The sequence below is a fragment of the Achromobacter sp. 18P8.1.1 genome, from assembly GCF_057799415.1.
In genome coordinates this window covers 55,334-279,292 of the sequence record NZ_JBYOKH010000002.1, presented here as the reverse complement: position 1 = coordinate 279,292, position 223,959 = coordinate 55,334, and the positions used below count along the sequence as shown (strand labels likewise).

The following is a 223,959-nucleotide window of genomic DNA, read 5'->3' as shown; positions in this document are numbered from 1 at the left end:
CTGGCCCAAGGTTCGCACGCCGACGCCCGCGGCTACACGGTCGAAGGGGGCCAGTTGCGCGTGGCGCTGGCAGACGGCGCCACCGGCCTGAAGTCCGCGTCGCAATTCGCCGGCTACCAGGGCGAGGCCGCCGCGCCCACCGCCATCCTGCTCAAGAACAACGGGCTGCACTTCGAAATCCAGATCGACCGCGCCAATGCCATCGGCAGCACGGACGCCTCCGGCGTCAAGGATGTGCTGGTCGAGGCAGCGCTGACCACCATCATGGATTGCGAAGACTCGGTCGCCGCCGTGGATGCGGACGACAAGGTCCACATCTACCGCAACTGGCTCGGCCTGATGAAGGGCGACCTGACCGAAGCCGTCACCAAGGGCGGCAAGACCTTTACGCGCAAGCTGAATGCCGACCGCGTCTACACGCGCCCGGACGGCTCCTCGCTGACCCTGCACGGCCGTTCGCTGATGTTCGTGCGCAACGTCGGCCACCTGATGACCAACCCGGCCATCCTGGACCGCGACGGCCTGGAAATCCCCGAAGGCATCCTGGACGCCGTGGTTACGAGCCTGGCCGCGCTGCAAGACCGCAAGAACAAGCTGAACTCGCGCACCGGTTCCGTCTACATCGTGAAGCCCAAGATGCACGGCCCTGTTGAAGCCGCATTCGCCAGCGAACTCTTCGACCGCGTCGAAGACCTGATCAAGGTGCCGCGCAACACCTTGAAGATGGGCATCATGGACGAGGAGCGCCGCACCAGCATCAACCTGAAAGCGTGCATTGGCGCGGCCGCCTCGCGCGTGGCCTTCATCAACACGGGCTTTTTGGACCGCACCGGCGACGAAATGCACTCCAGCATGGAAGCCGGCCCGATGCTGCGCAAGGGCGACATGAAGTCCACCGCCTGGATCACCGCGTACGAACGCAACAACGTGCTGGTCGGCCTGGACAGCGGCCTGCGCGGCCGCGCCCAGATCGGCAAGGGCATGTGGGCCATGCCTGACCTGATGGCCGCCATGCTGGAACAGAAGATCGCGCACCCCAAGGCCGGCGCCAATACCGCCTGGGTGCCCTCGCCCACCGCCGCCACGCTGCACGCACTGCACTACCACCAGGTCGATGTGCAAGCGGTCCAGAAAGAACTGGAACGCACCAAGCTGGCCGACGTCCGCGACGAGTTGCTGGGCGGCCTGCTGACTGTGCCGGTCGGCGACCGCTCCAAGTGGTCCGCGGCCGACATCCAGCAGGAACTGGACAACAACGTCCAGGGCATCCTGGGCTATGTGGTGCGCTGGATCGACCAGGGCGTGGGCTGCTCGAAGGTGCCTGACATCCACAACGTGGGCCTAATGGAAGACCGCGCCACGCTGCGCATCTCCAGCCAGCACATCGCCAACTGGATTCGCCACGGCGTGACCAACCAAGACCAGGTCATGGAAACGTTCAAGCGCATGGCCAAGGTCGTCGACGGCCAAAACGCCGGCGATGCGGCCTACCAGCCCATGGCCGGCCACTTCGACACCTCGCTGGCGTTCAAGGCGGCATGCGCCCTGGTGTTCGAAGGGCTGACCCAGCCCAACGGCTACACCGAACCGCTGCTGCACAAGTACCGCCTGCAGTTCAAGGCCGCGGCCGCCTGATGGCACCGCACACCCTGCGCCACCAAAACGGACCGCCTCGGCGGTCCTTTTTTTGGGCTGCCGATCCTGCCCCGATTAATAAATCCCGTTATTTCGCACGACCGTGCTAAATTCACATTCATGACAGCCAAAACCGAGAAAAGCGAACTGACTTTCGCGGCCATTGTGGACGCGGCCGTGGACATGGCCGCCGCGCAAGGCATGGAAAGCCTGTCGCTGGGCCAGGTGGCCAAGCAGCTGGGCATCAGCAAAAGCGGCGTGTTCTCGCGCGTCGGCTCGCTTGAGGCCTTGCAGCAAGCGGTGCTGGACGAATACGACCGCCGCTTCGTGGCCGCCGTCTTCACGCCGGCCATGGCGCGTCCCCGTGGGCTGCCCCGGCTGAACGCGCTGGTCTCGCTATGGGTGGACCGCGCCAGCAACGTCGAACTGCTGACCGGGTGCATCTATGTGGCCGGCGCCTTCGAATACGACGACGTCGAATCGCCGCTGCGCGCCGTGCTGGAAGACAATCTGCGGCGCTGGCGCGCGGCCATGGTCCGCACCGTCAACCAGGCGCTGGAAGCGGGCCACGTGCGGCCGGACACCGACCCCGAACAACTGGTGTTCGAGGTCTATAGCCTGATGATCGGTTTGATGCACGACGCCCGCTTCCTGCGGGACCCCAAGGCGCCCGCACGCGTGCGGGCGGCGTATGAGCGGCTGATCTCGACCTACCGCAGCTTCACCTACGTTGAATAACTGAACCGCGCCGGCGCATGCCGGCGTTTCTTGACCCTAATTTCGCACGATCGTGCGAATTTATATCTGGAGCTTGCCATGTGGATTCTGATCGCAGCCATCGCCGCCGGCGCACTGGCCCACCTGTGGCGGCAATGGCGCGCGCTGCTGCGCCAATTGCCCGACTGCGCCGAACACCTTGTGCTGTTCTAGTGAACTAGCAGCATCCCGGTCTATATTCCGGGATAGTCCAATCGAATCCAGCCATGCCGCGTTCCGTCCATTTATTGATCGTCGATCCGCAGAACGATTTCTGCGACCTGCCCGAGGCGTATCTGCCTGCGGACCCGTTGACCGGAAACCTCAGCCTGCCGGCGCTGCCGGTAGCGGGCGCTCACGCCGACATGCAACGGCTGGCGCGCTTCATCGACGCCACCTCGCATGCGCTGACTTCCATCACGGTGACGCTGGATTCGCACCACCGGCTGGACGTCGCGCACCCCACATTCTGGCGCACGGGCGACGGCCAGCCCGTCGCGCCCTTCACGCCGATCACCGCCGCAGAAGTGCGCGCTGGCGCCTTCCACCCGCGCCACATCGACGACCTGCCCCGCACCCTGACCTATCTGGACGAACTGGAGGCGCGCGGCCGCTACACACTGATGGTGTGGCCCGTGCACTGCGAGATCGGCACCTGGGGGCACAACGTGCATGCGGACGTGCGCGCGGCCTACAGCCGCTGGGAAGACGCGGACCAGTTCATCGTGCGCAAGGTGCCCAAAGGCACGAATCCCTGGACGGAACACTACAGCGCGCTGATGGCCGAAGTGCCGGATCCCGATGATCCCCGCAGCCAGCTCAACCGCAGCCTGCTGGGGTCGCTGGACCGCTCGGACCTGATCATCATCGGCGGAGAAGCCGGCAGCCACTGCGTGCGCGCCACCGTAGAACATCTGGCCGAACACCTGCCCGGCGGTAATCTGTCACGCATTGTGCTGCTGACCGATTGCATGAGCCCCGTTGCCGGCTTCGCCGATGCGCAAGCGACCTTCCTGCAACGCATGCGCGATATGGGCATGCAGGAGCGCACCAGCGTGGACATGGCCCGGGCGCTGCAAGCCTGACCGCGCCAAAAACAAGGCCGCCTGCGGGAGCCAGGCGGCCGTATGGTTCATCGCTGCAATCGGAGCGCGTCTGCGCTAGGCGTCCACGGCGGGTTGCGCCGCCTGGCTGCCCTTCACATGATCGCATTCCACATACAAGGCGCTGATCGCCTCGCACAACGCGGGCGGCTGCTGGAACAGGCGCGCCACCAGCAAGCAACCTTGCACCGTGGCGAATACGGCCCGGCCCGCCGCTTCGGCCGTGCCGGAAAACTTCAACGTGCCCTGCGCCGCGCCTTCGGCCAGCACGCGGGCCAGCCACGCTTCGTGCGCACGGAAAAAGCCCTGCAGGGCGCCACGCACGCGGTCGGACAAGCTCATGATGTCGGCGGCCAGCATGCCGCCCAGACAGAGCTCACCGGCGCCGCAGGCGCGCGATTCCATCATCGACAGGTATTGCTCCAGCTGCGCCTGCGCGGGCTGCGCAGTGTCGATGGCGCGCACCGTGCCCAGCGCGCGTGCGCTGTAGGCCTCGACCGCTTCATAGAGCAGGTCGTCTTTGCCGGGAAAGTAATAGTGGATGCTGGACGTCTTCACGCCCACATGCTCCGCCAGGTCGCGGTAGCTGAAACCATTGCAGCCGCGCGTGCGGATCAGCTTCTCGGCGTGCGCCAGCAGCAGGTCTCGAGTGGTGTTGGGGGTCGGAGTGTCCATGGCTGAATATTACCTACTAATAGGTCGGTTCGTCATCGGGGGCCGCCCTAAGTGCGGTCCAAAACGCCCGTGCGGACCCCGGCCGGGAAACATCCCGCCCCCCGGGGTCCGCATGTGCCGGCATCCTGCTTAGCCTTGCACGGGCGGGTAGTCCAGTTCGCCGCTTTCGGTCAGGCCTTGGGCGCGGGCAGCGGCCAGTTCCTGGGTCACTTGGGCACGGGTCTTGTCGTGGCCGACGGCGGCAAACGCGGTGGCGGCGTAGCCTTCTTCGCCGAAGACGAGTTCACCATTGGCGCGGGCGGCGGCCAGCTCTTGCTGCACTTGGGCGCGGGTGACCGTGCTTTGGGTGTTCAGGGCGGGCGGATAGTCCAGTTCGCCGGCTTGGGCGGCGCCGATGAAGGAAGCGGACAGAATCAGGGCGGATACGAGGGTCTTCATGGTTGATCTCCAGTAAGGATCAGTGCTGCATCAGGGTCTTTGGGTAAAGCTATCTATCGCTAGATAGATACGACTTCAAAAAAACTCAGCCTTGAACGGGCGGGTAGTCCAGTTCGCCGCTTTCGGTCAGGCCTTGGGCGCGGGCAGCGGCCAGTTCCTGCGTCACTTGGGCACGGGTCTTGTCGTTGCCAACGGCAGCGAACGCGGTGGCGGCGTAGCCTTCTTCGCCAGAGACGAGTTCACCATTGGCGCGGGCGGCGGCCAGCTCTTGCTGCACTTGGGCGCGGGTGACCGTGCTTTCGGTGTTCAGGGCGGGCGGGTAGTCCAGTTCGCCGGCTTGGGCGGCGCCGATAAAGGAGGCGGACAGGATCAGGGCGGATACGAGGGTCTTCATGGTTGATCTCCAGATAACGATTCGATGCGGGTTTCGGTTTAAACTATCTACTTATAGGTAGACAACTTGGGAAATAAAAAAGCGGTCCTACTGTATTTCTGGTTCGGCGGCAGCGGCTTGGTTGGGTTTGCTGCGTCGATGGATGAATCTTACCTACTACTAGATAGATAGCGCAAGCGGGTATTGTGAAACCAAATATTTCATGATGCCTGCGGGCAACAGCCGTTCACCGGCTGACGGCGACCAGTACCATCATCGGTCGGTCCTGCTCCTCGGCCAGCGCAGGCTGCGCCGCCAGTTGCTCGGCCGTCGGCGCCCATTCCTCCACGTGCGTGATCGTGAACCCCGTCTGGATCAACAGGTTCAGCGTGGTGCCCAGCATCCTGTGCTGCTTCACCACGCCCTTGGCCAGCCAATCCGTGATGCGCGGCCCTTGCCTCGCGTACTGGTTCAGCGGCCAGATCCGATCGCCCGCCGCATCCTCCACGAAGCTCGGCCGAGCCGGCGCGGTATAGATCGGATGCTCGGCAGAAAACACGAAACGTCCACCCGGCGCGAGCGCTCGGTGGACCGTCGCGAACAAGTCGGCCAGATGTTCGATGTAGTGCAGGGTCAACGAGCTATAGGCCAGGTCATAGCTGGCCGCTGGCAATTGCAGCTGTTCCAGATCGGCACGCTGATAGCGGATCCGGCTGGACTGCGTGGTGGCGCGCGCCCGCTCCAGCATATTGTGGGAAACATCCAGCCCCAGCACCTCGGCCGCCCCTTGCTGGTCGGCCCACCGGCAAAACCAGCCAAAGCCGCAACCCAGGTCTACGACCCGGCGGTCCCGCAAGTCAGGCATCAATGCGCGCAACGCGGGCCATTCAGGCGCGCCGTCCAGGCCGTGCACCGAACGCGCCATCTGGCTGTAGCCCTCGAAGAATTCGGGCGTGTCGTAGATGTTCTGGGTCATGGCGTGTTCCTGGCAGGTTGCGGCGCCGGAAACGCCGCGCAGGGCTGACCTTACCAGGAGCGGGGCGACACGCCATAGCGCGCCTTGAAGACCTTGCTGAAATGGCTCAGGCTGGAAATCCCCACTTCGCCCGCGACCTGCGTCACGCTCATGCCGGCCTGGAGCAAGTCGCACGCGCGGGCAAGCCGCACGTCGCTCAGATACGCGTGCACGGACTGGCCCGTGCTTTCGCGCATCAGCTGCTGCAGCCGCTTTTCCGACAAGCCCACCATCCGCGCCAACAGGCCCGGCGGCCAATGCTCGGCGTGGCGTGCCCGCAGCAGGTCGCAGGCCTCGTGCAGCCGCTGGCGTTCCTGCGCCGCCGGGCCATTCAACGCCTCCGGTTGCGACAGCAGCTGCACGAAAGCCGACAGCATTTCCAGCGATTTGGCGCGATACCACAGGCGGCGCGCCTCGGCGGCAGGCGGCGGGTTCCGCGCCAGGCTGCCGGCCAGCGCCAACAGGCCGGTCGGGGCGTCCAGCGCCGCCACCAAAGAACCGTGCGCCGGCACGCTGACGTCACGGCGAAACCGCCCCCGCAACATGGCGACCAGCCCCGTGTCGCCCGCGCGAGCCAGCGCCTCGGGCGTGTAGCGGACATCCACCATCCGCACGCGCTGGTTCGCGGGCAGGTGCGTCGCCCAGCGCAAAGGCCGTTCGTGATTGAACAGGAGCGCCGCCCCGGCAGCCACCCGCATGGGTTCGCCGCCTTCCAAGGCCAGCGTCGCGTGCCCTTCCTGCCATACCTGCATGCCGAACACGGGCGCCCCCGGCGCGGGAATCGTCAACGCGCGCCGCGGGCTGCCGTCCAGGACGACCAGGCTCACGCCCTCGTCCACCCGCAGCACGCATTCGATGACGTCTTCCCAGTCCTGCGTTGCCGGCACGGTCGGCAGCGTGCCGCGCCACCATTCGTGCGGCTGGGGCGGCGCGCTGGACGGGTCGGGCAGAGGCGGAATGAACAAGGGCGCGGCGGCGCGAACGGACATGGGCGAAGCGCAAAAAACGGGGCGGCAGCAAAACCGTCAATCCCCGCCGAAGAATCGTCAGACAGGTGCCGAGAGTTCTGGAATCATGCCGACGCGCAGGAATGATTCTTGTTAATTATAAATCGACCCAGGGGTAATACCGTGTCCTTTTCCGTCAAGCCGCTGCCGTTGGCGCTGCTGGCCGCCCTTGCCGCGTCGGCCCCCGCCGCCGCGCAAACCGTCCAACCCGCCGGCACTGGCGTGACCACGCTGGCCCCCGTCGTGGTGCGGGGCGCGGGCGATTCGTCGCCGGTGTCCGGCGCCGACTACGTGACGACGCGCAGCCGCTCCGGCACCAAGTCGGATGCGGCGCTCATCGATACGCCGCAAACCATCAACGTCATCACCCGCAATGAAATGGACGAACGCGGCGTCACCTCCGTCGCCCAGGCCGTCCGCTACACCCCGGGCGTGTTCGCCCAGTATGGCGACAGCGATGTGCGTTATGACTGGCTGACCGTGCGCGGCTTCACGCCCTCGCGCTACCTGGACGGCCTGTTGCTGCCCTTCGGCTCGCGCGGCTATTCGCAGCCGCGGATCGACACCTACGGACTGGAACGCGTGGAAATCCTGAAAGGCCCGTCGTCCGGGCTGTACGGGCAAAGCGCGCCGGGCGGCCTGGTCAACATGACCAGCAAGCGCCCCACCGCTGAACCGTTCAATGAAGTGGTCTTGCAGGCCGGCAGCTTCAACCGGTATCAGGGTTCATTCGACTTCTCGGGCCCGGCCGACGAAGAAGGCAAATTCCTCTATCGCCTGACCGGCACGCTGCGGGACAGCGACACCCAGTACCAGCACGTCGACGACGAACGCCAATTCATCGCCCCCAGCTTCACGTGGCGCCCGTCTTCGGACACCAGCCTGAACCTGAGCGCGCAATATCAGAAGATCACCAGCCACGGCGGCGGCGGCGCCCCCGTGCTGCCCGTGATCGGCACGCTGGAAAAAAGCGCCACCGCCGGCTATATCCCTCGCGACCGCTTCGTGGGCGAGCCGGGCTACGACATCTTCACCAACGAACAGGCCATGGTCGGCTACACGTTGGACCACCGTGTGAACGACATCTGGAGCGTGCGCCAGAGCGCCCGCTACACCAATGTCGACACCAACACGCGCCGCGTGCAGATCGGCGCGATGGTGTCGGACACGCAGGCCGTCCGCTACGCCTGGGCCTTCCCCGAAACGTCGCACACCTTCCAGATCGACAACCAGTTGAACGCCAAGTTCAGCGCCGGCCCGACCCGTCACGACGTCACCTTCGGCCTGGATTACCTGCGTGAAAAATCACGCTACAACGAGAGCAGCCTGGGGCTGATGCTGCCGCCGGCGTCCCCGCTGTTCAACGTGTTCGATCCCGACTACGGCACCCCGGTCACGCGCCCTGCCACGGCCACCAAGATCAACATGACGCGCAGCCAACTGGGCCTGTACGCGCAGGATCAGATCGAACTGGACCGCCTGCGCTTCACGTTCGCCGGCCGCTATGACTGGACCGAAGGCACCACCGACAACGGCGTGGCGGGCAGCGGCGGCCAGTGGGCCTGGACGTCGCGCAACGCCGACGCCGACCGCTTCACCGGCCGGGCCGGCGTGACCTACCGTTTCGACAACGGCCTGGCGCCCTACCTGAGCTATTCCACGTCGTTCCAGCCGATGACGGGCGTCACGCGCGACGGCTCGCCGCTCAAGCCCACGACCGGCGAACAATACGAAGCCGGTGTGAAGTTCCAGCCAGACGGATACGCCAGCTTCGTCACGCTGTCGGCCTTCCAGATCACGCAAAAGAACGTCAGCACGCCGGATCCAGTCAACACGAGCTTCGTGGTGCAGACGGGTGAAGTCCAGGTGCAGGGGATCGAGCTCGAAGGCAAAGCCAGTTTCGACAATGGGCTGGACCTGACGATGTCCTATGCGCTTAGCGACAGCGAGATCACCAAGACCAACACGGCCGCGCAACGCGGCAACCAGCTCATCTTCGTGCCCCGCCACCAAGCTGCGCTGTGGGCCGACTACACGCTGCGCGACGGCCCGCTGCAAGGCGTGGGCCTGGGCGCGGGCGTCACGTACCGCGGCGGCTTCTACGGCGACCTGAACAACCGGTACGCCATTCCCGCCGTCACGCTGGTTGACGCGGCGATCCGCTATGACCTGGGCCGCGCCAGCCCCACGCTGGCCGGCGCGCAAGTGGCGTTGAACGTCTCGAACCTGTTCGACAAGCGCTACGTCGCCAATTGCCTCGGTACGGCCGTCAGCTGCTACTGGGGCGCGGAACGCACGGTGATGGCGACATTGCGTTATCGCTGGTGAAGCCTCGGCTAGCCACCACCTGGCTGGACGGCGTGCGAAGCGGCCTCGGCCGTCAGCCAGTGCTTCAGGGACTCCACCGCAGCACTGGCGTTTGCACGGAAGTACAGGCTGAACCAGCCTCCCGTTGCCGTGAACCCGAGGGGCGCCACGAGCTTTCCTGCGCGGAGATCGGCCTGCACCAGCATCTCGGGCGCAATGCCGACGCCCAAGCCCACGGCCGCGGCGTCGAGCATGTGGCCCAGTTGATCGAACTCGCGCTTGGGCCGGGCCTCGGCCCGCGCCAGCGCCACACCGCCAGCCGAGGCCCACTGCTCCCAGGCCGCGGGCCGGGAAGAGGTGTGCAGCAGCGGCATGTCCAGGAGGTCGGCCGGCGTGCTGATGCGCTGTGCCAGCGCGCGGGTGCAGACGGGCCCGATCGCCTCGGGGAACAACGGCACGGCGCCGATGGCCGCAGACGCGTGTTCCTCGGCAACGATCAACACGTCAATAACCCGCCGCTCCAACAGCCCGATGTCGGTCGCGGTCTGAAGCCTGACCTGGACCCCAGGGTGCGTGCGCTCGAAATGTTCCAGCCTTGGGATGATCCAGTTGGACAGCAGACTGGCCGGGGCGCCCACCACCACATCGGCCGACGTGGTCCTGCCCCGTAGCTCGACGCAGCGTTGTTCGAGCATGTCGAAGGCCGGTTGGCAGGCGCGCAGCAAATCCTGCCCGGCAACGGTCAACCGCACGCCCCCCGAGTGCCGCTCGAAGAGCTTGCTGCCCACCCAGGTTTCCAGCTGCCGGATCTGCTGGCTGACCGCGCTATGCGACACGCGCAATTCATCGGCGGCAAGGGAAAGGTTCAAGTGCCGGGCGGCGCTGTCAAAGACACGCAGCGAATTCATCGGGGGAAGCGTACGCATGCTCACGATATTAGAAAATCTAATAATCACAGGCAAGAAATCTATGATTTATCAGAGGAATATCCGTCGCTACCATAGCCCTAACGTATTCAATGGGCTAAGGTCATGTCGCTTGTTTCCCACCCTGATTCCCCCGACGCGCTCGGGCAATTCGGCCCCTACGGCGGCCGCTACATGCCCGAGACCCTGATCCCGGCACTCGATGATCTGGAGCGGACCTATCGCGAGGCGCGGGAGGATCCCGCGTTCTGGAACGAATTCAGGTCGATGCTGGCCGATTACGTGGGCCGCCCCAGCCCGCTGTTCCATGCCCGCGCAATCAGCGAAGCACTGGGGGCCCGCATCTTCCTGAAACGGGAAGATCTCAACCACACCGGCGCGCACAAGATCAACAACTGCCTGGGCCAGATCCTGCTGGCCAGACGGATGGGAAAGACGCGCGTCATTGCAGAAACCGGCGCCGGCCAGCACGGGGTCGCCACCGCCACGGTCTGCGCGCTGTACGGCCTGCAGTGCGTGATCTACATGGGCGCGGTCGACGTCGCGCGCCAAGCCACCAACGTCACCCGCATGAAGATGCTGGGCGCCGAAGTGCGTGCGGTTCCCGACGGTAGCGCAACGCTCAAGGATGCGATGAATGCGGCCATCCGCGATTGGATCGCGCGCTCCGACGACACCTACTACCTGCTGGGTACCGGCGCCGGACCGCACCCTTACCCGTGGATGGTCCGGGAGTTCCAGAAGGTGATCGGCGAAGAGACCCGAGCGCAAATCCTGGAGAAGACGGGCCGGCTGCCCGACGTGATGGTCGCCTGCATCGGCGGCGGCTCCAACGCCATCGGCTTCTTCCACCCCTTTCTGGGTGAGCCCCAAGTCCAGCTGCACGGCGTGGAAGCCGGGGGCCATGGAGTCGACACCGCGCAGCACGCCGCCAGCATTGGCGCAGGCCGGCTGGGCGTGCTGCACGGGTGTTGCAGCTACTTCCTTCAGGATCAAGACGGCCAGATCACGAACGCGCATTCGATTTCGGCCGGGCTGGACTACCCCGGCGTGGGGCCGGAACACGCCCTGCTTCATGACACGGGGCGCGTGCGCTATGCCTCCGTTACCGACGCCGAGGCGGTCGACGCCTATCGCTGGCTGACGGAAAAGCAAGGCATCATCCCCGCCTTGGAAAGCGCGCATGCCCTGGCCTACACCCGAAAGCTCGCCGCGCGCCTGGAGGCGGACAAGACCATCGTGGTCTGCCTGAGCGGCCGCGGGGACAAGGACCTGAACACGGTCCTCCAATTTGCCGGAGCCACGAAATGAGCCGACTGGAAAACACCCTCGCCACGCTGCGCACGGCGGGCCGCGCGGGGCTGGCCGCGTATTTCACGGCCGGCGACCCCACCTATGACGACTGCCTGAGCCTTCTGAAACGCCTGCCCGCGGCCGGCGCCGACGTGATTGAACTGGGCATGCCGTTCAGCGACCCGGTGGCCGACGGCCCGGTGCTGCAATTGGCCAATGATCGGGCGCTACGCGCCGGCCAGACGATGCGGCGGACCTTGGACCTTGTGCAAACGTTCCGTGAACAGGATCCGCAGACCCCGATCGTGCTGATGGGATACCTGAACCCGCTATTGCGATACGACGTCGCGGCCTTCATGGCCGACGCGGCCCGGGCGGGCGTGGACGGACTGATCATCGTGGACTTGTCGCCGGATCACGCCGGCGAGATCGGCCGGCAGGCGCGCATGCATGGCATCGACATCATCCGGATGACGGCACCGACGACGCCCGCGGCCAGGCTGGACGCCGTGCTGCACGGAGCCAGCGGCTTTATCTATCACGTCATGCTGGCGGGCACGACAGGCGGCGCGCTCCCTTCCAATGACGCCATCGCCGACGCCTTGCAACGGGTCAGGGCCCGGACGCAACTCCCCATCGCCGCCGGGTTCGGCGTGCGCTCCGCCGAGCAGGCACGCGCCGTCGGCCGCCATGCCGATCTGGTCGCCGTCGGCACGCGGCTGGTGGAGGTGTTGGCAACAGACGGAATCGACGCGGCAGTCGACGAGGTGCGGCTGCTGTCCGGGGCGTTGCGGGCAGCGGCGTGAAGCGCAGGCCGTAGAAACCACAGGACGTAAAAAAGCCCCGGTTCGTGAAGAGCCGGGGCTTTTGACTGCAAGAGCGCGTCAGGTCGGAATCAGAACGGAATATCGTCGTCCATGTCCGCCAGGTTGGCGCCGCTGCTGGCCGGAGCCGCTGCGGGGGCCGGGCGCTGTTGGGGCGCCGGGCGTTGCGCCGGTGCGCGTTGCTGCTGCGGACGCGACGGGGCGTCGTCGTAGCCGCCGCCACCGCCGTAGCTGGCGCCACCGCCACCGCCGTCTTCGCGGCCGCCCAGCATTTGCATCTGGTCGGCGACGACTTCGGTGCTGTAACGGTCAGCGCCGGTGTCCTTGTCTTGCCACTTGCGCGTCTTCAGGCGACCTTCGATGTAGACCGAGCGGCCCTTCTTCAGGTATTCGCCGGCGATTTCAGCCAGGCGGTTGTACATGACGACGCGGTGCCATTCGGTTTCTTCGCGCTTTTCGCCGCTGGCCTTGTCTTTCCAGGACGAAGTGGTGGCAATCGACATGTTGCAGATTGCCGCGCCGTCCGGGCTGTAGCGGACTTCCGGGTCGCGCCCCAGATTGCCCACGAGAATGACTTTGTTAACCGATGCCATGCCGATGTCCCTCTGTTGTTGACAGCCTGCGCCTGTGCGTTGCCGCGAGCGCGCCGGCAACAACATAAAAAGCGATGTTGAAGACCGGCTTCATGAAACACGCCGGTCACCGTAACGATGACCGGCGACGCCGGATGAAGCCCTAGTTTGGTACGTATTATCGACGAAAAGGGCTTGCCGCGCCAAACGCGATTCGTGACAAATCCGTCCAGCCCGGAAAACGAATTCAGGGCAGTTGGCCGCCGTACGCGACACAATCAGCCACTTTTCCGCGCAGTCGGGGACGCATCCCCTGCGCGGGGGTCAGGCCAGGGGCCGAAGCGCCCAGGTCACGGCCAGCCAGATCGCCGACAGGATGGCCGCGCCGATGAAGACCGCGCCGGCGCCCGAATGCGACGCCAGCCACCCGCCCAAGGCGCCGCCCGCGAACAGACCGGCCGCCTGGGCCGTGTTGTAGAAGCCCAGCGCCAGGCCCTTGTAGGCCTGCGGGGCCACGCGCGACACCAGCGACGGCTGCAAGGCTTCCAGCACGTTGAAGGCCACGAAGAAGCCCGTCAGCGCGATGGCCAGTGTGTAGAACCCGTGGCTGGCCGCAGGCAGCAAGGCGCACACCACCACCAGCCCTGCCACGGCGGCGCGCAAGGCGCCCCGATGGGCGCGGCGCTTCTCGGCGATGAACACGACCGGCACCATCAGCACGAACGACACCAGGATGACCGGCAAATAGACTTTCCAGAGCTCGCGGGCATCCAGGCCGCCCACCTTGGCCAGCAAGGCGGGCACCACGACAAACAGCGACACCTGGATCAGGTGCAGCACGAACACGCCGAAATTCAGGCGCAACAGGTCGCGGTGGGTCAGGACTTCGCGCGGACGGGCGGCCTGCATGGTGCGAGCCTGCGTGCGCGGCACCACCGGCACCACAAAGCGCGCCACGCCCAGGCAGATGACGCCCAGACAGGCGATAGTCCAGAACAGGCCGGACAGCCCCCACCAGCCCACCAGCACGGGCGACAGGACGAGCGACACCGCGAACGACAGGCCGATCGACCCGCCTACCATGGCCATGGCGCGCGTGCGGACTTCGTCGCGGGTGGCGTCGGCCAGCCAGGCGGTGACAGCGGCGGAAATGGCGCCCGCCCCCTGGATGGCGCGCCCGATGGTGATCCAATACACGTCCGTCGCCTGGGCACAGACGACGCTGCCCGCCACGAACAGCAGGAGGCCGAACAGCACGACGGGGCGACGGCCCCAGCGGTCGGAGGCCAGCCCGAAGGGGATCTGCATGAAGGCCTGGGTCAGCCCATACATGCCCAGCGCCAGGCCGACGCGGGCCGGATCATTGCCGCCCGGCAGGCCGGCGGCCGCCACGGCGAAAACCGGCAGCAACAGGAACAGCCCCAGCATCCGCGCGGCGAACAGGCCGGCCAGCGCAATGCTGGCGCGGCGCTCGGAAGGGGTCAATTTCAGTCTGGTATCTGCCGGCATGCGGAAATTTCAACAATGACAAGGGCGGGCGCGCGTGGATGTCACACGCTCACGGTCTGATCTAGCGGTGCCGCGCCGGCTCCGGTTCAGTCCAACTTGGCGGACTACCCTGAACGCGGGGGGATTCGGCGCGCTATAGTACCAAGTTGGCCTTTGAAACCGCTTAAAAGAGCCCGATGGACGCGATACGCATTCGGGGTGCACGCACCCACAACCTCAAGAACGTCTCGCTGGACCTGCCGCGCCACAAACTGGTGGTCGTTACCGGCTTGTCCGGTTCGGGCAAGTCTTCGCTGGCGTTCGATACGCTGTACGCGGAGGGCCAACGACGTTACGTGGAAAGCCTTTCCGCGTATGCCCGCCAATTCCTCCAGCTGATGGACAAGCCGGACGTGGACTTGATCGAAGGCCTTTCGCCGGCCATTTCGATCGAGCAGAAGGCCGCCGGGCACAACCCGCGCTCCACCGTCGGCACCATCACCGAGATCCACGACTACCTGCGCCTGCTGTACGCACGCGTGGGCACGCCCTACTGCCCGGACCACGGTCTGCCGCTGCAAGCCCAAAGCGTCAGCCAGATGGTCGACGCGGTGCTGGGCTGGACGCCCGAGACGCGCCTGGCCGTGCTGGCGCCCATCGCGCGCGGCAAGAAAGGCAGCTTCGAGGACGAATGCGCCAGCCTCCAAGCGCAGGGCTACGTGCGCCTGCGCGTCGACGGGCAACTGGTGGAAATCGACGGCATGGCGCCGTTGAAGAAGACCGAGAAGCACGATATCGACGTCGTCATCGACCGGCTGCGCATCAAGCCCGAAAGCAAGCAACGCCTGGCGGAAAGCTTCGAAACCGCCCTGCTGCTGGCCGACGGCCGCGCGCTGGCGCTGGACATGGACAGCGAACGCGAGCAGGTCTTCTCCAGCCGCTACGCCTGCCCGGTATGCAGCCACAGCCTGCCCGAACTGGAACCGCGGCTGTTCAGCTTCAACAATCCGATGGGCGCCTGCCCCAGCTGCGACGGTATCGGCCAGGTGGGCTTCTTCGACCCCAAGCGCGTCGTCGCCTTCCCCGAACTCAGCCTGGCCGCCGGTGCGATCCGCGGCTGGGACCGCCGCAACGCGTTCACGCATTCGCTCCTGACGAGCCTGGCGGCGCACTACGAATTCGACATCGAAGCCCCCTTCGAAGACCTGCCCGAAGCGCTACGCGACAAGGTGCTGTACGGCTCGGGCGAAGAAGAGATCTCGTTCCTGTACCTGAACGAGAAGGGCCGCAGCACCGTCAAGCGCCATACGTTCGAAGGCGTCATTCCGAATCTGGAGCGCCGCTGGCGCGAAACGGATTCGGCCACGGTGCGCGAAGAGCTGGGCAAATACCGCAACATCAAGACCTGCCCGGACTGCGCGGGCTCGCGCCTGCGCCCCGAAGCGCGCAATGTGCTGATCGGGCACGACCCGCGCGGCGGCGAACGCCACGGCCAGGCCATCTACGAAGTCGAGGCCATGCCGCTGTCCAGTTGCCTGGCCTGGTTCCGCGACCTGAACCTGACGGGCGCCAAGCAAGAGATCGCGCAACGCATCGTGCGTGAAATCGAAGCGCGGCTCAGCTTTCTGAACAACGTCGGCCTGAACTACCTGTCGCTGGACCGCAGCGCCGACACGATCTCGGGCGGCGAAGCCCAGCGCATCCGACTGGCCAGCCAGATCGGCTCGGGCCTGACCGGCGTGATGTATGTGCTGGACGAACCCTCCATCGGCCTGCATCAACGCGACAACGACCGCCTGATCGGCACCTTGCAACACCTCCGCGACCTAGGCAACAGCGTCATCGTCGTCGAGCACGACGAAGACATGATCCGCATGGCCGACTGGGTGGTCGACATGGGCCCGGGCGCGGGCGAACACGGCGGCGAAGTCGTCTCGCAAGGCGATCCCGAAACCGTGCAGCGCGACCCGAATTCGTTGACGGGCCAGTACCTGAGCGGCGCGCGCGAAATCGCGATCCCTCCCCGCCGTCCGGTCAACGACGAACTTCCCTGGCTGACCCTGACCGGCGCCAGCGGCAACAACCTGAAGGATGTGGAACTGCGCCTTCCGGCGGGCCGGCTGGTGTGCGTGACGGGCGTGTCGGGATCCGGCAAGTCCACCCTCATCAACGACACGCTGGCAGTCGCGGTGTCGCGCCAACTGCACCATGCGCAAAGCGAACCCGCCCCCTACGTGTCCATGCAGGGGCTGGAGAACTTTGACAAGATCATCAGCGTCGACCAAAGCCCCATCGGCCGCACGCCGCGCAGCAACCCCGCCACCTATACCGGCCTGTTCACGCCCATCCGCGAACTCTTCGCCGGCGTGCCGGAAGCGCGCACGCGCGGCTACGACCCCGGCCGGTTCAGCTTCAACGTCAAGGGCGGCCGCTGCGAGGCCTGCCAGGGCGATGGCGTGGTCAAGGTCGAAATGCACTTCCTGCCCGACATGTACGTGCCGTGCGACGTCTGCCATGGCAAACGCTACAACCGCGAAACGCTGGAAATCCGCTACCGCGGCCGCAACATCAGCGAAGTGCTGGACCTGACGGTTGAGCAGGCGCTGGAGTATTTCGAGTCCGTGCCGGCCATTTCCCGCAAGTTGCACACGTTGATCGATGTCGGTCTGTCCTATATTCGTCTGGGCCAAAGCGCGACCACGCTCTCGGGCGGCGAAGCGCAACGCGTGAAGCTGTCTCAGGAACTGTCGCGCCGCAGCACCGGCCGCACGCTGTACATCCTGGACGAGCCCACCACCGGCTTGCATTTCCGGGATATCGAGCTACTGTTGCAGGTGCTGAACCAGCTGGTCGACAGCGGCAACACCGTCCTCATCATCGAACACAACCTGGACGTCATCAAGACGGCCGATTGGCTGATCGACATGGGTCCGGAAGGCGGCGACGGCGGCGGTTATGTGGTGGCGCAGGGCACGCCGGAAGATGTCGCGGCCACACAGGCCAGCCATACCGGGCAGTACCTGGGCAAGCTGCTGCGCCGCAATGCCGGACGATGAACCAGCACGTTGTAGCGGACAACCTGGCAACCCCTGCGTAAGGAAAAGCGGCATGTACACCCTGATCATCGCCAACAAGAACTACTCATCGTGGTCCTTGCGTCCGTGGATCGCCCTGCGCGCCGCGGGCGTGGCCTTTACCGAGCAAAAGCTCGGGTTTTTCACGGAAGCGTTCACACGCCAGGTGGGCGCGGTGTCGCCCGCGGGACTCGTGCCCGTGCTGCTTGACGGGGATTTCGCGGTCTGGGATTCCCTGGCCATCTGCGAGTATGTGGCTGAACAACGCCCCGAGGCCAACCTCTGGCCGCAAGACGCGAAGGCGCGGGCCCGCGCGCGTTCGCTGGCTGCGCAGATGCACAGCGGCTTTTCCGCCATGCGCCAGGCCATGCCGATGAACATCGAAGCGCATCTGCCCGGCATCGACCTGCCCGAAGCGGCCCGGCAGGACATCTCGCGCCTGCACGCTATCTGGCGCGACACGCGCGCCGAATTCGGCCAGGGCGGGCCGTTCCTGTTCGGGGCCTTTTCGATTGCTGATGCCTTCTTCGCACCCGTGGTGTCGCGCTTTACCACCTACGGCGTTGCGGCCGCCGGCCCGGTGCGCGACTACATGGACGCGGTGCTGGCGCTGCCCGCCATGCAGGAATGGATGCGCGACGCCCGCGCCGAAGCCACCTTCGTTCCCGAAGACGAGCCCTACCGCAAGCATCGCTGAAAAGCGCTGGCCAATCCTTTCAATCGTGCAGCCGCTGCGCCATGAATTCGCGCAGCAGCGCCATCGCGGGCGCTTCGGTCCGTCCCGTCAGGGTCACCAGCGCGAATAGCGCGTGACTGCGCAGCGGCGGATCGCTCGGCAACTCCATCAGTTCGCCGGCCGCGATGCCGGCCCGGGCCGCGCCCACAATGCCCAGGAACACCGCGTCCGACACGCGCACCGCATCAAGCAGGCTGCCGATCTCATCGCAACGCAGGCGCACCGACGTGCGGGGGTCGGGCTCGATGCCGAAATGCTCGATCAGAATCCGTTCGGTGTCGGCCGCCAGAAAGGTGGAGGCCAAGGGATAAGCCGCAATGTCCGCGAACCCCGGCGGCTGCGTTTGGCTGGCCAAGGGGTGGCCACGGCGGCAGATGAAGCCTGCGCGCATCTGCGACACGGGTTCGATACGCAAATCGGCCGATGGCGCGATGCCGCGGGTATCGACCACCAACGCGTCCAGGCGCCGTTCGCGCAGCAGTGCCAGATGCGCCTCCAGCGGCCCGCGCATCAGCTCCAGGTGCAATTGCGGGTAACACTGCGCCACATGCGTCAGCAATGGCGTCATCAGCATCGCGCCGGGCCCCGAGCCCAGGCCGATGTTGATCGCCCCCCGGTCCCCGTGGGTCAGCAGTTCGGCGCTGCGGCGCAATTCGGCCGATTCGAACAGGATGCGCCGGGCGCGGTCGGCCACGGTCAGGCCTAAGGGCGTCAACTCAGTGCGCTTGCCCATGCGGTCCAGCAACAGCGCGCCCAGATCTTCTTCCAGCAGCCGGACGCTGCGGCTCAGCGCCGATTGCGTCAGGTGCAGGCGCTCGGCCGCGCGGCTGAACGAACCCGCTTCGGCTACCGCCAACAGATGCTCTAGCTGCTTCAGATTCATGCCCAGGTATGAGTTTTTTTTCTAGCTTGCAGAATAACAATTCGTTAGACAACTAGCGAGGGCTGTCCCTAGCATGCGGATCACAACCACATCACAAGGGGAATCTCGTGAGCATGCTTTCCAATCGCCTGCACCTTGCGGCCTGTGCGCTGGCGCTGGGCGCGGCGATGCTGTGGGCGCCGGGTGCCCGGGCCGCCGACTATCCCAGCCGGCCCGTCATGATGATGGTGCCCTACCCGGCCGGCGGCACTTCCGACGCCATTGCCCGCCTGGTGGCGCCTCCGGTGTCCAAGACGCTGGGCCAGCCGGTGCTGGTCGAAAACCTGGGCGGCGTCAGCGGCGCGCTGGGCGCGCAGAAGGTGCTGGGCGCCAAGTCCGACGGCTACTACCTGTTCCAGGGCTCGCCCAACGAACTGATCCTGTCGCCTATTGCCAACCCCGCGGTCAAACTCAAAAGCGAGGACTTCCGGCTGGTGCAGATGATCGGCATGGCGCCGCTGGTGATCGTGGCGCGCAGCGACCTGCCTGCCAACAGCGCCGACGAACTGGTCACGTTGGCGCGTTCGCGCTCGGCGTCGCAGCCGCTCACCTTCGGCAGCGTGGGCGTCGGCTCTCTCTACCATGTGCTGGGCGAACATTTGGCCCACACCATCGGCGCCAGCATGGTCCACGTGCCGTACAAGGGCGGCGCGCCGCTGATGCAGGACATCGGCGGCGGCCAGGTCGATCTGGCCATCCTGCCGCTATCGCAGCAGCAGATGGCCATGGCCGAGCAGGGCCGCATCAAGCTGGTGGCCACGCTCGATGCGCAGCGCAGTCAGCTGCCGTCCCTGTCCGCGGTGCCTTCGGTCAACGAGGGCCAACTGTTGAAGGGCTTCAACTTCACCACCTGGACCGGCTATTTCGTCAAACGCGACACCCCGGAAGACGTGGTGCTGCGGCTGCACGCCGCGCTCAACGACGCCATGCAGGACCCCGCCGTCAAACGCGGGCTGGAATTCCAGAACATCCTGGTCTCCGAGCCAATGGGTGCGGACGCGGCAGAAGCGATGTACCGCGCCGAAACCAGCCGCTTCCGCGAGATCGCCACCCGGGTGGGCGGAGCCGCAAAGCCATGACTACCGCCTCCCCCCACAAGGAACACGCCGACATGCATCCGATCCTGCAGACCTTGACCGCCCAGGCCGACGAATTCGTCTCGATCCGGCGGGACATCCACCGCCATCCCGAACTGGGCTTCCAGGAATTCCGCACCAGCGATCTGGTGGCGCAAAGCCTGACGCAATGGGGCTATGAAGTGGAACGCGGTCTGGGCGGTACTGGCGTGGTCGGGCAGTTGCGCCGCGGCGACGGCGGCAAGCGCCTGGGGCTGCGCGCCGACATGGACGCCTTGCCTATCCAGGAGGCCACGGGCCTGGACCACGCCAGCCGCAACGAAGGCGTCATGCATGCCTGCGGCCACGATGGCCACACGGCCATGCTGTTGGCGGCGGCGCACCACCTGGCCCGGCACGGCGAATTCGACGGCACGCTCAACCTGATCTTCCAGCCCGCCGAAGAAGGCCTGGGCGGCGCCAAGCGCATGATGGAAGACGGACTGTTCACGAAGTATCCCTGCGACGCCATCTTCGCCATGCACAACATGCCGGGCCACCCGCAAGGCCATCTGCTGCTGCGCGATGGCCCCACCATGGCTTCCTCGGACAACGTGACCATCGTGCTGGAAGGCGTGGGCGGACACGGCGCCGTGCCGCACCGCGCCGCCGACCCCGTCGTGGCGGGTGCCGCCATCGTGATGGGGCTGCAGAGCATCGTCGCCCGCAATATCGATCCGCTGCACATGGCGGTGATCACTGTCGGCGCGTTCAATGCCGGCCGCGCCAACAATGTCATTCCCCAGACCGCGACGCTCAAGCTCAGCGTCCGCGCGCTCGACCGCGGCGTGCGCGACACGCTGCAGGCGCGCATCACCGAGCTTGTCCATAACCAGGCGGCCAGCTACCAGGTCCAGGCGACGATCGACTACGGCCGCGGCTATCCCGTGCTGGTGAACACGCAGGCGGAAACGGATTTCGCGCGGCAGGTGGCCGTGGAACTGGTCGGGGCCGACAAGGTCGACCCGCAGACCCGGCCACTGACCGGCAGCGAAGACTTCGCCTTCATGCTGGAAGACGTGCCCGGCTCCTACCTGCTTGTGGGTAACGGCGACGGGTCGGCGGATGGTTTCAACAGCGGGCATGGCGCCTGCATGGTCCACAACCCGGGCTATGACTTCAACGACCACAGCCTGCCGGTGGGTGCGGCGTACTGGGTGCTGCTGACCCAGCGCTACCTGACGCGCTGAGGCAGCTGCAACGGCCCTACCCCATCTCGAACAGGCGCTTGTGTTCGCGGATGGCGTAGCGGTCGGTCATGCCGGCGATGTAGTCGGCGATTGCGCGAGCCTGGTCATTGAAGGCCGGGCGGCGGTAGTCCGGCGGCAACAGGCGCGGGTCTTCCAGGAAGGCCGCGAACAGTTCGCGCACGATGCGGCGCGCCTTGGTGGTCATGCGCAACACCTGATAGTGCCGGTACAGGTTGTCGAACAGGAATTTCTTCAGCGCATCGGCCTCGCGGCGGATCTCGTCCGAAAAGCCCGCCAGCGGCGGCGAGCGACGCACATCGTCGGCGCTGGCCGGTGCCGCATCGCGGATGCGCGCAAGCGAGGTCTGCGTCAGGTCCACGATCAGCGTGTTGATCATCCGGCGGATGGTTTCCGCCACGGCGCGGCGCGAGGCCAGCCCCGGATAGCGTTCCAGCACGTGGGCGTGGTGGCGCTCGAAGATCGAGACCTCTTGCAGCTGTTCCACGGTGATCAGGCCCGAGCGCAAGCCGTCGTCGATGTCGTGGTTGTTGTAGGCCACCTCGTCGGCCAGGTTGGCCAACTGCGCTTCCAGCGACGGCTGCGTGCGGTTCAGGAAGCGTTCGCCCACGTCGCCCAGCTGGCGCGCGTGCGCGGCCGAGCAATGCTTCAGAATGCCTTCGCGCGTTTCGAAGCACAGGTTCAAGCCGTTGAAGTCCGCATAGCGTTCCTCAAGCTCGTCGACCACGCGCAGGCTTTGCAGATTGTGCTCAAAGCCCCCGGCCTCGGGCGCCAACTCGCGCATGCAGGCGTTCAGTTCGTCCTGGCCGGCGTGGCCGAACGGCGTGTGGCCCAGGTCATGCGCCAGCGAGATGGCTTCGGTCAGGTCTTCGGACAGCCCCAGGCTGCGGGCCAGTGTGCGCCCGATCTGCGCGACTTCCAGGCTGTGGGTCAGGCGGGTGCGGAACAGGTCGCCTTCGTGGTTCACGAAGACCTGCGTCTTGTACTCCAGGCGCCGAAAGGCGCCCGAATGCACGATGCGGTCGCGGTCCCGCTGAAACTCGGTCCGATTTTCCGGCGGCAGCTCGGCATAGGTCCGGCCGCGCGATTGAGACGGGTCGGATGCGTAGGAAGCCAGTTCTTTCATCTGCAACACCGTCTCCGGTCGCGGTTATTGAGTGGTGCGGGCCAGGACGGCGCGCACCGCGTCGTCCGGGGCGGCCTGCATGAAGGCTTCGCCGATGCGGGGCATGAGTACGTAGCGGATCGAACCGCCCTCCGTTTTCTTGTCCACCTGCATCAGGTCGAGCCAGCGGTCCGCGCCCAGATCGGGCGCTACCACCGGGCAACCGATGGCCGCCACCAGCGCGCGCACACGCTCGACGTCCGCGCGGTTAAAGCCCGCCACGTCCGCCGACAATTCAGCCGCCTGCACCATGCCGCAACCCACGGCCTCGCCGTGCAGCCAGGCGCCATAGCCCAGGCCGGATTCGATTGCGTGGCCAAAGGTGTGGCCCAGATTCAGGATGGCGCGCAGGCCGGACTCGCGTTCGTCCTTGCCCACCACCTGCGCCTTCAGTTCGCACGAACGGCGGATGGCGTAGGCAATCGCCTCCGGGTCCAGATCGCGCAGCTGCTGCACGTTGTCTTCGCACCAGGTCCAGAAGGCCGGATCCAGGATCAGGCCGTACTTGATCACTTCGGCCAGGCCCGCGGACACTTCGCGCGCCGGCAAGGTATTGAGCACGTCCGTGTCGATTTCCACCGCCACGGGCTGGTAGAACGCGCCGATCATGTTCTTGCCCAGCGGATGGTTGACGGCCGTCTTGCCGCCCACCGACGAATCCACCTGGGCCAGCAGGGTCGTGGGCACCTGCAGGAAGCGCACGCCGCGCATGTACACGGCAGCCGCGAACCCGGTCATGTCGCCGATCACGCCGCCGCCCAGCGCCACCAGCACGCAGCGGCGGTCCAGGCGATGGGTCAGCAAGGCGTCGAAGATCAGGTTCAGCGATTGCCAGTCCTTGTAGGCCTCGCCGTCGGGCAGTTCGATGCGCAGCACGCGCTTGCCGGTGCGGGCCAACGCCGCCTCGGCGCGCTCGCCGTACAGCGCCGCCACCGTGGGGTTGGTGACGACCGCAACCGCGGTGGCGTCGGCGGGGATGCATTGGTCCAGGGCATCGATGCGGCCGGGGCCGATATGGATCGGATAACTTCCGCCCGGGGTGTCGACGTCAACAACGTTCATATGCGCTTCTCGAAGGCTTGTAATTGCGGCAGCAGCGCTTTGACCAGGGTGTGGATGGGCGTGGAGCCCGTTTCCACCACCAGATCGGCGACTTCCTTGTAGAGGGGCTCCCGCAGGGTCATCAGGTCCCGCAGGGTGCCGCGGGGGTCGGCGGTGGCCAGCAAGGGGCGGTTCCGGTCGCGGCAGGTCCGGCGGAACAATTCGTCCACGCTGGCCCTCAAATAGACGACGATCCCGCGTTCGTGCAGCCGTTGGCGGTTTTCGGCCGCGAGGATCGCGCCCCCGCCGGTGGCAAGAATAATGTTGCGCCGTTGGGTACACTCTTCCAAGGCGGCGGACTCTCGGCGACGAAAACCGGTTTCGCCCTCGATTTCGAAGATTACCGGCACCCGCACGCCGCAACGCGCCTCGAGCTCATGATCCAGATCCATAAACTCGCGTCCCAACGCACGCGCCAGGCTCCGGCCGATGGTCGTCTTGCCCGCTCCCATCATCCCGACCAGGAAGACGGGCAGGTCGTGCGGCAACGACACAGTCTTGCCTGTGCACTCCAAGGCGCAAGGCAGGTTTTCAGTCCCCTCGTCCGAGGGCGCTGGGTCCGGATCAGCCTCCGGACATGAGTTGGCGGAAAAGTTCATGACGGCATTATCACATCTGCCGCCAGTTGCCCGCGCACCACATTGAACTATCTTGTTACAGAAACCGATCCCCTGCGCTAAGCCGGGCCCGGAGAGTCCCGTAAAATCGCCGCGATGAGCAAGCCCCAGAATTCCTCCAAGAAAGACAAGCCCGCCAAGAGCGGCTCCCCGATACTGCGATTCTTCGTGAAAGCCGGCATCTTCTGTGCCGGCCTGTTCCTGTGCGGCGTACTGCTGGCCGGGATGGCGTTGGCGCTGGCCTGGCCGAACCTGCCGGACCTGAACGCCATGACGGACTATCGCCCGCGGGTGCCGCTGCGCGTCTATACGGCGGACCGCGTCCTGATCGGCGAATTCGGCGAAGAACGCCGCAACGTGCTGCGTTTCAATGAAATCCCGGACGTCATGAAGTCCGCGGTGCTGGCGGCCGAAGACGACCGTTTCTACCAGCACGGGGGGATCGACTGGATGGGCGTGGCGCGGGCCGGCCTGACCAACCTGATCAACATGTCGAAGACGCAGGGCGCCAGCACGATCACGATGCAGGTCGCGCGCAACTTCTACCTGTCGTCGGAAAAGACCTATTCGCGCAAGTTCTACGAACTGCTGCTGACCTTCAAGATCGAATCCGAGCTCACCAAGGACCAGATCCTTGAGCTCTACATGAACCAGATCTACCTGGGCCACCGCGCCTACGGTTTCGCCGCCGCCTCGCGCACCTACTTCGGCAAGCCGCTGTCGGAAGTGACCCCGGCGGAAGCCGCCATGCTGGCCGGCATCCCCAAGGCCCCGTCGCGCTTCAACCCGATTTCGAACCGCCCCCGCGCCGAACTGCGCCAGCGCTACGTGCTGGGCCGCATGCAATCGCTGGGCTACCTGACCGAGCCCGAATACAAGCAGGCGATGGCGCAGCAGATCGTCATGAAGTCGGCGGAAGGCACGCCGGCCGGCGGCTACTCCATCCACGGCGAGTACGTGGCCGAACTGGCCCGCCAGCTCCTGTACAACGTGTACCAGGACAACGTCTATTCGCGCGGCATCAACATCTACACCACCGTGCAGTCCAAGGACCAGGAAGCGGCTTACCGCGCCGTGCGCGAAGGCGTGCTGGAATACACGCGCCGCGCGCCCTACCCCGGCCCCGAAGAGCAGCTGGACCTGCCCGCGGGCACCGAGAACAACCCGGCCGCCCTGGATGAATTCCTGGACGGCGTGTTCGACAAATTCAGCGACAGCGGCGATCTGCTGACCGCGCTGGTGCTGTCGGCCAGCCCCACCGAAGTGAAGCTGGCGCGCAGCTCGCGCGAAATCATCACCGTCACCGACAAGAAGGTGCTGGGCGTGGTGGCGCGTGCGCTCAACGACAAGGCCAAGCCCGAGCAGCGCATCAAGCGCGGCTCCGTCGTCTACATCCGCAAGTTCGGCGACAACTGGGAAATCATCAACCTGCCTTCGGTGCAGGCAGCCTTCGTGGCGCTCACGCCGCAGGACGGCGCCATCCGCGCCATGGTGGGCGGCTTCGACTTCTACCGCGGCAACTTCAACCGCGTGACGCAAGCCTGGCGCCAGCCGGGCTCGAACATCAAGCCCTTCATCTACGCCGCCTCGCTGGAACGCGGCCTGACGCCGGCCACGCAGATTTCCGACCAGCCGTTCGAACTGACCGCGGCGCAAACCGGGTCCAAGGCCTGGAACCCCAAGAACTACGGCAACCAGTACGAGCCCATGCTGACCTTGCGCCAGGGCCTGTACAAGTCGAAGAACATGGTGTCGATCCGCATCCTGCAGGCCATCGGCCCGCAGTACGCGCAGGACTACCTGACCCGCTTCGGCTTCGACAAGGCCCGCCAGCCGGCCGTGCTACCGCTGGCGCTGGGCGCAGGCTCGGTCACGCCCCTGCAGCTGGCCGGTGCGTTCTCGGTCTTCGCCAATGGCGGCTACCGCGTCACGCCCTACCTGATCGACCGCGTCACCGACAGCAACGGCAAGGTCATCATGCAATCCAAGCCGGTCGTGGCCGGCGACGCGGCAGCGCGCGCCATCGATCCGCGCACCGCCTGGATCATGGACGACATCCTGCGCGGCGTGGCCACCTACGGCACCGCGGCGCGCGCCCGGGCCCTGCTCAAGCGCAACGACATCGCCGGCAAGACGGGCACCACCAACGAATCCGTCGACGCCTGGTTCTCGGGCTACACGCCGAACCTGGTGGCGACCTCGTGGCTGGGCTTTGATCAGCCCAAGTCGCTGGGCTCGCGCGAAACCGGCGGCGGCGTCGCCATGCCGATCTGGGTCGACTACATGCAGGACGTGCTCAAGGGCGTGCCGGAAGAAAAACCGCGTGCCCGCCCCGACGGCATCATCGTCGAGAACGGCGAGTTCTACTTCTCGGAATTCCCGCCCGGACAAGCGGTCGCCCGCCTGGGCCTCGCCGAAGCCGACACGCTGGGTGAATTCCTGCACGGCCTGGGCAGCGGCAACGAAGAGACGAAGATCAAGGTTGCTCCGGGCGTGGGTTCGCAGAACGCCGCCCCCTGGTCGCAGAAGATCCCGTTCTAAAAGATAAATACCCCACGCCGCACCCGCTACGCGGGTTTGCGGCCTTCACAAGGGACATTTTCATCGCGGGGACGGCCCGGCGATGAAAAAAAAGCCGGCCTATCAAGGCCGGCTTTTTGTTTGGGCGGTCGGGTTTACAGCTTCAACGTCACGGGGACGCCCGCCGCGGCGGAGCAGATCTGAGACAAAGCGTCGGGCAATTGCGGGCCGCCTCGGGTATCGTTCCAGTGTTGGCCGTCGTAGCGGTAGTGGAAGCCGCCGCTGCGCGCGGCCACCCACAGCTCCTGCATGGCGGCCTGGCTGTTCACCACGACGTGGCTATTGTCCTCGAACACCATCGTCAGCACATTACCGCTGCGGCTGGTTTCGACGTCGACGTCGAGCGAAGCCGCCCAGTCATCGGCCTGGCTTTCGATGCTATCCAGCACCTGGTCGATCAACGCAAGAAATTCGGTTTCGGTCATAATCGAGCCTGCAAGAATTACGGAGTTCCCAGTGTTCCAATTGGCATTCAGCCGCATGGCTCTTCGCATTGTAGCCACGCTCTTGGCCTCCGGCATGGTTGCGGCCTGCGGGTACAAGGGGCCTTTGTATATGCCGACGCCTGACGGCAAGCCGCCGGCGCGCACCCCGTCGCAGCCCACGCAGCAGATTCCACCGGCGCCGACCATCCCATGACGCCCGCCTACCCCGTGCAGCCAGACCTGGCCGGCCATCCCTACTTCCAGTACCGCAATAACGTACTGTACGCCGAGGATGTGCCCCTGGACCATCTGGCGCATGGGCTAGGCACACCGCTGTACGTCTATTCCCGCGCCGCGCTGAAAGCCGCCTGGGAAACCTACCGCAGCGCCGTCGCGCAACGCCCGGTGCTGGTCTGCTACGGCATGAAGGCCAACTCCAACCTGGCGGTACTGAAGGAATTCGTACGCCTGGGCGCGGGCTTCGACATCGTGTCCGGCGGCGAACTCAAGCGCGCGCTGGCAGCGGGCGCCGACCCATCGAAAATCGTGTTTTCGGGCGTGGGCAAGCAAGCCTGGGAAATGCGCGACGCGCTCGCGGCCCAGGTGAAATGCTTCAACGTCGAATCCGTAGCCGAACTGCACCGGCTGTCGGAAGTGGCCGAAAACATGGGCGAGCTCGCCCCCGTGTCGCTGCGCGTCAATCCCGACGTCGACGCGCAGACCCACCCCTACATCTCCACCGGCCTGAAAGAAAACAAGTTCGGCATCGCCATCGATGCCGCGCTGGACGCCTACCGCACCGCGCAATCGCTCCCGGGCCTGGACATCGTCGGCGTGGATTGCCATATCGGCTCGCAGCTGACCGACATCAGTCCCTATTTCGATGCGCTGGAAAAGCTGCTGGACCTGATCGACACGCTCGACCAGGAAGGCATCCAGATTGCGCATCTGGACCTGGGCGGCGGCCTGGGCATCCGCTATACGGACGAAACGCCCCCCTCGCCCAAAGCCTTGCTGGACCGCGTCTTCGAACGCCTGAACGCACGCGGCCACGGGCATCTGCATCTGGTGCTGGAACCCGGTCGCTCGCTGGTCGGCAACGCCGGCGTGCTGCTGACCACGGTCCAGTACCTGAAGCATGCCGAAGCGCGCAACTTCGCGATCGTCGACGCCGCCATGAACGACCTGCTGCGCCCGGCGCTGTACGACGCGTTCCACGGCGTGCGGGCCCTGCGCCCGCGCGCAGGCGACCAGACCTCTTACGACATCGTCGGCCCGGTATGCGAAAGCGCCGACTGGCTGGCCCGTCAACGCCCCCTGGCGATCCAGCAAGGCGACGTGCTGGCCGTCGAATCCGCCGGCGCCTACAGCATGGCGATGGCCAGCAACTACAACACGCGCGCCCGCGCGGCCGAAGTCATGGTCGACGGCGACAACTACTACGTCGTGCGCCAGCGAGAAACCCTGGACGACCTGCTGCGCGGCGAATCCACGCTGCCGTAGGATGGGTGAAGCGCAGGGGGTCGAAGGCAAGGACCCATTCGTTCAACGCGCGTAACCCATCAAGCAACGGTGATTTCTTGGCAACTTCAGCCACAACGCAATCGTTGCTCGATGGGTTGCGCGCGCTCGGCAGCAATATCCTTGCCTTCGACCTCTCGCGCTTCACCCATCCTACGATGCATCACGATTTATCCAGCGCAAAAAAAGGCCCCGAGGGGCCTTTTTCTCTACATCCGCGCCCTCACAGTTCCCCGTAGGAATGCAGGCCGGACAGGAACATGTTCACGCCCAGGAAGGCAAAGCCCGTGATCAGCAGGCCCATCAGCGCCCAGTAGGCCGCCATGGTGCCGCGCAGGCCCTTGATCAGGCGCATGTGCAGCCAGGCAGCGTAATTCAGCCAGACGATCAGCGCCCAGGTCTCCTTGGGGTCCCATTGCCAGTACGCGCCCCAGGCATCGGCCGCCCACAGCGCGCCCAAGATGGTGGCCACCGTGAAGAACGCGAAGCCGATCGCGATGGCGCGATACATGATGTCGTCCAGCACTTCCAGCGACGGCAGCGCGGCGGCGATGCGGCGGCGGCCCAGCAGGATGGCGCCCACGATCACGGCGCCGATGCCGAAGTACAGCATCCAGGTCGCCGACAGGCCGTCGGTGCGGAACACCATCGGCTCGGCGCACAGCAGCACGCCCAGGATGAACAGCGGCGTGAGCTTTGCCCACGACGTCGTCTGCCCATGCTGCTTGATCAGATAGGCAAAGCCCACCATCGCCGCCAGCGAGAAGGTGCCGTAGCCGATGAAGTTGGCCGGCACGTGCAGCTTCATCCACCAGCTCTTCAAGGCTGGCACCAGCGGCTGGATCTGCCCCGCGTCGCGCGTGAACGAATACCACAGCAGGAACACCACGGCGGACGTCACCACCAGCAGCACGAAGCCGCCGAGTGCTCGCGTGGCGTATTTGCGTTCGTAGTACAGGTAGAACAGCGCGGTGATCAGCGAGAACAGCACGAACACTTCGTACAGGTTGCTGACCGGGATGTGGCCCAGGTCCGGCCCCATCAGATGGCCTTCGCGCCAGCGCACCAGCAGCCCCGTGACGCCGGCGAACACCGCGCCCCAGGTCAGCGCCGTGCCCAGCCATGCGGCCGTCGGGCTGAACACGCCGATCCAGTAGCAGACCATCGCCAATGCGAACAGCGCGCACATCCACAGGATGGCGGACTGGGACGAGAACAGGTACTTCAGGAAGAACACCTGCTCGGCGCGGGCCAGGTCATTGCCGTAGAGCATCAGGGCCAGCCCGGCCGCGATCGCACAGGCGATCATCAGGTGGCGCAGCGGACGCCACAGCCAACCCAGCCACGCCAGCGCGGGCACGGTGCCGCACAGGATGATCTTCTCGTAATAGTCCATCGCGTTGCCGTGGCGGGTCAGCGCGAAGGCGGCGCCCACCGACAGCAGCAGGAAAAAGACGATGTCGGTCCAATCGGGCTTGCCGCGCCGGGCGCGGCTGTCGCCGGTTTCCGACAGGCTGTCCTGCCAGAGCGTGTCCGGCGACGCGTTCAGCGCCTTCGGCGACGAGGGATGCGTAGTGGTCGTAGTCGACATAAATAAACCTTAAGACCTCTTCTGGCGCAGCAGCGCCTGCTTGAAGCGTTCGAACTCTTGATTGAAGTCGAGTGTACGCTTCTGGGACGTCATGGCCGCCATGACGCTGCTTCCGCCCTCATGCGGCTTGACCCAGATCCAGACGCGGCGGTCTCGAATATAGAACATCGAGAACACCCCCAGGACCAGCAACAGGCTGCCCAGGTAGACGGTGTTCTTGCCCGGCGTGCGGCTGACCTGGAACACGCTGGCCTGCACGTGATTGAAATCCGCCAGCGACAGGAACACCGGCGCCGGATACACCGTCAGGTCCGACAGCGCGGCCACCGCCAGGCGCGACCATACCGCCGCGCGCTCGCCCTCGGGGCCTTCGACCGCCACGGCGGGCAGGCCCGCGCGCTCGCGTTCAATGGCGCGCAATTCGTTCATGCTGGCGCCGATCAACCGGATCACGACGTCGGCCGCGCGCTCCAGGTCGGCGGCGGGCGTATTGGCCTGCAGGAAGGCGGCCACGGCTTGCAGGCCCCCAGTTGCGAAGGTCTCCAGCGCGCGCTCGGCGGCCGTCTGCAAGGGCTGGCGATCGGCGCCCGACGGGCTGTTGCGCTCGGCGAAGCGGCGGGCCGCCTCCTGGCGCGCCGCCGGGTCGGCCAGCGTCGCGCGCAAGCGCATGAATTCGGCAATCGAACTGTCGTCGTCGGCAGGGATGCGCAGGTAGCGGAACGGCTCCGACGCGTTGTTGCGCACGCCAGCCAGGAACACGCTGGCGCCGTCGAGTTCCATGGGTAGCATGTAGTTCTGGAATTCGTGGGCCTGGCCCGCATCGTCGATCAGCTTGTATTCGACGCTGGGTCCCACGTTGCGCAGGTTCTCGTTCTTCTTGCCCGCCGCGCTGCCCGACACCGACGCCACGTGCTCGGCGAAGCTGCGGTCCGGGCCCTTGGGCTCGCCGCGCGTCAGGTCTTCCACGTTGATGGGGCGCATCGCCGTGATTTCGACGCCCATGCTGCGCGGCCCGTTTGCTGTGTGAGCGGTTACTTCGGCGGTCTTGCCCACCGTGCCGTCAACGGCGAACGTCGCATCGCCAGAACCTACTAGCGGGTAGCCTTTCAGCACCACCGTGCTGCCGCCGTCGTCGAAGCTGGACTGGTAGACGGTCATGCCCTTGAAGCGCAGCGGTTCGTTGACCTCGATGGTGGAATCAAACGTCTTGCCGGTGTCGGGGTCGGTGACTTCAACTTCGCTCAGAAAGCGGCTGGGCATGCCCGTGGAGTAGTAATCGACGACGAACTTCTTGAGCTTCAACGTGAAGGGCATCGGCTGCACCAGGGCGCCGTCGCCCACCATCACGACCGCCGTGCTGGCCTGGCCGCCTTCGGGCACCAGCACGCTGGCGCGAAAGCTCGGGTTGTCGACCGACAGGCGGCCGCTTTCCGGCACTTCCGAGATCAGCATGTTCTCGACGATGGGCTTCTTGCCGCCCAGCATCACTTGCAGGCGCACAGGCAGTTCGCTGTCCAGCAGGCCCCCGATGCAGATGATGACCATCGCCGCATGCGCGAACACATAGCCCAGCCGATTGGCACTGCCTTTCTTGGCCGCCAGCATTACGCCGTCGTTGTCCGTGCGTTGCCGCACCGCGTAGCCCATGCGTTCCAAGAGGGACTTCAGGCCGGCCGCGGTCTGCGGCACGTCGGTGGGGGCTTCGGTTTCCACGCGATGCGGAAAACCCCGCAGGCTGCTGGCCCGCACGTGTTCGCGAAACGAACGTGCATCCCGCAGCATCTTGGGCGCGTTGCGGATCAGGCAGACCGAGGTCGATACGACCAGGAATCCCATGATCACCAGGAACCACCAGCTGTTGTAGACGTGCCAGATCGAGAACTTGTCGAACACCTCGAACCAGAACGGCCCGAACTGGTCGATGTAGTTGTTCGACGAGCGGTTCTGCTGCAACACGGTCCCGACCAGGCTCGCCACGCAGATGAACATCAGCAGGCTGACGGCGAAACGCATCGAACCGAGCAGTTCGAAGAAATCGCGAGGCAGGCTGCGCAGGGAGGGACGGGTATGGGTTCGTGTTGAATTCATGAAAAAAGGGGGGCCGCGCTATCGGCTACCCCCCTCATAGACAGCGCACGACGGAAACAGGTTCCGTCATGCCCAAGTTGCATGAACGCGGACCAGCCGCGCGTGTTGCAGGCAAGAAGCCTACCGCAGGCCTGCCGCGTAGTCCGACACCGCCTTGATGTCGGCGTCCGACATGCGGTCCGCAATGGCGAACATGATGTCGTTCTTGCGGTCACCGCTGCGGAACAGCTTGAGCTGCTCTTCGATGTACATGGGGAACTGCCCCGACAAGCGGGGGTATTGGCCGGGCAAGCCCGCACCATTGGCAGAGTGGCACGCCGCGCACGCAGGGACATTGCGTTCCGGCAAACCGCCGCGCCAGATCTTTTGACCCAGATCAACCAGCTTCTCCTGGCCGGCCGTGGCAGGCTCTTTCAGCGGTTGCTGCGCCAGATACAGCGCGATGTTCTGCATGTCGGCCGGCGTCAGGTTCTGCGCCATGGCCGTCATCGGGGTCGGATTGCCGCCGGCGCCATTGCGCACAGGCAGCTTGGCGCCCTGCTTGACCTGGAAATCAGCCAATTGCTTGGCCAGGTATTCGTGGGGTTGCGCGGCCAGGTTGGGGTTCACCGGGATGGTGCTGTTGCCCGCCGCGCCATGACAGGACGCACAGGCAATGATGCCTCTTGAGGCGTCGCCTTGGTCAAACAGCTGACCGCCCTTGGCGGCATCTGGCTTGGCCGGGCCCGCAGCGCCGTCAGCGGCGAAACTGGGGGTCGATAAGGCGGAGGCGCCGAGCAACAGCCCGCTCGCAACCAACATCCGGGACAGCACACGCTTCATGAAGACCTCGACGATCACATCGATCAAGGCGCAAAAAGGCGCCCACGCCTGCCCCGCTCACCTTGGAAAACCGTCTCGAACCTGATTTGCCCATTCTGCCTTCCAGGCTGCCATCGGCAACCCAAAGAGTAAGCAAAAAAGACGGCTCCGCGCACGGGGACCACTGTTGCAAACGCCGGATTATACAATAGGGCTCGAAACCAACCGTATCCAAAGCCCATCCGTGTCCCTCCTACATCGCGCCTCCTTCCTTACCTCCGCAGCTCGCCTCGACCAGTTGCCGGCCGCCGGCGCTCCCGAGGTCTGCTTTGTCGGCCGCTCGAACGCCGGCAAATCCACGGCCATCAACGTGCTGTGCAACCAGCGCCGTCTTGCCTTCTCGAGCAAGACGCCGGGCCGCACGCGCTTGATCAACATGTTCGGCTTGCCCGACCCGCTGGATCCGGAAGGCCACATCGGTTTTCTCGTCGACTTGCCCGGCTATGGCTATGCCTCGGTCGCCCGCAACGAGAAAGAAAAATGGGCCGACATCCTCGGTGGCTACCTGCGTGACCGCGAGTCGCTGGCCGGCATCGTGCTGCTGATCGACATCCGCCGCGGCGTCACCGAACTGGACCGCCGCCTGGCCAACTTCATCGCCCCCACCGGACGCCCCGTGCTGGCGCTGCTGACCAAGGCCGACAAGCTGCCTTACGGCCAGCGCATGCGCACCGTCTTCTCCGTGCGCAAGGACCTGGCGGACATCGGCGCGCTGCACACCATTCCTTTCTCGGCGCCCGAGCGCATCGGTCTGGAAGAAGCCGGCGCCCACATTGAAAATTGGATTTCTCCCAAGGTCGTACCATGAACCCGCAGATCATCACCCCCGAGTTTCCGGTTTCCCGCCCGCGCCGCCTGCGTCGCGACGACTTCACCCGCCGCCTGGTGCGCGAGAACGCGCTGACGGTCAATGACCTGATCTATCCCGTCTTCGTGGCCGAAGGCACGGGCTTGCAGCAAGCCGTGCCGTCGCTGCCCGGCGTCGTCCGCTATTCGCTGGACACCCTGCTGCCCGTGGCCGAAGAATGCGTGAAGCTGGGCATCCCGGTGCTGGCGCTGTTCCCCGTCATCGACGCGTCGCTGAAGACCCCCGACGGCATCGAAGCGACCAATCCGCGCGGCTTGATTCCGCGCGTGGTCGGCGAACTGAAGAAGCGCTTTCCGGAACTCGGCATCCTGTGCGACGTGGCGCTGGATCCCTACACCAGCCACGGCCAGGACGGCGTCATCGACGAAGATGGCTACGTCATCAACGAACTGACCGTCGAGATCCTGGTCAAGCAGGCACTCACGCAGGCGGCCGCCGGCGTCGACATGGTCGCCCCCAGCGACATGATGGACGGCCGCATCGGCGCCGTACGCCGCGCGCTGGAAGCCAACGGCCATATCCACACGCAGATCATGGCGTACTCCGCCAAATACGCCAGCGCGTTCTATGGCCCCTTCCGCGACGCCGTGGGGTCGGCCACCAACCTGGGCAAGTCCAACAAGATGGCTTACCAGATGGATCCGGGCAACCTCGATGAAGCGCTGCGCGAGGTGGCTGCCGACTTGCAGGAAGGCGCCGACATGGTCATGGTCAAGCCGGGTATGCCGTACCTGGACGTGCTGCGCCGCGTGAAGGACACGTTCCGCGTGCCCACCTTCGCCTATCAGGTCAGCGGCGAATACGCGATGATCAAGGCCGCCGCCGCCAATGGCTGGCTGGACCACGACAAGGTCATGATGGAAGCGCTGCTGGCGTTCAAGCGCGCCGGCGCCGACGGCATCCTGACGTACTTCGCGATCGAAGCGGCCAAGCTGCTCAAAGCCCAGCGCTGATCGCGCAACGCCTTGCGGGCTGGACGTATCCGGCCAGCCCGCAAGGCGTCTTCTTTACCTTATGCCCCTTTGCCTTATGCCCGCCCGTTGCGCGGCACGGCAGGCGCCACGCGGCGCAATCCCAGCCACGTTCCGCCCAGCACGCAAGCCAGTCCCACGACGTGCGTCAGGGTGACGTGTTCGTCCAGGAACAGCGAGGCGAACAGCAGCCCGAATATCGGCAGCCAGTTCACGAACAGCGCGGCGCGGCTGATGCCCAGGCGCGCGATGCCGGCATTCCAGATGATGTTGCTGACGCCTGATGCCACCACCGCGGAAAACATCAGCACCAGCCACGGCCACCACGTCATCTGCCAGGTGTCGGTCTGATACGACGCCGGCGTCATCGCCGCATGCACCACCAGCATCAGCCCGCCTGCCAGGTACATGTACCAAAGCATGCCCAGCGGATCCATCGTGCGCGACATGCGCTGGATGACCAGGCCGCCGAACACAAACACCAGCACGGCCACGAACACGACCGCGTCGCCCCAGCCCGTCAGGCCGATCTGCGCGCCGCTGCCTGCGACCACCATGCCCACGCCCAACAGGCCCAGCATGGCGCCCGAGATGCGTACCAGCGTCAGTTTTTCGCGATAGAAGATGGCGGCCAGCAGCGCCGACAGCAAGGGGCTGGTAGCCATGATCAGCGTGCCGTTGGCCGCCGAAGAAAACCGCAGCCCCGAGACCAGCGCCACCTGGTGCGCGTACACCACCAGGAAGCCTGCCAGCGCTACCCAGCCCAGCTCGACGCGGCCCAGCTTGGGGATGCGGCCGCGGCGGGCCTTGATGATGAGGGTGACGGTGATGAACGCAACGACGATCCGCACGGCGGCCAGCGCCTGGATGTCCATGTGCTGCGTCAGGTACTTGATGGAGACGATGTTCAGGCCCCATGTGGCCATGACGAACATCAATTGAACATAGATAAGACCTTGCCGGTCCTGGCTTGCATCAACTGTTGGGGACGTCACGGGCGCCGGCCTGAAGGGAGTGGTGTGCGCCGCCCACGCGGCGCAGCAGCCATGGTATACGCCCAGGCGTCAGCGCACCAGCACCTTGTCCAGCGATTCCGTGAAGCGCTTGGCGTCCTGGAAACCCACCACGCGGGCTTCCGGCAATTCCTTGCCACCCGGCTCGAAGAACATGATCCCCGGCGGGCCGAACAGGCGGAAGCGCTTGAGCAGCGCGCGGTCATCGGCATTGTTCGCCGTCACGTCCGCCTGCACCAGCAGCATGCCCGACATGCGTTGCGCCACGCCGGGATCGGTGAAGGTGAAGCGTTCCATCTCGCGGCACGACACGCACCAGTCGGCGTAGAAATCCAGCATCACCGGCTGGCGGCTTTGCGCCAGCAGCGCATCTAGCTCGGCATTGTTGCGCACGCGGGTGAAATGGACTTCCCCGCTTGCGGCCGCGGCATCCGAAGGCGCACCGGCGCGCGAGGCCAGATGCGACAACGGTTGCAGCACATCGCGTCCGCCGCTGGCCGCGCCGACCAGCCATGCAGCCGCCGCCAGCGCCAGCAGCAAGCCCAGCCCCTTGCCGAACATGCGCGCCGCACCCGCGCCCGCCGGCAAGGCATCGAACGCCCGCAGCATCACGGCCGACACCACCGCCAGAAACGCCCAACCCGTCATCTGCACCCAGGTCGGCACCACGGGGATGAGCATCCACCAGGCAGTCGCCAGCAACAACATGCCGAACAGGCGCTTGACACCGTCCATCCAGGGGCCCGCCTTGGGCAGCAGCGCGCCGGACGACGCACCCACGATCAACAGCGGCACGCCCATGCCCCAGGCCATGGCGAACAACGCCGACCCACCCAGGACCACGTCGCCCGTTTGCGAGATATACAGCAGCGCGCCCGCCAACGGCGCGGCCACGCAAGGCCCGACGATCAGCGCAGACAAGGCGCCCATCACCAGCGCACCGGTATAACGCCCGCCCGGAATGCGCGACGAACGCTCCGCCAGCTTCGCCTGGATGCCCGACGGCATCTGGAACGTGAACGCGTCAAACATCGCCAGCGCCAGCACGGCCAGCAGGATGGCGAACAGCGTCAGGATCCAGGGCGTCTGCAGCCAGGCGGCCAAGCCCGCGCCGCTCAGTCCTGCGGCCACGCCGAGCGCGGTGTAGACCACCGACATGCCCAGCACATAGGTCGCCGCCAGCGCCAGTCCGCGGCCGCGCGTCGGCCGGGGCTGCGCCACGCCGCCCAACACGATTGAAGACAAGATGGGAATCATCGGCAGCACGCAGGGCGTGAAGGCCAGCAACAGGCCCAGCACCAGGAACACGCCCGCGGTCTTGGCCCAGCCCAGACCGCCCAGCGCGTCAGCCAGGCCGGTGTCGCCAGCGTTGAACAGCGCGCTCAGCCCGCCCGACGGTGCTGCCTGCGACGCCGGCGCCAGCGCGGATGCGCCACCCGCCAGCGCGTAACCACCCGCCACCGGCGTCAGTTTCACGCTGCTGTCCATCGGCGGATAGCACAGGCCGGCGTCCGCACAGCCCTGGCCGGTCAGGGTCAGGGTGAAGGGCTGGCCCCCGGCGCCGACCGGCACGCGGATCACCACGTCCTTGTGGAAGACCTCCATGTCCTTCTCGAAGGTCGGGTCGTACTTGACCTCGCCCTTGGGGTAGACGGCTTCGCCCAGCGTCGTTGCCCCCATGGGGCTGATCGTGATGCCGAAACGCTCGCGGTACATGTAGTAGCCGGGCGCGACCTTGTAGCGCAGCTCCAGCGTATCGGGTGCAGCCATCTGCGCGCTGAACACGAAAGCCTTTTCGGGCTCCAGGAACTCGGCCTCGGCATGCGCCGCCGCCTGCCATCCCATCAGCAGCAGCGCCATCGCCAGGAACATCAGGCATTGCCTGAACAGGGCATGGGCCGCGCGGGCAGCGCGGGTGGCGTGAATCGGGCGCCGCGGCGCACCGACAATACCGGCAAGTTGCAACATCAGTCTCTCTTGTTCTGCGTGACGGCCGTCTGCTCGCGCACCCAATCCAGATAAGGCGCCGCGCCGCCGATGACCGGCAGCACGATGATTTCGGGCACATCATAGGGATGCATCTGCGCCAGGGCCTGAACCACTGCCTGGTGGCGCGCGTAGGTGGTCTTGATGTGGATGGGGACTTCTTCCGCCCCTTCGACCTCTCCGTTCCACTGGTAGATGGACAGGCCCGGCGCGCCAAGGTTCACGCAGGCCGCCAGCCCGTCTTCCACCAGCACGTGCGCGATGCGCTTCGCAAGCAGCACGTCCGGCGCATTGCTGATGACCAGCACGACGTCGTCATCGCGCAACATGGAGCCTCCTCGGGATACCCGTGTGAGATGTAACTCGGGGTATTTTATCGGTATTGCGGCGGCCGCCCGGATCCTCGGCGCCGGCCATGCCACCCAGCCATCCGTTTTCACCGAGGCACGCATGTCCGACAACTGTCTGTTCTGCCGCATCGCGCGGCACGAGATCCCCGCGCACATCATCCACGAAGACGAGCGCCTGCTGGCCTTCCTGGACATCCAGCCGGTGCGCCCGGGCCACACCCTCATCATTCCGAAGCAGCATTACCCCTATTACGAGGACATGCCTGCCGATCTCGCCGGCCACATCCTGAACCTGGGGCAGAAGCTCGGGCGTCACATGAAGCGCCTGTACGGGGTCGAACGGGTGGGCTTCGCCTTCACCGGCATCCACGTGGCGCACGCCCACGCCCACATCATCCCGATGCATCACACGCAAGACGTGACGTCCACGCAGTACATCGAACAGCAGGACCTGACGTTCCGGATGCCGCCCCAACCGCCTCAGGAGGCGCTGGCGGCCACCGCAGCGCAGTTGCGGGGGGAATTGCACGCCTCGTGACCCAAACGCCGTGGCGGGCGCGCAAATAAAACAAGGGCGGGTCCGAAGACCCGCCCTTGTCGCTTATCGAGCTACCGAGAATTACTCGGCGCTGTCCGCAGCGGCTTCATCAACTTCCGGACGGTCAACCAGTTCCATGAAAGCCATGGGAGCGTTGTCGCCTTGACGGAAGCCCATCTTCAGCACGCGGGTGTAGCCACCGTTACGGGCCGCGTAGCGCGGGCCGATTTCGGCAAACAGCTTCACCACCGCATCGCGATCGCGCAGACGGGCAAATGCCAGACGCTTGTTCGCCAGCGTGGGCTCTTTGCCCAGCGTGATCAGGGGTTCGATGACGCGGCGCAATTCTTTCGCCTTCGGCAGCGTGGTCTTGATGGCTTCGTGGGTGATCAACGAAACGGCCATGTTGCGGAACATGGCAAGACGGTGACTGCTGGTGCGGTTGAGCTTACGCAAGCCATTACCGTGACGCATGATAAGTTTCCTTTGAATCTAAAGATGGCGTTCGCCATCGGGTTGCCGGCTCTTCTATCAACCTGCAATCAGGCCGCGGTCCGGTAGAAAACGGTGCATTTTACGACGATTTCGCAAACGGCCCGGCGGCAAAGCCGGGCGCTGCGGGAAACGCCCCGTTTCCGGGGCGTCACCCTCTTAAGACTTACGGACGCTCCAGGCCCAGGGGCGGCCAGTTCTCGAGCTTCATGCCCAGAGTCAGACCACGTGCAGCCAGGACTTCCTTGATCTCGTTGAGCGACTTGCGACCCAGGTTCGGGGTCTTGAGCAGCTCGTTTTCGGTACGCTGGATCAGGTCGCCGATGTAGTAGATGTTTTCGGCCTTCAGGCAGTTGGCCGAACGCACGGTCAGTTCCAGGTCGTCGACCGGGCGCAGCAGCACCGGGTCGATCTGCGGCGTGCCGCGGACCGGGGCTTCGTACGAATCGCCAGCGCCTTCCAGAGCAGCGAAGACCGAGATCTGGTCCATCAGGATGCGAGCCGACTGGCGCACCGCTTCCTCGGGCGAGATGACGCCGTTGGTTTCGATGTCCAGAACCAGCTTGTCCAGGTCGGTGCGCTGTTCCACGCGGGCGCTTTCAACCGCATAGCTCACGCGGCGGACCGGGCTGAACGAAGCGTCCAGAACGATGCGGCCGATGGTGTGGGTGCGGTCTTCCGACAGCGCGCGCACGTTGCCCGGCACGTAGCCGCGGCCCTTTTCAACCTTGATCTGCATTTCCAGCTTGCCTGCGTCCGTCAGGTTGCAAATGGCATGGCCGGGGTTGATGATCTCGACGTCATGCGGCAGCTCGATGTCGCTGGCCAGCACGGTGCCCGCGCCGGTCTTGCGCAGAACCAGGGTCACTTCGTCGCGATTGTGCAGCTTGAAGACCACGCCCTTCAGGTTCAGCAGGATGTCGACGACATCTTCGCGAACGCCCGGGATGGTCGAGTATTCGTGCACTACGCCCGTCATCTGGACTTCGGTCGGCGCGTAGCCGGTCATCGAAGACAGCAGGATGCGGCGCAGGGCGTTGCCCAGCGTATGACCGTAGCCACGCTCGAACGGCTCCATCACGATCTTGGCATGGTGCGTGCCGACCGGTTCGACTTCAATGGAGCGCGGCTTCAGGAAACCTTGAGTGGACATTTACTGTGTTCCTTTTCAATACCCTCGGCTCGTTACACCGATAAGGCTGATGGACAGGGTGAAACATGAAACTCGGGCGGCGCGAAAACGCCGGCCGATACTTACCGCAAAGCCCGCCCCACCAAAAGGCGGAAAGCGGGCTGCTGCGGGACGTGCAAACGGGTCGCGAGACCAGCTTCGTGCCGGCACACCTGCGAAGGAGGCGCCGGCAGAGACCTGATTAACGCGAGTACAGTTCGACGACCATCGATTCGTTGATGTCGCGAGCGACGTCAGCGCGATCGGGGACCGACTTGAACGTACCGGTCAGCTTGGTCGAATCGACTTCCACCCATTGGGGGATGCCGATGCTGGTGGCCAGGTCGAGCGATTCCTTGATACGGCCTTGCTTCTTGGCCTTTTCACGGATCGAAACGACGTCGCCAGCCTTGACCAGCATCGAAGCGATGTCAGCCGTGTGGCCGTTCAGTTCGATGGCGCGGTGGCTCACCAGCTGGCGAGCTTCGGCGCGCGTCGAGCCGAAGCCCATGCGGTAGACGACGTTGTCCAGGCGCGATTCCAGCAGCTGGATCAGGGTTTCGCCGGTGTTGCCACGGCGACGCTCTGCTTCAGCGAAGTACTTGCGGAATTGCTTTTCCAGCACGCCGTACATGCGCTTGAGCTTTTGCTTTTCGCGCAGCTGCAGGCCGTAGTCGGAAGTGCGGGCACCCGAAGTGCGGCCGTGTTGGCCAGGCTTGGAATCCAGCTTGCACTTGGAATCCAGCGAGCGACGGGCGCTCTTCAGGAACAGGTCAGTACCCTCGCGGCGCGAGAGCTTGCATTTGGGTCCAATATAACGTGCCATGTGGATTCCCTTTAGATACGACGACGCTTCGGCGGACGGCAGCCGTTGTGCGGAACGGGCGTGATGTCGGCGATGGACGAAATCTTGATGCCCAGCGCGTTCAGCGCACGGACAGACGATTCGCGACCGGGGCCGGGGCCCTTGATACGCACTTCCAGAGTCTTGATGCCGTACTCCAGCGCGACGCGGCCAGCCGTTTCAGCAGCGACCTGCGCGGCGAACGGGGTCGACTTACGCGAACCCTTGAAACCAGCACCGCCCGACGTGGCCCACGACAGTGCGTTGCCCTGACGATCGGTGATGGTGATGATGGTGTTGTTGAACGAAGCGTGAACGTGCGCGATGCCGTCCGAGACGTTCTTCTTAACCTTTTTGCGCACGCGCGATGCGCCGCTGGTGGAAGCTTTCGCCATAATCCTGTTCCTCGATTATTTCTTCAGGGACGCAGCTGCACGACGCGGGCCCTTACGGGTCCGTGCGTTGGTGCGAGTGCGCTGGCCGCGCACGGGCAAACCGCGCTTGTGACGCATACCGCGGTAGGTTCCCAGGTCGATCAAACGCTTGATCGAGAGCTGTACTTCACGACGCAGGTCGCCTTCAACCGTGAACAAACCAACATGTTCGCGGACGCGTTCCAATTCAGCGTCGTTCAGATCCTTGACCTTTTTGTCAAAGGGTACGTTTGCCGCTTCGCAGATTTTGCGAGCGCGCGTACGACCAATGCCAAAAATGGCGGTCAGTCCGATCTCGGCGTGCTGTTGCGGCGGGATGTTAATGCCAGCAATACGGGCCATGACTATTCCTTGAATAAATCTGTTGCGTAGTCGCTAACCCGAGTTAGCCTTGACGCTGCTTGTGACGCGGGTCGGTGCAGATAACACGCACCACGCCGTGACGTTTGATAACTTTGCAGTTGCGGCAGATCCGCTTAACCGATGCCATTACTTTCATGGTTGACTCCTAATTTTCCGTAATCCGGTTCCGCTCATTTGGAGCGGAAAACTATCCTGGCTCGCGTCAGATCATAGGGCGTGAGCTCCACTGTGACCTTGTCACCCGGCAGGATCCGGATGTAATGCATACGCATCTTGCCGGAAATATGGCCCAACACCACGTGGCCGTTTTCGAGCTTGACGCGAAATGTCGCGTTCGGGAGGTTCTCAAGAACCTCGCCTTGCATCTGAATGACGTCGTCCTTGGACATTCTTTTGCTTACCGCATCGGCAAACCCGCGCCCTTGAAGTTGGCCTTCTTGAGCAACGAGTCGTACTGGTGAGACATCATGTAGGCCTGAACCTGTGCCATGAAATCCATCGTCACCACCACAATAATCAACAGAGACGTACCACCGAAGTAGAAAGGAACGTTCCAGCGCATCACCAAGAATTCAGGCAACAGGCACACCAAAGTGATGTACAAGGCACCTGCGAGCGTCAGACGCATCAGGATCTTGTCGATGTAGCGCGCTGTTTGTTCACCCGGACGAATGCCCGGAACAAACGCACCACTCTTCTTCAGGTTGTCCGCCGTTTCGCGGCTGTTGAACACCAGAGCCGTGTAGAAAAAGCAGAAGAAAATAATCGCGACGGAGTACAGCGTGATGTAGAGCGGTTGACGAGGCGACAGGGCCGCAGCCAGGTCGCTAAGCCAGCGCATGTTCTCACTGCTGGAGAACCAGCTCGTGATCGTGGCCGGGAACAGAATGATCGACGATGCGAAGATCGGCGGAATCACCCCTGCCATGTTCAGCTTCAGCGGCAAATGCGAGCTTTGACCACCGTAGACCTTATTGCCGACCTGACGCTTGGCGTAGTTCACCGTGATCTTGCGCTGTCCGCGTTCCACGAACACCACAAAAGCGGTAACCAGCACCACCAGAGCCACGATGAACAGTGCGGAAAGCACAGACATCGCGTTGGTGCGGACCAGGTCCAACAGTGCAGCCAGCGCCGCGGGCAGACCCGCAACGATACCTGCGAAGATCAGGATGGAAATCCCGTTGCCCAGACCGCGTTCCGTAATCTGCTCACCCAGCCACATGACGAACATGGTGCCAGTGACCAGAGTCACAACGGTCGTGAAGCGAAACAGCATACCCGGATCGATCACCAGTCCCTGTTGGGACTCCAACGCTACCGAAATGCCCACTGCTTGCACCAGCGCCAGCACGACTGTGCCGTAGCGGGTGTACTGGGTAATCTTCCGACGACCGGCTTCGCCCTCTTTCTTGAGCGCTTCCAGCGACGGCACCACCACCGACATCAACTGCATGATGATGGATGCCGAAATGTACGGCATGATCCCCAGGGCAAAAATCGAGAAACGCGAGAGCGCCCCACCCGAGAACATGTTGAACAGGCCCAGGATCCCGCCCTGGTTCTGACGGAACAAGTCCGCCAGCGCATCCGGATTAATACCCGGTACGGGGATGTGTGTACCCAAACGGTAAACCACCAGGGCGAGCACCAGGAACACAAGACGGCGCTTCAAATCACCGTACCGTGCTCCGGTTTTGCCCAATGCCTGCGCGTTAGCCACTCGTCACCTCGTGATCAAGCAAGCGAGCCGCCCGCGGCTTCGATGGCGGTGCGAGCACCAGCCGTCGCGGTAATGCCCTTGAGCACGACCTTGCGCGAGAGTTCACCCGACTTGATGACCTTGGCGTAACGAACCGCCTGGCCAATCACGCCAGCCGCCTTCAGCACTTGCACGTCGACTTCGTCGATGGGCAGGGCTTGCAGGTCCGACAGACGAACTTCGGCATACAGGTGTTGACCGAGCGGGGTGAAACCACGCTTGGGCAGACGACGCTGCAGCGGCATTTGACCGCCTTCGAAGCCAACCTTATGGAAACCGCCCGAGCGCGACTTCTGACCCTTGTGACCACGGCCGGCGGTTTTACCCAGACCCGAACCGATGCCACGGCCGACGCGGCGCTTGGCGTGCTTGCTGCCCTCAGCGGGCTTCAGCGAATTAAGTTGCATATCCGACATGGTGATTCCTTAGGCTTCCGAGACGGAAACGAGATAATCCACCTTACGGATCATCCCACGCACCTCGGGCGTATCGACCAGCACGCGGCTGCTGTTGATGCGACCCAAGCCCAAACCGCGAACCGTATCACGGTGCGATTGCTTGGTACCGATCACCGAGCGCACGAGGGTCACTTTGATCTGCTTCTGAGCCATGATTTACCCCAGGATTTCTTCGACCGACTTGCCGCGCTTGGCAGCAACATCGGCCGGGGTCAGGGAAGCGCGCAGACCGTTCAACGTGGCGCGAACCATGTTGTAGGGGTTGCTCGAGCCCAGGCTCTTGGCAACCACGTTACGCACACCCATCACTTCAAAAATAGCGCGCATCGGGCCGCCGGCGATAACGCCAGTACCTTCAGCAGCCGGCGAGATCAGCACGGTAGCGGCGCCATGCTTGCCAACCACGGTGTGGTGCAGCGTGCCGTTCTTCAGGGCAACCTTGAACATGCCGCGACGGGCCTGTTCCATTGCCTTCTGAACGGACACCGGCACTTCACGCGCCTTGCCCTTACCCATGCCGACGCGACCATCGCCATCGCCAACCACGGTCAGCGCGGCAAAGCTCATGGTGCGACCACCCTTGACCACTTTGCTCACGCGGTTGACCGCGATCATCTTTTCGCGGAGGCCGTCATCGTTCTCTTTTTCCGCGGCGTTCTTGCCTTGTACTTTAGCCATTTGACAGATCCTCGCTTAGAACTTCAGGCCGGCTTCACGCGCGGCATCGGCCAGCGCTTTCACGCGGCCATGGTAACGAAAGCCCGAGCGATCGAAAGCGACCAGTTCGATACCGGCAGCCTTGGCCTTTTCGGCCACGCGCTTGCCGACCAGCGTAGCAGCGGCAGTGTTGCCACCCTGACCGGTTTGGCCGGCCAGTTGCGCACGCACTTCGGCTTCCACCGTCGAGGCGCTGACCAGAACGCGATCGCCTTCCGGCGAAATGATGTTGGCGTAGATGTGCTGGTTCGAGCGGAAGACCGAGAGGCGGTGAACGCGCAGCTCGTTGATCTTCCGGCGGGTCGGAACCGCACGACGCAAACGGGAAACTTTTTTGTCCATGATTCGTCCTTGCGTGCGCCGTTATTTCTTCTTGGTTTCTTTGATGACGACGCGTTCGTCCGAGTAACGCACACCCTTGCCCTTGTAGGGTTCGGGTTCGCGGTACGCGCGGATTTCAGCGGCCATCTGACCGACGACTTGCTTGTTGGCGCCCTTGATGACGATTTCCGTCTGGGTGGGGCATTCGGCCTTGATACCGGCCGGCAACTGATGCAAAACGTCGTGCGAGAAACCGAGCTGCAGCTTAACGGCATCGCCTTGGATCGAGGCGCGGTAACCCACGCCAACCAGGGTCAGCTTGCGCTCGAAGCCCTTGCTCACGCCGGTAACCATATTGGCCACCAGAGCGCGCACGGTACCCGACATGGCATTGGCGTGACGCGTTTCGTTAGCGGCGGCAAACGTGAGCTTGCCTTCGTCCAACGCAACGGTGACGTCGCCAGTCAGGGCTTGGGTCAGGGTGCCCAGCGGGCCCTTGACAGTGATCTGATCCTGCTTGATGTCAGCTTCGACACCCTTGGGCAGTTCGACCGGATACTTAGCGATACGTGACATTAGAATTTCTCCTTAGGCCACGTAGCACAGCACTTCGCCGCCGACGCCGTTGGCGCGAGCCTTACGGTCGGTCATGACGCCGCGCGAGGTCGAAACGATAGCCACGCCCAGGCCGTTCATGACCTGAGGAATGCTGGTACGGCCCTTGTAGATACGCAGACCGGGGCGCGACACGCGTTCAATGCGCTCGATAACCGGACGGCCAGCGTAGTACTTCAGGGTGATCTCGAGCTCAGGCTTGGCCTGGGTGCCCTTGATTTCAAAGCTGTCGATGTAGCCTTCGTCTTTCAGCACAGCGGCAATTGCCGCCTTCAGCTTCGAGGAGGGCATGCTCACCGTAACTTTGTCCACTTGCTGCGCATTGCGAATGCGGGTCAGCATATCGGCGATGGGATCGCTCATGCTCATAATGTATCTCCTACCAGCTGGCCTTGGTGATGCCGGGGATTTCGCCCTTCATCGCCATTTCACGCAGTTTGTGACGCGTCAGGCCGAACTTGCGGAACACACCGCGCGGACGACCGGTGACCACGCAACGGTTACGTTGGCGCGTCGGATTGGCATTGCGCGGCAGCTGTTGCAGCTTGAGCCGAGCTTGGTAACGTTCTTCGTCGGTCTTCGACTGGTCGTCGATGATCGACTTCAACTCAGCGCGCTTGGCAGCGAACTTGTCAGCCAGCTTGGCGCGCTTGATGTCGCGATTGATGAGGGAAAGTTTTGCCACGTCATCAGCCCCTTAGTTACGGAACGGGAAGCTGAAGGCCGTCAACAGCGCCTTGGCTTCTTCGTCGGTCTTCGCGGAGGTGGTAATGCTGATGTTCAGCCCACGCAGCGCGTCGATCTTGTCGTACTCGATTTCGGGGAAAATGATCTGCTCTTTCACCCCGATGTTGTAGTTGCCGCGGCCGTCAAATGCACGACCCGAGATACCACGGAAGTCACGCACGCGAGGCAGCGCGACCGCAACGAGGCGATCCAGGAATTCGTACATGCGTTGACCACGCAGCGTGACCATGCAACCAATCGGGTAGTTTTCGCGGATCTTGAAACCGGCGATAGCCTTCTTGGTCTTCGTCACGACAGGCTTTTGGCCAGCAATCTTGGTCAGGTCCGACACCGCGTGTTCGATAACCTTCTTATCGGACACGGCTTCCGAGACACCCATGTTCAGGGTGATCTTGGTGATGCGCGGCACTTCCATGACGCTCTTGTAGCCAAACTTGGCCTGCAGGTCGCCAGCGACCTTGCTCTTGTAGAAATCTTGCAAACGAGACATGTCTATCGCCCCTTACGCCTTGGCGCCGACAACGGCACCATTGGAACGGAACACGCGGACCTTGCGACCTTCGACTTCTTGAACGCCCACGCGGTCGCCACGACCGGTTGCGGGGTTGAAGAGCGCCACATTCGAGATGTGGATCGGCATGGTCTTTTCGACAATCCCGCCCGGGTTGTTAGCCATCGGGTTGGCTTTCACGTGCTTCTTGACGATGTTGACGCCTTCGACCAGAACGTGGTCGGCATCAACACGAGCCAGCACGGTACCGCGACGCTTCTTGTCGCGGCCGGTCAGGACGATGACTTCGTCGCCTTTACGAATGTTGTTCATCGTAGGGCTCCTTACAGCACTTCCGGGGCCAACGACACGATCTTCATGAACTTCTCGGTACGCAGTTCACGCGTAACGGGTCCGAAGATGCGGGTGCCGATGGGCTCCAGCTTGGCGTTGAGCAACACGGCGGCATTGCCACCGAAACGAATCAGCGAACCGTCTTTACGGCGCACGCCCTTGGCGGTACGAACCACCACGGCATTGTAAATTTCGCCTTTCTTGACGCGTCCGCGCGGAGCCGCATCTTTGACGCTCACCTTGATGATGTCGCCGATACCGGCATAACGGCGCTTGGAGCCACCGAGCACCTTAATGCACATGACATGACGCGCACCAGTGTTATCGGCCACGTCCAGCGTGGTCTGCATTTGGATCATGATTTTTCCTGTTCCAACTTAACTGGAAATACGGTTTTCCCAATAAGGGAACACTGCAATTCCTGCCAGTTTTGGTCCCGTCAGGTCTGCCGCCCTGCTTTATGTGTTGTAGCTCTAGAGCTTTCGCTCCATCTCTACAACTGGTTGGCAACGCAACGACCCTGGGTTGAAATCCTGCGGGTATTCCCCCAACACGCCGACTAGTCTTCGAAACAACTTTCGGTTAACTGGATCGACAATCTGGGAAAGCTGATCATTCTAGCGTGGTTAAATTTTGAGCGCAAGCACTTTGTTGGATTGACGCACAAAACACCACGCCCCCTCAACGAGGGGACGGTTTTCGAGCTATCCGCCCCTTATTTGTGACGGTAAAAGCCCTTCTCCCAGGCGTCATGGTTGGCCTTGCCCCGCCGGATTTCGTCCGTGAAGGGGGCCGCCCTGAGCACCAGGCGATTCAACCATTTTACCGGAACCCGGCAGGGACGTTCAAAATCCACGAACAACACGGCGCGCAGGCCGTCCGTATCGTTGTGCACCTGGTGGGGATAGAGGTCGTCGAACACCACGGCCCGGCCTTCCCGCCAGCTGTAGCGCTCGCCTCCGACCTCGATCCAGCACCGGTCCGCCGGCTCGGGCACGACGAGCCCCAGGTGCAGGCGCAGGACGCCGTTGTACGGGCCGGTGTGCAGCGGGATCCGCTTGCCGGCCTCGAGGATCGAGAAGAAGGCGCTGCGGATACCCGGGATCCCTTCCAGCGCTCGGGCCGTGGCCGGACAGCTGGCCAGGTTGCGCTCGGAGCGCAGGCCGTAGCCCATGAAGAGGAACGTCTTCCATTGGTCATCCGACGTGATCATGCCCACATCGGGTGAGATCTCATGGAAGGCCGGCAGCTGCTGGCGTTGCGCCAGCAGCGCCGTCAGCTCGGCGCGGATGGCGGGCGTCTGGGCTTCCAGGGCGGCGATCCATGGGAACTGGCTGTTCTGGAAAATGGGCCGGTCCCCCACCAGCGACGCTTTCGCGATGCGGTGTCGCAGCCAATCGATGAAACGGAACAACACGCGGGAGTAGATACTGGACTTGCCGGCGGGGCGCGCGTCGACGGATTGCACGATGGGTTCGGTGATAGCTGCCAAGGATGCCCCATTGTGTCCATGCCGGCGCCGCCTTGCAAGGCGTGGGGCATTGCCCTGGCCGCCCCCGATTGGCTCCAGGTTTGCGCGCGCGAGTGGCCCTCCCTGACGCCCGCGAGCTGGTTTAGACTGGCGCGGGCGACTGCGGTCGCACTCCACTCCTATTTCGCAAGGAACGACAGGCATGTATGAACAGTTGGCGCTGTATATCGACGGCGAATTCATCTCCGGCGAGGGTAGGCGCACCCAGGACGTCATCAACCCCGCCACGCTGGAAGTGCTTGGCCAGCTGCCTCACGCCACCGAAGCGGATCTGGACCGCGCGCTAGCCGCCGCCCAACGCGCGTTCGAGTCCTGGAAGAAGTCTTCCCCCATGGACCGTTCCGCCATCCTGCGCAAGGTCGCCACGCTGTCGCGCGAGCGCGCCAAGGAGATCGGCCGCAACATGACGCTGGACCAAGGCAAGCCGCTGGCCGAAGCCGTGGGTGAAGTCACCTCCTGCGCCGAGCACGCCGACTGGCATGCCGAGGAATGCCGCCGCATCTATGGCCGCGTCGTGCCGCCCCGCAACCCGGACGTGCGCCAGTTCGTCGTGCGCGAACCTATCGGCGTCTGCGCCGCGTTCACGCCCTGGAACTTCCCGTACAACCAGGCCATCCGCAAGATTGCCGCCGCGCTCGGCGCCGGTTGCACGGTGGTGCTGAAAGGACCGGAAGATTCGCCTAGCGCCGTCATGGCCATTGCCCGCATGTTCCACGACGCCGGCCTGCCCAAGGGCTGCCTGAACATCGTCTGGGGCGAACCCGCCAAGATTTCCGACTACCTGATCCGTTCGCCGATCGTGCGCAAAGTGTCGTTCACCGGTTCCGTGCCGGTGGGCAAGCAGCTGGCCGCGCTGGCCGGCGCGCACATGAAGCGCGTCACGATGGAACTGGGCGGCCATTCGCCCGTGCTGGTGTTCGATGACGCCGACGTCGAGCGCGCCGCTGAAATGCTGGCCAAGTTCAAGGTCCGCAACGCCGGCCAGGTCTGCGTGTCGCCCACCCGCTTCTACGTGCAGGAAGGCGCCTACGAGCAATTCCTGGCCCGCTTCTCCGACGTACTGAAGAACATCAAGGTCGGCGACGGCCTGGAAGCCGGCACCGACATGGGCCCGCTGGCGCATGAACGCCGCGTGCCCGCCATGAGCGCCTTCATCGACGACGCCAAGAAGCACGGCGGCAAAGTCGTGGTCGGCGGCGGCCCGCTGGACCGCAAGGGCTTCTTCTTCGCCCCCACGGTCGTGACGGATCTGCCCGACGATTCCATGCTGATGACCGAAGAGCCCTTCGGCCCCGTCGCGCCGGTCGTGCGCTTCAAGGACACCGATGAAGTCCTGCGCCGCGCCAACAGCCTGCCCTTCGGCCTGTCGTCCTACGTGTTCACGAACTCGCTGAAGACGGCGACCAAGGTCTCGAACGGCCTGGAAGCCGGCATGGTCAATATCAACCACTTCGGCAGCGCGCTGGCCGAGACGCCCTTCGGCGGCATCAAGGACAGCGGCATCGGCAGCGAAGGCGGCCTGGAAACGTTCGACGGCTACCTGGTCACGAAATTCATCACGCACATCTGACCCCGTACCCACAGTACGAAAAAGCCCCGCGATTTCCGTCGCGGGGCTTTTTTTTGTCTGGGCGGTGCGGGGTTTCACGCCGGCGCGGCTTCCACCTGCAAGCCCGCCGCCTTCCACTCCGGGAAGCCGGCGTCCAGCCGGCGCGCCGCCACACCATGCGCGCGCAACGCCGCCACGGCGTCGGTGGACAACACGCAATACGGTCCCCGGCAATAGGCGACCACATCCGCGCCCGCGGGCAGGTCGGCCAGGCGGCGTTCCAGGTCTTCGGTCGGGATATTGATGGCGCCCGGCAAATGGCCTTGGGCGAACTCTTCAGAAGGCCGCACGTCCAGCAGCACGACGCCGCCGCTGTCCAGCATGCCCAGCAGTTCTTCAATGGAGATGCCGTCCAGGCGGTCACGCTGATGGATGCTGTCTGCGATGACTTCCCGGATCTCTGCGTGCTGATGCTCGGCATAGCCTCGCAATGCGGCCAAAAGCGGCGCGATCGGCCCCGCCCCCAATCGGTACAGCACCCGCTTGCCGTCGCGCCGGGTCTGCACGAAGCCGGCCCGGCGCAGGTGCTGCAGGTGCTGCGAGGTATTGGCGACAGACAGCCCGGTCAGTTCGGCCAACCGTTCCACCGCGCGTTCGCCCTGCGCGATGTGTTCAAGCAAGGCCAGACGGTGCGCCTGCCCCAGGGTCTTGGCGATCTCGGCAAGCGCGTCGAAGCGCTGGGAAGGTTGAGGGCTGTCTGGGGGGTTCATTGACATCACGATAGCATCGCTCTAACATTCAATCAATAAATTGAATGTATTAAATAAGGATGCCACCTCGTGACCCCAGCCCTGATTGAATTCCTGCAACGCGCCGTGCTGATCGGCGCGGGCGCCACGCTGGTGATGGACGTGTGGGCGCTTTTCCTCCAGCGCTGCTTCGGCATCCCTTCCCTGAACTTCGCGATGGTGGGCCGGTGGATTGGGCATCTGCCCCGCGGCCATTTCCGGCACGAGAGCATCGGCCGCGCCGAACCCGTCCGCGGCGAAGCGTTGCTGGGTTGGGCCGCACATTACGGCATCGGGATCGTCTTTGCCGCGATGCTGCTGGGCGTCGTGGGTGTAACCTGGACGCAGCAACCCACGCTGGCGCCCGCCCTGCTGTTCGGCGTCCTGAGCGTGGCCGCGCCCTTCTTCATCCTGCAGCCCGGCCTGGGTGCCGGCATCGCGGCCAGCAAGACCCCCCATCCGAACACAGCGCGCCTGCGCAGCGTGATGGCGCATGCCGTGTTCGGCGCCGGCCTGTACATCACGGCGTGGATATTGACGCACGTCCACGGAGGCTGATGCCCCGCCCGGATCCCGTCGCGCTCTAGGAACTTGCCCGCAGGTCCCGCGGCGTCATGCCGAAACGCTGCTTGAACAGGCGGCTGAAATGCGAAGGATGCGCAAAGCCCACCTGGTATGCCAGCTCGGCGATGCTGCGATGGCGATGCTGAGGGCTCAGCAGCAGGTCGCGGCATTTGTCCAACCGCTGATCGAAGATGAAGGACTCGGCCGAGAGGCCGCCTGCGCGCAGGATGCGGTGCAGGTACGCCACCGACACGCCGCATCCCTGCGCCACCCGCTGCGGCGACAACGCCGGGTCGGCCAGATGCTGCCGGATGTAGGCCAGCACGCGCTGCCGGTGTGCCACGGTGACGCTGCTATCTGATTCCGACGCATGCCCCTGCCCCGACTGCACGAGGAACAGCACGATCAGGTCGATCAGGCGTTCACCCAATTCCGTCACTTCGGTGTCGGACCAGCCGTCCATGCCCTTGAACAGGTGATCCATATAGCTGGCCAGCATCGCGCCGCGCGGCGAACCATCGTCGACGCGCAGCTTGTAGAAGGCGCCGATGCGGGAATCCCTTTGCGACAGCGCACTGCGCGGGAACGACACGCTCAGGCTGCGATAGCCCGCTGCCCCCAGCGCCGTCGCCTGATAAGGCAGGCTCTGGTTCATCAAGTAGACGCAGCCCGGCTCCACTTGGAACTCGCGGCCCTGCTGCCGCACGGCCAGCGGGCCGGCCAGCGGCAGGCCGAAGGTGTAGAACTCCTGGTCCAGCCGCGAGACGTTGCCCGCCGTGCGCTCCAGCTTCTGTCCCTGGTAGTGCAGGTCATTGAACTGCAGGCTGGCGCGGCGCGCGTAGCGCACATGCCCGGCGAAATGGGTCGGCATGCCGCCGTGGACCTCGAACGGACCGAACGCGTCCGACAGGGCCGCGCGCCATTGCTCGCGCCGGTCGGCGCCAGCGCTGGCCGAAATGGCGAATTCCGTATCGGACATGGCGCGGTCTCCTGTACGCGGCGGGAAGCGCAAATTGATCTTGCGTCTACAACTTCTTGACTCACCCTGCTCTGGGGTGGGCGGCGCATTGTGAATGCGTTTGGCAGAAGTCTATAGTCAGCCCGATAAGCACACAACCTGGACAACCCGGGAGGAGACTCATGGCACACGCGCCCGCAACGGCCGCCCGCCACACGCCCGCTTCGCGCTATCTGCGCTGCGAGGGCCGCGAGCTGCACGTGACCGAATGGGGCGACGCGGACGCGCCTCCCATCATCATGTGGCACGGCCTTGCCCGCACGGGACGCGACTTCGACGAACTGGCGAATGCGCTGGCGGACGACTACCGCATCCTCTGCCCCGACACGATCGGCCGCGGCCTGTCGCAATGGAGCCCGGACCCCGTCGCCGAATACCAACTGGATTTCTACGCCCGCCTCGCCCGCGCTCTCGCGGACAGCCTGTCGCTTGCGCGCGTGCGCTGGGTCGGCACGTCGATGGGTGGCGCCACCGGCATGCACGCGGCCGCCACGACGCTGCGCGGCCGGATCTCGCATCTGGTCGTCAATGACATTGGCCCCGAACTGCCCCAGCCCGCCATCGACCGCATCCTGGCCTACGCGGGCAACCCGCCCGCGTTCGACACCGTCACCGAACTGGAAGCCTGGTTGCGCGTCGCCTACAAGCCCTATGGATGGCAAAGCGACGAGCAATGGCGCCGCATGGCCGAAACATCGGTACGCCGATTGCCCGACGGCCGCGTCACGGCGCACTACGACCCTGCCATCGTCGGGCAATTCAGCCATCACCCCGGCGACTACAACCGCTGGAGCGGCTACGACTCCCTGCGCATGCCGGTGCTGTTGCTGCGCGGCGACGAGTCCGATCTGCTGCTGCCCGATGTCGCCCATGCGATGACGCAGCGTGGACCACGCGCGACACGCATCGACTTCCCCGATTGCGGCCATGCACCCGCGCTGAACGTGGCGCCGCAGATCGACGCCATCCGCCGGTTCCTTGCCACGCCGGACCCCATGCATGACCACACCGCGGCCGGCCACGCCCGCTGATAACAGGAGAGACATCCATGAATCGCATTCTGCTTGCCGCGCTGGCAGCCCTTTGCATGAATTCGGCGGTCGCGGCGAAAGACTTCGTCGTCGCCCACGTGTACGACAAGACGGGCCCGCTGGAGGCCTACGCCAAACAGACGCAGAACGGCCTGATGCTGGGCCTGGAATACGCGACCCAAGGCACGATGACGGTGGCGGGCCGCAAGATCCGCGTGATTGAAAAGGACAACCAGGGCAAGCCCGACGTCGCCCGCGCGCAGCTGGCGTCCGCCTACGCGGACGACAACGCCGACATCGCCGTCGGCCCCACCTCGTCCGGCGTGGCGCTGGCCATGCTGCCGATCGCCGAAGAATACGAAAAGATCTTGCTGGTGGAACCGGCCGTGGCGGACTCCATCACGGGCGAAAAGTGGAACAAGTACATCTTCCGCACGGGCCGCAATTCGTCGCAGGATGCGATCGCCAACGCGGTGGCGTTCGACCAGGCAGGCACGTCCATCGCCATGCTGGCGCAAGACTACGCCTTTGGCCGCGACGGCGTGAAAGCCTTTAAGGGTGCGCTGAAAAACGCCAAGATCGTGCACGAGGAATATCTGCCTGCCAACGCCACGGATTTCACGGCAGGCGCCCAGCGCCTGTTCGATGCGCTGAAAGACAAACCCGGACGCAAGATCATCTTCATCCTGTGGGCGGGCGCGGGCAACCCGTTCAAGATCGCTGATCTGGATCCCAAGCGCTTCGGCATCGAGATCGCCACGGGCGGCAATACGCTGGCCGCGATGACGCCGTTGAAGTCGCTGGCGGGCATGGAAGGCGCCACGTATTACTACTACGGCATCCCTAAGAACCCGATCAATGATTGGCTCGTTGCCGAACACCAGAAGCGCTACGGGCAGCCGCCGGACTTCTTCACCGCGGGCGGCATGTCGTCCGGGATCGCCATCGTGGCGGCGCTGAACAAGACCGCCGGCGATTCGGATACGGACAAGCTGATCAAGGCCATGGAAGGCATGAGTTTCGACACGCCCAAGGGCAAGATGACGTTCCGGCCCGAAGACCACCAGGCGATGCAATCCATGTATCACTTCCGCATCAAGAACGATCCCTCGGTGCCGTGGGCGGTGCAGGACCTGGTCAAGGAAATCACGCCCGACCAGATGACCGTGCCGATCCAGAACAAACGCTGAAGGCACGCCGCTGCAATGTTGGAAACCCAATCGCTCACGATCCGTTTCGGCGGGCACGTGGCCGTCAATGACGTCAGCTGCAGTTATGCGCCTGGCACGTTGACGGCCATCGTCGGCCCCAACGGCGCGGGCAAGACCACCTACTTCAATCTGATCTCCGGCCAGTTGCGCGCAAGCGCCGGGTCGGTGCGCTTGAATGGCCGGGACCTGACCCCGCTATCGGCGCCGGCGCGCATGCATGCCGGCCTGGGCCGCGCGTTCCAACTGACGCAACTGTTCCCGCGCCTGTCCGTGCATGAGAACGTGCGGCTGGCGCTGCAATCGCGCCAGCAAGGCATGAGCTGGCGCCAGATCCGCTTCTGGCGCACCTGGGAGGACGATCGCGCCCTATTGGCCCGCGCCGATGCGCTGCTGGAACGTACCCGCTTGTCCGCACGACGCGACCACGCCGCCGCGGACCTGCCGCATGGCGACCAGCGCAAGCTGGAAATCGCGATGCTCATCGCGCTGGAACCGCAGGTGTTCATGTTCGATGAACCGACCGCCGGCATGAGCGTGGACGACGTGCCGGTAGTGCTGGAACTGATCCGCGAGATCAAGAACGATCCGACCAAGACGATTCTGCTGGTGGAGCACAAGATGGATGTGGTGCGCGAATTGGCCGACCGCATCGTCGTGCTGCACAACGGCCAACTGATGGCCGACGGCGACCCCGCCACCGTCATCGCCTCGCCCATCGTGCAGCAGGCCTATCTGGGCATGAGCCCGACGGAGACGCCAGCATGAGCGCCCCGATGCTGCTGGAACTGCAAGGGGTGCATACCCATATCGGTGCGTATCACATCCTGCACGGCGTCGACCTGGCGGTGCCGTCTGCGGGCGTCACCATGCTGCTGGGCCGCAACGGCGCCGGCAAGACCACCACGCTGCGCACGATCATGGGATTGTGGCGGGCCTCGCAAGGCCAGGTAACGTTTGACGGCACCCCCATCGGGGGACCCGGCACACGCAAATCGCCGCCCGACATGGCGCGCATGGGCATGGCCTATGTGCCCGAGAACATGGGCATCTTTGCGGACTTGTCGGTGAAGGAAAACATCTTGCTCGCCGCGCGGCAGGCGCGCAGCGCAGACCAGCTCGACACGGCACGGCTGGAATGGATCTTCGGTTTCTTCCCTGCACTCAAAAAATTCTGGCTGCATCCGGCCGGCAAGCTGTCGGGCGGACAGAAGCAGATGCTGGCGGTGGCGCGCGCCATCATCGAGCCGCGCCGGCTGCTGCTGATCGACGAGCCCAGCAAGGGTCTTGCGCCCGCCATCATCCAGAACATGATCGACGCCTTCCTCGAACTCAAGGAAGCGTCCACCACCATCCTGCTGGTCGAGCAGAACTTCAACTTCGCGCACCAGGTCGGCGACCACGTCGCGATCATGGACAACGGCCGCGTCGTCCATGCGGGCAGCATGCGCGAGCTTGCACAAGACGAAGCATTACAGACACGCCTGCTTGGGCTGTCGTTGGGAAGCCATCAATGAGCACCCTGGATATCGATACCCCGCTTCCCCGCACACGCGCGGACTTGCGCCCCGTACTGCTGGTCGCCGCACTGGCCGCCATCGCGTTGCCGCTGGTGGGTTCCTTTTCGACATGGGTCACGCTGACGCTCGCGGGCCTGGCGATGGGCATGATCATCTTCATCGTGGCCTCGGGCATGACGCTGGTGTTCGGACTGATGGACGTCCTGAACTTCGGGCATGGCCTCTTCATCGCCATCGGCGCCTATATGGCCGCGACGGTGCTCGGCGGCATGGCCGACTGGACCCAGACGGGCAGCCTGTGGATGAACCTGGCCGCCGTGCTGCCGGCCATGATCGTGGGCATGCTGGTAGCGGGCGCCGTGGGCCTGGCGTTCGAACGCGTGATCGTGCGGCCGGTGTACGGCCAGCATCTGAAGCAGATCCTGATCACCATGGGCGGCATGATCATCGGAGAAGAGATCATCAAGATGATTTGGGGTCCGCAGACCCTGTCCCTGCCGCTGCCCGAGGCGTTGCGCGGCGCATTCCTGCTGGGCGATGCCGCCATCGAAAAATTCCGCATCGTGGCGCTGGCCGTCGGCATCCTGGTGCTGGGCGGCATGCTGTGGCTGCTGAACCGCACCAAGCTGGGCCTGTTGATCCGCGCCGGTGTGGAAGACCGCGAGATGGTGGAAAGCCTGGGTTACCGCATCCGGCACCTGTTCGTCGGTGTGTTCGTCGCCGGGTCGATGCTCGCCGGGCTGGGCGGCGTGCTGTGGGGCATGTATCAGCAGTCGGTGGTGCCGCAGTTGGGTGCACAGGTGAACGTGCTGATCTTCATCGTCATCATGATCGGCGGGCTGGGCTCGACGGTCGGTTGCCTGATCGGGGCGCTGCTAGTCGGGCTGATGGCAAACTACACCGGCTTCCTCTTGCCCAAAGCCGCCCTGTTCTCGAATATCGCGCTGATGGTCGCCATCCTGTTGTGGCGCCCACAAGGCGTGTATCCGGTCACGAACCGCTAGGAGCGCCGACATGTCTTTCCGCTTGCTCTCCGGCGACCCACCGCGCAGCACCTTCCTGGCGCTCGTGCTGATTGCCGTCGTCGCCCTGCTTGCCGCAGCGCCGTTTCTCTTTCCCGGTCCCAAATCGTTGGCCGTGGCCGCCAAGATACTGGTGTTCGTGATTCTTGTCGCCAGCTACGACCTGCTGCTGGGCTACACCGGCATCGTGAGCTTCGCGCACACCATGTTCTTCGGCATCGGCGCCTACGGCGTGGCGATCGCCAGCATCCGGATGGAGCCAGGCTGGACCGCGGTGTTCGCGGGCGTCGGTGGCGCGTTGGTCGTGTCGCTGGCGTTCGCCCTGTTGATCGGGCTGGCAAGCCTGCGCGTACGCGCGATCTTCTACGCCATGATCACGCTCGCGGTCGCGGCTGCGTTCCAGACGCTGGTGTCGCAGCTCTCTGACCTGACGGGCGGCGAAGACGGCCTGAACTTCAAAGTGCCCCAGATGCTGCGCCCGGCGTTCCGGCCGCTGTCGGAACCCCTGTTCGGCGTGACGATCGACGGCCGCATCATCACTTACTACCTGATCGCCGCGGTCTGCGCCGTGTTGTTCCTGATGTTGCTGCGTATCGTGAATTCGCCGTTCGGCCGCGTGCTGCAAGCCATTCGCGAAAACCCCTTCCGCGCCGAAGCCATCGGGTATCGCACGGTGCTGTACCGTAGCCTGTCGAACCTGCTAGCGGCCGCCTTCGCCACGCTGGCCGGTGCCATGTACGCGCTTTGGCTGCGCTACAACGGGCCGGACACCTCGCTGTCGTTCGAGATCATGCTGAACATCCTGCTGATGCTGGTGATCGGCGGCATGGGCACCATGTATGGCGCCGTGGTGGGCGCGAGCCTGTTCGTGTTCGCGCAAAGCTATCTGCAGGACGGCCTGCACGTGATCCACGATGCCGTCTCCGGCGTGGCGCCGCTGGCCCTGCTGTTCGAGCCGGACCGCTGGCTGCTATGGCTGGGCATCCTGTTCGTGGTGTCGGTGTACTACTTCCCGACGGGCATCGCGGGACGGTTGCGCGAACTGGCGCGGCGACATTGATTCCGTCGGCCTGGCCGCGCGCGGCACCAGGGCGCAATAGGCCGTCCTACTCCCGCCCTACTTCCCGCTCTGCCGCAGCGTGTCGGCTTCGCGCCGCAGGCCGTCCACCCGCCGCTGCATCTCATCGATCTTGCCGCGGTCCAGTTGCGAGCCGGCCGGCGTCGGCGCCAGTGGCTTCATCGTCGAGCCCGTGTTCAACGGCATCATGGCCGGCGGCGCCGTCGCGGCATCCACGGGTTTCTGGTTAAGCAACCGTTCAAGCAACATCAGTTGATTGCGCTGCGCCTGCAGCGCTTGCTCTTGCGAGGCCAGCGCCTGCTCATCCTCGTTGTCCGTGCCGAAGATGGCGGCGTGGTCCGGTGATCCGGCAGGAAGCTTGACGCGCGGCTCGGGCCCCGCATTCAAGACGTTCTTGCCCGCACGCGGGTCATCCACCGGCGAGGCCGCCGTGACGTCCGCGCCCGGATCGCGCTGCGCCACGGCAGCGCCAGCCGCGCATAGCGCGATGCCAAGCACGCCGGCCTTGACGGTGCTGCGCATGATGTCATTTACCCGCATCGGCATAGATCTCGAAGACGAAAAAAAACGGCAAGGGGTTTAGCCCTTGCCGTTTTATATCAGAACAGCGAACCGTTCCGACGTACTACTTAGATGATACGTGCGGCTTCAACCAGACGCACCACACGCCACGACTTCGAGCGCGAGATGGGACGGCCTTCAGCGATTTCAACCGTATCGCCTTCGTTGAATTGGTTCGATTCGTCGTGTGCCTTGTACTTCGCGGAGCGCACGATGATCTTGCCGAAGATGGGGTGCTTGACGCGGCGCTCAACGAGCACAACGACAGTCTTGTCCATCTTGTTGCTGACGACCTTGCCAACCAGCGTACGCTGGCGCTTGGCCACTTGGGTGTTTTGAGTTTCGCTCATGTTTATTTCCCTGCCTTCTCGGTCAGCAAGGTACGAACGCGCGCAATGTCGCGACGCACGTTGCGCAGCTGGCTGGTGTTGGCCAGTTGCTGCGTGGCCTTCTGCATACGCAGACCGAATTGTGCCTTCAGCAGGCTTTCGAGCTCTTTGCCGAGCTCGGCGGCGTCTTTCGAACGGAGTTCGCTAGCTTTCATGTTAGTACTCCTTAAGCACCGATATGACGCGCGACGAACGTGGTCGAAATCGGCAGCTTGGCAGCGGCCAGGCGGAAAGCTTCACGCGCGATCTCTTCGCTCACACCTTCCATTTCGTAGAGCACTTTGCCGGGCTGAATTTCAGCGACCCAGTACTCAGGATTGCCCTTACCGTTACCCATACGGACTTCGGCGGGCTTCTGCGAGATGGGCTTATCCGGGAAAATGCGAATCCAGATACGGCCGCCACGCTTGATGTGACGATTGATAGCACGACGAGCGGCTTCGATCTGGCGAGCGGTCAGACGGCCACGGCCGGTGGCCTTCAGACCGAATTCGCCGAACGACACGTGGGTACCACGGGTCGCCAGACCGGTGTTGCGGCCCTTCTGCTCTTTGCGATACTTTCTGCGAGAGGGTTGCAGCATGGTTATTCTCCTTCAGGCGCCGGAGCAGCGTCCGCCTTGCGGGGACCACCACGACCACGGCCACCCGGACGACCGGTGCGAGCACCGTCCGGACGATCACCACGCGGAGCGCGGCGCGGACGACGTTCTTCTTCGCGCGGGGCAGCGGTTTCCGGCGGCAATTCGCCGTTGGCCAGCATGTCGCCCTTATAGACCCAGACCTTGATGCCGATCACGCCATAGGTCGTGTGGGCTTCGGAGGTGCCGTAGTCGATATTGGCCTTGAGGGTGTGCAGCGGCACACGGCCTTCGCGATACCACTCGGTGCGGGCAATTTCGATACCGTTCAGACGGCCGGCGCTCATGATCTTGATGCCTTGGGCACCCAGACGCATTGCGTTCTGCATCGCGCGCTTCATTGCGCGACGGAACATGATGCGCTTCTCGAGCTGTTGCGAGATCGAGTCGGCGATCAGTTGAGCATCGGTTTCCGGCTTGCGGATTTCTTCGATGTTGACGTGCACGGGCACGCCCATCAGACGCTGCAGATCAGCCTTCAGGCTTTCGATGTCTTCGCCGCGCTTGCCGATCACCACGCCCGGACGAGCCGAGTAGACGGTGATGCGGGCATTCTTGGCCGGACGCTCGATGATCACGCGACCAACGGAGGCGCTCTTGAGCTTCTTCTTCAGGTACTCGCGAACGCGAATGTCTTCGGCAAGCATCGTGCCGAAGGCCTTGTCGTCGGCGAACCAACGCGAGGACCAATTACGGGTGACCGCGAGACGGAACCCAGTGGGGTGAATTTTCTGACCCATCGTGACTCCTTAAGCTCCGACCTTGACCGTGATGTGGCAGGTCTGCTTCTCGATACGGTTGCCGCGGCCCTTGGCGCGAGCGGAGAAGCGCTTCATCGACTGAGCCTTGTCCACAAAAATCGTGGTGACTTTCAGTTCGTCGATATCGGCGCCGTCGTTGTGCTCGGCGTTGGCGATGGCGGACTCGACAGCCTTCTTCAGGATGACGGCAGCCTTCTTCGGCGAGAAGGTGAGGATCTCCAGCGCACGGCCGACCTTCTGACCACGGATCAAGTCCGCAACCAGACGGGTCTTCTGTGCCGAGATGTGCACCCCACGGATAATGGCAGTAGTTTCCATCGCTTACCTCTTCGCCTTCTTGTCCGCAGCGTGGCCCTTGAACGTACGGGTCAGCGCGAACTCGCCCAGCTTGTGACCGACCATGTTCTCGTTGATGTACACGGGGACATGCTGCTTGCCGTTGTGCACAGCGATCGTCAGACCGATGAACTCGGGCAGGATCGTGGAACGACGCGACCAGGTCTTGATCGGCTTCTTGTCTTTGCCCGCGACGGCCGTGTCCACCTTTTTGATCAGGTGAGCATCGACAAACGGGCCTTTCTTGATCGAACGTGACATAGTGTTCGCCTCTTACTTGCGCTTGCGCCGTTGGACGATCATATTGTTCGTCCGCTTGTTGCGACGGGTCTTGAAACCCTTCGCCGGAGTACCCCACGGGCTGACCGGTTCGCGTGCTTCACCGGTACGGCCTTCACCGCCACCGTGCGGGTGATCCACCGGGTTCATGGCAACGCCACGGACCGTCGGGCGGATACCACGCCAACGCATTGCACCGGCCTTGCCGATTTGGCGCAGGCTGTGTTCTTCGTTACCGACTTCACCAATGGTGGCGCGGCATTCGATGTGCACACGGCGAACTTCACCCGAGCGCAGACGAACCTGAGCGTAGATGCCTTCGCGAGCCAGCAGGACGGCGGAAGCGCCAGCCGAGCGGACCATCTGAGCACCCTTGCCAGGCAGCATTTCGACGCAGTGAATCGTCGTACCCACCGGGATGTTGCGGATCGGCAGGGTGTTGCCGGCGCGGATCGGGGCTTCGATACCCGACAGCACAGTGGCACCCACTTCCAGACCACGCGGAGCGATGATGTAACGACGTTCGCCGTCGGCGTAGCACAGCAGAGCGATGTGCGCCGTACGGTTGGGGTCATATTCCAGACGCTCAACCTTCGCCGGGATACCGTCCTTGTCACGACGGAAGTCGACCAAGCGGTAGTGTTGCTTGTGACCGCCGCCACGATGGCGGATCGTGATGTGACCGTTGTTGTTACGGCCAGAACCACGGGTCTTCTTTTCCAGCAGCGGCGCGTAGGGCTCACCCTTGTGCAGGTTGGGACTGACAACCTTCACCATGCCACGGCGGCCGGCCGAAGTCGGCTTAACTTTTACGAGGGCCATTTACTTCACCTCCGCAAAGTCGATTTCCTGGCCGTCCTTGAGCGACACGTAAGCCTTGCGCTCATTACGGCGACGGCCAACGAATCGGCCAAAGCGCTTGACTTTGCCCTTACGGTTGAGGACCTGCACGGACTCGACCTGCACCTTGAAGAGCAGTTCGACGGCAGCCTTGATTTCCGGCTTGGTAGCGTCAGCCACGACACGGAAAGCGACTTGCTGATTCTTCTCAGCGACGAACGTGGCCTTTTCGGTCACGATCGGAGCCAGAATGACTTGCATCAAGCGTTCAGCGTTCATCCCAGCATCTCCTCGAGTTGAGCGATGGCCGGCTTGGTGATCAGCACTTTCTTGTAGTGGACCAGCGACAACGGATCGGCATAACGGGGCTCGACAACAGCAACGTGCGGCAGGTTGCGGGTGGCGAGGTAAACATTCTCATCAACGCTGTCGGTGATGATCAGGACGGAGTCCAGGCCCAGGCTCTTCAGCTTTGCAGCAGCAGCCTTGGTCTTGGGCGATTCCAGATCAAACGATTCGACAACAGCGATGCGGTCTTCACGAGCCAGTTGCGACAGGATCGAACGGATCCCGGCGCGGTACATCTTCTTGTTGACCTTCTGGCTGAAGTTCTCTTCGGGCGAGTTCGGGAAAATCCGACCACCGCCACGCCACAGCGGCGACGAAGTCATACCAGCGCGTGCGCGGCCGGTACCCTTCTGGCGCCAGGGCTTCTTGGTCGAGTGCTTAACTTCGGCACGATCCTTCTGAGCGCGGTTGCCGGCACGGGCATTGGCTTGGAAAGCCACCACGATCTGATGAATCAGCGCTTCGTTGAAGTCACGGCCGAAGATCGTATCGGGCGCGCTGAACGTAGCAGCGGCCTGACCTTGGTCGTTCAGGAGCTTGAGATCCATTTACTTACGCTCCCTTCTTGGCCGGGGCCTTGATGGCCGGGCGCACGACGATGTCGGCGCCAGCGTGGCCGGGGACAGCGCCCTTGACCAGCAACAGGCCACGCTCAACGTCAACGCGAACGACGTCGAGGTTTTGAACGGTGCGGGTGACATCACCCAGGTGACCAGCCATGCGCTTACCCGGGAAAATACGGCCCGGATCTTGTGCTTGACCAATCGAGCCGGGAACGCGGTGCGAACGGGAGTTACCGTGCGAAGCGCGTTGCGAGCCGAAGTGGTGACGCTTGATGGTACCGGCGAAGCCTTTACCAATGGTCGTGCCCGTCACGTCGACCTGTTGGCCGGCTTCGAACACGGATTCCACAGCGATCACGGTACCGGCTGCAAATTCAGCAGCGCGAGCGGGATCCAGGCGGAATTCTTTGAGGATGCTACCGGCTTCAACGCCGGCTTTGGCGTAGTGGCCCGTTTGCGGCTGAACCACACGCGAGGCACGACGAGTGCCATAAGTCACTTGGATCGCGGCGTAGCCGTCGGTTTCCTGCGACTTAACTTGGGTCACGCGGTTGTTCGACACGTCCAGCACGGTCACCGGGATGGATTCACCTTCCTCGGTAAAAATGCGGGTCATGCCGACCTTGCGACCCACCAGCCCCAGCCGATGAGCGGCGGGCGTGGGTGTCGAATTCGACATCGTTTTCTCCATTCCCGACTGCGATTGGTCGGGGCTAATCGGGCAAAAGGTAACGGCCTTTGCCCTACGACTATGTTCAACCTGGGTCGAGGATTAGTTGGGTATTAGCCCATCCCGTTCCCATAGTCAGTCTTGCCACAAAATGGCAAGCTTGGCATATTAGCATGATTTTTTCAGTCAGCACAAGCACTTAGCCCACTTAGGGCGTGTGCCCAGCGGCAGTTTTGCCACAGTGTGGCAAGGCGCCGCCAGCGACCTTGAAAACAGGTCTCTGCTGGGACAGTGAGCGCCCGCTAACTTGCGGACAGGGCCGCGAAAGTCCGGACGCCATGCCTGGGGTGGATCACCGCCAGGCGCCGCTGAAAAAACAAAATGGCCGCACTCCCAGGGGAATACGGCCATTTTTCGAGCCTACCGGCGAAGGTAGCAGGCTCGGTACGCCTTACTGCAGCGCGATTTCGACGTCGACGCCGGCCGGCAGGTCCAGACGCATCAGAGCGTCAACGGTCTTGTCGGTGGGATCAACGATGTCCATCAAGCGCTGATGGGTACGGATTTCGAACTGGTCACGCGACGTCTTGTTGACGTGCGGCGAACGCAGAACGTCGTAGCGACGGATACGCGTGGGCAGCGGCACCGGGCCGCGGACAACGGCGCCGGTACGCTTGGCGGTGTCGACGATTTCAGCGGCCGATTGATCGATCAGCTTGTAATCGAAGGCTTTCAAGCGGATACGGATCTTTTGGTTTTTCATGGCGTTTCCTAAAGAACGAGAGGCGAAGGCGACGAAGCGCCCTCGCTGATTGTTTGCTGCTTAAGTGATCCGAATTACTTCAGGATCTTGGCGACGACGCCGGCGCCGACGGTACGACCGCCTTCACGGATGGCGAAACGCAGACCTTCTTCCATGGCGATGGGAGCCAACAGCTTGACCGTCATGGCCACGTTGTCGCCCGGCAGAACCATTTCCTTGTCGGCCGGCAGCTCGATCGTGCCCGTCACGTCCGTCGTGCGGAAGTAGAACTGGGGACGATAGCCTTGGAAGAACGGAGTGTGACGGCCGCCTTCTTCCTTGGACAGGATGTACACCTCGGACGTGAAGTCCGTGTGCGGGGTGATCGAGCCCGGCTTGGCCAGAACTTGGCCGCGCTGGACGTCTTCACGCTTGGTGCCGCGCAGCAGGATGCCCACGTTGTCGCCAGCTTGACCTTGGTCGAGCAGCTTGCGGAACATTTCAACGCCCGTGCAAGTCGTCTTGACCGTCGGAACCAGACCGACGATTTCGATTTCTTCGCCGACCTTGACGATACCGCGTTCGATACGGCCGGTCACCACGGTGCCGCGACCCGAGATCGAGAACACGTCTTCAACCGGCATCAGGAACGCGCCGTCAACGGCACGCTCAGGCGTCGGGATGTACGAGTCCAGCGCAGCAGCCAGGTTCATGATGGCCTGTTCGCCCAGTTCGCCCTTGTCGCCTTCCAGCGCCAGCTTGGCCGAACCCTTGACGATCGGGGTGTCATCACCCGGGAAGTCGTACTTCGACAGAAGTTCGCGAACTTCCATTTCCACCAGCTCCAGCAGCTCGGCGTCGTCAACCATGTCAGCCTTGTTCAGGAAGACGATGATGTACGGCACGCCAACTTGGCGGCTCAGCAGGATGTGTTCACGCGTTTGCGGCATCGGGCCGTCAGCGGCCGAAACCACCAGGATTGCGCCGTCCATTTGCGCGGCGCCCGTGATCATGTTCTTCACATAGTCAGCGTGGCCCGGGCAGTCAACGTGCGCGTAGTGACGCGCTTCCGTTTCGTACTCGACGTGGGCGGTGTTGATCGTGATGCCGCGAGCCTTTTCTTCAGGAGTCGCATCGATCTGGTCGTAGCCCTTGGCTTCGCCACCGAACTTGTTCGACAGAACGGTCGTGATAGCTGCCGTCAACGTCGTTTTGCCGTGGTCAACGTGACCAATCGTACCCACGTTCACGTGCGGCTTGGTACGTTCAAACTTGCCTTTTGCCATGATCTCTATCCTTTAACTTTCAAGGAAACTTGAATCTGCCAGGCCGCCCGGATGGGCGGACCTGGCTAGGGTTATTTACTTGGCCCGAGCGGCGATGACTTCGTCAGCGACGTTCTTGGGAGCCTCGGAGTAATGCTTGAATTCCATCGTGTACGTGGCACGACCTTGCGTCAGCGAACGCAGGTTCGTGGCGTAACCGAACATCTCGGCCAGGGGCACTTCAGCCTTGATGGTCTTGCCGCCACCGACCATGTCGTCCATGCCTTGGACCATGCCGCGACGCGAGGACAGATCGCCCATCACGGTACCAGCGTAGTCTTCCGGCGTTTCGACTTCAACGGCCATCATCGGTTCCAGCAGCACGGGGCTGGCCTTGCGCAGACCTTCCTTGAATGCCATGGAGCCGGCCATCTTGAACGCGTTTTCGTTCGAGTCCACATCGTGGTACGAACCGAAGAACAGCGTGACCTTGACGTCGACGATCGGGTAGCCAGCCAACACGCCCGAAGGCAGCGTTTCCTGGATGCCCTTGTCCACTGCGGGGATGTATTCGCGAGGAACCACACCGCCCTTGATGGCGTCCACGAATTCGAAACCGCCGCCCGGGGGCAGGGGTTCAACCTTCAGCACCACGTGGCCGTACTGGCCGCGGCCGCCCGACTGCTTGACGAACTTGCCTTCAACTTCGTCGCAGGTCTTGCGGATGGTTTCACGGTAGGCCACTTGCGGCTTGCCGACGTTGGCTTCAACGCCGAACTCACGCTTCATGCGGTCGACCAGAATTTCCAGGTGAAGCTCGCCCATGCCGGAAATGATGGTTTGGCCGGATTCTTCGTCGCTGCGCACGCGGAACGACGGATCTTCCTGAGCCAGACGCGACAGCGCCAGACCCATCTTTTCCTGGTCAGCCTTCGACTTCGGTTCCACGGCCTGCGAAATCACGGGCTCGGGGAAAATCATGCGTTCGAGCAGGATGTGGGAGTCGATGTCGCACAGCGTTTCGCCGGTGGTCACGTCTTTCAGACCCACCACGGCGGCGATGTCGCCTGCCAACACTTCCTTGATTTCTTCGCGGTTGTTCGCGTGCATCTGCAGAATGCGGCCGATACGTTCCTTCTTGCCCTTGATGGGGTTGTAGACCGTATCGCCCGACTTCAGGACGCCCGAGTAAACGCGCACGAAGGTCAATTGACCCACGAACGGATCGCTCATCAGCTTGAATGCCAGAGCCGAGAACTTCTCGCCATCGTCAGCCGAACGCTTGACGGGATTGCCATCGTCGTCCATGCCGTCGACCGGGGGAATATCCACGGGCGAAGGCAGGTAGTCGATGACGGCATCCAGCATGCGCTGCACGCCCTTGTTCTTGAAGGCAGTGCCGCACAGCATCGGCTGGATTTCGCCAGCGATGGTGCGTTGGCGGATGGCCAGGTTGATTTCTTCTTCGTCCAAGGAACCCGTTTCCAGGTACTTGTTCATCAGCTCTTCCGACGATTCGGCGGCAGCTTCAACCAGCTTTTCGCGCCATTCGTTGGCTTGACCTTCCAGCTCGGCCGGAATGTCGTGGTAGTCGAACTTGATGCCTTGGCTGGCTTCGTCCCAAATGATCGCCTTCATCTTGACCAGGTCGACCACGCCTTGGAACGTGTCTTCGGCACCGATCGGGATCACGATCGGCACGGGATTGGCACGCAGGCGGTTCTTCAGCTGGTCATAGACCTTGAAGAAGTTGGCGCCGGTGCGGTCCATCTTGTTGACGAAGGCCAGACGCGGCACGCCGTACTTGTTAGCTTGGCGCCACACGGTTTCGGACTGGGGCTGAACGCCACCCACAGCGCAGTAGACCATGCAAGCACCGTCCAGGACGCGCATGGAACGTTCCACCTCAATGGTGAAGTCCACGTGCCCCGGGGTGTCGATGATGTTGATGCGGTGTTCGGGATAGTTCTTCGCCATGCCACGCCAAAACGCCGTCGTAGCTGCCGACGTAATGGTGATGCCACGCTCTTGCTCTTGTTCCATCCAGTCCATGGTGGCTGCGCCATCATGCACTTCGCCAATCTTGTGATTGACGCCGGTGTAGAACAGGATACGTTCGGTCGTGGTGGTCTTCCCTGCATCGATGTGCGCAGAGATACCAATGTTGCGATAGCGCTCGATCGGGGTTTTGCGGGCCATGGTGGATTAGTCCTTAAATTACCAGCGGAAATGGCTGAAGGCCTTGTTGGCCTCTGCCATCTTGTGCGTGTCTTCGCGCTTCTTCATCGCGGCGCCACGACCTTCGGAGGCGTCGATCAGTTCGCCAGCAAGACGCAGATCCATCGACTTCTCGCCACGCTTCTTAGCGGCTTCACGGAGCCAACGCATAGCCAGGGCCAGGCGGCGCACGGGGCGCACTTCAACCGGCACTTGGTAGTTGGCACCGCCAACGCGGCGGCTCTTCACTTCGACGATCGGCTTGATGTTGTTGATCGCCAGGCTGAAAACCTCGATCGGCTCTTTGCCGGTCTTGGTTTGCACTTGCTCGAGGGCACCGTAAACGATGCGTTCGGCGACGGCCTTCTTGCCGTCCAGCATGACGACGTTCATGAACTTGGCGAGTTCGACGCTGCCGAACTTAGGATCGGGCAGAATCTCGCGCTTGGGTACTTCGCGACGACGGGGCATTGTTGCTTCCTTGTGTCTGTTCAGTTGAACCGTGTTTCATTACACGGCCATGGCCGCCCATTGGGACGACCCCTTACGTGCCGCGCTCCATCCCAGAAACCGGAGGGCGCGGTCGCACTTCCCTAGTGACGGACTTCCGCCACGCGGGGGTACTGCTGACTCGTTATTAAGCCTTCTTCGGGCGCTTGGCGCCGTACTTCGAGCGGGCTTGCTTACGATCCTTGACGCCTTGCAGGTCGAGGGAACCGCGCACGATGTGATAACGCACACCGGGCAAGTCCTTCACACGACCGCCACGCACCAGAACCACCGAGTGCTCTTGCAGGTTGTGGCCTTCACCGCCGATGTACGAAATGACTTCGTAACCGTTGGTCAGACGCACTTTGGCAACCTTACGCAGAGCGGAGTTCGGCTTCTTGGGGGTGGTGGTGTACACGCGAGTGCACACGCCGCGGCGTTGCGGGCAGTTTTCGAGCGCGGGGCTCTTGCTTTTGATGATGCTGACTTCGCGCGGCTTGCGCACGAGTTGGCTAATGGTAGGCATGACCTTTGAAATCCCTTTTACGTACCACTGGTAAGTACTTACGTACTCGTCTCCTCAAGAGTGTCTTTCGGAGAAGGCAGTTCGCGCAAAACCGCCTCAAACGTTCATATACGTAAAAGAGCGGGCTTGCCAACAAACTATGACAAACGCACAAAACTGAGTGCCTCGGGGGCAGTCGGACTGATGGACCCAAAATAAAAGGCTCGTGACGCACCTTGATTTCGGATCCTGGACTGTTTACCCTTTAGCGAACAGATTTTGCGCGCGAAATAAAGCAGTAAGCCCTTTAGCATAACTGAGATCAAGGGATACTGTCAAAGAAATTTGTAAATGCCGCAGCGCGGCGCGCGGCCAGCGAAATGGCGGCGCAAAGACAACGGTTTCGGCGCGGGTCGTGAAAAATGGGGCCACGTACCCGGCAAATCGTGACACTGCCAACGAGCCTGGGAACGCCCGTTTCGGCCTGAAAGCGGCGTTGTTGCCCGGGTAAACCACGAGTCTATGCAGGCAGGCTTCAGGCGTGCATGCGAGCAGTGTACCCGGGCGGCCGCGCTACTGGTCGGCGAATAGGTAACCGCTACCGTAGACCGTGCGGATCGGCAGCATGACGCCGGCCAATTCCGCCTTGCGACGCAGGCGGCTGACGATCACATCGATGCTGCGCGAGCCGCTGGAGCGCACCCCGCCCCCTTCCACCCGCAGTTCGTCGCCCAGCTCGGAGCGCCCAACCGCCCTGCCCGCCACTTCCAGCAGCGAACGCACGATCAGGCGCTCGTTGGCCGACAGGGAAATGGCGGCACCCGACGGCGCGACCAGCGTCCAGCCCTGATCCCGCAGTTCCCACTGGCCATTGGCCACGTCATCGGAAACCGGGTTTTCCTGGGCAACGGGCAGGCGCCGCGCCAGCGCCAGCAGGATGCACGCGAGTTCGCGCGGGTCCTGGGGATCGGTCAGGCAGGCGTCGGCGCCGCTTTGCAGGCAGCGCAGGCGGCTGTCCACGGACATGCCGCGGCCGGAAACCACAATTCCCATTGGGGACGAACCGTGCAGCCGCGCGACCAGCGCGTAACCGATTTCGCCCAACGTCCCGACATCCAGAACGACGGCATCGTAGATACCGCTATTGAGCAATCCGAACAGCTCCAGCGACGTCGAGCAGCCACGCGCGGAGATCCCGGCCTGCAGCAAGGCGGACACGGCGGCGTTGCGGGCCACCTCATCCGGCGACATCATAAGTATGCGCAATTGATTCATAGCTAATTTCCACCTCTAACCCGAAATCACTCGACGTTGCCGAAATGTGACAGCCAACGTGGGGCGATTGAGACAGTGTGGCGGCTTGTTGCGCAACAACTCCAGTCAAGATTCGTTAACTTTGCAATGTTTGACAGTTCTTTCCATAACGTAGCCAGCCCCCGCTTCTCCCGAGTTATCATTCGATTACATAATTTCGCTCACCCCTCTTGCAGTAGGGCGCCATAGGGCGCGCTTGCGTAGCAAGCCTTCGCGAGAACACGTTTGATGAAAATCGCGTCGCTGGAAGACGACCTCGATCAAGCCCGGCGCATCCACCAGGTGTTGACCGCCGCGGGATACACCTGCACCAGTTATCACCAGAGCCGTGACCTGCTGGCCGCACTGCGTACCGAGAACTTCGATCTGGTGCTGCTGGACTGGCATTTGCCAGATATCGACGGCGACGATGTGGTGCGCTGGTTGCGCGCCAACATCGGCCCGCGCGTGCCCGTCATTTTCCTGACGAACCGGTCCAGCGAAGACGATCTGGTGGAAGGCCTGCGTGCGGGCGCCGACGATTACATCGTCAAGCCGTTGCGCCCGCTGGAGTTGCTGGCACGCGTGGCGGCGTTGCTGCGCCGCAGCCAGATCGCCGAGCCCGCCAACGATTCGTTCGACGTCGCCAACTATCGCATCGAACCTGCGGCCCGCGTCATTTCGCTCAATGGCGCGGCGGTGACGCTGGCGCCCAAGGAATTCGAACTGGCGCTGCTGTTCTTTCGCAACCAGGGTCGCCTCATGTCGCGCGACGTCTTGGCCGAATGCGTCTGGAACCGGGAAATCCCCGCGACCTCGCGCACGCTGGACACGCACTTGTCGAACATCCGGCAAAAGCTTCAGTTGCGCCCTGAAAACGGTGTGCGCCTCACCTCGTCCTACGCCCTTGGCTACCGGCTGGAACTGATCGGCGCGTCGGAAGATAGCCCGGCGAGCCCGTCGTAGACGCCTTCGCGCGCATTCCTGGAGAACAGAACGTCATGAGCCGCTGCCGCGCGCTTTCTTTGCTTGCCTTGGTTTCTTGTGCACTGACCGCCCCCGCCCACAGCCAGCCTGCCGGGGCCCTGGGCGAGGACTTCATCTATCGCGTCCGCCAAGGCGACACCTTGATCAACCTGGCGACGCAATACACGCGCGACCAGGCCAATTGGGCGCCGCTGCAAACGCTGAACAAGGTCGTCGCACCGGAACTGCTGCCCATCGGGCTGGAGTTGCGCATCCCGTTGGCGATGATTCCCGAACACGCCGCCGAGGCGCACGTGCTGCACGTCAGCGGCCAAGCCAACATGAACGGCCAGCCTTTGCGGCCGGGCCAGAATCTGGCCGAAGGCAGCACCGTGGTGACCGCGCAGAACGGCTTCGTCACGCTGGAACTGGCCGACGGATCCAAGCTCACCCTGCCCGCCGGCGGTTCGGTCGAACTGGCGCGCCTGCGCCAATTCGAAGGCACTGCGCTGACGGACTCCGTCATCCATGTGCAGCGCGGCAGCGTGGAATCCACGGTTGCGCCCACCGGCCAAGGCGTAGGCCGCTTTGAAGTGCGCACTCCCGTCGCCGTCACCGGCGTACGCGGCACGCGTTTCCGCGTGCAGAGCGGCGCGGGCGGCGTGCATAGCGAAGTGCTGGAAGGCAGCGTGCGCCTGCAACCCCACGCGCCCGGCACCACGCCGGCCAAGCCGGTTGCCGTGGCGCGCGGTTATGGCGCCGCTGTCCGCAGCGACGGCAGTGTGTCGGGCGTGCGCGAACTGCTGGCCGCCCCGCAACTCTCCGCCCCCGAACGTTCAGGCGGTGGGGGCTGGACCAGCACTTTCGCCCCCGTGGCGGGTGCCCAGAGTTATCTGGTGCGCGTATCGCGCGACGCCGAGGGCACACTGCCGGTATCGTCGGTCGCATTCCCGACCAACGACATCCGCTTTACGGCCCCCGGGCCCGGCACGTACTACGTGTCGGTGCGCGCCATCGATGACCTGGGCTTGAGCGGGCAGGATGCGGTGGCCACGTTCGAAGGCGCCAACCAGCTGATGACCAGCTACGGTCTGGGGGTCGCCAGCGGCTCGGGCGAGCCCGTCATACTTACTGAGTACTAGGGCCTGACCCCACGCAAAGGAGCCCCATGGCCGATGCTGCCGACACCGTTGACCGGACCTCGCGCTCAGCGCTGTGGTTGACGGTAGTGCTGGCGGTGCTGGCGGCCGTGCTGGGCTCGCTCAATGGGCTGGGCCGGGTCGATCAGATCCTCTACGACCGCGTTGCGACATTGACCAGCCGCCCCGCGGACCCTGACATCCTGATCGTCGCCATCGATGACACCAGCATCGATACGCTGGGGCGCTGGCCATGGCGGCGCGCGATCCACGCGGCGCTGCTTGACCGCCTGCAAGGCGCGCGCGCTGTCGGGCTGGACCTGATCTTCGCGGAAAGCGATACCGTCAACCCCAACGACGACCGGATCCTTGCGGACAGCATCCGGCGCAACGGTCATACGGTCCTGCCCATCGTGCTGGACCGCCTCTCGAATCCGTCGGCGATCGCCGCCCCCATCCCTATCCTGGCGCAAGCGGCCGCCTCAAGCGGCTTCATCAACGCGCGCGTCGACTCCGATGGAGTCGTGCGCGAGGCCACGCCGGCCACCGACTTTGCGGGCGAACGCCGGTTCCATCTTGCGCTGTCCATGCTCACGGTCGGAGGCCAGCCCGATAAAGCGCAACAGCTGCTGCAACAGGCCGGGCCCGACGGCAGCATCCTGATCCCCTATGCCGGCGCCAGGGGCCACATACGCACCGTCTCCTACCTGTCGGTGCTGCGCGGCGACGTGCCGGCCGAAGCGTTGCGAGGCAAGTACGTGCTGGTGGGCGCCTGGGCCACCGGCCTGGGCGACGCGTACCCCACGCCAGTCTCGCACGACCTCAGCGGCATGTCGGGCGTGGAGATCATCGCCAACCTGCTGCAGGCAGCGCGCGACGACATCTCGTACCAGCGGCCGGCCGCCACCTGGAACGCGCTGTTCTCCGCCCTGCCTGTCCTGCTGGCCTGCCTGGCGTTATGGCGGCTGTCGCCCAAGCGCGCCCTGCTGGTCAGCGTCGCCTTGATCGCCGCCATCCTGCTGGCCTCATGGGTGTTATTGGCCCATGCCTACCTCTGGTTTGCGCCGACCGCCGCCCTGGTGGGCGTAGCGCTGTGTTATCCGCTGTGGAGCTGGCGCAGCCAGGAAGCGGCCTTACGCTACATGGATAACGAGCTGCGACGGCTGCAGCGCGAATACCCGCCGGTGCTGAACGAGGCCCGCGCTCAGCTCGCCGGGCCCAACGTATCGCTGGAAAGCCGCGTGGGCGAACTGCGGCGCGCACTGGCACGGGTGCGGAACCTACGGCGGTTCCTGGCCGACGGCCTGGACGGGATGCCGGACGCGACGCTGGTCTTCGATCAGGAAGGCCACATGCAATTCCGCAATCAGGCCGCCGTCATGTACTTCCAGCGCCTGGGCATGCGCCCGCCGCGCGTGGGACACCCCGCCACGCATTTGCTTGAGAAGACCATTTCGGACGACGCGACGCGGCAACGCGTGGCCGAGGCGCTAAGCGGCAAACCGCCTGCGGACGCCACCTCGCCCTGGAGCGCCGACCTGGAAGTACGCGACTACGCCGGGCGCGACCTTATCCTGAAATGCGCCCCCATCCACACCGCCGAGGGGAACTTCGCCGGTACCGTCGCCACGCTGACCGATATCTCGCGCATCCGCCAGGCCGAGCGCCAGCGTGAAGAAACCCTGCGATTCATCTCGCACGACATGCGCGCACCGCAAAGCTCCATCCTGGCGCTGGTGGAAATGAAGCAGGAAGCCGCTACGCAGGACGACCAGGGAGATACCCTGGCGCGTATCGCCACACTGGCCAACCGGACACTGCATCTTGTCGATGATTTCGTGCACCTGACGCGCGCGGAATCGATGACGATCTGCGCCGTGGAACTGGACTTGGGCAGCCTGCTGCAGGATGGCGTGGACGAGTTCTGGGCCTCCGCCCACAAGCGCGACATCGCACTCGGCGTGCGATTGCCGTTGCCCGTGGCCTACACGCGGGGCGACCAGACCCTGTTGATGCGCGCCCTGTGCAATCTGATCGATAACGCTATCAAGTACAGCCCCCCCCAGACGCGCATCGAATGCGGCATCGAAGAAGAACCAGGCTTTTGGCGAGTGGATATTCGCGACCAGGGCCAGGGCATCGCCGAAGCGGACCTGGCGCGCCTGTTCGAACCTTTCTCGCGGGTGGGCGTGGAAACGCGTGGCGACGTCGGCGGCGCCGGGCTGGGCCTGGCGTTCGTGCGCACGGTGGCCGAACGCCATGGCGGGTCCGTCGAAGTCGCGAGCGAACTGGGCGCAGGCTCGGTATTCACCCTGCGCCTGCCCGCGGCGCCCGACGCGGCGTAACCCCCGCGTTTACTGGAAGGTGTGCGAGATCACCCCGGGTTTGCCGGCCTTGATCTCCAGCGTGCCCCGGTACGGCGGCAAGTCCGCATTGCGCAGCACCACCTGGTACTTCCCCGGGATGAGCCGCAACTCCTTGACGGGCGGGCTTATGCCGCGCGCGATGCCGTTGATCCACACCTCGCCCCAAGGGCGGATGTCCAGGCGCACCGTCACGGGGACGGCCAGCGGCCGGGGTTTGGGCGCCTCGTCGATGGGCGGGACCGCGGCCGCCGGCGTCTGGGCGGCAGGGTCAGGCGTTTCCACCGAAGCCGGCGGGGCCAGGTCGCCAGCGCTTGGATCCTTCGCTGCGGGCGTCTGTTCCGCAGACGGCTGGGCCGGTGCGGGAGGCTGCCACTGCGCGGTCGGCAGCGGCTGCGCCAATGCGACGGGCGGTATCGTCGCCTGCGGCGCGGGATGCACGGCAGGCGGATTGGGTTGGACCAGTTCCGAATGCGTGATCAGGGCGTTGGGAGTCCCCATGCCCCAGTGGAACCAGGAATACGTGCCGATGCCGATCAGCGCCGCGACGCACAACAGGGCCAGCAAAGGACGGCTGCGGCGGGCAGGTCTCGCCGCATTGGCCGTGGGCGGCGCCGCGTAGGAAGCGCCTGCGGCCGCCTCGGCTTCGGCCGGCGCGGGTTCGATGTAAGCCGCCACGCCCAGCAAGGCGGCCAATTCGGCCAGCGTCTGCGGGCGGTCCGCCGGCGCCATGGCCAAGCCGGCGTCGATGACGGACAGGAAGTCCGGGCTGTACTTGGTCAGCCCCAGCGACACCAGGGGTTCGTAGGTGTCCGCAGCGCGGCGCTCCGGCGCCGGCGGCGGACGATGGCCAGTCACCAGGGCATGCATCACGGCGCACAGGGCGTAGACGTCGCTCCAGGGGCCGCGCGGCCATTCCATGGAATCGGAATAAAGCTCGAACGGCGCAAAACCCGGCGTGGGGCTGCGGCTGGCGCGGCGCGAACGCGCAACGACCAGTTCGGGCAACAGATGCGCACGAGCGCCCTCGTCCATGCCCACGGTGTCCATCGAGATGTCGCCACAGATCTCACCCTGCGCGTGCAGGGCGATCAGCGACGGCAGCAGATCCGACAGGAGCCGCTTGATTCGCGTTTCCGGCACGCCGCCCGCCATACTGGCGGCAATCGCGCTCAAGGGGCGCAAGGCAAGCGGCGCGGCGCCGGAAAAGGGGCCACGCGGCGTCAGGAGGCCGGTGGACGAAGGCATTATCGGAATTGCGCTCATGCGCGTAGTGTGCAAAGGTTGAATAGCCTGAATATTATCCAATCCGCAACATCAGGACATTGCCGAAAATGTCCGAGCGCATCAGGCTGTGGCACGATAGCGTACCGCCCAATCTTCCTACCCCCCTTTGAAGCTATGAAAATTCGCTTTCTGAGCAGTTTGCTCGGCGCGTCGTTGATGCTGGCGGGCTGCGCCGGCATCCCGTCCTTGCAGCCCGAGGCCCCAGCCACGCCCGAGGCGTTGGCGCAATTGCAACAAGTCCGCGACGCCTACGGCGCCGGACGCTATGGCGAGGTCATTCGCAGCGTCGCCACCTCGGACGCCCTGGCCACCTCCCCCCGCGCCGTGCGCGTCGAAGCCTACAAACTGCAGGCATTCAGCTATTGCGTCACCCGTTATGCCCAGTTGTGCGAAGACAGCTTCGCCCGCATCCTGGCGTTGGATCCCGCTTTTGAACTTGCCCCCAATGAATCCGGCCATCCGTCCTGGGGCCCGGCCTTCCAGCGCGCCCGGGCGCAAGCCGGCAAGTAGCCCGCCCACCGATCCCGCCCCTGAAGGCGGCACCAAAAGAAAAAGGCCGCTGATTCGCATCAGCGGCCTTTCTGTTTTCAGCCCCCGCGCCGGGACGGCGCGCGGGGGACTGCCGGGGGTTCCGCTTATTCGGCGGAGTCCTCGGTGCCGATATCGGCGGCCGGGCTTTCCGCGTCCGCACCCACCGTGACCGGCGAGTCTTCGAACGGGTTGGCCTGCTGGCGAGCGGCTTCGCGTTCCGCCGCCTCCAGCTCTTCCTTGTCGCGGCGTGCATGGTGGTAAGCCAAGCCGGTACCCGCCGGGATGAGGCGGCCGACGATGACGTTTTCCTTCAAGCCACGCAGGTCGTCGCGCTTGCCCATGATGGCGGCTTCGGTCAGGACACGAGTGGTTTCCTGGAACGAAGCGGCCGAGATGAACGAGTCGGTCGACAGCGAGGCCTTCGTGATACCCAGCAGCACGTTGTCGTAGGTCGCCGGGATACGTTCTTCGGCAGCCATACGATCGTTGGCGTTCAGCAGTTCAGAGCGCTCGACTTGCTCGCCCGGGATGAACTCGGTATCGCCCGCGTCGACGATGTTCACACGACGCAGCATCTGACGAACAATCACTTCGATGTGCTTGTCGTTGATCTTCACGCCTTGCAGACGGTACACGTCCTGCACTTCGTCGACGATGTAGGTCGCCAGCTTCTCGATGCCCTGCAGGCGCAGGATGTCGTGGGGATCGGCCGGGCCGTCCACGATCATTTCGCCCTTGTTCACCACTTGGCCGTCGTGCACCAGAACCTGCTTTTCCTTCGGAATCAGGAACTCGTGGCTCACGCCTTCCAGGTCGGTGATGACCAGACGCTGCTTGCCCTTGGTGTCCTTACCGAACGAAACCGTACCGGTCACGTCGGCGAGCATGCCGGCGTCCTTCGGCGAACGGGCTTCGAACAGTTCGGCCACACGCGGCAGACCGCCGGTAATGTCGCGGGTCTTTTGCGATTCTTGCGGAATACGCGCCAGAACTTCACCCACGGCAACCTGCTGGCCGTCACGCACGGTAATCAGCGCGCCCACCGGGAACGAGATGTTCACCGAGTGATCGGTGCCGGCAATCTTGACGTCTTCGCCGTTTTCGTTGACCAGCTTGATCTGCGGACGCATGACGATCTTGCCGCCACGGGTCTTCGGCGTGATGACGACGAGCGTCGACAGGCCGGTGACTTCGTCCACCTGCTTGGCAACGGTCACGCCTTCTTCGATGTTCTCGAAGCGGACGGCACCGCCGTATTCCGACACGATCGGACGGGTCAGCGGATCCCACGTCGCCAGACGCGCGCCAGCCTTCACGGCTTCGCCATCGCCCACCAGCACGGTCGCGCCGTACGGGATCTTGTGGCGTTCGCGTTCGCGGCCGTTGTCGTCAAAGATCGCCAGTTCGCCAGAGCGCGAGATCGCCACACGTTCGCCCTTGGCGTTCGTGACATAGCGCATCGTGCTGGCAAAACCGACCAGACCGCTGGACTTGGTTTCGACCGCGCTGGCCAGAGCCGAACGCGATGCCGCGCCACCGATGTGGAACGTACGCATCGTGAGCTGCGTGCCCGGTTCACCGATGGACTGGGCAGCGATAACGCCGACTGCCTCGCCCTGGTTGACCGGCGAACCGCGACCCAGATCGCGGCCGTAGCAGTGTGCGCACAGACCGTGACGCGTTTCGCACGTCAGCGGGGTGCGGACCTTGACTTCGTCCACGCCGATGCGGTCGATGGTGTCGACCAGGTCTTCGTCCAGCAGGGTGCCGGCGACGATGGCCGTTTCCTGCGTGTCCGGGTTGATGATGTCCACGGCGGCAACACGACCCAGGATGCGGTCGCGCAGCGGTTCGATGACTTCACCACCTTCCACCAGGGCCTTCATGTTGTAGCCCAGCGACGTACCGCAATCGTCCTCGGTGATCACCAAGTCTTGCGTCACGTCGACCAGACGACGGGTCAGGTAGCCCGAGTTCGCGGTCTTCAGTGCCGTATCAGCCAGACCCTTACGCGCACCGTGAGTCGAGATGAAGTACTGAAGCACGTTCAGACCTTCACGGAAGTTCGCGGTAATGGGCGTTTCGATAATCGAGCCGTCCGGCTTGGCCATCAGGCCGCGCATACCGGCCAGCTGGCGGATCTGGGCGGCCGAACCGCGGGCGCCCGAGTCAGCCATCATGTAGATCGAGTTGAACGATTCCTGGCGCACTTCTTCGCCGTGACGGTTCACAACCGGCTCGGTGGCCAGTTGTTCCATCATCGCCTTGCCGACCTTGTCGCCCGCCTTGCCCCAGATGTCCACCACGTTGTTGTAGCGTTCTTGGGACGTGACCAGACCCGACGAGTACTGCTTGTCGATTTCCTTCACTTCGCGGCTGGCTTCAGCCAGGATGCCTTCCTTGGCGGTCGGGATCAGCATGTCGCCCATGGCGATCGAGATACCGCCGCGCGTGGCCAGCTTGAAGCCGGACTGCATCAGCTTGTCGGCGAAGATCACCGTGTCGCGCAGGCCGCAACGGCGGAACGACTGGTTGATCAGGCGCGAGATTTCCTTCTTCTTCAGTGCCTTGTTCAGCACCGTGAAGGGCAGGCCCTTCGGCAGAATTTCGGACAGCAGCGCGCGGCCGACCGTCGTCTCGTGACGGCGGATAACCGGTTGCCATTCGCCAGCCTCGTCGCGCTCGTGCTCTTTCAGACGCACGGTCACGCGGGATTGCAGCTCGACTTCGCCGTTGTCGTAAGCGCGTTGCACTTCAGCGACGTCGGTGAAGAAGATGCCTTCGCCGCGGCCGTTGATGCGCTCACGCGTCGTGTAGTACAGACCCAGCACGATATCCTGGGACGGCACGATCGACGGTTCGCCGTTGGCCGGGAACAGCACGTTGTTCGACGCCAGCATCAGCGTACGCGCTTCCAGCTGGGCTTCCAGCGACAGCGGCACGTGGACAGCCATCTGGTCACCGTCGAAGTCGGCGTTGAACGCCGCGCAAACCAGCGGGTGCAGCTGGATGGCCTTGCCTTCGATCAGGACCGGTTCGAACGCCTGGATGCCCAAACGGTGCAGCGTGGGCGCACGGTTCAGCATGACCGGGTGTTCGCGGATGACTTCTTCCAGGATGTCCCAAACCACCGGTTCCTGGCTTTCCACCAGCTTCTTGGCAGCCTTGATGGTCGTGGCCAGGCCCATCATCTCCAGACGATTGAAGATGAACGGCTTGAACAGTTCCAGGGCCATCAGCTTGGGCAGACCGCACTGGTGCAGCTTCAACTGCGGACCCACCACGATGACCGAACGGCCCGAGTAGTCGACGCGCTTGCCCAGCAGGTTCTGACGGAAACGACCGCTCTTGCCCTTGATCATGTCGGCCAGGGACTTCAGCTGGCGCTTGTTGGCGCCCGTCATGGCCTTGCCGCGACGACCGTTGTCCAGCAGCGAGTCAACAGCTTCCTGCAGCATCCGCTTTTCGTTGCGCAGGATGATTTCCGGCGCCTTGAGCTCCAGAAGGCGCTTCAAGCGGTTGTTGCGGTTGATGACGCGGCGGTACAGGTCGTTCAGGTCGGAGGTCGCGAAGCGGCCGCCGTCCAGCGGCACCAGCGGACGCAGGTCCGGCGGCAGCACGGGCAGCACTTCCATGACCATCCACTCGGCCTTGATGCCCGACTTCTGGAAGCCTTCCAGCACCTTCAGGCGCTTGGAGATCTTCTTGATCTTGGCTTCCGAGCTGGTGGCCTTCAGTTCGCCGCGCAGCGTTTCCACTTCGCGGTCGATGTCGATGGTGCGCAGCAGTTCGCGCACGGCTTCCGCGCCCATCAGGGCACGGAAGTCGTCGCCGTACTCTTCGGTCTTGGCGAGGAAATCGTCATCCGACATGATCTGGCCGCGCTTGAGCGGCGTCATGCCAGGTTCGATCACGCACCAGGCTTCGAAGTACAGAACGCGTTCGATGTCGCGCAGGGTCATGTCGAGCACCATGCCCAGACGCGACGGCAGGCTCTTCAGGAACCAGATGTGCGCGACGGGGCTGGCCAGCTCGATGTGGCCCATGCGTTCACGGCGAACCTTGGCAACGGTGACTTCAACGCCGCACTTCTCGCAGATCACGCCACGGTGCTTCAAGCGCTTGTACTTGCCGCACAAGCACTCGTAGTCCTTGATCGGGCCAAAGATCTTCGAGCAGAACAGACCGTCACGCTCAGGCTTGAACGTGCGGTAGTTGATGGTCTCGGGCTTGCGAACTTCGCCGTAAGACCACGAACGGATCTTCTCGGGCGAGGCGATGCCGATCTTGATGGCATCGAATTGCTCGTCTTGCGAGACTTGCTTAAATAGGTCGAGTAGCGCTTTCATTAGTTACGCTCCAAATCCATGTCCAGGGCCAACGAGCGGATTTCCTTAACCAGCACGTTGAACGATTCCGGCATGCCGGCGTCGATGACGTGGTCGCCCTTGACGATGTTTTCGTAAACCTTGGTACGGCCAGTGATGTCGTCCGACTTCACCGTCAGCATTTCTTGCAGGGTGTAGGCGGCGCCGTATGCTTCCAGCGCCCACACTTCCATTTCCCCGAAACGCTGACCACCGAACTGCGCCTTACCACCCAGCGGCTGCTGCGTGACGAGCGAGTACGGACCGGTGGAACGCGCGTGCATCTTGTCGTCGACCAAGTGGTGCAGCTTCAGGTAGTGCATGTAGCCAACGGTCACGGGGCGCTCGAATTTCTCGCCCGTGCGGCCGTCGAACAGCCATGCCTGCGTACGCGAAGGCGTCAACGCCATGCGCTCGGCGACGTCGTCCGGATAGGCCAGCTCCAGCATCGTGGTGATTTCCTCTTCGGTCGCGCCGTCGAAGACGGGCGTCGCGAACGGCACGCCGTTCTTGAGGTTCTGGGCCATTTCCATGACTTCTTCGTCGGTCAGCTCGTCGATGCGGGCGCCGGAACCGGTCGTGTTGTAGACCTTGTCCAGGTAGGCACGGACGTTCTTGACCTGCGCAGTGCGCTCGTCGCGCAGCAGATCGGCAATGCGGTGGCCCACGCCCTTGGCAGCCCAGCCCAAGTGCACTTCCAGCACCTGACCCACGTTCATCCGCGAGGGCACGCCCAGCGGGTTCAGAACGATGTCGGCCGGCGTGCCGTCAGCCATGTGCGGCATGTCTTCCACCGGGGTGATGCGCGAGACCACACCCTTGTTGCCGTGACGGCCTGCCATCTTGTCGCCAGGCTGCAGACGACGCTTCACGGCCAGGTAGACCTTGATCATCTTCAGCACGCCCGGGGGCAGCTCGTCGCCTTGCGTCAGCTTCTTGCGCTTCTCTTCGAAGGCCAGATCGAACTGGTGACGCTTCTGCTCCAGCGATTCCTTGGCTTGCTCCAGCACGACAGCGTGCGGCTCATCGGCCAGACGGATGTCGAACCACTGCCAGCGGTCCAGATCAGCCAGGTAAGCCTTGGTGATCGTGGCGCCCTTGGCCAGCTTGCGCGGGCCGCCGTTGACGGTCTTGTTGACCAGCATCTTTTCGATACGGTCGAACTGGTCGTTTTCAACGATGCGCAGCTGGTCGTTCAGGTCTTGGCGATAGCGGCGCAGTTCATCGTCGATGATGGACTGGGCGCGCTTGTCGCGCACGATGCCTTCACGCGTGAACACTTGCACGTCGATCACGGTGCCGGTCATGCCCGAAGGCACGCGCAGCGAGGTGTCCTTAACGTCGGACGCCTTTTCACCGAAGATGGCGCGCAGCAGCTTTTCTTCCGGCGTCAGCTGGGTTTCGCCCTTCGGCGTGACCTTGCCGACCAGCACGTCGTCGGCGCTGACTTCGGCGCCAATGTACGTGATGCCCGAATCGTCCAGACGGTTCAGTTGCGTCTCAGCCAAATTGCTGATGTCGCGCGTGATTTCTTCCGGACCCAGCTTCGTGTCGCGGGCGACAACCGTCAGTTCCTCGATGTGCACCGAGGTGTAGCGGTCATCGGCAACAACCTTTTCGGAGATCAAAATCGAGTCTTCGAAGTTGTAGCCGTTCCACGGCATGAACGCGATCAGCATGTTCTGACCCAGGGCGAGTTCGCCCAGGTCGGTCGATGCGCCGTCGGCCAGCACGTCACCCTTGGCGACCTTGTCGCCACGCTTGACGATAGGACGCTGGTTGATGTTCGTGTTCTGGTTCGAACGCGTGTACTTGATCAGGTTGTAGATGTCGACACCGACTTCGCCGGCGACGTTTTCTTCGTCGTTCACGCGAATCACGACACGCTCGGCGTCAACGTGGTCGACCAGGCCGCCACGCAGTGCTTGCACGGTCGTGCCCGAGTCAACGGCCACGGTGCGCTCGATACCCGTACCCACGACCGGCTTTTCCGGGCGCAGGCAAGGCACGGCCTGACGTTGCATGTTGGCGCCCATCAGTGCGCGGTTCGCGTCGTCGTGCTCCAGGAACGGAATCAACGAGGCAGCAACCGACACGATCTGCGACGGGGCAACGTCCATGTAGTGCACGTTGGCCGGCGAGGTCAGCATCGTTTCGCCTGCTTCACGGCAAGCGACCAGGTCGTCCACGAAGGCGCCTTGCTCGTCCAGCGCGGCGTTAGCCTGCGCGATGACGTAGTGGCTTTCTTCGATCGCCGACAGGTAATCGATCTGCTCGCTGACGCGGCCGTCGATAATCTTGCGGTAAGGCGTTTCCAGGAAGCCGTACTCGTTCAAGCGAGCGTACAGCGCCATGGAGTTGATCAGGCCGATGTTCGGGCCTTCCGGCGTTTCGATCGGGCAGACGCGGCCGTAGTGGGTCGGGTGCACGTCGCGGACTTCGAAGCCGGCGCGCTCGCGGGTCAGACCGCCCGGGCCCAGTGCGGAAACACGACGCTTGTGCGTGATTTCCGACAGCGGGTTGGTTTGGTCCATGAACTGCGACAGCTGGCTCGAACCGAAGAACTCCTTGATGGCAGCCGAGATCGGCTTGGAGTTGATCAGGTCGTGCGGCATCAGGTTTTCCGTCTCGGCCTGGCCCAGACGTTCCTTGACGGCGCGCTCGACGCGCACCAGGCCGGCGCGGAACTGGTTTTCGGCCAGTTCGCCCACGCAACGCACGCGACGGTTGCCCAAGTGATCGATGTCATCGATCTGGCCACGGCCGTTACGCAGCTCAACCAGCACCTTGATGGTCTCAAGGATGTCTTCGTTGGTCAGCGTCATCGGGCCGGTGATGTCTTCACCACGGCCCAGACGGCTGTTGACCTTCATGCGGCCGACGCGCGACAGGTCGTACGTCTCTTCGCTGTAGAACAGACGCTGGAACAGCGCTTCCACCGCTTCTTCGGTGGGCGGCTCGCCAGGACGCATCATGCGGTAGATGGCAACACGCGCGGCCATCTGGTCGGCGGTTTCATCGGTGCGCAGCGTTTGCGAGATGTACGGACCACGGTCCAGGTCGTTCGTGTAGAGCGCCTGGATGTCGTAGACGTTCGAGGCGCGCAGGGCGCCCAGCACGCTTTCCGTGATCTCGTCGTTGGCGTTGGCGATGACTTCGCCGGTATCTTCGTCAACGATGTTCTTGGCCAGCACGCGGCCGTACAGGAAGTCTTCCGGCACGGAGATGCGCTGGATGCCGCCGGCAGCCAGGTCGCGCAAATGCTTGGCATTGATGCGCTTGTCTTTTTCGACGATGACCTTGCCATCGCGGTCCGAGATGTCGAAACGGGCCATTTCGCCCTTCCAACGCTCGGGCACGAATTCCATCATCGCGCCTTCGCTCTTCAGTTCGAAGTTATCGAAGTCGAAGAAGTTGGCCAGGATGGATTCCGGCGTCATGCCGATGGCCTTGCACAGAATCGTGACAGGCATCTTGCGACGACGGTCGACGCGGAAGAACAGGACGTCCTTCGGGTCGAATTCGAAGTCCAGCCACGAGCCGCGGTAAGGAATCACGCGGGCCGAGAACAGGAGCTTGCCGGAGCTGTGCGTTTTGCCGCGGTCGTGTTCGAAGAACACGCCAGGCGAACGGTGCAGCTGCGACACGATGACACGCTCGGTGCCATTGATGACGAAGGAACCCGTGCCCGTCATGAGCGGAATTTCGCCCATGTAGACTTCCTGTTCCTTCACTTCCTTCACGGTCGGCTTGCTGACTTCGCGGTCAAGCAGCACCAGGCGGACCTTGGCTCGCAGGGGCGAGGCATAGGTCAGGCCACGTTGCTGACATTCCTTGACATCGAACACCGGTTCGCCGAGCACGTAGCTCACGAACTCCAAGCGCGCCATACCGTTGTGACTAACGATCGGGAAAATCGACGAGAACGCCGCCTGCAAACCGTCGGCTACGCGATCGGACGGGGCGGTATCCGCCTGCAGGAAAGTTAGGTAGGATTGAAGCTGTGTCGCCAAAAGGAAAGGAACGTTTTGAACGTCTTCACGCTTGGCGAAGCTTTTGCGGATGCGCTTTTTTTCGGTGTACGAGTAAGGCATGAGCACTCCGACTCGAGGTTGCATGGGCCGTCAACCACGGCCCTAGGTGATACGACTCCAGGAAACCCCTCTGAAAAGGCATGACCCCAGTAGGGGTTTCCTGGAAACGCAAAAGCCCGGGGACTGCAAACTGTGCTGTCCCCGGGCAGTTGACGCAGGTCTTACTTGACTTCGACCTTGGCGCCAGCTTCTTCCAGCTTCTTCTTGGCGGCTTCGGCGTCAGCCTTGGCCACAGCTTCCTTGACGGGCTTCGGAGCGCCGTCGACCAGGTCCTTGGCTTCCTTCAGACCCAGACCGGTCAGCTCGCGCACGGCCTTGATGACGCTAACCTTGTTCGCGCCGGCTTCCAGCAGGACGACGGTGAACTCGGTTTGCTCTTCAGCAGCGGCGGCAGCGCCACCAGCGGCCGGAGCAGCGACAGCGACAGCAGCGGCAGCAGCCGACACGCCGAACTTCTCTTCCATTTCCTTGATCAGCTCGGACAGCTCGAGCACGGTCATGCCAGCGATGGCGTCAAGGATTTCAGCTTTGTTAAGTGCCATTTTTCAGAACTCCAAATATTTTGGTAATGCCAGGGTTTGGGTGTCGCTTCGTCGTTCAGCGAATTCCGGACAGCAGGGCGATTAGGCCGCTGCCTTTTGGTCGCGCACAGCCGCGAGGCCACGGGCGAACTTGGTCGGAACTTCGTTGAGCGTACGCACGAATTGCGCGATGGGGGCTTGCATGGTGCCAAGCAGTTTCGACAGCAACTCTTCGCGGGACGGCATGGTGGCCAAGGCCTTCACACCATCTTGGGTCAGCAGGCTGTTGGGCAATGCGCCCGCCTTGATGACCAGCTTGTCGTTGCTTTTCGCGAAACCTGCGATGACCTTGGCCGCCGAAACCGGATCAGTGCTGATACCATAGATCAGCGGACCGGTCAGTTGCTCAGCCAACGGCTCGAAAGCCGTGCCGGCAACAGCACGACGGGCCAGCGAGTTCTTCAGAACACGCAGATACACGCCCGATTCACGCGCAGTTTTGCGCAGTACGGTGACAGAGGCGACGTCCAGACCACGGTACTCAGCGATAACAATCGATTGGGCCTTGGCGACTTCAGCCGAGACTTCCTCGATTACCACCGCTTTCTCTTGACGATTGAGACTCACGGTTTGAACACTCCATCAAAAGACGCCTGGGGCCTTAGCCTTGCGCGTCAACCGAATGCGGCGCCTGGTCGAGTTCTTCGTGTAAAGAAATCTTCCTGGGGACGCCGTCTACGCTGGATCCGAACTAGGTGAGCTTCGGGATTAAGCGGGGCAGCGGGGATGCTGCTTTCCATACGGAAGGGAGAACCCTTCCACTACCCTGCTCCAGCGGTCTTTGACAGCAACATCCGGAGGAATCCGGATGCAGCCCAAAGTACGTTTACTGCTGTTGGCTTAGTTGGAAGCCGACAGCGAGGCAATTTCAACGCGAGCACCGCCGCCCATCGTGGACGAAACGGCCAGCTTGCGCAGGTAAATGCCCTTGGCAGCTGCGGGACGAGCCTTTTGCAGGGCGTCGACCAGAGCGGCCAGGTTGGTTTGCAGCTGTTCCACGCCGAACGACGCGCGGCCGATCGTTGCGTGGATGATGCCAGCCTTGTCGGTACGGTACTGAACCTGACCGGCCTTGGCGTTCTTGACAGCGGTCGCGACGTCCGGCGTCACGGTGCCGACCTTCGGGTTCGGCATCAGGCCACGGGGACCCAGGATTTGGCCCAGGGCACCCACGACACGCATCGTGTCGGGCGAAGCGATGACGACGTCAAAGTCCATTTGACCGGCCTTGATCTGGTCAGCCAGGTCATCCAGACCGACGATGTCGGCGCCGGCGGCCTTGGCAGCCTCAGCCTTTTCGCCTTGGGCGAACACGGCGACGCGGACCGACTTGCCGGTACCAGCGGGCAGAACAACCGAACCGCGAACCAGTTGGTCCGACTTCTTCGGGTCGATGCCGAGCTGCACAGCCACGTCAATGGATTCATTGAACTTGGCGACAGCGGTTTCCTTGACCAGGGTCAGGGCTTCAGCGACCGGGTACAGCTTGGTGCGGTCGATCTTTTGTGCAATAGCGGCGGCGCGCTTGGACAGTTTTGCCATGATTAGATCCCCTCAACCGTGATGCCCATGCTGCGGGCGCTGCCAGCGATCGTGCGCACAGCGGCGTCCAGATCAGCGGCGGTCAGATCGGGGCCCTTGGCCTTGGCGATTTCTTCAGCTTGAGCGCGGGTCAGCGTGCCGACCTTGTCGGTATGCGGCTTGGCCGAACCCTTTTGCACGCCAGCAGCCTTCTTGATGAGGACCGTCGCGGGCGGGGTCTTCATGATGAAGGTGAAGCTCTTGTCCGCGAAAGCGGTGATCACCACCGGAATCGGCAGACCAGGCTCCATGCCTTGGGTCTTGGCGTTGAACGCCTTGCAGAATTCCATGATGTTCAGGCCGCGTTGACCCAGTGCCGGGCCAATCGGGGGGGAGGGGTTAGCCTTACCAGCCGGTACTTGCAGCTTGATAAAGCCGACGATCTTCTTCGCCATGCTTTGCTCCTTGCGGGTTATATCGCCCGGACCTTATTGGCCTGGGCTCCCCGGGGGGTTGAAATCAGGTCTTTTCGACCTGGCTGAAATCGAGTTCGACAGGTGTGGCGCGACCAAAAATGGTGACAGACACACGCACCTTGCTCTTTTCGTAATTGACTTCTTCGACGTTGCCGTTGAAGTCTGCAAACGGACCTTCCTTGACCCGAACCATCTCGCCCACTTCGAACAGGATCTTGGGGCGGGGTTTCTCGACACCCTCTTCCATCTGGGAGAGGATCTTCTCGACTTCCTTTTCGGAAATCGGGGTCGGACGGTTGCCCGAGCCACCCAAAAAGCCGGTGACGCGGTTCGTATTCTTGACCAAATGCCACGTTTCGTCGGTCAGGTCCATTTCGACCAGGACGTAACCGGGGAAAATACGGCGTTCAGTGATCGACTTCTGACCACCCTTGACCTCGACGACTTCTTCGGAGGGCACAAGGATACGGCCGAAAGACGTTTGCAAGGCGGCACGCTCGATACGCTCGACCAGGGCCTTGTGAACACTCTTTTCCATGCCGGAATACACATGGACGACATACCAACGCTTACTCATTCGCCGTCCTTATTTCCAGCCCAACAACAGGCCGTAAAGAATCCATTCGATGCCCTTGTCGAGCACCCACATGAAAATGCCCATGACCGCCACGAACGCGAAAACGATACCCGTCATCTGGGTCGTTTCCTTGCGGGTGGGCCATGCGACACGCTTGACTTCGTTGTAGGACTCGCTGGCAAAGCTCAGGGTGCGGCGGCCGGGTTCGCTGAACCAGGCGATCGCAGCTGCGATCACAAGGCCGCCGACGAACACGCCGATACGTGCAGGCATCGGCTGTGCGCTGAGCACGGAAAACCCGACGATGCCAGCAATAACGACGAGAACCGCCAGCCCGAGCTTGACCCGGTCGGCGGTACTGGTTACGGTTTCTACGCTGGTATTAGACATATTGCGACGCGAGCCGCCGTGAATGCGTAACTCGCGATGATCTCCCGCGGGTTTATCCTGGCGGTGGCAGGGGCAGTAGGAATCGAACCTACAACCTTCGGTTTTGGAGACCGACGCTCTGCCAATTGAGCTATGCCCCTAAAACACTACTGGCTTGCACTACATTCACTGACTTTCGCGACCCGCTCAAAGCAGCTCTTTCAAGCTATTCGGCGCAAATGGTCGCGGAGCCAAACATCATAACACTTTTACGGCAAAAATGGGTAGAGGGACTTTTCGTCCTCTCTACCCATCTGGGTATTGCTTACTTCAGGATCTTGGCGACGACGCCGGCGCCGACGGTACGACCGCCTTCACGGATGGCGAAACGCAGACCTTCTTCCATGGCGATGGGAGCCAACAGCTTGACCGTCATGGCCACGTTGTCGCCCGGCAGAACCATTTCCTTGTCGGCCGGCAGCTCGATCGTGCCCGTCACGTCCGTCGTGCGGAAGTAGAACTGGGGACGATAGCCTTGGAAGAACGGAGTGTGACGGCCGCCTTCTTCCTTGGACAGGATGTACACCTCGGACGTGAAGTCCGTGTGCGGGGTGATCGAGCCCGGCTTGGCCAGAACTTGGCCGCGCTGGACGTCTTCACGCTTGGTGCCGCGCAGCAGGATGCCCACGTTGTCGCCAGCTTGACCTTGGTCGAGCAGCTTGCGGAACATTTCAACGCCCGTGCAAGTCGTCTTGACCGTCGGAACCAGACCGACGATTTCGATTTCTTCGCCGACCTTGACGATACCGCGTTCGATACGGCCGGTCACCACGGTGCCGCGACCCGAGATCGAGAACACGTCTTCAACCGGCATCAGGAACGCGCCGTCAACGGCACGCTCAGGCGTCGGGATGTACGAGTCCAGCGCAGCAGCCAGGTTCATGATGGCCTGTTCGCCCAGTTCGCCCTTGTCGCCTTCCAGCGCCAGCTTGGCCGAACCCTTGACGATCGGGGTGTCATCACCCGGGAAGTCGTACTTCGACAGAAGTTCGCGAACTTCCATTTCCACCAGCTCCAGCAGCTCGGCGTCGTCAACCATGTCAGCCTTGTTCAGGAAGACGATGATGTACGGCACGCCAACTTGGCGGCTCAGCAGGATGTGTTCACGCGTTTGCGGCATCGGGCCGTCAGCGGCCGAAACCACCAGGATTGCGCCGTCCATTTGCGCGGCGCCCGTGATCATGTTCTTCACATAGTCAGCGTGGCCCGGGCAGTCAACGTGCGCGTAGTGACGCGCTTCCGTTTCGTACTCGACGTGGGCGGTGTTGATCGTGATGCCGCGAGCCTTTTCTTCAGGAGTCGCATCGATCTGGTCGTAGCCCTTGGCTTCGCCACCGAACTTGTTCGACAGAACGGTCGTGATAGCTGCCGTCAACGTCGTTTTGCCGTGGTCAACGTGACCAATCGTACCCACGTTCACGTGCGGCTTGGTACGTTCAAACTTGCCTTTTGCCATGGCTGACTCCTGACCTGGATTGCGCTTCAGACTGAAGAAAAGAACTTGGAAATTTGTGGTGCCCATGGCGCGGATCGAACGCGCGACCTCTCCCTTACCAAGGGAGTGCTCTACCACTGAGCCACATGGGCATTTAAAAATCTTGGAGCGGGTGAAGGGAATCGAACCCTCGTCGTAAGCTTGGAAGGCTTCTGCTCTACCATTGAGCTACACCCGCGGCATACCCATCACCTTCTCTTTCCCAAACCTTTCAAAATCAAGGCCTGGGGAACCTTACAACCTTCTTTGCGAAGGTCGCCCAGTTCCCTAGGCCTAATTTTAAAATCCAGGCAGACATCGCCTGGATTCAGAGTTGGGTCTCTGGTGGAGGAGATTGGATTCGAACCAATGTAGGCGCAAGGCCAACAGATTTACAGTCTGCCCCCTTTAACCACTCGGGCACCCCTCCAGCGGAGAACTTGAGATTATGAACACTTTCGAATCCGGTGTCAAACCCTTCGGATGAAAATATTCAAAACTTTCGTTCAACCACACGCGTTTCCGCGCAGAGGGGGCGAAGCTTACAGGTTTCCGCGAATTGATGCACGCAAAAGTTGTGAATAGTCATCGGCCGTGAAAATAATGGGGTTGGTTCCCCCTGAGGGATCCTCGCTGGCCATGCGCCCTACCCGCTCGGCCTGGCGCTCGTCGATGCCGATTTCGGCCAGGGTATGGGGAATGCCCACGACCTCGCGCAGATGCAGCACCCAGTCCAGGACCGCCCCGGGGCCCGTGGCGGGCAAATCCAGGTAACGGGCCAGCGCCTCGAGCCGGGGTGCCACCGCGTGCTGGTTGGCTTTCAGCACATACGGCATCAGGATCGCGTTCAGCATGCCGTGATGCGCGTCGTACAGCGCACCCAGCGGATGCGCCAGCGCGTGCATAGCGCCTAAGCCGCGCTGGAAGGCCGTGGCGCCCATGCTTGAAGCCACGAGCATCTGCTGACGGGCTTGCAGATCGGTACCGTCAGCCACAGCTTGCGGCAGGTATTCCTTTACCAGGCGCATGCCTTCGATGGCGATGCCGGCGGCCATCGGATGAAAGAACGGCGAACAGTAGGCTTCCAGGTTGTGCGACAGCGCGTCCATGCCGGTAGCCGCAGTGATCTTCGGCGGCAGCCCCACCGTCAGCTCCGGGTCCAGGATGACGATGGCCGGCAACATGCGCGCATGGAAGATGATGCGCTTGACCTGTGCGGCCTCGTCCGTGATGACCGACGCGCGGCCCACTTCGGATCCGGTGCCCGCCGTGGTGGGTACCGCGACCACAGGCGCCATCCCCGCGACGTTCACGCGCTGATAGTTGTCGCCGATATCCTCGAAGTCCCACAGCGGCCGCTTCTGGCCGACCATCAGCGCAATCGCCTTGGCTGCGTCCAGCGCCGAGCCGCCACCGAAAGCGATGACGCCGTCATGCCTGCCCTGCTTGTACGCCGCCACGCCGTCTTCGACATTGCGGCCCGTCGGGTTGCCCTTGACCTCGTGGAAGAGGCCGCACTCCAGGCCTGCCTGGCGGCAGGCGCGCACGGCGTCGCTCACCATTGGCAATGCGGCAAGGCCGGGATCCGTGACAAGCAAGGGCCGCCGCATGCCGAGTTCGGCGCACCAATCGGCAAGCTCCTTGACGCGGCCGGGACCCGCCTTGATGGCGGTGGGAAAGTTCCAGTTGACGCTTGGCACAGTCATGATTCGATTCCTGAAGGCGTCGGGTCAGACGCTGCGAAGATGAAAAGATTTGGTTTGCGTGAGCTGTTCGTAGCCGACGACCGACAAGGACACGCCGCGCCCCGTGTTCTTGACACCCGTCCAGGCCAGCGCGGGGTCCAGGTAGTCGCAACGGTTCATGAAGAAGGTGCCCGTGCGCACTTGCCGGCCCAGCGCCAACGCGGCGTCTTCGTCCTGCGTGAAGACCGCGGCCGTCAGTCCGTAGGGGCTGTCGTTCATCAACGCGACGGCCTCATCGTCAGTGTCGACCGGCATGATGCCGACCACCGGACCGAAGCATTCGTCGTTCATGACGCGCATGCGATGGTTTACTCGCGTCAGCAATGCGGGCGCGACGTAAGGCAAGCCTTCACTCGCATTACTGAAATGTGAGGGATCAATCAGGTTTTGGGCGCCGGCCGCTACGGATTCGGCGATGACTTCGCGGATATCCGCCGCCGCGCGCGCACGAACGACGGGACCTAACGTCGTATCGGCGTGCAGCGGATTGCCCAGTACGTAACCGTTCGTCAGGGCAACGGCGCGTTCGACGAACTCGTCGTACAGCGGCCGTGCGACGTAGATGCGTTGGATGCCGCAGCAGGATTGGCCCGAATTGAAGAAGGCGCCATCGACCAGGGTGTCGACCGCGTGGTCCAACCTGGCGTCGGCGCGCACATAGGCCGGATCGTTGCCGCCCAGCTCCAGGCCTACGCCGATAAAGCGCCCCGCCGCGCTTTCCTCGACGATGCGCCCGCCGCGCACCGATCCGGTAAACGACACGTAGCCGATCTCGGGTGCGCGGATCAGCCGCTGGACAGTATCGTGGTTGGCATGCAGGTACTGGAACACGCCCTTGGGCGCACCGGCGTCGCGGAATGCGCGTTCGATCAGCTCGGCGCACAAGGGGGTCTGGTCGGAGTGCTTCAGGATGACGGTGTTGCCTGCCATCAAGGCCGGGACGATGCTGTTCACGGCCGTCAGCAGCGGGTAGTTCCACGGCGCGACGGTCAGGGCAACGCCGATGGGCTCACGGCTGATGAAGCGGGTGAAGCCCGCCTGGTCGGGCACGCGGATGGGCGCCAGCGCCGCGTCGGCGATCGAGATCATATGGCGCGCACGCGCTTCAAAGCCAGCGACTTCGCCCGGCGTGTAGCGCAAGGGGCGTCCCATCTGGATCGTGATGGCCCGCGCGATCTCGTCCTTGGCCGCGACGAAACGGTCGACCGCCGCCGACACGATGCGCCCCCGTTCGCCCACGCCCAGCGCCTGCCAGGCGGCTTGCGCGGATTGAGCCTGGGCCAGTGCCTGGGCGATCTGCGCTTCGCTGGCATAGGCGCGGCGCACGACCTCGCGCCCGTCGATGGGACTGATGGTGATGAGTTCCTGGGTCATGGTGGCCCTATGCAAGCAGGTGGACGGAATCAGATGATTTCGAAATAACGCGCCAGCTCCCAGTCGGTCACGTGGCGCCGGAACTGGCGTTCTTCCCACTCGCGGGTCGCGGCGTAGTGCTCAACGAACGGGTCGCCGAACAGGTGGCGGGCCGCCTCGGATTCGCGCAGACGCTGAGCGGCCTCCCATAAGGTCGTGGGCAGGTGCAGGTGTGCTGGAAATTTCTGGGTGTAGGCGTTGCCTTGCACCATGGGTTCGGGTTTGAGCCCTTGCTCGATGCCGTACAGGCCCGAGGCCAGCGCGGCCGACAGCGCCAGGTAGGGATTGGCGTCTGCGGAGCCGATGCGCACTTCGACGCGCTGCGATTTGTCGCTGCCCGGGATGAGGCGCAGCGCGGTGGTGCGGTTTTCCATGCCCCAGGTGGCGTCCAGCGGCGCCCAATAGCCGGGCACCAGACGCGAATAGCTGTTGATCGTCTGCGCGTACAGCGCCATGAACTCGGGCAGGTAGCGCTGCACGCCCGCCATGAAGGACGTCTGCGCCGCGCTCATGCCGTGCGGTTGGGATTCGTCGTAGAACGCCGAACGGCCGCTTTTCTTCTCGCGCAGCGACAGGTGGATATGGCCGCTTTGGCCAGGATGGTCGTGCGACCATTTGGCCATGAAGGTGGCCATCAGCCCGTTTTGCTGCGCCAACGCCTTGGTGAAGGTCTTGAAGAGGAAAGCCTTGTCGCCGGCGGCGGCCGCCTGGTCCACCGCGATGGCCGCTTCCAGCACGCCCGGCCCCGTTTCGGTATGCAGGCCTTCAATGGGCATGTCCATGCGTTCGCACATGTCCAGCAGCTTGCGGTAGAAGTCGCCCTCGACCGTGCTGCGCAGCATGGAATAGCCGAAATTGCCCGGCGTCCAGTTTTCCATGTTGCGGTAGTTTTTCGCGCGCACCGAATGCGGCGTTTCGCGGAACATGAAGAACTCGTACTCCAGTGCCGCGTAGACGTCGTAGCCCATGCCTGCGGCCCGGTCCAGCGTGCGGTGCAGCAGCCGGCGCGGACAGATGGCGCCCGCGTCGCCCTCGAATTCCGCCAGGAACAGCAGCATGTCTTCGCCGCCGGGCCCCTGCTCCAGCGGCAGCCGGCGCCCGGTCTGCGGCACGATGCGCAACTTGGCGTCGGGGTAGGCGGTGTGCCAGCCGGTGTACTTGGTGTTGTCGTAGAGCTGGTCATCGAGGTCCCAGCCGAACACCACGTCGCAGAACGCCAAGCCGGAACGCAGCGCGCCCAGGAACTTGTCGCGCCGCAGGTACTTGCCCAGCATGACGCCGTCGACGTCGGACAAGCCCACCTTGATATGCGAGAGCGGGCTGGCTTGCACCAGCCGCTCTGCGTCTTCCACCGTTGCTACCCCTAGTGCATGCATGCTCGTTCACCTTTGTGGCTGAAGCGTTGCGTTGACCTGCGGGTGGGCGGCGCGGCGTTCAGGTCATGGCCGCCCCCAGCACCCGCATCGCCTGGCGATGCAGCTGCGGCGTGGCGGCCGCGACGACGCGGCCCTGGGATTCGAGGCTGAGCGGCTGCCCCGACCAATCGGTTATGACGCCGCCCGCGCCTTCGATCACGGGCATCAGCGCCAGGTAGTCATAGGGTTGCAGGCCGGCCTCGACCACCAGGTCGACGTGGCCGCTGGCCAGCAGTCCGTAGCTGTAGCAATCGCCTCCGTAGCGGCGCATGCGCGCTGCGTCCGTCAAGGCATCGAAGGCGGCCAGCTCGGCGCCTTCGAAGATGTCCGGCGACGTGGCGTACAGGATGGCGTTGCGAAGCTCGGTACAGGCGCTGGCCTGGCAGATCTCGCCATTCAGCCGTGCCGGGGAATCGGCCGCGCCGATCCAGCGTTCCTGCAGCATGGGGATATCGATCAGGCCCAGTACGGGCCGGCCCCGGTGAAGCAGCGCCAGCAAGGTGCCCCACAAGGGGTTGCCCGAAATGAACGCGCGCGTGCCGTCGATGGGGTCCAGCGACCAGACTAATTCGGCTTCAGTGTGCAAGGCGCCGAACTCTTCGCCGAAGATGCCGTGCTGGGGGTAGTGCTGCGCGATGGCCTCGCGCAGCGCGGCCTCGACTTCGCGGTCGGCCTGCGTGACGGGGCTTTCGTCCGCCTTGGTATCAATGGACAGCGGGTGCCGGAACCACTTGCGAGACAAGGGCCGGACGCGGTCCGCGAGGGTTTGCGCGAACGAGGAATATTCGGCCAATTGCTGCGCCGGCAGCGCGGCGGAGGTTTGCATCACAGTGCTCCCAGGGGTTTTTCCAGTCTAGACACGTTGCCCCAAATTTGCAAATATACCTAAAACTGCAACCTGCCCCTTATCCAGGAAGGTCGCCGTCCGCATCAGTAGCTCACACCGTTGCCGTGTATTCCCACCGGAGTCCCATCATGCAATGTATGAAGAAGCTTAGCGTTGTGGTTGCAGTAATTTCCCTAAGTTATGCACAGGCTGCCCAGGCCGGGCCCATCACGGTCTACACCGCGCTGGAGGAAGACGAGATCGCGGCGTACCTGAAGGCGGCCAACGCGGCCATGCCGGACGTGAAGGTCAACGTGCTGCGCTTGTCCACCGGCGACCTGGGCGCCCGGCTGATTGCCGAGGCCGCGAACCCGCAGCAGGATGTGATCTGGGGCTTTGCCGTCAGCAACATGCTGGACCCGCGCCTGCAGAACCTGCTGGAGCCCTACGCGGCCAAGGGCAGCGACGCCCTGCCCGCCCAGTACAAGGGCGCGGACAACAAGTGGTTCGCCGCCACCGGCTACGTCGCCGCCTTCTGTGTGAACACCGACCGGCTGAAATCCAAGAACCTGCCCATGCCCACGTCGTGGGAAGACCTGGCCAACCCCGCCTACAAGGGCGAGATCGTCATTCCGAGCCCCGCCGCCTCGGGCACGGGTTACCTGCAGATCGTCGCGCTGCTGCAGGGCCTGGGCAAAGAAAAAGGGTGGGCGCTGCTGAAGGACCTGGACAAGAACGTGGCGCAGTACACGCCATCGGGGTCCCGCCCCTGCAAGATGGCGCGCGCCGGCGAATACGCGATTGGCGTCTCGTTCGCCTTCCCCGCCATGCAGTCGATCGAGGAAGGCTACCCCGTCAAGATGGTGATCCCCAAGCAATGGGTGGGGTACGAGTTGGAGGCCTCGGGCCTGATGAAGACGGCCAAGAACCCCGCGGACGCCAAGCGCTTCCTGGATTGGACGCTGTCGGCGCAGGCGGGGGGCCTCTACAGCAAATACAAGGAACTGGTCACCCTGCCCGGTGCCGCCCCCAACAAGGCGGCCGAGGCTGCGGGTCTGCCCAAGGACCTGACCGCCGTACTGTATCCGGTGGACTTCCAGAAGTCCGCGGCCGAGCGCGACGCCACGATCAAGACCTGGCAAGACACCATCAAGCGTTGAGGCTGGCGCGGCGGGCCAGGCCCGTCGTCCCAGCGTCCGGGAGACGCCATGTATCTGGAACTGCGCGGGATACGGAAAACCTTCGACGCGTCGGTGGCGCTGGAGGACATCGACCTGTCGGTCGGCGAACACGAATTCGTCTGCCTGCTTGGCCCCAGCGGTTGCGGCAAGACGACCTTGCTGCGCATCGTGGCGGGCCTGTTGCCTTTCGACCGCGGCACCATCACCCTGGGCGGGCGCGACCTGAGCGGATTGCCCGCCCGCAAGCGCGGATTCGGCATCGTGTTCCAGTCGTACTCGCTGTTTCCCAACATGACGGTGGCCGAGAACGTGGGCTATGGCCTGCGCATCCGCGGCGAGTCGCGGGACCGCATTGCTGCGCGCGTGGCCGAACTGCTGACACTGATCAAACTGCCCGACTATGCGTCGCGCTATCCGCATCAGCTGTCCGGCGGACAGCAGCAGCGCGTGGCGCTGGCGCGCGCGCTGGCCGTGGACCCGGCGCTGATCCTGCTGGACGAACCGTTGTCGGCGTTGGATGCGCGCGTGCGCACCGATATGCGCGCCGAAATCCATGAGGTGCAGCGCCGGCTGAAGATCCCCACGATCATGGTCACGCACGACCAGGAGGAAGCGCTGACGCTGGCCGACAAGATCGTTTGCATGAACGATGGGCGGATCGAACAGGTGGGATCGCCGTCCGACCTGTACCTGCGGCCCCGCACGCGCTTCGTGGCCAACTTCGTGGGCTTGAGCAATCTGCTGCCCACCGATTGGGTGCGCGACGCCATGCCCCACCTGATGGCGACGCGCCCCGAAGGCGCCAGCGAACGCTATGAAGCCTGCCTGCGCCCGGAGAACCTGCGCATCGCTGCCGACGCGCAAGGGGCGGGGCGCGTGCAGGACATGACCTTCATGGGCAATCTGACGCGCTTGCGTATCGCGTGGCTGGGACGCGAGCTGGTGGTGGAACAGCACGGCGCGGCAGGCCTGTCGCGCGGCGCGCCAGTGCGGCTGGACATGGAACCCGGCCAATGCGCCTGGGTCAGCGTATGAGCGGCGCGGGTAGGGCCTGCCGATGAGCACGCTGGACGCGGGCGCGGGCGCGGCCGTGGCGGCGCCAGCCGGGCGCGCCCCCTGGTCGGCCGACCGGCTGCTGCTGTGGACCTGTGTGGCGATTCCGCTGGCGGGCCTGGCGCTGTTCTTCCTGTACCCCTTGGCCACCGTGGCGTGGCGCAGCCTCGTGGAAAAGGACGGTTCGATCGGGCTGGGCAACTATGCCGAAGTGTTCGCCACCCGCGGCATCCTGACCGCCACCGTCAACAGCCTCGCGATGAGCGCCGCGACCACCGCCGTCAGCATCTTGCTGGGATTCGCCATCGCCTATGGCCTGGACCGCAGTTGCATGCGCGGCAAGGCGATCGTGCGGTTGGCGCTGGTGCTGCCGTTGCTGGCGCCGTCGCTGGTGCAAGGCCTGGGGCTGATCTTCATCCTGGGGCGCAACGGGCTGGTGCACCGGTGGACGGGCTGGGAGATCGACATCTACGGCTTCTGGGGGCTGCTGATCTCGAACGTGTTCTACGCCCTGCCCCAGGCCGTGCTGATCCTGCAGGCCGCGTTGCGAAACATGGACGCCCGCTACTACGACGCGGCTGAAGTCATGGGCGCCTCGGGCACGCGGCAGTTCTTCGACATCACCCTGCCCAACTGCAAGTTCGGCCTGCTGAGCGCCGCCTTCGTGGTGTTCGTCATCACCATCACCGACTTCGGCAACGCGGCGGTGATCGGCGGCAATTACCGCGTGCTGGCCACGGAGATCTACAGCCAGGTGTCTGGCCAGATGAATTTCGGGATGGGCTCGGTGGTGGGCATCCTGCTGCTCTTGCCGTCGTTGATTTCGGTGCAGATCGAACGCGTGGCCTCGCAGCGCCAGTTCGGGTCGGCGTCGCCCAGCGGCCTGCGGGTGGCGCCCCAGCCTGCGCGGGCGCGCGATGCGGCGTTCGGCATTGGCGTGCTGCTGGCCTGCGGCACGATCATCCTGACGGTAGCGACCGTGGTGTTCGCCAGCTTCATGCGGTTGTGGCCGTACCGCATGGAATGGACGCTCAAGCACTACGACATCACCGTCAGCGGCGGCTACACGCCCCTGTGGACTTCGCTGTACCTGTCGCTGGCCGCGGCCGGCGGCGGCGTGCTGCTGCTGTTCTTCCTGTGCTTTGGCGTGTGCCGCATCGGACGGGGCTGGGCCAAGATCGTGTATCTGCTTTCCGTGCTGCCCGTCGGGGTGCCGGGCCTGGTGCTGGGGCTGTCCTACATCTTCGCGTTCAATGCGCCCGGCACGCCTTTATATGCGCTGTACGGCAGCGCGGCGCTGATCGCCCTGTGCAACTTCTACCACTATCACACGCAAGGTTTCCTGACGATGATGACGGGGATGCGCGCGGTGCCGCAGGCCCTGGAGGAAGCCGTGAGCTGCCTGGGCGGAGGCACGGTGCAGGTGCTGCGCGATGCGGTCCTGCCGCTGATCGCGCCCACCGTGCTGGGCGTGTTCTTCTTCCTGTTCATGCGGTCGATGGTGACGCTGTCCGCGGTGATATTCCTGGTGACGCCCACCGTCAGCGTGGCGCCGGTATCGGTGCTGCGGTTGGACGAGGCCGGGTTCGTTTCGCAGGCCGCGGCGTATTCCACGCTTATCATGCTGGTCGTTGGAGGCTCTCTGCTGGCCATGCGCGCGTTGATCGCCGGTGCGGCGCGGCGGCGGAGATAGATTAGGAAGCATCGGATATGTGGCAAGAAGAGCGGTATCAGAGAATCCGCGCCCTGCTGTCGTCATTGCAGCAGGTATCGACCGACCGCATCGTCGGCGAACTCGGTGTGTCGCGCGAGACCGTCAGGCGCGATCTGCTTGAGCTGGAGGCGATGGGCGAATTGCGCCGCGTGCACGGCGGCGCCGTGCCGGTACATAGCGAACCGCCGATCGCCGAGCGCGTGCACACGCGCGTCAAATACAAGCGCGCCATCGCGCGCGCGGCGGCCGGCCTCGTGTCCAGCGGACAGACCTTGTTCCTGGACGCGGGCAGCACCACCAGCGTGCTGGCGGACGAACTGGCCAAGCTGTCCGGCCTGACCATCATCACGAATTCGTTCGATGTCGCACTGAAAGTGGGTGCAGCGGGCAATGGCGCCAACCAGCTGATCATGCTGGGCGGCGCGGTGGGCGGCCCGGTCTGCGCCACCGCCGGCGACATCACCATCGCGGAGATCCACCGCTACCGCGCCGACCTGGCGTTGCTATCGCCGGTCGGCGTGGATGCGGAGTGCGGCGCCACCAATTACGACCTGCGCGAGGCCGAGGTGGCGCGCGCGATGACGGCCAACGCCAAGCAGCTGGTGCTGTTGGCCGACTTCAGCAAGATCGGCCTGTGCAGTCGCGTGTCATTTTGCGGCGCGGACCGCATCGGCCATCTGGTGACCAACACCAGCGCGCAGAAGTCTCCCGCCTTTGCGGCCCTGAAAAGCGCCGTCGGCAACGTGCTGGCGGTGTAGGCCGGCGCCCCCGCCGGCCGGGACGCATCAGTCGAGCGACACCCCTGCGGTCTTCACCATGTCCGCCCAGTACACCGTGTCTTCCTGCAGGCGCGTTTTGAACGCATCGGGCTGGCTGCCCACCGGCCAGCTGCCGCCGCTGTTGATCTTGGCGATCACATTGGGCGACTTCATGGCCTGGGCCACGGCCTGCGCCAGGTAGGCGACGCGCTCGGGCGGCGTGCCGGCGGGCGCGAACAGGCCATACCAGTCGTCGGCGGTGATGCCGTCCAGGCCGCTTTGCTTGAGCGTGGGCGCACCCTTGAAGACGCCGATGCTGTTTTCATGGCTCAGGGCAAGGATGCGCAGCTTGCCCGCCGTCACCATCGGTTCGGCCGATGCGGGAGAGGTGATCAGCATATCCACCGTGCCGCCCATCAGATCGGTAATGGCCGGCGCGGCGCCGCGGTACGGCACGTGCACCAGGTTCACGCCCGCCTTTTTCGACACCAGCGCGCCCATCAGATGGCTCATGGTGCCGTTGCCCGGCGTGGCGTAGGTGACGATGCCCGGCTGCTTGCGCGCGGCCTCCAGATAGTCGCCCAGCGTCTTGTACGGGCTTTCCGTACGCGCGACCAGCACGAGCGGCGCGGACGTAATCTGCGAGATCGGCGTGAAGTCCTTGACCGGATCGAAGCCCACGTTCTTGTACAGGCGCGGGTTGACGGCCATGACACTGGTCTGCGACATCACGAGGGTATAGCCGTCCGGCTTGGCGCGCGACACCTGCGCGGTGCCGACGTTGCCGCCCGCCCCCGAACGGTTTTCCACCACGACGCTCTGGCCGACGATGGCGCCCAGTTCCTGCGCGATCAGCCGCGCCACCCCATCGTTGCCGCCCCCGGGCGGGAACGGCGAGACCACGGTGATGGCCTGTTTGGGATAGTCGGCGGGCGCCTTCAACGTCTGGGCGCTGGCGCTCCCCATCAAACCGGCAATCGCCAGGGCGGCCGTCCCGCAAGCGTGCAATGCATGGTGCTTCATCTGGATTTCCCCTTGTGTCGGCGGCCGGATACTCGGCCGTCCTTTGCATTCCGGTTCGCCATGAACCGTCCGCACCCCGTCGGCACGTGCCGACGGGGCGTATTGATCGGGTTGATGCGTCTGTCGTCGCGCCACACGGCCTCTGCGGGCCGCGTTGGCGCTTGCGCCCTTGATGGGCGGGGTCAATGCGCGGCGTCAGCCGGCCGGAAAGCGGTAGCCCGCCAGTTCACGTTCGTCGATCTGCTTGACCAGATTGGTCTCCCAGGACAGGTACTGCCGGGCAGCCGCCTTGTTGCCGTCGTGGCGGTCATGCACAAAGAAGAGGTAGTCGATGCACTCGCTGTCGGCCGGCACGGCAGGCGTGGATTCGAGGGGGATGCCCGCTGCCGACCAACTGGCGGGGGTGCCCGTGTTGACCTGGATATCCGTCACACCCTGCGCACGCAGGTCTTCGGCGGCCCACGCGGCCACGGCGGCCTCTTCGGCCAGCAGGATGACGGGGCGGGTGGAATCCAGATCCAGGCGATCCAGGCGCGGGCGGATCGACCACACAGCACCCGTGATGTGGCTGGCGCGATAGCGCATGCCCGGGCGCAGGTCGACGGCCTGCGCGCCTTGCGCCAACGCAGCGGCCAGCCCGGCATCGGACAGCGCAGGGAGGGCGGGCGTGTGCGCAGCCGTCACGTCGTTCGTCAACGCGGCGCGCACGCCCTCTTTAAGCACGCACGCGTCCCAGCCCATTTGCCGCAGCCAGCTGGCCACCACGGGCGCGCGCACGCCTTCGGCGTCGAATACGACGATGCGGGCGCCGCGCACGGCCAGGTATTGGTCGGTGGCCTGCACCAGTTGACCGCCCGGCGTGTGCTGCGCGCCGGGCAAGGAGCCCGCGGCGAATTCCTCGGCGCTGCGCACATCGCACAGGAAGGTGCTGCGCGAGCCATCCTGCAACCAGGCCTGCACGGTGCCGGCGTCAACCACCGGCACGCCGTGGCGTTCGCCCAGTTGCGCCGAGCGGGCGGCCAGCGCCGGCAACTCGTCGGTCGCAATGCCGTCGTCATAGCGGCGGCGCGCGCCGTGCTCCAGTTGCAGGTCTTCCAGGTACCAGCCTTGCGTGCCGTTTTCCAGAGCGTAGACGGGGTTGGGCACGCCCAGGTTGATCAGGGTCTGCGCGCCGATGATGCTGCGCGTGCGGCCTGCGCAGTTGATGACGATCGTGGTGTTGGGGTCCTTGGCCAGCGTGTGGGCGCGCAGCGCCAGTTCGCCGTTCGGGCAGCAGATGCCGCCGGGAATGCTCATCTTCTGGTATTCGGCATAGGGTCGGCCGTCCAGGACGATCAGATCGTCGCCGCGCCGCTGGCGTTCTGCGAGTTCGCGGGCGCCGATGCGCGGCGTGTGGAAAACTTCTTCGGCCAATTCGCCGAACGTCTTGCTAGGCACGTTCACGCCGGCAAACGCGGCGTAGCCGTCCTGCTGCCACTGGGCGATGCCGCCAGCCAGGCGATGCACGTGGCGATAGCCCAGCGCTGCCAATGCGCGGGTGGCGCGTTCGGCGGTGGTGTCGCCGCCGCCGTTGTCGTACACCACCACGCGTGCGTCGCGTCGCGGCGCCAGGCGCACGATGTCGATCTCAAGCCGGCTATAGGGCACGGGCGCGGCATAGAACAGGTGCGCCTCGCCGTATTGGCCGTGTTCGCGCACATCCAGCAAGGCGATCTCGCGGCCGTCGTGCAGCCATTGCTTGAGCGTGTGCGAGTCGACGTCTGCGGCGGAAGGGGCGGAATGGGGATGCATCATGAAATCCGGAGAGAACGGGGGGATTGGGTAAGTGCGGACAAGCCTTGTTCAAGGTCGCCGATCAGGTCTTCGGGATCTTCCAGGCCGATATGCAGGCGCAGCATGGCGCCGCGCGGGGTCGGGTCCGGCAGCGAGCGCGTGTTCAGCTGCACCGGAATCACCAGGCTTTCGAAGCCGCCCCACGACGCGCCGATGCCGAACAGGCGCAGACTGTCGATCAGCCGCTCGACATCCGCTACGTCGAACGCGTCAGCCAGCTCGACCGTCAACAGGCCATTGGCGCCCGTGCAATCGCGCTGCCAGCGCGCGTGCGACGGATCGCCGGGCAAGGCGGGGCACAGCACGCGCGCGATCTCGGGACGGCCCTGCAGCCATTGCGCCACCCGCAACGCATGGCGGGCGTGCTGCGCCATGCGCAGCGGCAACGAACGCATGCCGCGCAGCACCAGGAATGCGTCGTCGGCCCCGACCGTCTGGCCAAAATCGATGGAAGCGCGTTCCAGTGCGCGCCAGGCGCGGCGGTTGACGACGGCGGCGCCCATCATCACATCGGCATGGCCGCCCAGGTATTTGGTTGCCGCCAGCAGGGAGATATCGGCGCCCAAAGTCAGCGGCTTGTATATCAAACCCGACGCCCACGTGTTATCCACAGCCAGCCAGCAATCGTGTTTTTTCGCAGCTGTGGATAACTCGGTGAGGTCCGGCATGTCGTACGTCAGCGACCCGGGCGACTCCGCATAGATCATGCGGGTGTTGGGCCGGATCAGGGCTTCGATGCCGGCGCCGTCGGGCCGGTAGACCGTATATTCGATTCCCATCCGCGTCAGATGCTCGACGCAAAAGCGACGTACCGGTTCATACACGGCATCGGTCACCAGAACATGGTCGCCGGTCCGCAGATACGCCAGCAGCACTGTCGCGATGGCGGCCTGGCCGGTGGGATAAAGCGCCGCGCGATAGCCCTGTTCCAGCTCGACCAGCGCATCTTCGAGCGCATGCGTGCTGTCGGTGCCGCGCGCGCCGTAGGACGGCAGGCGTTCCTGTTCGCGGCGTTCCCGCGTGTCGCGCCAAGCGGCGACGCTGTCGAAGACATAGGTGCTGGCGCGCGTGACGGGGGTGTTCACCCATCCTTGATGGGGACGCCCTGCGCGCAGCAAACGCGTTGCGGACCGGTAGGGCTTGTTCATGGTCAGCGGCGGGTCTTCACGCCGATCGGCATGATCTTGCAGGTGCCGGCTTCCAGGTCGAAGCCCAGGCGTTCGTTCAGCGTTTCCAGCGCACGGCCATACATGTGCAGGTGACGGATGACGCTGTCGCCCTGGATCTCGACGGCGTGGATGTCGTCGGGCATCAAGGCGATGCCGGCGCCAGGGCCGACCACGACCGTGCCCGTCTTCGCCAGGCGGCCCACGCCCGGCACCGAACCGTCGTCGGTGCGGTCATAGACGTAGTTGTATTCCACGCCTTCCACGGCAGCGATACAGGCCCAGGTCGTGTGGTTATGCGGCACGATCTTGTTGCCGGGACGCATGACGTTCAGATAGAGGGCATAGCTCTTGTCGTCGTCTTCGGCGATCAGGTAGCGCGCCTGGCGCTCGCCGTCTTCCGGAGCCGCATATCGATCACCCGCCCACCAGTCGGTGTGGCTGGCCAAGCCCACGAGCTCTTGCAGCACCTCATCCAGGCTGTCGCGGTTCAGCCCCTTATTTCCTACAGTTTTTTTAATATTTCCGATGGCGGCATCGATGCCGGCCTGATGGGGATGCGCGGTGCTCACTTTGTCTTTTCCTCTTGTTTCATGAGTTATTGCACTTACTGTATCGCCCGCATCCCGCACCAACAATTTAAATTGCCTTAACATTCCATTAGCAACGCTAATACTTTAGAGCCCGCCATGCGCAATCTGGATCTGGATCTTCTTCGCACGCTGACGGCCATCGCCCAGCACGACACCTTTTCCGAAGCCGCTAACCGGCTGCACAAGACACAGTCGGCCATCACGCAGCAGATGCAGCGGCTGGAATCCACCATCGGCCTGCCTCTCTTCGAAAAACAGGGGCGCAACAAGGTGCTGTCGTCGCACGGGCGCCGGCTGGTGGAGTACGCGCGCCACATGCTGGCCATCAACGACGAGGCGCTGCGCGCCCTGCAGGACGGCCCGCTTGAGGGGGACCTGCGACTGGGTGCGCCGCTGGACGTAGCGGACACCATCCTGCCCACCCTGCTGACGCACATCGCACGCTCAGCGCCGCGCGTGAAGCTGGAGATTCGCGTGGACCGCAGCCCGTTCCTGATGGATGCGTTGCGCGCCGGTGAAATCGACCTGACGATCTCCACGCGCTTCGACCAGGACTTTGAAGGCGTGGCGCTGCGCACCTCCCCCACCGTCTGGCTGGCCTCTGCCGACTATGTGCATGACGTGCACGCGCCGGTGCCGCTGGTGTTGGCCGACGAGCCCAGCATCTTCCGCCGGCTGGCCCTGAACGCGTTGGAGCAGGAGCGCGTGCGGTGGCACACCAACTATGTGGCGCCGAATCTGGTGGGGATCAAAGCCGCGCTGCGCGCCGGGCTGGGCGTGACGGCCCGCAGCGTGGAACTGCTGGGGCCGGAAATGCGGGTGCTGGGGGAAAAGGAAGGGCTACCGCCCTTGCCGGACGTAACCTACTTCCTGTGGATAAGACGTGATCTGATCAATCCGCTGACGCGGCAGGTCTACGACATGCTGCGGGCAAACCTCGGCCTGGCGCAGCAAGGCGACGCGGCAAGCGCGCCGCCGCGCGATCAGTAGCGGTCGAAGATCGCCTGCAGGGCAGCCGGATCACGCGTGACGGACAGGCCCAGCATCAGCAGGATGCGCGCCTTTTGCGGATTCAGGTCGCCTGCGGCGATGAAGCCCAGGCTGGCGTCGTCCAGTTCCACGTCGCGGGCCACGAATCCGCTGCCCGTGCGACTGGCGCGCACGACGGCCGTGCCGTCGGTGACCGCCCGGCTCAGGGCGTCGATGCCCAGATCGGTGGCGTTGCCGTCGCCCACCCCGGCCAGCACGATGCCGTCAGCCACGTCGGCCAGGAAATCGACCAGGTCCGCCTGCAGGTTGGCATGGGCGTAGACGACATCCACGCGCGGCCAGCCGGCCTTTTCCAATAATGCGAGTGAAAACTCGCTTTGTGTGGTGTGCGTGGTGGTGTTGCGCGAATAGAAGCACGGCGCGCCGCCATGCATGACGCCGGCGCGGCCGCGATTGGGCGATGCGAAGGCGCACAGGCCCGCGCTGGCGATCTTCTGGATCTCGCGTGCGTAATGCACGTCTTCGTTCATGACGACGAGCGGCCCGCGGCCGCGCGCGTCGGGATGGCGCGCCAGCGCCACCGCGTTGTACAGGTTGGCCGGGCCTTCGGCGCCCAGCGCCGTGGCCGGACGCATCGCGCCCACCAGCACGACGGGTTTGTCGTGCTGAATCACCAGGCTCAGGAAGTACGCGGTTTCTTCAAGCGTATCCGTGCCGTGGGTGATGACGATGCCGGCCACCGAGGCGTCCTGGCACAGCGTGTCCACGCGTTCGGCCAGCGCGCGCCAGACGTCGTGCGTCATGTTCTGGCTACCGACGTTGGCGACCTGCTCGGCGCGGATCTCGGCAATGCCGGCCAGCTGCGGTACCGCCGCCAACAGATCGTTGACGGAGAACGAACCGGCCTTGTAGCCCGCCGAGGTCGCGTCCGCCTGCGCACCTGCGATGGTGCCGCCGGTGGCCAGCACCGCGACGACCGGCAGCGCGTGCTCAGGCATCCACGACTCCGGACAGGCCTTGGCGTTCCAGCAGCGAATTCAGGTGTTCCCAGCCGTGGAAGTCGATGACGATCTGGCCCTTTTCCTTGGCGCCCACTTTCAGGGCAACCCGCGTGCCCAGGTGATCGGACAGGGCCTCTTCCAGGCGCGTCAGGTCGCGCGAGACGCCGTTGGCCTTCTTGCGGGGCGATGCCGCCGATTCGGTTTCCTTGGCGGTCTTCGCGACAAGCTTTTCGGCCTCGCGCACCGACAGGCGGCGCGCGATGATCTGGTTGGCCAGCTGGATCTGCGTGGCGGCATCGACCGCCAGCAATGCGCGGGCATGGCCCATGTCGACGTCGCCGGCCAGCAGCATCGTCTGCACGGGCGCCGCCAGGTTCAGCAGGCGCAGCAAGTTGCTGGTGGCGGAACGCGAGCGGCCGATCGCTTGCGCGGCCTGCTCGTGCGTCAGGCCGAATTCGTCCAGCAGGCGGCGCACGCCGTGCGCCTCTTCCAGCGGGTTCAGGTCTTCACGCTGGATGTTTTCGATCAGCGCCATGACGGCCGCGTTTTCGTCGGCCACGTCGCGCACAAGCACCGGCACTTCCTTCAAGCCGGCCAGCTGGGCGGCGCGAAAGCGTCGTTCGCCTGCGATGATCTCGTAATTGCCGGGCGCGGTTTCGCCCAGCGCGCGCACAAGAATGGGTTGCATGATGCCTTGCGTGCGGATCGACTCGGCCAGCTCACCCAAGGCGCCCTCGTCCATGCGCGTGCGCGGCTGATACTTGCCGGCGCGCATCTTCGAGATGGGCAAGGTGGATGGCGGACCCTCGGGCTTGGCCGCGACGGCCTTGCCGATGTTGTCGATCGCCGGCGCGTCTGCGCCCAGCAAGGCGTCCAGTCCGCGACCCAATCCCTTGGGTTTCTTGGTGGCCATAGTTAAATCCTCTTTCCTTCTGTTTTTGTATCCCGAGCCAGGCTCAGGCGTCCGTCTGCTCGGCGGGCAGACGGTACCAATACGCGTAACAGTCTTTGAAACCGTAGCGGCCATACAGGGCCCGCGCGGCTGTATTCTCCGGCTCGACCTGCAGGTACGCCGTCGTGGCGCCGCCGGCGGCGCCTTCGGTCAATAGGTAATCCACCAGGGCATCGGCGTAGCCTTTACGCCGTTGCCCCGGATCGGTGACGATGTCGAACAGGCCCACGAGGTCATCGTCGCGGACGGCCAGGCCCGCGGCAACACACTGACCCGCCGCGTCCAATGCGAGCACCGGCAGCTTATCCACAGCCAGTCCTTGCAGACGCGCTTGATGTTCCCCGATATGCCCGGGCGCCGAGCCACGCATGGCCCCGACCGCCTGCGCGAAGCGGCCGGTGTCGACTTTCCTGAAATGCAGGCCGCCCCGGACGCTGGGCCTGGGGGCGAGCGACATGCTCATGACTCGGGTCTCACCGGTAAAGGTATAGCCGCGGGCCTCCAGTTCGGCGTCCAGCAAAAAATCTGGGCCGATGGAGGTAATGCGCAGCACCATGGGCAAGCCATGGCGCGCATACAACGAAGAACAATACGCCAGCCGCTCGTCCAGCGGACGTGTGGATAACCCCAGCACATTGACGCTGCGCACACGCTTGGCTTCCGAGTGCGCAAAGCGCACCAGCCAACCATCATAGAGCACCTGCGCGCCGACCGCCGTCGCGTTCAGCGCGGCCTCTTCCAGCCGCGCGCGCAGGCTGTCGCGCACGTCGGCAGGCGGCGTGCGGGAGACATGCGTTGCGGTCGGGGAAAAGAGCGCTGCGACAGACATGGCAAGGCTTACTTCAGATCTTTCCTGACGCGCTCGATCATTTCGGCGCCGAACGAGATATAGGCCTGCGCGCCGCGTGACGCTCGGTCATACACGACACCCGGCATGCCGTAACTGGGTGCTTCGGCAAGGCGCACGTTGCGCGGCACGACGGTCTTGAAGACCTTGTCGCCGAAGTGGGCCTCGAGCTGCGCGGACACTTGCTGTTGCAACGTCATACGCGGGTCGAACATCACGCGCAGCAAGCCGATGACGCGCAGGTCGTCATTGATATTGCGATGGACGCGCTTGATGGTGTTGACGAGATCGGACAAGCCTTCCAGCGCGAAGTACTCGCACTGCATCGGAATGATGACGCCGTGGGCGGCGGCCAGTCCGTTGAGCGTCAGCAAGGACAGCGTCGGCGGGCAATCGATCAGCACGAAATCGTATTGGCCGGCAACCGTGTCCAGCGCGGCCTTCAACTGGCGTTCGCGCTCGTCCATTTGCACGAGATCGATCTCGGCGCCGGACAGCTCGCGGTTGGCGGGCAGGACGTCATAGCCGCCGGATTCCGACTTCACGCGGGCCTGCTCGATGGTGGCCTCGCCGATCAGCACCTGGTACAGGTTCGATTCCAGCGCATTCTTGTCGATGCCGCTACCCATCGTGGCGTTGCCTTGAGGGTCCAGGTCCACCAGCAGCACGCGCTGATTGTGCGTGGCAAGGCCCGCCGCCAGATTGATGGCGGTCGTCGTCTTGCCCACACCACCCTTTTGGTTGGCGATGCAGAAGACGCGGGCGGTTGTGCTGGGGGGTAAGTTCTTCATAGGGTTCCTTGACTGCGTCCTTCACCGCGCTCTTCGCCGCGGCGCATCCAGATCAGGCAGCGTTCTGCTTGCAGCTCCGGTACCCGGAGCGGCTGAATATGGTCGACTTGCCATTCCCCGCGCGCATGCAGCGCCTGAATCTCTTCATCGGGGACCTTGCCCTTCATGGCGACGAGGGTACCATCGATGCGCACGTGGCGACCCGCGAGCTGCGCAAAATCGTCCAGCGACGCGAAGGCTCGGGAAGTGACGATGTTGCACTCGGCCGGCTCCAGCGTTTCGATGCGCGCATGGCGCGCTTGCAGGTTGGGCAAAGCCAGCGCGCCACTCATCTGGCGCACGAATGCGGTTTTCTTTTCAACGGCGTCGATGCACGTCACCGACCACATGGGCCGCATGGTCGCGAGAACGACGCCAGGCAGGCCGCCACCCGATCCGACGTCGTAGACCTTGGCAGGGGCGTCAGCGGCGCCCAGCGCCTCGCTGAACGGCCCCACGGCGGCCAGGCTGTCGAACAGATGCTGGATCAGCATCTGCTGGGGATCGCGGATGGCGGTGAGGTTGTAGGTCCGGTTCCAGCGCTGCATCTGGGACAGGTAGTTCAGCAGCTTGTCGTGCGCGGCGGCATCGGCAGGCAGCCCCAGCTGCTCGCATGCGCGAGAGAGGCGGCCGGCCATGTCAGCGCCGGCCTGGTCGATACGGGCGGTCATGCGGCTTGCTTGCGCGAGCCGTAGTGCAGGCGCTTGAGGTGGATCAGCAACAACGAGATTGCAGCGGGGGTCACGCCGGAGATGCGTGCGGCCTGGCCGACGGTTTCCGGGCGATGCGTCTTCAACTTCTGGCGCACTTCGAACGACAGGCTGGTCACGGCGTCGTAGTCCACATCCGCGGGGATGGGCTGCTGCTCGTGCGAAATCTGCTTTTGGACTTCGTCCTGCTGGCGCGCGATATAGCCGGCGTACTTCACCTGGATCTCAACCTGCTCGGCCAAGACCTCGTCTTCCACCACGCCTGGGCCGGCCAGCAGCGAGCCGTCGGCATTACGCGTGGCCATCAATGCTTCATAGGAAACATTCGGGCGTTTCAGCAGGTCGGCTAGTGAGTACTCACGTTCAATTGCCTTGCCCAGCAGCGGTTCCGCGATCTCGGCCGGCAGAATCCGCGGATTGACCCACGAAGACTTCAGGCGTTCGACTTCCGCCGCCACCGCGTCGCGCTTGCGGTTGAACGCGTCCCAGCGTGCGTCATCGACGATGCCCAGCTGGCGGCCGATTTCGGTCAGGCGCAGGTCGGCATTGTCTTCGCGCAGGCTCAGGCGGTATTCGGCGCGCGAGGTGAACATGCGATAGGGCTCGGTCACGCCGCGGGTGACCAGGTCGTCGACCAGCACGCCCAGATAGGCTTCGTCGCGACGCGGAGTCCAGGGATCGCGGCCCAGCGACTGCAGCGCGGCGTTGACGCCAGCCAGCAAGCCTTGAGCGGCGGCTTCTTCGTATCCCGTCGTGCCGTTGATCTGGCCGGCAAAGAACAGGCCGGCAATCGCCTTGGTTTCGAGCGTGCTCTTCAATCCACGTGGATCGAAGTAGTCGTACTCGATGGCATAGCCCGGGCGCATGATGTGCGCGTTTTCCAAGCCACGCAGGGAATGGATCAAGTCCAGCTGCACATCGAAAGGCAAGCTGGTCGACACACCGTTGGGATAGACCTCGTGCGTATCCAGGCCTTCCGGTTCCAGGAAGACCTGATGGGATTCCTTGTCGGCAAAGCGATGGATCTTGTCTTCGATGGACGGGCAGTAGCGCGGCCCCACCCCTTCGATGACGCCGCTGTACATCGGCGAGCGGTCCAGGCCGCCGCGGATGATGTCGTGCGTGCGGGCGTTGGTGTGCGTGATCCAGCACGGCAACTGGCGCGGGTGCATGGCCACGTTACCCATGTACGAAAACACGGGGATGGGATCGAGATCGCCGGGTTGCTCTTCCAGAATGCTGTAGTTGATCGAGCGTCCGTCGATGCGCGGCGGGGTGCCGGTCTTCAGGCGGCCCTGCGGAAGCTTCAGTTCCTTCAGGCGCTGCCCCAGCGAGATCGCCGGAGGATCGCCGGCGCGGCCACCCGAATAATTCTGCAGGCCCACGTGGATCAAGCCATTCAGGAACGTGCCAGCGGTCAGCACCACCGTCCGGGCACGAAACTTCAGGCCTACCTGGGTTACCGCGCCAACGACGCGGTCGCCTTCCACCATCAGATCTTCGACCGCTTGCTGGAACAGCCACAAGTTTGGCTGGTTCTCGAGGCGGCCCCGGATCGCCTGACGGTAAAGCACGCGGTCGGCTTGAGCGCGAGTAGCGCGAACCGCCGGACCTTTCGAACCGTTCAGGATGCGGAACTGAATCCCGGCTTCGTCCGTTGCCAAAGCCATTGCGCCACCCAGCGCGTCGACTTCTTTGACAAGGTGGCCCTTGCCGATCCCACCGATGGAGGGATTGCAAGACATTTGGCCAAGGGTCTCGATGTTGTGCGTCAGCAGCAGCGTCTGGGCGCCAGCGCGGGCCGCAGCCAGCGCCGCTTCAGTGCCGGCGTGGCCGCCACCGACGACGATGACATCGAATTCGCGGGGATAGTCCATGATGGGGAGGGGAGATAAGAGAGCGTTCGGTGTTCATTATAGAGGCAGGGGTGGCATGTTTCACGTGAAACATGGATAGGGGTGCGGATGACCTTCCTGCCCTGCCCGCTTCGCGTCGGAATTTGACAACGAAGGTCCAGGGCACAGGGCGAATATGTCGGCATCTGCCGGTGTTTTTGCTTGTCATGTTTCACGTGGAACAGGCTGGGGCGTGGAGTCGTCGCCTAGCCATTCTCTGCGCTTCACCGCTTCTGGGCATGCACATGTTTCACGTGGAACATCCTGCGCCTGAGTTCTACCCCCTCCTGAGCGGCAGAGCAGGGATCCACAAGCGCCCTCCTCCGTACACGACGCGAATATCGGAATCTGCCGACTATTCAGTGCGAATCCGATCAGCGGCACATGGTGTGGTCGATGGCCAAATAGATCGTCGCGAACGGCGGGGTTTACCCCTTACGGCATGTTCCACGTGAAACGTCGCACCTTTTTCATCGGCCAGCCCCCTAAACTCGACCCGCCTGGAACGGTTGATCCCAGGCCGTCCGTACCGGGCTAGGTGCCTGCCAGGAGCAAATGTTCCACGTGGGACATCCCTATGGCAGCTAGGATTGCAAACGAAGCGCGAGCCCATCCCCGTGTCTACTGGCGGAATGTTCCACGTGAAACACTGCACAAATCTGCGATGGAAGGCCTGCATCCCTCTCTTACGAGCATGACGAGTAACGTTCCACGTGGAACATTGGGATGCGTCTGATGGCGCCCTATGGTGCACTGACCGGATGTTTCACGTGGAACATCCGATCAAAGCCTCGCGACTCCTGAGTTCGATCGCCTCGAAGCGACCGTTCCTCCACGTTCGGTCCTGATGTTCCACGTGAAACATTCGGCCCAATTGCCATCCAGTAAAGGTGCTGAGAGTCGAGATAAGGCGGGGCATGTTCCTCGTGGAACATCGAGGTAGGCAAATCACTGTTCGAGCGTCGGTGCCGTCCGTAAAACGTCCGCAGCCCGACACCCTGTTCCACGTGAAACATGTCTCGCATGTCGTTCGTGAAACACACTCAGGGTTCGCGTTCAGCACGTTTCACGTGAAACACATCAAATTTAGGGACACGGATATCGCGTCTCGTGGCCCGCACTCTGTACCGCTCTCCTCATGATTTACTGAAGCCGACGATCCGGCTGTAAGAAACAAGGCAAATCCGGAAATTCTAGGAACCCGAAGACAGGTCAAAAAAAACGATTTTCCAACCCCTACCCTACCCCTTGACGAAAATATCGTTAATTTTTGCCGTTCCACGTGAAACGTCCGCCAGCGCTTGAGGTCTGCGAGGATCCAGGATCGACGAAATTCTCGGAGCGCACACAAGCAAGCAATCAACGCCCGGCAATCATTGCGCGGCATCCGCCGAAATATTCCAAGCTTGCACACGCTCGTGTTTATTCACAGCATGCAGTGGATATCTTGGTGAAGACCAAAACGCCGTGATTTTCTCCGGCCAGAAGCGCTTTCAAGTTATCAACATCCGACCGTCATCCACGCTAGGCCGTACGTCCGAATTCACGTGGAACAACTTTGGGGATAACTCAGAAAACCGGCATCAACGGCCGGGCAAGAATGCCGCGAAAATAAGTCCTCAGGCTAATCGCCCAGATCTTCGAAAACCCACAAATATCCAACGCGTCTCATAGGAGAAAAGCGCCTGACGTCCAATTCCGTGGTCATCTGAAAGGGACTAGGCGGTGCCACTTTCAAGCACTGCAGAGATCGCCAAAAAGGCGTGGAAAACTTTGTGGATAAGATTCGACTATCGGGTCCATAACCCTTACTTAATCACCACAAAACCCGGCCCGCCGATCAAGGGAACTCCCACGCCTTCGGCCAGTCAAATTGCCGCGATTCACGATGCGGCGGTTTATCAACATAGTTATCCCGCATCGTCTGCGCCCATCGTGACCCGCGTAGTTACCGCAGCACATCGCCTATGCCACACCGGGACCATTGACACCACAACTATCTTGCTCGAGCCCGTGGCGGCGCGCCATCATCCATTTGGCTGAGGCGGCAGATTCCATGTGAATCCCTGTGGAAAACTTGATATCCGGTTTCCAAGAGCGAATTCCACCGAAAAGGAATCCGGGAAATCCTCTCGCGAGCGGCGACCAAGATCGATAGGTGCGGGACCAACCGTAACCTAAAAGCGGCTCAAATCGTCCGCCGAATAATCGCTATCCCCATTTCTATCCACAGGCAAACGCCCCTCAATTTAGACAAATAAAGGGGTGCATCTGTGCATAACCGGGATGGGGATATCTTTGTGAACAACCACCGGATTTGCGCCCCAAAAAGGCTGAGGACGCCACCATCCGATAATCGGCATGCTTGCCTGTCTGGCTGGGGGGTGGCCTGAAAAATCGCTCGAAAGGCCCGTATTCCCTGGGAAAGAGCCCTGTTTCACGTAGAGCGGCCGCGCTCGGTTCCTGCTGGCCACCGTCAATTCGGCTAGTTTGAATTGCGCCTCGGCAAAACTGAAAATCTGTGCAAAACCTTGCACGCCAAGACGCGCGTGCTTCATTACTGCGCACCGAAATTCAAATTCCCAAAAATAATTATCCACAGACTTATCCAAGGCTGGAGGATATGTTAGTGAACACTAACTATCGTGTCTGTGCGGGCCGAAAACGGCAGCGATAACAACGGAAAAATTCCGGCCCAAATGAAACAACGCCCCAGACTCGGAAGTCTTGGGGCGTTGTAGCCAGGTCGGACCTGGCGGACGGGAAATTGGGATTTCCCGATTTAGAGCGGGCGAATTTCGGCCGCTTGAGGTCCTTTCGGACCATCCTTAACTTCGAATTCGACTTCCTGCCCTTCGTTCAGGCTGCGATAGCCGCGGCCCTGGATGGCGGAAAAGTGTGCGAAAACGTCGGTGCCACCAACGTCCGGCGTAATGAAACCGTAACCCTTGTCAGCGTTGAACCACTTAACTTTGCCCTTCTGAGCCATTTTTTCTAGCGTCCTGTAATTGAATCGAAGTGCAATGAATCAAGGACGCCGTGAGAACTGAACGACCGGTAGAAATACCTGCGTTGCTGCTGCGTTCCCGCTCGTCGCCAAGCAACAGAACGAGTCCGCGCGCTGCTTGAATCAACTGCGGAATCAGCATACTCACCCCCCATTACCGGCTCATATTGTTGTTTACCCCAATGTCGCTTTTTTCTGACTGGAAGCGAAGTCCCGTTAGGCGGAATTTGCCTGTCTGCGCGCCAGAAATGCGTAGATCGGACCGGTGACGATCACAACGAACACCATGCGCGTGACATGGAAAGCGGTGACCACCGGCACGCCCAACTGCAGCACCTTCGCGGTGATCGCCATCTCGGCGATACCGCCCGGCGTCGTCCCCAGGATCAAGGTCGGCACAGGCGCCACCGACCAGTACGACAGCAGCGCACCCAGCCCGAACGCCAACGCCAAGGCCCCGACCGTGAACGTCGCCACCACGGCGATAAAGCGCGGTGCGGCGCGGAAGAAATCCGGCCGGTAACGGTCGCCCAGCGACCAGCCGATGAACAGCTGTCCGATCTTCGGCACGTAGTCCGGCAAGGCCGACAATTCCACGCCGGACGCGGTCAGCAACATCGCCACCAGCATGGGCCCCAGCACCCAGGGATTCGGCAGGCGCAGCTTCATGAAGCACAGGCCGCCGATGCAGGTCAGGGCCACCAACGCGGCAAGTCCTGCGCCATCCACGGTCTTCGGGCCTGGCACCGTGGGATCCAGCCCCGCCACGCCCCACCATTGGAAGATGAACGGCACCGTCACCACCACCAACAGCACGCGCACGCTGTGCGCGGTGGCAACGCGATCGATCCGCGCCCCATGCCGTTCCGCCAGGCTGGCCATTTCGCTGGCGCCGCCGATCGCCGACGAGAACCAGGCGGTCTTGAAATCGGCGTCCGTGAAGCGGCGCAGCATTGCCGTACCCATGAAGGCCAGCGCCAACGCGAACAGCATCCCCACAATGATGGGTCCGGCGTTGGTGCCGATATGACCAAGCACCTGCGGCGTGAAGTAGAGCCCCAGCGACGTGCCGATCACCCACTGCCCGCCATTGCGCGCAGGCCGCGGGCAGACCGTGCCCAACCCCGCGATCCGCGTGGCCGCCGTCACCAGCAGCGCGCCCAACATCCACGGCAGGGGCATGTGCGCCCATACCGCCAGCAAGGCGCCCGCCAGCGCAATCGACAAACCACCCAGCACCCTCAACAACATGTTTTGACCCACGATCCCATCCACGTGCATAGCTAATACGAAAAACGAATTATGAGTTAGTGGGATACTTACGAAAACTTTCTTTGCCTACCAGCGTTCATCCTCGCGTCCACCATGATCCGATCCAAACTTCCCGACGTCGGCACCACCATCTTCACCGTGATGAGCCGCCTGGCCATCGAACACAAGGCCATCAACCTGGGCCAGGGCTTTCCGGACTTCGATCCGGATCCCGCGCTGTGCGCGCTGGTGACCCGCGCGATGGCCGAGGGCCATAATCAGTATCCGTACATGCCTGGCGTGGCGCCGCTGCGCGAAGCCATCGCCGCCAAGACGCGCGAACTGTACGGCCATGCCTACGACCCCGAAACCGAAATCACCGTCACCAGCGGCGCCACCGAAGCTCTGATGGCCACGGTGCTGGCCGCGGTGAACAGCGGCGACGAAGTGGTCGTCATCGAACCCTGCTACGACTCCTATCTGCCGGCCATCCGCCTGGCAGGCGGCACGGCGGTGCCTGTGCCGCTGCGCGCCCCCACTGAAGCCGACCCCTACTACCGCATCGACTGGCAGCGTGTGCGCGACGCCATCACGTCCAAGACGCGTCTGCTGATGCTGAACTTCCCGCACAACCCCACCGGGGCCGTGCTTGAAGAAAGCGACCTGGACGCGCTGGAAGCCATCGTGCGCGACACCGGCGTGCTGCTGGTGTCCGACGAGGTCTATGAACACATCGTCTTCGACGGCAAGCCGCATGCCAGCGTGGCGCGCCGCCCCCTGTTGGCCGAACACGCCTTCGTGATCTCGTCCTTCGGCAAGACCTATCACACCACCGGCTGGAAGATCGGCTATTGCTGCGCCCCCCGCCAGTTGAGCGCCGAGCTGCGCAAGGTGCACCAATTCATGGTGTTCACCGTGCCCTCGCCCATGCAGTTCGCGTTGGCCGAATTCATGCGTGATCCCAAACCCTACCTGGACTTGCCGGCGTTCTATCAGGCCAAGCGCGACCGCTTGTCGCAAGGCCTGGCCAAGACGCGCTTCCGTCCGTTGCCCAGCCCTGGCACCTTCTTCCTGCTGGCCGACTACAGCCAGATATCCAAGCAGAACGAAGCCGACTTCGCGCGCGACCTGACCGTCAACCATGGCGTGACCGTGATTCCCGTGTCGGCCTTTTACCGCCAGCCCGACGCCGCGGAATCCAACCACCGCATCGTGCGCTTCTGCTTCGCCAAGAAAGACGCGACGCTGGATGCCGCGCTGGAGCGTCTGGCGCAGGTGTAATTCCCAAGAACAAAATATGAGCATTCACTCATATTCATAAAAAAAAGGGGCGCCGCGAAGCGCCCCTTGCAATTTCCGGCCAAGCCGCTTGCGGGTGGCAAGCCTTGCGGCCCGCCCCCACCGCAGCGCATCAAGCCGGACCAGCGGCAACCTTCCTGGCGCGACGCAACCGGCGCAACAGCTGCGGCACCACCACCACGGCGGCAGCGCCTGCCCACAACGACATCGACACCGGGCTTGCGAACAACACACCCACATCGCCATCAGTCATCGACAACGCACGGCGCAGGTTCTGCTCCATCATGTTGCCCAAGACCACGCCCAGCACCAGCGGCGCCATCGGCACGCCGAACTTGCGCAGGAAGTAGCCCAGCGCGCCGATGCCGGCCACCAGCAACAGGTCGAACGTACCCGCGTTGATGGCGTAGACGCCGATGTAGCTGATGCACAGGATGCCGGGCACCATCAACCAGCCCGGAACCGACAGCACCTTCGAGAAGAATCGAACCAGCGGTACGTTCATGATGAACAGCAGCACGTTGGCGACAAAGAGCGATGCGATCAAACCCCACACCAGCTCCGGCTTGGTTTCAAACAGCACCGGGCCCGGCGTGATGTTGTAGAGCGTCAGCGCGCCCATCATGACCGCAGTGGTGCCCGAACCCGGCACGCCCAGCGTCAGCATGGGCACGAAGGAACCGATGGCCGATGCGGTGGCGGCGGCTTCCGGCGCGACCAGTCCGCGCATGTCGCCCTTGCCGAACTTTGCGTTCGGATCCTTGGCTTCGATGATGCGCTTTTCCTGCGAATACGCGACAGCCGCGGCCACGCTGGCGCCCGCGCCCGGCAGCACGCCCACGCCGAAACCCACCAGCGCGCTACGCACCACGCTCCACCACGTGAACGCCATCTCTTTCAGGTTGAAGAGCTTGCGGCCGCTGGGCTTGACCTCGACGCTGTGGCCCGCCATCACTTTTTCCAGCATCTCCAGCATTTCGCTGACCGCGAACAACGCGATCACCACCACCACGAAATCGATACCGTCGGCCAGGTGCACCGATTCGAACGTATAGCGGTATACACCCGAGTTCGCGTCCACCCCGACCACCGAGATCGACAACCCGATCATTGCGGCCAGGACGCCCTTGACGGGCTGCTTGCCCAGCAGGCTGGTCAGGCAGCAGAACGCGAAAATCATCAGCACGAAATATTCGGCGGGGCCAAAGGCCAGCGCCCATTTGGCCAGCAGCGGCGCAAGCAGGATGATGCCCACCACCGACACGATGGCGCCGAAGAACGCCGACCACGCCGACAGCGACAAGGCCACGTTCGCCAGGCCCTGGCGCGCCAGCGGGTAGCCGTCCAGCGTCGTCATGATGGCGCTGGCCTCGCCCGGCACGTTCAGCAGGATGGCCGTGATGCGGCCGCCGTACTCGGCGCCCACGTAGACGGCCGCCAGCAGGATCAGCGCCGTTTCCGGCGGCAGGTTCATCGCGAAGGCGATCGGGATCAACATCGCGACCCCGTTCACGGGACCGAGGCCCGGCAAGACGCCGACCATGGTGCCGATGAACGAGCCGATCATGGCCACCAGGATGTTCGTCAGCGAAAAGGCAACGCCAAAGCCGATCGACAGATGATCAAGAATGCTGCTCATATCAGGACCTCCAACAGTCCGCCCGGCAGGACCACGTCCAGCACCTTGTCGAACAGCACGAAAAAGAAAAGGCTCATGACGACGCCGCCGATGGCGCACTTCACCCAGCCGCCGCCGAACAGGCGGCCGACGAACACCGTCATCAACGATGTCGCGATCACGAAACCCAGCCACTGGAACAGGAAGGCGTAGGCCACGGTAAACGCCATCATCAGCGCGATGCGTCCGTTGGCGCCCGGCGGGTTGGCTTCGACCGCATGGCCGCCCTTGTAGACCAGCCACAGGCCGCACAGGCCGATGATGCCGGCCAGTAGCAGGGGAAAGGCGCGCGGGCCTACGGGTTCGTAGGCGAAGGGGGCTTCGATGCCCCACCCCGCCGCCGTCATGAAGGCGGCCAGCGCCAGCGCGCCTACGCCCAGGATTCGATCATTCATGATCCGTCTTCCGTTGTGGTGGGACCGCGCGGCGCAACCGTCCCCGCCGCCGCTCGGCGCAAGCCGGCGGCAGGGGTGCCCGGGCGGGCGCGATCGGGAGGGAAAGCCTTGCGGCCGGCTTACTTCTTGACCAGGCCGAAGGAATCGGCCAGTTCGCCGTAGACCTTCACCTGGTTCTTCACGTAGGCATCCAGTTCAGGTCCCGTCTTGTTGAACGGGAACAGGCCCTGTTGCTGGCGCAGCTTGTCGAACTCTGGCGAGGCGGTGGCGGTGTTGAACGCCTTGACCCAGAACTGGTAGTCGTTGTCGGACACCTTCGGGCCCACATAGAAGCCGCGGATGATCGGCCAGACGATGTCGTAGCCCTGCTCCTTGGCGGTGGGCACGTTGCCCAGCTTGCCCGGCAGGCGCTGATCGTTGAACACGGCGAGCACGCGAATGGGCGCGCCGCCTTCCAGCATGGTGAAGGCTTCCGCCGCATCGCCCATGTAGGCCTGGATATGGCCGCCGCGCAATGCGGTGACGGCTTCGCCGCCACCTTCAAACGCCACGAAACGCATCTTCTTGAAATCCACGCCAGCGGCCTTGGCGGTCAGCGCGGCCTTCATCCAGTCCTGGCTGCCCACGGTGCCGCCGGCGCCCAGCACGATCTTGGTCGGATCCTGCTTGAAGGCGTCCATCAGGCTCTTCAGGTCGGTATAGGGGGAATCGTTGCGCACCACGGCCACGCCGTAGTCGGTGCCGATGGCGGCCAGCCAGCGCACGTCGTCGACGTTGTACTTGCCGAACTTGCCCTGGGCCAGGTTCAAGAGCGACCCACCCGAGAACGCGACGATGGTGCCGGGTTCGTTGGGATGCTGGGCGACGATGTTGTTGTAGGCCACGGCGCCGATGCCGCCGGGCATGTAGACGATGCGCATGGTGCTCTTGAGCGCCCCGCTTTGCTTGAGCCCCTCGGTGGCCAGGCGGCAGGTCAGGTCGAAACCGCCGCCGGGCTGGGCCGGCGCGATGCATTCCGGGCGGCGCGGCTCGTCTGCCGCATGGGCGGCGCCCAGGGAAAGGGTAATCGCGCCAAGCGCCGCCAAGGCGGCCATGCGCAGCTTCAGGCTGGTCTGCATTCTTGCGTCTCCGAGTTTTATAGGTCTTGGTCTGGCTGGGTCGTCGAGCGGCGCGGTGACGCCTGATCGGGCCCAGCGGACGCTACCGTACAAAACCGAAGCTTTCCAACACCTTTCAAAACCGGCCGTTTTCGTGATGCGGCGCAGCATCCGGCATGGGTTCAAGGGAAAACACCAACGCCGCCCGCAGCCCGGGCAAGGGGGCGCGGTTCTCCAGGACCAGCCTGGCCCCCAGGATATCGGCGATAGTGCCCACGATGGCCAACCCCAGGCCTGCGCCGGGCTTGTTCTTGCCTGCCGCGCCTCGCCGAAAGCGGACGCAGGCCCGGGCGATGTCCTCGGCCGACATGCCGGGACCATCGTCTTCGACGATCAGGCGGGCCAGGCCGTCGCCTGCCTGCACGGTCACCGTGACCTCGCCCGCCGGCGAGGCGTAGCGGATGGCGTTGTCGACCAGGTTGGCGGCGGCTTCGCGCAGCAGCCACTCGGTGCCGCTGACCAGGACCGGGCGAACCGCCGCCTCCAGGCCGATGTCCAGCTGGCGGGCACGGGCGGTGGGCAACAAGCCCCGGATCACCCCGTCGGCCAGGTCCACCAGGTCGACCATTTCGGCGGTGAACCCGCCTTCGGCCAGGGAAGCGTCCTTAGCGCGCGCCAGAGCGAGCATCTGGTTGGTGGTGCGCACGGCCCTGTCCAACCCCTCTTGCATCGCCAGAAGGGCTGTACGGACCTCCTGGGGGTCTGTTTCGCGCAAGGCATAGGCCGTCTGGGTCCGCAAAACCGACAACGGGGTGCGCAATTGATGGGAGGCGTCGTCCAGGAACTGGCTCTGCACCCTCGCCTGAGCCGCAAAACGGGCCATGTGGAGGTTTACTGCCGCAACCAGGGGCAGGACCTCACCTGGCATCTCCGACGCGCTGACGGGGCTTAAATCGTCTCCAGAACGCCCTTCCACCTCTTGGCGCAGCCGGACAAGGGGGCGCAGGGCCATGAAAACTCCCAGGATGATCACCAGCACGCTGATGAGGATCACCGCCAGGTCGCGCTCTACCGAGCGCACCAGCACCTTGTGCAGGAAGGCCTGCCGGCTTTCCAGGCCCTCGGCGACCTGCACGATAACGCGTCCCCCTTTATTCGCGTACAGCGGGGGATCCATCGGGCGCGCCAGCGCCGCAACCCTGACGGGCGCCCCTTGATAGGTTGCGTAGAAAAAGCGCGGTTCGCCAGACACAAGCGGTTGGTCCGGCATGGGCAGCTCCGGATGCCCGATTTCCGCCAGCCCGTCCTCGGTGGCCACTCGGTAGAACACGCTGCCATTGGCCGTCAGCTCGAAAAATTCCAGCATCAGGTAGGGCTGTTCCATGGCTAATCCACCGCTGGCTGTGGATATGTTGTGGTCGATCGCGCGAAGCGCGCCGGAGAGCGAGCGGTCGTAGGCAATGTCGACCTGGTTGCGCAGCTGGTGGTTCGACAGCCACAGCGCAGCCATCATCACGAATACCAGGGTGGGGATCAGCCACCAGAGCAACTGCGTTTTCAGCGTCCGATTACGTTTTTTTGCGGCGAAAAAAGCGATTTTTTTTGGACTTCTAGTTGTCAACAAGGTTCTCCAGGCAGTAGCCCATGCCTCGCATGGTCACGATCTGCACACCGGTTTCCGCCAATTTTTTGCGCAAACGGTGAACCAGGACCTCGATGGCTTCCAGGTTGATGTCCGCATCGTCGGTCAGGATGCGGTCAAGGATCTGCTGCTTGTTGATGGGTTCGCCACTTTTCTGGATCAACACCCGAAGTACCGCGTGTTCACGTGGGGATAACTGCAAAGTCTGTCCCGAGACCGTGAATTTTTGCGCTGCAGACTCGAAAACCAGGTTTCCCAGAGCCAAACGCGGATGTTCGCGTCCACGGCTGCGCCGAATCAGTGCGATCAAACGCGCTTCCAACTCTTCCACAACAAACGGTTTCGGCAGGAAATCGTCCGCTCCCTGGTGAAGTGTTCCGATTCTTTCGGCTAGTGAATCGCGCGCGGTCAAGACCAGGACCGGCGTACGGTCGTCTCGCGCGCGAATCTTCGCCAGCAAAGTGTGGCCATCCATGCCGGGAAGTCCCAAATCGAGGATGACCGCATCGAATTCTTCGATTGCCAACCTTCTTTCGGCGACAAGTCCGTCGTCAGCCCATTCAACGACAAAGCCCGCATGTCTGGCCAGGCTTCTGGAAAGCCAACGGGCAAGTTCGGCTTCGTCTTCTATCAGGAGGATGCGCATGGACGGAGTCCGGGGGGGAGTGGCTGGGCGGAATGGGAAAGCATGTTTGGCTTTTCCTTTATTTCTCTTTATATAAAGACTAATGATTAATAAGGCCTGTGGATAACTACCTTAACCTTGAAAACCTCATTCTTTTCATCAGCTTGCAGCCGTTTTTGCCTGTGCAAGAACTCTGTGTGGGAAAAAAGTTGAAGTTGGACAACATTTCGGCCACCCCCAAAAACCCCCGCTTGTTCAACTTGCCTCCACACAATGTGCACAACCTGGCTACTTAGGAGTTATCCACAGGGCGATTTCTGGAAACGGGGTGGGAAAGCGGCACTTTTACCCCGAAAAACCGCCTGTTGCCTACCCGGTTTTTTGCCCTTGCAGAGGCCCAAAAACGCCCTCTGAGGCGATCGCGAAACCAGGGATTCGAGGGGCCATCACCGGGCTTTCTTGACAGGGGACTGAACAAAAAGTGAGCAACTTCCGCCGTAGAATCCGGCCATGGCTACAGAAATCAGAATCAGGAAGTTGGGCTGGGCGAAGGGCTTGAGAAGCCGTCTATTGGCCGACAACCTGCCCGCAACCTTGTGCGCGGCGGCACTGATGGGACTGTTCGGCGCGTTGGCGACGGTGGTGTTCCGGGAACTGCTGGGATGGACACAAATGTTGCTGGCCGGGGAAGACGTTCCCCACGGCATGGTGTCGTTGGCCCGTGGCCTGGACCCCTGGCAGCGTTTGCTGATGCCCGCTGTTGGCGGTGCGATAGCCGGCGTTGTGCTGCAAATGGCTGCAAGATGGCTGCCGAAACGGGGCGCGGCAGACTATATGGAAGCGATATCGGTCGGCCGGGGCGTCATCGGCCTGCGCCAGACGCTTGCGCGCAGCCTGTCGTCCATTTTTTCCATCAGCTCGGGCGCCTCCATTGGCCGGGAAGGCCCGATGGTGCAGTTGGCGGCCATGTTTTCCTCGCTGACCGGGCGATTCCTGCTGTTGCCGCCCCGCCATTTGCGGCTATTGGTGGCCTGCGGGGCCACGGCGGGCATCACATCCGCCTATAACGCGCCGATCGCGGGCGCGCTGTTCATCTCGGAAATCGTCTTTGGCGTGATTTCGTCGGCCACGCTGGTGCCGCTGGTGGTGTCATCGGTGGTGGCCAACATCGTCACGCGCCAGATCCTGCACTACGACGCGGTGTTCCATATGCCGCACTTCGAATTCGTGTCCGGTTGGGAAGTCGTGAACTACCTGGGGCTGGGCGTGGCCGCCGGCCTGGTCGCGCCGCAATTCCTGCGTTTCCTGGACGTGTCGCGCGCCGCCTTTTCTCGGCTGCCCTTCCCCCTTTGGATCCGCATGGCGCTGGGGGGATTGGTCGTCGGTGCGCTGTCGGTGCTGAACCCCGAGGTCTGGGGCAACGGCTATAGCGTCGTCAACAGCTTGCTGCACACCCCGTGGGCATGGCAGGCGGTGGCCGCCATCCTGCTGATGAAGATCCTGGCCACGGGCGCAAGCGTGGGGTCGGGGGCGGTGGGCGGCGTGTTCACGCCGACGCTGTTTGTGGGCGCGGCGCTGGGCGCGCTTTACGCAAGCGGGCTGCAGGCCGTGCTGCCGGCGGGCGACGTGTCGGCGATTTCCAGCTATGCCGTCGTGGGAATGGGGGCGCTGTTGGCCGCAACGACCTATGCGCCGCTGATGTCGATCCTGATGATTTTCGAGATGACGCTGAGCTATGAAGTGATGCTGCCGCTGATGCTCGCGTGCATCACCGGCTACGTGATTGCGCATCGCATACGGCCGGAATCGGTGTATGCGAAATCACTGGCGAACAACCGCCGCGCGCAGCAAGCCGTATCCGAAGGCACCAAAATTAAAAGCGAGTAAAGACTCGCTTTTATTCAGGTTGCGCTTGTTGGCGCAGGGGCTTGGTCATGAAGACGCGATGCAAACCCAGCTCTTTTGCGCGGTGCGTTTCCACGTAGCCGTATCGCAGATAGATGGCGATGTTCTCCGTCATCTTCTCTTGCGTGTACAAGCGGATGCTGGAGTACCCTGCCAGGCGTGCGACATTTTCCGCGTACTGCATCAGGATGCGGCCATATCCCTTGCCTTGCGCAGAGGGCGAGACCGCGATGTTGTCCAGCAGCAAACAGCCCGGCTCGGGGATCAAGACCAGCACAGCCTGAATGGCGCCGTCTTCCTGCAAGACATGCACCACGCCTTCTGCGACACGCGCTGCGTAATCGTCACGCATGGGGCCGGGCGCGGCGCCAATGCGCGCGATGTACGGCGTGTAGGCATCCGCGACGATCCGTTCAATAACGGGAACGTCGTCGGGCGTGGCAAGCCGTATCACCTTATTTTCCGATGCAGAAGCTGGAAAAAATTTCGCCCAGCAGATCGTCGCTGGTGAACTTTCCGGTGATGCTGGACAGGCTGTCATGCGCCAGCCGAAGCTCTTCCGCGAACAGGTCCAGCACCCGGTCGTCCTGGCCGGCGTGTTCGCCCGCAAGTGCCAGATGTTCGGCCGCGTCCTGCAGGGCATGCAGGTGGCGTTCGCGCGCCAGCCAGGGCGATTCGGCGCCCGGGTTCCAGCCCGCGATGTTCAGCAGTTCAGCGCGCAGCGCGTCCAGGCCTGCGCCGCGCTTGGCGGAAATACCCAGTTCGCCCGGCGCCGGCGTGAAAGCTGTGGATAACAGGTCCACCTTGTTGAACACTTTCAGCACCGGCGTGCGCGGCGGCAGGCGCGCGGTGATCTGCGCGTCCAGTTCGTCGCCCGGTTGGGTGGCGTCCTGCAAGTGCAGGATGACGTCGGCGCGTTCGATTTCTTGCCAGGTGCGGGCAATGCCGATGCTTTCGACGGTGTCTTCGGTTTCCCGAAGGCCGGCCGTGTCCACAATATGCAGCGGTACGCCGTCGATATGGATTTCCTGCACCACTTTGTCGCGTGTCGTGCCCGCAATCGGCGTGACGATGGCGATATCGTCGCCCGCCAGCGCGTTGAGCAGGCTGGATTTTCCGACGTTGGGCTGGCCGGCCAGCACCACGTGCAGGCCTTCGCGCAGGATGACGCCCTGGCGCGCTTGCACAATCAGGTTGGACAGGTCCGCGGTCAGCGCATCCAGGGTCGGACGAGCCTGATATTTCTCAAGAAAGTCGATCTCTTCTTCGGGGAAATCCAGTGTCGCCTCAACCAGCATGCGCAGATGGATGATGCGGTCGGACAGGTCGTTCACGCGCGCCGAAAATTCGCCGGACAACGAGGCGACCGCGCCGCGCGCGGCCGCCACCGACGAGGCTTCGATCAGGTCCGCGACGGCTTCGGCCTGGGCCAGGTCCATCCGGTCGTTCAGGAAGGCGCGGCGTGTGAATTCGCCGGGTTCGGCCAGGCGCAAGCCCAGGTCGCGGCCGGCGGCAAGGCAGCTATCTAGCACGCGCCGCAACACGGCCGGGCCGCCGTGGCCTTGCAATTCCAGCACGTCTTCGCCGGTATAGGAATGGGGGGCGCGGAAGTAGATCGCGATGCCTTCGTCCAGCAGTTCGCCGTCCACCGATTTGAACGGCAGGTAGTGCGCGTGGCGTGGCGTGAGGTCGCGCTGGAACAGGCGGCGCACCAATTCGGACAGGTCCGCACCAGAAACGCGCACGACGCCGATGCCGCCTCGTCCGGGGGCGGTGGCAATGGCGGTAATGGGGGAGTAAGCGGACATATCTGAACGGGGGAGATGCGAGAACAATAGGGGAATATAACTGTTGCGCGGCTCCTTGTTTGCTGGTTAATGTGCCCCAGAGGTTCAAAACCCGAAACAACTCTGGGAGATCACGATGGCATCTCGGTTTTCGCGTGTCTTGGCCTGCGGCTCAGCCGCGGTGATGTTGGCCTTTGGCACATTCAGTTCCGCAATGGCTCGCGATCTGGTGATCGCCCTGAAGACCGAGCCCTCATCGATGGATCCGCAGTATCACGCGCTGACGCCGAATACGCAGATCTCCCAAACCATATTCGATACGCTGGTCGCTACCGACGCGCAACTGAAGCCGCAGCCCGGGCTGGCGGAATCGTGGACCGTGGACGGCAAGGTCTGGACGTTCAAGCTGCGTCCTGGCGTGAAGTTTTCGGACGGCACGCCGTTCACCGCCGAAGACGTGGTGTTCACCTATGATCGCGTGCCCAAGGTGCCGAACAGCCCGTCGCCCTTCACGCTGTACCTGGGTTCAGTGGCCAAGACGGAAGCGGTCGACCCGATGACCGTGCGCATCACCACCAAGGAAGTCGCGCCGAACCTGCTGGTGAACCTGGCGCAATTGCCCATCATGTCGAAGAAGGCCGCCTCCGGCCCCGCGGCGGAAGGCAAGACCACCACTGAACTGAACAGCGGCGATGGGTTGGTGGGAACGGGCCCGTACAAGTTCGTGTCGTGGAAGCGCGGCGCGGAATTCGTGCTGGCGCGTAATGACAATTACTGGGGCAAGAAGCCCGAGTGGGACCGCGTGGTCTATCGCCCGATCAGCAATGCCGCCGCGCGCGTGGCTGCACTATTGGCCGGCGACGTGGACATGATCGAAGATCCCCCCACCGACGACCTGCCCAAGCTCAAGGGCGACAAGAAGCTGTACGTCGAGGAAACGCCGTCGGTGCGCGTCGTGTACGTGGCGCTGGACCAGTATGCGGAACCTTCGCCCGGCATCCAGGGCACGGACAAGAATCCGATGAAGGACAAGCGGGTGCGTGAAGCGCTGTCGCTGGCCATCAACCGTGACGCGCTGGTCGAACGCGTAATGGGCGGGGTGGCGCTGCCGGCCGGCAACCTGCTGCCCTACCCCATGGTCGGCTCCAGCAAGGAACATTCCAAGGCGCCGAAGGCCGATGTTGAGAAGGCCAAGGCTTTGCTGAAGGAAGCGGGCTATCCCAACGGGTTTTCGATCACGCTGGGTTCCCCTTCGGGCCGCTACGTGAATGATTCGAAAGTGGCGCAGGCCATCGCGTCGATGTGGACCCGCATCGGTGTGAAGACCAGCGTGGATGCAATGGCGCCCCCGGTGTTCTTCAAGAATCGCGACAGCTACGCGTTCTCGGCCTATCTGGCCGGCTGGTCGGTGACCAGCGGCGAGATGTCGAACGCGCTGACTTCCCTGCTGGTGACGCGCAATCCGGAAGCGGGCCTGGGCACGACCAACCGCAGCCGCTATTCCAACCCGAAGATGGATGAACTGGTGAAGGAAGCCTCGTCCACGATGGACGATGCCAAGCGCGCCGACCTGCTGGCGAAGGCCAGCAATATCGCGATGGACGATTACGCCATGCTGCCGGTGCACTTCGAGCTGTCGGTCTGGGCCATGAAGGGCGACATCCGTTATCAGGGCCGCCCCGACCAGGTCACGCTTGCGCAGTTCGCAACCCTGAAGAAGTAACGCGCAACGCGGGCGGTCCCTAGTGCTGGCAACAATCGTAAGAAGGCTGCTGCAAACCATCGTCGTCATGCTCGTCATGTCGGCGTTGGTCTTTGCAGGCATCTACATGGTGGGCGATCCGGTGTCGATGCTGGCCAGCCCCGAGGCGACCGAGGCGCAGCGCGCCGCGATCAGCGCATCGCTGGGCCTGGACCAGCCACTGTGGCGGCAGTACCTGATCTTCATGGGCCAGGCGGTGCGCGGTGATTTCGGCAACAGTTTCCTGACCGGCGAGCCGGCCATGCACCTGATCCTGGAGCGCATGCCGGCCACTGTGGAGCTGGCCTGTGTGGCCATGCTGCTGTCGGTGCTGATCGGCGTGCCGCTGGGCATCCTGGCGGGGCTCAAGCCGCAAGCGCCGGGCTCGCGCGCCATCATGACGGGCTCGGTGCTGGGGTTTTCGCTGCCCAACTTCTGGGTCGGCCTGATGCTGATCATGGTGTTCGCCGTGATACTGGGCTGGGTGCCGGCCGGCGGGCGCGGCAAGACAGTCAGCATCGGCTCGCTGGAACTGAGCGTGCTGACGCTCAACGGTTGGCTGAGCCTTGCCTTGCCTGCCGCCACCATCGCGTTTGCCAAGTGCGCGATGATCATTCGCGTGACCCGCGCGGCCACGCGCGAGGCGCTGCCCATGGACTACATCAAGTTCGCGCGGGCCAAGGGGCTGTCGGAAAAGCGCGTGTTGGGCGTGCATCTGTTGAAGAACATCCTGATTCCGGTGGTGACCGTCGCCGGGCTGGAGTTCGGACAGGTGATGGCGTTTGCCGTCGTGACCGAAACGGTGTTTTCGTGGCCTGGGATGGGCAAGCTGCTGATCGATTCCATCATCAACCTGGATCGTCCGGTGGTGGTCGCGTATCTGCTGCTGATCGTGTTCTTCCTGGTCATGTTGAATCTGGTGGTGGACATCATCTACACGGTGCTGGACCCCCGCGTACGTTTGGATAGCCGCCGATGAACAGCCCTGCCACCGCTGCCGCGCCTGCCGCAGCCATCAAGGAACAGACGCCCTGGCGGCGTTTCGTATCGGATTTCTTCGCCAGCAAACTGGCCACGCTGGGCCTGGTGATGCTTGTCGTGATCGTGGGCGCCGCCTTGCTGGCGCCGTGGATCGCGCCGCAGAATCCGTATGACCTGGCGTCGCTGGACATCATGGATTCCAAGCTCAAGCCGGGCAGCGAAAGCGGCGACGGCTCCATGCACTATCTGCTGGGCACCGACGGGCAAGCGCGCGACCTGTTTTCGGCCATCCTCTACGGCATGCGCACCAGCCTGCTGGTGGCCACTGTGTCGGTGCTGGCGGCGTTTGGCATCGGCGCCACCGTGGGATTGATCGCCGCCTATTTCGGCGGTCGGATCGATGCGCTGTTGATGCGGATTGTGGATATCCAGTTGTCGTTTCCCGCCATTCTCGTGGCGCTGATGTTGCTGGCGATTCTGGGCAAGGGTGTGGATAAGGTGATCATCTCGCTGATCGTCGTGCAATGGGCGTATTTCGCCCGCGCGGCGCGCGGCGCGGCGCTGGTTGAACGCGGCAAGGAGTATGTGGAGGCTGCGCGCTGCATGTCCCTGTCTTGGGGGCGCGTGCTGTTCCGCCACGTGTTGCCCAACTGTATGCCGCCGCTCATCGTGATCGCCACGATCGACCTGGCGCACGCGATCGCGCTGGAGGCCACGTTGTCGTTCCTGGGCGTAGGCGTGCCCGTGACCGAACCGTCGTTGGGCATGCTGATCTACAACGGGTTCGAATACCTGTTGTCGGGCCAGTACTGGATATCGTTCTTTCCCGGCATCGCGTTGGCGCTGGCCATCATCGCCATCAACCTGGTGGGCGACCACTTGCGCGATGTGCTCAACCCGCGCCACGCGAATTGAGGGCGGACGCGATGCAGACGCCCGTTGTGGACAAGCCGCTGGCCACGCCGCCGACCATTCTTCAAGTGCAGGGCCTGAAGACGCATTTCTTCACGCGCAACGGCATCGTCAAGGCGGTGGACGGCGTGGACCTGACGCTCGCCGAAGGCGAGATCCTGGGGCTGGTGGGGGAATCGGGGTCCGGGAAAAGCATCACGGGATTCTCGTTGATGGGCTTGTTGGACGAGCCGGGCCGCATCGTGGACGGCCAGTTGCGCTTAAACGGCGAAGACCTGCGCGGCGCTACGCCGGCGCGGTGGCGCCAGTTGCGGGGCCAGGAGATCGCGATGATCTTCCAGGACCCGATGATGACGCTGAATCCGGTGCTGCGTGTGGACACGCAGATGATCGAGGCCGTGCAGGCGCACCACAAGGTGTCGCGCGAACAGGCACGCCAGCGCGCCTTGCAGACGCTGACGATGGTGGGCATCCCGTCGCCGCAGGAACGCCTGCGCACCTATCCGCACCAATTGTCGGGCGGCATGCGGCAGCGCGTAGCGATCGCCATCGCGCTGTTGAATTCGCCCCGCCTGATCATCGCGGATGAGCCCACGACGGCGCTGGACGTGACGATCCAGGGGCAGATCCTTTTTGAAGTGCAGAAGCTGTGCCGCGAGACGGGCACGGGCCTGATCTGGATCACGCACGACCTGGCGGTTGTGGCGGGCCTGGCGGACCGCGTGTCGGTGATGTACGCCGGCCGCGTTGTCGAGACCGGCAGCACGCGCGACGTAATCACCCATCCCATGCATCCGTATACGCATGGGCTCATTGCGTCCATCCCCACGCCGGAATCGCGTGGCAGGCCGCTGGTGCCCATTCCAGGCATGACGCCGTCGCTCTTGAACCTGCCGCAGGGCTGTGCGTTCCGCGGGCGTTGCCCGCGCGCCACCGACGCCTGTCTGATCGAACCGCAGCCTGTTGAAGTCCGCCCGGCGCAATGGGTGCGCTGCTGGCATGCCGGAGACCCAGACATCAAATGAGCGCAGCAGAACGCGGCGCGGCCGCCCCCATCCTGTCCCTGCGAGGCGTGGAACTGCGCTTCGTGCAGCCCGTGGACCTGGCCGGACGCATTGCGAACCTGCTGGGGGCGGGCCTGAAGACGCAGGTGGTGCACGCCGTGGGCGGTGTGGACCTGGAAGTGCAGCGCGGCGAAGTGATCGGCATTGTTGGCGAATCCGGCTGTGGAAAGTCCACGTTGGGCCGCATCGTGTCGGGCATATTGCCGCCTTCGTCAGGCGACGTGCACTACCAGGGCAAGGCGGTGAAGGCCATGACCGGCACCGAACGGCGCGCCTACGAGCTGGGCGTGCAGATGATCTTCCAGGACCCGTACGCGTCCCTTAACCCACGCATGCGGGTGCGCGAGATCATCGGCGAGGCGCCGGTGGCGCATGGCCTGATCCGTGCGCGCGACAAGGCGGAGTACGTGGCGGGACTGATGCGTCAGGTGGGGCTGGACCCGGCTTTCGCGCAACGCTATCCGCATCAATTCTCGGGCGGGCAGCGCCAGCGCATTGGCATCGCACGGGCCTTGGCACTGAAGCCCTCGGTGATCGTTTGCGACGAGGCCGTGGCCGCGCTGGACGTATCCATCCAGGCCCAGGTGCTGAATCTCTTCGAACAGCTGCGCGACGATCTGGACCTGACGTATCTCTTCATCAGCCACAACCTGAGCGTGGTCAGCCACATCTCGGACCGCGTGGCCATCATGTATCTGGGCCGCGTGGTGGAGCTTGCGCCCACCGACACCGTGTTCCAGCGCGCCAACCATCCCTACACGCAGGCGCTGCTGAAAGAACTGCCGACGCTGACGCCGGGGCGGCGCAACTACCAGCCGATCAAGGGCGAACTGCCGTCGCCCCTGGACCCGCCCACCGGTTGCGCATTCCACCCGCGTTGCCCACACGCCATGCCGCGCTGCAAGACGGAACGGCCGCTATTGCGCGAGATCGCACCGGGCCAGCACAGCGCCTGCCATTTGAATGATGCGGCGTAGGCGTCATTCGCAGGGCCATTGGACGGTTGGTCGATGTTGCGTGGGCACTGGACGTAGGATGGGTGAAGCGCGAGAATCCCTGGGTAAGAACGCAAGGATCCAGCGCGCGCAACCCATCAATCGACGGTTGTGTTGTGGCGAAATTCGCTAAGGATTCAATGCTGCTTGATGGGTTGCGCGCGCTGGAGCTTGATATTTTTGCTGGGATGTTGCCGCGCTTCACCCATCCTACGTGTGAAGTTTTTCGCCATCACTGAACTCCATTTTTTATCCATGCCATGAAAACTATCGCCGAAATCGAACGCGCGCATCCGGAACTGACCGCGTTGCGCCGGGATATCCATGCCCATCCCGAATTGGCCTTCCAGGAGACGCGCACGTCGAACTTGGTGGCCGAACGCCTGCGTGAATGGGGCCTGGAAGTCCACACGGGGCTGGGCAAGACCGGCGTGGTGGGCGTGTTACGCGCCGGCAGCGGCAAGGCAACCATCGGCCTGCGCGCCGACATGGATGCGCTGCCCATGCCCGAGCACAACCGTTTCGCGCACAAGTCCACCATCAGCGGCCGGATGCACGGCTGTGGCCATGACGGCCATACGGCGATGCTGCTGGGTGCGGCGCAATACCTGTCCACGCACCGCAATTTCGATGGCACCGTTGTGTTCATCTTCCAGCCTGCCGAAGAAGGCGGTAATGCCGGCGCGCGCGCCATGATGCAGGACGGACTGTTCGACAAATTCCCTTGTGATGCCGTGTTCGGCATCCACAACATGCCGGGCATGCCGGTCAACCAGTTCGGCTTCCGCGCCGGGCCGACGATGGCGTCCAGCAACCGCTGGGACATCGTCATCAAGGGCGTGGGCGGCCACGCGGCGCAGCCCCATGCATCGGTCGACCCCATCATCGTGGCGGCCGACATGGTGCATGCCCTGCAGACCGTGATTTCGCGCAGCAAGAACCCGCTGGACCAGGCGGTGCTGTCGATCACGCAGATCCACGCCGGCGACGCCTACAACGTGATTCCGGGCGAAGCGGTGCTGCGCGGCACGGTGCGCACGTATTCCGTGGAAACGCTGGACAAGATCGAAGCGGACATGCGGCGCATTGCCACCACCCTGCCCCAGGTGTACGGCGGCACGGGCGAACTTGACTTCGTGCGTGCCTATCCGCCGCTGGTCAACTGGGAAAAGGAAACGGCCTTTGCGGCCAAGGTCGCCGAAGACACCTTCGGCGCCGAGAACGTGCTGCGCGACATGCCGCCGTTCATGGGCGCAGAGGATTTTTCCTTCTTCCTGGAAGCGATCCCCGGCGCGTACCTGTTCCTGGGCAACGGCGACGGCGATCACCGGATGGAGAGCTATCACGGCATGGGCCCTTGCCAGTTGCACAACCCGAATTACGACTTCAATGACGCCCTGCTGCCGGTGGGCGCGACGTATTGGGTGAAGCTCGTCGAGGCCTATCTGCCGGCTGCCTGACGGCATTGGAAACCAGCGCTTAACACCGATGCGCTATTTGCTTATAGGTGTTGGGCATGAGGCCGCGGGGGTTTCCCTCGCGGCCTTTTCTATATGACGTGAAGCTTTGTTCAAACGCCAATAACTTCGTTTGAGATACAAGGCGCGCTTTCCATAATCGATCGTTCCAGACATGCCGCAAGGCGAACCGGAGCGATCGATGTCCCAGAGCAACGCCTTGCGGCGCGAAGTAGACGCCGCCCCCGTCCCCCACGCGCAGTCCTTTGAACTGCGCCCCCTGCCCGGCCCCGTGGGCGCCGAGATCATCGGCCTGGACCTGTCACGAGACCTGACGGCGGCCGATTTCGCCCGCGTGCATCAGGCGCATCTGGACCATCACTTGCTGGTATTTCGCGACCAGCGCATCACGCCGCAGCAGCATATCGATTTCAGCCGCCGTTTTGGCCGCTTGATGATCCACGTGCTGCACCAATTCCACCTGGCTGATCACCCCGAAATCCTGATCGTCTCCAACATCGTGGAAGACGGCAAGCCGATCGGCTTGGGCGACGCCGGCAAGTACTGGCATTCGGATATTTCGTACAAGGAACTGCCCAGCCTGGGTTCGCTGCTGCACGCGCAGGAGCTGCCTGCCGAAGGCGGCGACACCTTGTTCGCCAACATGCATCTGGCCTACGACACGTTGCCCGCCGCGTTGCGAAACGCGATCGAGGGCAAGCGCGCCGTGCATTCGTATCTGGCGCAGTACGGGCAGTTGCAGAAGGAAGGCAACTGGCGCCCCAACCTGAGCGCCCAGCAGATCGCGCAGGTGCAGGAAGTGGTGCATCCGGTGGTGCGTACGCACCCCGAAAACGGCCGCCGCGCGTTGTTCGTGAGTGAAGGCTTCACGACGCGCATCGTCGATTTGCCGGAAGACGAAAGCCGCGCGCTGCTGGCCGAATTGTTCGCGCACAGCGTGCGCGCCGAGAACATCTATCGCCATCGCTGGCAGCCGCACGACCTGGTGTTCTGGGACAACCGTTCGCTGATCCATCTTGCCGGCGGCACGCCGGATCATCTGCGGCGCAAGTTGTACCGGACCACCATCGAAGGCGATACGCCTTTCTGAAAAACACGCTGTTTCTGACGCAAAGCACTTATCCACAGGGAACACCATGCGTATGTCCTCCGCACTACGGGACCGATTGGTCCAAACCGTTACCGGCGCCGCCCTGGCGTTGATTCTGGGGGTGTTGGCGCTGGCGTCGCCCACGCCCGCCTTGGCCGAAGGGCGCATCCGCATCGCGGAGCAATACGGCATCGTGTACCTGCTGCTGAACGTGGCGCGCGACCAGCAGTTGATCGAAAAACACGGCAAGGCCGAAGGTGTGGATATCTCGGTCGAGTGGGCCAAGCTGTCCGGTGGATCTGCCGTGAACGATGCGCTGTTGTCGGGGGCTGTGGATATCGCGGGGGCGGGCGTCGGACCGCTGCTGACGATCTGGGACCGCACGCACGGCAAGCAGAACGTGAAAGGCGTGGCATCGCTGGGCAACTTTCCTTATTACCTCGTCACGAACAACCCCAATGTGAAGACCATTGCGGACTTCACGGACAAGGACCGCATCGCGGTGCCGGCCGTGGGCGTGTCGGTGCAGTCGCGCGTGCTGCAACTGGCGTCGGCCAAGCTGTGGGGCGACGCGCAATTCAACAAGCTGGACAAGATCTCGGTGGCGCTGCCGCACCCGGACGCGGCGGCGGCGATCATTGCCGGCGGCACGGAAATCACGGGCCATTTCGGCAATCCGCCGTTCCAGGAGCAAGAACTGGCCGAGAACCCCAAGGCGCGCATCGTGCTGAATTCGTACGATGTGCTGGGCGGCCCCAGTTCATCCACCGTGCTGTTTGCGACCGAGAAATTCCGCAAGGAAAATCCCAAGACGTACAAAGCGTTCCAGGAAGCGCTGAAGGAAGCCGCCGCCTTTGCCGCCGCCAATCCGGAGCAGGCCGCCGACATCTACCTGCGCGTCACCGGCGCCAAGCAGGACCGCGACTTCCTGATCAAGGTAATCAAGAACCCCGACGTGCAATTCAAGCTGGAGCCGCAGAACACCTTTGCGCTGGCCGAGTTCATGCACAAGGTGGGCGCCATCAAGAACGCGCCGGCCAGCTGGCGCGACTACTTCTTCGATGATCCGCTGACGGCGCAAGGCAGCTGATATGTCGGTGACCGCCGCCAGGCCTGTGGATAACGTTGACCAGGCGTCGCCGCTGCTGGCTGTGGATAAGGTGACAATCGAATATAAGACGCGTGAAAGGCGGGTTCGCGCCACGCATCAGGTCAGTTTTGAAGTCCACGGCGCGGACCGTTTCATCCTGCTGGGACCCTCTGGTTGCGGTAAATCCACGCTGCTCAAGGCAGTGGCCGGCTTTCTGCCGCCCACCGAAGGACGCATCGCGATCGATGGGCAGACGGTGCAGGGCCCGGGTCCGGACCGTATCGTCGTGTTCCAGGAATTCGACCAGTTGCCGCCGTGGAAGACGCTGCGGCAGAACGTGGCGTTTCCGCTGCTGGCCTCGCGCAAGCTGGGCCGGCGTGAAGCGGATGAGCGCGCCATGCACTATCTGGACAAGGTGGGCCTGGCCGCCTTCGCGGACGCCTATCCCCACACGCTTTCCGGCGGCATGAAGCAGCGCGTGGCGATTGCGCGCGCACTGGCCATGCAGCCGCGCGTGCTGTTGATGGACGAGCCCTTTGCCGCCCTGGACGCCCTGACCCGCCGCCGCATGCAGGAAGAGCTGATGGCCTTGTGGGAAGACGTGCGCTTCACCCTGCTGTTCGTCACGCATTCGATCGAAGAGGCGCTGGTGCTGGGTAGCCGCGTGCTGCTGCTGTCGCCGCATCCCGGCCGCGTGCGCGCCGAACTGAACGCGCACGCCTTCGGCTTGCACAGCCAGGGATCCGCCGCCTTCCAATCGGCGGCCAAGCGTATCCATGACCTGTTGTTCGAGTCGCCTCTGCCTCTGTCCGATTCCGCACAGGCCGAGCGCGCGGCGGCTTGAGTATGAGTACCCTTCCATGAGCACCGCCTACCCCGCCTCGCCCCCCATTCGTCCCGAAGTCGAGTACGAGCTGCCGCCCTTGCCGGCGCAGGCGGCGGAAACGCCGTTACCGTGGCACGAACGGCTATGGCAGCACGCCAGCCTGCGCAAGCTGGTGATCCTGGCGCTGCTGGCTGCCTTGTGGGAGCTGGCGGCGCGCTACACCGACAATGACCTGTTGCTTCCGGGCGCCTGGCAGACGGCGCAGGCTTTTGTGCAGGGTATCGCCAATGGCGAGCTGCCGGCGCGCGCCGGACAGTCGCTGCGTGTGCTGGTGCAGGGGTATCTGGCCGGCGTCGCACTCGCGTTCGTACTGACCACGCTGGCGGTATCCACGCGCTTCGGCCGCGACCTGCTGTCCACGCTGACCGCCATGTTCAACCCGCTGCCGGCTATCGCCCTGCTGCCGCTGGCCTTGCTGTGGTTCGGGCTGGGCGAAGGTAGCCTGGTGTTCGTGCTGATCCATTCCGTGCTGTGGGCGCTGGCGCTGAACATGTATGCGGGTTTCCTGGGCGTGTCGGAAACCCTGCGCATGGCGGGCCGCAACTATGGGCTGACGGGCTTGCGCTACGTGCTGCAGATCCTGGTGCCGGCCGCGCTGCCGGCCATCCTGGCCGGCTTGAAAATCGGCTGGGCGTTCGCCTGGCGCACCTTGATTGCCGCGGAACTGGTATTCGGGGCGTCCAGCGGCAAGGGAGGTCTCGGCTGGTACATCTTCCAGAACCGCAACGAGTTATACACAGACCGCGTGTTCGCGGGGCTGGCCGCGGTGGTCATCATCGGCCTGCTTGTGGAAAACCTGGGATTCGACAATCTGGAGCGTTTGACGGTGCGGCGCTGGGGGATGCAGCGTTGAGGTGATGGGTTGCGCGCGTTTGGCGTTTGCCGGCGTTGGGCGGCATTGCCGCGCTTCACCCATCCTACGAAGGTTGATCGTGCGTCGTAGGATGGGTGGAGCGCGCGGCAGTGTTTGCCCGCGAGCGGCCGCCCAGCGCGCGCAACCCATCACCCGAACCACCTAAAAAAAAAGCGGCCCCAAGAAGGGGCCGCTTTCCTTTCTGACCAGCGACCAGGCGCTTAGATCTTCAGTCCCAGCGCCTTTGCAACACCGGCGGCATAGGCCGGGTCGGCCTTTCTGAAGTGTTCCAGTTGGCGGCGCTGGATTTCTTCGGGTACGCCCGCCATGTGGCGGCCGATGTTACCGAACAGCAGTTCCTGCTGGGCCGGCGTCATCAGGCGGAACAAGGCGCCCGGTTGCGAGTAGTAGTCGTCATCCACGCGGTGGTTCCAGCGCGCGGCGGCCTGGCCGTCCAGGGCCAGCGGCGGTTCGCCGGCGGACGGGGTTTCCTTCCACTCGCCCGCGCTGTTGGGCTCGTAGTTCAGCGTGCCGCCGGCGTTGCCGTCCACGCGGCCGGCGCCGTCGCGGTGGTAGCTGTGGACGGGGCAGCGCGCAGCGTTCACCGGGATCTGGTGGTGATTGATGCCCAGGCGATAGCGGTGCGTGTCCCCGTACGAGAACAGGCGCCCTTGCAGCATCTTGTCCGGCGAGAAATCGATGCCGGGGACGATATTGGCGGGCGTGAAGGCGGCTTGCTCCACTTCCGCGAAATAGTTCTCGGGGTTCTTGTTCAGTTCCAGCACGCCCACTTCAATCAGCGGGTAGTCGCCGTGCGGCCAGACCTTGGTCAGGTCGAACGGGTTGATGTGATAGGTCTCGGCTTCGGCCTCGGGCATGATCTGCACCTTCAGCGTCCACTTCGGGAAGTTGCCCTGCGCGATGTTGTTGAACAGGTCGCGCTGCGAGCTTTCGCGGTCGTGAGCGACCACTTGCGCCGCTTCCTCGTCGGTCAGACAGGCGATGCCTTGCTGCGACTTGAAGTGGAATTTCACGTAGAAGCGTTCGTTGTTGCTGTTGACGAAGCTGAACGTGTGCGAGCCGAAACCATGCTGCTGGCGCAGGTTGGCCGGGATGCCGCGATCGCTCATCAGGGTCGTCACCTGGTGCAGCGATTCGGGGCTGAGCGACCAGAAGTCCCAGGCGGCGGTGGCGCTGCGCAGGTTGGTCTTGGGGTCGCGTTTTTGGGTGTGGATAAAGTCGGGAAACTTCAGCGGATCACGGATGAAGAAGACGGGGGTGTTGTTGCCCACCAGGTCCCAGTTGCCTTCATCGGTGTAGAACTTGATGGCGAAGCCGCGCACGTCGCGTTCGGCGTCGGCCGCGCCGCGTTCGCCGGCAACCGTGGAAAAGCGCAAAAACAGCGGAGTTTGCTTGCCGACCTGCGAAAAGATGTTGGCGCGCGTGTAGCGCGTGATGTCATGCGTGACGGTGAACGTGCCGTAAGCGCCCGAGCCTTTGGCGTGGACGACGCGTTCCGGGATGCGTTCGCGGTCGAAGTGGGCAAGCTTTTCAATCAGCCAGAAGTCCTGCAACAGCGCGGGACCGCGGGGGCCGGCGGTCAGCGTGTTGTTATTGTCCGCCACCGGCGCGCCTGCTGCGGTGGTCAGATGCTTCTTGTCGGTCATAGCACACTCCCTACGTGATTCTGGAATGCGCGTGCCCTGGTAGGCCCGCGCCGTGTCGTGCATACCCCCGCGCTGCCGCCTGGGGAATATGTCCGACACATCATAGGGGTCATGGTTGCACTTGTGAAGTTGATTGATACGTCAAATTCAATAGTATTTATCTATTATCAACGGCTCGATGCGGCAGCAGGACGCGAGGCGCGCTGGCGTCGCGGGCGAAAAAAAACCGGCCCCTGAGGGCCGGTTCTTCATGCTTGCAACGTCAGGCTCAGCGGTTCGCCAAGGCTTCCGTCTTGCGCTGCATGGCGCGGGTGATGGACCACTGCTGGGCGATCGACAAGGTGTTGTTGACGCACCAGTACAGCACCAGGCCGGCCGGGAAGAAGAACATCATCCCGCCGAACACCAGCGGCATGATCATCATGACCTTGGCCTGGATGGGATCCGGAGGCGTCGGGTTCAGTTTGATCTGCAGGAACATGGTGGCCATCATGATGGCGGGCAAAATGAAGAACGGGTCGCGGATCGACAGGTCATGCACCCACAGGATCCACGGCGCGCCGCGCATTTCCACGCTGGCCAGCAGCACCCAGTACAGCGAGATGAACACCGGGATCTGCACCACCATCGGCAAGCAGCCGCCCAGCGGGTTGATCTTTTCGGTGCGGTACATCTCCATCATGGCGGCGTTGAGCTTCTGCTTGTCGTCGCCGTACTTTTCCTTCAGGGCCTGCAGGCGCGGGGCCACTTGCTTCATGCGGGCCATCGAGCGGTAGCTCGCGGCGGCCAGCGGGTAGAAGATGGCCTTGATCAGCACGGTCAGCGCAACGATGGTCCAGCCCCAGTTGCCCAGGAGCGAATGCAGCCAGGTCATGAGCGTGAACAGCGGCTTGGCGATGATGGTCAGCCAGCCATAGTCCACCACCAGTTCCAGGCCAGGGGCGAGCGCCGCCATGGCCTTCTGGTCTTGCGGACCGACCCACAGGTGCGAGTCAACGCGCGACGCGGCGCCGGGGGCGATTTCGCCGACGGCTTCGATGCTGCGGGCGGCGTACAGGTTCTTCTGCACTTCCAGCAGTTCGTTCGTGCGCGGCTTGCCTTGCGGCGGCACCCAGGCGGTGGCGAAGTAATGCTGCACCACGGCGATCCAGCCGTTGTCCGCCTGCTTGATGTAGTTGGCCTTCTTCTTCTCGATATCGCTGAACGTGCTCTTTTGGAACTTGTCCTGCTCGGAGTAGACGGCGAAGCCGGTGAACGTGTGATAGAAGCTGGACGTGTCGGCCGGGTCGTTGCCGTCGCGCTCAAGCTGCAGATACAGCGCGGGCGTCACGGGGGCGGAACCGACGTTGGCCAGGTCGTGGCGCACGTCGATGTCGTAGCGGCCCTTGTGCAAGGTGAACGACTTGGTGACCTTCACGCCACCCGATTCGCCTTCGAACGAGACGACCAGGTTGTCGCCGGTCAGCTGGCGTTCCGACGTCACCAGGCGGAAAGGCGTCTGGTGCGTGGGGAAGCTCTGGCCGTTGGGCGCGCCAACCACGCCGGACTGCACGACGTAGTTCAGGCCGGCCGAACGATCCAGCAGAACCGTGGGCTTGTCCGGCTGGCCGGTTGCCGGGTACTTCAGCAGTTCGGCGCGCACCAGTTGGGCGCCCATCGTGTCGAACGTCAGGCGCAGCACGTCGGTGGTGATGACGACTTCTTCCGAGCGCGCGGCAGCGGGCGTGGCGGCGCCAGGGACCGCCGACGGCGCGGTGGCCGCGGTTGCGGGCGCGCTGGGCACCGAAGGCGTGGCGTTATTGGCGCCGGCCTGCGGATCCGTCGTGCTGGCCGCGGGCGTGGGGCCCCCGAACAGCGACGGCTTGCCGTTATGGATTTGCCAGTTGTTCCAAAGGAGCAACAGCGAAAAGGAAAAAATCATCCAGAGGACGGTACGTCGGATATCCATGGTGCCTACTGAAGTGAATACGGGCCAGCAAAGCCCGCCAGTTTAGCGTCAATCGTGCTCGGTGCGGTGGCTGTGGGAGCAGCACGGGGTGCCTTTGGTTCCCGGGGCCGGTGGAACCGGATCCCAGCCGCCGGGCGACCACGGATGGCATCGGCCAATGCGCCGGACGCCCAGCCAGAAGCCGCGCCAGGCGCCGTGGCGTTCGATTGCTTCAATCGCGTACGCCGAGCAAGTCGGGGTGAAGCGGCACTGCCTGCCTATCCAGGGACTCAGGAAGAACCTGTAGAACCGGATGGGGGCGATGAGCAGTGCTTTGAAAATCATCGCGCGATCCGCTCAAAGTGAGCATCCACTTCGGCCCTAGCCAAGCGTTTAAGCGAGGTGAGCGTGGTGGGAGCGACCTTGCTATGCAGGCGCACGACGTAATCCTTGGCGGGCAGCGCCAGACGCCGGTGGCGGAACGCTTCGCGGATGACCCGCTTGATGGCGTTGCGCGTACTGGCGTGGGCGGCGAACCGCTTGGCAATGATGAGTCCCAAGCGCGCACAGGCATCCTGACCGGGGGGCAGATCATTGGGAGCTGAAGTCACAATGAATAACGCCCCTCGGGCAAGACGCCGGCCTTTTAGGGCAGCGGCGAACTCGGAGGGGCGATGCAGCCGCGCCTCCGGGGGAAGCGTGGAGCGCGGCATGGACTGCGGGTCAGGCGTTTGCGCGGAACCGGAACGAGATTGCGAGAGGTCTTGCAATATGGCCGGTCCGTGCAAATAGTCAGGTTTCCGGAAAAACCGGAAATCCCGGACTTAGACGGCCAGACGCTTGCGGCCCTTGGCGCGACGGGCGCTCAGGATGGCGCGGCCAGCGCGGGTTTTCATGCGCACGCGAAAGCCATGGGTGCGCTTGCGGCGGGTAACGGAAGGTTGGTAGGTACGTTTCATGGACGATCCACAAAAAGAACAAAAGTCAGAAGGGACCTGCCCGGAGGGTTCCAGGTCGCGCATTCAGAAGCGGGTATCTAGTAAGCATTTTTGCAACAGGTGCAAAAACAACTCGTAGACGGGGCTCTGGACTGGGAATTTCTTCCCAGGCGACCTATTCAGCAAAGCTAAAAACCGGACAGTGCGGAAAGCGCCCCGACCTATGAAAGGAGGGTACTTGCCACAACTCCGGCTAAGCTCTCTGTGAAACCTTCTGACAGACAGAATTCGGAAAAGCCCACCATTTCAGCAAGTTTTCCCTGTCTTGTCAAACAGTTAAGCCTGGGCAGTGTAGACGCTTATGTCCTACCCTGTGGATAACCCGTGCTCAGGCAAGGTAGAATCGAGGTTTGAATAAGAGCGACATGAAAGAATTCTGGCAGACCTGCGTCAGTCGTCTTGAGCAGGAACTCCCCCCCCAACAAATCAGCGCGTGGATACGACCGCTGGTCCCGCTTGCGTACGACGAAACGCAGGCGGTGCTGCGCGTTGCCGCGCCCAACCGCTTCAAGCTGGATTGGGTGCGCAAGAACTTTTCCCACCAGATCGAAGCGTTGGCCGCGGAGTGGTTCAAGCGACCGGTACAGGTCTTGTTCGAGTTGCCGTCCCACGGAGCCGCGCCGCGCATGCCGGTCGCTCCCGTGCGTGCGCAGCCGCCGGAACAAACGCACCTGTCCGCTGCTCAGCCCTCAGGCGGCGCGCCGCCCATGCAGGCCGCGGCACCGCCCGCCCCTCCCGCCACGACCGTGGCGGCGCAGGCGGTGACGGCCGACGCGGCCAACATCGTGTACGAGCGCTCGCGGCTGAACACGGACCTGACGTTCGAGAACTTCGTGACGGGTAAGGCCAACCAGCTGGCGCGCGCCGCCGCGCTGCAGGTGGCCGAGAACCCCGGTACCTCGTACAACCCGCTGTTCCTGTACGGCGGCGTGGGCCTGGGCAAGACCCACCTGATCCACGCCATCGGCAACGCCATGGTCGCGGCGGGCACCGGGGTGCGCGTGCGCTATGTGCATGCCGACCAATACGTGTCCGACGTGGTGAAGGCGTACCAGCGCAAGGCGTTCGACGACTTCAAGCGTTATTACCATTCGCTGGATCTGCTGCTGATCGACGATATCCAGTTCTTCTCCGGCAAGAACCGCACGCAGGAAGAGTTCTTCTACGCGTTCGAGGCGATGGTGGCCCAGCGCAAGCAGATCATCATCACCAGCGATACGTATCCGAAGGAACTGTCGGGCATCGACAGCCGCCTGATCTCGCGCTTTGATTCCGGCCTGACGGTGGCGATCGAGCCGCCGGAGCTGGAAATGCGCGTGGCGATTCTGCTGCGCAAGGCGGAATCCGAAGGCGTGCCCATGCCCGAGGAAGTGGCCTTCTTCATCGCCAAGCATCTGCGCAGCAACGTGCGCGAACTGGAAGGCGCGCTGCGCAAGGTCCTGGCCTACGCCCGCTTCCACGGCCGCGACGTGCTGACGGTGGATGTCTGCAAGGAAGCCCTGAAGGACCTGCTGTCCGTGTCCAACGGCCAGATCACTGTGGAAAACATCCAGAAGACGGTTGCGGATTTCTACAAGATCAAGGTCGCCGACATGTACTCGAAACGCCGGCCCGCCAATATCGCGTTGCCGCGCCAGGTTGCGATGTACCTGGCCAAGGAGCTGACCCAGAAAAGCCTGCCGGAAATCGGCGATCTGTTCGGTGGCCGTGATCACACCACCGTCCTGCACGCCGTCCGCAAAATTTCCGACGCCCGCGCAAAGCAAGCGGAGCTCAACCATACCCTGCACGTGTTGGAACAAACTCTAAAAGGATGAACATGCAACTCGTACAAACCACACGCGATGCATTGCTGAAACCGCTGTCGACCGTGGCGGGCATCGTCGAAAGACGCCATACCCTGCCCATCCTGGCGAACATCCTGATGCGCAAGGAAGGCAACAAAGTTGCTTTCATTGCGACCGACCTCGAAGTACAGATCACCACGCACGCCGACTTCGGCGTGGGCCAGGACAACGAGTCCACTACGGTTGCGGCGCGCAAGCTGCTGGACATCCTGAAGGCGTTGCCGGACACCGGCGACGTGCGCCTGGCGCTCGCCAGCAACAAGCTGTCGGTCCAGTCGGCCAAGAGCCGCTTCGCGTTGCAGACGCTGGCTGCCAGCGAGTTCCCCACCGTCGCTCAGCCCGAGCAGTGGGACGTCTCGCTCACCATGCCGCAACGCACGCTGCGCCACCTGTTCAACATGGTGCACTTCGCCATGGCGCAACAGGACATCCGCTATTACCTGAACGGCATGCTGCTGGTATTTGAACCGGGTCGTGTGCGCGCCGTCGCCACCGATGGCCACCGCCTGGCGCATTGCTCGACCGAGGCCGACGGCATTGCCGAACGCCACGAAGTGATCGTCCCGCGCAAGACCGTGCTGGAAATGCAGCGCCTGCTGGAAGACTCCGACGAGGTGGTCTCCATCGATGTGGCGCCCGGCCAGATCCGTTTCCGTTTCGGCGACGTGGAACTGGTGTCCAAGCTGGTTGAAGGCAAGTTCCCCGATTTCACGCGTGTGATTCCCACGAACTACACGCGCCACTTCATGGTGGGCCGCGAAGCGCTCCAGGGCAGCCTGCAGCGTGCCGCCATCCTGACCACCGACAAGTTCAAGGGCGTGCGCCTGCAACTGGCGCAGAACCAGATGAAGATCTCGTCCTCCAACGCCGAGCAGGAAGAGGCGCAGGAAGAAATCGACATCGATTACGGCCATGAAGCCCTGGACGTGGGCTTCAATGTGGGCTACCTGCTCGACGTGCTGGCCAACGTGAAGGTCGACAACATCCAGTGGTCGGTCATGCCCGATGCGAACGCGTCGGCGCTCATCACCTTGCCCGAAGACGACCAGTTCAAGTACGTCGTCATGCCCATGCGGATCTGATCCGCGCCCCATTTGTGGGTTTGTGCCGCTTGCGGGCCTAGGCCTGCGGGCGGTCCGGCCGCCAGGCCGTTCTTTAAAGCGTTATCGATACAGACATGTCAGATCAGCAGAACACCACTCCCGAGAACAGCGGCTACGGCGCTGACTCGATCAAGATGCTCAAGGGGCTGGAGGCCGTGCGCAAGCGCCCCGGCATGTACATCGGCGACACGTCCGACGGCACCGGCTTGCACCACATGGTGTTCGAAGTCGTGGATAACGCCATCGACGAAGCCCTGGCCGGCCATTGCGACGATATCGTCGTCACGATCCACACCGACAACTCGATCTCGGTCACCGATAACGGCCGCGGCATTCCGACCGATATCCACAAGGAAGACGAATTCCACCGCAGCGCGGCGGAAATCGTCATGACCGAACTGCACGCCGGCGGCAAGTTCGACCAGAACTCGTACAAGGTGTCTGGCGGCCTGCACGGCGTGGGCGTGTCTTGCGTGAACGCGCTGTCTGAATGGCTGCGCCTGACCATCCGCCGCAACGGCCAGGTCCACCAGATGGAATTCCGCCAAGGCGCGCGTGTTGCGCCCCTGGCGGTGACGGGCACGACGGACATGCGCGGCACGGAAGTGCGCTTCCTGGCCGACCCGATCATCTTCAACAACATCGAATACCACTACGAGATCCTCTCCAAGCGCTTGCGCGAGCTCTCGTTCCTGAACAACGGCGTGAAGATCCGCCTGGTTGACCAGCGCCAGGGCAAGGAAGAGAACTTCGCGTTCTCGGGCGGCGTGAAGGGCTTCGTCGAATACATCAACCGCACCAAGACCGTGCTGCACCCGAACGTGTTCTCGGTCACCACCGAGTCCGCCGCCGGCGGCGTGTCGGTGGGCGTTGAAGTGGCGATGCAGTGGAACGACAGCTACAGCGAAAGCGTGCTGTGCTTCACCAACAACATCCCGCAGCGCGACGGCGGTTCGCACTTGACCGGCCTGCGCGCGGCCATGACCCGCATTCTGAACAAGTACATTGCCGACAACGAACTGGCCAAGAAAGCCAAGGTCGAGACGTCCGGCGACGACATGCGCGAAGGCCTGGCCTGCGTGCTGTCGGTGAAGGTGCCCGAGCCCAAGTTCAGCAGCCAGACCAAGGACAAACTGGTCTCCAGCGAAGTGCGTCCAGCCGTTGAAGAAGCCGTGGCCCGCACGCTGGAAACCTGGCTGCTTGAGAACCCGAACGACGCCAAGGCGCTGTGCAACAAGATCGTCGAAGCCGCCCGTGCCCGCGAAGCCGCCCGCAAGGCGCGCGAGATGACGCGCCGCAAGAGCGTGCTGGAAGGCGCTGGCCTGCCCGGCAAGCTGGCTGACTGCCAGGAAAAGGATCCGGCGCTGTGCGAGCTGTACATCGTCGAGGGTGACTCCGCAGGCGGTTCGGCCAAGCAAGGCCGTGACCGCAAGTTCCAGGCCATCCTGCCGCTGCGCGGCAAGGTGCTGAACGTGGAAAAGGCGCGCTTTGACCGCCTGATCGCCAGCGAACAGATCGCCACGCTGATCACGGCGCTGGGCACGAGCATCGGCCCCGATTTCAACGTGGACAAGCTGCGCTACCACCGCCTGATCATCATGACTGACGCGGACGTGGACGGCGCGCACATCCGTACCTTGCTGCTGACGCTGCTGTACCGCCAGATGCCTGAGCTGGTGCAGCGCGGCTACGTGTATATCGCGCAGCCGCCGCTGTACAAGGTGAAGGTTGGCCGCGAAGAACGCTATCTGAAGGACGACCAGGAAGAAGCGCAGTTCATGCTGCAACTGGCGCTGAAAGATGCCGAGATCATCTCGGGTGGCAACATCATCCGCGGCGAAGAGCTTACCGACCTGGCCAGCCAGTACGTGGCCGCCGACGGCGTCATCGCGCGTTTGGCGAAGGTGTTCGATGTGGGCGCCCTGTCGGCCATGGCCGAAGGCGTCGAGATCAATCTGGAAACGGCCGAGTCCACCGCCGATTCCGCCAAGCGCCTGGCTGACGCCATGCGTGATCCGGTCAGCGGCAACGGCGTGGAAGTGGTGCCGCAGTTTGATGAAGCCACCGAGCGCCATCGTTTGTCGGTGCAGCGCATGCACCACGGCAACGTGCGCGTCAGCATCATCGACGCCGACTTCGTCAACGGTTCGGACTACGGCATCCTGTCCAAGGCTGCCAAGAGCTTCCTGGGCAAGGTCGGTTCGCGGTCGCTGGCCGCCCGCGGCGAAGGCGACAAGCGCAAGGAACAGACTGTGTCCGACTTCCGCGAAGCCATGCAGTGGCTGCGCAGCGAAGCCGACCGCAGCATCTCGAAGCAGCGTTACAAGGGTCTGGGTGAAATGAACCCGGAACAGCTGTGGGAAACCACGATGGACCCGAAGGTGCGCCGCCTGTTGCGCGTGCAGATCGAAGACGCCATCGCGGCCGACGAGGTCTTCACGACGCTGATGGGCGACGACGTGGAACCGCGCCGCGCCTTCATCGAAAGGAACGCGCTGTCGGCGGGCAATATCGACGCTTGATCGCGGCCGCTGTGTCGTAGCGAAGGCCAGCCTTGACGGGCTGGCCTTTGTTTTTTTGTTGCAAGGATGCAGTGATGGGTAATCGGGCGTGGTTGGGTTTGCAGTCGGAACAGGATGGCCAGGTGGTGTCAGCGGAAATCGCCAGCGCCAACGGCAATCTGCCGACCTTGTGGCAGGTGCTATTGGCAGATGGTGAGTTGTCGCAAGCGGATGCGTCGCAGCGGGTGTTCGGCGACGCCGGCACCGCCGGGCTGGCCGTGCCGGCGCACTCGGCGCATGACCGTTTGTGCGAGGTCGCGGCGTTCTTGCTGTCGCATGCGGCAAGCGACGATGCGCCCTACTGCTTGCAGCTGGATGCCGCGGCCACCTATCTTGCCGAACGGATCGACGGGGAACCCGAAGACGCCGACTTGTGGATAAGCGCGAATCTGGACGAACTGGCGTGGATGCACGGCGACGGCGCGGCGGCGTATGTCCGTCATGTGCGCGAGCTGTGCAGCCAGCGCTGGCAGGCGTTGCGCGAAGGGATGGCGGCGCAAGACGTGGCGGGCGTCCTGCGCTTGCTGGAGGTGCGCGATGTGGATGATGCCTCGGGGTGGGCGTGGCGCTTCGGATTGGGCGGCCTGGATCACCCCTACTTCGCCGAGCAAGAGCCGGCGCGTGCCGTTCGGTATGAAGACTTCGTGGCTGATGTTGGGGAAGGTGGCGACGAAGATCACGACGACACGCACCTGGGCGAAGGATTGCACCGCTTTGTTGTGGACAACTTGTGGGGCGTGCGCGTCGGCCCGGCCGATGGCGGACAGGTGGTGCTGGCGCCGCAGTTCGACGCGATCTGGGCATTTGAGGACGGCGTCGCCACGGTATTGAAGGACGACAAGCTGGGCTTGATCGACACCGGCGGCCACGCGCTGATGCCGTGCGTGCTGGATGAGGTGTGGAGTTATGCACAGGGTCTGGTGATGGCGCGCGTCGGGGAGAACATCGGCTTTGTGGATAAGCTGGGGGCGTGGGCCATCCCGCCGCGTTTCGAATTCGCAGGCGATTTCTCGCCGGGGGGCTTGGCGCCTGCCTGCGAGGCCGGGCAATGGGGCTTGATCGACCAGCGCGGCGCGTGGCGCGTGCCGCCGCAGTGGGACGACATCAATTGGGAAGACGCGCTGCATGCGTATGTGACCCGGCGCGGCGGATTGCAGGGGTTGATCGATACCCAGGGACGCCAGCTGCTGGACGCCGTGTACGAGGCGATGGGACCGGTGGATACCGAGACGGAGGCGGCTGAGCAGTGCGCGCGCGGCCAGATGCGGATTCGTGTCCTGACCGGCGATAACCGGCGCGGGATCGTCGACGGCCAGGGCAACGTGCGGGTGCCGGTGGCGTATACGGATCTGGGCGACATCGTGTGGCTGCCGTCTGAGGATCCTGCCGAAATCACCCCCGCGCCTGCCGGGCAGCCAGGCCGCTACGTGCGCGTGTTGCAGTGCGTGGAGCATGCGGAGTGGGACGCGTGGTTCCAGGGCGTCTATGACATGCGGGAAGGCCGCGAGGTGGTGCCGTGTGCGCACCAGATGGTGTTCGGCTTGAACTGGGGCGTGGCCTACGGGTGGCTGTGCGCGGCGGCGCCCGAGACGCCCTCCTCCCACAGCCCGGACGGTTTGCATGTGGGCATTGCGGCGGCGGATGGCGCCTGGCTGCATGAGCCGGTCTACGCCTGGATCGGCGCGCCGGCCTCGTTGCGGACGGCTGACGGCATCGATGGCGGGCCACCTGAGATTGCGCGGCAGTGGAGCCAGGGGCTGGCCGTGCAGGCGGCACGGGCCGATACGGGCGTGTTGGAGTGGTTGCATCCGGATGGCCGGACGGTGCGCTCCTAGGCGTATTGCCGGGCGCTACATCGCCACGTCGCACACCTGCTTGATGGTCTGCCGCAACCACCGGTGCGCCGGGTCGCTGTCCAGACGCGGCGGCCAGGCCTGCACGACCCGCACGGGCGGCGTCGGCAACGGCACGGGAAAGCTGCGAAGTGCCAATCCCAGCCGTTCAATCCCCGGCATCAGATGCTGCGGCATCGACGGCAGGATCAGGTCGGAATCGGCCAGGGCGAAGATGGCGGCGTGGAAGGTGGGGGTGATCAGCGCGACGCGGCGGGTCAGGCTCAGATCGGCCAGCGCTAGATCGATGGGCCCTTGCGCCCGGCCGCGGCGCGACACGCTGATGTGGTCGTAGGCCGTCAGGCGCTGCGGGGTGATGGCGCCTTTGAAGATGGCGTGCTCGGCGCGCGCCAAGCCGCAGAACGACGTGGTGAAGAGCGTCTGCACCTTGATGTCCGCGCCGAACTTCTGGGACGACCCAATGTAGAGGTCGGCGTCGCCGCTCAACGCGTCGCTGTCGTCTTCAGCTTCGGAGAGGAAGCGCAACACGCTGTGCGGCGCGTAGCGGCGCAGGTGCTCGCGCAGGCGGCCGCCGAAGGCACCCACGAACACGTCATTGGCGCGCAGGGTGAAGACGCGTGTCAACGTGCCCAGGTTGACGTCCTGGCTGAAGGCGGAGAACACGGTTTGCGCCTGTTCGACCACGCTGCGCACCTGGTCGCGCAGTTCAAGCGCGCGCGGCGTGGGCGCCAGGCCCCGGCCTGAACGTACCAGCACCGGATCGCCCACCGCTTCGCGGATGCGGGCCAGGGTGCGGCTCATGGCCGGCGTGCTCAGGTTGAGCCGGCGCGCGGCGCCGGCGACGCTGCCTTCCTGGATCAAGACGTCCAGGGTCAGCAGCAGGTTGAGGTCTGGCGTATTCATGCCGCCAAGCATAGCGTGCACGCGCGGTACGGCGGCGCGCCCAGGGTTGCGAAAAACGCAATCGTGGATTGCCTGTGCCGGCATTCCCCGTGACGGGAGCGGACGCCACCATGGCGCACCTGGCGGTGCATGGGCGCCAGCCGGACAAACCAAGGAGAGACAAATGGCGCTGGACGTACTGGAGCTGCATCATCACGCGGTGCGCATGCCGCTGGGCAAGGTGGCGGCCATGGGCGCGTTCTATGGAGACGTGCTGGGCCTGGACACGGATAAGGGCCGCTGGGAAATCCCGGGCATCGCGGGGTACTTCCTGGACCTGGGCAACGATTGCCAGATCCATCTGCTGGGCAGCGACGGCCCTTCGCCCTATTCCCAAGGGCCCGGCTGCGATCCGGTGGAAAACCACGTGGCGCTGGCGGTTCGCGATATTGCCGAGGCCGAAGCCGAGCTGCAGCGGCAGGGCGTGGACTACTGGAAGCTGGACAACGTGGCGGCGCCCGAGCTGATGCAGCTGTTCCTGCGCGACCCGGTGGGCAACCTGATCGAACTGCACCAGATCGGCCGCTGCCGCTGCAAGCGTAGCGACCGCCTGTTCGCCGACCAGAAGGCGGCGGCCGGTGCGGCGCCGACCCAAGCGGCCGGGCAAGACTGAGGCGGCCGGGGACAAGCCATGTTCATCGATTTGAATGCGCTGGCGGGCCCGGCCCGCTACAAGCTGCTGACCGCGGCGATCGTGCCGCGCCCCATCGCCTGGATCGTGTCGCGCGACGCACGGGGGGCGACGAACGTGGCGCCCTTCTCGTTCTTCAACCTGATGTCGGGCGACCCGCCGCTGATCTGCGTGGGCATCGGCATGCGCGACGGCGCGCCCAAGGACACTGCCCGCAACATCGCCGAGCGCGGCGAGTTCACCGTCAACCTGGTGTCGGTACGGCTGGCGGCCCGGATGAACGTCACGGCGGTGGATTTCCCGGCCGGCGTGGACGAATCGGTGGAAGCTGGCCTGGTGCTGTCGCCATCCGAGCGCATCGGCGTGCCACGGGTGATGCAGTCGCCCGTGGCGTTCGAGTGCCGGGTGCATGAATTGCTGCGCATCGACGGGCGCAGCCTTGTCGTAGCCGACGTGGTGGCCATGCACGTGCAGGATGACCTGGTGGCGGACCGGGAACACCTGTACCTGGACGGCCCGAAGATGGACCTGCTGGCCCGCCTGCACAACCCGGGCTGGTACAGCCGCCCGCAGCCCGCCTTCCAGATGCCGCAACTGAGCCTGGCCCAGTGGGAGGCGCTGAAGCAGTCCGGCGAAGCGGACCGCTATCTGGAGCAGTCGCTGATATAAGAAAGGCGGCGCGCGCCGGTCCCGTCAGCGTGCCGGCCGCGTCTTCAGGTCGGCCATTTCCTCGTTCATCAGTTGATGGGCGTAGCGCGAGAACACGCTGACCAGCCGCGTGCGGGTGTGATACGGCGGATACAGCAGCGCCACCGTGACCGGCACCGACGGACTGAAAGGCCGGACCTCGACGCCGTTGGCCTCGTACTCCTCGCGGGCGGCCAGCGGGTTGATCAGGGCCACGCCCAGCCCGGCGCCCACCAGCGCGCACACCGACGAACCCAGCCCGGCCTCGGCCACCGTCTGCCGTTCCACCTTGGCCGCCTTGAAGACGGCGTCGATCTTCTCGCGCAGCGGCGTGGCGCTGGGAAAGGCGATGAACGGTTCGCCGGCGAAGTCGGCGGGCTTCAGTTTTTTCAGCTTGGTCAGCCGGTGCCCTTTCGGCAGGACCGCCACGCAGCTCATCGTGAGCACCGGCTCGACCTGGATACCGGGGCTGTCGCCCGACAGCATGGCCAGCCCCGTGTCGCAGAAGCCCGAACTGATCCAGTTGTGCACCGCGCTGGCGTTGCCGGAATGGATGGAGACCATCACGTCCGGGTATTCCGTCTTGAAGGCCGCGACGATGCGCGCCAGGATGCCGCCGGCCAGCCGCGGCATGGCGGCCACGCTCAGCCGGCTGGCGCTGAACGAGCGGATGCTGGCCGCCGCCGACTCCAGGCCGGCCAGGCCGATGAAGGTCTTTTCGACCTCCTGGAAGAAGCGCGACCCGTCCTGCGTGGGGCTCAGGCGGCTGCCGTTGCGGTCGAACAAGGGAAACTGGGTGATCGCTTCCAATTGCGCTATTAAGCGGCTAACGTGCGGCTGCGAGGTATGCACGCGCCGCGCGGCGGCCGTCATCGAGCCGGTCATCATGACGGCTCGGAAGGCCTCGATGTGTCTTAAGCCCATCCGTGGAATGGCCATATCAAATCCGTATAGAGGAATACCTGATTGGAACTGGATAAAACCATACTGCTAGTTGATACTTTTTGCCAGCCGCGGGGCTCATCGCGGGACGCGGCGGCCGCCAAACAGTCTGGCGCCGCCGATCGTGAATACAAACACGCGCCGCACGCACGGCGCCAAGGGAATCAGATGAAAGCATTTGCCGCGATCTCCGTCGCCGCCGCCCTGCTGGGCAGCGCCGCCACCGTTCACGCCGAGGGCCCCAGCCGCCTGGACAAGATCCGGGAAACCGGCGTGATCACCATCGGCCATCCTGAAACCTCGGTCCCCTTCGCCTACCTCGACGGTAACCAGAAGCCGGTCGGCTACACGGTGGAGATCTGCCAGGAAATCGCCCAGTACGTGAAAACCGCGCTGAAGCTGCCCAAGCTGGACGTGCGCTACAACCCGACGACCTCGGCCACGCGTATCCCGCTGCTGGCCAACGGCACCATCGACCTGGAATGCGGCAACACCACCAATAACCTGGACCGCCACAAGCTGGTGTCGTTCGCGCCCACGACCTTCGTGGCTCAGGTGGTGCTGGTGGCGCGCAAGGACGGCGGCGTGGATCCCAACAACCTGGAATCGTTCCGCGGCAAGACCATCGCGGCCCAGGCTGGCGGCCAGACCTTCCGCCTGATTTCCGGCCTGAACGCCAAGGGCAACCTGGGCATCACCATGGCGCCCACGAAGGATACCGCCGAGACCATCCTGATGGTGGAATCGGGCCGCGCCGCGGGTTCGGCCAACGATGACGGCATCGCCTACGGCGCCGTGGCCTCGTCGAAGAACCCGGACGCGTTCGTGATCGGCAAGAAGGGCCTGGAAATGGCGCCCTACGGCATCATGGAACCCAAGGACGACCCCGCCTTCAAGAAGGTGGTGGACGACGCCGTGCTGGACTTGATCAAGACCGGCAAAGTCGCCGCGATCTATGACAAGTACTTCAATTCGCCGATCCCGCCCAAGCAGATCAACCTGAAGTATCCGATGAGCGACGCCTTGAAGCGTGCGCTGGCCAACCCGACGGATTCGGGCGACCCCAAGGCATACGAGTAAGCAGGTTGTCCGCGGGACGCCAAGCGCGTCCCGCGGCGGTTTTGGGGCAAGGCGCCGAGGCCGGCGCCGATCTAGGGCACAGGCATGAATTACAACTGGAGTTGGAGCGTTTTCCTGGAGATGTCGCCTGACGGCGTGCATACCTTCCTGGAAACGATCCTGATCGGCGTGGGCTGGACGCTGGCGCTGGCGCTGACGGCATGGGTCTTTTCGCTGGTGCTGGGGTCTTGGCTGGGCGTGATGCGCACGGCGCAGTCCCGGCTGATGAACGTGCTGGGCGCGACGTATGTGGAGATCTTCCGCAACGTGCCGCTGCTGGTGCAGATGTTTCTCTGGTATTTCGTGCTGCCCGAATTGCTGCCGCATGCGTGGGGCCTGGCGATGAAGCAGATGCCGCAGCCCTGGGGGCAGTTCGTGCCCGCGGTGCTGTGCCTGGGTTTCTACGGGTCGGCGCGGGTGGCCGAACAATTGCGTGCGGGCATCCAGTCGTTGCCGCGCGGCCAGTTCCAGGCGGGCACCGCGCTGGGGCTGACCGAGGTGCAGGTGTACCGCTACATCATCCTGCCCGAGGCGTTCCGCATCGTGCTGCCGCCTCTGACGTCGGAGTTCATGGGCACCATCAAGTATTCGTCGGTGGCGCTGACCATCGGCTTGCTGGAGCTGACCGGCCAGGCGCGCTCCATGCAGGAATTCAGCTTCCACATCTTCGAGGCGTTCTCCGCCGCGACGGTGATCTACCTGATCATCAACGGCATTGTCGTGCTGGGCATGCGCCTGCTTGAACGCCATGTCGCGGTTCCCGGGCTGATCGGTTCGGCCGGCAAGAGTCGCTAGGGGATCGCCATGGGTAAATTCGATTTCGATGTGATCTGGACCGCCCTGCCCTATCTGTTCCAGACGGGCATGACGTTCACCCTGACGTTGACCGTGCTGGCCGCGGTGATGGGGCTGGCGCTGGGCACGCTGCTGGCCATGATGCGGCTGTCGCGCTTCAAGATCCTGTCTGTGCCGGCAGGCATCTACGTGAACGTGATGCGGTCGATCCCGCTGTTGCTGGTGATCTTCTGGTTCTACTTCCTGGTGCCGTACATCGCCGCCTGGGTGGTCGGGTCGCCCACGCCGTTGCGCGTGGGGGCGTTCAATTCGGCGGTGATCACCTTCACCATGTTCGAGGCCGCGTACTTCTGCGAAATCATGCGCGCGGGCATCCAGTCGATTGCGCGTGGCCAGGTGTCGGCCAGCATGGCGATCGGCCTGTCGCCCTGGCAGGGCATGCGCTACGTGGTGCTGCCGCAGGCCTTCCGCAACATGGTGCCGGCGCTGCTGACGCGCGTGATCATCCTGTTCCAGGACACGTCGCTGGTCTACGTGCTGTCGTTGACGGACTTCCTGGGGGCGGCCTCCAAGATCGGCCAGCGCGACGGCCGGCTGGTGGAACTTTATCTCTTCGTGGCGGTGGTGTATTTCGTGATCTGCTTCACGGCATCCCGTCTGGTCAAGCTGCTGGAAAAGCGCACCCGGGTGTTGCGCTAAGCGCCCCGGCCCCGCTCCTACCCGTTATCCACAGGTTCTACGATGCAACTCTCTTCGACGCCTCCGATGATCGAGATCAACCAGGTCAGCAAGTGGTACGGCACCTTCCAGGTGCTGGATGAATGCACGACGAAGGTCGGCAAAGGCGAGGTCGTGGTGGTCTGCGGGCCGTCGGGCTCCGGCAAGTCGACCCTGATCAAGACCGTGAACGCGCTGGAGCCCTTCCAGAAGGGCGACATCGTGGTCAACGGCATTTCCGTGGGCGATCCCCGCACCAACCTGCCCAAGCTGCGGTCGGTGGCGGGCATGGTGTTCCAGCACTTCGAACTGTTCCCGCACCTGTCGGTGACCGAGAACCTGTGCCTGGGCCAGGTCAAGGTGCTGCGCCGGAGCAAGGACGAGGCCCGCGTGCGGGCGCTGTCGCTGCTTGAGCGCGTAGGCCTGTCGGCGCACAAGGACAAGCATCCCGGCGAACTGTCGGGCGGCCAGCAGCAGCGCGTGGCGATCGCGCGCGCGCTGTCGATGGACCCGGTGGTGATGCTGTTTGACGAGCCGACCTCGGCGCTTGACCCCGAGATGGTCAACGAGGTGCTGGACGTGATGACCGACCTGGCCAGCGAAGGCATGACGATGATGGTGGTGACCCATGAAATGGGATTCGCCCGCCGCGTCGCCGACCGTGTGATCTTCATGGACGGCGGCAAGATCGTCGAAGACTGCGTGAAAGACGCGTTCTTCGGCAATGTGGAGGAGCGTGCCCCGCGCACGCGCCAGTTTCTTTCCAAAATTCTGCAGCACTGAAAGCCATGACCCAGCGGACCCCCGCCGACCTTCCCAGCGCCCCTGTCGACCTGCGCAGCGATACGGTCACCCACCCCACCGCGGCCATGTACGAACGCATGCGCACCGCGCCGATCGGCGATGACGGCCTGGACGGCGACCCGTCCGTGCGTGCGCTGGAAGCGCATGTGGCGGCCCGCCTGGGCAAGGAAGCCGGGCTGTTCGTGCCCAGCTGCACCATGGCCAACCTGTTGGCCGTGCTGGCGCAGACGCAGCGCAACGAGCAGGTCGTGCTGGAGTCGTCCGCCCACATGTACACGTCCGAGCGCGGCGCCGCCACCTTCACGGGCCTGTTCTACCAGGGCGTGTCCGGTACCGACGGCGCCATGGACCTGAACCGGCTGGACGACGCGTTGCTGTCCGGCGGCCACCGGCTGAAGACCTCGCTGGTGGCGATGGAGACCTCGCACAACAACGCCGGGGGCGCCGTGCTGCCGCTGGACCACATGCAGGCGGTGTATGGCATGGCGAATGCCGCCGGCGTCCCGGTGCACCTGGACGGCGCGCGCCTCTTCAATGCCGCCGTGGCGCTGGGCGTGCCGGCGGCCGAGATCACGCAGTACGCCGACACGGTGTCGCTGTGCCTGTCCAAGGGGCTGAGCGCGCCCGTGGGCGCGGTGCTGGCGGGCAGCAAGGCGGTGATGTCGCGCGCGCGCACCCTGCGCCGCATGCTGGGCGGCACGCAGCGCCAGTCGGGCATCATGGCGGCGGCCGGCCTGGAAGGCGTGCAGTCGATGACCGAACGGCTGGTCGAGGACCATGCCCGTGCCCGCCGGCTGAGCGACGGCATCAACGGCCTGGCGCCCGCGCTGTCGGCCACCGTGCCGCAGACCAACATCGTGCAGGTCGAGACCGCCGGTACCGGTCTGACGAACGCCGAATGGGTCGCCGCGCTGCAGGCGCAAGGCCTGCTGACCCGGCCCTGGGGCCGCACGCGCCTGCGCTGCGTAACCCACCGCCACATCGACGACGAGGACATCGACATCGCCGTGCAGGCCTTTGCGGCGGTGTTGAAAAAGCACTGAGATCGGGCCGCCGAGGGGGCCGGCGATGCGATAATGCAGGGATGTCCACGACTCACCTAACCCGAAAAGACTATTTCTGCGCATTGGCGGTCGTGGTCATCTGGGGGCTGAATTTTGTTGTCATGAAGGTCGGCATGCGGGGCTTGTCCCCCATGATGCTCGGCGCGCTGCGGTTTGCGCTGGCGGCCTTCCCCCTGATCCTCTTCGTGCGCCGGCCGCAGCTGCCGTGGCACTGGATCGCGGCCTATGGGCTGGTGCAGGGGCTGGGGCAATTCGGCCTGTTGTTCACCGCGCTGAAATTCGGCATGCCCGCAGGGATGGCCTCGCTGGTCATCCAGACCCAGGCGTTCTTCACCTTGCTGCTGGCCGCGCCCGTGTTGGGCGAACGCGCCCGCCGCCATCACTGGATCGGACTGGGCGTCGCCGCGGTGGGGCTGGCGGTAATTGCCGGCGGCCGCGGCGAAGGCCCCGGCCAGATGACGATGCTGGGCTTTGCGCTGACGCTGGGCGGCGCGTTCATGTGGGCGGTCTCCAACCTGATCGTGCGCCTGGCCAGCCGCAAGGCGCCCGGCTACGACCCCTTCGCTTTCATAGCCTGGAGCAGCGCCGCGCCGGTGCTGCCCTTCCTGGGGCTGGCCGTGCTGATCGACGGCTGGGACCCCGTAGTGGGCATGGTGACAGGCATGGGCTGGGGCGAGGCGCTGTCCGTGCTGTACCTGGCGGTGCTGGCGACGCTGGTGGCCTACACCTTGTGGACGCAGTTGCTGACACGCCATCCGGCCGCCAAGATCGCCCCGTTTTCCCTGCTGGTGCCGGTGGTGGGCCTGTGGGCGGCGTCCATGGCCTTTGGCGAACGGCTGCAGCCGCTGCAATGGGTCGGGGCGGGCTGCGTGCTGGCCGGCCTGGTCATCAATCAGGTGGGCGGGCGCTGGATGCGCACCCGCTGACCTTCCGGTTGGCCCTCGGCTGATCGGATTACGCCATCGCTCCTAGGCGGCGATAGGAGTTTGCTGCTGGGCTTACACCTGCTCGAAGCGGATGTAACGCTTGTCGGTGTACTCCCGGCGCGTCGTGATTTCCTGCACGGAAGCGCCCGGCGGGCCGCGCCGCAACCATTCCAGCATGTGGTCCACCTGGTCGGGCGAGCCCTGCACCAGGGCTTCGACCGTGCCGTCCAGCAGATTCTGTACCCATCCCGTCACACCCAACATGTGGGCGCGGCGTACGGTCGCGTGGCGGTAGCCCACGCCTTGCACCGTGCCGCTGACGGTGACGAGGACGGTTTCGATATGGGTGTCGGATCGAGGGTCTTGCATGGATATTTCCTTCGGATGATGCGCCGCCGACGCAATGAACGTAGGCGGTTGTGGCTACGGCAGATGGTCTATAGGCCCGGTGGGCATCGAAGCGATACGTTAGAGCTCATGTCAAAACGTGCCAACGGGAACACCCGCTACCAGAGCTTGGAGAAGCCATTATGGAAGAGACCAGTTTGTTGTCGGAAGCAGAGACAGCGCGTTACAGGGACCAGGGCTACCTGGCCCTGAAGGACATGTGCCCGCAAGACGAGGTCGGGTACATCCGCCGGACACTGCTGGACCTGTTTGCGAACAAGACCGGATACAACGAGGGGGCGCAGTACGACTTCGTCAGCCGGGACGATCCGTCCAAGCCGGCCAAGTTTCCCAGCCTGCACGATCCGCGCCATTATGCCCCTGGTCTGCTGAAGACGGCCTATCACGAACGCACGCTGGACCTGGCGCGCCAGCTGCTGGGCGAGGACGCCGCGCTGTACGGCGAACACGCGCTGCTCAAGCCCGGCCCGCACGGCCCGGAAACGCCCTGGCACCAGGATGAGGCGTTCCGGTCGCCCGATTTCATCTACAACGAACTGAGCATCTGGCTGGCCCTGCAGCCGGCAACCATCGAGAACGGGTGCATGCAGTTCATCCCGGGCTCGAACAAATGGGACGTGCTGGAGCACCGTTCGCCCGGCGGCGACAAGACGCTGCATCCGTTGGAGTGCTGCGGCGACTTTGCGCGCGACCAGGCCGTGGCGGAACCGCTGGACCCCGGCGGCATCACCGTGCACGACGCCCGCACGCTGCACTTCACCGGTCCGAATACCTCGCCGTCGCCGCGGCTGGCGTACATCCTCATCTACAACACCCCGCCCGTCTACAAGCCGGGACGGCGCGAATTCCCGTGGCTGGAAGGCCGCTGGACCGACAGCCAGACCCGCAAGAAGCAATGGCATAAGCGCGGCGGGCTGGCTGTGGACGTGATGCGGCGCCTGCCGGGGGCGCGGCTGACCAGCCCGCGTTGGGTGGCGTGGGCGACGATCCGGGCGGTCAGCAAGGTCTGGCCGAGATAGCTTGGGTGGACAGGGGCCGCAGAGCTCCGGTCCGAGGGGGGCGAACGGGGCCGGCAAGCGACGCTTGCCGGCCTCGGCGCGTATACTGGGCGGCGCCGCGGGGCGTTGCCGCCCCTGCGCAGTGGCGAAGCCGCCGCAGCCGGCGGCACCAGACTCTAGAAAAACGAAACGCAGCTGGCGCACCTCTATCACTCCTCAGACCTCCCATGACCGCTAACCTTTCTACGATCACCTGCATCGAAGATTTGCGCGCCATTGCGCAAAAGCGCGTGCCGCGCATGTTCTACGACTACGCCGATTCCGGCGCCTGGACCGAAGGCACGTACCGCGCCAATGAAAGCGACTTCCAGAAGATCAAGCTGCGCCAGCGCGTGGCGGTGAACATGGAAGGCCGGTCGCTGCGCACCACCCTGGTGGGCCATGACGTCGTGATGCCGCTGGCGATTTCGCCCACCGGCCTGACCGGCATGCAGCATGCGGACGGGGAGATCCTGGCGGCCAAGGCCGCCGCCGATTTCGGCGTGCCGTTCACCTTGTCCACGATGAGCATCTGCTCGTTGGAAGACGTGGCCGAAGCCACCAAAAAGCCGTTCTGGTTCCAGCTCTATGTGATGCGCGACCGCGAATTCGTGGCCAACCTGATCGACCGCGCCAAAGCCGCAGGCTGCACCGCGCTGGTGCTGACGCTGGACCTGCAGATCCTGGGCCAGCGCCACAAGGACATCAAGAACGGCCTGTCGACGCCGCCCAAGCCGACGCTACGCAACCTGATCAACCTGGCGACCAAGCCGCGCTGGTGCATGGGCATGCTGGGCACCAAGCGCCGCACCTTCGGCAACATCGTGGGCCATGCCAAGGGCGTGAGCGACCTGTCGTCGCTGTCGGCGTGGACGGCCGAACAATTCGACCCGCGCCTGAGTTGGGACGACGTGGAATGGATCAAGCAGCGCTGGGGTGGCAAGCTGATCATCAAGGGCATCCTGGATGTGGAAGATGCGCAGATGGCCGCCAATAGCGGCGCCGACGCGCTGATCGTCAGCAACCACGGCGGGCGCCAGCTGGACGGCGCGATGTCGTCGATTGCAGCGCTGCCGTCGATTGCCGACGCGGTGGGCTCGAAGATCGAAGTCTGGATGGATGGCGGCATCCGTTCCGGCCAGGACATCCTGAAGGCCGTGGCGCTGGGCGCGCGCGGCGCGATGATTGGCCGCGCCTTCCTGTATGGCCTGGGCGCTTACGGCCAGGCGGGGGTGACCCGCGTGCTGGAGCTGCTGTACAAGGAAATGGATACGACGATGGCGCTGTGCGGCCGCCGCAATATTGCACCGGGCGACCGCAGCATCCTGTTGCCGGGCACGTATCCGACCTGAACCGGGGGCCTGCGCGCGGCGTGCCGGATTCCGGATTCCGCATGATGGGTTACGCGCGCGGGGCAGCGATATTCTTGCTTAAAGAGTCTCGCGCTTCACCCATCCTACCGGTCAGCGTCGGCGCCTTCGTGGGCCACCCCTTACCCGGCGTTTCCCGCACCCAGGAACTGGCTCGGGCGCCGTAGCGCCGGGTCGAACGGGTTGATCTGCGCGCCGATGGCGTCGGCCTCGCGGCGCAGCATTTCCACGATCAGCGGCAGGCGCTCGTCATTGATGCGTTCGATGGGCGCGGCCACGCTCAGCGCCGCCACCGTCACGCCGTTGGCGTCGTAGACCGGCACCGCCAGCCCGGCGATGTTGGGAAACACGCCCTGCCCCTGGCTGCGCGCGTATCGAAGCTCCAGGCATTCGCGGATGCGCACGCGCATCGAGATCTCGTCCACGAAACCCAGGTGGTGCAGCCGCGGGATGTTGAAGCGGATGACCTCTTCGCGTTCGGCTTCGGGCAGGCCGGCCAGCAGTACCAGGCCGCCCTGACCCATGCCCAGCGGCACGCGACCACCGATGTCGCCCGTGTGCGAGCGCACCGGGAAGGCGCCGTCGACGCGGTCCACGCAGACCGCGTCGAAACCGCTGCGCACCAACAGGAAGATCGTGTCGTTGAGCATGCCCGACAAGCGCAGCAAGGCAGGCCGGTACAGCGAGCGCAGGCTGGACTGGTGCGTGCCGGCAGCTGCCGCCAGCGAGAAGAACGCCACGCTGAGCTGGTAACCCTTGCTTTGGGCGGGTTGCTCCACCACGCCTTCCTGCATCAACCCTTGCAGCACGCGATGCACCGTTGCCTGCGCCTGGCCGGTGCGGGCTGCGATGTCGGTCAGGCGCAGCTTTTCCCCTTTGGCGTCGGCCAGCACGCGCAGGACGGCAAAGGCCCGCTGCAAGACGCCCTGGCCGGCGGAATCGTCGCTGGTTTCTGATTTCTTCATTCTTGGGTTCCGATAATCAAAATTACTAGACACGTTTTTATCAAGAAATTCGATTGAATGGAATTATTAGATAAAAAATTCGATTCTTCGGAAAACCCTAATTGACCCCAGGTTTTGGCCAAACCTAGACTGCCTCATCGAATAAGCCGCCAGGGCGCCCGTGAAGGGGCCACCCTGGGGCGCACGGCCTCTGACGGGCTACGGGGTTTGGAATATGTCATTTCTGCGGCTGGACAACGTCTCCAAGAACTATGGCGACCTGCGCGTCGTTTCCGACTTGAGCCTGGCGGTTGAACAAGGCGAGTTCGTCTCGCTGCTGGGACCGTCCGGTTGCGGCAAGACGACGACGTTGCAGATGATCGCCGGCTTTGCCGACGTGACCCGGGGCACCATCACGCTGGACGGGCGCGACATCACCCACGCCAAGCCGAACACGCGCGGCCTGGGGATCGTGTTCCAGAGCTACGCGCTGTTCCCCCACCTGACCGTCACCGACAACGTGGCCTTTGGCCTGAAGATGCGCAACGTCGAACGCGCCGAGCGCCAGGCGCGCGTGCGCGAAGCGCTGGCGCTGGTGAAGCTGGACAAGCATGCCGACCGCTTTCCGCGCGAGCTCTCCGGCGGCCAGCGCCAACGCGTGGCGCTGGCGCGCGCGCTGGTCATCCGGCCGCCCGTGCTGCTGCTGGACGAACCGTTGTCCAACCTGGACGCCAAGCTGCGCGAAGAGATGCAGTTCGAACTGCGCAGCATCCAGAAGAAGATCGGCACGACGACGGTGATGGTCACGCATGACCAGGCCGAAGCGCTGTCGATCAGCGACCGCGTCGTGGTGATGCAGGACGGCCGCGCCACGCAGGTGGATGCGCCCTTCCGCATGTACGAGCATCCGCAGACCGAGTTCATTTCGCGTTTCGTGGGCAAGACCAATCTGCTGGCGGGCCGCGTCACGCGCTGCGGCGCGCAGGCCGAAATCGAGACCGGCGCCCTGCGCGTCGTGGTGGACGGCGAAGGCCTGCGCCATGGGGATAACGTGCAGCTGTCGCTGCGCCCCGAAAAGCTGGTGCCGGTGCCGGCGGGCCAAGGCAAGCTGTCCTGTGTCGTCAACACGCGCTATTTCCTGGGCAGCCAGTGGATGTACGACCTGGATTCGCCGGTGGGCGCACTGACCGTGCTCACGCCCAACGACGGCCGCCGTCCGCACGACGACGGCGAGGCCATCGGCCTGGACTGGGCCGAAGGCGTCTTGCGCGTGCTGCGCGCGCCCGCGCAGGAAGAGGCCTGACATGGCGACGCTGACGCAACCGGGCGCCGCCACCGGGCCCCAGCCGCGCAATGAAGGGCTGCTTGCCATCCTGGGCTCCATCCCGCTGGCCATCGTCTTTTTGACGCTGGTGCTGACGCCGCTGGCGCTGACCTTCGTGCTGTCTTTCCGCCCGTTCGATTATGGCGCGGGCGTTCTGCCCGGCCTGACCATCGAACACTATCTGGCGGTCGTCACCGACAGCTATTTCCTGGAAATCTTCTGGCGCACGTTCTGGATCGCGGGCGTCACCACGCTGATCTGCGTGCTGATCGGTGCGCCCGAGGCCTACATCCTGTCGCGCATGGGCAAGCCCTGGCGCTCGATCTTCCTGTTGGTGGTGCTGTCGCCGCTGTTGATTTCGCTGGTGGTGCGCGCCTTCGGCTGGAGCATGCTGCTGGGCCCGAGCGGGGCCATCGGCCGCGCGGCCGCCGCGTTGGGGCTGGGGCCGCTGCTGTACACGCCCACCGCCGTCATCATCGGCCTGGTGCACGTGATGCTGCCCTTCATGGTCATCCCCATCTGGACGTCCCTGCAGAAGCTGGACCCCACGGTGGAACACGCCGCGCTGTCGCTGAACGCGTCGCGCTTCCAGACCCTGACGCGCATCGTGCTGCCCCAGGCGATGCCGGGCATCCTGTCGGGCAGCCTGATCGTATTCGGCCTGTCGGCAAGCTCATTCGCGATTCCCGCGTTGCTGGGCGGACGCCGCCTGAAGATGGTGGCAACCGTCGTGTACGACGAATTCCTGACCGAGCTGAACTGGCCGCTGGGCGCGGCCATCGCGATCGTGCTGCTGGTGGTGAACGTGATCATCATGATGGCGTACAACCGCGTCGTGGAACGCTCCTACCGCCGCAGCCTGGGCTAGGGCCCGTCAACACGGAAAGCATCGACATGCAGAAGAACGGTCCTATCGCGCTGGCGTTCAATTTCCTGGTGGTGGCGTTCGTGCTGGCGCCGCTGGTCATCGTGTGCCTGGTGGCGTTCACGCCGGACACGACGCTCACGGTGCCGACCACGAGCTTTTCACTGCGCTGGTTCCGCGCCGTGTTCGACCACCCCAATTTCATGCAGGCCTTCCAGAACAGCCTGTGGCTGGCGTTCCTGTCGGCCACCATCGCGGTGTGCCTGGCGGTGCCCGCGGCGATTGCCATCACGCGCTACCGCTTTCCCGGGCGCGACGTGCTGAACGGCCTGTTCCTGTCGCCGCTGATGATCCCGCATCTGGTGCTGGGCGTGGCCTTGCTGCGCTTTTTCGCGCTGATGGGCATGGCAGGCAGCTTCCCGTGGCTGGTGGCCGCGCACGTCGTGGTCATCACGCCGTACGTCATGCGGCTGGTGATCGGCGCGCTGGTCGGCTTTGACCGGTCCATCGAACACGCCGCGCTGTCGCTGGGGGCCAGCCGCGCCACGGTGTTCTTCCAGGTGACGCTGCCGCTGATCATTCCGGGCGTGTCGGGCGGCTGGTTGCTGGCCTTCATCAACAGTTTCGATGAACTGACGATGTCGGTGTTCATTACCGCGCCGTCGACCATCACGCTGCCCGTGCGCATGTACATGTACGCCACCGAATCCATCGACCCGATGATGGCGGCCGTATCCGCGCTGGTCATCGGGCTGACCGCGGTCACCATGCTGCTGCTGGACCGCGTGTATGGCCTGGACCGTGTGCTGGTGGGACAGAAATGAAGCGTCCGCTTACGGCGAAGAGAGAGGCGCCGGCATCATGGCAATACTGAAACGCCTGGCCGAAACGGCCCGGCCCCCCGTTCCGTTCAAGCTGGACGGCCAGGCCTGTACGGCCCTGGCCGGCGACACGGTGCTGACCGCCGTGCTGACGCAAGCCGACCGCGTACGCCATTCGGAATTTGGCGGCGCCCCGCGCGCGGGCTTCTGCATGATGGGCGCCTGCCAGGACTGCTGGATGCAGCTGGAAGACGGGTCGCGCGTGCGCGCGTGTTCCACGATGATCGAGCCGGGCATGCGCCTGCAGACCACGCCGCTCGCGCCTGCTGCGGCGCCCGGCACGCTGGCCGCCGCGGCGTGGCCCGAGGACGACGCGCCATGAGCATGGTGATGCCCGTTATCGTCGGCGCCGGACCGGCAGGCGTGCGCGCGGCCGAAACGCTGGTGGCGCAGGGCCTGCGGCCCGTGGTCCTGGATGAAGCGCCGCGCGCAGGCGGCCAGATCTACCGGCAGCCGCCCCAGGGATTCCAACGCTCCAAGCAGGAACTGTACGGCTTCGAGCACCGCAAGGCCGACGCCGTGCACCGCGCCATGGCCGGCTTGCTACCGCAGGTGGACTACCGCCCCGGCAGCCTGGTGTGGAACGTGGACGGCAAGACGCTGGACGTCCTACAGGACGGGGTCAGCACGGCAGTACCGTACACGCACCTGATCCTGGCCACGGGCGCCACCGACCGCGTGCTGCCCTTTCCCGGTTGGCTGACCCCAGGCGTCTACACCCTGGGCGGATCGCAGGTAGCCTTGAAGTACCAGGGCTGCGCCATCGGCGCGCGAGTCGTCTTTCTGGGCACGGGCCCTTTGCTGTATCTGGTGGCGTATCAATATGCCAAGGCCGGTGCGCAGGTGGCCGCGGTGCTAGATACGTCGCGCGCGGCCGACCGCCGTGCGGCCGTGCCGGGCATGTTGCGCGCACCCGGCCTGCTGGCCAAGGGGCTGTATTACATGGCGTGGCTGCGCGCGCATGGCGTGCCGTTGCGTAGCGGCGTGCGGCCGGTAGCGGTGCAAGGCAAGGAACGCGTGACGGGGCTGACCTATCGCCAGGGCGCACGCACGCACACGGTCGAATGCGATGCCCTGGCCTATGGGCTGGCATTGCGTTCCGAAACCCAGCTGGCCAGCCTTGCCGGCTGCGAATTCGAATTCAATACGCGTGACCGGAACTGGACACCGCGCCGCGACGCCGCCGGCCGCAGCAGCGTGCCGGGCGTGTACGTGGCGGGCGACGGCGCCGCGATCGCCGGGGCGGATGCCGCGGAACTGGCGGGCGAACGCACCGCGCTGGCGCTGCTGGAAGATATCGATCATCCGCATGATGCGCAGCGCGCCCGTACTCTGGAAGCGCAACTGGCTGCCAACAGCCGCCTGCGCACGGCGCTGGAGCGCGCGTTCCCCTTTCCCGAAGATTGGGCCCAAGGCATTGCCGACGACACGGTTGTCTGCCGCTGCGAGGAAGTCACGGCCGGCACGTTGCGCCAGGCCGTCAACGACACGGCCGCGCAGGAACTGAACCGCTTGAAGGCGCTGACGCGCGTGGGCATGGGCCGCTGCCAGGGCCGCATGTGTGGCGCGGCCGCGGCCGAGGTGCTGGCCCATGCATGCGGCCGCTCGCCTGCCGAGGTCGGGCGCCTGCGCAACCAGCCGCCCGTCAAACCCGTGCCGGTGCGCGTGGTGTGCCTGGAACGCCGGGAAAAGGTGCCGTCATGACGCAGCGTATCGATACCGAAGTCGCCATCATCGGCGGGGGCATCGTCGGCGGCAGCGCGGCGCTGTTCCTGCGCCGTCAGGGCGTGCCCGTCGTGCTGCTGGAAGCCGGGCTGTGCGGCGCACGCGCCAGCGGCGTGAACTACGGCGGCGTGCGCCGCCAGGGCCGCGGGATCGAGCAGATGCCGCTGACGCAGCGCGCGCACGAACTCTGGGGCCAGTTGCCGGCGCTGATCGGCATCGACGGCGAGTACGTGCGTTCGGGCCATTTGAAGCTTGCGGCGTCGGAGGCCGACATGGCATTGCTGGAGGCCTACCGCGAACGCACGCGGGGCTTTGGCATGCATCTGGAAATGCTTGACCGCCGCGCCCTGGCGCGCCGCTTCGGCTGGCTGGGCGAGCATGTTGCGGGCGGGTCGTTCTGCCCCGACGACGGTCATGCGAATCCGCGTCTGGTGTCGCCCGCCTTCGGGCGCGCGGCCGGGGCCTTGGGTGCGGACGTGCGCGAAGGCGTACGCGTAGCTTCCGCGGAACATGATGGCGCGCGCTTCATCCTGCGCACGGACGACGGGCTGGAAGTGCGGTCGCGCTTCTTGCTCAATTGCGCGGGGGCGTGGGCCGGACGCTTTGCCGAAGGCTTCGGCGAGCCCGTGCCCGAAACCTCCATTCATCCGCTGATGATGGTGACCGAACCGTTGCCGGTATTCATGAGCGTCAGCCTAGGCATACAGGGCGGCGGAATCTATGCGCGCCAGGTGGCGCGCGGCAACTGCGTCATCGGCGGGGGCCGCGGCGTGTCGTCCGATCCCGATTTCGCGCGGCCGGGCCGCGCCGGGCTGGGCACGCTGATGGCCAACGCCACAAAACTGCTGCCGGTGTTGCGCGGTGCGCAAGTCATCCGATTCTGGACGGGCGTGGAGGGAAACATGCCCGACCACAACCCGGTGCTGGGGCCGAGCGCCACCGTGCCCGGCCTGTTCCACGCCTTCGGACTGTCGGGGGCGGGTTTCCAGATCGGCCCCGCCGTGGGCGAAGTGCTGTCCGAACTGGTCGTGCGCGGCCAGTCCTCCATTCCTATCGATGCCTTCCGCATTGAACGGTACACGGCCGCCGCTCACGGCGCCGCGGGCCGGCCTGAGAGTGTTCGTGAGCAAACGCTGGAGTCACCATGATGGATAAGAAACAGGGCGCATCGCGCCTGAGCAAGGGGAAGTGGCTGCTGGGCGCGGCGATGATGACGTTGCTGTCCGCGGGCGCCATGGCGCAGCAGAAGACGCTGTACGTCGGCATGAACGGCGGCGACATGGAGCGCGCCTTCACGCAGTACGTGTTCCCGGATTTCGAGAAAGCCAACAACGTGAAGATCGTCGTGGTGCCGGGCACCTCGACGGACGTGCTGGCGAAAGCGCAGGCCTACAAGGATAAGCCGCAGATGCACGTCATGTTCCTGGATGACGGCATCATGGCGCGCGCGATCTCGATGGGCCTGTGCGAACAGCTGAACGACGACCCCGTGCTGAAAGAGCTGTACCCCACCGCCGTGATGAAGGATCGCATGGCGGCCGGCATCGACATCGGCATGACGGGCCTGGGCTACAACACCAAGATGTTCGCCGACCGCGGCTGGGCGCCGCCCACGTCGTGGATGGACCTGGCCGACCCGAAGTACAAGGGCAAGGTCGTGTTCCAGTCGGCCTCCGGCAGCACCTTCGGCCTGCACGGCTTCCTGATGTTCAACCGCATCCAGGGCGGCGACGACAAGAACTACGAGCCGGGCTTCAAGAAGTGGCCCGAGACCATCGGCCCCAACGTGCTGGAATACATCCCCAATTCGGCCAAGCTGGCCGAGATGATCCAGTCCAACGAGGCCGCCATCTTCCCGCTGACGCCCACGGCGATCGCCCGCTTGAAGAAGCGCGACATCCCGGTGGAATACGCGCAGCCCAAGGAAGGCTCGGTGATCCTGATGGTGGGCGAATGCGTCATCGCCAAGAACAGCGAACCGGAACTGTCGCAGAAACTGGCGCTGTACCTGCTGTCGGCCAGCGCCCAGGCGAAAGCGCTGGAAATGGGCGGGCACTTCCCGTCCAACAAGAACGTCCAGGCGCAGGCGGATAACGCCGACGCGCTCAAGCGCTTCCAGGGCTACATGGAAAATGCCAAGATCCTGGACTGGGATCAGATCAACACGACTCGGCCCGCATTCAACGCGCGCTGGAACCGCACTGTCGAACGTTGATAAGATCTTGCGGCGCGCCGCCTGTGGATAAACCGCAGGCGCGCACCGCGCACAGCCTGGGCGCCTGGCGCGCCCGCAGACAGGGGAAAGATCCGCATGCGGCTCATCATCAATTCCGGCGGCCCATCCGCGATCGACGCGTGGCGCGAGCAGTTCCGCGCGTTCGCACCCGACCTGGACGTGGTGGGCTGGCATGAAGACATCGACCCCGCCACCGTCGACTACGCCCTGGTCTGGGCCCCCGACGCCGGCCGTCTGGCCACCTTCACCCACCTGAAACTCATCATCAGCGCCGGCGCTGGCGTTGACCACATCCTGGCCGACCCGCACCTGCCGCGCCACCTGTCCATCGCCCGCATGGTCACGGCCCGCACCCGCACCGAAATGGCCGAGTTCGTGCTGACCTCCGCGCTGATGCTGACGCGCGACATCAAGCGGGTTGTGGACAACCAGGCGCGCCGCCACTGGGAGCTGTTCGACTCCCTGCGCGTTGCCGCCGACATGCGCGTGGGCATCATGGGCCTGGGCCATCTGGGCATCGCCGCCGCCCAACTCCTGACCCGCGTCGGCTTCCCCGTCACCGGCTGGTCACGCGGCGCCAGCACGCTGGAAGGCCTGCCCTCCTACGCCGGCCAGGAGCAGTTCGGTGAATTCCTGGCAGGCACCGACCTCCTCGTCTGCCTGCTGCCCGCCACGGACGCCACCAAGGGCATCCTCAACACCGCCACGCTATCGCAATTGCCCCGCGGCGCCAGCCTGATCAACGCCGGCCGTGGATCGCACATGGTCACCCAAGACGTCATTGACGCCCTGGACAGCGGCCAACTGCAGCAAGCCGTGCTCGACGTGTTCGAACAAGAACCGCTGGCCGAAGACTCCCCGCTGTGGACCCACCCCGGCATCATCATCACGCCGCATTGCGCCGCGATCCCCGACCGCAAGGAACGCGCGAGACACACCGCATTGCTGATCGAGGCCAACGAGCGCGGCGAAGCATTGCCGAACATCTACGACCCGCAGCGCGGGTATTGATTGCGCGGCGGATATTGATCCCGCAAGCATGATGGGTTACGCGCGTTCCGCATCGTCGCAATAACCCGACCGGAACGCGCTCCACCCATCCTACGGGTGAACGGATCGACCGATCAACGACTCGACGCAGCGATGGGTCGACGGATCGACGTAGCGGCGGGTCAACGGAGCAACGCAGCCGCGGGTCGGCGGATCGACGTAGCGATGGGTCGACGGATCGGCGCAACAACGGGTCAACACACCGACGTGGCAACGGATCAACGCAGCGACGAATCAACGATTCAACGGTCCAACAACTCAACGACCCAAGACACCCAACGGCCTTCGAGGGCACGTACCTGCATCCCTCCGACGCAAGACACCGCGTAAGCCCCAAAAGGCCGCCCGCGCGGCCGGCCTGGGGCGGGCCCCGCAAGATCCTCCACCATCCCCCGTTCGTGGTGAGAACCCCAAGCAAGAAATCCGCCCCAGCTGACGCGAGATTGCCATTGACGGAGCCTGGTGTGGTGGCTGCCGGCGGGGCGCGGGGAGTCGATAAGCCCGAGGGAATCTGAAGGCAGTTGCCGCAGGCAACAACGAAGATGACGACGGGGCAGTCCGGAGCGAAGGCTCCGGACCGCAATCGTTGACCCGCGCCCCGCCGGCAGCCACCACGCCAGGCGTCAAAAGAACACCCCCCTGCACGACCCAAAAACACATCAGGCACAAAAAGAAACCCCACCACCCCCCAAGAAAAACCGCAAAATCTGCAAACCCCCCAAAGCTACATTGCCCTCCAAGGAGCAAGCATGAAGCCCGAAACCCGAACCCTCTACTCCCAACGCCTCGACCCCGTCCTGCGCTGGCTGGCCGCTCACCCGGACGCCGACCCTGACCTGCACCGTCTGGCTGACCTGGCCTGCCTGTCCCCCTATCACTTCCATCGCGTCTACCGCGCCATGATGGGGGAAACCGTCAACGCCACCGTCCAGCGCATCCGCATGCATCGCGCCGCGGTTGCATTGGCGGGGTCGCAGGCACCGTTGAGGGACGTTGCGCAACGCGCCGGCTACGAATCCGACGCCGCGTTCAACCGGGCGTTCGGCGCCGTCTTCGGCATTTCGCCGGGCCGGTACCGGGCGGCGCGCTCCCAACCCCTCGACTCCCAGGAGCTTGCCATGTACCCCGTTGCCATCGAACACTTCCCCGGCGTCACGCTGGCCGCGCTGCCGCACCGCGGCAGCTATCAAGAAATTGGTACCGTCTTCAGCCGCGCCTTCATGCTGGCCATCGGCCGGGGTATCGCCAACCCGGCGACCGTCGGCTTCGGCGTGTACTTCGACGACCCCGAACAAGTGCCGGAAAGCCAGCTGCGTTCGCTGGCCGGCATGCCGGTTGCACCCGATGCGGAATTGGGCGGCGAACTGGAACGCTTCGAGATCCCGGCCGGCCGCTGCGCGATGCTTACCTACACCGGCCCCTACAACGAAATGGGCAAGCCCTATAACTGGCTGTTCTCGGAATGGCTGCCCGCCAGCGGCATGGTGCCGGCCGACTTCCCCATGTTCGAGCAATACATGAACGACCCCCGTACCACCCCGCCCGCGCAATTGCAGACGCGCATCTGCCTGCCGCTGAAATAAGCGCCGCGCCTACCCCAGCACGCCGGCCAGGTACTGCCTGAGCCAGGCGTGCGCGGGGTCGTCCTGATAGCGCTCGTGCCAGTACAGCGACACGGCGATCGGCGGCAGTGTCAGCGGTACCTTCAACGTGACGATGCGTGCCGCGCCCGTCATCGCACGCGCGATGCTGACCGGCATCGTCGCGATCAGGTCCGAACCTTCCACGATGAACGGGCAGACCAGATAGCTGGACAACGTCGCCACGATCTTGCGGCTGCGGTTCTGTCCCATCAGGATGCGGTCGATTGCGGTGCTGAAATAGCGCGTGTGCGCCGCCAGGTCCAGGTGGCCATAGCGCAGATAGGCATCCAGGTTCCAACGCTTTCGCAGGCACGGATGCCCTTCGCGCACGATGCAGACCGCCGGCTCCTGGTACAGGAAACGCGTGCGCAGATCCGGGGCCGGATCCGGAAAATAGCCTGCGATCAATTCCACGTGATTCGTGTCCAGCATGCTCAGGCCGTGCTGCGGGCGCGCCGGCACGATCTGCAACTGGAAGTGCGGCGCGTCCACCGCCAGCCGCGGGATCAGCTTGGGCAACAGTGTGAACTGCACATAGTCCGTGGCATAGAACGTCAGCGTGCGCGACGAATGCGCCGGGTCGAAAGCCTCGCGGGTGCGCGTGGCGCGGTGCCAGCTTTCCAGGAACGGCTTGAAATTCTGATGCAGCTCCATCGCCCGCAACGTGGGCTGCCACGCGCCGCCCTCGCGCACCAGCAAGGGGTCGCCGAACAGCTGGCGCAGCCGGTTCATCGCCGCGCTCATCGCCGGCTGGCTGATGTTCAATTGCTCGGCCGCCCGTGACACGTTGCGGCACGCCATCAGGGCATCGAAATGCAGAAGCAGATTCAAGTCCGGATTCTTCACGGCCGCACACCTATAAATGGCAGTTATACAAATATAAACCTGTAGGGCTGCTGTCATTGAACCCGCAGGCCTAGCATGGCCTTGTTGTTGCAGCGAACCAAGGCCGGACACGCATGATCCGGCCACAAGGAAGTTCTATCAACAAGGGGAAACCAAGCCATGAACCAAGGGCTGATACGCAGTTGCTGTCGCATTGCCGCCGGGGTCGCGTTGTTTGCGGCAGCCGGATCGGCCAGCGCCGCCTGGCCGGATAAAGTGATTCGCATCGTGGTGCCGTTCGCGGCCGGCGGGTCCACCGACCTGATCGCGCGCAAGGTGGCCGAAGGACTGGGCCAGCGCCTGTCCGCCAACGTCATCGTCGAAAACCGACCTGGCGCAGGCGGCACCGTGGGCACCGAGTACGTCGCCCGGCAGCCGGCCGACGGCTACACCATCCTGATGGGCTCGGTCAGCACGCACGGCAGCGCGCCGTGCGTGTATTCCAAGCTGCCTTACGACGCGGTGAAGGACTTCACGCCGCTGACCGTGGTGGCCACGATTCCCAACGTGATGTCGGTCAACCAGTCGGTGCCTGCCAACACCTTGCCGGAGTTCGTGGCGCTGTTGAAGAAGGACCCCGAGAAGTACTCCTTCGCGTCCAACGGCCAGGGCACGTCCAACCACCTTGCGGCGGAACTCTTCAAGACCACCGCCGGCGTGTCCATGGTGCACGTGCCCTACCGCGGTTCGGGCCCCGCGCTGATCGATCTGGTCGGCGGCCAGATCAACATGATGGTGGACGTGGTGATGACGTCCTACCCGTACATCAAGGACGGCAAGATCAAGGCGCTGGCGGTGACCTCGCCGCAGCGTTCGCCGATGTTGCCCGATGTGCCGACCGTGGCGGAATCCGGCTATCCGGGCTACGAGGCCATGGTGTGGTTCGGCATGCTGGCGCCAGCCGGCCTGCCCGAACCGCTGCGCGCAAAGCTTACCGACGGCCTGGTGCAGACCCTGCACGCGCCCGCCATGAAGACTTATCTGGAGCAGCAAGGCGCCCAGGTCTCGGACGTGGCGGGACCGGCATTCGGCACGATGATCAAGGACGAAATCAGCAAGTGGTGCCAGGTGGTGAAGAAGGCCGACATTCGCCTGGACTGACCCTTCCCGACCCGTTTGCGCCGCCGGTAGTCAACACGCGCCGGGGCATCAGACCCGCTGGCACGCGCCGCGGTCGGGACTTCTGTTGCCGCACGGTTTGTCCGGGTGGCATGGCAAGACTCTTTTTGGAATGAACGATATGTATCGCATAGGGATAGACGTCGGAGGCACGTTTACCGATTTCACGATGATCGACGAGGACGCTGGCGTGGTGCACTTTCACAAGGTGCCGTCCACGCCGCACGATCCCTCGGAAGCCATCGCCACGGGCATCGGGCAGATGCTCGCCGACCACGGTGTGCCGCCGTCGCAGGTGTCGCACGTGGGGCACGGCACGACGGTCGCCACCAACCTCATCATCGAACGCAAGGGCGCACGCGTCGGGCTGATCACCACGCGTGGCTTTCGAGACGTGCTGGAGATCGGCCGTCAGACCCGGCCGCATCTGTACGACTACAGCGTGGGCAAGCCGCCCGTGGCCGTGCCGCGCGAATTCCGCATCGAAGTCGACGAGCGGGTAAACGCGGCGGGCGAAGTGCTGACGCCACTGGACGACGCGCAGGTGCTGGCGGCGGCGCGCCAGTTCGCTGCGGCCGGCATCGAGGCCGTGACGATCTGCTTCCTGCATGCATACCGTAATCCTGAACACGAGCGCCGCGCCGCGCAGATTGTGGCCGACGCCATGCCTGGCGTCTACATCAGCCAGTCATCCGACGTGCTGCCCGAATTCCGCGAATACGAGCGCCTGTCCACCACGGTGCTCAACGCCGCGGTGGGACCGAAGATGGCGCGTTATCTGGAACGCTTCCTGCAGCGGGTGCGCGACCTGGACATCGGCCACGAACCGCACACCATCCACTCCAACGGCGGCCTGATGTCGATCGCCACGGTGCGCCAGTATCCGGTACGGACCTGCCTGTCCGGGCCGGCGGCGGGCGTGGTGGGCGCGGCCGCCGTGGGGCGCGCCATCGGCAGCCTGAACCTGGTTACCTTCGACGTGGGCGGCACCAGCACGGACGTGTCGCTGGTGTGTGATGGCCGCCCGCTGTTCACCTCGCATCGCCATGTGGCGGGCTATCCGGTGAAGACGCCGATGGTGGACATCCATGTGATCGGCGCGGGCGGCGGCAGTATTGCGTGGTTGGACGATGCCGGCGCGCTGAAAGTGGGTCCGCACAGCGCGGGCGCGGTTCCCGGGCCGGTGGGCTATGGCCGCGGCGGCCAGGAGCCAACCATCACCGACGCCGAGATCGCCTTGCAGCGGCTGAACCCGGTGGCGCTGCTGAACGGCCGCATGCCGGTGCACGCGGAGGCGGCGCGGCAGGTGATCGAGCAGCGCGTGGCCAAGCCGCTGGGGCTGGATCTGGAATCCGCGGCCGAAGGGATATTGCGCATCGCGGCGGCAAACATGAGCCGCGCGATTCGTGCGGTGTCCACCGAGCGCGGCTACGACCTGTCGAACTTCGCGCTGTATGCCTACGGCGGCGCAGGGCCCTTGCACGCGGTGGAAGTCGCGGAGGAATGCGGCATCCCGGTCGTGATCGTGCCGCAGGAACCGGGCACCATGTGCGCGCGCGGCATCCTGCTCAGCGATATCTCGTTCGACTTCGTGCGTAGCGAGATCTCGCTGGCGGGCGAAGACACGTGGCCCGCGATCGCGGCCATCTTCGAGGGGCTGCGCGCGCAGGCCGAAAGCTGGTTGGCCGAGGAGCGCGTGGACCCCGCGCTGCGCGTGTGCCATAGCGCTATCGACGCGCGTTACGAGGGCCAGAACTTTGAAGTGCAGGTCAGCCTGGACGACACCGGCGTGGGCGGCCACGCGGAATTCGCGCGCCGCTTCGCCGACGCGCACGAACGCGAATACGGCTACACGGTGGATGACCGCAAGGTGCAGATCATCAACTGCCGCATGCAGGCCGTGGGCCAGGTGGTGAAGGCGCCGCTTTCGCCGCGCCATATCGGCGGCGCGCTGGAAGACGCCCGGCTGGGCCAGCGCAAGGCCTACTTCGGCCCGGTGCACGGCTGGCGGGAGACGCCCGTGTACGACCGCGACCGCGTGCCCACCGGCGCGCGCTTTACCGGCCCTGCCCTGCTTGAGGAAATGAGTTCCACGACCGTTGTCGGCGTCGGCCAGCACGCAAGCGTGGACGACTACGGCAATCTGATCATCCGTTTGCAAGGAGGCGACGCATGACTACGCCCGATCATTCCGGCTCCAGCATCGCGCTGGCCGACCCCATCGGCATGGAGGTGTTCTGCAACCGCCTGCTGTCCATCACCGAGGACATGAACAACACGCTGGTGCGCGCCTCGTTCTCGACCAACATCAAAGAGCGCAAGGACTGCTCGGTGGCCTTGTTCGACGCGTCCGGCCGGCTGGTGGCGCAGGGCACGCAGATTCCGCTGCATCTGGGTTCGCTGGACGGCGCGATGGGCGCGATCCTGCGCACGTTCAAGACCGATGACATCCGCGACGGCGACGTCTTCATCTGCAACGACCCCTATCTGGCCGACGGCAGCCATCTGCCGGACATCAACATCGTCACGCCCGTGTTCTGGGAAGGCGTGCTGCGCTTTTTCGCGGCCAATATCGCGCACCATTCCGACGTGGGCGGCGCGGTGCCGGGATCGATCGCGGGCGGGCTGAAATCCATTTTCGAGGAAGGCATCCGCATTCCTGCGTGCCGCATCGCCCGCCGCGGCGAAACGGACGAGGACATGCTGCGCCTGATCTGCGCCAACACCCGCGACCCTGAGGAGCGCGTGCTGGACCTGCGCGTGCAGATGGCCACCAACCGCCGCGGCGCGGCGGCGGTGCAAGGCTTGATCCGGCAGATGGGGCTGGAGGCGGTGCTGCGCTCGGTGGACGACGTGATCGCCTACACGCGCCGCCGCCTGCTCAACCGCATCGCGGAGCTGCAGCAAGGCAGCTACACCTTCCGTAGCGATCTGGACGACGACGGCATGGGCGGCGAGCCGGTGCCGATACAGGTGACGCTGACCGTGCGCCACGACAACCTGCATTTCGATTTTGACGGTTCGGGCAAGCAGGCGCGCGGCGCGATGAACCTGCCGTTCAATGCCCTGCGCGCTTGCGTGTATTACGCCGTCAAAGCCATGCTGGATCCGGACCTGGCGCCCAACGCGGGGCTGTTCGACCCCATCACCGTGTCGGCGCCGATAGGCACCATCACCAACCCGGAACACCCGGCGGCGGTGGGGGCGCGATCCATCACGGCGCAGAAGGTGGCCGGCGCGATCTTCGGCGCGTTCCGCGGCTTGCTGCCGCCGGAAAAGACCATGGCGTCCAGCAACGATTGCTGCCCCGCCATCGTGTTTTCGGGACGCTGGCGCGAACGCGCCGGGCATTTCGTGTACCTGGAAACGCTGGGCGGCGGCGCGGGCGCGCGGTTCGATGTCGACGGTATGGACGCGGTGCATGTGCACATGACCAACACGTCCAACCTTCCCGTCGAAGCACTGGAGAACGAGTATCCGCTGCTGATGGACGAGTACGCGATGATTCCGGATTCGGGCGGCGTGGGGCGCACGCGCGGCGGCCTGGCGATTGCGAAACAGATCCGCGCGGTGGGACCGGGCATCGTGTTTTCGGCGCGGTCGGACAGCCACACGGTGGGGGTGGCGGCGGGCGTGGATGGCGGTGGCGACGGACGCCGTGCGCGGCTCATCCGCAACTTCGGCACGCCGCAGGCGGAAGAACTGTTTTCCAAGACGGCCAATATCGCCCTGGCGCCAGGCGACAGCGTGCGCATCGAAACGCCGGGTGGTGGCGGGTATGGCGCGCCCGCCGAGCGGAGCCGGGCACGCATCGAGCGGGACCTGGCGGACGGCAAGGTTAGCGGGGAGGCCGCGCTTGCCGCCTACGGTTTCGCGCCCGTTACCCCACGTTGAGCGTCATCGAATACTTCATCTTGTCGTGCGGGAAGGTGGTGATGGTGGCCAGCAGCAGCAGGCCGCCGTCGCCGTAGTAGCGGCGGGTGATGACGAAGCCCGCCGTCTTGGGTTCGACCTTGAGCTGCTTGGCGATCGTGGCGTTGATGGGCGTGGCCGAGAACTCCTGGTTGACCTCGGTAATGCGGTCGCCGAAGTGGTCTTCGATCAGGCGCAGCAGCGAGATGCGCGACTTGACCTCGACGCGCACGTCCGAGTGTTCGGGGTCGGCGTAGATCAGCGTGCTGGCCGCTGCGGTGTCCTGGTCGTCCAGGGTCTTGATGGAGTTGATATGCAGCCAGGATTTGTCGGCCGCGCAGCCCAGCGCTTCCGCCAGCCGCTTGGGCAGCTTGATGGTGCGCACATCCTGCACCAGCAGCGCCGCATTGCGCGCGTATTGAAGGAGGTCGGGGAATTGCGAGATGCGCTGCGTGAACCGGGTGCTGGCGCGGGCGGTTTCGACGCGGGTGCCGACGCCGGGCCGGCGCGAGACCATGCCGGCCACCGTCAGCATGCGGATGGCTTCGCGGATGGTGTGGCGGCTGGCGTTGAACTGGTCGCAGAGCTCGTGCTCGGTGGGCAGCAGCGTCATGACGGGGTAGCGGCCCGTGCTGATGTCCTGAGAAAGCGTTTGAAAGATGCTCTTGTAACGAGGGCCGCCCGCGTCGGCGTCCGGCGCCTGCGATTCCGGTTTGCCGCGTGCTTGCCGTGCTCCGCCAGGGCCGGCCGCGCGCTCGGAAGATCGGGTCATGGGGAGGGCTCCTTGCATTGTTATATGGGGTTTGTACGGACAATAACCGATTGACAACGATGTCTAGTCGGATCCATTATTTGTCCGGACATTCATGTACGGACAAAGTGTACCAACAATCGGGGGTTCTCATGGGCAAGGTACTTGCAGTGCTGGCGGCGGCCACGGTGGCCGCCGGGCTCAGCGCCAACGTGGCGGCGCAGCAGAAGTTGGTGGTGGCCGGTTACGGCGGTTCATTCGAAGACATCATGCGCAAGGACATCTTTCCGCCGTTTGCCAAGCAGCACGGCGTGGAGCTGGACTATGTGGCCGGTAATTCCACCAACACGGTGGCGCGGCTGCAGGCGCAGAAAAGCAACCAGCAGATCGACGTGGCCATCATCGACGACGGCCCCATGTACCAGGCCATCGCGCTGGGATTCTGCGAGCCCATCAAGGGCCTGCCCGCCGACGACATCTACGGCACTGCCCGCTACAAGGACGACAAGGCCGTCGCCATCGGTATCGTGGCCACCGGCATCATGTACAACAAGAAGGTCTTCGACGAAAAGAAGTGGGCGCCGCCCACGTCGTGGAAGGACTTGAAGGACCCCAAGTACAAGAAGCAGCTGGTCATCCCGCCGCTGAACAATACCTACGGCCTGCACGCGCTGGTGGAATACGCGCGCGAAGGTGGCGGCAGCGAAAAGAAGATCGACGCCGGCTTCACCACGTTCAAGAACGAGGTCGGCCCCAACGTGCTGGTCTACGAGCCGTCTCCCGGCAAGATGACCGAACTGTTCTCCAGCGGCCAGGCCGTGATCTCGGTGTGGGGCAGCGGCCGCGCCAAGTCGTTTGCCGACACCGGCTTCCCGGTGGGCTTCGTCTATCCGCAGGAGGGCGCCTACGCCCTGCTGTCGTCCGTCTGCCCGGTCGCCAAGTCGGCCACCAACCCCCTGGCCCAGGCCTTCGTGCAGTACCTGGTCACGCCCGAGGTGCAGGAAAAGCTGGCGTCCGCCTACGGCTACGGCCCCGTCAACAAGAAGGCCAAGGTGGAAGACGACCCCCGCGTGCCGCTGCCGATCGGCAAGCGCGCCGCTGACCTGATCGTGATCGATTGGGACACGGTCAACCAGAACCGCGACGACTGGAACAAGCGCTGGACGCGGGAAATCGAGCGCTGACGCGCAGCGGGCAGTGAAAACGGGGCGGCGCCGCGCGCCGCCCACGGGAGCTTTCATGACCTATCTAGTGTTGGACCGCCTCTCCAAACGCTACGGCGACACGACCGCCGTCGAAGCGCTGAGCCTGTCGGTGAACCGGGGCGAGTTCATTTCCTTGCTGGGGCCGTCGGGCTGCGGCAAGACGACCACCCTGCAGATGATCGCGGGTTTTGTCGAACCCTCCGGTGGCAGCATCGTGCTGGATGGCCGCGACGTCAGCCGCGTGCCGGCGAACAAGCGCGGCCTGGGCCTGGTGTTCCAGAACTACGCGCTGTTCCCGCACATGACCGCCGCCGAGAACGTGTCGTTCGGCCTGGAGATGCAGCGGGTGAAGAAAGACGAACGCGAGTCGCGCGTGGCTGACGCGCTGAAGCTGGTGGGCCTGTCGCATCTGGCGGACCGCCATCCGGCGCGCATGTCCGGTGGGCAGCAGCAACGCGTGGCGCTGGCGCGCGCGCTGGTCATCCGGCCCAGCGTGTTGTTGCTGGACGAACCGCTGTCCAACCTGGACGCCAAGCTGCGCGAGGAAATGCAACTGGAACTGCGCAGCATCCAGCGCACAATCGGCACCACCACCATTCTGGTGACGCACGACCAGTCTGAAGCGCTGGCGCTGTCGGACCGCATCGTGGTGATGAACCAGGGCCGCGTGGAACAGGTGGCGGACCCTTTCCAGGCGTATGAAGGGCCGGCCAGCCATTTCGTGGGCGGCTTCCTGGGCAAAGCCAATGTGTTCACGCCGCTGTCCGAGCAGTACGGCGACGAGACGCGCGCCCGCGTGGGCGAGGCGCATATTCCGATGGCCGGCGCGCCGGTGCCGCAGGGCGCGGTGATTGTGCGGCCCGAGAAGATCCTGTTTTCCGAGCCGGCCGCCTGTGCGCTGCCCGGTCGCATGAAGACGCGCGTGTTCCAGGGCAACCATTGGTTGTGCCAGGTAGAGACGTCGGTGGGTGAAGTGATGGTGATCCGGCAGAACGACGGCGTGCCGGTGCCCGCAGAAGGCGAGACCGTGCACCTGCGCTGGCGCGCGCAGGACATGTGCACGGTGGCGTCCGCGCCGCAAGGCCGCCCGTCATGAGCGCGCGCGCCAACCCCTGGGTGCTGAGCGCGCCGGCGCTGGTGGTGTACGCCACCTTCCTGGTGGTGCCGATGGCGCTGGTGTTCCTGATCAGCTTCTTCGACTTCCAGTTCTACGGCGGCATGCAGGCCACGTTCACGTGGAAGAACTACATCGAGATTCTGACCGACGGCTACTACTACGAGATCTACGCGCGCACCTTCGGCGTGGCGGCCGCCGTCACGCTGGCCTGCCTGGTGCTGGGCACGGCCGAGGCCTACGTGCTGTCGCGCATGGCCAACCCGTGGAAGGGGCTGTTCCTGATGGTGGTGCTGGGGCCGCTCTTGATTTCGGTGGTGGTGCGCACCCTGGGCTGGGCGCTGCTGTTCGGCTCCACCGGCCTGATCAACAAGGCCTTGATGGGTATCGGGCTGATCTCGACGCCCGTGGACCTGATGTACAGCAACCTGGGCGTGGCCATTGCGCTGACGCACGTGCTAGTGCCGTTCATGGTGATCTCGGTGTGGGCGTCGCTGCAGCGGATCAACCCGGCGACGGAAGCGGCCGCGTTGTCCTTGGGCGCGACCCAGTTCACCGTGATCCGCCGCGTCATCGTGCCGCAGGTCATGCCGGGCATCCTGTCGGGCGCGATCATGGTGTTCGCGATGGCGGCCAGCTCCTTTGCCACGCCGGCCATCATTGGCGGGCGCCGGTTGAAGAACGTGGCCACGGCTGCCTACGACGAATTCCTGAACACGCTGAACTGGCCGTTAGGCGCGGCGTTGGCGGTGGTGCTGCTGTTGGCGACGGTGGTTGTGCTGCTATCGGCCAATCGGATCATCGAGCGCAGGTACGGCGCCGTCTTCAACCAGTCGGGAGCCTGAGATGCAATTTCGAAACGGCCCCATCGGCCTGATCTTCCATGCGGTATTCATCCTGTTCATCCTGGCGCCCATCGTCATGGTGTGCGCGGTGGCGTTCACCTCCGAGGGCTTCATCTCGCTGCCCACGGGCGGGCTGTCACTGCGCTGGTTCCGCGCCATCCTGGACAACCCGCGCTTTATCGAGGCGTTCTGGTTCAGCTTGGGGTTGGGCACCTTGTCGGCCACGCTGGCGATCGCACTGGCGGTGCCCAGCGCGCTGGCGCTGGCCCGCAATCGCTTCCGTGGCCGTGAGGCGCTGGTGGCCTTCTTTCTGTCGCCGCTGATGATCCCGCATGTGGTGCTGGGCCTGGCCTTTCTGAAGTTCTTCACGACGGTAGACCTGGCAGGTACCTACGTGGGCCTCGTGATCGCGCACGTCATCCTGGTCATGCCGTATGCACTGCGCCTGGTGCTGGCGTCGGCCACCGGCATCGACCCGGCGCTGGAGCGTGCGGCGCAGTCGCTGGGCGCCTCGAACTGGACGGCCTTTCGCCGCGTGGTGCTGCCCTTGCTGCTGCCCGGGGTGGTCAGCGGCTGGGTCATCGCCTTCATCACCAGTTTCGATGAGCTGACGATGTCGATCTTCATCGCATCGCCCTCCACGACCACGCTGCCGGTACGCATCTTCCTGCATATCGAAGACACCATCGACCCGCTGGTGACCGCCGTGTCGGCTGTGCTGATCTATGTCACGATCATCGCCATATTCATTCTGGACCGCGTGGTCGGCCTGGAAAAGCTGTTTGTAGGAAAGGGACGCTAATGACGGACGAGAAAGAATTGGCGCCCCGCGCGCCCGTGCATCGCGGCATCTATGACGCCGCGGTGATCGGCGGCGGGCTGGTGGGCTCCGCGATCGCCTACGGCTTGCGGCGCGAGCTGGAGCATGTGGCGGTGCTGGACGAGGGCGATGTGGCGTATCGCGCGTCGCGCGGCAACTTCGGGCTGGTGTGGGTGCAGAGCAAGGGCATGGGCCTGCCGCGCTACGGCCTGTGGACGATGACGTCGGCCTCGGGCTGGCCGCGGCTTGCCGCGCAGCTGCTGGAGGAAACCGGCGTGGACGTGCATCTGGAGCAGCGCGGCGGCCTGCATGCGCTCTTGAGCGATGAAGAGATGGAGGCCCGCGCCAAGTTCATGCAGACCCTGCTGGCGCAGCCCGGCATGGCGCAATACGACTGGAAGCTGCTGGACCGCGCGGAAGTCGCGGACCTGGTGCCCGGCATCGGCCCCGAGGTGCGGGGCGCGACGTGGACGCCGGTGGACGGAATCGCCAATCCGCTGAAGCTGCTGCGCGCGTTGCACATGAGTTTTGCACAGCGGGTTGTGGATTACCTGCCGCGCCGTCCGGCGCGCAGCATCAAGCAGCGCGACGGCGTGTTCGATATCGACACGCCTGCCGGCACCGTGCGTGCGCGCAAGGTCGTGCTGGCGTCGGGCCTGTCGAACAAGGACCTGGGCGCGCAGGTGGGCCTGGATGTGCCGGTGCGCCCGCAGCGCGGCCAGATCGTGGTGTTGGAACGCACGCGCCGCATGCTGGAGACACCGCTGTCCACCCTACGCCAAACCGACGAGGGCACGTGGCTGATCGGCGACTCGCAAGAGGAAGCGGGCTATGTGGACAACCTGGTGGGCCTGCCCATCCTGGGCACGCTGGCCGATCGCGCCGTGCGTACCCTGCCTGCCTTGCGGGACGTCCGCGTGGTGCGCAGTTGGGCGGCGCTGCGCGTGATGTCCAAGGACGGCTTCCCGATCTATCAGCAATCCGAAACGTGCCCCGGCGCCTTCGTCGCCACCTGTCACAGCGGCGTGACGCTGGCCGCCGCGCACGCCCTCAATCTGGCGCCCATGATCGTGGCCGGCAAGCTTGCCGATGACATGGCGCCCTTCTCGACCCGGAGGTTCCATGTTCAAGAGGCTTGACGAGGCGCAGCGCCAGACGCAAGGCGCGCCGGTGCGCGTGACGGTCAACGGGGCCGAACTGCAATGCCGGCAGGGTGACAGCGTGGCGGCGGCTCTCTTCGCCGGTGGCGTGTCGGCCTGTCGCGATACGGCCGTGAACGAGGTGCCGCGCGGGCCCTATTGCATGATGGGCGTGTGCTACGACTGCCTGGTCACCATCGACGGGCAGGCGAACCAGCAGGGCTGCATGACGGCCGTGCGCGAAGGCATGAAGATCGAGCGCCAACTGGGCGCGCGCAAGGTGCAGGCATGATCGATACGACGCAATGCGATTTGCTGGTGGTGGGTGCAGGCCCGGCCGGGCTGGCGGCGGCGACGCTGGCCGCCGGCTTGGGGGTGGACACGGTGCTGCTGGATGAACAGCCGGCGCCGGGCGGACAGATCTATCGGGCCATCACCACCACGCCCGTGACCGACCGCAGCATCCTGGGCGAAGACTATTGGCATGGCGCGTCGCTGGTCGCTCCCTTCCAGCAGTCCGGCGCGCGCTATGTGCCGGGCGCCACTGTCTGGGCCGTGGCGGAACATACGGCCCCGCATCCGGAGAAAGGCTTCGAGGTGGCGTATTCGGTGGCGGGCGAGGCGCGCATCGTGCACGCGCGCCGGCTGCTGCTGGCCACGGGCGCCCAGGAGCGTCCCTTTCCCATCCCGGGCTGGACGCTGCCCGGCGTCATTACGGCGGGCGCGGCGCAGATCCTGCTGAAATCCGCGGGCGTGGTGCCGGCCGACCGCACTGTGCTGGCCGGCAGCGGCCCGCTGCTGTATCTGGTGGCCTGGCAATACCTGAACGCCGGCGTGAAGATCGACGCGCTGCTGGAAACCACGCCGCCCGGACGCATGGGCCAGGCGCTGTCCAAGGTCTGGGGTTTCCTGCGGTCGCCCTATCTGGGTAAAGGGCTGAAGCTGCTGCGCGCCGTCAAGGCCGCCGTGCCCATCGTCAAGGGCGTGACGTCGCTGGAAGCGCTGGGCGAAGACAAGCTGCATAGCGTGCGCTACACCGCCGGCGGGGTCACGAAGACGCTGCCTGCCGATCAGCTGATGCTGCACCAGGGCGTGGTCCCCAACGTGAACCTGTCGCGCGCGGTGGGCGTGGAACACCGCTGGAACGACGCGCTGGACTGTTGGGAACCGCAGGTCGACGAATGGGGGCTGACCTCGGTCGACGGCATCGGCATGGCGGGCGATGGCGCCGGCATCGCGGGCGCATTGGCAGCCGAGCACCGCGGGCGTCTTGCCGCGTTGCAGGCAGCGCATCTGCTGGGCCGCATCGATGCCCGTAAACGCGACAGCGCGGCCGTGGCGCCGCGCGACGCGTTGGCCCGTGCCGTGAGGGGCCGCGAGTTCTTCGACGCGCTCTACAAGGCGCCTGACGCCTTCCGGCGCCCCGTCGGTGACACCATCGTCTGCCGCTGCGAGGAAGTCACGGCCGCGCAGGTGCGCGAGACCGTCAAGCTGGGCTGCAGCGGGCCGAATCAGATGAAGGCGTTCCTGCGTTGCGGCATGGGGCCCTGCCAGGGCCGCTTCTGCGGGCTGACCGTGGCCGAGATCATCGCTGAAGAGCGCGGCGTGCCGACGCAGGAGGTGGGCTATTACCGGCTGCGCTTCCCGACCAAGCCGCTGACCTTGGGAGAGCTTGCGTCGCTGCCGCAGACCGACGATTCGCGTCAAGCCGTCGTCCGACTGAAAAAGTGACGCCATGACCGGTGCAACGCGGTCGGCAGAGGTCATCATCATCGGCGGGGGCCTGCACGGCAGTTCGGCGGCGCTGCATCTGGCGCGCGCGGGCGTGCGCGCCCTGGTGATCGAAAAGAACTACGTGGGGCGGCATGCCTCCGGCGTGAATGCGGGCGGCGTGCGCACCCTGGCGCGGCATCTGGCCGAGGTGCCGCTGGCCTTGGCCTCGCGCGAACTCTGGTACCGCATCGGCGACCTGGTGGATGACGATTGCGGCTTCGAGCAGCATGGGCAGGTACGGGTGGCGGAGAACGCCGCGGATGCCCAGACCCTGCAACAGCGCCTGCAGACGATGACCGGCCACGGCTACACGCACGAGCAGTGGATAAGCCCCGAGGACTTGCTGGACATGATCCCGGCGCTGGCGCCCACCATCCAGGGCGGCTTGATTGCGCGCGAGGATGCGGCCGCCGACCCGTATCGCACGACGTTGGCGTTCCGCCTGAAGGCCGCCAGCCTGGGCGCGCGTTTCCTGGAGGGCGTCCGGGTGGACGGCGTCACGCGCGCAGATGGCCAATGGCGCGTGGACACCGATGCCGGCACGTACACCGCGCCACAGGTGCTGAACTGCGCGGGCGCGTGGGCCGACCGCATCGCCGCGCAATGGGGCGAGCCTGTGCCGCTAACCGCGATCAGCCCCATGATGCTGGTGACGTTGCGCATGGACCATTTCCTGGATCCCGTGGTGCTGGGCACCGGGCGCGCGCTATCGTTCAAGCAGCGCACGAACGGCACGGTGCTGATCGGCGGCGGGCGCCGCGCCTGGGTGGATCGCGACGCGGAATGGACCGAACTGGATTTCCGTTCGTTGGCCGAAGGCGCCCGCACGGTATGCGACCTGTTCCCGCACATGCGGGACGCCGTGGTGAACCGGGGATGGGCGGGCATCGAAGCGGCCATGCCGGACGAGATCCCGGTGATTGGGCGCAGCAGCCGCCACGAGACCGCTTTTCACGCATTCGGCTTTTCGGCGCACGGCTTCGAGCTGGGGCCGATCGTCGGCCGCATCATGGCCGACCTGATCACCACCGGCGCGACGGACATGCCGATCGCGCCGTTCCGGATTGAGCGTTTTTCGGACGCCGCACTGGCGTCCCCCCCATCGAAAAAGGAGCAAGACGAATGAACGACGATATCGTGCGCAAGGAAACCAACCAGCGCTTGAGCCGCATCGTGATTCACGGAGACACGGTGTATGTGGCGGGCGTGACGTCATCGGCGGCGGGCGGCATCGCCGCGCAGACCCGCGACGCGTTGGCGAAGATCGACGGCTATCTGGCCCAGGCGGGCACGGACAAGTCGCGGTTGTTGTCCGTGCAGATCTGGCTGGCGGACATCGACCGCGACTTCGCCGGCATGAACGGCGTGTGGGCCGAATGGGCGCTGCCGGATGCGATGCCCACCCGCGCCACCTGCGAGGCCAAGCTGGCCGCGCCGGAGTTGCTGGTGGAGATCATCGTGACGGCCGCAAAACGGCCGCCGTATGTCAGCGGGCCGGTGTCTGAAAGCTGACCTGGCCCGGGCGGCCCGGCAGGTTCAAGGTGGCGGTGGCGGGCGGCGTGGTCGCGATCACGTTGCCAGCGCGCAGCACCATTAGGCGGGTGGCGCGCAAGCGTAGTGCTTCGACCGCATCGCGCGCCTGCAGCAGCACCAGGTCGGCGCGCTTGCCGACCGCGATGCCCGTGTCGTCCAGCCCCAGGATCTTTGCGGGCGTGGTCGTCACGGCTTCGAAACAGGCGCGCATGGCGTCCTGGCCCGTCATCTGGGCCACGTGCAGGCCCATGTGCGCCACTTCCAGCATGTCGCCGGAGCCCAGGCTGTACCAGGGGTCCATCACGCAGTCATGGCCGAAGGCCACCGGCACGCCAGCGGCCAGCAGTTCCGGCACGCGAGTCATGCCGCGGCGCTTCGGATACGTGTCGTGGCGGCCCTGCAGGGTGATGTTGATCAGCGGGTTGGCGATGGCGGCAACGCCGGCTTCGCGCATCAGCGGGATCAGCTTGGACACGTAATAGTTGTCCATGGAGTGCATGGACGTCAGGTGCGAACCCGTGACGCGGCCTTGCAGGCCCAGGCGTTGCGTGTGATAGGCCAGCGTTTCGATATGGCGCGACAGCGGGTCGTCGCTCTCGTCGCAGTGCATGTCCACGCGCAAGCCGCGTTCGGCCGCGAGTTCGCACAGGATGCGCACGGATTCCGCGCCGTCCTGCATGGTGCGTTCAAAGTGCGGAATGCCGCCCACCACGTCCACGCCCATGTCGAGCGCGCGCTTCAGGTTGTCCAGCGCGCCCGGCGCGCGCCGCACGCCGTCCTGCGGGAAGGCCACCAGCTGCAGGTCCAGATAGGGTTTGACCTTTTCGCGCACGTGCAGCAGCGCTTCGGTCGCCAACAGGCGCGGGTCGCAGACGTCCACATGCGAGCGAATGGCCAGCAGGCCGCGCGCCACCGCCCAGTCGCAATACGCCAGCGCGCGTTCCACCAGCGCTTCCTGCGTCAAGAGCGGCTTGAGTTCGCCCCACAGCGCGATGCCTTCCAGCAGCGTGCCCGACTGGTTCACGCGCGGCAGGCCGAACGAGAGCGTCGAGTCCATGTGGAAGTGCGCGTCCACGAACGGCGAGGACACCAGCTGGCCGGCCGCGTCCACGGTCTGCGCGGCCTCGGCCTTCAGGCCCGGCTCCAGCGCCACGATGCGGCCGCCGGCGATGCCGATGTCGATGTCCTTGCGGCCATCGGGCAGCGTGCAGTGTCTAAGAATCAAATCGAGCATACGATTTCCTTGCGGAAGAATTCAGTTATCCATGGTACTGCGCGCCCCGTCGCCGCATGAAGCAAGCGCCCCCAATCCGGGTCGCACGGGTCCGGCTCCGCCGGTCCGTAGCGACGCCCCTGGGGGAGAGCGCGCAGCGCTCCGGGGGGGGCTTATCTCTCGCCTTTGCGATAGGGCTTCATCAAGGCCTGCGGGTAGGCGGCGCGGCGCGCCATCACCACCAGGGCCAGGATGGACAGGATGTAGGGCAGCATCAGGTAGACCTGGTACGGCAGCTCCGGCAGGCCGGGCAAGGCGGCCCCACCCTGTTGCAGGCGCAGTTGCAGCGCGTCGAAAAAGGCGAAGATCAGCGCGCCCAGCAGCGCCTTGCCGGGCCGCCACGAGGCGAACACCACCAGCGCCACGCACACCCAGCCACGGCCGTTGACCATGTTGAAGAAGAAGGCGTTGAACGCCGCCAGGGTCAGGAAGCTGCCGGCCACACCCATCAGCGCGGAGCCCGCCACGATGGCGCCCATGCGCAGGCGCGTGACGGACAGGCCCTGCCCTTCGGCTGCCGCCGGGTTCTCGCCCACCATGCGGATCGCCAGGCCCACGGGCGTGCGGTTCAGCACCCAGGCAAGGATCGGCACCGCGGCCAGCGCGATCAGCGTCATGGGCGTTTGCCCCGCCAGCACCGGCCCGATCAGCGGAATGCCGTCCAGGAATTTCATTTCGGCAAACGGCGTGATGGTGGGCGGCGTGTTAACGCTGGGGAACGTCACGCGGTAGGCGAAGTAGCTGAGGCTCGTGGCCAGCAAGGTCACGCCCAGGCCCGAGACGTGTTGCGACAGGCCCAACGGCACCGTCAGCACCGCATGCAGCAGGCCGAACACCGCGCCCGCCAAGGCGGCCGCCAGCACGCCCACGTACAGCGGCGCGCCCAGGTAGACGACGAGCCAGCCCGTGAAGGCCCCCGCGGCCATGATGCCTTCGATGCCCAGGTTCAAGACGCCGGCGCGTTCGCACAGCAACACGCCCAAGGTGCCTAGAATCAGCGGCGTGGCCAGGCGCAGTACGGCAACCCAGAAGGCCGAGGAACTGATCAGATCCATCCATTCCATGTCGTGCTCCTCAAGCCCGGTTGCGGCGCAGGCGGTACTGCGCAAATAGCGTCGCGACCAGCATGGCAAGCAACGAGGTGGCGACGATGACGTCGGCGATGTAGTTCGGCACCGCGATGGCGCGGCTCATGCTGTCGGCTCCGACCAGCATGCCGGCCACGAAGATGCTGGCCAGGATCACGCCCAGCGGGTGCAGGCCGGCCAGCATGGCGACGACGACGCCCGTGTAGCCGTAGCCCGGCGACATGTCCAGCGTGACGTAGCCCGTGCGGCCCGCCACTTCGATGGCGCCGGCAAGGCCTGCCAGCGCGCCCGACAGCATGGCGGTGCCCAGCATCACGCGGTTCACCGGCAGGCCCAGGAAGCGCGAGGCATGCGCGTTGGCGCCCACGGCGCGCATCTGGAAGCCGAACACGGTGTAGCGGTTCAAGAGCCACAGGCCCAGCGCCAGGCCCCCCGCCCACAAGAGGCCGGTGTGGGCGCGCGTGCGTTCGATCAGCTTGCCCAGTTCCAGATCGCCGTTGAGCGCTACGGATTGCGGCCAGCCCATCGCCATCGGGTCCTTCATCGGGCCGTCCAGCATCATGGACACGAACAGCAGCACAATGAAGTTTCCCAGCAGCGTGGTCACGACTTCGTCCACGCCCAGCCGGGTCTTCAGCAAGGCCGGGATCAGCAGCAGCAAGGCGCCTGCCAGGGCTGCCGCCAGCATCATGCCGCCGAACAGCACCGGGACCGGCAGGTCGAAGCCGGTGCCGTCATGCAGGCCGCCGATGGCGACGGCCGCCAGCGCCCCAAGATACAGCTGGCCTTCGGCGCCGATGTTGTAGAAGCGGGCGCGGAACGCCACGGCACAGGCCAGGCCCGTCAACATCAGCGGGGTGGCGCGGGTCAGCGTTTCGGACAGGGCGAAGCGCGAGCCGAACGCGCCTTCGAACAGCAGCGCGTAGGTGCGGCCCACGGGGGCGCCGGCCCAGGCCACCAGCAAGGTGCAGACCGCCAGCGTAAAGAGGATGGCCGCGATGGGGGCCAAGGCCAGCGCCATGCGGCTGGGCTCGGGGCGGCGTTCCAGGATCAGTTTCATGCGAGTGATGCTCAATAGAGGGGGCGTCGGCAAGCGGCAGACTGGGCCGTCATGCGCGGGTGCCCGTCATGGCCAGGCCGACGGTGGCGGGCGTCCAGTCGGCCACCGGCTTGACGGCCACCAGCTTGCCGCCGCACAGCACGGCGATGCGGTCGGCCAGGGCAAAGATTTCTTCCAGGTCTTCGGACACCAGCAGCACGCCGGCGCCGCGCGCGCGGGCGGCCAGCAACTGCTCGCGCACATAGGCGACGGCGCCGATGTCCAGGCCCCAGGTGGGCTGGTCGGCCACGATGAAGCGCGGTTCGCGCGCCAAGGTGCGGCCCAGGATCAGCTTTTGCATATTGCCGCCGGACAGGCTGCGCGTGCGCACGTCCAGCGAGGCCGCGCGCACGTCGAACTGCTTGGCCAGCGAGGCCGCATACGCCTTGCCCGCGCGGGCGCGGATCAGGCCGTAGCGCGCGAAGCGCTTGTCCTTCAGGTCTTCGACGATGGCGTTTTCCCAGAGCGGGCTGTCGCCGATCATGCCTTCGCCGTGGCGGTCTTCCGGAATGCGGCCGACGCGGGCTGCGGTCCAGCCGGCCGGTGTGGTCGGCGCAGCTGCGTGTTCGGCGCCCAGCCGGATCGTGCCGTCGGACGGCTGGCGCAGGCCGGTCAGGACCGACACCAGCGCCTGCTGGCCGTTGCCGGCCACTCCCGCGATCGCGACGATCTCGTGCTTGTGGACCACCAGGTCCAGGCTGTCCAGGCGCGGCGCGCCATCCCGGCCGTCGCGCACGGTGACCTGCGACAAGGTCACGACCGGCGCGGCTTGTTCGGCGGCGGCGACCGCTTCGGCGCGCGGCATGACGACCTTGCGGCCCACCATCAGTTCCGCCAGTTCGGCGGGGCTGGTTCCGGCGGTGTCGCGTTCGGCCACCAGTTTGCCCTGGCGCAGCACCGCCACGCGGCGCGACACGGCCATCACTTCGTCCAGCTTGTGCGAAATGAAGATGACGGCCAGGCCTTCGTCGACAAAGCCGCGCAGCGTCGCGAACAGGTCTTGCACTTCCTGGGGCGTGAGCACCGCGGTGGGTTCATCCAGGATCAGCACGCGGGCGCCGCGGTACAGCGCTTTCAGGATCTCGACGCGCTGCTTTTCGCCGACGGAAAGCCCGCCCACGCGCGCGTCGGGGTCTACACCCAGGCCGAAGCGCTGGCCCAGCTCGACCAGGCGGCGGCGCGCCGCGCCGCGGCCGGAGGCCAGCCTCCACAGCGACTCGGTGCCGACCATGATGTTGTCCAGCACGGTCAGGTTGTCGGCCAGGGTGAAGTGCTGATGCACCATCCCCACGCCCGCCGCCAGCGCGGCGTCGGGCCGGCCGGGCGGCAATGGCTTGCCGAAGACGTCGATACTGCCGGCGTCGGCCACATAGTGGCCGAACAGGATCGACACCAGGGTCGATTTGCCGGCGCCGTTCTCGCCCAGCAGGGCCAAGACTTCGCCTTGCCGAAGCGTCAGCGAGATATCGTCATTGGCCGTCAGGCTGCCGAAGCGCTTGGTGATCCCCGTCAGTTGCAGGGCGAGAGGCGCTTGGTTCATCGTGCCGAGGACTTGGGTTCTTTGTCGACGACTTGCACAGTGAAGCTGCCGTCCAGGATGGCCTTTTGCTTGGCCTGCACGCGGGCGATCAGCTCGGCCGGGATCTTCGATTCAAAGGTGCCCAGCGGCGCCAGCGACGAACCGTTGTGCTTCATCAGCGAGTATTGGCCGAAGTCGGCCGCCTTGAACGTGCCGGCCTTTACTTGCTTGAGCGCTTCGTCGATCGTGGGCTCCATGCTCCACAACGCCGATGCCACCACCGTTTCCGGGTACTGCGGCTGCGTGTCGATCACGTTGCCGATGGCCAGCTTGCCGCGTTCCTTTGCCGCGTCCGACACGCCGAAACGTTCGGCGTACAGCACGTCCGCACCCTTGTCGATCATGGCGAAGGCCGCTTCCTTGGCCTTCGGGGGATCGAACCACGAACCGATGAAGGTCACGGTGAATTCGGCCTTCGGGTTCACTTCCTTGGCGCCTTCGATGAAGGCTTGCATCAGGCGGTTCACTTCGGGGATGGGGTAGCCGCCGACCAGGCCAATCTTGCCGGTCTTGCTCATGCCGCCGGCGATCATGCCGGTCAGGTAGGCAGGTTCCTGGATGTAGTTGTCGAACACCGAGAAGTTGGGCTGCTGCGGCTTGCCCGAGGAACCCATCAGGAAGGCGGTCTGCGGATAGTCCTTGGCCACCTTGCGGGCGGCGGCTTCCACCGCGAAGGCTTCGCCCACCACCAGCTTGTTGCCCTGCTCGGCGTACTGGCGCATGACGCGCTCGTAGTCGGCGTTGGTGACGTTTTCCGAGAAGGTGTATTCGATCTCGCCACGGTCGCGGGCGGCGGTCAGCGCCTTGTGGATGCGCGACACCCATTGCTGCTCGACCGGCACCGTGTAGATGGCGGCGACGCGGGTCTTGGCCGGGGCCTGGGCTTGCGCCGCGCCCGAGAACAGCAAGGCGCCAGCGGCGGCAGCGGCCGCCAGCTTGAGCAGGCCGCGGCGGGCGATGCCGCCGACGGACGGGGTGGACAGGGATTTCATGCGGGAGACTCCTTCGCGGGGATGGAAAGGGGGAACCGATGGGGCGACGATGCGGATGCCTGGCTGCGGCCGCCGGCAGGCAGGGTCGGCGCAAGCGGACGAAAACGTAGGCGTGGGATCAGTCATGGGGATGGGGGCGCCGGGGGCGCGTCCCATCCGAATGGTCGGTGCGCAGCCAGTCCAGGCGAAGCAAGTTGTATGCCATGAGGCATTCCTGCGACAAGTCGGGGAAACCTGATGAACGGGCAGGATTATAGGCACCTCGGCGGGGAAACGTGGCACCAAGATGGTGCGCCGTGTCCCACGGGATGGACGTGCCGCGCGTGAAACGCCGTGTTGCGGTGCATGAAGCGCCGGCAACGCGCCTGACAGGCCGCGGCGCGCCTAAAATCGAGCGATAAGCTGCGCTCCGCGCGGCAAGCTGGAAGGTCCATGCAAGACATTCAATTGCTGCTCGAGCAGTACGGCGGGTGGCTGGTGTTCGCGAACGTCCTGGTCGAACAGGCGGGCCTGCCCGTGCCCGCCTATCCCATGCTGATCGCGGCGGGTGCCTTGGGCGGCGCGGCCGGATGGCTGACGCCATGGCTGGCGGCCACCGTGGCCTGCCTTTTGGCCGACTCCCTCTGGTATGTTGCCGGCCGCCGTTACGGCGCGCGCCTGCTGGGCGTGATCTGCAAGATGTCGCTGTCGCAGGATTCCTGCATCCGCCAGACGCAGCGCCTGTACCTGCGCATTGGCGTGCGGGCGCTGCTGGTGTGCAAGTTCTTGCCCGGCGCGGGTGCGCTGTCCACCGTCATGGCGGGCCTGACGGGCACCGCCTACCGCCGCTTCCTGCTCTATGACCTGGTGGGCGCCATGATCTGGGCGGGTTCGGCCTTGCTGCTGGGCGGCTTGTTCCACAGCGTGGTCAACGACGTGCTGGAAATCCTGGGCACCTACGGCGCCATGGGGCTGGGCGTGCTGGCGGCGGTGCTGGCGCTGTATATCCTCACGCGTTTCCTGCGCCGCCGGATCCTGCTGCGCAGCCTGCGCGTCATCCCCCGCTTGTCCGTGGACGAACTGATGCAATGGCGCCAGGACGGCCGCAACACGGTGGTCTTCGACGTGCGTCCCGAAGCGCAGCGCGATGCCGAACGCATTCCGGGCGCCATCGCCGTGGACCTGAAGGCGCCGCTGCCGGCGCTGGACCCGGGCGCGCTGGAGTCCGACATCGTGGTGTATTGCGCCTGCCCCAACGAAGTGTCGGCTGCGCTGCTGGCCTCGCGCCTGCGCGCGGCCGGCTATCCCAAGACCTGGGCGCTGCGCGGCGGCTACGAAGCCTGGGCGGAACACAACCACGCAGTCTGAGCCGGCCGCTTCCCGAAAGCGCCTGTCCGGCGTGTGGGCAGCGGGCGCTTGCAGGATGCGCCGGCCGCCGTGCCAAGCGCATAATTCCGTATCAGCCCGCGAAACAGGCGGGCAGCTACAGGAGAGACAAATGCGGTTGTTGTTCTTGGGTGCCGGCGGCACCGGCGGTTATTTCGGCGGACGCGCCGCCCAGGCGGGCGCGGACGTAACCTTCCTGGTGCGCGAACCGCGCGCGGCCCGGATCCGCGAACAGGGCTTGCGTATCCAGAGCCCGTTCGGCGACGCCACGCTGCACCCCAAGCTTGCCACGCAGCAGACCCTGCAGGGCCAGTACGACGTGGTCGTGCTCAGCTGCAAGGCCTATGACCTGGCCAGCGCCATCGACGCCATCCGCCCCGCGGTCGGCCCGGATACAGCGGTGCTGCCCATCATGAACGGCGTGCTGCAATACGACGTGCTGGACCGCGAATTCGAGCCGCACCGCGTCTTGGGCGGGCTGTGCCAGATCAACGCCACGCTCGGCCCGGAGGGCGAAGTGGTGCACCTGGGCAAGCATGCCAGCATCGTCTTCGGCGAACGCGCGGGCCCGGCCCGCAGCGAACGCTGCGTGGCGCTGGAGCAAGCGCTGGCCGGCGGCGAATACGTCAGCCGCCTGAGCGAAGACATCCACCAGGACATCTGGGAAAAGTACGTCATGCTGACGACGCTGGCCGCGGGCACCTGCCTGATGCGCGGCGCGATCGGACAGATCGCGTCTACCGACGACGGCATCGACATCCTGAAAAGCCTGCTGCAGGAATCGCAAGCCGTGGCGGCTGCGTCCGGCCATGCAGTCCGTCCCGAAGCCGATGCCTTCGCGCAAAAGCTGATGAGCGACCGCACGCAACCCATGACGGCGTCCATGTTCCGCGACCTGCGCCAGGGCCTGCCGGTCGAGGCCGACCACATCGTGGGCGACATGGTGCGGCGCGCCCACACGCTGGGCGTGGACGCGACTTATCTGCGGGTGGCGTATTCGCACTTGCAGGTCTATCAGGCGCAGCGCAACGCAGGTTGAATCCGGCCGATTGATGCATGAATTGCAAAAAACTCTTCCGGTTTACTGGGTTTTTTGTTCGGATTTGACCGAATAGTATGGATTTGCCTGAACCGGAGCGTGTTGCGGCGCATCGTGCGCCGCCCGCTCCGGCTTCCCTCCCAAGGAGCAAGACCATGAAAATCGCATTGATCGGCATTACCGGCCGCGTGGGTTCCCGCGTGGCCGACGAATTGATCAAACGCGGCCACCAGGTGACGGGCATCGCCCGCAACCCGGCCGACGTGAACGCGCAGCCCGGCCTGACCATCCAGCAGGGCGACGCCACTGATCCCGAAACCCTGACGCCGTTGTTGACCGGCCACGACGCCGTCGTCAGCGCCACGCGTTTCGTGTCGACCGACGCGCGCCCCTTGCTGGCCGCCGTGAAGAACGCCGGCGTGCCGCGCCTGCTGGTCGTGGGCGGCGCGGGCAGCCTGTTGGTGGCGCCCGGCAAGCTGTTGATCGACACCCCGGAATTCCCCGACGCCTACAAGCCCGAGGCCCGCGCCGGCGTCGTGTTCCTGGATACGCTGCGCCAGGAAAAGGTGCTGAACTGGACCTTCCTGTCGCCCTCCGCGCTGTTCGAGCCGGGTGAGCGCACGGGCACGTTCCGCGTGGGTGACGACCACTTGCTGGCCGACGAGGAAGGCAAGAGCTGGATCTCGATGGAAGACTACGCCATTGCGCTGGCCGATGAGATCGAGACGCCCAAGCATTCGCGCCGGCGCTTCACCGTCGGATACTGATCCGCCCGCCAGGCAAGGAAAAAGGAGCCCGTCAAGGGCTCCTTTTTTCATTGTGCGGCAGGGTCGGAACCTGCGTTTTTATTTGTAAACTGGCAGGCCGCCAGCCGGCGTCATCCTGAGTTGTCCTGTATGCGTATGAAGTTGAAATCGTTGGCCGCCTGTGCGCTGGTCGCCTCCCACTGCCTGGCAGCCGCGCCAGCGCTTGCGGCTGCGCCCCAGTCGAACAAGGAGATCGTCACGGCGTTCTTCCGGATGATGTTCCAGGACCGCGAGATCGACGAGGCGGTACGCCTGTACGTCAGCCCCAACTACGTGCAGCACAACCCCTACATGCGCGACGGCGTCGGGCCGATGGTGGATTTCTTCCCGCCCTATTTCGACCAGCATCCGCAAGCCATCGTCGAGATCAAGCGCGTGATCGCCGAGGGCGACCTGGTGGTGATCCACAACCAGTGGCGCGATTCGCCGGAAGACCGCGGCCAGGCGGTTGTGGATATCTTCCGTGTGGATAAGGGCAAGATCGTCGAGCACTGGGACGTCAGCCAGGAAATCCCCGAAAACCCCGCCAATCAGAACGGCATGTTCTAAGCCCCCTGCCATGTCCAACATCCAAGCCGTTGACCTGCCCCGCTCTTACCTGCTGCTGAACCACGGCCCCACGGTGCTGGTGACCAGCGCCCACGGCGACGCGCGCAACGTCATGGCGGCCGCCTGGGCGATGCCCTTGGACTTCAACCCGGCCAAGATGCTGGTGGTGGTGGACAAGAACACCTACACGCGCGAATTGATCGAAGCGTCGGGGGAATTCGCGCTGTGCATCCCGTCGCGCGCGCAGGCGGCCGCCACGTTGAAGGTGGGCTCGGAATCGGGGCGCGGTGAAGACAAGTTCCAGGCAAGCGGCCTGTCGACGTTTCCCGCCAGCAAGATCGGCGCGCCGCTGGTGGCCGGCTGCCTGGGCTGGCTGGAATGCAAGGTCGTGCCCGAACCGCACAACCAACAGGCTTATGATCTGTTCATCGGTGAGGTCGTCGCCGCGTGGGCGGCGCCGGACGTGTTTTCGGACAACCGCTGGCACTTCCCGCACGACGACCGGCGTTCGGTGCACTACCTGGCCGGCGGCTCGTTTTTCGCCACCGGCGAAGCCTTCAACGTTTCAGAACCGGAGTAAGCCCTTATGCGCAGCGTGTATCTCGCGGGTTTCGACGTATTCCTGCCCGATGCCGTGGCGCACGGCCAGCGGCTCAAGGCGCTGTGCGCCACCTACGGTTTCGACGGGCTGTTTCCGCTGGACAACATGGCGCCCAAGGACTTGTCGGGCCCCGCGCTGGCGCAGTGGATCTACCGCGAGAACGTGGCGCTGATCCGGCGCGCCGACATGGTGATGGCCAACCTGAATGCCTTTCGCGGCGCCGAACCCGATTCGGGCACGGCCTTTGAAGTGGGCTATGCCATCGCCTGCGGCAAGCCGGTGTGGGGCTATACCGGCCAGGCCGGCTCGCTGGTCGACCAGGTGGCGGTGGGGGCGGCAGCAGACGATGGCGTGTCGCGCATGGTGGATGCCGAGGGCTACACCGTCGAAGACTTCGGCATGAACCTGAACCTGATGCTGGCGTGCAGCGCCCGCATCGTGGTGGGCAAGGCATCGGATTGCCTGGCCCGCATGGCCGAAGACGCTAGCCGCTGATCGACAACCGCTAATCTCCAACTGCGGGCCGGCCGTTTACGCCGCGGTTTTCCGGCGCGTGGCTTTCTTGGCCGCCGCCGGGGGTTTGCCGGCCTTGGCAGCACTTGCCTTCTTGCGCGGCGCCGCGCCGCCCGGCGTCGCCAGATACCCCATCACCGCATCCACTACGGCCCGTTCAAGCTGCGCAGGGGAAAACCCGGCGGGCGGCTCCAGCGCTGCCGCATGCACCAGCGATTCCATGATGCGCAGCACCACATAGGTCGCCAGGTCGCGGTCTTGTTGCGCGATCTCGGCGCGATGCAATTCCAGCAGGTGCCGCATGCGGCGATGGATGTCCTGATCGGCCAGGCTGTGTTCGCGCGGCGTGTCGAACAGCGGGAACTCGCGTTCCAGCACGCGGTGCAGCGCGGGCTCCAGCAGGTGCGCGTGCAGCATCGCCTGGACGATGGCGGCCACGCGCTCTTCGAGCGTGGCCGCGGGGTTGCTGTTCAGCACGTTGTCGATGACATCCAGCATCTCGTTGTCGTGGCGCTGATGCAGCGCGGCGATCAACGCGTTCTTGTTCGGAAAGTACTGGTACAGCGACCCGACGCTGACGCCCGCGGTTTCGGCGATCAGGTTGGTGTTGGTGCCCGCATAGCCGTTGGCGGCCAAAACGCGAGCCGTCGCCTGCAGGATCGTGTCGACGGTGTGCTGCGATCTAAGCTGGCGCGGCGATTTTCGGGGCTGTGGGATGTCGGTCATGGATGCGTGGAAAGGCGAGTATCAAACCTGAGCTTCGGCTCATAAAATTTGCAGCAGGCAATCCGATTTGTCACCCGCAAGCGCGGATTATGCCATCGACGAATTCTCCGCGATGGTTTCGGATTGTCATGACCCTTTCAAGGATTTTTCATGTCGAACGTTTCGACGGCCGCGGCATTGCCCGCGGCCCACGGACCCGTGCGCTCCGTGTTTGCGCAGTTGCTGCCCTTGGTCCTGGCGGTGTTCATCGGATTTTTCATGGTCGGCCTGCCGATGCCGGTATTGCCGTTGTATGTGAATGGCACGCTGGGCATGAGTGCGCTGGTGGTGGGCGTGGTGGCGGGCCTGCAGTTCGCCGCCGCCTTGTTGTCGCGGGCGTATTCCGGCGCGCTGGTCGATCGCCGCGGCGCCAAGCGCGCCGTGGTGACGGGCTTCGTGCTGGGTGTGGCGGCCGGGTTGCTGTATGTGCTGGCCGAGGCGCTCTCGTCGCAGCCGCAGGCGGCGCTGGCCGTCTTGCTGGCGGGCCGCGCGCTGATGGGATGCGCGGAAAGCCTGATCGCCACCGGCGCGCTCAGCTGGGGCGTGGGCCGCGTGGGGCCGCAGAATGCCGGGCGCGTGATGGCGTGGGTGGGCGTGGCCATCTACGCCGCGTATGCGCTGGGCGCGCCCGCCGGCATGCGGTTGTATGGCGCGGCGGGATTCGCGGGCATTGCGTGGGCGACGGTCCTGATTCCGCTGGCGGCCTTGGCGCTGGTGCTGCCGCAGCGCGGGGTGGCGGCCGTAGGCGGCGTGCGCACGCCCTTCTACCGCGTGCTGGGCATGGTGCTGTTGCCGGGCATGGGCCTGGCGTTGACGAGTGTGGGGTTCGGCGTCATCACCGCATTCGTCAGCCTGTTCTTCGCGGAGCGCGGCTGGGACGGCGCGGCGTGGATGTTCAGCGCCTTCGGGGTCGGCTTCATCCTGGCCCGGGTGTTCTTTGCCGGCCTGCCGGACAAGCTGGGCGGCGCGCGCGTGGCGCTGGTATGCGTGGTGGTCGAGGCCGTGGGCCAGTGGCTCATCTGGTCGGGCGCGACGCCGCTGTGGGCGTATGGCGGCGCGCTGCTGACCGGCGCGGGCTATTCGCTGGCGTTTCCGTCGTTTGGGGTGGAAGCCGTGCGCCGCGTGCCGGCGGCAAGCCGGGGCGCAGCCATGGGGGCGTATGTGGCGTTCCTGGACGTGGCGCTGGGCATCAGCGGCCCGGCGGCGGGTTGGCTGGCGGGCGCGCAGGGGTATGGCGCGGTGTATCTGATGGGCGGGTCGTGCGCGTTGGCCGCCGTTTTCGTGGCCTTGGCGTTGCGGCGCCCTGCCCGGGCATGATGCATTAATGCATAGGGGCCGTGGTTCGCCACGGCCCCGATGCGTTTGCCGGACTTAGACGGTTGCCGCCATTTCCAGGACTTCGTCGTCCACGGTTTCGGCCTGGCCGTCCTTGAGCTTTTGCAGATGGTCGGCGAGTTCGGCGATGGTCAGCGCCACCAGGCCGTGCTGGGCGGCGTAGCGCTCAAGCGACGCGCCGCGCATCATGGTGCCGTCGGCGTTCATCAGTTCGCATAGCACGCCGGCCGGGCGCAGGCCGGCCAGGACAGCCAGGTCGACCGAGCCTTCAGTGTGACCGCGGCGGGTCAGCACGCCGCCGGGCTGGGCGCGCAGCGGGAACACGTGGCCGGGGCTGACGATGTCTTCGCTTTGGGCCGAAGGCGAGATGGCGGCGCGGATGGTGGTGACGCGGTCAACGGCGGATACGCCGGTGCTGACGCCTTCGCGCGCTTCGATGGAAACGGTGAAGGCGGTGGCGAAGCGGCTCTGGTTGCGCTGGACCATCGGGGGCAGTTCCAGGCGGTCGAGGGTTTCGCCGGGCAGGCAAAGGCAGACGATGCCGCTGCCGTCGCGGATCAGCTGGGCCATGACGGGCACGGTCAGCTTGTCGGCGGCGACGATCAGGTCGGCCTCGTTTTCGCGGTCGAAGTCGTCCATGAGGATGACGGGGCGGCCCAGGCGCAGGTGATGCAGGGCGCGCTGCAGACGAGCGGCGAAGGGCTGTGAAGCCAGGCTGGGGAGGGACTGCTGGGTATTGAGGGTGGACATTGAAACGCTCTCGCAAATGAAGGGGGCGAAAAACGTTTCAGGGCTAATCGACAGCCGAACGCAATACGGTCGTCCAGGCGCAGGTGCGCCCGGGCAATCGGGAATGTGCCGGCACATCTTCTCTCATCCGGACTATGACCGTCGGCTCTGGCATCTCACCAGATCTGCTGACCCCGATGTCCGTGAAGGACGCCGGGCGCTCGCGGGCTCACCACATTGCATGGCATACCGCCGGTGGGGAATCGCACCCCGCCCTGAAGACGTACTGCATGTCGTGTTAACGACTTTCTGGATTGTACGCCTGTCTGGTTTTTGCGGAGGAATATGCTTATTGCGAGTGAGGGTTTGTTCTTTTCGGGACGGGGGATGGGCGGGTTCTTTTGGCGCCTGGCGCGGGGGCGGGCCGGCGGGCGCGGGTCAACGATTGCGGTCCGGAGCCTTCGCTCCGGACTGCCCCTGCGTCATCTTCGTCACTGCCTTTGGCAGTTCCTTCAGATTCCCTTGGGCGCATCGACTCCCCTCGCCCCCCGGCCCGCCCCCGCGCCAGGCTCTGGTTTCGACACTTCACCGCCTCTGGGACGGGGGGTGTGCTTGGCATTTTTCTGCCGGGCGGTGTGGAGATGGAGGATCTTGCGGGGTCGCCAAAAAAGGCCGCGCGGGCGGCCGTTTTTGGCATTTGGGAGGGGCTGCGGGGACGCGTGACGCTGCGCGCCCTTGGGGGGTGTCGCCGTCGCCGGAGGGGGGACTTACTTTGCGGTGTCGGCTGTTGCCGGGGTTTTTGGCGTTTCCGTGGCGGGTGCGGGTTTAGTGGCCGCAGGTTTATCCGCCTTTTTTTCCGCGGGCGTCTCTGCTTTCTTCTTTTTCTTTTTCGGCAGCGCCAGCATCGTGCCGCGGCACGGGGGGGTGCCGCACAGGCAGCGGTAGCCTTCCTTCAGCGCCTTGGTGATGCGGCCGTCCAGGACCAGGCCGTAGTCGTACGACAGTTCCGTGCCGCGCGGCAGGTCGCGCAAGGCGACGATGTAGACGCGCTTGCCGTGCTTGCCTTCCTGGGCCTCGCAGTTGGGCTCACAGGAATGGTTGATCCAGCGGGCGTCGTTGCCTTCGTCGCCGCCGTCGATCACGCGGCCGGAGCTGAGCGCGAAGAAGAAGGTGTGGAAGGGATCGTCGGGGTTGGTCGGATGGCGGCGGTCGGCTTCCTTGGCGCTGATGCGCGCGCCGCCGTATTCGATGATGCGCGTGCCCGCGGGGATCTTGCGGGCGGCGAAGACGCCGTTGCCGTGCAGCTTGGAGCGGCGGACGACATGCCAGGGCTTGATCGGGGTGTCTTCGGAGGTCATGGAGGCCTGGTGAAAGCGGTGAGACGAAACAGAATTATATCGACGCGTCTTTGACAGGACGACAGGCGTATAGTGAGCGCGCCTTGTCCTTACTTGATATTCATCATGATCGTCCGTCCGCGTCCCTCTGCGCTGGCCTTGTTCTTTATCATGCGCGGCTCCATCATCCCGCGCATTTTCAGCCGGATTCTCGTCATCACGCTGCTGTCCTGCGTGGTGGTGTGGATGTACCACCGCCAGCTGTTTTCGCCCGCGCACCTGACCGCGGTGCCCTTCTCGCTCTTCGGCCTGGCGCTGTCGGTCTTCATGGGCTTTCGCAACAACGTCTGTTATGACCGCTGGTGGGAAGCCCGCAAGCAGTGGGGCGACCTGATCGTGCAGGCGCGCAGCCTGGCGCGAGAAAGCGCGGTGCTGCTGGCGGCCAGCACGGCCAACCCGGTGCAGGAACGGCTGGTGCGGCGTTGCATCGGTTTCGGGTACGGGCTGGCGGCGCGCTTGCGCGGCCAGGACATGGTGGAGGCCGTGCGCCCCTGGGTGCAGCAAGACGAACTGGACACGCTGGCCGGTTGCCGCAATGTGCCGGACGCGCTGCTGATGGCGATCAACCGCGACCTGGCGGCCTGTCTGCGGCGCGGCGAGCTCAGCGACATTCTCTATCAGGGCCTGACCCAGCGCGTGGCGCAGTGCGCCGCCATCCAGGCCGCCTGCGAACGCATCAAGTTCACGCCCTGTCCGTTCGCCTATTCGCTGCTGCTGCATCGAACGGCGTGGCTGTTCTGCCTGCTGCTGCCGTTCGGCCTGGTGGGCACGCTGGAATACCTGACCCCGGTGGCGGTCATCATCATCGCCTATACCTTCTTCGGGCTGGACGCGCTGGGCGACGAGCTGGAAGACCCCTTCGGCCTGGAAGAGAACGACCTGCCGCTGTCGGCGCTGGCCCGCGTGATCGAGATCGACCTCCTGGAGGGCCTGGGCGTGCGTCCGCTGCCCGAGGCGGCCGAACCGGTGGGGTTCGTGCTGCGTTGAGGGCGGTTTACCCCGCCGGCCCGGTCAGCGGCAGCATGGTTTCCTTCAGGCGGCGCAGCACGAAGCAGGATTTGCTGTGGCGGATGCCCGGGATACGGTAGAGCTGTTCGCGCAGCAGGCGTTCGTAGTCGCGGGTGTCGCGCACGGCGATGCGGATGTAGTAGTCGTAGTCGCCCGACACCAGAAAGGCCTCCAGCACTTCGGGGATGGCCGCCAGCGCGCGGCCGAACTCATACAGCGTTTCCTCGCTGTGGCTTTCCAGCGTGACGTGCACGATCACCGTATCCATGAAGCCCAGGCTGGCCGGATCGATGTCCACGGTGTAGCCGCGGATCACCCCGGCGCTTTCCATGCGCTTGATGCGGTTCCAGCACGGCGTGGACGACAGGCCCACTGCCGCGCCGATGTCGTTCAGGCTGGCGCGCGCGTTCTCTTGCAGCACCTTCAGAATGGCCAGATCAAACTTGTCTAGGTTCATTTTCTTTGATTCCTCCAAATCGAAGATAAATTTACTCCGTTCGGCCGGTAATCGTGGAAAAGAAGATAAAAATTCTTCAAGCCTACGAATAAGATAGATAGCATGAACGATCGCCTGCACCCCACCGCCGCCGCCGCGCTTGCCGCCACTGAACCCGCCGTTTCGAACGGCGCGAAGATTCTGCTCGATACGCTGATTGCGCACGGTGTGGACACCGTGTTCGGCTACCCCGGCGGGGCGGTCCTGCCGCTGTACGACGCGCTGTATGCCGAGCCGCGCCTGCGCCATGTGCTGGTGCGCCACGAACAGGCGGCCGTGCATGCCGCCGAAGGGTACGCCCGCAGCACCGGTCGCACCGGCGTGGTGTTCGTGACCTCCGGCCCGGGGATGGCCAACACCACCTCGGGCTTGCTGGACGCCATGTGCGATTCGATCCCGGTGCTGTGCGTCAGCGGCCAAGTGTCCACCGCGGCCATCGGCACCGACGCCTTCCAGGAATGCGACGCTATCGGCATCTCGCGTTCCGTGACCAAGTGGAACACCCAGATCCGCGCCGTGGACGACGTGGCCAATGTGGTGTCCCGGGCGTTCGAGCTGACCCGCCAGGGCCGTCCGGGCCCCGTGCTGGTGGACTTTCCGAAAGACGTGCAGTTGGCCGTGCCGCGCGATGCGGATGACGACGTGCCCGGCCTGCCCTCGCAGCAAAAGCTGGCCGCGCTGCGTGCGCGCCGCCAGTCGGGCAAGCTGGCGCCCAAGTTGCCGCAGTCGGCCGTGCGCCGCGCCGCCGCGCTGATCGCGCAGGCCAAGCGTCCCATCTTCTACGGCGGCGGCGGGCTGGTGAATGCCGGCCCGGAAGCTTGCGAAGCGTTCGCCGACCTGGTCCGCCACACCGGCGCGCCGTGTACCCTGACGCTGATGGGCCTGGGGGCCTTCCCCGCGTCCAGCCCGCAGTTCGTGGGCATGCTGGGCATGCATGGCACGGTCGAGGCCAACCTGGCTATGCACAACGCCGACCTCGTCGTCTGCATCGGCGCCCGTTTTGACGACCGCATCACCGGCAAGATCTCGGAATTCTGCCCGCATGCGCGCAAGATCCATATCGACATCGACCCGGCGTCGATCAACAAGGTGGTGCGGGTGGACGTGGCGCTGGTGGGCGACTGCCTGCCGCTGGTGCGGGCGTTGCGCGCCGAGCTGGGCGACGAGCCCATGGACGCGGCGCGCCTGGCACCCTGGTTCAAGCGCATCGATACGTGGCGCAGCCAGGATTGCCTGGGTTTCACGCCCGCCGCGGACGCGATCCTGCCGCAGCATTTGATGGCCAGCCTGAATGCTGCGCTGGCCGACCGTGACGCCATCGTGTCCACCGACGTGGGCCAGCATCAGATGTGGGCCGCGCAGTACCTGCGTTTCGACAAGCCGAACCGCTGGCTGACCTCGGGCGGCGCCGGCACCATGGGCTATGGCGTGCCGGCCGCGATCGGCGCGCAGGTGGCGCATCCTGACAAGACAGTGGTCTGCGTCAGCGGCGACGCGTCGGTGCTGATGAATATCCAGGAACTGTCCACGGCCATGCAGCACCAGACGCCCGTGAAGGTCGTGCTGTGCAACAACGGCTACATGGGCATGGTGCGCCAGTGGCAGGAACTGATCCACGGCGGCCGCTACAGCCACAGCTACAACGCGTCGCTGCCCGATTTCGTGGCGCTGGCGCGGGCGTTCGGCTGGGGCGCAGCGCGGGTGGACGACCCGGCAAAGCTGGAGGCCGCGCTGGCCGAATGCCTGGCGCATGACGGCCCCTACTTCCTGGACGTGGCGGTGTCAGCGCAGGAAAACTGCTTCCCGATGATGCCCGCGGGCCACGGCCATCAGAAGATGATGCTGGCCGAAGGCGTCTGGTATCAGGACGAGACGACCTGATTCTGGCGGACGGCGGATGATGGGTTGCGCGCGGCAGGCGCTGCCGTGCGCGGCGAGCGTGTCTCGCGCTTCACCCATCCTACGGGGGTGGTGCATCATCCATGGCCGGCATGTCATTCGTAGGATGGGTAGAGCGCGGCCAGCCCTTCCTGTTCCGGGACGGTCGCGGCCGCGCGAAACCCATCGCGCAAGCCGCTGGCCTGCCTCAAAACTGAATCGACAGCCCGCCGTCCACGACCAGCACGTGGCCGTTCACATAAGACGCGGCTGGGGATGCCAGGAATACCGCCGCGCCGGCGATTTCTTCCGGTTCGCCCCAACGCCCCGTCGGGTTGCGGGCCGCGATGCGCGGGCCGACTTTGGGGTCCGCCACCATTTCCGCATTGGTTTCGGTTGCGAAGGTGCCGGGCGCGATCGCGTTGCTGGTGATGTGGTGGCCGCCAAATTCCGCGGCCAGGGCCCGCACCATGCCGGTGAGCCCCTGCTTGGCTGCCGGATACACGGCGTCGCCCGCGCGCGCCAGTTCGCCCACCACCGAGGTGATGGCAATCAGCCGGCCGCCACCCTGGCGCACCATGCGTTCGGCTGCGAACTTGGCCAGCAGCATGCCGGCGACCAGATCCGTATTGATCAGCTCGCGGATTTCGGCGGGGCTGGTGTCGCGCAAGGTCTTGCGGTTGCGGGCGCCCACGTTGTTCACCAGCACGTCCAGGCGTCCATGCTCGTCGTCGATGCGCTGGAACGCGCGCGCCATGTCGGCGTCGTCGCTGACATCGAACGGCAAGGGATGCGCGTCCAGGCCGGCGGCCGTCAGATCGGCCACGGCGGCATCCACGGCCGCAGCGTTGCGCCCGTTGATCAGCACGCGCGCGCCACAGCCCGCCAGCGCCCGCGCAATGCAAAAGCCCAGTCCGCGCGCGGACCCGGTGACCAGCGCAACCTGCCCGGTCAGATCGAAGTTGCGCAGATAAGGTAGTGTCTTCAAATCAATTCTCCATCGCCCTGCGCGTTGGGGGCGAGCCTTGCTATTCGCGGAACTCTGGCGCCCAGTGCAGCAGGCGCCGCTCCAGCCACGTCACACAATAAACCAGCGCGATGCCGACGATGGACAACAGCGTCACGGCGGCGAACATGTCGGTGGCGTTCAGCGTGGCCAGCGCGGTGATCATCAGGTAGCCCATGCCGGTGGTGGATCCCACGAATTCGGCCAGCACCACGCCGATCAGCGCGAAGCTGATGGCGTTGGGCAAGGCGGCGAACGTCCATGCCGCTGCCGTCGGGATGCGCACCCGCCACAGGATCTGGCGCGGCGATCCGCCCAACGTGCGGCAGAAGTCCACCAGTTCGCGTTCGACGCTGCGGCCGCCCTTGTAGGTGTTGAAGAACACCAGGAAGAACACCACGAACCAGGACGTCACCACCTTGGAGGCCAGCCCCAGGCCGAAGAACATGGTGATGAGCGGCACAAACGCGATGCGCGGCATCGAGTTGAATGCCACGATGAACGGGTTGAATACGTCGGCCAGGAAGCGGCTGCGGCTGAGCGTCATGCCGACGATGAAGCCGCTGCCCACGCCCACGACCAACCCCACCATCGTGGCCTGCAGCGTCAGCCACAAGTGCGGCCAGACCGAGCGCGGCCCGGGCTGCATCCATTCCCACAGCCGCACCGCCACGCGCGACGGCTGGCTGATGAAGAAGGGGTCGAATAGCGTGTTCTGGGTGAACCACGGGATGCGCGTCAGCGTTTCCCAAGAGCCCAGGATGACGGCAAGGATCAGCACTTGCCACAAGATGATGCGCACGCGGCGGGCAATGCCGGCGCGGCGGTCCAGCCGCAGCTGGTCCTGCAGGGAATCAGAGGTTTCAGTCGGGATCATGACGCGGGGGGATTCAGGCGGCGGCGCGGAACTGCTGGCCCAGCACGCTCCAGAGGCTTTGCACGTGGGCGACGAACTGCGGCGTTTCACGCAGCGTGAAGACGTCGCGCGGATGCGGGATGCGGATGCGTTCGTCCAGCAGCACACGGCTGGGCGGGCCGGACAGCACCACCACGCGGTCCGACAGCAGGATGGCTTCGTCCAGGTCGTGCGTGACCATGACGATGGTCTGGCCCAGCTTGCGCCAGATCTCCATCAGTTCGCGGTGCAGGTGCGTCTTGGTGTGGGTATCCAGTGCGCCGAACGGTTCGTCCAGCAGCAGGATGCGGGGCTCGACGGCCAGGCTCATCAAGAGCGCCACGCGCCGGCGCATGCCGCCCGACAACTGGTGCGGGAAGGCGTCGGCAAAGGCGCCCAGGTGGCCCAGTTCCAGCAGTTCGGCCACGCGGCGGTCGATCTTGTCGGCGGCCACGCCCTGGAACTTCAGGCCCAGCGCCACGTTCTTCTTGACGCTGAACCAGGGCAGCAAGGTGTCTTTCTGGAAGATGTAGCCCAGCGCGGGCGGCACCTGACCGTCCACCACCTGGCCGTCCACACGGATGGTGCCGGTGGTGGGCCGCAGGAAGCCGGCGATCATGTTCAGCAGCGTGCTCTTGCCGCAGCCCGAGGGGCCGACGATGGACACGAATTCGCCTTGTTCGATCGTCAGGCTGACCTCGCCCACCGCATGCGTCGTGCCCTGGCGCGACTGGTACGCCTTGCCGACTTTGTCCAGCGTGATCATCAGAGGCCCCGCGCTTTCCGCACGAAGCCCATGTTCACGCATTTGGCGTAGGGCACCGTCTTGATCTCGTCGTTGGAGAACTGGCGGCCGTCGCCCATGATGGCCGTCATGCGGTTGTACGCGTCTTCGGTGATGAGGTTGTCCTTCAGGAACACCGTGTCCTTGTAGACGCCCAGCGTCTTCTCGATCGCGGCGCGCGGGAAGGCGTTGAGGTAGTCCTCGTAGATGACGTCGGTGATGCCGGCGGCGGTGTTGGCGGTGATGAAGTCCTGCGCCTTGACCATCGCGGTCACAAAGGCCTGCACCACTTCGGGGCGTTTCTGGATGGTGTCTTCCAGCGTCAGCGCCGCGATGCCGGGGACGTCGCCGCCCATGAATTCGTTCCACGAACTTTCGGTAGTGGCGTCGAAAATGGGCACGCCCCAGCCTTCCTGGCGGGCTTGCTCCATCATGGACATGGTGGCCATGCTGGCTGACACCGACCCGGTCTTGAGCGCGCCCAGCATGGTGGCCAGGTCGCCCAGCGGGCGGATGTCCACCTTGTCGGCCACGCCGGCCTTCTGCATCAGGTACAGCGCCATCAGCCAGGTGCTGGACTGCGGCTGGGTGGCGCCCACGCGCTTGCCGGCCAGGTCCTTCAGCGACTTGATCTTGCCGCTGTCGAAGTCCTCGCGGCGCACGATGACGTTGGCGTAGGTGAGCTTGCGGTCAAAGCCGAACACGAGCGTCGCGGGCTTGCCGGCGATGGTCAGCGCGGGGGCGGCGGTGGCCGCCGTGGCGCCGAACACGATCTGGCCGGCCGCCAGCAACTGGTTGGTGCGCGGGCCGCTTTGCGAATTCAGGTATTCGACGTCCAGGCCGCCTTCGCTGAAATAGCCCTTCTTCAACGCCACGTAGCCGGCCGCGAAAAAGGGGTCGATGCTGCCCTGGCCGTAGACGACGCGGCCCAGCTTGGGCTGCGCGAACGCGACGCGCCCATTGAGCAGGCTGACGCCGGCCAGCGCCCCGGCAGCGGCCAGCACGCGGCGGCGGGTAGTGAAATCGGGGCTGTGGGTCATGTCGTCCTCGGAATTTGATTGGGTTGCAGCTGTTTGGCGTAAACAATACCCCAGCGCCTGCCGTCCAACAATGGAAAACGCCCGGTTGCCCGGGCGTTGGTCAATTATGGCGGGAGCGGTTAAGACATCACCGCTGCTGGATGGGTTGCGCGCGATATGTGCCGGTGTTCTTGTTGGCACATCCTCGCGCTTCACCCATCCTACGACGCCGCTTTCTTTGGCGCTGCTTTCTTCACGGCTTTCTTGGCGGCGGTTTTCGTTGCCGTCTTCGTGGCGGTTTTCTTCACCGCGGCCTTCTTGGCCGGCGCCTTCTTCGCTGCCGTCTTGGTGGCCGTCTTTGCCGCCGTCTTGCCCGGCGCGCGGCCCGGCTTTTCAGGACGCGGCTCGAACTCGAAGCCCACCTTGCCGTCCGGCTGGCGCACCAGGAACGCCTTGAACTTGCGGTTGGTGCGGCTGGACACGAAGCCGTCGAGCAGGTCGGTGCGGCCGTCGGTCAAGAGCTTGCCCATCTGCTGGGCCGAGATCTCTTGCTGCAGGATGACCTTGCCCGAGCGGAAGTCGCAGCTCTTTTCGGGGCCGACGGACTTTTCGCAGACATAGCTCATGCCGTGCTCGAACACGCGCGACTGGCACTTCGGGCACGGGCCCACCGGCGTGTGGCCGGAGAAGTCCACGGCTTCGGTGTCGTCTTCGTCGTTCTGGCCGAAATCGAACTCCAGCTTGTATTCATCGCTGATGCGCAGGATGGCGGCAAACGGCCGGCCCATCTTGCTGATGAAGCCTTGCAGCGGACCGATCTCGCGCTTGGCCAGCAGTTCTTCGACTTCCGGCAGTTCGAACGTGCGGCCGCCGGGATGCTTGCCGATCGAGAAATCGCAGGCCGTGCAGGCGAAGCGGCGGTAGTTTTCCTTCACCACGGCGCCGCACTTGGGGCACGGCGTCTGCAGCGTGGCGTAGTCGCCCGGCACCGTGTCGCGCTCGTATTCCTTGGCGCGCTTGACGATGACTTGCGTCATCTGCGCGATTTCACGCATGAAGGCCTCGCGGCCCAGCCCGCCCTGCTCGATCTGCTTGAGCTTGTGCTCCCATTCGCCCGTGAGTTCGGGCGAGGTCAGTTCGGTGACGTCCAGGCCGGACAGCAGCGTCATCAGCTGGCGCGCCTTGGCGGTGGGCACTAGGTCGCGGCCTTCGCGACGCAGGTAGACCTCGTTCAGCAGGCCTTCGATGATGGCGGCGCGCGTGGCCGGCGTGCCCAGGCCGCGCTCGGACATGGCTTCGCGCAGCTCTTCGTCGTCGACCAGCTTGCCGGCGCCTTCCATGGCGGACAGCAAGGTGCCTTCGTTGAAGCGGGCCGGCGGCTTGGTCGACAGGCCTACGGCTTCGACGTCTTCCGTGCGCACGGTCTCGCCGTCCGCCACGGGCACCAGGTTGGCGTCTTCGCCCTGGGCTTCCTTGCCGTAGACGGCCAGCCAGCCCGGGGTGACCAGCACCTTGCCGTCGGTGCGGAAGCGATGCCCCTGCACTTCGGTCAGGCGGGTGGTGACGCGGTATTCGGCTGCCGGGAAGAACACGGCCAAAAAGCGCTTGAGCACCAGGTCGTACAGCTTGGCCTCGGCTTCGCTCAGGTCGTGCGGGATCTGCAGCGTGGGGATGATGGCAAAGTGATCCGACACCTTCTTATTGTCGAAGATGCGGCGGTTGGGCTTGACCCACTGCTGGGTGACGACCGTGTCCGCGTGGCGGGCCAGGCCGCCCACGGCGTTCGAACCGCCCTTGGCCAGCGCGCGCATCGTTTCCTGCACCGTGGTGATGTAGTCCTCGGGCAGATAACGGGAATCGGTACGCGGGTAGGTCAGCGCCTTGTGGCGTTCGTACAGGGTCTGGGCCAGCGCCAGGGTGGTCTTGGCCGAAAAGCCGAAACGGCCGTTGGCCTCGCGCTGCAGCGAGGTCAGGTCGTAGAGCGCCGGCGACATCTGGGTCGACGGCTTGGATTCTTCGGTGACGTTGCCCGGCTGGTCGCGGCAGGCGGCCACCACGCTTTGGGCGGCGGCGGCCGACCACAGGCGCGATTCGCGCTTTTCGGGGTCGCGGTCGTCTTTCTTGAATTGGGGGTCGATCCAGCGGCCTTCATACAGGCCGGCGGCGGCGATGAAGGTGGCGCGCACTTCCCAGTAGTCGCGCGGCACGAAGCGGCGGATGCGCTCTTCGCGTTCGGCCACGATCGCCAGCGTGGGGGTCTGCACCCGGCCGACCGGCGTCTTGAAGAAGCCGCCGTCCTTGCTGTTGAAGGCGGTCATGGCGCGCGTGCCGTTGATCCCCACCAGCCAGTCGGCTTCGGCGCGCGAGCGGGCCGCCGCTTCCAGCGGCTTTAACTGGGCGTCGTCGCGCAGGTTGGCGAAGGCCTCGCGGATGGCGGCCTGCGTCATGGATTGCAGCCACAGGCGCTGGATCGGCTTCTTCACGCCCGCATACTGAATGATGTAGCGGAAGATCAGTTCGCCTTCGCGTCCCGCGTCACAGGCATTGATGATCGAGTCTACGTCCTTGCGCTTGGCCAGGCGGACCAGCAGCTTCAGGCGTTCAGCGGACTTCTTGTCGGTGGGGCCCAGTTCGAATTCCGGCGGAATCACGGGCAGGTGCGTGAAGCTCCACTTTCCCTTGACCGGATCGTTGGGCGCGACCAAGCTCAGCAAATGGCCGATGCTGGATGCGAGTACGTAACGTTCGCTTTCAAAATAGTCGCCCTCGCGCGCAAAGCCTCCCAAGGCGCGTGATATATCAAGGGCCACCGAGGGCTTCTCGGCAATAATCAGCGTTTTATTCATGTGTATCCAGTGGCGGTAGTCCCGCCTTAGTAGCGCGGATAATAAGATCGGAGATTCGCCAGATGCAAGTCGGCACTGAAAGACAAGCGGGATCCGAACTGCACGCTTGGCGCCAATTCCTGGCGCGAAGCACCCTTTGGCTAGGCGTTTTGCTGCTGGGCAGCGCCGCGATTTGCTGGGTCGCCGCCAATTGGCAAGACATGACAAAAGTGCAGCGCTTCGCCGGCACGCAAGGCCTGCTGGCGATTGCCGCACTGGCCGCCGCCTGGGCCGGGCTGCGCCTTCGGGGCACCCCTGGCGTGCGGCGCAGCATCCCTGGCGCGCTGCTGGCTTTGGCCGGCATCCTGTTGGGCGCCCTGCTCGCGTTATTAGGCCAAACTTACCAGACTGGCGCCGATACCTGGGAATTGTTCGCCTGGTGGGCGGTGTTGCTGCTGCCCTGGGCACTGGCCGCGGCCAGCCAGGCCGTGTGGTTGCTATGGATCCTGGTGCTGAACGTGGCGGCCGCGCTCTGGCTGGGCGAGCGGATGTTCTCGTGGCTGTCGGTGTTTGGCGGATCGGATACCGTCACCCTCGTCATGGCGGGGCTGAACCTCGTGTTGCTGCTGGGCTGGGAGCTGGCCGCGCACCGCTGGCGCGCCAGCACGTTGATCGGCCCGCGCATCCTGGCGGCCCTGGTCGTCAGCGCGCTGGTCATGTCCCTGATGTTCGTCGGCTTCGTCTTCGGCCGCGAGCAAGGGGTCGGCGGCATCGCGTGGCTTGCCGTGACGGTGGGGCTGGGCTTTTATTATCAGCGGGTCCGGCGCGACCTGATCATCCTGGCCATGCTGGCGGCCGGCGTCATCTGCGTGTCGCTGCGCTTCGTGGGCGAATGGCTGTTGCGCCTGGAGCCCGGCGTCTGGGCCGCGCTGCCCCTGGCGGCCTTGCTGATGGCCGAAGCCGTGCTGGCCGCGCGCTGGCTGCGCAAGCTGGCGGCCGAACCTCAGGTCGCAGGCCCTGCCGCGGCCGACGCCGAGCCGGCCTCGGCATCGGCCGGCAATGCCGTGGAGCCGGCCGATTCGGGCGCGCCCGTGGCGCAACTGGCGCCAGCCGCCATCCCGCACGCCGAACCGCCCTGGTACGTGCAGTGCCTGCTGGGCCTGAGCGCCTGGCTGGCCACCCTGCTGTTGCTGGTTTTCGTGGGCTTCTCGGGCATCGTCACGTCCGAAGAAGGCGCGCTGGTGGCCGGGCTGATCCTGTGCGGCGCCGGCGTGGCGGTGCTGCGCAGCGACGCGGGCCCATTCTGGCGGCAATGCGGCACGGCCATGGCGTTCGCCGGGCAGTTGCTGATCATCTACGGTTTGTCCGATTCCACTTCGTTCACCAGCGCTTGCGTGTTCGTGCTGCTGATGGCCACGGCCATCTACGTGCTGGGTCCCGATGTGATCCTGCGTTTCCTGTCCGGCGTGCTGATCGCCGGGGCCGGAGCCAGCCTGATCTGGCGCGGCCTGTCGCCCCAGCTGATGCGCGACGACCTGCTGGAGGCGTGGCTGGATTTCGATCCCGCCTTGTCCAGCGTCGTGTGGCTGCCCATTGCCGTGATCGGCGCCTGGGCCACCGCCGTGATCCTGACCATGGGCCATCGCGGGGGGGCGAAGCGCGACCATGCGTTGCAACCGCTGGCCTGGGCGTTCCTGCTGTCGGTGCAGGGCATGGTGTGGCTGGCGGGCGGGATCTCCGTCCTGCATCTGCCCGCCATGTGGCAGTTGAATCCGCAGGGCGCCCTGTTCGTCACCGCCGGCGCGTTGCTGCCGGCAGCCGCCGCGATGGCGGTGCTGTGGCCCCGCCGCCATGTGTTGACCGCCGGCGTCACCTGGGGCGTGCCGATCGCGCTGCTGATCCTGGCCGGTTTCTGGCTGCCCAGCCCGGGCGTAGGGTTCGCGCTGGCCTGGCTGCTGTTGGGCTTCGGCCTGAACCAGCTGCGCCTGGTGGTCTTCGGCGTGATCAGCCTGCTGGCCTATCTGGGCGTGTACTACTACCAGCTGGATGTGCCCTTGTTGCAAAAGGCGCTGTGGCTGGGCGGCGGCGCGTTGCTGCTGTTCGTGTTGCGCGGCCTGGTGTGGCTGGTGCCGCGGCTGATGCGCACGCAGGCGCCCGACCGCCGCGCGCCGCTGCCGCCGGTCTCGGCGCCCTTGCGCTGGCGCACGCTGGCGATCCTGGGTGGTCTGGCGCTGGTGCTGGTGGTGGCCAACGGCGGCATCTGGGAGCGTGAAAAGCTGCTGGCTTCCGGCAAGGTCGTCATCCTGGAACTGGCGCCAGTGGATCCGCGGTCGCTGATGCAGGGTGACTATATGGCGCTGAACTTCGCCGCCAGCCGCGACATCACGCGCTTGCGCCTGGGCGGCGACCGTCCGGTTGAAGACGAGACCCTGCCCGGCTTCGAGCCCGACGGCTATGTGATGCTTCAGACCGACGCGCGCGGCGTGGCAACGCCGTTGCGCATCCAGCCCGACGTGCATCCGCATACGGACGGCGAAGTGCCGCTGCGCTACCGGGTACGCGACCGCGGCGTGCGCATCGTCACCAATGCCTGGTTCTTCCAGGAAGGCGAAGCCAAGCGCTTTGAAGTCGCCCGCTACGGCGAGCTGCGTGTGGGCGACAACGGCGAGGCCCTGCTGGTCCGGATGTTGGGCGCGGACCTGCAGCCGCTATAGCGGCACGGGGCCCCGCGTCAGGGGAAGCGCCGCGCCCAGTGCGCGGTGGCTTCGAGCAGGAACTGCCCGCGGTCGGCGTCGGCGGCAAGCGGCGCAAAGCCCAAGGCCCGCCAGGCGCCCTGTAGCGCCGCCAGGGGCGCTTGGGTGTCGATGGCGGGGGCACCGTTCTGCTTGGACAGTTTCAGGCCGCTGGCGGCGTCCAGGATCAGCGGCACATGCAGATAGCGCACGGGGGGCAGGCCCAACAAGCGGCCCAGCACGCGTTGGCGCGCCGTGGAGCTCAGCAGGTCGGCGCCGCGCACCACGTCCGTCACGCCCTGTTCGGCATCGTCCACCACCACGGCAAGTTGATAGGCCCATAGCCCGTCCGCGCGCCGCAGGGCGAAGTCGCCCACCGCCTGCGCCACGTCTTGCGCTTGTGGGCCCAGCCAGCGGTCTTCGAAGTGTTCGACGCCGTCCGGGATGCGCAGGCGCCAGGCGCGCGCCTTGCGGCCTTCGGGCAAGCCGTCGCTGCACGTGCCGGGATAAGGGCGTTCACCGTCGGCGCCGGGCACGGTCTGGCCGCGCAGCGCCGAATCGGCGATTTCGCGCCGGGTGCAGCCGCAGCCGTAGATCAGGCCGCGCGCGGCCAGCGTGTCGAAGGCGGATTGGTAAGCGGCGTTGCGCTGCGACTGCCACATGACGTCGCCGTCCCAGTGCAGGCCCAGCGCGTCCAGTTGCGCCATGATGGCGTCGGCGGCGCCCGCCACGGTGCGGGGCGTGTCCACGTCTTCCATGCGCAGCAGCCAGCGCCCGCCGTGGGCGCGCGCATCCAGCCAACTGGCCAGGGCAGCCACAAGCGAGCCCGCATGCAGCGGGCCGCTGGGGCTGGGGGCGAATCGGCCTACGTAGGTCACAGCAACGGCAAGCGGCCCCAATGCATGGGGCCGGGGTGCGGGGTCATCAATGCAGCAACCGCACGCCTTCTTCGTCCAGCAGCTCTTCCAGGACCAGGTTGTCGATCTCGGCTTCCTGGCTCCAGAGAACCATGAGGGCGATGATCTTGATCTTGGACAGCGGCACGGGCGTTTCCGGCGAAGCCAGGCCCCGGTCGATGACGATTTCGCGCAACGGCGCCGGCAATACGCCGGCCGATTCCAGGAAGGCGATGAAGCCGATGGATTCGGTGCCGAGCTGGCTGTATTCGTTGTCGGTGTAGATCCGGGTTCCCGAGGTGGGAGCCTGAGCGAGGTCGACGCATCGTTCCGTGGTCTCGGCCAAACCGTACAGCCAGCCGAGCGCGTCGTCGATGTCTTCGTGCTCGAAACCGGCGGCGGCAAGCCGCTTAGCGAGCACATCGGCCGCAGGACAGGCTTGCGGCGTGTAGTAATTCTCGAACAGATAAACCAGGATATCGAACATATGGCGCAGTTTTGTGCCTGTTTGCACAGTCGGCCCGCAGATCGGCAGACCAGCAAACATGAATTTTACTTTACGCTGATTTATTTAGCCGGGCAACCGGCGAAAAGGCGGAATGTTGTATGTCGTCACCCTGTGGATCCAGGCCCCTATTTTGCCGGTATTTACTGCCAAAATCCGGGATTGGACGAAATAAAAAAGGGGCGGACCGTAGTCCGCCCCTTTTAATTCCACGCCGTCCGGGTCAGGCCGCCTTGGCCGCGGTCTCCAGTTTCAGTTCCGCCAACTGGCGGATGAAGACGGGGATGCAGATGGCCAGGCCGACCAGGCCGCTCGTCAGGCCGGGGATGATGGTCAAGAGCGCGCCGACGGTGCACAGCCACCGTTCCCAGCTCTTCATGCCGACCAGCATGTAGCGCGAGAACGCCGCCGACAGCAGCACCAGGCCCACCATGCAGCCGAACAAGGTCACCCAGAAGTCATACCAGGTGAAGCCCTGTACCGAGATCAGCAGCGAGGGCGAAAACACGAACACGAACGGCACGATCAGCTTGGTGATGCCCAGCCTGAACGCCGTGTTCCCGGTCTTGAACGGGTCGCTGCCCGCCATGCCCGCCGCCGCATACGCAGCCAGCGCCACCGGTGGCGTGATGTCCGCCAGGATGCCGAAATAGAACACGAAGAAGTGCGCCGCGATCGGCTGCACGCCCAACTGCACCAGCGTGGGAGCCGCCACGGCGACCATGATCAGGTAGTTCGCGGTGGTGGGCACGCCGCAGCCCATCAGGATGCAGACGATGCCCGTCATGATCAGCGCGGCCAGCAGCGTCAGTGTCTGCATGTTGGCCATGGCGTCGGGAATGATCATGGCCGCGCCGCCGGCCAGCACCTGCGATGCCGAGATCACGATGTACGAGATCTTGAAGCCCACGCCGGTCAACGTCACCACCCCGATCACGATGCCCACTGCGCCTGCCGCCGCGCCGACTGCCAGCGCGTACTTGGCGCCGGTCTCGAAGGCTTCGTACAGATCGCGCCAGCGCAGGCGCTGATACGGATTCAACAGGCCCACCAGGATGCAGCCCGTGATGCCCGCGAACGCCGCCAGATAAGGCGTGCGGCCGCTGGCCAGCACGCCCACCAGCAGGATCAGCGGGATCAGGGTGGGCCAGCGCATCTTGAACGATTGCTTGAGCTTGGGCATTTCTTCGGCGGTCAGGCCGCGCAGGCCTTCGCGCTTGGCTTCGAAGTGCACCTGCATGAACATGCCGAAGAAGTACAGGAAGGCCGGGAAGATGCCGGCAATCGCGATCTGCTGGTACGGGATGCCCAGGAACTCGATCATCAGGAACGCGGCCGCGCCCATGATGGGGGGCGTGATCTGCCCGCCCGTGCTGCTGGCCGCTTCCACGCCGGCCGCGAAGTGCCGCGGATAACCGACCCGGATCATGGCGGGAATGGTCAGCGACCCCACGGTCACCGCGTTGGCCACCGACGACCCCGACAACATGCCGAACATGGCTGAACCGAAGACGGACACCTTGGCGGGGCCACCGGCATAGCGGCCGGCCACGGTGGAGGCCACGTCCAGGAACAGCTGGCCCAGCCCGATGCGGGTGGCCAGCACGCCGAACAGCACGAAGTGGAACACGTAGGTCGCCACGACCCCCACCGCCACGCCGTACACGCCCTGGCTGGTCAGGTACATGTGGTTGACGATCTGCGGCCAGGTGTTGCCCGCATGCTTGAGCAGGCCCGGAAAGTACGGGCCGAACATGGCGTAGGCCATGAAGACCAGCGCGATGATGGGCAGCGGCCAGCCCATCGCCCGGCGCGTCGCTTCCAGCAGGCCGATCAGGAGGATCGAGCCCATGAAGACGTCCATCGGCATCGGGTTGCCGACGCGGAATGCCAGGTCTTCGAAAATGTAGGGGATGTACAGCACCGACAAGGCCAGCGCGATGGCGATGATCCAGTCGTACAGCGGAATGCCGCCGGGCGACAGCCACGTCGACTTGGGCTCGCGCTGGTAGTGCGACTTGGAAAAGCCGAACACCAGGAAGATCAGGCTCAGCACGAAGGCCAGGTGCACGCCGCGGTGCGTGGCCTCGCGCAACAGGCCGAAGCCCGCCGTGTAGTAGTGAAAGAGCGACAGCGTGACAAGCAGGCCCGACACGATCCAGGTCGCCGTCTTGTCCAGCGGCCGGAAGCGGATCTCGGAGTCGTATTTCTCCGCCAGCTTCTGGGTTTTCTCGTGATCTATTTCCATCGCCGTGATTCTCTGGATGATTCAGCAAGCAGGGCCGCGCACGGCGGCCCTACTAAGCGCGGCGCAAACACGCCGCAGGTAGATGCAATGGCGCTGCCCCCGGCAGCCTGACGGCACGTCCGCCGCCTCACACCGCCGCCGCCATTCCGGGCCGCGCGGATCCGGCTTTGCCGGTCCGCTGCGGCGCCCCTGGGGGAGGCGCCGCAGGCGCTAGGGGGGGCCTACTTCAGGCCTACTTCAGGCCTACTTCAGCAGGCCGATTTCCTTGTAGAACTTCTCGGCGCCCGGGTGGAACGGGATGCCCGCGCCCTTGATGGCGTTGTCGCGGGTGATGAGCTTGCCCTTGGCGTGGCCCGCGTCCAGCGTCTTGCGCGTGGCGTCGCTGTACAGCGCCTTGGTGACGTCGTAGACAGTCTGTTCAGGGATCTTGGCCGAGGTGACCATCTGCGCGTTGACCGAGATGGTCTTCACTTCCGGCAGGTTCTGGTAGGTATTGGCGGTAATGACGTCGGGCGTGAAGAACTCTTGCTTGGCGCGCAGCGCGTCGATCTCGGGGCCCACCAGCGGCACCAGTTCGATGTTGCCCGTGGACGCCAGTTCGGCGATGGCGCCGGCAGGGGCCCCGCCCACGAAGAAGAATGCGTCCAGTCCGCCGTCCTTGAGCTTGTCGCCCGCCTGGTTGGGCTTGAGGTATTCGGCCTTGATGTCCTTATCGGTCATGCCGTAGGCACCCAGGATCAGGCGCACGTCGACCAGGGTGCCGGAACCCGGCTCGTCCATGGACACGCGCTTGCCCTTCAGGTCGGCCACGCTCTTGATGCCGGCGCCCTTGCGCGTCACCAGGTGGATGCTTTCCGGGTACAGGGTGGAGACCAGGCGCAGGTCCTGAGCCTTGGGCTTGCCCTCGAACGTGCCGGTGCCGCTATACGCCCAGTACGCCACGTCGGATTGCGTGAAACCCGCTTCGAACGAGCCGCCGATGATGCCGTTGATGTTGGCCACCGACCCGTTGGAGGCCACCGCCGTGGCGATGAGCTTGCCGGGTTGCGAGACCGCGTTGCCGATGATGCCGCCGATCGGGTAGTACGTGCCGGCGGTGCCGCCCGTGCCGATGCGGAAGAACTGCTGGGCCTGTGCGGAACCCACGGTGCCGACCGCGGCGACCGCAACGGTCAGGGCGGTGATCCAGTGCTTGAGTTTCATGCGAGCTTCTCCGGGACTTTGTGACGGGTTTATCAACGTGACGTCTTGCGTCGGGTCGTTCCTGCCGCGGGCATACGCCAAGGCAAAAACGGGCCTCCCCCTGGGGGCCATTTCTATGATGAAATTCTGTCATGTAGGGCACGGGTAGCCAATGGTTACGGCGCTATCGTTTACCTGGGGGTAAGCAGTCCCTTTGGTTATGGATGGTCCCGCTTTGGTTATGGCGTGCGGTTTTCGTGAATGCTGATGGAGTCACCCGATGTCCCAGGAAGTCATACGCGGCATAGCGCTGCCTCCACCCGCGCAACCGGGCGATCCTCTGGCCCGCGTCGACACGCCCAGCCTGGCGCTGGACCTGGCGCCCTTCGAGGCCAACCTGCGCGCCATGCAGGCCTGGGCCGACCGCCACGACGTGGCCTTGCGCCCGCACGCCAAGGCACACAAATGCCCGGAAATCGCGTTGCGCCAGCTGGCGCTGGGCGCGCGCGGCATCTGTTGCCAGAAAGTCAGCGAAGCCCTGCCCTTCGTGGCCGCCGGCATCCGCGACATCCACATCAGCAACGAAGTCGTCGGCCCCGCCAAACTGGCCATGCTGGCGCAATTGGCGCGCACCGCCAAAATAAGTGTCTGTGTGGACAACGCGCAGAACCTGGCGCAGATTTCCCAGGCGATGGCGCAGGCCGGGGCCGAGATCGACGTGCTGGTCGAGGTGGACGTGGGCCAAGGCCGCTGCGGTGTGTCGGACGACGCGCTGGTGCTGGCGCTGGCGCAACAGGCGCGCGATCTGCCGGGTGTGAATTTCGTGGGGCTGCAGGCCTATCACGGGTCGATGCAGCACTTTCGCACGCGCGAAGAGCGGTCGCAGGTCTGCCGGCAGACGGCGCGCATCGCCGCGTCGTATGCGCAGTTGCTGCGAGAAAGCGGCATCGCGTGCGACGTCATCACGGGCGGCGGCACGGGCAGCGCAGAGTTCGACGCGGCAAGCGGCGTTTTCACCGAGCTGCAGGCAGGCTCTTACGCCTTCATGGATGGCGATTACGGCGCCAATGAGTGGGACGGCCCGTTGACCTTCCAGAACAGCCTGTTCGTGTTGTCCACCGTGATGAGCGTGCCCGCGCCCGATCGCGTGATCCTGGACGCGGGGTTGAAATCCACTACCGCCGAATGCGGCCCGCCGGCGGTGTTCAAGGCCGATGGCCTGACCTACGCGGCCATCAACGACGAGCATGGCGTGGTGCGCGTGGCGCCGGGGGCGCAGCCGCCCGCATTGGGCGACGTGCTGCGCCTGGTGCCTTCGCACGTGGATCCCACCTTCAACCTGCACGACGGGCTGGTCGTGGTGCGCGACGGCGTGGTGCAGGATGTGTGGGAGATCGCGGCGCGCGGCTTCTCGCGCTGACCGCAGCGGGCCGCAGGCGCGCGTGCCGTGCGTGCCGGTCCCGCGATTCAGGCGGCCAGGTTCGTCATCCCCAGGAATTGCCGCAGTTCGGGGGTGGCGGGCGCCGAGAACAATTCTTCGGGCGGTCCGATCTCATGCACGCGGCCCTGATGCATGAACACGACGCGGTCGCACACTTCGCGCGCAAAGCGCATTTCGTGTGTGACCATCAGCAGGGTCATCCCGTCAGCAGCCAGCTCGCGCACCACGGCCAGCACTTCGTTGACCAGTTCGGGGTCCAGCGCCGACGTGATTTCGTCGCACAGCAGCGCCAGCGGCTGCATGGCCAGCGCGCGGGCGATCGCCACGCGCTGCTGCTGGCCGCCAGACAGCTCTTCCGGCCACGCGTCGAACTTGTGCGCCAAGCCCACGCGGGTCAGCATGGCGCGCGCCAGGTCGGCCGCCTGCGCTTCCGGCATGCGCTTGGCCACCATGGGCGAGAGCATCACGTTGCGCCCCACCGTCAGGTGCGGGAACAGGTTGAACTGCTGGAAGATCATGCCCACCTTCAGCCGCAGCGCGCGCAGCCGCAATTCGTCGTCGCCCAGTTGGGCGTCGGCCACCATGATGGCGCCGCCGTCGATTTGCTCCAGCCCATTCACGCAGCGCAGCAGCGTGCTCTTGCCCGAGCCGCTCTTGCCGATGATGGCGATGACCTCGCCGGGTTCGACGCGTAGCGTCACCCCCTTCAGGACTTCGTTGTCGCCGAATTTCTTGCGGACGTCTTCAAGGGCGATGAGGGGCATGCAACTTCCTTTCCAGCCGGAGGCTGAGGCGCGACAGGGGCCAGCACAGCGCGAAATAGATCAGCGCGGCGCAGGCGTAGACGGTGAAGGGGCTGAAGGTGGCGTTGGTGATGACGGTGCTGGCCTTGGACAGCTCCGTGAATCCGATGATGGACGTCAGCGCGGTGCTCTTGACGATCTGCACCGCAAAGCCCACGGTGGGCGCGATCGCGATGCGCAACGCCTGCGGCAGCACTACATAACGCATCTGCTGCACATAACCCAGCGCCAGGCTGGCCGACGCTTCCCATTGCCCCTTGGGAATGGCTTCCACGCAGCCGCGCCAGATCTCGGCCAGGAAAGCGCCCGACCACAACGTCAGCGCCGCGCCGGCGGCCAGCCAGGGCGGCACTTCCACGCCCAGCAGCGACAAGCCGAAGAACGCCAGGAACAGCTGCATCAAGAGTGGCGTGCCCTGGAACAGTTCGATATAGGCCCAGCTGGCGCGCCGCATCACGGTCACGCGGGACGTCCGCATCATCAGCGCCAGCACGCCCATCAGCGCGCCGCCGGCGAACGCCACCAGCGACAGCACCACGGTCCAGCGCGCGGCCAAGAGCAGGTTGCGGACGATGTCCCAGGTTGAGAATTCAATCATCTTGCCGCCTTGCGGAACAGGCGCCGGCCGGCCAGGCGCAGCAACTGGCGCAGCAGGATCGCCAACGCCAGGTAGATGCCCGTGGTCACCAGATACACCTCGAACGCGCGGAAGTTGCGCGACTGGATGAAGTTGGCGGCAAACGTCAGGTCTTCGGCGGCGATCTGCGAACACACCGCCGACCCCAGCATCACGATCACGATCTGCGACGACAGCGCGGGCCAGATGCGCTTGAGCGCCGGTTTCAGCACCACGTGCCGGAACACCTGGAAGCGCGTCATCGCCAGGCTGGCGCCGGCCTCGTACTGGCCCTTGGGCGTGGCGTCGATGCCGGCGCGGATGATCTCGGCGCTGTAGGCGCCCAGGTTCAGCGCCATCGCCAGGCAGGCGGCCTGCATTTCGCCCAGTTGCACGCCCAGCGACGGCAGGCCGAAGAACACGAAGAACAGCTGGATCAGGAACGGCGTGTTGCGGATTACCTCCACATACGCCGCCACCGGCGCGCGCAGCCACGCCGGGCCTTGCGTGCGGACCCAGGCGCACGCGATGCCCAGCGCCACGCCGGCCACCGCGCCAAACGCGATCAGCTCGACCGTGACGCCGATGCCCTTCACCAGCACCGGCGTGTAGTCGAACACCGCGCCGAAATCGTATTGATAAGCCATGATGGCCGCCTTCAGGGCTTACAGATCCTTGGGCAGTTCGGCG

214 protein-coding genes, 4 tRNA genes and 1 riboswitch (2 of these 219 only partly in view) are annotated in these 223,959 nt (G+C 64.6%); of the genes, 91 read left to right on the top strand and 127 right to left on the bottom strand.

Annotated features, from left to right (window positions below; genetic code table 11):
• The 3 genes from AC27VE_RS03130 to AC27VE_RS03120 form a co-directional block, all read left to right on the top strand.
• A protein-coding gene (locus tag AC27VE_RS03130; RefSeq protein WP_488702998.1) for a malate synthase G crosses the window boundary here: on the top strand, positions 1 to 1,635 show its 3' portion. The gene continues 540 nt to the left of window position 1, outside the view; only the last 1,635 of its 2,175 coding nucleotides appear in the window; its start codon lies beyond the left edge, outside the window; its stop codon occupies positions 1,633 to 1,635.
• 120 nt (positions 1,636 to 1,755) lie between these two features.
• Entirely contained in the window at positions 1,756 to 2,373 is a 618-nt protein-coding gene (locus tag AC27VE_RS03125) for a TetR/AcrR family transcriptional regulator (protein WP_488702997.1), read from the top strand.
• Between the two features lie 245 nt (positions 2,374 to 2,618).
• Entirely contained in the window at positions 2,619 to 3,476 is an 858-nt protein-coding gene (locus AC27VE_RS03120; RefSeq protein ID WP_488702996.1) for a cysteine hydrolase family protein, read from the top strand.
• A 75-nt stretch (positions 3,477 to 3,551) separates the two neighbouring features.
• Here AC27VE_RS03120 and AC27VE_RS03115 read toward each other — a convergent pair whose 3' ends face one another.
• From AC27VE_RS03115 to AC27VE_RS03095, 5 genes are all read right to left on the bottom strand, one after another.
• Entirely contained in the window at positions 3,552 to 4,169 is a 618-nt protein-coding gene (locus AC27VE_RS03115; protein ID WP_006222956.1) for a TetR/AcrR family transcriptional regulator, read from the bottom strand.
• Positions 4,170 to 4,298: 129 nt separating this feature from the next.
• A complete protein-coding gene (locus AC27VE_RS03110) occupies positions 4,299 to 4,607 on the bottom strand; it encodes a DUF4148 domain-containing protein (protein ID WP_488702995.1) in 309 nt (102 codons plus the stop codon).
• 85 nt (positions 4,608 to 4,692) lie between these two features.
• Positions 4,693 to 5,001 (bottom strand): DUF4148 domain-containing protein, encoded by a 309-nt coding sequence (locus AC27VE_RS03105; protein WP_088588586.1) that lies wholly within the window; start codon positions 4,999 to 5,001, stop codon positions 4,693 to 4,695.
• A 226-nt stretch (positions 5,002 to 5,227) separates the two neighbouring features.
• Entirely contained in the window at positions 5,228 to 5,956 is a 729-nt protein-coding gene (locus tag AC27VE_RS03100) for a class I SAM-dependent methyltransferase (protein ID WP_488702994.1), read from the bottom strand.
• Between the two features lie 50 nt (positions 5,957 to 6,006).
• Complete coding sequence (locus AC27VE_RS03095) at positions 6,007 to 6,984, bottom strand: helix-turn-helix domain-containing protein (RefSeq protein WP_488702993.1); 978 nt, start codon at positions 6,982 to 6,984, stop codon at positions 6,007 to 6,009.
• A gap of 141 nt (positions 6,985 to 7,125) precedes the next feature.
• Here AC27VE_RS03095 and AC27VE_RS03090 point away from each other — a divergent pair, with 141 nt between their 5' ends.
• Complete coding sequence (locus AC27VE_RS03090; RefSeq protein ID WP_488702992.1) at positions 7,126 to 9,330, top strand: TonB-dependent siderophore receptor; 2,205 nt, start codon at positions 7,126 to 7,128, stop codon at positions 9,328 to 9,330.
• Between the two features lie 8 nt (positions 9,331 to 9,338).
• Here AC27VE_RS03090 and AC27VE_RS03085 read toward each other — a convergent pair whose 3' ends face one another.
• Entirely contained in the window at positions 9,339 to 10,235 is an 897-nt protein-coding gene (locus AC27VE_RS03085) for a LysR substrate-binding domain-containing protein (RefSeq protein ID WP_427958255.1), read from the bottom strand.
• 105 nt (positions 10,236 to 10,340) lie between these two features.
• Between AC27VE_RS03085 and trpB the strand changes: the two genes are divergently transcribed.
• Positions 10,341 to 11,546, top strand: coding sequence for a tryptophan synthase subunit beta (gene trpB, locus AC27VE_RS03080; RefSeq protein WP_280028380.1), 1,206 nt, complete (start codon positions 10,341 to 10,343; stop codon positions 11,544 to 11,546).
• Positions 11,543 to 12,334 (top strand): tryptophan synthase subunit alpha, encoded by a 792-nt coding sequence (gene trpA / locus AC27VE_RS03075; protein ID WP_488702991.1) that lies wholly within the window; start codon positions 11,543 to 11,545, stop codon positions 12,332 to 12,334. Before trpB ends, trpA begins: the two co-directional genes overlap by 4 nt.
• An 89-nt stretch (positions 12,335 to 12,423) precedes the next feature.
• Here the strand turns inward: trpA and ssb are convergent, their stop codons facing one another.
• Together ssb and AC27VE_RS03065 are read right to left on the bottom strand one after the other, a co-directional pair.
• A complete protein-coding gene (gene ssb, locus AC27VE_RS03070) occupies positions 12,424 to 12,945 on the bottom strand; it encodes a single-stranded DNA-binding protein (protein ID WP_006227444.1) in 522 nt (173 codons plus the stop codon).
• A 303-nt stretch (positions 12,946 to 13,248) separates the two neighbouring features.
• Positions 13,249 to 14,433 (bottom strand): MFS transporter, encoded by a 1,185-nt coding sequence (locus tag AC27VE_RS03065; protein WP_088588579.1) that lies wholly within the window; start codon positions 14,431 to 14,433, stop codon positions 13,249 to 13,251.
• Positions 14,434 to 14,609: 176 nt separating this feature from the next.
• Between AC27VE_RS03065 and uvrA the strand changes: the two genes are divergently transcribed.
• Together uvrA and AC27VE_RS03055 are read left to right on the top strand one after the other, a co-directional pair.
• The gene (gene uvrA, locus AC27VE_RS03060; RefSeq protein WP_427958252.1) at positions 14,610 to 17,468 is read left to right on the top strand and encodes an excinuclease ABC subunit UvrA; all 2,859 of its coding nucleotides are present in this window, start codon (positions 14,610 to 14,612) and stop codon (positions 17,466 to 17,468) included.
• Positions 17,469 to 17,520: 52 nt separating this feature from the next.
• Positions 17,521 to 18,183 carry a glutathione S-transferase N-terminal domain-containing protein gene (locus AC27VE_RS03055; protein WP_488702990.1) on the top strand — a complete coding sequence of 221 codons (663 nt, stop codon included), beginning with the start codon at positions 17,521 to 17,523 and terminating at the stop codon, positions 18,181 to 18,183.
• Between the two features lie 19 nt (positions 18,184 to 18,202).
• Here the strand turns inward: AC27VE_RS03055 and AC27VE_RS03050 are convergent, their stop codons facing one another.
• Positions 18,203 to 19,105 carry a LysR family transcriptional regulator gene (locus AC27VE_RS03050; RefSeq protein ID WP_488702989.1) on the bottom strand — a complete coding sequence of 301 codons (903 nt, stop codon included), beginning with the start codon at positions 19,103 to 19,105 and terminating at the stop codon, positions 18,203 to 18,205.
• A gap of 113 nt (positions 19,106 to 19,218) precedes the next feature.
• Between AC27VE_RS03050 and AC27VE_RS03045 the strand changes: the two genes are divergently transcribed.
• Together AC27VE_RS03045 and AC27VE_RS03040 are read left to right on the top strand one after the other, a co-directional pair.
• A complete protein-coding gene (locus AC27VE_RS03045; RefSeq protein ID WP_488703008.1) occupies positions 19,219 to 20,223 on the top strand; it encodes a tripartite tricarboxylate transporter substrate binding protein in 1,005 nt (334 codons plus the stop codon).
• Between the two features lie 32 nt (positions 20,224 to 20,255).
• Complete coding sequence (locus AC27VE_RS03040; protein ID WP_488703007.1) at positions 20,256 to 21,449, top strand: M20 aminoacylase family protein; 1,194 nt, start codon at positions 20,256 to 20,258, stop codon at positions 21,447 to 21,449.
• A 16-nt stretch (positions 21,450 to 21,465) separates the two neighbouring features.
• Here the strand turns inward: AC27VE_RS03040 and AC27VE_RS03035 are convergent, their stop codons facing one another.
• The 3 genes from AC27VE_RS03035 to AC27VE_RS03025 are packed head-to-tail and all read right to left on the bottom strand — an operon-like array spanning position 21,466 to position 24,332.
• Entirely contained in the window at positions 21,466 to 22,593 is a 1,128-nt protein-coding gene (locus tag AC27VE_RS03035; RefSeq protein ID WP_488703006.1) for a deoxyguanosinetriphosphate triphosphohydrolase, read from the bottom strand.
• A 24-nt stretch (positions 22,594 to 22,617) separates the two neighbouring features.
• Complete coding sequence (gene aroB, locus AC27VE_RS03030; protein ID WP_488702988.1) at positions 22,618 to 23,694, bottom strand: 3-dehydroquinate synthase; 1,077 nt, start codon at positions 23,692 to 23,694, stop codon at positions 22,618 to 22,620.
• Positions 23,691 to 24,332, bottom strand: a complete 642-nt coding sequence (locus AC27VE_RS03025; RefSeq protein ID WP_315135721.1) for a shikimate kinase — start codon at positions 24,330 to 24,332, stop codon at positions 23,691 to 23,693. Before AC27VE_RS03025 ends, aroB begins: the two co-directional genes overlap by 4 nt.
• Before the next feature lie 114 nt (positions 24,333 to 24,446).
• On the opposite strand from AC27VE_RS03025, the gene AC27VE_RS03020 reads away from it, so the two are divergent.
• Entirely contained in the window at positions 24,447 to 26,891 is a 2,445-nt protein-coding gene (locus AC27VE_RS03020; RefSeq protein WP_488702987.1) for a penicillin-binding protein 1A, read from the top strand.
• A gap of 134 nt (positions 26,892 to 27,025) precedes the next feature.
• On the opposite strand, the gene cyaY is transcribed toward AC27VE_RS03020, so the two are convergent.
• On the bottom strand, positions 27,026 to 27,355 hold the full coding sequence (gene cyaY / locus AC27VE_RS03015; protein WP_088588573.1) for an iron donor protein CyaY: 330 nt from the start codon (positions 27,353 to 27,355) through the stop codon (positions 27,026 to 27,028).
• On the opposite strand from cyaY, the gene lptM reads away from it, so the two are divergent.
• Positions 27,306 to 27,569: an LPS translocon maturation chaperone LptM gene (lptM, locus tag AC27VE_RS03010; RefSeq protein ID WP_337360715.1), complete on the top strand. Its 264-nt coding sequence runs from the start codon at positions 27,306 to 27,308 to the stop codon at positions 27,567 to 27,569. The two genes, cyaY and lptM, sit on opposite strands and share 50 nt — an antisense overlap.
• Positions 27,566 to 28,858, top strand: coding sequence for a diaminopimelate decarboxylase (gene lysA / locus AC27VE_RS03005; RefSeq protein WP_488702986.1), 1,293 nt, complete (start codon positions 27,566 to 27,568; stop codon positions 28,856 to 28,858). The genes lptM and lysA overlap by 4 nt, the downstream gene beginning before the upstream one ends.
• A gap of 241 nt (positions 28,859 to 29,099) precedes the next feature.
• Here lysA and ccsB read toward each other — a convergent pair whose 3' ends face one another.
• From ccsB to AC27VE_RS02990, 3 genes are all read right to left on the bottom strand, one after another.
• Entirely contained in the window at positions 29,100 to 30,467 is a 1,368-nt protein-coding gene (ccsB, locus tag AC27VE_RS03000) for a c-type cytochrome biogenesis protein CcsB (protein ID WP_006227430.1), read from the bottom strand.
• Between the two features lie 9 nt (positions 30,468 to 30,476).
• Positions 30,477 to 32,555: a cytochrome c biogenesis protein ResB gene (locus AC27VE_RS02995; RefSeq protein ID WP_035214107.1), complete on the bottom strand. Its 2,079-nt coding sequence runs from the start codon at positions 32,553 to 32,555 to the stop codon at positions 30,477 to 30,479.
• A 120-nt stretch (positions 32,556 to 32,675) separates the two neighbouring features.
• Positions 32,676 to 33,377, bottom strand: a complete 702-nt coding sequence (locus AC27VE_RS02990) for a c-type cytochrome (protein ID WP_035214109.1) — start codon at positions 33,375 to 33,377, stop codon at positions 32,676 to 32,678.
• Between the two features lie 223 nt (positions 33,378 to 33,600).
• Here AC27VE_RS02990 and yihA point away from each other — a divergent pair, with 223 nt between their 5' ends.
• Both yihA and hemB read left to right on the top strand, forming a co-directional pair.
• Positions 33,601 to 34,224, top strand: coding sequence for a ribosome biogenesis GTP-binding protein YihA/YsxC (gene yihA, locus AC27VE_RS02985; RefSeq protein ID WP_006227427.1), 624 nt, complete (start codon positions 33,601 to 33,603; stop codon positions 34,222 to 34,224).
• Positions 34,221 to 35,237, top strand: coding sequence for a porphobilinogen synthase (gene hemB, locus AC27VE_RS02980; protein ID WP_006227426.1), 1,017 nt, complete (start codon positions 34,221 to 34,223; stop codon positions 35,235 to 35,237). Before yihA ends, hemB begins: the two co-directional genes overlap by 4 nt.
• Positions 35,238 to 35,311: 74 nt before the next feature.
• Here hemB and AC27VE_RS02975 read toward each other — a convergent pair whose 3' ends face one another.
• From AC27VE_RS02975 to cutA, 3 genes are all read right to left on the bottom strand, one after another.
• Positions 35,312 to 36,190 (bottom strand): DMT family transporter, encoded by an 879-nt coding sequence (locus tag AC27VE_RS02975; protein WP_280027349.1) that lies wholly within the window; start codon positions 36,188 to 36,190, stop codon positions 35,312 to 35,314.
• A 129-nt stretch (positions 36,191 to 36,319) separates the two neighbouring features.
• On the bottom strand, positions 36,320 to 38,236 hold the full coding sequence (gene dsbD / locus AC27VE_RS02970; protein ID WP_488702985.1) for a protein-disulfide reductase DsbD: 1,917 nt from the start codon (positions 38,234 to 38,236) through the stop codon (positions 36,320 to 36,322).
• Positions 38,236 to 38,583: a divalent-cation tolerance protein CutA gene (gene cutA, locus AC27VE_RS02965; RefSeq protein ID WP_006227424.1), complete on the bottom strand. Its 348-nt coding sequence runs from the start codon at positions 38,581 to 38,583 to the stop codon at positions 38,236 to 38,238. The genes dsbD and cutA overlap by 1 nt, the downstream gene beginning before the upstream one ends.
• 121 nt (positions 38,584 to 38,704) lie before the next feature.
• Here cutA and AC27VE_RS02960 point away from each other — a divergent pair, with 121 nt between their 5' ends.
• A complete protein-coding gene (locus tag AC27VE_RS02960) occupies positions 38,705 to 39,142 on the top strand; it encodes an HIT family protein (RefSeq protein ID WP_006227423.1) in 438 nt (145 codons plus the stop codon).
• Positions 39,143 to 39,223: 81 nt separating this feature from the next.
• Here the strand turns inward: AC27VE_RS02960 and rplQ are convergent, their stop codons facing one another.
• The 19 genes from rplQ to AC27VE_RS02865 form a co-directional block, all read right to left on the bottom strand.
• A complete protein-coding gene (rplQ, locus tag AC27VE_RS02955; protein ID WP_006216513.1) occupies positions 39,224 to 39,616 on the bottom strand; it encodes a 50S ribosomal protein L17 in 393 nt (130 codons plus the stop codon).
• A 184-nt stretch (positions 39,617 to 39,800) separates the two neighbouring features.
• Positions 39,801 to 40,787 (bottom strand): DNA-directed RNA polymerase subunit alpha, encoded by a 987-nt coding sequence (locus AC27VE_RS02950; RefSeq protein ID WP_006216514.1) that lies wholly within the window; start codon positions 40,785 to 40,787, stop codon positions 39,801 to 39,803.
• A gap of 220 nt (positions 40,788 to 41,007) precedes the next feature.
• Positions 41,008 to 41,631, bottom strand: coding sequence for a 30S ribosomal protein S4 (gene rpsD / locus AC27VE_RS02945; protein WP_006227422.1), 624 nt, complete (start codon positions 41,629 to 41,631; stop codon positions 41,008 to 41,010).
• A gap of 11 nt (positions 41,632 to 41,642) precedes the next feature.
• Positions 41,643 to 42,044: a 30S ribosomal protein S11 gene (rpsK, locus tag AC27VE_RS02940; protein WP_006216516.1), complete on the bottom strand. Its 402-nt coding sequence runs from the start codon at positions 42,042 to 42,044 to the stop codon at positions 41,643 to 41,645.
• A 15-nt stretch (positions 42,045 to 42,059) separates the two neighbouring features.
• Entirely contained in the window at positions 42,060 to 42,425 is a 366-nt protein-coding gene (gene rpsM, locus AC27VE_RS02935) for a 30S ribosomal protein S13 (RefSeq protein ID WP_006216517.1), read from the bottom strand.
• A 43-nt stretch (positions 42,426 to 42,468) separates the two neighbouring features.
• The gene (gene rpmJ, locus AC27VE_RS02930; RefSeq protein ID WP_003806928.1) at positions 42,469 to 42,582 is read right to left on the bottom strand and encodes a 50S ribosomal protein L36; all 114 of its coding nucleotides are present in this window, start codon (positions 42,580 to 42,582) and stop codon (positions 42,469 to 42,471) included.
• A gap of 34 nt (positions 42,583 to 42,616) precedes the next feature.
• Positions 42,617 to 42,835, bottom strand: a complete 219-nt coding sequence (gene infA, locus AC27VE_RS02925) for a translation initiation factor IF-1 (protein ID WP_003806927.1) — start codon at positions 42,833 to 42,835, stop codon at positions 42,617 to 42,619.
• 8 nt (positions 42,836 to 42,843) lie between these two features.
• The gene (secY, locus tag AC27VE_RS02920; RefSeq protein ID WP_088588568.1) at positions 42,844 to 44,169 is read right to left on the bottom strand and encodes a preprotein translocase subunit SecY; all 1,326 of its coding nucleotides are present in this window, start codon (positions 44,167 to 44,169) and stop codon (positions 42,844 to 42,846) included.
• Between the two features lie 14 nt (positions 44,170 to 44,183).
• Positions 44,184 to 44,624, bottom strand: coding sequence for a 50S ribosomal protein L15 (rplO, locus tag AC27VE_RS02915; RefSeq protein WP_105555709.1), 441 nt, complete (start codon positions 44,622 to 44,624; stop codon positions 44,184 to 44,186).
• A 9-nt stretch (positions 44,625 to 44,633) separates the two neighbouring features.
• Positions 44,634 to 44,819, bottom strand: a complete 186-nt coding sequence (rpmD, locus tag AC27VE_RS02910; protein WP_006216520.1) for a 50S ribosomal protein L30 — start codon at positions 44,817 to 44,819, stop codon at positions 44,634 to 44,636.
• 3 nt (positions 44,820 to 44,822) lie between these two features.
• Entirely contained in the window at positions 44,823 to 45,344 is a 522-nt protein-coding gene (rpsE, locus tag AC27VE_RS02905; RefSeq protein ID WP_006216521.1) for a 30S ribosomal protein S5, read from the bottom strand.
• 15 nt (positions 45,345 to 45,359) lie between these two features.
• On the bottom strand, positions 45,360 to 45,725 hold the full coding sequence (gene rplR / locus AC27VE_RS02900) for a 50S ribosomal protein L18 (RefSeq protein WP_006227039.1): 366 nt from the start codon (positions 45,723 to 45,725) through the stop codon (positions 45,360 to 45,362).
• Between the two features lie 21 nt (positions 45,726 to 45,746).
• On the bottom strand, positions 45,747 to 46,280 hold the full coding sequence (gene rplF, locus AC27VE_RS02895) for a 50S ribosomal protein L6 (RefSeq protein ID WP_006227038.1): 534 nt from the start codon (positions 46,278 to 46,280) through the stop codon (positions 45,747 to 45,749).
• Positions 46,281 to 46,292: 12 nt separating this feature from the next.
• Entirely contained in the window at positions 46,293 to 46,688 is a 396-nt protein-coding gene (gene rpsH, locus AC27VE_RS02890) for a 30S ribosomal protein S8 (RefSeq protein ID WP_006216525.1), read from the bottom strand.
• Between the two features lie 10 nt (positions 46,689 to 46,698).
• Positions 46,699 to 47,004, bottom strand: coding sequence for a 30S ribosomal protein S14 (gene rpsN, locus AC27VE_RS02885; RefSeq protein ID WP_006227037.1), 306 nt, complete (start codon positions 47,002 to 47,004; stop codon positions 46,699 to 46,701).
• Positions 47,005 to 47,016: 12 nt separating this feature from the next.
• A complete protein-coding gene (rplE, locus tag AC27VE_RS02880; protein WP_006216529.1) occupies positions 47,017 to 47,556 on the bottom strand; it encodes a 50S ribosomal protein L5 in 540 nt (179 codons plus the stop codon).
• A gap of 12 nt (positions 47,557 to 47,568) precedes the next feature.
• Positions 47,569 to 47,889 (bottom strand): 50S ribosomal protein L24, encoded by a 321-nt coding sequence (gene rplX, locus AC27VE_RS02875; protein ID WP_006227036.1) that lies wholly within the window; start codon positions 47,887 to 47,889, stop codon positions 47,569 to 47,571.
• 11 nt (positions 47,890 to 47,900) lie between these two features.
• Positions 47,901 to 48,269, bottom strand: a complete 369-nt coding sequence (gene rplN, locus AC27VE_RS02870) for a 50S ribosomal protein L14 (RefSeq protein WP_006216531.1) — start codon at positions 48,267 to 48,269, stop codon at positions 47,901 to 47,903.
• Between the two features lie 356 nt (positions 48,270 to 48,625).
• Positions 48,626 to 49,378, bottom strand: coding sequence for an aspartyl/asparaginyl beta-hydroxylase domain-containing protein (locus AC27VE_RS02865; protein WP_035213995.1), 753 nt, complete (start codon positions 49,376 to 49,378; stop codon positions 48,626 to 48,628).
• A 205-nt stretch (positions 49,379 to 49,583) separates the two neighbouring features.
• On the opposite strand from AC27VE_RS02865, the gene AC27VE_RS02860 reads away from it, so the two are divergent.
• Positions 49,584 to 51,011 carry an NAD-dependent succinate-semialdehyde dehydrogenase gene (locus AC27VE_RS02860; protein ID WP_006227034.1) on the top strand — a complete coding sequence of 476 codons (1,428 nt, stop codon included), beginning with the start codon at positions 49,584 to 49,586 and terminating at the stop codon, positions 51,009 to 51,011.
• A gap of 74 nt (positions 51,012 to 51,085) precedes the next feature.
• Here the strand turns inward: AC27VE_RS02860 and AC27VE_RS02855 are convergent, their stop codons facing one another.
• Positions 51,086 to 51,760, bottom strand: coding sequence for an ArsR/SmtB family transcription factor (locus AC27VE_RS02855; RefSeq protein WP_088588567.1), 675 nt, complete (start codon positions 51,758 to 51,760; stop codon positions 51,086 to 51,088).
• A gap of 69 nt (positions 51,761 to 51,829) precedes the next feature.
• Here AC27VE_RS02855 and AC27VE_RS02850 point away from each other — a divergent pair, with 69 nt between their 5' ends.
• A complete protein-coding gene (locus AC27VE_RS02850) occupies positions 51,830 to 52,336 on the top strand; it encodes a DUF2938 domain-containing protein (RefSeq protein ID WP_488702984.1) in 507 nt (168 codons plus the stop codon).
• Positions 52,337 to 52,361: 25 nt separating this feature from the next.
• On the opposite strand, the gene AC27VE_RS02845 is transcribed toward AC27VE_RS02850, so the two are convergent.
• Positions 52,362 to 53,321 carry a helix-turn-helix domain-containing protein gene (locus tag AC27VE_RS02845; RefSeq protein WP_315135693.1) on the bottom strand — a complete coding sequence of 320 codons (960 nt, stop codon included), beginning with the start codon at positions 53,319 to 53,321 and terminating at the stop codon, positions 52,362 to 52,364.
• A 161-nt stretch (positions 53,322 to 53,482) separates the two neighbouring features.
• Here AC27VE_RS02845 and AC27VE_RS02840 point away from each other — a divergent pair, with 161 nt between their 5' ends.
• Genes AC27VE_RS02840 through AC27VE_RS02815 form a run of 6 tightly spaced genes read left to right on the top strand, consistent with a single transcriptional unit; the run spans position 53,483 to position 59,201 of the window.
• Complete coding sequence (locus AC27VE_RS02840; protein WP_488702983.1) at positions 53,483 to 54,391, top strand: alpha/beta fold hydrolase; 909 nt, start codon at positions 53,483 to 53,485, stop codon at positions 54,389 to 54,391.
• A 17-nt stretch (positions 54,392 to 54,408) separates the two neighbouring features.
• Positions 54,409 to 55,581, top strand: coding sequence for a substrate-binding domain-containing protein (locus tag AC27VE_RS02835; RefSeq protein WP_006227029.1), 1,173 nt, complete (start codon positions 54,409 to 54,411; stop codon positions 55,579 to 55,581).
• A gap of 15 nt (positions 55,582 to 55,596) precedes the next feature.
• Positions 55,597 to 56,367 carry an ABC transporter ATP-binding protein gene (locus tag AC27VE_RS02830; RefSeq protein WP_427958239.1) on the top strand — a complete coding sequence of 257 codons (771 nt, stop codon included), beginning with the start codon at positions 55,597 to 55,599 and terminating at the stop codon, positions 56,365 to 56,367.
• Entirely contained in the window at positions 56,364 to 57,116 is a 753-nt protein-coding gene (locus AC27VE_RS02825) for an ABC transporter ATP-binding protein (RefSeq protein WP_488702982.1), read from the top strand. Before AC27VE_RS02830 ends, AC27VE_RS02825 begins: the two co-directional genes overlap by 4 nt.
• Entirely contained in the window at positions 57,113 to 58,123 is a 1,011-nt protein-coding gene (locus tag AC27VE_RS02820; protein ID WP_088588561.1) for a branched-chain amino acid ABC transporter permease, read from the top strand. The genes AC27VE_RS02825 and AC27VE_RS02820 overlap by 4 nt, the downstream gene beginning before the upstream one ends.
• A gap of 10 nt (positions 58,124 to 58,133) precedes the next feature.
• Positions 58,134 to 59,201 (top strand): branched-chain amino acid ABC transporter permease, encoded by a 1,068-nt coding sequence (locus tag AC27VE_RS02815; protein WP_088588560.1) that lies wholly within the window; start codon positions 58,134 to 58,136, stop codon positions 59,199 to 59,201.
• 57 nt (positions 59,202 to 59,258) lie between these two features.
• On the opposite strand, the gene AC27VE_RS02810 is transcribed toward AC27VE_RS02815, so the two are convergent.
• The 17 genes from AC27VE_RS02810 to AC27VE_RS02730 form a co-directional block, all read right to left on the bottom strand.
• On the bottom strand, positions 59,259 to 59,741 hold the full coding sequence (locus AC27VE_RS02810; RefSeq protein WP_427958236.1) for a hypothetical protein: 483 nt from the start codon (positions 59,739 to 59,741) through the stop codon (positions 59,259 to 59,261).
• Between the two features lie 107 nt (positions 59,742 to 59,848).
• A complete protein-coding gene (gene rpsQ / locus AC27VE_RS02805) occupies positions 59,849 to 60,130 on the bottom strand; it encodes a 30S ribosomal protein S17 (protein ID WP_006227023.1) in 282 nt (93 codons plus the stop codon).
• Between the two features lie 2 nt (positions 60,131 to 60,132).
• Positions 60,133 to 60,324: a 50S ribosomal protein L29 gene (gene rpmC, locus AC27VE_RS02800; protein WP_003806912.1), complete on the bottom strand. Its 192-nt coding sequence runs from the start codon at positions 60,322 to 60,324 to the stop codon at positions 60,133 to 60,135.
• An 11-nt stretch (positions 60,325 to 60,335) separates the two neighbouring features.
• The gene (gene rplP / locus AC27VE_RS02795) at positions 60,336 to 60,752 is read right to left on the bottom strand and encodes a 50S ribosomal protein L16 (protein WP_006216552.1); all 417 of its coding nucleotides are present in this window, start codon (positions 60,750 to 60,752) and stop codon (positions 60,336 to 60,338) included.
• Positions 60,753 to 60,754: 2 nt separating this feature from the next.
• On the bottom strand, positions 60,755 to 61,549 hold the full coding sequence (rpsC, locus tag AC27VE_RS02790; protein ID WP_006227022.1) for a 30S ribosomal protein S3: 795 nt from the start codon (positions 61,547 to 61,549) through the stop codon (positions 60,755 to 60,757).
• A 9-nt stretch (positions 61,550 to 61,558) separates the two neighbouring features.
• Positions 61,559 to 61,888, bottom strand: coding sequence for a 50S ribosomal protein L22 (rplV, locus tag AC27VE_RS02785; protein WP_006227021.1), 330 nt, complete (start codon positions 61,886 to 61,888; stop codon positions 61,559 to 61,561).
• A 3-nt stretch (positions 61,889 to 61,891) separates the two neighbouring features.
• Positions 61,892 to 62,167 carry a 30S ribosomal protein S19 gene (rpsS, locus tag AC27VE_RS02780; RefSeq protein WP_006216555.1) on the bottom strand — a complete coding sequence of 92 codons (276 nt, stop codon included), beginning with the start codon at positions 62,165 to 62,167 and terminating at the stop codon, positions 61,892 to 61,894.
• 12 nt (positions 62,168 to 62,179) lie between these two features.
• A complete protein-coding gene (gene rplB, locus AC27VE_RS02775) occupies positions 62,180 to 63,007 on the bottom strand; it encodes a 50S ribosomal protein L2 (RefSeq protein ID WP_006227020.1) in 828 nt (275 codons plus the stop codon).
• Positions 63,008 to 63,304 carry a 50S ribosomal protein L23 gene (gene rplW, locus AC27VE_RS02770; protein WP_006216557.1) on the bottom strand — a complete coding sequence of 99 codons (297 nt, stop codon included), beginning with the start codon at positions 63,302 to 63,304 and terminating at the stop codon, positions 63,008 to 63,010. It abuts the gene before it with no gap.
• On the bottom strand, positions 63,301 to 63,921 hold the full coding sequence (gene rplD / locus AC27VE_RS02765; protein ID WP_006216558.1) for a 50S ribosomal protein L4: 621 nt from the start codon (positions 63,919 to 63,921) through the stop codon (positions 63,301 to 63,303). The genes rplW and rplD overlap by 4 nt, the downstream gene beginning before the upstream one ends.
• Positions 63,922 to 63,925: 4 nt before the next feature.
• Positions 63,926 to 64,615: a 50S ribosomal protein L3 gene (rplC, locus tag AC27VE_RS02760; protein ID WP_006227019.1), complete on the bottom strand. Its 690-nt coding sequence runs from the start codon at positions 64,613 to 64,615 to the stop codon at positions 63,926 to 63,928.
• A 442-nt stretch (positions 64,616 to 65,057) separates the two neighbouring features.
• Positions 65,058 to 65,369 (bottom strand): 30S ribosomal protein S10, encoded by a 312-nt coding sequence (gene rpsJ / locus AC27VE_RS02755; RefSeq protein ID WP_003806903.1) that lies wholly within the window; start codon positions 65,367 to 65,369, stop codon positions 65,058 to 65,060.
• 74 nt (positions 65,370 to 65,443) lie between these two features.
• Positions 65,444 to 66,634, bottom strand: a complete 1,191-nt coding sequence (gene tuf / locus AC27VE_RS02750; RefSeq protein ID WP_057285896.1) for an elongation factor Tu — start codon at positions 66,632 to 66,634, stop codon at positions 65,444 to 65,446.
• A gap of 75 nt (positions 66,635 to 66,709) precedes the next feature.
• Positions 66,710 to 68,812: an elongation factor G gene (fusA, locus tag AC27VE_RS02745; protein ID WP_488702981.1), complete on the bottom strand. Its 2,103-nt coding sequence runs from the start codon at positions 68,810 to 68,812 to the stop codon at positions 66,710 to 66,712.
• Between the two features lie 18 nt (positions 68,813 to 68,830).
• On the bottom strand, positions 68,831 to 69,301 hold the full coding sequence (gene rpsG, locus AC27VE_RS02740) for a 30S ribosomal protein S7 (RefSeq protein ID WP_006216561.1): 471 nt from the start codon (positions 69,299 to 69,301) through the stop codon (positions 68,831 to 68,833).
• 166 nt (positions 69,302 to 69,467) lie between these two features.
• Positions 69,468 to 69,845, bottom strand: a complete 378-nt coding sequence (rpsL, locus tag AC27VE_RS02735) for a 30S ribosomal protein S12 (protein ID WP_005017264.1) — start codon at positions 69,843 to 69,845, stop codon at positions 69,468 to 69,470.
• A gap of 552 nt (positions 69,846 to 70,397) precedes the next feature.
• Positions 70,398 to 71,099, bottom strand: a complete 702-nt coding sequence (locus tag AC27VE_RS02730; RefSeq protein WP_488702980.1) for a response regulator transcription factor — start codon at positions 71,097 to 71,099, stop codon at positions 70,398 to 70,400.
• Between the two features lie 267 nt (positions 71,100 to 71,366).
• On the opposite strand from AC27VE_RS02730, the gene AC27VE_RS02725 reads away from it, so the two are divergent.
• Genes AC27VE_RS02725 through AC27VE_RS02715 form a run of 3 tightly spaced genes read left to right on the top strand, consistent with a single transcriptional unit; the run spans position 71,367 to position 75,567 of the window.
• A complete protein-coding gene (locus tag AC27VE_RS02725; RefSeq protein ID WP_488702979.1) occupies positions 71,367 to 72,083 on the top strand; it encodes a response regulator transcription factor in 717 nt (238 codons plus the stop codon).
• 35 nt (positions 72,084 to 72,118) lie between these two features.
• Positions 72,119 to 73,225 carry a FecR domain-containing protein gene (locus tag AC27VE_RS02720; RefSeq protein WP_488702978.1) on the top strand — a complete coding sequence of 369 codons (1,107 nt, stop codon included), beginning with the start codon at positions 72,119 to 72,121 and terminating at the stop codon, positions 73,223 to 73,225.
• 26 nt (positions 73,226 to 73,251) lie between these two features.
• Positions 73,252 to 75,567, top strand: coding sequence for a CHASE2 domain-containing protein (locus tag AC27VE_RS02715; protein ID WP_488702977.1), 2,316 nt, complete (start codon positions 73,252 to 73,254; stop codon positions 75,565 to 75,567).
• A gap of 9 nt (positions 75,568 to 75,576) precedes the next feature.
• Here the strand turns inward: AC27VE_RS02715 and AC27VE_RS02710 are convergent, their stop codons facing one another.
• Entirely contained in the window at positions 75,577 to 76,833 is a 1,257-nt protein-coding gene (locus tag AC27VE_RS02710) for a serine/threonine-protein kinase (protein WP_488702976.1), read from the bottom strand.
• 153 nt (positions 76,834 to 76,986) lie between these two features.
• Between AC27VE_RS02710 and AC27VE_RS02705 the strand changes: the two genes are divergently transcribed.
• Positions 76,987 to 77,382 carry a TssQ family T6SS-associated lipoprotein gene (locus AC27VE_RS02705; protein ID WP_488702975.1) on the top strand — a complete coding sequence of 132 codons (396 nt, stop codon included), beginning with the start codon at positions 76,987 to 76,989 and terminating at the stop codon, positions 77,380 to 77,382.
• Between the two features lie 125 nt (positions 77,383 to 77,507).
• On the opposite strand, the gene rpoC is transcribed toward AC27VE_RS02705, so the two are convergent.
• The 17 genes from rpoC to hisN form a co-directional block, all read right to left on the bottom strand.
• Positions 77,508 to 81,752 (bottom strand): DNA-directed RNA polymerase subunit beta', encoded by a 4,245-nt coding sequence (gene rpoC, locus AC27VE_RS02700; protein ID WP_006227010.1) that lies wholly within the window; start codon positions 81,750 to 81,752, stop codon positions 77,508 to 77,510.
• Entirely contained in the window at positions 81,752 to 85,864 is a 4,113-nt protein-coding gene (gene rpoB / locus AC27VE_RS02695) for a DNA-directed RNA polymerase subunit beta (protein WP_006227009.1), read from the bottom strand. Before rpoB ends, rpoC begins: the two co-directional genes overlap by 1 nt.
• 161 nt (positions 85,865 to 86,025) lie before the next feature.
• Positions 86,026 to 86,406, bottom strand: a complete 381-nt coding sequence (gene rplL, locus AC27VE_RS02690; protein WP_006227008.1) for a 50S ribosomal protein L7/L12 — start codon at positions 86,404 to 86,406, stop codon at positions 86,026 to 86,028.
• Positions 86,407 to 86,487: 81 nt separating this feature from the next.
• Positions 86,488 to 87,012, bottom strand: coding sequence for a 50S ribosomal protein L10 (gene rplJ / locus AC27VE_RS02685; RefSeq protein WP_006216572.1), 525 nt, complete (start codon positions 87,010 to 87,012; stop codon positions 86,488 to 86,490).
• Between the two features lie 273 nt (positions 87,013 to 87,285).
• Positions 87,286 to 87,987, bottom strand: a complete 702-nt coding sequence (gene rplA, locus AC27VE_RS02680; RefSeq protein ID WP_006216574.1) for a 50S ribosomal protein L1 — start codon at positions 87,985 to 87,987, stop codon at positions 87,286 to 87,288.
• Positions 87,988 to 87,989: 2 nt separating this feature from the next.
• Complete coding sequence (rplK, locus tag AC27VE_RS02675) at positions 87,990 to 88,421, bottom strand: 50S ribosomal protein L11 (protein WP_006227005.1); 432 nt, start codon at positions 88,419 to 88,421, stop codon at positions 87,990 to 87,992.
• 64 nt (positions 88,422 to 88,485) lie between these two features.
• A complete protein-coding gene (gene nusG, locus AC27VE_RS02670) occupies positions 88,486 to 89,019 on the bottom strand; it encodes a transcription termination/antitermination protein NusG (RefSeq protein WP_006216576.1) in 534 nt (177 codons plus the stop codon).
• Between the two features lie 9 nt (positions 89,020 to 89,028).
• A complete protein-coding gene (gene secE / locus AC27VE_RS02665) occupies positions 89,029 to 89,409 on the bottom strand; it encodes a preprotein translocase subunit SecE (RefSeq protein ID WP_046806052.1) in 381 nt (126 codons plus the stop codon).
• Between the two features lie 64 nt (positions 89,410 to 89,473).
• Positions 89,474 to 89,549: transfer RNA gene (locus tag AC27VE_RS02660), tRNA-Trp, on the bottom strand.
• 164 nt (positions 89,550 to 89,713) lie between these two features.
• On the bottom strand, positions 89,714 to 90,904 hold the full coding sequence (gene tuf / locus AC27VE_RS02655; protein WP_057285896.1) for an elongation factor Tu: 1,191 nt from the start codon (positions 90,902 to 90,904) through the stop codon (positions 89,714 to 89,716).
• Between the two features lie 56 nt (positions 90,905 to 90,960).
• Positions 90,961 to 91,035, bottom strand: a tRNA-Thr gene (locus AC27VE_RS02650).
• A gap of 12 nt (positions 91,036 to 91,047) precedes the next feature.
• Positions 91,048 to 91,121, bottom strand: a tRNA-Gly gene (locus AC27VE_RS02645).
• A 144-nt stretch (positions 91,122 to 91,265) separates the two neighbouring features.
• Positions 91,266 to 91,352 (bottom strand) — tRNA-Tyr (locus tag AC27VE_RS02640).
• Positions 91,353 to 91,464: 112 nt separating this feature from the next.
• The gene (locus AC27VE_RS02635; RefSeq protein WP_488702974.1) at positions 91,465 to 92,628 is read right to left on the bottom strand and encodes an iron-containing alcohol dehydrogenase; all 1,164 of its coding nucleotides are present in this window, start codon (positions 92,626 to 92,628) and stop codon (positions 91,465 to 91,467) included.
• A 24-nt stretch (positions 92,629 to 92,652) separates the two neighbouring features.
• Positions 92,653 to 94,041, bottom strand: coding sequence for an aldehyde dehydrogenase family protein (locus AC27VE_RS02630; RefSeq protein ID WP_488702973.1), 1,389 nt, complete (start codon positions 94,039 to 94,041; stop codon positions 92,653 to 92,655).
• Positions 94,042 to 94,070: 29 nt separating this feature from the next.
• Entirely contained in the window at positions 94,071 to 95,456 is a 1,386-nt protein-coding gene (locus AC27VE_RS02625) for a glutamine synthetase family protein (RefSeq protein ID WP_006227967.1), read from the bottom strand.
• A gap of 58 nt (positions 95,457 to 95,514) precedes the next feature.
• Positions 95,515 to 96,321 (bottom strand): histidinol-phosphatase, encoded by an 807-nt coding sequence (hisN, locus tag AC27VE_RS02620; protein ID WP_006227966.1) that lies wholly within the window; start codon positions 96,319 to 96,321, stop codon positions 95,515 to 95,517.
• Positions 96,322 to 96,470: 149 nt separating this feature from the next.
• On the opposite strand from hisN, the gene AC27VE_RS02615 reads away from it, so the two are divergent.
• The 4 genes from AC27VE_RS02615 to AC27VE_RS02600 are packed head-to-tail and all read left to right on the top strand — an operon-like array spanning position 96,471 to position 101,027.
• Positions 96,471 to 97,481, top strand: coding sequence for an ABC transporter substrate-binding protein (locus tag AC27VE_RS02615; RefSeq protein ID WP_488702972.1), 1,011 nt, complete (start codon positions 96,471 to 96,473; stop codon positions 97,479 to 97,481).
• A gap of 48 nt (positions 97,482 to 97,529) precedes the next feature.
• On the top strand, positions 97,530 to 98,537 hold the full coding sequence (locus AC27VE_RS02610; RefSeq protein WP_315140161.1) for an ABC transporter ATP-binding protein: 1,008 nt from the start codon (positions 97,530 to 97,532) through the stop codon (positions 98,535 to 98,537).
• 22 nt (positions 98,538 to 98,559) lie between these two features.
• Positions 98,560 to 100,248 carry an ABC transporter permease subunit gene (locus AC27VE_RS02605; protein ID WP_488702971.1) on the top strand — a complete coding sequence of 563 codons (1,689 nt, stop codon included), beginning with the start codon at positions 98,560 to 98,562 and terminating at the stop codon, positions 100,246 to 100,248.
• 17 nt (positions 100,249 to 100,265) lie between these two features.
• Entirely contained in the window at positions 100,266 to 101,027 is a 762-nt protein-coding gene (locus AC27VE_RS02600; RefSeq protein ID WP_006227962.1) for a DeoR/GlpR family DNA-binding transcription regulator, read from the top strand.
• Positions 101,028 to 101,054: 27 nt separating this feature from the next.
• Here the strand turns inward: AC27VE_RS02600 and AC27VE_RS02595 are convergent, their stop codons facing one another.
• The 4 genes from AC27VE_RS02595 to AC27VE_RS02580 all read right to left on the bottom strand — a co-directional run bounded on the left by AC27VE_RS02595 (position 101,055) and on the right by AC27VE_RS02580 (position 105,621).
• On the bottom strand, positions 101,055 to 102,050 hold the full coding sequence (locus AC27VE_RS02595) for a Bug family tripartite tricarboxylate transporter substrate binding protein (protein ID WP_315140152.1): 996 nt from the start codon (positions 102,048 to 102,050) through the stop codon (positions 101,055 to 101,057).
• Positions 102,051 to 102,245: 195 nt separating this feature from the next.
• Positions 102,246 to 103,844 (bottom strand): rhodanese-like domain-containing protein, encoded by a 1,599-nt coding sequence (locus AC27VE_RS02590; protein WP_488702970.1) that lies wholly within the window; start codon positions 103,842 to 103,844, stop codon positions 102,246 to 102,248.
• Positions 103,841 to 105,031: a cystathionine beta-lyase gene (metC, locus tag AC27VE_RS02585; RefSeq protein WP_488702969.1), complete on the bottom strand. Its 1,191-nt coding sequence runs from the start codon at positions 105,029 to 105,031 to the stop codon at positions 103,841 to 103,843. Before metC ends, AC27VE_RS02590 begins: the two co-directional genes overlap by 4 nt.
• A 2-nt stretch (positions 105,032 to 105,033) precedes the next feature.
• Positions 105,034 to 105,621: a cysteine dioxygenase family protein gene (locus tag AC27VE_RS02580; protein WP_088589901.1), complete on the bottom strand. Its 588-nt coding sequence runs from the start codon at positions 105,619 to 105,621 to the stop codon at positions 105,034 to 105,036.
• 117 nt (positions 105,622 to 105,738) lie between these two features.
• Here AC27VE_RS02580 and AC27VE_RS02575 point away from each other — a divergent pair, with 117 nt between their 5' ends.
• Complete coding sequence (locus tag AC27VE_RS02575; RefSeq protein ID WP_488702968.1) at positions 105,739 to 106,632, top strand: LysR substrate-binding domain-containing protein; 894 nt, start codon at positions 105,739 to 105,741, stop codon at positions 106,630 to 106,632.
• Here the strand turns inward: AC27VE_RS02575 and AC27VE_RS02570 are convergent.
• The 8 genes from AC27VE_RS02570 to AC27VE_RS02535 all read right to left on the bottom strand — a co-directional run bounded on the left by AC27VE_RS02570 (position 106,626) and on the right by AC27VE_RS02535 (position 117,155).
• Complete coding sequence (locus AC27VE_RS02570) at positions 106,626 to 107,630, bottom strand: asparaginase (protein ID WP_427956520.1); 1,005 nt, start codon at positions 107,628 to 107,630, stop codon at positions 106,626 to 106,628. The two genes, AC27VE_RS02575 and AC27VE_RS02570, sit on opposite strands and share 7 nt — an antisense overlap.
• Positions 107,623 to 108,546 carry a ParB/RepB/Spo0J family partition protein gene (locus tag AC27VE_RS02565; protein ID WP_006227955.1) on the bottom strand — a complete coding sequence of 308 codons (924 nt, stop codon included), beginning with the start codon at positions 108,544 to 108,546 and terminating at the stop codon, positions 107,623 to 107,625. Before AC27VE_RS02565 ends, AC27VE_RS02570 begins: the two co-directional genes overlap by 8 nt.
• A gap of 43 nt (positions 108,547 to 108,589) precedes the next feature.
• A complete protein-coding gene (locus tag AC27VE_RS02560) occupies positions 108,590 to 109,414 on the bottom strand; it encodes a GNAT family N-acetyltransferase (protein ID WP_488702967.1) in 825 nt (274 codons plus the stop codon).
• A gap of 8 nt (positions 109,415 to 109,422) precedes the next feature.
• Positions 109,423 to 110,223, bottom strand: coding sequence for a ParA family protein (locus AC27VE_RS02555; RefSeq protein ID WP_006227953.1), 801 nt, complete (start codon positions 110,221 to 110,223; stop codon positions 109,423 to 109,425).
• Positions 110,220 to 110,933, bottom strand: a complete 714-nt coding sequence (gene rsmG / locus AC27VE_RS02550; RefSeq protein ID WP_488702966.1) for a 16S rRNA (guanine(527)-N(7))-methyltransferase RsmG — start codon at positions 110,931 to 110,933, stop codon at positions 110,220 to 110,222. Before rsmG ends, AC27VE_RS02555 begins: the two co-directional genes overlap by 4 nt.
• Positions 110,930 to 112,849, bottom strand: coding sequence for a tRNA uridine-5-carboxymethylaminomethyl(34) synthesis enzyme MnmG (gene mnmG / locus AC27VE_RS02545; RefSeq protein WP_006227951.1), 1,920 nt, complete (start codon positions 112,847 to 112,849; stop codon positions 110,930 to 110,932). Before mnmG ends, rsmG begins: the two co-directional genes overlap by 4 nt.
• A gap of 2,800 nt (positions 112,850 to 115,649) precedes the next feature.
• On the bottom strand, positions 115,650 to 115,856 hold the full coding sequence (locus AC27VE_RS02540; protein ID WP_006216596.1) for a cold-shock protein: 207 nt from the start codon (positions 115,854 to 115,856) through the stop codon (positions 115,650 to 115,652).
• Positions 115,857 to 116,090: 234 nt separating this feature from the next.
• Positions 116,091 to 117,155 carry an AbrB family transcriptional regulator gene (locus AC27VE_RS02535; protein WP_424624729.1) on the bottom strand — a complete coding sequence of 355 codons (1,065 nt, stop codon included), beginning with the start codon at positions 117,153 to 117,155 and terminating at the stop codon, positions 116,091 to 116,093.
• Positions 117,156 to 117,239: 84 nt separating this feature from the next.
• Here AC27VE_RS02535 and AC27VE_RS02530 point away from each other — a divergent pair, with 84 nt between their 5' ends.
• Positions 117,240 to 118,406 (top strand): pyridoxal phosphate-dependent aminotransferase, encoded by a 1,167-nt coding sequence (locus AC27VE_RS02530; protein WP_427956535.1) that lies wholly within the window; start codon positions 117,240 to 117,242, stop codon positions 118,404 to 118,406.
• Between the two features lie 130 nt (positions 118,407 to 118,536).
• Here AC27VE_RS02530 and AC27VE_RS02525 read toward each other — a convergent pair whose 3' ends face one another.
• The 5 genes from AC27VE_RS02525 to AC27VE_RS02505 all read right to left on the bottom strand — a co-directional run bounded on the left by AC27VE_RS02525 (position 118,537) and on the right by AC27VE_RS02505 (position 123,882).
• Positions 118,537 to 120,063: a tripartite tricarboxylate transporter permease gene (locus tag AC27VE_RS02525; protein WP_427956538.1), complete on the bottom strand. Its 1,527-nt coding sequence runs from the start codon at positions 120,061 to 120,063 to the stop codon at positions 118,537 to 118,539.
• The gene (locus AC27VE_RS02520; protein ID WP_006227190.1) at positions 120,060 to 120,497 is read right to left on the bottom strand and encodes a tripartite tricarboxylate transporter TctB family protein; all 438 of its coding nucleotides are present in this window, start codon (positions 120,495 to 120,497) and stop codon (positions 120,060 to 120,062) included. The genes AC27VE_RS02525 and AC27VE_RS02520 overlap by 4 nt, the downstream gene beginning before the upstream one ends.
• Before the next feature lie 119 nt (positions 120,498 to 120,616).
• The gene (locus tag AC27VE_RS02515; protein ID WP_488703005.1) at positions 120,617 to 121,591 is read right to left on the bottom strand and encodes a Bug family tripartite tricarboxylate transporter substrate binding protein; all 975 of its coding nucleotides are present in this window, start codon (positions 121,589 to 121,591) and stop codon (positions 120,617 to 120,619) included.
• 139 nt (positions 121,592 to 121,730) lie between these two features.
• On the bottom strand, positions 121,731 to 123,215 hold the full coding sequence (locus AC27VE_RS02510; RefSeq protein WP_488702965.1) for a sensor histidine kinase: 1,485 nt from the start codon (positions 123,213 to 123,215) through the stop codon (positions 121,731 to 121,733).
• Positions 123,205 to 123,882, bottom strand: a complete 678-nt coding sequence (locus AC27VE_RS02505; RefSeq protein ID WP_088589892.1) for a response regulator — start codon at positions 123,880 to 123,882, stop codon at positions 123,205 to 123,207. The genes AC27VE_RS02510 and AC27VE_RS02505 overlap by 11 nt, the downstream gene beginning before the upstream one ends.
• Positions 123,883 to 124,371: 489 nt before the next feature.
• Between AC27VE_RS02505 and AC27VE_RS02500 the strand changes: the two genes are divergently transcribed.
• Positions 124,372 to 125,748, top strand: a complete 1,377-nt coding sequence (locus AC27VE_RS02500; RefSeq protein WP_488702964.1) for a ClcB-like voltage-gated chloride channel protein — start codon at positions 124,372 to 124,374, stop codon at positions 125,746 to 125,748.
• A 10-nt stretch (positions 125,749 to 125,758) separates the two neighbouring features.
• Here the strand turns inward: AC27VE_RS02500 and AC27VE_RS02495 are convergent, their stop codons facing one another.
• Together AC27VE_RS02495 and mnmE are read right to left on the bottom strand one after the other, a co-directional pair.
• Positions 125,759 to 126,220 (bottom strand): GNAT family N-acetyltransferase, encoded by a 462-nt coding sequence (locus AC27VE_RS02495; RefSeq protein ID WP_488702963.1) that lies wholly within the window; start codon positions 126,218 to 126,220, stop codon positions 125,759 to 125,761.
• 1 nt (position 126,221) lies between these two features.
• Positions 126,222 to 127,574: a tRNA uridine-5-carboxymethylaminomethyl(34) synthesis GTPase MnmE gene (mnmE, locus tag AC27VE_RS02490; protein WP_488702962.1), complete on the bottom strand. Its 1,353-nt coding sequence runs from the start codon at positions 127,572 to 127,574 to the stop codon at positions 126,222 to 126,224.
• Positions 127,575 to 127,689: 115 nt separating this feature from the next.
• Here mnmE and AC27VE_RS02485 point away from each other — a divergent pair, with 115 nt between their 5' ends.
• The 10 genes from AC27VE_RS02485 to AC27VE_RS02440 all read left to right on the top strand — a co-directional run bounded on the left by AC27VE_RS02485 (position 127,690) and on the right by AC27VE_RS02440 (position 138,643).
• The gene (locus AC27VE_RS02485) at positions 127,690 to 129,276 is read left to right on the top strand and encodes an ABC transporter substrate-binding protein (protein WP_035214317.1); all 1,587 of its coding nucleotides are present in this window, start codon (positions 127,690 to 127,692) and stop codon (positions 129,274 to 129,276) included.
• Between the two features lie 22 nt (positions 129,277 to 129,298).
• Positions 129,299 to 130,273 (top strand): ABC transporter permease, encoded by a 975-nt coding sequence (locus AC27VE_RS02480; RefSeq protein ID WP_006228056.1) that lies wholly within the window; start codon positions 129,299 to 129,301, stop codon positions 130,271 to 130,273.
• Positions 130,270 to 131,190, top strand: coding sequence for an ABC transporter permease (locus AC27VE_RS02475; protein ID WP_488702961.1), 921 nt, complete (start codon positions 130,270 to 130,272; stop codon positions 131,188 to 131,190). Before AC27VE_RS02480 ends, AC27VE_RS02475 begins: the two co-directional genes overlap by 4 nt.
• Positions 131,191 to 131,201: 11 nt before the next feature.
• Positions 131,202 to 132,212, top strand: a complete 1,011-nt coding sequence (locus AC27VE_RS02470; RefSeq protein ID WP_006228058.1) for an ABC transporter ATP-binding protein — start codon at positions 131,202 to 131,204, stop codon at positions 132,210 to 132,212.
• Positions 132,209 to 133,228: an ABC transporter ATP-binding protein gene (locus AC27VE_RS02465; protein ID WP_488702960.1), complete on the top strand. Its 1,020-nt coding sequence runs from the start codon at positions 132,209 to 132,211 to the stop codon at positions 133,226 to 133,228. The genes AC27VE_RS02470 and AC27VE_RS02465 overlap by 4 nt, the downstream gene beginning before the upstream one ends.
• A 278-nt stretch (positions 133,229 to 133,506) precedes the next feature.
• A complete protein-coding gene (locus tag AC27VE_RS02460) occupies positions 133,507 to 134,706 on the top strand; it encodes a M20 aminoacylase family protein (protein ID WP_088589888.1) in 1,200 nt (399 codons plus the stop codon).
• A gap of 199 nt (positions 134,707 to 134,905) precedes the next feature.
• Positions 134,906 to 135,814 carry a TauD/TfdA dioxygenase family protein gene (locus AC27VE_RS02455; protein ID WP_315140104.1) on the top strand — a complete coding sequence of 303 codons (909 nt, stop codon included), beginning with the start codon at positions 134,906 to 134,908 and terminating at the stop codon, positions 135,812 to 135,814.
• A 46-nt stretch (positions 135,815 to 135,860) separates the two neighbouring features.
• Complete coding sequence (locus AC27VE_RS02450) at positions 135,861 to 136,904, top strand: ABC transporter substrate-binding protein (protein WP_035214318.1); 1,044 nt, start codon at positions 135,861 to 135,863, stop codon at positions 136,902 to 136,904.
• A gap of 1 nt (position 136,905) precedes the next feature.
• Positions 136,906 to 137,748, top strand: a complete 843-nt coding sequence (locus AC27VE_RS02445) for an ABC transporter ATP-binding protein (protein WP_315140098.1) — start codon at positions 136,906 to 136,908, stop codon at positions 137,746 to 137,748.
• Positions 137,749 to 137,764: 16 nt separating this feature from the next.
• Positions 137,765 to 138,643, top strand: a complete 879-nt coding sequence (locus tag AC27VE_RS02440) for an ABC transporter permease (RefSeq protein WP_006228064.1) — start codon at positions 137,765 to 137,767, stop codon at positions 138,641 to 138,643.
• A gap of 221 nt (positions 138,644 to 138,864) precedes the next feature.
• Here AC27VE_RS02440 and AC27VE_RS02435 read toward each other — a convergent pair whose 3' ends face one another.
• The 5 genes from AC27VE_RS02435 to rpmH form a co-directional block, all read right to left on the bottom strand.
• Positions 138,865 to 140,310: a catalase gene (locus tag AC27VE_RS02435; protein WP_315140093.1), complete on the bottom strand. Its 1,446-nt coding sequence runs from the start codon at positions 140,308 to 140,310 to the stop codon at positions 138,865 to 138,867.
• A gap of 268 nt (positions 140,311 to 140,578) precedes the next feature.
• Complete coding sequence (gene yidC, locus AC27VE_RS02430; protein ID WP_006228066.1) at positions 140,579 to 142,258, bottom strand: membrane protein insertase YidC; 1,680 nt, start codon at positions 142,256 to 142,258, stop codon at positions 140,579 to 140,581.
• Between the two features lie 48 nt (positions 142,259 to 142,306).
• Entirely contained in the window at positions 142,307 to 142,579 is a 273-nt protein-coding gene (gene yidD, locus AC27VE_RS02425; RefSeq protein WP_081534447.1) for a membrane protein insertion efficiency factor YidD, read from the bottom strand.
• A complete protein-coding gene (locus AC27VE_RS02420; protein ID WP_088589884.1) occupies positions 142,579 to 142,950 on the bottom strand; it encodes a ribonuclease P protein component in 372 nt (123 codons plus the stop codon). The genes yidD and AC27VE_RS02420 overlap by 1 nt, the downstream gene beginning before the upstream one ends.
• A gap of 111 nt (positions 142,951 to 143,061) precedes the next feature.
• On the bottom strand, positions 143,062 to 143,196 hold the full coding sequence (rpmH, locus tag AC27VE_RS02415; RefSeq protein ID WP_006228069.1) for a 50S ribosomal protein L34: 135 nt from the start codon (positions 143,194 to 143,196) through the stop codon (positions 143,062 to 143,064).
• A gap of 404 nt (positions 143,197 to 143,600) precedes the next feature.
• On the opposite strand from rpmH, the gene dnaA reads away from it, so the two are divergent.
• The 4 genes from dnaA (at position 143,601) to AC27VE_RS02395 (ending at position 150,581) form a co-directional block, all read left to right on the top strand.
• Positions 143,601 to 145,052, top strand: coding sequence for a chromosomal replication initiator protein DnaA (gene dnaA / locus AC27VE_RS02410; RefSeq protein WP_088589883.1), 1,452 nt, complete (start codon positions 143,601 to 143,603; stop codon positions 145,050 to 145,052).
• A gap of 2 nt (positions 145,053 to 145,054) precedes the next feature.
• Positions 145,055 to 146,164 (top strand): DNA polymerase III subunit beta, encoded by a 1,110-nt coding sequence (gene dnaN / locus AC27VE_RS02405; RefSeq protein ID WP_006227714.1) that lies wholly within the window; start codon positions 145,055 to 145,057, stop codon positions 146,162 to 146,164.
• A gap of 95 nt (positions 146,165 to 146,259) precedes the next feature.
• Complete coding sequence (gene gyrB / locus AC27VE_RS02400) at positions 146,260 to 148,707, top strand: DNA topoisomerase (ATP-hydrolyzing) subunit B (protein WP_006227715.1); 2,448 nt, start codon at positions 146,260 to 146,262, stop codon at positions 148,705 to 148,707.
• A 74-nt stretch (positions 148,708 to 148,781) separates the two neighbouring features.
• Entirely contained in the window at positions 148,782 to 150,581 is a 1,800-nt protein-coding gene (locus AC27VE_RS02395) for a WG repeat-containing protein (RefSeq protein ID WP_488702959.1), read from the top strand.
• 15 nt (positions 150,582 to 150,596) lie between these two features.
• Here AC27VE_RS02395 and AC27VE_RS02390 read toward each other — a convergent pair whose 3' ends face one another.
• Positions 150,597 to 151,502, bottom strand: coding sequence for a LysR family transcriptional regulator (locus tag AC27VE_RS02390; RefSeq protein ID WP_035214206.1), 906 nt, complete (start codon positions 151,500 to 151,502; stop codon positions 150,597 to 150,599).
• A 163-nt stretch (positions 151,503 to 151,665) separates the two neighbouring features.
• Here AC27VE_RS02390 and AC27VE_RS02385 point away from each other — a divergent pair, with 163 nt between their 5' ends.
• Together AC27VE_RS02385 and AC27VE_RS02380 are read left to right on the top strand one after the other, a co-directional pair.
• Complete coding sequence (locus AC27VE_RS02385) at positions 151,666 to 152,154, top strand: VOC family protein (RefSeq protein ID WP_006227717.1); 489 nt, start codon at positions 151,666 to 151,668, stop codon at positions 152,152 to 152,154.
• An 18-nt stretch (positions 152,155 to 152,172) separates the two neighbouring features.
• Positions 152,173 to 152,841 (top strand): flavin reductase family protein, encoded by a 669-nt coding sequence (locus tag AC27VE_RS02380; protein ID WP_006227718.1) that lies wholly within the window; start codon positions 152,173 to 152,175, stop codon positions 152,839 to 152,841.
• 24 nt (positions 152,842 to 152,865) lie between these two features.
• On the opposite strand, the gene AC27VE_RS02375 is transcribed toward AC27VE_RS02380, so the two are convergent.
• The gene (locus AC27VE_RS02375) at positions 152,866 to 153,798 is read right to left on the bottom strand and encodes a LysR substrate-binding domain-containing protein (RefSeq protein ID WP_315529071.1); all 933 of its coding nucleotides are present in this window, start codon (positions 153,796 to 153,798) and stop codon (positions 152,866 to 152,868) included.
• Between the two features lie 171 nt (positions 153,799 to 153,969).
• Between AC27VE_RS02375 and AC27VE_RS02370 the strand changes: the two genes are divergently transcribed.
• The 6 genes from AC27VE_RS02370 to AC27VE_RS02345 all read left to right on the top strand — a co-directional run bounded on the left by AC27VE_RS02370 (position 153,970) and on the right by AC27VE_RS02345 (position 159,226).
• Positions 153,970 to 154,881, top strand: coding sequence for an amino acid ABC transporter substrate-binding protein (locus tag AC27VE_RS02370; protein ID WP_006227720.1), 912 nt, complete (start codon positions 153,970 to 153,972; stop codon positions 154,879 to 154,881).
• Positions 154,882 to 154,965: 84 nt separating this feature from the next.
• Positions 154,966 to 155,715, top strand: a complete 750-nt coding sequence (locus AC27VE_RS02365) for an amino acid ABC transporter permease (protein ID WP_088589880.1) — start codon at positions 154,966 to 154,968, stop codon at positions 155,713 to 155,715.
• 9 nt (positions 155,716 to 155,724) lie between these two features.
• Positions 155,725 to 156,414: an amino acid ABC transporter permease gene (locus AC27VE_RS02360; protein ID WP_006227722.1), complete on the top strand. Its 690-nt coding sequence runs from the start codon at positions 155,725 to 155,727 to the stop codon at positions 156,412 to 156,414.
• Positions 156,415 to 156,480: 66 nt separating this feature from the next.
• Complete coding sequence (locus tag AC27VE_RS02355; RefSeq protein ID WP_006227723.1) at positions 156,481 to 157,215, top strand: amino acid ABC transporter ATP-binding protein; 735 nt, start codon at positions 156,481 to 156,483, stop codon at positions 157,213 to 157,215.
• Between the two features lie 5 nt (positions 157,216 to 157,220).
• Positions 157,221 to 158,279, top strand: coding sequence for a threonine aldolase family protein (locus tag AC27VE_RS02350; RefSeq protein ID WP_488702958.1), 1,059 nt, complete (start codon positions 157,221 to 157,223; stop codon positions 158,277 to 158,279).
• A 41-nt stretch (positions 158,280 to 158,320) separates the two neighbouring features.
• Positions 158,321 to 159,226 carry an EamA family transporter gene (locus AC27VE_RS02345; RefSeq protein ID WP_035214204.1) on the top strand — a complete coding sequence of 302 codons (906 nt, stop codon included), beginning with the start codon at positions 158,321 to 158,323 and terminating at the stop codon, positions 159,224 to 159,226.
• A gap of 72 nt (positions 159,227 to 159,298) precedes the next feature.
• Here the strand turns inward: AC27VE_RS02345 and AC27VE_RS02340 are convergent, their stop codons facing one another.
• On the bottom strand, positions 159,299 to 159,595 hold the full coding sequence (locus tag AC27VE_RS02340) for an acylphosphatase (RefSeq protein WP_006227726.1): 297 nt from the start codon (positions 159,593 to 159,595) through the stop codon (positions 159,299 to 159,301).
• Between the two features lie 161 nt (positions 159,596 to 159,756).
• On the opposite strand from AC27VE_RS02340, the gene AC27VE_RS02335 reads away from it, so the two are divergent.
• Together AC27VE_RS02335 and AC27VE_RS02330 are read left to right on the top strand one after the other, a co-directional pair.
• Complete coding sequence (locus tag AC27VE_RS02335; RefSeq protein ID WP_088589877.1) at positions 159,757 to 160,653, top strand: phytanoyl-CoA dioxygenase family protein; 897 nt, start codon at positions 159,757 to 159,759, stop codon at positions 160,651 to 160,653.
• Positions 160,654 to 160,859: 206 nt separating this feature from the next.
• Positions 160,860 to 162,023 (top strand): alpha-hydroxy acid oxidase, encoded by a 1,164-nt coding sequence (locus AC27VE_RS02330; RefSeq protein WP_280027097.1) that lies wholly within the window; start codon positions 160,860 to 160,862, stop codon positions 162,021 to 162,023.
• A gap of 140 nt (positions 162,024 to 162,163) precedes the next feature.
• On the opposite strand, the gene AC27VE_RS02325 is transcribed toward AC27VE_RS02330, so the two are convergent.
• Complete coding sequence (locus tag AC27VE_RS02325) at positions 162,164 to 163,006, bottom strand: IclR family transcriptional regulator (protein WP_006227729.1); 843 nt, start codon at positions 163,004 to 163,006, stop codon at positions 162,164 to 162,166.
• 214 nt (positions 163,007 to 163,220) lie between these two features.
• Here AC27VE_RS02325 and AC27VE_RS02320 point away from each other — a divergent pair, with 214 nt between their 5' ends.
• The 9 genes from AC27VE_RS02320 (at position 163,221) to AC27VE_RS02280 (ending at position 172,649) form a co-directional block, all read left to right on the top strand.
• The gene (locus tag AC27VE_RS02320) at positions 163,221 to 164,288 is read left to right on the top strand and encodes an ABC transporter ATP-binding protein (RefSeq protein ID WP_006227730.1); all 1,068 of its coding nucleotides are present in this window, start codon (positions 163,221 to 163,223) and stop codon (positions 164,286 to 164,288) included.
• 1 nt (position 164,289) lies between these two features.
• Positions 164,290 to 165,177: an ABC transporter permease gene (locus AC27VE_RS02315; protein WP_315140040.1), complete on the top strand. Its 888-nt coding sequence runs from the start codon at positions 164,290 to 164,292 to the stop codon at positions 165,175 to 165,177.
• Between the two features lie 26 nt (positions 165,178 to 165,203).
• A complete protein-coding gene (locus AC27VE_RS02310) occupies positions 165,204 to 165,998 on the top strand; it encodes an ABC transporter permease (RefSeq protein WP_006227733.1) in 795 nt (264 codons plus the stop codon).
• Positions 165,999 to 166,035: 37 nt separating this feature from the next.
• A complete protein-coding gene (locus tag AC27VE_RS02305) occupies positions 166,036 to 166,377 on the top strand; it encodes a (2Fe-2S)-binding protein (protein WP_488702957.1) in 342 nt (113 codons plus the stop codon).
• The gene (locus AC27VE_RS02300; RefSeq protein WP_488702956.1) at positions 166,374 to 167,759 is read left to right on the top strand and encodes an FAD/NAD(P)-dependent oxidoreductase; all 1,386 of its coding nucleotides are present in this window, start codon (positions 166,374 to 166,376) and stop codon (positions 167,757 to 167,759) included. Before AC27VE_RS02305 ends, AC27VE_RS02300 begins: the two co-directional genes overlap by 4 nt.
• A complete protein-coding gene (locus AC27VE_RS02295; protein WP_427959429.1) occupies positions 167,756 to 168,928 on the top strand; it encodes an NAD(P)/FAD-dependent oxidoreductase in 1,173 nt (390 codons plus the stop codon). The genes AC27VE_RS02300 and AC27VE_RS02295 overlap by 4 nt, the downstream gene beginning before the upstream one ends.
• Positions 168,925 to 169,995 carry an ABC transporter substrate-binding protein gene (locus tag AC27VE_RS02290; RefSeq protein ID WP_035214210.1) on the top strand — a complete coding sequence of 357 codons (1,071 nt, stop codon included), beginning with the start codon at positions 168,925 to 168,927 and terminating at the stop codon, positions 169,993 to 169,995. Before AC27VE_RS02295 ends, AC27VE_RS02290 begins: the two co-directional genes overlap by 4 nt.
• 96 nt (positions 169,996 to 170,091) lie before the next feature.
• Positions 170,092 to 171,027: a 2-hydroxyacid dehydrogenase gene (locus AC27VE_RS02285; protein WP_488702955.1), complete on the top strand. Its 936-nt coding sequence runs from the start codon at positions 170,092 to 170,094 to the stop codon at positions 171,025 to 171,027.
• A gap of 788 nt (positions 171,028 to 171,815) precedes the next feature.
• Positions 171,816 to 172,649, top strand: coding sequence for an AraC family transcriptional regulator (locus AC27VE_RS02280; RefSeq protein WP_488702954.1), 834 nt, complete (start codon positions 171,816 to 171,818; stop codon positions 172,647 to 172,649).
• Positions 172,650 to 172,658: 9 nt separating this feature from the next.
• Here the strand turns inward: AC27VE_RS02280 and AC27VE_RS02275 are convergent, their stop codons facing one another.
• Complete coding sequence (locus AC27VE_RS02275) at positions 172,659 to 173,540, bottom strand: LysR family transcriptional regulator (RefSeq protein WP_006227740.1); 882 nt, start codon at positions 173,538 to 173,540, stop codon at positions 172,659 to 172,661.
• A gap of 174 nt (positions 173,541 to 173,714) precedes the next feature.
• Between AC27VE_RS02275 and AC27VE_RS02270 the strand changes: the two genes are divergently transcribed.
• From AC27VE_RS02270 to AC27VE_RS02260, 3 genes are all read left to right on the top strand, one after another.
• Entirely contained in the window at positions 173,715 to 174,695 is a 981-nt protein-coding gene (locus AC27VE_RS02270) for a Bug family tripartite tricarboxylate transporter substrate binding protein (protein WP_006227741.1), read from the top strand.
• Positions 174,696 to 174,834: 139 nt separating this feature from the next.
• Positions 174,835 to 176,889 carry a hydantoinase/oxoprolinase family protein gene (locus AC27VE_RS02265; RefSeq protein ID WP_488702953.1) on the top strand — a complete coding sequence of 685 codons (2,055 nt, stop codon included), beginning with the start codon at positions 174,835 to 174,837 and terminating at the stop codon, positions 176,887 to 176,889.
• A complete protein-coding gene (locus tag AC27VE_RS02260; protein ID WP_488702952.1) occupies positions 176,886 to 178,607 on the top strand; it encodes a hydantoinase B/oxoprolinase family protein in 1,722 nt (573 codons plus the stop codon). The genes AC27VE_RS02265 and AC27VE_RS02260 overlap by 4 nt, the downstream gene beginning before the upstream one ends.
• Here the strand turns inward: AC27VE_RS02260 and AC27VE_RS02255 are convergent.
• A complete protein-coding gene (locus tag AC27VE_RS02255; protein ID WP_006227744.1) occupies positions 178,594 to 179,397 on the bottom strand; it encodes a GntR family transcriptional regulator in 804 nt (267 codons plus the stop codon). The two genes, AC27VE_RS02260 and AC27VE_RS02255, sit on opposite strands and share 14 nt — an antisense overlap.
• A 131-nt stretch (positions 179,398 to 179,528) precedes the next feature.
• Here AC27VE_RS02255 and AC27VE_RS02250 point away from each other — a divergent pair, with 131 nt between their 5' ends.
• Genes AC27VE_RS02250 through AC27VE_RS02210 form a run of 9 tightly spaced genes read left to right on the top strand, consistent with a single transcriptional unit; the run spans position 179,529 to position 187,784 of the window.
• Positions 179,529 to 180,560 carry an ABC transporter substrate-binding protein gene (locus tag AC27VE_RS02250; protein WP_006227745.1) on the top strand — a complete coding sequence of 344 codons (1,032 nt, stop codon included), beginning with the start codon at positions 179,529 to 179,531 and terminating at the stop codon, positions 180,558 to 180,560.
• Between the two features lie 55 nt (positions 180,561 to 180,615).
• Positions 180,616 to 181,677: an ABC transporter ATP-binding protein gene (locus AC27VE_RS02245; RefSeq protein ID WP_424624749.1), complete on the top strand. Its 1,062-nt coding sequence runs from the start codon at positions 180,616 to 180,618 to the stop codon at positions 181,675 to 181,677.
• The gene (locus AC27VE_RS02240; RefSeq protein ID WP_088589861.1) at positions 181,674 to 182,540 is read left to right on the top strand and encodes an ABC transporter permease; all 867 of its coding nucleotides are present in this window, start codon (positions 181,674 to 181,676) and stop codon (positions 182,538 to 182,540) included. The genes AC27VE_RS02245 and AC27VE_RS02240 overlap by 4 nt, the downstream gene beginning before the upstream one ends.
• 1 nt (position 182,541) lies before the next feature.
• Positions 182,542 to 183,342: an ABC transporter permease gene (locus tag AC27VE_RS02235; RefSeq protein WP_006227748.1), complete on the top strand. Its 801-nt coding sequence runs from the start codon at positions 182,542 to 182,544 to the stop codon at positions 183,340 to 183,342.
• Complete coding sequence (locus AC27VE_RS02230) at positions 183,342 to 184,499, top strand: NAD(P)/FAD-dependent oxidoreductase (protein WP_488702951.1); 1,158 nt, start codon at positions 183,342 to 183,344, stop codon at positions 184,497 to 184,499. Before AC27VE_RS02235 ends, AC27VE_RS02230 begins: the two co-directional genes overlap by 1 nt.
• Positions 184,483 to 184,791 (top strand): (2Fe-2S)-binding protein, encoded by a 309-nt coding sequence (locus AC27VE_RS02225; protein ID WP_006227750.1) that lies wholly within the window; start codon positions 184,483 to 184,485, stop codon positions 184,789 to 184,791. Before AC27VE_RS02230 ends, AC27VE_RS02225 begins: the two co-directional genes overlap by 17 nt.
• A complete protein-coding gene (locus AC27VE_RS02220) occupies positions 184,788 to 186,230 on the top strand; it encodes an FAD/NAD(P)-dependent oxidoreductase (RefSeq protein ID WP_488702950.1) in 1,443 nt (480 codons plus the stop codon). The genes AC27VE_RS02225 and AC27VE_RS02220 overlap by 4 nt, the downstream gene beginning before the upstream one ends.
• Before the next feature lie 4 nt (positions 186,231 to 186,234).
• A complete protein-coding gene (locus AC27VE_RS02215; protein ID WP_088589859.1) occupies positions 186,235 to 187,398 on the top strand; it encodes an NAD(P)/FAD-dependent oxidoreductase in 1,164 nt (387 codons plus the stop codon).
• Positions 187,395 to 187,784, top strand: a complete 390-nt coding sequence (locus AC27VE_RS02210; protein ID WP_006227753.1) for a RidA family protein — start codon at positions 187,395 to 187,397, stop codon at positions 187,782 to 187,784. The genes AC27VE_RS02215 and AC27VE_RS02210 overlap by 4 nt, the downstream gene beginning before the upstream one ends.
• Here the strand turns inward: AC27VE_RS02210 and AC27VE_RS02205 are convergent.
• The 5 genes from AC27VE_RS02205 to AC27VE_RS02185 all read right to left on the bottom strand — a co-directional run bounded on the left by AC27VE_RS02205 (position 187,759) and on the right by AC27VE_RS02185 (position 193,836).
• Positions 187,759 to 189,039, bottom strand: coding sequence for an amidohydrolase family protein (locus tag AC27VE_RS02205; RefSeq protein WP_488702949.1), 1,281 nt, complete (start codon positions 189,037 to 189,039; stop codon positions 187,759 to 187,761). The two genes, AC27VE_RS02210 and AC27VE_RS02205, sit on opposite strands and share 26 nt — an antisense overlap.
• 152 nt (positions 189,040 to 189,191) lie before the next feature.
• Positions 189,192 to 190,142, bottom strand: a complete 951-nt coding sequence (locus tag AC27VE_RS02200) for an ABC transporter permease (RefSeq protein ID WP_088589856.1) — start codon at positions 190,140 to 190,142, stop codon at positions 189,192 to 189,194.
• A gap of 10 nt (positions 190,143 to 190,152) precedes the next feature.
• On the bottom strand, positions 190,153 to 191,226 hold the full coding sequence (locus tag AC27VE_RS02195) for an ABC transporter permease (RefSeq protein ID WP_006227756.1): 1,074 nt from the start codon (positions 191,224 to 191,226) through the stop codon (positions 190,153 to 190,155).
• Positions 191,227 to 191,275: 49 nt separating this feature from the next.
• Positions 191,276 to 192,805, bottom strand: a complete 1,530-nt coding sequence (locus AC27VE_RS02190; protein ID WP_488702948.1) for an ABC transporter ATP-binding protein — start codon at positions 192,803 to 192,805, stop codon at positions 191,276 to 191,278.
• The gene (locus AC27VE_RS02185) at positions 192,802 to 193,836 is read right to left on the bottom strand and encodes a BMP family protein (RefSeq protein WP_006227758.1); all 1,035 of its coding nucleotides are present in this window, start codon (positions 193,834 to 193,836) and stop codon (positions 192,802 to 192,804) included. The genes AC27VE_RS02190 and AC27VE_RS02185 overlap by 4 nt, the downstream gene beginning before the upstream one ends.
• Before the next feature lie 432 nt (positions 193,837 to 194,268).
• On the opposite strand from AC27VE_RS02185, the gene AC27VE_RS02180 reads away from it, so the two are divergent.
• From AC27VE_RS02180 to AC27VE_RS02155, 6 genes are all read left to right on the top strand, one after another.
• Positions 194,269 to 195,183: a DedA family protein/thiosulfate sulfurtransferase GlpE gene (locus tag AC27VE_RS02180; RefSeq protein WP_006227759.1), complete on the top strand. Its 915-nt coding sequence runs from the start codon at positions 194,269 to 194,271 to the stop codon at positions 195,181 to 195,183.
• 130 nt (positions 195,184 to 195,313) lie between these two features.
• Positions 195,314 to 196,240 carry a 2-dehydropantoate 2-reductase gene (panE, locus tag AC27VE_RS02175; RefSeq protein WP_488702947.1) on the top strand — a complete coding sequence of 309 codons (927 nt, stop codon included), beginning with the start codon at positions 195,314 to 195,316 and terminating at the stop codon, positions 196,238 to 196,240.
• Positions 196,241 to 196,395: 155 nt separating this feature from the next.
• Entirely contained in the window at positions 196,396 to 197,007 is a 612-nt protein-coding gene (locus AC27VE_RS02170) for an NAD(P)-dependent oxidoreductase (RefSeq protein WP_006227761.1), read from the top strand.
• Between the two features lie 129 nt (positions 197,008 to 197,136).
• Positions 197,137 to 197,595 (top strand): nuclear transport factor 2 family protein, encoded by a 459-nt coding sequence (locus AC27VE_RS02165; protein ID WP_052017960.1) that lies wholly within the window; start codon positions 197,137 to 197,139, stop codon positions 197,593 to 197,595.
• A gap of 10 nt (positions 197,596 to 197,605) precedes the next feature.
• Positions 197,606 to 198,175, top strand: coding sequence for a flavin reductase family protein (locus AC27VE_RS02160; RefSeq protein WP_006227763.1), 570 nt, complete (start codon positions 197,606 to 197,608; stop codon positions 198,173 to 198,175).
• Between the two features lie 6 nt (positions 198,176 to 198,181).
• On the top strand, positions 198,182 to 198,691 hold the full coding sequence (locus tag AC27VE_RS02155; RefSeq protein ID WP_488702946.1) for a nucleoside 2-deoxyribosyltransferase: 510 nt from the start codon (positions 198,182 to 198,184) through the stop codon (positions 198,689 to 198,691).
• A gap of 36 nt (positions 198,692 to 198,727) precedes the next feature.
• Here AC27VE_RS02155 and AC27VE_RS02150 read toward each other — a convergent pair whose 3' ends face one another.
• Complete coding sequence (locus tag AC27VE_RS02150) at positions 198,728 to 199,435, bottom strand: TetR/AcrR family transcriptional regulator (RefSeq protein WP_488702945.1); 708 nt, start codon at positions 199,433 to 199,435, stop codon at positions 198,728 to 198,730.
• A gap of 150 nt (positions 199,436 to 199,585) precedes the next feature.
• On the opposite strand from AC27VE_RS02150, the gene AC27VE_RS02145 reads away from it, so the two are divergent.
• Entirely contained in the window at positions 199,586 to 200,791 is a 1,206-nt protein-coding gene (locus AC27VE_RS02145; protein ID WP_488702944.1) for an MFS transporter, read from the top strand.
• A 54-nt stretch (positions 200,792 to 200,845) separates the two neighbouring features.
• Here AC27VE_RS02145 and ribB read toward each other — a convergent pair whose 3' ends face one another.
• Together ribB and AC27VE_RS02135 are read right to left on the bottom strand one after the other, a co-directional pair.
• Positions 200,846 to 201,559: a 3,4-dihydroxy-2-butanone-4-phosphate synthase gene (ribB, locus tag AC27VE_RS02140; protein ID WP_006227767.1), complete on the bottom strand. Its 714-nt coding sequence runs from the start codon at positions 201,557 to 201,559 to the stop codon at positions 200,846 to 200,848.
• Between the two features lie 111 nt (positions 201,560 to 201,670).
• Positions 201,671 to 201,825: riboswitch (FMN riboswitch) on the bottom strand.
• Between the two features lie 480 nt (positions 201,826 to 202,305).
• Positions 202,306 to 202,896: an SET domain-containing protein gene (locus AC27VE_RS02135; RefSeq protein WP_006227768.1), complete on the bottom strand. Its 591-nt coding sequence runs from the start codon at positions 202,894 to 202,896 to the stop codon at positions 202,306 to 202,308.
• 105 nt (positions 202,897 to 203,001) lie between these two features.
• Between AC27VE_RS02135 and AC27VE_RS02130 the strand changes: the two genes are divergently transcribed.
• Positions 203,002 to 203,922 (top strand): bestrophin family protein, encoded by a 921-nt coding sequence (locus AC27VE_RS02130; protein WP_006227769.1) that lies wholly within the window; start codon positions 203,002 to 203,004, stop codon positions 203,920 to 203,922.
• 7 nt (positions 203,923 to 203,929) lie between these two features.
• Here the strand turns inward: AC27VE_RS02130 and AC27VE_RS02125 are convergent, their stop codons facing one another.
• The gene (locus AC27VE_RS02125; protein WP_006227770.1) at positions 203,930 to 204,400 is read right to left on the bottom strand and encodes an Lrp/AsnC family transcriptional regulator; all 471 of its coding nucleotides are present in this window, start codon (positions 204,398 to 204,400) and stop codon (positions 203,930 to 203,932) included.
• Positions 204,401 to 204,493: 93 nt separating this feature from the next.
• On the opposite strand from AC27VE_RS02125, the gene ilvB reads away from it, so the two are divergent.
• Complete coding sequence (ilvB, locus tag AC27VE_RS02120; protein ID WP_085946995.1) at positions 204,494 to 206,320, top strand: biosynthetic-type acetolactate synthase large subunit; 1,827 nt, start codon at positions 204,494 to 204,496, stop codon at positions 206,318 to 206,320.
• Positions 206,321 to 206,525: 205 nt separating this feature from the next.
• Here ilvB and AC27VE_RS02115 read toward each other — a convergent pair whose 3' ends face one another.
• From AC27VE_RS02115 to AC27VE_RS02095, 5 genes are all read right to left on the bottom strand, one after another.
• Positions 206,526 to 207,305, bottom strand: coding sequence for an SDR family oxidoreductase (locus AC27VE_RS02115; protein ID WP_488702943.1), 780 nt, complete (start codon positions 207,303 to 207,305; stop codon positions 206,526 to 206,528).
• A 40-nt stretch (positions 207,306 to 207,345) separates the two neighbouring features.
• Positions 207,346 to 208,200: an ABC transporter permease gene (locus tag AC27VE_RS02110; RefSeq protein WP_488702942.1), complete on the bottom strand. Its 855-nt coding sequence runs from the start codon at positions 208,198 to 208,200 to the stop codon at positions 207,346 to 207,348.
• Between the two features lie 13 nt (positions 208,201 to 208,213).
• A complete protein-coding gene (locus tag AC27VE_RS02105) occupies positions 208,214 to 208,984 on the bottom strand; it encodes an ABC transporter ATP-binding protein (protein WP_006227774.1) in 771 nt (256 codons plus the stop codon).
• On the bottom strand, positions 208,984 to 210,042 hold the full coding sequence (locus tag AC27VE_RS02100; protein ID WP_488702941.1) for an ABC transporter substrate-binding protein: 1,059 nt from the start codon (positions 210,040 to 210,042) through the stop codon (positions 208,984 to 208,986). The genes AC27VE_RS02105 and AC27VE_RS02100 overlap by 1 nt, the downstream gene beginning before the upstream one ends.
• Positions 210,043 to 210,242: 200 nt before the next feature.
• Positions 210,243 to 212,867 (bottom strand): DNA topoisomerase III, encoded by a 2,625-nt coding sequence (locus AC27VE_RS02095; protein ID WP_488702940.1) that lies wholly within the window; start codon positions 212,865 to 212,867, stop codon positions 210,243 to 210,245.
• A gap of 62 nt (positions 212,868 to 212,929) precedes the next feature.
• Between AC27VE_RS02095 and AC27VE_RS02090 the strand changes: the two genes are divergently transcribed.
• A complete protein-coding gene (locus AC27VE_RS02090; RefSeq protein ID WP_488702939.1) occupies positions 212,930 to 215,560 on the top strand; it encodes a GDYXXLXY domain-containing protein in 2,631 nt (876 codons plus the stop codon).
• 17 nt (positions 215,561 to 215,577) lie between these two features.
• On the opposite strand, the gene gluQRS is transcribed toward AC27VE_RS02090, so the two are convergent.
• The 4 genes from gluQRS to AC27VE_RS02070 form a co-directional block, all read right to left on the bottom strand.
• A complete protein-coding gene (gene gluQRS, locus AC27VE_RS02085; RefSeq protein WP_488702938.1) occupies positions 215,578 to 216,456 on the bottom strand; it encodes a tRNA glutamyl-Q(34) synthetase GluQRS in 879 nt (292 codons plus the stop codon).
• A gap of 46 nt (positions 216,457 to 216,502) precedes the next feature.
• Entirely contained in the window at positions 216,503 to 216,961 is a 459-nt protein-coding gene (locus tag AC27VE_RS02080; RefSeq protein ID WP_006227779.1) for a Smg family protein, read from the bottom strand.
• A 241-nt stretch (positions 216,962 to 217,202) separates the two neighbouring features.
• The gene (locus AC27VE_RS02075; protein WP_488702937.1) at positions 217,203 to 219,227 is read right to left on the bottom strand and encodes a TRAP transporter permease; all 2,025 of its coding nucleotides are present in this window, start codon (positions 219,225 to 219,227) and stop codon (positions 217,203 to 217,205) included.
• Positions 219,228 to 219,470: 243 nt separating this feature from the next.
• Positions 219,471 to 220,430, bottom strand: a complete 960-nt coding sequence (locus AC27VE_RS02070) for a TAXI family TRAP transporter solute-binding subunit (RefSeq protein ID WP_427958328.1) — start codon at positions 220,428 to 220,430, stop codon at positions 219,471 to 219,473.
• A 259-nt stretch (positions 220,431 to 220,689) separates the two neighbouring features.
• Here AC27VE_RS02070 and AC27VE_RS02065 point away from each other — a divergent pair, with 259 nt between their 5' ends.
• Positions 220,690 to 221,829, top strand: a complete 1,140-nt coding sequence (locus tag AC27VE_RS02065; protein WP_488702936.1) for a DSD1 family PLP-dependent enzyme — start codon at positions 220,690 to 220,692, stop codon at positions 221,827 to 221,829.
• Between the two features lie 47 nt (positions 221,830 to 221,876).
• On the opposite strand, the gene AC27VE_RS02060 is transcribed toward AC27VE_RS02065, so the two are convergent.
• The 4 genes in view from AC27VE_RS02060 to AC27VE_RS02045 are tightly spaced (at most 18 nt apart) and all read right to left on the bottom strand, a layout consistent with a single transcriptional unit that may run on beyond the window.
• Entirely contained in the window at positions 221,877 to 222,614 is a 738-nt protein-coding gene (locus AC27VE_RS02060; RefSeq protein WP_183017225.1) for an amino acid ABC transporter ATP-binding protein, read from the bottom strand.
• Entirely contained in the window at positions 222,595 to 223,251 is a 657-nt protein-coding gene (locus AC27VE_RS02055; protein ID WP_488702935.1) for an amino acid ABC transporter permease, read from the bottom strand. Before AC27VE_RS02055 ends, AC27VE_RS02060 begins: the two co-directional genes overlap by 20 nt.
• Positions 223,248 to 223,916: an amino acid ABC transporter permease gene (locus AC27VE_RS02050; RefSeq protein ID WP_088589837.1), complete on the bottom strand. Its 669-nt coding sequence runs from the start codon at positions 223,914 to 223,916 to the stop codon at positions 223,248 to 223,250. The genes AC27VE_RS02055 and AC27VE_RS02050 overlap by 4 nt, the downstream gene beginning before the upstream one ends.
• A gap of 18 nt (positions 223,917 to 223,934) precedes the next feature.
• Positions 223,935 to 223,959: the 3' portion of a transporter substrate-binding domain-containing protein gene (locus AC27VE_RS02045; RefSeq protein WP_006227786.1), read on the bottom strand. The gene runs 758 nt beyond the window's last position; 25 of the gene's 783 nt are visible here — the last part of the coding sequence; its start codon lies off the right edge, out of view; its stop codon occupies positions 223,935 to 223,937.

Bases quoted from the DNA above. Each gene is read 5' to 3' on its own strand.
- AC27VE_RS03125 (WP_488702997.1), top strand. From the start codon at position 1,756: ATGACAGCCAAAACCGAGAAAAGCGAACTGACTTTCGCGGCCATTGTG.
- AC27VE_RS03120 (WP_488702996.1), top strand. From the start codon at position 2,619: ATGCCGCGTTCCGTCCATTTATTGATCGTCGATCCGCAGAACGATTTC.
- AC27VE_RS03115 (WP_006222956.1), bottom strand. From the start codon at position 4,169: ATGGACACTCCGACCCCCAACACCACTCGAGACCTGCTGCTGGCGCAC.
- AC27VE_RS03110 (WP_488702995.1), bottom strand. From the start codon at position 4,607: ATGAAGACCCTCGTATCCGCCCTGATTCTGTCCGCTTCCTTCATCGGC.
- AC27VE_RS03105 (WP_088588586.1), bottom strand. From the start codon at position 5,001: ATGAAGACCCTCGTATCCGCCCTGATCCTGTCCGCCTCCTTTATCGGC.
- AC27VE_RS03100 (WP_488702994.1), bottom strand. From the start codon at position 5,956: ATGACCCAGAACATCTACGACACGCCCGAATTCTTCGAGGGCTACAGC.
- AC27VE_RS03095 (WP_488702993.1), bottom strand. From the start codon at position 6,984: ATGTCCGTTCGCGCCGCCGCGCCCTTGTTCATTCCGCCTCTGCCCGAC.
- AC27VE_RS03085 (WP_427958255.1), bottom strand. From the start codon at position 10,235: ATGCGTACGCTTCCCCCGATGAATTCGCTGCGTGTCTTTGACAGCGCC.
- trpB (WP_280028380.1), top strand. From the start codon at position 10,341: ATGTCGCTTGTTTCCCACCCTGATTCCCCCGACGCGCTCGGGCAATTC.
- trpA (WP_488702991.1), top strand. From the start codon at position 11,543: ATGAGCCGACTGGAAAACACCCTCGCCACGCTGCGCACGGCGGGCCGC.
- ssb (WP_006227444.1), bottom strand. From the start codon at position 12,945: ATGGCATCGGTTAACAAAGTCATTCTCGTGGGCAATCTGGGGCGCGAC.
- AC27VE_RS03065 (WP_088588579.1), bottom strand. From the start codon at position 14,433: ATGCCGGCAGATACCAGACTGAAATTGACCCCTTCCGAGCGCCGCGCC.
- uvrA (WP_427958252.1), top strand. From the start codon at position 14,610: ATGGACGCGATACGCATTCGGGGTGCACGCACCCACAACCTCAAGAAC.
- AC27VE_RS03055 (WP_488702990.1), top strand. From the start codon at position 17,521: ATGTACACCCTGATCATCGCCAACAAGAACTACTCATCGTGGTCCTTG.
- AC27VE_RS03050 (WP_488702989.1), bottom strand. From the start codon at position 19,105: ATGAATCTGAAGCAGCTAGAGCATCTGTTGGCGGTAGCCGAAGCGGGT.
- AC27VE_RS03045 (WP_488703008.1), top strand. From the start codon at position 19,219: ATGCTTTCCAATCGCCTGCACCTTGCGGCCTGTGCGCTGGCGCTGGGC.
- AC27VE_RS03040 (WP_488703007.1), top strand. From the start codon at position 20,256: ATGCATCCGATCCTGCAGACCTTGACCGCCCAGGCCGACGAATTCGTC.
- AC27VE_RS03035 (WP_488703006.1), bottom strand. From the start codon at position 22,593: ATGAAAGAACTGGCTTCCTACGCATCCGACCCGTCTCAATCGCGCGGC.
- aroB (WP_488702988.1), bottom strand. From the start codon at position 23,694: ATGAACGTTGTTGACGTCGACACCCCGGGCGGAAGTTATCCGATCCAT.
- AC27VE_RS03025 (WP_315135721.1), bottom strand. From the start codon at position 24,332: ATGAACTTTTCCGCCAACTCATGTCCGGAGGCTGATCCGGACCCAGCG.
- AC27VE_RS03020 (WP_488702987.1), top strand. From the start codon at position 24,447: ATGAGCAAGCCCCAGAATTCCTCCAAGAAAGACAAGCCCGCCAAGAGC.
- lptM (WP_337360715.1), top strand. From the start codon at position 27,306: ATGCTATCCAGCACCTGGTCGATCAACGCAAGAAATTCGGTTTCGGTC.
- cyaY (WP_088588573.1), bottom strand. From the start codon at position 27,355: ATGACCGAAACCGAATTTCTTGCGTTGATCGACCAGGTGCTGGATAGC.
- lysA (WP_488702986.1), top strand. From the start codon at position 27,566: ATGACGCCCGCCTACCCCGTGCAGCCAGACCTGGCCGGCCATCCCTAC.
- ccsB (WP_006227430.1), bottom strand. From the start codon at position 30,467: ATGTCGACTACGACCACTACGCATCCCTCGTCGCCGAAGGCGCTGAAC.
- AC27VE_RS02995 (WP_035214107.1), bottom strand. From the start codon at position 32,555: ATGAATTCAACACGAACCCATACCCGTCCCTCCCTGCGCAGCCTGCCT.
- AC27VE_RS02990 (WP_035214109.1), bottom strand. From the start codon at position 33,377: ATGAAGCGTGTGCTGTCCCGGATGTTGGTTGCGAGCGGGCTGTTGCTC.
- hemB (WP_006227426.1), top strand. From the start codon at position 34,221: ATGAACCCGCAGATCATCACCCCCGAGTTTCCGGTTTCCCGCCCGCGC.
- AC27VE_RS02975 (WP_280027349.1), bottom strand. From the start codon at position 36,190: ATGTTCGTCATGGCCACATGGGGCCTGAACATCGTCTCCATCAAGTAC.
- dsbD (WP_488702985.1), bottom strand. From the start codon at position 38,236: ATGTTGCAACTTGCCGGTATTGTCGGTGCGCCGCGGCGCCCGATTCAC.
- cutA (WP_006227424.1), bottom strand. From the start codon at position 38,583: ATGTTGCGCGATGACGACGTCGTGCTGGTCATCAGCAATGCGCCGGAC.
- AC27VE_RS02960 (WP_006227423.1), top strand. From the start codon at position 38,705: ATGTCCGACAACTGTCTGTTCTGCCGCATCGCGCGGCACGAGATCCCC.
- rplQ (WP_006216513.1), bottom strand. From the start codon at position 39,616: ATGCGTCACGGTAATGGCTTGCGTAAGCTCAACCGCACCAGCAGTCAC.
- AC27VE_RS02950 (WP_006216514.1), bottom strand. From the start codon at position 40,787: ATGTCCACTCAAGGTTTCCTGAAGCCGCGCTCCATTGAAGTCGAACCG.
- rpsD (WP_006227422.1), bottom strand. From the start codon at position 41,631: ATGGCACGTTATATTGGACCCAAATGCAAGCTCTCGCGCCGCGAGGGT.
- rpsK (WP_006216516.1), bottom strand. From the start codon at position 42,044: ATGGCGAAAGCTTCCACCAGCGGCGCATCGCGCGTGCGCAAAAAGGTT.
- rpsM (WP_006216517.1), bottom strand. From the start codon at position 42,425: ATGGCCCGTATTGCTGGCATTAACATCCCGCCGCAACAGCACGCCGAG.
- rpmJ (WP_003806928.1), bottom strand. From the start codon at position 42,582: ATGAAAGTAATGGCATCGGTTAAGCGGATCTGCCGCAACTGCAAAGTT.
- infA (WP_003806927.1), bottom strand. From the start codon at position 42,835: ATGTCCAAGGACGACGTCATTCAGATGCAAGGCGAGGTTCTTGAGAAC.
- rplO (WP_105555709.1), bottom strand. From the start codon at position 44,624: ATGTCGGATATGCAACTTAATTCGCTGAAGCCCGCTGAGGGCAGCAAG.
- rpmD (WP_006216520.1), bottom strand. From the start codon at position 44,819: ATGGCTCAGAAGCAGATCAAAGTGACCCTCGTGCGCTCGGTGATCGGT.
- rpsE (WP_006216521.1), bottom strand. From the start codon at position 45,344: ATGGCTAAAGTACAAGGCAAGAACGCCGCGGAAAAAGAGAACGATGAC.
- rplR (WP_006227039.1), bottom strand. From the start codon at position 45,725: ATGGACAAAAAAGTTTCCCGTTTGCGTCGTGCGGTTCCGACCCGCCGG.
- rplF (WP_006227038.1), bottom strand. From the start codon at position 46,280: ATGTCACGTATCGCTAAGTATCCGGTCGAACTGCCCAAGGGTGTCGAA.
- rpsH (WP_006216525.1), bottom strand. From the start codon at position 46,688: ATGAGCATGAGCGATCCCATCGCCGATATGCTGACCCGCATTCGCAAT.
- rplE (WP_006216529.1), bottom strand. From the start codon at position 47,556: ATGTCTCGTTTGCAAGATTTCTACAAGAGCAAGGTCGCTGGCGACCTG.
- rplX (WP_006227036.1), bottom strand. From the start codon at position 47,889: ATGAACAACATTCGTAAAGGCGACGAAGTCATCGTCCTGACCGGCCGC.
- rplN (WP_006216531.1), bottom strand. From the start codon at position 48,269: ATGATCCAAATGCAGACCACGCTGGACGTGGCCGATAACACTGGTGCG.
- AC27VE_RS02860 (WP_006227034.1), top strand. From the start codon at position 49,584: ATGTATGAACAGTTGGCGCTGTATATCGACGGCGAATTCATCTCCGGC.
- AC27VE_RS02855 (WP_088588567.1), bottom strand. From the start codon at position 51,760: ATGAACCCCCCAGACAGCCCTCAACCTTCCCAGCGCTTCGACGCGCTT.
- AC27VE_RS02845 (WP_315135693.1), bottom strand. From the start codon at position 53,321: ATGTCCGATACGGAATTCGCCATTTCGGCCAGCGCTGGCGCCGACCGG.
- AC27VE_RS02840 (WP_488702983.1), top strand. From the start codon at position 53,483: ATGGCACACGCGCCCGCAACGGCCGCCCGCCACACGCCCGCTTCGCGC.
- AC27VE_RS02835 (WP_006227029.1), top strand. From the start codon at position 54,409: ATGAATCGCATTCTGCTTGCCGCGCTGGCAGCCCTTTGCATGAATTCG.
- AC27VE_RS02830 (WP_427958239.1), top strand. From the start codon at position 55,597: ATGTTGGAAACCCAATCGCTCACGATCCGTTTCGGCGGGCACGTGGCC.
- AC27VE_RS02825 (WP_488702982.1), top strand. From the start codon at position 56,364: ATGAGCGCCCCGATGCTGCTGGAACTGCAAGGGGTGCATACCCATATC.
- AC27VE_RS02820 (WP_088588561.1), top strand. From the start codon at position 57,113: ATGAGCACCCTGGATATCGATACCCCGCTTCCCCGCACACGCGCGGAC.
- AC27VE_RS02815 (WP_088588560.1), top strand. From the start codon at position 58,134: ATGTCTTTCCGCTTGCTCTCCGGCGACCCACCGCGCAGCACCTTCCTG.
- AC27VE_RS02810 (WP_427958236.1), bottom strand. From the start codon at position 59,741: ATGCGCAGCACCGTCAAGGCCGGCGTGCTTGGCATCGCGCTATGCGCG.
- rpsQ (WP_006227023.1), bottom strand. From the start codon at position 60,130: ATGAGCGAAACTCAAAACACCCAAGTGGCCAAGCGCCAGCGTACGCTG.
- rpmC (WP_003806912.1), bottom strand. From the start codon at position 60,324: ATGAAAGCTAGCGAACTCCGTTCGAAAGACGCCGCCGAGCTCGGCAAA.
- rplP (WP_006216552.1), bottom strand. From the start codon at position 60,752: ATGCTGCAACCCTCTCGCAGAAAGTATCGCAAAGAGCAGAAGGGCCGC.
- rpsC (WP_006227022.1), bottom strand. From the start codon at position 61,549: ATGGGTCAGAAAATTCACCCCACTGGGTTCCGTCTCGCGGTCACCCGT.
- rplV (WP_006227021.1), bottom strand. From the start codon at position 61,888: ATGGAAACTACTGCCATTATCCGTGGGGTGCACATCTCGGCACAGAAG.
- rpsS (WP_006216555.1), bottom strand. From the start codon at position 62,167: ATGTCACGTTCGATCAAGAAAGGCCCGTTTGTCGATGCTCACCTGATC.
- rplB (WP_006227020.1), bottom strand. From the start codon at position 63,007: ATGGCCCTCGTAAAAGTTAAGCCGACTTCGGCCGGCCGCCGTGGCATG.
- rplW (WP_006216557.1), bottom strand. From the start codon at position 63,304: ATGAACGCTGAACGCTTGATGCAAGTCATTCTGGCTCCGATCGTGACC.
- rplD (WP_006216558.1), bottom strand. From the start codon at position 63,921: ATGGATCTCAAGCTCCTGAACGACCAAGGTCAGGCCGCTGCTACGTTC.
- rplC (WP_006227019.1), bottom strand. From the start codon at position 64,615: ATGTCGAATTCGACACCCACGCCCGCCGCTCATCGGCTGGGGCTGGTG.
- rpsJ (WP_003806903.1), bottom strand. From the start codon at position 65,369: ATGAAAAACCAAAAGATCCGTATCCGCTTGAAAGCCTTCGATTACAAG.
- tuf (WP_057285896.1), bottom strand. From the start codon at position 66,634: ATGGCAAAAGGCAAGTTTGAACGTACCAAGCCGCACGTGAACGTGGGT.
- fusA (WP_488702981.1), bottom strand. From the start codon at position 68,812: ATGGCCCGCAAAACCCCGATCGAGCGCTATCGCAACATTGGTATCTCT.
- rpsG (WP_006216561.1), bottom strand. From the start codon at position 69,301: ATGCCCCGTCGTCGCGAAGTACCCAAGCGCGAGATTCTGCCCGATCCT.
- rpsL (WP_005017264.1), bottom strand. From the start codon at position 69,845: ATGCCTACCATTAGCCAACTCGTGCGCAAGCCGCGCGAAGTCAGCATC.
- AC27VE_RS02730 (WP_488702980.1), bottom strand. From the start codon at position 71,099: ATGAATCAATTGCGCATACTTATGATGTCGCCGGATGAGGTGGCCCGC.
- AC27VE_RS02725 (WP_488702979.1), top strand. From the start codon at position 71,367: ATGAAAATCGCGTCGCTGGAAGACGACCTCGATCAAGCCCGGCGCATC.
- AC27VE_RS02720 (WP_488702978.1), top strand. From the start codon at position 72,119: ATGAGCCGCTGCCGCGCGCTTTCTTTGCTTGCCTTGGTTTCTTGTGCA.
- AC27VE_RS02715 (WP_488702977.1), top strand. From the start codon at position 73,252: ATGGCCGATGCTGCCGACACCGTTGACCGGACCTCGCGCTCAGCGCTG.
- AC27VE_RS02710 (WP_488702976.1), bottom strand. From the start codon at position 76,833: ATGCCTTCGTCCACCGGCCTCCTGACGCCGCGTGGCCCCTTTTCCGGC.
- AC27VE_RS02705 (WP_488702975.1), top strand. From the start codon at position 76,987: ATGAAAATTCGCTTTCTGAGCAGTTTGCTCGGCGCGTCGTTGATGCTG.
- rpoC (WP_006227010.1), bottom strand. From the start codon at position 81,752: ATGAAAGCGCTACTCGACCTATTTAAGCAAGTCTCGCAAGACGAGCAA.
- rpoB (WP_006227009.1), bottom strand. From the start codon at position 85,864: ATGCCTTACTCGTACACCGAAAAAAAGCGCATCCGCAAAAGCTTCGCC.
- rplL (WP_006227008.1), bottom strand. From the start codon at position 86,406: ATGGCACTTAACAAAGCTGAAATCCTTGACGCCATCGCTGGCATGACC.
- rplA (WP_006216574.1), bottom strand. From the start codon at position 87,987: ATGGCAAAACTGTCCAAGCGCGCCGCCGCTATTGCACAAAAGATCGAC.
- rplK (WP_006227005.1), bottom strand. From the start codon at position 88,421: ATGGCGAAGAAGATCGTCGGCTTTATCAAGCTGCAAGTACCGGCTGGT.
- nusG (WP_006216576.1), bottom strand. From the start codon at position 89,019: ATGAGTAAGCGTTGGTATGTCGTCCATGTGTATTCCGGCATGGAAAAG.
- secE (WP_046806052.1), bottom strand. From the start codon at position 89,409: ATGTCTAATACCAGCGTAGAAACCGTAACCAGTACCGCCGACCGGGTC.
- tuf (WP_057285896.1), bottom strand. From the start codon at position 90,904: ATGGCAAAAGGCAAGTTTGAACGTACCAAGCCGCACGTGAACGTGGGT.
- AC27VE_RS02635 (WP_488702974.1), bottom strand. From the start codon at position 92,628: ATGACTGTGCCAAGCGTCAACTGGAACTTTCCCACCGCCATCAAGGCG.
- AC27VE_RS02630 (WP_488702973.1), bottom strand. From the start codon at position 94,041: ATGACCCAGGAACTCATCACCATCAGTCCCATCGACGGGCGCGAGGTC.
- AC27VE_RS02625 (WP_006227967.1), bottom strand. From the start codon at position 95,456: ATGCATGCACTAGGGGTAGCAACGGTGGAAGACGCAGAGCGGCTGGTG.
- hisN (WP_006227966.1), bottom strand. From the start codon at position 96,321: ATGCAAACCTCCGCCGCGCTGCCGGCGCAGCAATTGGCCGAATATTCC.
- AC27VE_RS02615 (WP_488702972.1), top strand. From the start codon at position 96,471: ATGCAATGTATGAAGAAGCTTAGCGTTGTGGTTGCAGTAATTTCCCTA.
- AC27VE_RS02610 (WP_315140161.1), top strand. From the start codon at position 97,530: ATGTATCTGGAACTGCGCGGGATACGGAAAACCTTCGACGCGTCGGTG.
- AC27VE_RS02605 (WP_488702971.1), top strand. From the start codon at position 98,560: ATGAGCACGCTGGACGCGGGCGCGGGCGCGGCCGTGGCGGCGCCAGCC.
- AC27VE_RS02600 (WP_006227962.1), top strand. From the start codon at position 100,266: ATGTGGCAAGAAGAGCGGTATCAGAGAATCCGCGCCCTGCTGTCGTCA.
- AC27VE_RS02595 (WP_315140152.1), bottom strand. From the start codon at position 102,050: ATGAAGCACCATGCATTGCACGCTTGCGGGACGGCCGCCCTGGCGATT.
- AC27VE_RS02590 (WP_488702970.1), bottom strand. From the start codon at position 103,844: ATGATGCATCCCCATTCCGCCCCTTCCGCCGCAGACGTCGACTCGCAC.
- metC (WP_488702969.1), bottom strand. From the start codon at position 105,031: ATGAACAAGCCCTACCGGTCCGCAACGCGTTTGCTGCGCGCAGGGCGT.
- AC27VE_RS02575 (WP_488702968.1), top strand. From the start codon at position 105,739: ATGCGCAATCTGGATCTGGATCTTCTTCGCACGCTGACGGCCATCGCC.
- AC27VE_RS02570 (WP_427956520.1), bottom strand. From the start codon at position 107,630: ATGCCTGAGCACGCGCTGCCGGTCGTCGCGGTGCTGGCCACCGGCGGC.
- AC27VE_RS02565 (WP_006227955.1), bottom strand. From the start codon at position 108,546: ATGGCCACCAAGAAACCCAAGGGATTGGGTCGCGGACTGGACGCCTTG.
- AC27VE_RS02560 (WP_488702967.1), bottom strand. From the start codon at position 109,414: ATGTCTGTCGCAGCGCTCTTTTCCCCGACCGCAACGCATGTCTCCCGC.
- AC27VE_RS02555 (WP_006227953.1), bottom strand. From the start codon at position 110,223: ATGAAGAACTTACCCCCCAGCACAACCGCCCGCGTCTTCTGCATCGCC.
- rsmG (WP_488702966.1), bottom strand. From the start codon at position 110,933: ATGACCGCCCGTATCGACCAGGCCGGCGCTGACATGGCCGGCCGCCTC.
- mnmG (WP_006227951.1), bottom strand. From the start codon at position 112,849: ATGGACTATCCCCGCGAATTCGATGTCATCGTCGTCGGTGGCGGCCAC.
- AC27VE_RS02540 (WP_006216596.1), bottom strand. From the start codon at position 115,856: ATGGCTCAGAAGGGCAAAGTTAAGTGGTTCAACGCTGACAAGGGTTAC.
- AC27VE_RS02535 (WP_424624729.1), bottom strand. From the start codon at position 117,155: ATGCACGTGGATGGGATCGTGGGTCAAAACATGTTGTTGAGGGTGCTG.
- AC27VE_RS02530 (WP_427956535.1), top strand. From the start codon at position 117,240: ATGATCCGATCCAAACTTCCCGACGTCGGCACCACCATCTTCACCGTG.
- AC27VE_RS02525 (WP_427956538.1), bottom strand. From the start codon at position 120,063: ATGAGCAGCATTCTTGATCATCTGTCGATCGGCTTTGGCGTTGCCTTT.
- AC27VE_RS02520 (WP_006227190.1), bottom strand. From the start codon at position 120,497: ATGAATGATCGAATCCTGGGCGTAGGCGCGCTGGCGCTGGCCGCCTTC.
- AC27VE_RS02515 (WP_488703005.1), bottom strand. From the start codon at position 121,591: ATGGCCGCCTTGGCGGCGCTTGGCGCGATTACCCTTTCCCTGGGCGCC.
- AC27VE_RS02505 (WP_088589892.1), bottom strand. From the start codon at position 123,882: ATGCGCATCCTCCTGATAGAAGACGAAGCCGAACTTGCCCGTTGGCTT.
- AC27VE_RS02500 (WP_488702964.1), top strand. From the start codon at position 124,372: ATGGCTACAGAAATCAGAATCAGGAAGTTGGGCTGGGCGAAGGGCTTG.
- mnmE (WP_488702962.1), bottom strand. From the start codon at position 127,574: ATGTCCGCTTACTCCCCCATTACCGCCATTGCCACCGCCCCCGGACGA.
- AC27VE_RS02485 (WP_035214317.1), top strand. From the start codon at position 127,690: ATGGCATCTCGGTTTTCGCGTGTCTTGGCCTGCGGCTCAGCCGCGGTG.
- AC27VE_RS02475 (WP_488702961.1), top strand. From the start codon at position 130,270: ATGAACAGCCCTGCCACCGCTGCCGCGCCTGCCGCAGCCATCAAGGAA.
- AC27VE_RS02470 (WP_006228058.1), top strand. From the start codon at position 131,202: ATGCAGACGCCCGTTGTGGACAAGCCGCTGGCCACGCCGCCGACCATT.
- AC27VE_RS02465 (WP_488702960.1), top strand. From the start codon at position 132,209: ATGAGCGCAGCAGAACGCGGCGCGGCCGCCCCCATCCTGTCCCTGCGA.
- AC27VE_RS02460 (WP_088589888.1), top strand. From the start codon at position 133,507: ATGAAAACTATCGCCGAAATCGAACGCGCGCATCCGGAACTGACCGCG.
- AC27VE_RS02455 (WP_315140104.1), top strand. From the start codon at position 134,906: ATGTCCCAGAGCAACGCCTTGCGGCGCGAAGTAGACGCCGCCCCCGTC.
- AC27VE_RS02450 (WP_035214318.1), top strand. From the start codon at position 135,861: ATGCGTATGTCCTCCGCACTACGGGACCGATTGGTCCAAACCGTTACC.
- AC27VE_RS02445 (WP_315140098.1), top strand. From the start codon at position 136,906: ATGTCGGTGACCGCCGCCAGGCCTGTGGATAACGTTGACCAGGCGTCG.
- AC27VE_RS02440 (WP_006228064.1), top strand. From the start codon at position 137,765: ATGAGCACCGCCTACCCCGCCTCGCCCCCCATTCGTCCCGAAGTCGAG.
- AC27VE_RS02435 (WP_315140093.1), bottom strand. From the start codon at position 140,310: ATGACCGACAAGAAGCATCTGACCACCGCAGCAGGCGCGCCGGTGGCG.
- yidC (WP_006228066.1), bottom strand. From the start codon at position 142,258: ATGGATATCCGACGTACCGTCCTCTGGATGATTTTTTCCTTTTCGCTG.
- AC27VE_RS02420 (WP_088589884.1), bottom strand. From the start codon at position 142,950: ATGCCGCGCTCCACGCTTCCCCCGGAGGCGCGGCTGCATCGCCCCTCC.
- rpmH (WP_006228069.1), bottom strand. From the start codon at position 143,196: ATGAAACGTACCTACCAACCTTCCGTTACCCGCCGCAAGCGCACCCAT.
- dnaA (WP_088589883.1), top strand. From the start codon at position 143,601: ATGAAAGAATTCTGGCAGACCTGCGTCAGTCGTCTTGAGCAGGAACTC.
- dnaN (WP_006227714.1), top strand. From the start codon at position 145,055: ATGCAACTCGTACAAACCACACGCGATGCATTGCTGAAACCGCTGTCG.
- gyrB (WP_006227715.1), top strand. From the start codon at position 146,260: ATGTCAGATCAGCAGAACACCACTCCCGAGAACAGCGGCTACGGCGCT.
- AC27VE_RS02395 (WP_488702959.1), top strand. From the start codon at position 148,782: ATGGGTAATCGGGCGTGGTTGGGTTTGCAGTCGGAACAGGATGGCCAG.
- AC27VE_RS02390 (WP_035214206.1), bottom strand. From the start codon at position 151,502: ATGAATACGCCAGACCTCAACCTGCTGCTGACCCTGGACGTCTTGATC.
- AC27VE_RS02385 (WP_006227717.1), top strand. From the start codon at position 151,666: ATGGCGCTGGACGTACTGGAGCTGCATCATCACGCGGTGCGCATGCCG.
- AC27VE_RS02380 (WP_006227718.1), top strand. From the start codon at position 152,173: ATGTTCATCGATTTGAATGCGCTGGCGGGCCCGGCCCGCTACAAGCTG.
- AC27VE_RS02375 (WP_315529071.1), bottom strand. From the start codon at position 153,798: ATGGCCATTCCACGGATGGGCTTAAGACACATCGAGGCCTTCCGAGCC.
- AC27VE_RS02370 (WP_006227720.1), top strand. From the start codon at position 153,970: ATGAAAGCATTTGCCGCGATCTCCGTCGCCGCCGCCCTGCTGGGCAGC.
- AC27VE_RS02365 (WP_088589880.1), top strand. From the start codon at position 154,966: ATGAATTACAACTGGAGTTGGAGCGTTTTCCTGGAGATGTCGCCTGAC.
- AC27VE_RS02360 (WP_006227722.1), top strand. From the start codon at position 155,725: ATGGGTAAATTCGATTTCGATGTGATCTGGACCGCCCTGCCCTATCTG.
- AC27VE_RS02355 (WP_006227723.1), top strand. From the start codon at position 156,481: ATGATCGAGATCAACCAGGTCAGCAAGTGGTACGGCACCTTCCAGGTG.
- AC27VE_RS02350 (WP_488702958.1), top strand. From the start codon at position 157,221: ATGACCCAGCGGACCCCCGCCGACCTTCCCAGCGCCCCTGTCGACCTG.
- AC27VE_RS02345 (WP_035214204.1), top strand. From the start codon at position 158,321: ATGTCCACGACTCACCTAACCCGAAAAGACTATTTCTGCGCATTGGCG.
- AC27VE_RS02340 (WP_006227726.1), bottom strand. From the start codon at position 159,595: ATGCAAGACCCTCGATCCGACACCCATATCGAAACCGTCCTCGTCACC.
- AC27VE_RS02335 (WP_088589877.1), top strand. From the start codon at position 159,757: ATGGAAGAGACCAGTTTGTTGTCGGAAGCAGAGACAGCGCGTTACAGG.
- AC27VE_RS02330 (WP_280027097.1), top strand. From the start codon at position 160,860: ATGACCGCTAACCTTTCTACGATCACCTGCATCGAAGATTTGCGCGCC.
- AC27VE_RS02325 (WP_006227729.1), bottom strand. From the start codon at position 163,006: ATGAAGAAATCAGAAACCAGCGACGATTCCGCCGGCCAGGGCGTCTTG.
- AC27VE_RS02320 (WP_006227730.1), top strand. From the start codon at position 163,221: ATGTCATTTCTGCGGCTGGACAACGTCTCCAAGAACTATGGCGACCTG.
- AC27VE_RS02315 (WP_315140040.1), top strand. From the start codon at position 164,290: ATGGCGACGCTGACGCAACCGGGCGCCGCCACCGGGCCCCAGCCGCGC.
- AC27VE_RS02310 (WP_006227733.1), top strand. From the start codon at position 165,204: ATGCAGAAGAACGGTCCTATCGCGCTGGCGTTCAATTTCCTGGTGGTG.
- AC27VE_RS02305 (WP_488702957.1), top strand. From the start codon at position 166,036: ATGGCAATACTGAAACGCCTGGCCGAAACGGCCCGGCCCCCCGTTCCG.
- AC27VE_RS02300 (WP_488702956.1), top strand. From the start codon at position 166,374: ATGAGCATGGTGATGCCCGTTATCGTCGGCGCCGGACCGGCAGGCGTG.
- AC27VE_RS02295 (WP_427959429.1), top strand. From the start codon at position 167,756: ATGACGCAGCGTATCGATACCGAAGTCGCCATCATCGGCGGGGGCATC.
- AC27VE_RS02290 (WP_035214210.1), top strand. From the start codon at position 168,925: ATGATGGATAAGAAACAGGGCGCATCGCGCCTGAGCAAGGGGAAGTGG.
- AC27VE_RS02285 (WP_488702955.1), top strand. From the start codon at position 170,092: ATGCGGCTCATCATCAATTCCGGCGGCCCATCCGCGATCGACGCGTGG.
- AC27VE_RS02280 (WP_488702954.1), top strand. From the start codon at position 171,816: ATGAAGCCCGAAACCCGAACCCTCTACTCCCAACGCCTCGACCCCGTC.
- AC27VE_RS02270 (WP_006227741.1), top strand. From the start codon at position 173,715: ATGAACCAAGGGCTGATACGCAGTTGCTGTCGCATTGCCGCCGGGGTC.
- AC27VE_RS02265 (WP_488702953.1), top strand. From the start codon at position 174,835: ATGTATCGCATAGGGATAGACGTCGGAGGCACGTTTACCGATTTCACG.
- AC27VE_RS02260 (WP_488702952.1), top strand. From the start codon at position 176,886: ATGACTACGCCCGATCATTCCGGCTCCAGCATCGCGCTGGCCGACCCC.
- AC27VE_RS02255 (WP_006227744.1), bottom strand. From the start codon at position 179,397: ATGACCCGATCTTCCGAGCGCGCGGCCGGCCCTGGCGGAGCACGGCAA.
- AC27VE_RS02250 (WP_006227745.1), top strand. From the start codon at position 179,529: ATGGGCAAGGTACTTGCAGTGCTGGCGGCGGCCACGGTGGCCGCCGGG.
- AC27VE_RS02245 (WP_424624749.1), top strand. From the start codon at position 180,616: ATGACCTATCTAGTGTTGGACCGCCTCTCCAAACGCTACGGCGACACG.
- AC27VE_RS02240 (WP_088589861.1), top strand. From the start codon at position 181,674: ATGAGCGCGCGCGCCAACCCCTGGGTGCTGAGCGCGCCGGCGCTGGTG.
- AC27VE_RS02235 (WP_006227748.1), top strand. From the start codon at position 182,542: ATGCAATTTCGAAACGGCCCCATCGGCCTGATCTTCCATGCGGTATTC.
- AC27VE_RS02230 (WP_488702951.1), top strand. From the start codon at position 183,342: ATGACGGACGAGAAAGAATTGGCGCCCCGCGCGCCCGTGCATCGCGGC.
- AC27VE_RS02225 (WP_006227750.1), top strand. From the start codon at position 184,483: ATGTTCAAGAGGCTTGACGAGGCGCAGCGCCAGACGCAAGGCGCGCCG.
- AC27VE_RS02220 (WP_488702950.1), top strand. From the start codon at position 184,788: ATGATCGATACGACGCAATGCGATTTGCTGGTGGTGGGTGCAGGCCCG.
- AC27VE_RS02215 (WP_088589859.1), top strand. From the start codon at position 186,235: ATGACCGGTGCAACGCGGTCGGCAGAGGTCATCATCATCGGCGGGGGC.
- AC27VE_RS02210 (WP_006227753.1), top strand. From the start codon at position 187,395: ATGAACGACGATATCGTGCGCAAGGAAACCAACCAGCGCTTGAGCCGC.
- AC27VE_RS02205 (WP_488702949.1), bottom strand. From the start codon at position 189,039: ATGCTCGATTTGATTCTTAGACACTGCACGCTGCCCGATGGCCGCAAG.
- AC27VE_RS02200 (WP_088589856.1), bottom strand. From the start codon at position 190,142: ATGGAATGGATGGATCTGATCAGTTCCTCGGCCTTCTGGGTTGCCGTA.
- AC27VE_RS02195 (WP_006227756.1), bottom strand. From the start codon at position 191,226: ATGAAACTGATCCTGGAACGCCGCCCCGAGCCCAGCCGCATGGCGCTG.
- AC27VE_RS02190 (WP_488702948.1), bottom strand. From the start codon at position 192,805: ATGAACCAAGCGCCTCTCGCCCTGCAACTGACGGGGATCACCAAGCGC.
- AC27VE_RS02185 (WP_006227758.1), bottom strand. From the start codon at position 193,836: ATGAAATCCCTGTCCACCCCGTCCGTCGGCGGCATCGCCCGCCGCGGC.
- AC27VE_RS02180 (WP_006227759.1), top strand. From the start codon at position 194,269: ATGCAAGACATTCAATTGCTGCTCGAGCAGTACGGCGGGTGGCTGGTG.
- panE (WP_488702947.1), top strand. From the start codon at position 195,314: ATGCGGTTGTTGTTCTTGGGTGCCGGCGGCACCGGCGGTTATTTCGGC.
- AC27VE_RS02170 (WP_006227761.1), top strand. From the start codon at position 196,396: ATGAAAATCGCATTGATCGGCATTACCGGCCGCGTGGGTTCCCGCGTG.
- AC27VE_RS02165 (WP_052017960.1), top strand. From the start codon at position 197,137: ATGCGTATGAAGTTGAAATCGTTGGCCGCCTGTGCGCTGGTCGCCTCC.
- AC27VE_RS02160 (WP_006227763.1), top strand. From the start codon at position 197,606: ATGTCCAACATCCAAGCCGTTGACCTGCCCCGCTCTTACCTGCTGCTG.
- AC27VE_RS02155 (WP_488702946.1), top strand. From the start codon at position 198,182: ATGCGCAGCGTGTATCTCGCGGGTTTCGACGTATTCCTGCCCGATGCC.
- AC27VE_RS02150 (WP_488702945.1), bottom strand. From the start codon at position 199,435: ATGACCGACATCCCACAGCCCCGAAAATCGCCGCGCCAGCTTAGATCG.
- AC27VE_RS02145 (WP_488702944.1), top strand. From the start codon at position 199,586: ATGTCGAACGTTTCGACGGCCGCGGCATTGCCCGCGGCCCACGGACCC.
- ribB (WP_006227767.1), bottom strand. From the start codon at position 201,559: ATGTCCACCCTCAATACCCAGCAGTCCCTCCCCAGCCTGGCTTCACAG.
- AC27VE_RS02135 (WP_006227768.1), bottom strand. From the start codon at position 202,896: ATGACCTCCGAAGACACCCCGATCAAGCCCTGGCATGTCGTCCGCCGC.
- AC27VE_RS02130 (WP_006227769.1), top strand. From the start codon at position 203,002: ATGATCGTCCGTCCGCGTCCCTCTGCGCTGGCCTTGTTCTTTATCATG.
- AC27VE_RS02125 (WP_006227770.1), bottom strand. From the start codon at position 204,400: ATGAACCTAGACAAGTTTGATCTGGCCATTCTGAAGGTGCTGCAAGAG.
- AC27VE_RS02110 (WP_488702942.1), bottom strand. From the start codon at position 208,200: ATGATCCCGACTGAAACCTCTGATTCCCTGCAGGACCAGCTGCGGCTG.
- AC27VE_RS02105 (WP_006227774.1), bottom strand. From the start codon at position 208,984: ATGATCACGCTGGACAAAGTCGGCAAGGCGTACCAGTCGCGCCAGGGC.
- AC27VE_RS02100 (WP_488702941.1), bottom strand. From the start codon at position 210,042: ATGACCCACAGCCCCGATTTCACTACCCGCCGCCGCGTGCTGGCCGCT.
- AC27VE_RS02095 (WP_488702940.1), bottom strand. From the start codon at position 212,867: ATGAATAAAACGCTGATTATTGCCGAGAAGCCCTCGGTGGCCCTTGAT.
- AC27VE_RS02090 (WP_488702939.1), top strand. From the start codon at position 212,930: ATGCAAGTCGGCACTGAAAGACAAGCGGGATCCGAACTGCACGCTTGG.
- AC27VE_RS02080 (WP_006227779.1), bottom strand. From the start codon at position 216,961: ATGTTCGATATCCTGGTTTATCTGTTCGAGAATTACTACACGCCGCAA.
- AC27VE_RS02075 (WP_488702937.1), bottom strand. From the start codon at position 219,227: ATGGAAATAGATCACGAGAAAACCCAGAAGCTGGCGGAGAAATACGAC.
- AC27VE_RS02070 (WP_427958328.1), bottom strand. From the start codon at position 220,430: ATGAAACTCAAGCACTGGATCACCGCCCTGACCGTTGCGGTCGCCGCG.
- AC27VE_RS02065 (WP_488702936.1), top strand. From the start codon at position 220,690: ATGTCCCAGGAAGTCATACGCGGCATAGCGCTGCCTCCACCCGCGCAA.
- AC27VE_RS02060 (WP_183017225.1), bottom strand. From the start codon at position 222,614: ATGCCCCTCATCGCCCTTGAAGACGTCCGCAAGAAATTCGGCGACAAC.
- AC27VE_RS02055 (WP_488702935.1), bottom strand. From the start codon at position 223,251: ATGATTGAATTCTCAACCTGGGACATCGTCCGCAACCTGCTCTTGGCC.
- AC27VE_RS02050 (WP_088589837.1), bottom strand. From the start codon at position 223,916: ATGGCTTATCAATACGATTTCGGCGCGGTGTTCGACTACACGCCGGTG.